Origin of the sequence: Streptomyces sp. NPDC050625 (assembly GCF_040654755.1) — a bacterium.
In the GTDB taxonomy this organism is placed as follows: Bacteria; Actinomycetota; Actinomycetes; order Streptomycetales; family Streptomycetaceae; genus Streptomyces.
In genome coordinates, this window is sequence record NZ_JBFAIQ010000005.1 from 252613 (window position 1) to 483298 (window position 230686).

Sequence of the window (230686 nt, forward strand, 5' to 3'; positions counted from 1 at the left end):
CCGGGTCTTCGCTCTCGGCCGGGTCTTCGCCTTCGGCCGGGTCTTCGCTCTCGGCCGGGTCTTCGCCTTCGGCCGGGTCTTCGCTCTCGGCCGGGTCTTCGCCTTCGGCCGGGTCTTCGCTCTCGGCCGGGTCCTCGCCTTCGGCCGGGTCCTCGCCTTCGGCCGGGTCCTCGCCTTCGGCCGGGTCCTCGCCTTCGGCCGGGCCCTCGTCCTTGCCCGGGCCCTCGCCCTCGCCCGGGTCCTTTCTTTCGGCCGGGTCCTCGCCCTCGCCCGGGTCCTCGCTCTCGGCCGGGCGCCCGGCGTCAACGGAGTTCGGGCCGACCGGCGGCAGCGGGCCGTCCGGACAGTGGTCGGCAGGCTGCCTGAGTTCTCCGACTCGTGGGACGCGGCACCAAAGGGCAGGCCCGGGTCAGCGACCCGGGCCTGCCCCTGCGAGCGGAGCTCGGCTACTTCGTGGCCGTCACCTGGAGCGGTGCGAGGTTCGGGCTCGGGGTGGAGCCGGTGGTGGGCCCGGACAGGGGCTGGGCGGTGGGGGACACCGGCGCGAGCCCCTTGTAGTACGGCGTGTAGACGTAGTGCGTGCCCACGCCGATGGCCGCGCCGAGCTTGGGGATGAGGGAGGCGTCGACCGACGACGTTCCGCCGAAGACGGCCACGTGGTGCAGGCTCGACGACATCAACATCAGGTAGTGCTTGGTGTCGTACGGCAGCGAGGTGGGGTCGGTCCACAGCAGCGGACCGTACGTGGCCATCGCCGACGACGCGGAGACACCGCCGCGCCAGCTGTTCGAGGCGGCGACCGCGGCGTCCGACGGCAGCGACCACCAGAACTCGGCGAGCCGACTGGCGTTGGACTGCGGAGTGCCGCCCGCGACCCGGTAGTAGCGGTACGAGCTGGGCCAGTGCGGCATCTTGCGGGCCTGGTACGCCCTGGCCAGCGCCGACTCGGAGTCGACCCCCACCGTGATGATCTTCGTCGTGCTCGGGCTGAACCTGTCCAGGTAGCCGTAGACCGACGAGGTCATGGTCGACCCCTCGGTCAGCAGGACGACCGCGGTCCCGGAACCGCCCAGGGAACCGGCGGCGGAGCTGGCCGCGAGGGCGTTGTGGTAGTCGGTGCCGGTCGCCAGGAAGATGTACTTCGGCGCGCTGGTGATCGCCTTGGCCACGGCCACCGAGGTGGAGTAGCGCGAGGTGCCGTACAGCCGCTTGGCGACGTACCCGAGGGAGGTCACCTTGGACGCCACCGAGCTGCTGAGCACCTTTGTGCCGCCGATCAGATAGACCGTCTTACCCTTCGGCAGCGTGCGCTTGAGCTCGGTCTGCACCGCGGAGTCCAGAGCGGTGCCGGAGGTCATCAGCACCGGCCCGCGCTTCTTGCCGCCCAGTGAGGTCGCGGTGGTGGCGTACGCCGAGTCCGACTTGCTGATGAGCACGGCCGAGTTGGCGTTCGTGAGGCCGGGCGTGCTGGTGCCGACCTTGTTCCAGGTCCACTTGGACGCGGCGATGTTGGTGTCGTAGGTGTCGGCACCCCAGACCCGGGAGATCGCGTTGTTCCGGATCGGCTGCCAGGCCACGTCGGTGCCTTCGACCGTGGGCACCCGCGTCTCCGTGCCCGTGCCGAGGTCGTGGATCCACACCTGCGGACCGCTCGGGCCGGTGTCCGCGCTGCCGGTGAAGTAGATGTCGTACGCGATCCGGTCGCCCTGCGGAGACCAGGCGGGCCGGTTGTGGTCGGTGGCGTCGGTGGTGAGCTGGGTCAGCCCGGTGCCGTCGGTCCGGATCGAGAACAGCTGCTTGTGACCGTCGACGGAGCGGGTGAACGCGACCGACTGGCCGTCGGGGGAGATGCTCGGCTCGCGCGCGTTGTCGGCGAGCTTCTTGAACGCCCCGGTGCGGCCGTTGTGGACCCACACGGCCGGGGCGCCCGCGGCCCCGCAGCTGGTCCCCGTGCGGACGAAGGCGAGCATGCCGTTGACGGCGCCGCTCGGCTTCGAGTCGCAGCCGTCGACGTCCGTGCCGAACAGCGCCTTGGGCGCGCGGGTGCCGTCGGCCGCGGTCACCCGGAGCCGGCCGGCGGCCGTGAAGACGATGTCCCCGCCGCCGAACCAGAAGGTCGGGTCGGCCGGATGCCAGCCGCTGCCCGACGGCATGGCCAGGTCGAGGCTCTGCGTCCCGTCGGACAACGCCGTGCCGATGTGGTCGTCGTACGGGTTCACGAAGACGATCTGGCTGCCGTCGGCGGACCAGGCGCCCTGGTTTCCGGTCGGGTAGAACTGGGACCACCACGACCCGTCGGGGTTGATGTAGTTCATCGAGCCGCCGCCGACCGTGTACAGCAGCTTCCCGTCGGTGGCGGGCCAGCTGCCGGAGTCGGCCGCCGCCGGCCCCGGAACCGTGGCGAGGAGCCCCGCGGCGAGCGCGGTGGCGCCGGTGAGCGCCGCGAGTCTGCGGCGCGTACGCGTGTTCAATGTGCCCCCACAAGTGAATGGACGGCTGCCGGACCTCTCCCCCGAGGTGAACGGACGGCATCGACGAGCCGTCCGCGCGGCAGCGGCGAAACATTAGTGCCAGGCCAGGGCGGGTGTGAAGGCGGGGGTGCCCGATTCGCGGGACGGGTGAACTGGCGCGACGCGGCGAGGGGTTGCCGGGTCAGGTGATTGTAAAGAACCTTGACAGTCGATTGGTCTAGTCCAACCATGGTCGCTGTTCTTCCGGTCCTTCCACCATCCACGCCTGCTCTTGGCCCCGTTCGCCCTGGGAGCGTCAATGAGACGATCTGGCCGCATTCGTAACCTGATGTCCGGTGTGACCGTAACTGCCCTGTCGACCGCGCTGGTTGCCCTCGGGGGAGGCGGCGCACAGGCGTCGTCACAGCTGTCCTCGCACCTGCCCTCGCACACCGCCAGGCCCATGCCCGCACATGTCGCCGCGCCCTACTTCGAGGCATGGACAGGTGAGAGCCCCGCCGCGCTCGCCGCCGAGTCCGGCAACAAGTACCTCACGATGGCCTTCCTCCAGACGGACGCGGCCGGTTCGTGCACCACCTACTGGAACGGCAACACGGCCCAGCCGATCGCCGAGGCGAGCTTCGGGAGCGACATCGCCGCCATCCAGGCCCGCGGCGGCAACGTCATCCCGTCCTTCGGCGGATACAGCGCCGACACCACCGGCACCGAACTGGCCGACAGCTGCACCAGCGTCGACGCCATCGCCGCGGTCTATGAAAGCCTCGTCAAGATGTACGGCATCACGCGCATCGACCTCGACATCGAGGCCGACTCCATCGAGAACACCGCCGCGATCGACCGCCGCAACAAGGCCGTCGCCAAGGCCGAGCGCTGGGCCGAACGCACCGGCCACCGGCTCCAGTTCTCCTACACCCTGCCGACCACGACCACCGGACTCGCCCCGAGCGGAGTGGCCCTGCTGCGCAACGCCGTCGACAACGGCGCCCGGGTGGACGTCGTCAACATCATGACCTTCGACTACTGGGACGGCGCCACCCACGACATGGCGGCCGACACCGTGAGCGCCGCCACCGGCCTGTACCGCCAACTGGCCGCCCTCCACCCGAAGAAGAGCCCGGCGCGGCTGTGGGGCACGGTCGGTGTCACCGAGATGCCCGGCATCGACGACTACGGCCCCGAGGAGACCTTCACCACCCAGGACGCGGCCGCGGTCGAGAAGTGGGCCGTTGCCCGGGGCATCGACACCTTCTCCTTCTGGGCGCTCCAGCGTGACAACGGCGGCTGCGTCGGCACCGCGGGCGCCAACTCCTGCTCCGGAATCGCCCAGGACACCTGGTACTTCAGCCACACCTTCGAGCCGTTCACCCGCGGCGGCGCCCGCCACTGACGGCCGAGCCCCCGGCCCCCTGCCGGACCGCCCGGTCTTCGCCGCGGCGGCGGCCGGGCTCGCGGTCACCGTCACCGTGACCATGAACGCCGAGGCGGCATGGACGTCGGCCTGGAACGTGTCGGCCAAGGGGTGGTCGCCCGCCGACTCCCCCCAGGTCTCGGTCGACCGGCAGGGCGACGCCCTGCCGGCCTGGACGGCCGGTGACCTGTCGACGACGTACTCCTACCAACGCGTCCAGACCAGAGTGAAGTTCGCGAACGGAACGACGGGCGCGATCCGCACCCTGTCGCCGGACGGCGCCGCGGTGGCCTGGCCGGAGGCCGACTCCGACGACACCGGCGACTCAGCGGTGGTCTGGCAGCAGGACAGCCAGGTCGTGGGCCGGCGGGTCGCCGCCTCCGGCAGCCTGGTCGGACCGCTCCGGCAGCTCTCCACGTCGGCGCCCGCGACCACCCCGGTCGTCGCCGTGTCGCCGGGCGGCACGGCGATGGCGGCGTGGACGGAGATCCGCGACGGAAGCTGGTACGCGGTCGCCCGCCGGCTGAAGCTCGACGGCACGGTCGGCGCGCCCATCACCCTCGGATCGGGCTCGGCCGAGAAGCCGGCCGTCGGTGTCGACCGCAGCGGCCGGTTCGTCGTCGCCTGGGCGCGCGGCGCGGACGTCGTGGCCAGGCGCATCACCTCGACCACCGTCTCCGCCACGGAGGTGCTCACGTCGCCCATCGCGTCGTAGGGCGGCTTCGGCATGGTGCGGATCGGTGTCGACCGGGACGGCGACGCGGTCATCAGCTACCACTCCGGCGGCGGTGCCGTCGCGCAGGTCTGGGTCTCGCGCTGGAGCCACACCGGCACCCTGGCGGCCCCGCTGCGCATCTCGGCCGCCGCGGACAACGTGGGCTTCCACCACGCCCTCGCGACCGACCTCGACGGCGACTCGATGATCGTGTGGACCCGCTACAAGAGCGGCAAGCTCGAACTGCTCGGCCGTCGGATCTCCGCGGGCGGCACCCGAGGGAGCGTCACCGTCCTCGGCGCGGGCGACCGGCCCGACCTGGCCCTCGACGACGACGGCGACGGCATGCTGGTCTTCCACACGACCGTCGCCACCTCGACGCCCCCGTACAGCGCCACCAGGGTCACCGCCCGGCTCATCAGCCGCGCCGGCACGTTCGGCACGTCGAAGACGGTCGCCTCGGACGGCCGGGTACCCCAGGTCGACACCCGCCCGACCGCCCGCTTCGCGGCGATCTGGCAGCAGGCCTCCAACCCGTACACGATCAAGTCGGTCACCGGTCCCTGACCCACACCCTCCCGACCCCCGGGCGCCGACAGCGAGTTCAGGTCACCACAGCGCACGCTCGCTCGATCGGCACGTCGGACCCGCCCGGCCGGTCCCGGGGTACGCGTCCTCGACGTGGCGCTGAGCATCCTCGGCACGCTGCTGCTCGGATTCGTCCTGGACGTCGGCCCGTTGGGCGACCTCCGCCATGCACGTGACCGAGCGCCCCCGGCGGTGGGCGGCGGTGCGCACCGCTCCCGGTCTGCGCCGCGGGCGCTACTTGTGCTTCCCGCTGCCCTTGCCGCTGCTCGTCTGCCCGTTGCCGGTCGCGCTGTCCGTGCCGCCGGAGTTGCCGCCGGAGTTGTTGCCGGACGTGCCGTTGCCGGAGGCGCCGGTGTTGCCCGTCGTGTCGTTGCCGGAGTTCGCGGAACCCTCGTGCGACTTGCCGGTGCCCGTCGTCCTGCCGGGCGCGGCCGTCGCCCGCGACAGCTGCTCGGCGCAGTACGAGGCGACCTTGGACTCGCCGCCGGCAGCCTCGACGAGCTGCTTCCAGGCCGCCGCGTCGAGGGCCTGGCCACGATCCTCGACCTGCTCGTAGGCCCGGCAATGCGCTTCGGTGTCCTTGGCGGTGGCGGGGTGGCCCGCCTTCCCGGGGCCACCGGAGGACCTGGACGAGGCCGCGCCTCCCGGTCGGTCCGGGGCGACCGCCGAGGGGTGCGCGGTCCCGCGGCCGTCACCGGCACCGTCCGTGGACGAGCCGACGGAGCCGATCGCCGCGACCGCGACACCGCCCAGGGTGAGGCTGGCGAACACCGCGCCGAACGTGATCCTCAGCGGGCGCCGGGCACGCCGTGCCTCGGGCAGCCGCCAGTCGTCCCGGCGCCGGGTACGGGCTCGGTGCGCGCCCGCGGCGTGGGCGGCCCGGAAGGCGGCCAGCGCTCGCTGCTCGGCCTCGGGTTTGAGGTCGTCCGCGCGTATGGCGGCGGCCAGCACCGCTTCCAGCGTGGCGGAGTCGTATGCGTCCCACGGTTCGGAGACGGCGCCGCCGGGGTGCACACGTCGGCGGCCCGGAACTCCGTCGCCGCTCAGCCGTTCACCCATGCGCGTTTCCGTTCCTGTCCGACAGGTCTCGATCGTTCGGCGTACCGGGCCTGGCGCCTGTCCGCCGGCCTGCTGTCGCTGTTGTTGTCATTTCGACTCCCCCAGCGTCCGGGTGGCCTCATCCGTCACACCTCGCCCGCCTCGCTGCCGACACCCAGCTGGTGGGCGAGGCGTTTGAGGCCGCGGTGGGCGGCGGTGCGCACCGCTCCCGGGCGCTTGCCGAGCACGCGTGCGCTGGCGGGACCGTCCAGACCGACGACGACCCGCAGGAGAACGGCCTCGGCCTGGTCCCGCGGCAGCCCCTGGACCAGTTCGAGGGCCCACTCGGTGGAGAGCGATTCCAGGGCCTGCTCGGATGTGCTGTGCGGGCCCGGCAGGTCGAGTACGTCCTGTTCGGTACCGCCCGACCGTGGCCGTACCCGCTGCCGCCGCAGATGGTCCAGCGCCCGGTGCCGGGCGATCGTCGCGGTCCAGCCGCGGAACCCGGCGCCGTCGCCCTTGAAACGGCCGATGTCACGGGATATCTCCAGCCAGGCGTCGGAGGCCACGTCCTCCGCGTCGTCACCGACGAGCCCGCGCAGATAGCCGAGCAGGCCCGGCTGCACGATCCGGTAGACGACCGTGAAAGCGGTCTCGTCACCGTCCTGGGCCCGCGCGACTGCAACGCTCAGTTCCCCGTCGCGCGACTGTACGCGGCGGGGTTGCCGTACCTGGCCCAAGGCTGTCCTCGTTCGCACCGGTCCGTAGCGATTCCGTGCCATCCGCCGCGCTCCGGTCGCACGACGGCTCCATGATGACCAGCGTCTGTCGTCACGGAAGTGTCACAACGCATCAGGCGTCCTTCGCTTTCTCACCGGTACAGCGCCGTCCTGGCCGACTGGCACTGCCTCGGCCATGTGACGCTTCGCGCAGGCCATGCGCTGGGTGAGTGCCGGGTTGGGTACCCGCGCACGCCGGGGGAGACCAGCCGCTGGATGGGCGGCACGAAACACCGCCCCTCGGCTTCTCCCGGCGCCGCTCGTCTCTCCCCCGTGAGCGGCGCCGAGAGGGACGGAGCGGCCGGAACCCCGCCCACTGCATGGGGTCCCGGCCGCTCCGCGCACGATGCACGGCCCGGTCGACCACGGTGGTGCAGTGGTGAAGTCCCCGTCGACTTGCGGCGTTTGTGTCTGAATTGCGCCTATTACACGCCTTCTCATGCCATTTGCCCTCGCTGCAAGGTCGAGGTGTAACACTTCCGGCCGAGCGCGCTCTTTCCATGCGGACGACCATGTCGGTCGGCCAGGACAGGGGGCACGACCCGTGCATTGGACGGACGAAAGCGGCGCAGCGTACGGCGAAGATCCGTACGGCGGCGCCGGATACGCGTATGCCCCCGGTCACCGGGGCAGCGGCGGCACCGTCACCGACACGGCCACGCTGTCCTGGTACCCGGTGCAGCCCGGGCAGGCGTACCCGACGGATCGCTTCCGGACGACGGGACCGGCCCCCCTTGTCACGGCAGTGTGGGACGCCCCCCACGGTGACGTCTTCACCGCGATGCCTCCGGATTTCGGCACGCCCGCCCACCCCGTTCCGGAACCGGCCGCACCGGAGAGCGAGCCGGCGCGGCCGGTCTTCGTCGATTCGTCGGGGCGCCGCCAGCGCCGCGTGCTCCGTGCCGCCCGGCTGCTGGTGATCCCCGCCGGCGGATACGTCGCCCTGCTGATCAGCGCGCTGCTGGGCGGCCCCAGCATCAGCTCTCCGTTCGTCCCGCAGCCGGACTCCGCGCACCGGACCGTCCCCCACGCCACCGCAACCGACTCCGCGTCCGGCACCGGACACTCCGAAGAGCGCGCGACTCCCGCCGCGGCGCAGCAGACTCGCCCTGCGGCACGGCAGACCCCCGGCTCCGCCGATGGGTCGATGGCCTCCACCGTGCCCGCGGCCACGTCCGGGCCCACCGGGATCACCTCCCCGTCCCCCACCTCGACCGCTCCCGCCACCACCCCCGCCTCCAAGGGGCGAGCCCTCGGCACGTCCCACAAGCCCGTGAAGTGATCCAAGGCCCCGACGTGACCGACCGCCGACGCCGCAACGCTCCTGCCCGCAGCCGCAGCCGCACCCGCCAGATCACACCTCGTGCCCACTGGCTGCTGCTGAGTGTGCTCGTGGTGACCCTGTCGACCGCCCTCCTGCTGCAGGGCTACACCCACCACATGTTCGGGATCACGTCGGACGCCGTGACCGGCCAACGGGGCCGGAACGAGGCGGTGCCCAGCAGGGTGACCCACGGCGGTCCCGTGATCGCGAACGCCGCCGGCTCTGCGCACACCGCCCGGCTGAAGGCCGGTACCGTCGCCCTCACCTTCGACGACGGCCCCGACCCCGTCTGGACTCCGCGCATCCTGGACGTGCTGCGGCACAACCATGTGCACGCGACTTTCTTCGTCGTCGGCACGGAGGTCGTGGACCACCCGGAGCTGGTCCGCCGGATCGTCGCCGAGGGCCACCAGATCGGCATCCACACGTTCACCCATCCTGACCTGGCACGGCTCGCCCCGTGGCAGCGCTCGCTGGAACTGCGCGAGACGCAGCTGGCGGTGGCCGGTGCCGCGGGCGTCACCACCGCGCTGCTGAGGCCGCCGTACTCCTCGAAGAACGGCGCGCTGGACGACGCGGACTGGTCCGTCCTCCAGCAGGCCGACGAAGCGGGCTACGTCACGGTGCTCTCCACCCAGGACGCCGAGGACTGGCAGCGTCCCGGAGCGGACCGCATCCTCGCCAACGCGACCCCGCACGGCCACGCCGGACAGGTCGTGCTGATGCACGACGGCGGCGGTGACCGAGCGCAGACCGTCACAGCCCTCAATGCCCTGATCCCACGGCTCAAGGCACGCGGCTTCCGGTTCGCGACGGTCGGCGCCGCGGTCGGCATGGCCGGACCCGTCCAGCCCGCAGGGCTCGGTGAACACCTTCAGGGAATTGCTCTCATCAAGGCGCTGCAGGCCGGCGACTGGGCCGTATGGCTGCTGGGCGTGCTGATGTACGCGGCAGGGGTGCTCAGTGTGCTGCGCGCGGCGGTCGTGCTGGTCGCGGCCCGCCGGCACCGGCGGCTGCGGGCCAAGGGCCGCGGCCGGTCCTGGGGGCCACCGGTGACCGAGCCGGTCAGTGTCATCGTCCCCGCGTACAACGAGAGCGCCGGGATCGAGGCGGCCGTACGCTCCCTGCTCGCCTCGGACCATCCGGTCGAGATCATCGTCGTCGACGACGGATCGACCGACGGCACCGCCGACCTGGTGGAGTCGCTCCGCCTGCCGGTGCGGGTGATCCGGCAGCAGAACGCGGGCAAGCCCGCCGCACTCAACACCGGGCTCGCCGCCGCCTCCTTCGACCTGGTGGTCATGGTCGACGGCGACACCGTCTTCGAATCCGACACCGTCCGCACGATCGTGCAGCCCTTCGCCGACGCCCGCGTGGGAGCCGTCTCGGGAAACGCCAAGGTCGTCAACCGCGGCGGCCTGCTGGGCCGTTGGCAGCACATCGAGTACGTGGTCGGGTTCAACCTCGACCGCCGCCTGTTCGACCTCGCCGAATGCATGCCGACCGTGCCCGGCGCCGTCGGCGCGTTCCGCCGCCGGGCACTCCTCGGCCTCGGCGGCGTCAGCGACGTCACCCTCGCCGAGGACACCGACCTCACCATGGCGCTGTGCCGCGCCGGCTGGCGCGTGGTGTACGAGGAGGACGCGCGGGCCTGGACCGAGGCACCCGCGTCCCTGAACGCCCTGTGGCGGCAGCGGTACCGCTGGTGCTACGGCACCCTGCAGGCGATGTGGAAGCACCGCGGTGCGCTCGTGCAGCGCGGCGCCGCCGGCAAACTGGGCCGCCGGGGCCTGGTCTATCTGCTGCTCTTCCAGGTGCTGCTGCCGCTGCTCGCGCCCGTCGTGGACGTCTTCGCCCTGTACGGCCTGGTCTTCCTCGACCCGGTCCGGATCATCGGGCTGTGGCTCGCCTTCCTGCTGCTGCAACTGCTGATGGGGCTGTACGCGTTCCGCCTGGACGGAGAACGCCCGGGGCCGCTGTGGAGCCTGCCGTTGCAGCAGTTCGTCTACCGCCAGTTGATGTACCTCGTGGTGATCCAGTCCGTCTTCACCGCCCTGTCGGGCTCACGGCTGCGCTGGCAGCGCATGGAGCGGTACGGCAGCTTGCAGGCCCCGGTGGGCACAGAGGCGCACCAGAGCGATCTCACCCCGGAGGAGCCCGGCTTTGCGCAGCCGGGGCCGTACGGCGGTCATGTGCAGCCGGTTCCGTACGGCGGTCATGCGCAGCCGGTGCCGTACGACGGTCATGTGCAGCCGGTTCCGTACGACGGCTATGTGCAGCCGGTTCCGTACGACGGCTATGTGCAGCCGGTTCCGTACGACGGCTATGTGCAGCCGGGGCCGTACGACGGCTATGTGCAGCCGGCGCCGTACACCTCCCAACCGCAGCCCGCACCGCACGACGCCACCCAGTGGTACTGAAGGGACAGTGATCCGAGCCCATGAGCGGACACCGGCGACGACCGCCGCAGCGCTCCCACGCCGGCCACCGTGCCGCGGGTGAGCAGGCGACGTCACGCGGCGCCCGGAGGAGGGCACCGCAGAAGAAACGTTGGCTCGACTACCCGCGCCGCGGCAAGCAGGGCCCGCGCCGCTGGCTGCCGTCGTGGCGCCAGGTGCTGGCGCTCTTCCTGTTCTTCTTCGGCAGCACCGCGGCGCTCGTCGGCTATGCCTACGCCACGGTCACCATCCCCGACCCCAACCCCACGACGCTGCTGCAGAACAACGTCTACTACTGGTCGGACGGCACGGTCCTGGCGACCGACGGCAGCGTCAACCGCCAGAACGTCACCCTCGCGCAGGTGCCCGCCGCGGTGCAGTGGGACTTCATCGCCGCGGAGAACGCCTCCTTCTACACCGACCCGGGCATCGATCCGCAGGGCATCCTGCGCGCCGTCGTCCACATGGCCGGGGGCGGCTCCGTGCAGTCCGGATCGACGATCACCCAGCAGTTCGTGAAGAACACCTACCTGGATCAGTCGCAGACGGTCTCGCGCAAGTTCAAGGAGCTGCTGATCTCCACCAAGATCGGCGCCTCCATGACCAAGGAGCAGATCCTCCAGGGGTATCTGAACAGCTGCTTCTTCGGCCGCCAGGCCAACGGCGTGCAGGCCGCGGCCCGCGCGTACTACAACCTCCCGGTGGAGAAGCTCGACGTGAGCCAGGGAGCCTTCCTCGCTGCGGCGGTCAACGAGCCGAGCCTCTTCCAGCACGTGGACTCCGACCCCGCGGCGAAACGGCAGGCGGTGGCGCGCTGGTCCTGGGTGCTCGACCGGATGGTGGACACCGGCAAGCTGACGCCGGCGCAGCGGGCCAAGTACGCCGCCGCCGGATTCCCGATGCCGAGGAAGTGGACGCCGGGCTCGGGGCTCACCGGCCAGACCGGCTATCTGGTCCAGCTGGCCAGGGCGTATGTCCAGCAGCACGACCCGACCGTCACCGACGGCAGCCTGAGCCGGGGCGGCTACCAGATCCACACCACGTTCGACCGGAAGAAGACGGCGGCGCTGGAACGCTCCGTCGCACGGACCCGCCGGGAACGCCTCGACCCCGCCCACCGATCGGTCGACCGGGACGTCCAGGTGGGAGCCGCGTCGGTGGAACCCAGGACCGGCAAGATCCTCGCCGTCTACGGCGGCCCCGGCTTCGACCACTCCCACTTCTCGGACAACGCCGACACCTCCGGCGTCCCGGTGGGCTCGACGTTCAAGCCCGTAGTCCTCGCCGCCGCACTCCAGCACGGAGCCGTACTGCACCCCGGCAGGTCGCCGGAGCCGATCACCCCGGCCAGCAAGTTCAACGGCGACGACGGCATCAAGATCAAGGACCAGCAGGGCAACTACGTCACCGACGACAAGGACCCCACCGGTCTGCTCCACCAGCGCAACGACACCCGCGACCGCTGGGGCTACATCACCTTGCGCAAGGCGATGGAGCAGTCGGTCAACACGCCGTACGTGCAACTGGGAGAGGACGTCGGCCACGAGAACGTGGCGAGCACGGCCCAGGCCCTGGGCCTGCGCCCGGGCAGCCTCGCCGCCCCCAGCGCCGGCTTCTACATCGGCACCTCGACACCGAGCGCCATTCGCATGGCGGGCGTCTACGCGACCTTCGCTGCCTCCGGTGAGCAGGCCACCCCGTACTCGGTGACCAAGGTGACCCACAACGGCTACGTCCGGCCCGGCTTCACCGCCCCCGTCCCCGCACGGGCCCTGCCCAAGGCGATCGCCGACAACGTGACCGACGTACTCCGGGGCGTCATAGCCCGGGGCACCGGCACCCGGGCCCAGGCTCTCGGCAGGACCGCGGCGGGCAAGACCGGAACCACCGACGACTACCGCTCGGCCTGGTTCATCGGCTACACCCCCCAACTCGCCACCTCCGTCGTCCTCTTCAGAGAGGACCCGAAGCACCCGCAACTGCTGTCCATGGCGGGCGTCGGCGGCCTGGAGAAGGTGTTCGGCGGGGACATCCCCACCTCGATCTGGACCCAGTACATGCGCGACGCCCTCACCGGCCTGCCCGACAGCCCCTTCCCCGCCCCGGCCTCCCTCGGCCGCGGCGCCGACGAGCCCGGCGCCGCCAAGCCGTCCCCGTCCGCACCCCACGACAAGCGGGGCGCCAAGAACGGCGGCAAGCAGGGGACCCCCACGACCGGCTCCACACCGGGCGCCCCTGCGCCAGGCCCCAAGTGCCATGGACACAAGTGCCGTTGACACCGGCAGCCGAGAGAGCGAGAAGGACGTGCCGGAGCTAGGATCCGGGTCATGGCCCTGACCATGAACGACGTGGACCGGTTCGAGGCCTCCAGGCCCCGCCTGGAGGCCATCGCCTACCGTCTCCTCGGCTCCGCGAGCGAGGCCGAGGACGCCGTGCAGGAGACGTTCCTGCGCTGGCAGGGCGCCGACGTCGACCGCATCGAGGTCCCCGAGGCCTGGCTGACGAAGGTGCTCACCAACCTGTGCCTCAACCAGCTCACCTCGGCCCGCGCGCGGCGCGAGACCTATGTGGGCCAATGGCTCCCCGAGCCGCTGCTCGCCGGGGACCCGATGCTCGGCCCGGCCGACACCGCCGAGCAGCGCGAGTCGGTCTCGTACGCGGTCCTCGCCCTGCTGGAGCGCCTCACCCCGGGCGAACGGGCGGTGTACGTGCTGCGGGAGGCCTTCGACTACCCGCACCGGGAGATCGCCGCGATCCTCGATGTCACCGAGGCCGCCAGCCAGCAGATCTTCCACCGCGCCAAGAAGCATGTCGCCGAGGGCAGGGCCCGTACCGAGATCGACGAGGCCGCCGCCCGGCGGATCATCGACGAGTTCCTCGCGGCCGCCACCAGCGGCCGGACCGAGCCGCTCGTACGGCTGCTCACCCAGGACGCCGTCTCCATCGGCGACGGCGGCGGGAAGGTCCCGGCCCGCGCCAAGGCGTTCGAGGGCGCCCTCGCGGTCGCCACGTTCCTGCGGGGCCTGTTCAAGCCCAGCAAGGCCAAGCGCGCCCTGGCCGGCGGATCGCCCGAGGTCTACGCCACGACCGCCAACGGCGACCCCGCCGTCGTGGCGGTCCTCGACGGCCGGGTCATCGGCGTCATGTGCCTGGAGATCACCCCCGAGGGCATCGCCGGGTTCCGCAACCAGGTCAACCCCGACAAGCTCGAACGCGCGACCAGGCGCTGGGCGGCCGCCGACCACGGCGAACCGCTGCTCAACGCCTTCTGACCCCGATGTGAGGTGCTTCACACCACGTACCTGTCAGGAAACGGCGGGCCGCCCGGTTCAAGGGGCGAATCCGCCCACGACAGGAGCAGGGACATGCAGCACCGCATCATCGTCCTCGGAGCCGGATACACCGGAGCCATCGCCGCCGGGCGCCTCGCCAAGCGGCTGCACCGCGAAGACGTCGCCATCACCCTCGTCAACGCCGAGCCCGACTTCGTCGAGCGTGTCCGGATGCACCAGCTCGCCACCGGCCAGGACCTCAGGCCCCGGCCCTTCAGCGAGATGTTCGCGGACACAGGGGTCGTACTGAGGCTGGCGAGGGTCACCGGCGTCGACGCCGACCGCAGGACCGTCGCCGTCAGCGACGCGAGCGGCACCGAGGAACTGGAGTACGACACCCTCGTGTACGCCCTCGGCAGCGGCTGGAACGACCAGGCCGTCCCCGGCACATCCGAGCACGCCCACGAGATCGCCGGCCGTCCCGGAGCGCTCCGGCTGCGCGAGCGCCTGGCCCGGCTGGACGCCGGACAGCCCGTGGTCGTGGTCGGCGGCGGCCTCACCGGCCTGGAAGTCGCGACCGAGATCGCCGAGGCCCGCCCGGACCTCGACGTCGCCCTCACCGCCCGCGGCGGCCTCGGCGACTGGCTCTCGCCCAAGGGCCGCCGGCATCTGCGGAAGGTCTTCGACCGGCTCGGCATCACCGTGCACGAGCACGCCGCCGTCACCGCCGTCGAGGCCGACCGCGTCACCACCGCCGACGGCACGTCCGTCCCGGCCGCGGTCACCGTGTGGACCACCGGCTTCGCCGTCCACCCGATCGCCGGGGCCACCACCCTGGAGGTCACCGGCACCGGCCGGATCGTGGTGGACCGGACGATGCGCTCGGTCTCGCACCCGGACGTGTACGCCATCGGCGACGCGGCCCTGGTGGTGGGCCCCGGCGACAAGCCGCTGCGGATGTCGTGCGCCTCGGGCGTGCCCACCGCGTGGCAGGCCGCCGACGCCATCGCGGCGCGGCTGACCGGCGGAAAGCTCCCGAACGTGCCGCTGCGCTACTTCAACCAGTGCATCTCGCTGGGACGCAGGGAAGGCCTGATCCAGTACGTCACCGCCGACGACCGCGCCGTCCGGGCGGCCCTGACCGGACGGCTCGCCGCCGTCTACAAGGAGCTGGTCTGCAAGGGCGCGGCCTGGGGCGTCGCCAACCCGACGGTCCTGCCGACCCGGCGCCGCCGCGTCGTACGACAGCCGGCCCAGGCGGTCGCGACGGCCGAGACGACGGCCGAGGCGACGGCCGAGGCGACGGCCTGAGACCCGCACGGCGGCCCCCTGCACACCGACGCCGGAACTCCGTCAGGCGTCAGGAGAACAGCAGCCGCCAGGTCAGGGGTCCGGGCAGGCCGTCGGCGTCGCCGCGCAGCTCCGTGCGCGACTTCTGGAAGTCGCGCACGTTCAGCCGGTCCGCCTCGCTCCAGTGTCTGCTCGGGCCGACTCTGTAATGGTCGCCGAAGCCACGCTTCACCAACTGCCGCCCGAGCTGCAGGACGTAGTCGTTCGAGGCCCCGGCCACGAAGTACTTGCGTCCCGGGAACACGGGGACCTTCGACTTGGGGGGCGTGCTCGGCGCCGGGTCGTCGTCGTTCAGGTCCAGGTCGGCCTTCGCGTGCTCGACCAGCAGGGGGAAGTCGATCGCTCCCGGGTCGCCATGGTCGTTCTCGGGCACGTGCATGTGCCCGCAGACGCCCTTGAAGCCCGTCCACTGCGCGCCCGTCAGCCGCTGCCCGCCGCCCTTCCCGAACGACGTGGGGTACGCGGGCCACGCCTTCGGGCCGGACAGCGGCACGCCGTGTTCCTCGTGCATCCAGGCCAGGAAGCGGGCGACCCCCTGCAGGGCCCAGTCGGGCGCGTCCGGCCAGTGGATGTGCGCCCGGCCGGCGCCCTGCCACTTCGAGTGGGTCTTCGGATCACACGTACCGACCAGCTCGACCTGACACACGTTCAGGGTGTTCGTCTCGACGCCGCCCCGCAGATTGACCAGCGCCCGGGAGGAGGTCTCGATGTCGAAGTGCTGGTACCACCTCAGCTTCTTGCCGGCGAGATCGGGGACCGCCGTCAGATTCGGCGCGGTGGAGCCGCCGTCGTAACCGGGCAGCCCGGTGCTCTCCGTCGTGTGCAGGACGACGACGTTGACCTCCATCGGGTCCCCGCCGAAGTCGTCCTGGTACCAGTTCGCCCGGCTGGCGCCGGGGTAACGCTGGGGTCCCGTCCTGGTGCTCATCACAGACTCCTGAGGTGAGTGTGTCGAGACGGGGCGGTTCGTCATCGATGAGCACGCCGCATCGCAAAGCGTGTCCATGACGTGAGTTCAATGGCGGCCACCCCCGTTGCTCCGCTGCGGTCCGAGTGCTGTCCGCGTCGGCCCACAGCGATAATCCCGCGAAATGCGCCTTTCGCGCAGCTATTTGCGGCAAGCCGGAGTTGCCCGTGGTCAGCGGCTACGACGCCGACAGCCGCGCCTTCGGCACGCGCAGCGTGGCTACGACGCCGGCATGGTCGGAGGGCCACAGCCCCGACGGCGTACGGTCGCTCTGCTCGTTCCCGGCCAGGTGGATGTTCCTCACCTCGAAGTCCCCGCGGAACAGGACCAGATCGATGCGCAGACTCAGGGCGGAGACCGGATTCCTCAGGTCGGGCGCCTGACAGCAGGTGAAGCCGGGATCGCCGGGGTGCGCCGCGCGCCAGGCATCGGTGAACCCCGAGTCGATCAGGAATTGATACGTCGGATAGGTCGGGTTCTGCGGATCGTCGGCGGCCGTGTTGAAGTCACCGGCGAACACCACCGGAAGATCGGTGTCCGCCGCACTCGCGACGAGGTCCTGAGCCTGCGCTCGCTGGACGGCGAACGGCGGCAGCGGCTCCAAGTGCGTGGTGACGAACCGGAACGTGCGGCCGTCGACCGTGGCGTCGACCGACGCCCAGCCGTTCCGGCTGGTGATCGAGCCGACCGGCGACTGGAGCACATGTTGCACGGCATACGTCTGCACTTGCAGGTTCGACACCTTGACGTGCCGGGACGGACCGACCCGGGCGAGGATCACGTTGCGCACGGAGAGGCGTACGTCGAAGCCGAGCGCGCTCGGGGCCTCGACGTCGTCCTCGGGCACGATCGCCACCGCCTCGTAATGCCGGCCGAGCCGGTCGAGCGCGGCGAGGAGCGCCTTGAGCTGGTCCGAGCGCACGTCGGTCGCGGGCGGAGCCCCGGTGCGCACGATGTCGGCCTCTTGCAGGGCGACGAGATCGGGCTCGCTCCGGGCGACTTCGCGGGCCACGGCGGCGGCGCGCTCACTCGGCCGTGACGCCAGGATGTTCTGGTAGGTCAGCGTCACCGCGGCGAAGAACTGCTGCGGCGTCCGCGCGTCGGCAAGGGCGGAGAAATCACTGCCCACGTACATGTTCTGAGTCATGAACCGGACATTCACACCGCCGCCCCCACCTCCACCCCCACCCCCACTTCCGCTCCCGCCCGCGAGGGCCACGGCATCGCTGGGCAACATGGCAACACCGAGAAGCACACTCACCAGAAGTGCGTTGACGGCACGAGATAGCCCGCGAGAAAGCCAATGCATCGGATCGAACCCTTGCTAGCGGTTGGCGCAGGTGTTGCCCGCCGCCGGGTTGAGCAGCCCGACGACGTTCACGGTGTTGCCGCAGGCGTTCACCGGGAGGTCCAGCGGAGCCTGTACGACGTTGCCGGACAGCAGACCGGGCGAACCCGTGGCGGTGCCCACGGCTCCACTCCTGCTGTTGACGGTCAGGGTCGCGGCGGCCGGAAGATCCAGACCGACCGTGGTGATCGCGTCGGGACGGTTGACGTAGGTTCCCGCCTCGCCGACGGTGACATTCACGGTGACCGTGCAGGACTTCTGGCCGACGGCCAGGTCACCACCGGCCAGAGCGACGGAGGAGCCCCCCGCGGTCGCGGAGACCGCACCGTTCCCACACGTCGTCGACGCGTTCGCGTTCGCGGCCACCGTCACTCCGGCGGGCAGGCTGTCGGTGAAGCCGAAGTCGTTCTTCGCCGCCAGTTCACTGGTGTTGGTCACCGTCATGGTGAGCGTCGAGGTGCCGCCCTGGTCGATCGTGGCGGGACCGAACGCCTTGTCGAGCTGCGGGGTGGCATCCAGGATCCGAATGTTGTCGAACGCGTGGTCATTACCGAACGCGTGGCCCTGCCCATTGAGCATCTTGATGCCCAACTCGGTACCGCCGAACAGCACGGCTCGGTCACCGGCGAACGACCCGGCCATGAGCCCGCTCATTCCCCCGGAATAGGGCTTGGCTTTGGGGTCGGTACAGGGATCGATGGGAGTGGTGAAGGTCGGAATATCAGGACCGCTGCCGGTGAGGTAGAACTTCAGCAGTGGATCCTCGTAACGGCAATTGTCCGCCGCGACGTCCACCGCGAAGGTGATGTACCGATTCGGCTTCGCGCTCGGGATCGGGATCGGCTGCTCGGTCCGGAACTCCACCCGGTCGACACCGGGATCCACAGTGTCGCTGTACGCCGACACCGCGTGGTTGGTCGGCGGATTCGTCCCGCCGACCTGCCCCAGTGCATCGGCCATGTCCTTCAGATACGACACCCACCGGCAACCGGGCTGATCAGCACCGGCACGGCTGAGGACGATGCCATTGCACTGCCCGTGGTCGAGCCAGGGCGGGTCGGCCGTGTAGGTCTCGTTCAGCGGCGGAGCCCCGACGTACTTTTCCAGCAGGACCGGGCTGTCCCCCGCCTCTTCAAAGTCCTCGACGAACACAGTGACCGGGGCCTGCGGAACCCCAGGAGTACCCGGAGCTCGGCCCTGGGCCCGTGCTTGAGCCGATTGCGGAACACCGGCAAGAGCAAGTACCACCAAGGAAACAGAAGCGGCGCGCGCACACCAGGAAGACTTCACTGCGGAAATCACTGCCACCTCTTTTTCCCATGAGCAGGTCGCGCACATTCAAGCACGCACCCCCAAAAGTAAAATGGCCGGTGAACTCGGCGATCACATCTTTCACCGCGTTGGTCGAACCGAACCGACGCCCGCGGCGACGGCGATCGTCGCCAGCCTGGTCGCCACCTGGAGCGCCCGTTCGCAGGCCCGGACCGAGGCCAGAACTCGTAGGGCGGAGGCGACGAATCAGCGCCGACGGGAGTCCTACCGCGCGATGACCAGGTGCGTCAGTGGGTTCTCCAAGGTTCTTTGGCGTATGGCTCAGGTCGATCAGGAGCCGGACGACGCTGTCCGTCGTGGCCTGGTGGACAGCATCCGAAGTGATGCGCGCACGGCCTTGGACGAGGTGGAGGAGGCCACTCGCGGCGTTGAGATCGATGGCCCTGAGGAGGTCTCCAAGGCGGCGTCGGAGCTGTGCTTCACCGCAGTTCTGGCACATCACGCGCTGTCCGCGCTGACCGATGGCCGAGATCCGCTCAGGGTCGAATACGACCAGGCATACCGTGAGTACCGGCGATGTGAGGATCGATTCCTCAGGTTGGCACGCGCGACTCTGGGGGAGAGGTGATCGTCGCCGTTGGCGTTCTCACGATGCTGGTGGGTCATTGACGGGTGGTGAGGTTGCTGGACTGCGCTGCCGTACCGAGACGGCACTGTGTGCAGCTGATCGCCGAGCGAACGCATGGCGAGGTTCCCCTGGCGCCACCACCCCAGCGTGGCGGCGATCTGCCAACGCTCGGCCACTCGCTGCGTGACCTCGCCGCGAAGCGCCCTCTGCTCCTCCAGGAGCAGTTGGATGACCTGGTCCTCGGCGCCAGGCGTGCACCCTCCGGCGCCATCTGTCTTCGCTCCGGCGCCGATCAGCAGCGTGCGGTCCGGCTCCCCTGAGCACCGGATGGCTCACGACCGTGTGGCAGTCCCGCACCCCGCATCGCCGGCCTCCCGTATGCGTGTTTCCATCGACGTGCTCCGGTCGTACGGGTCGACCTCCGGGCCGTCTCCCGGGCGCGAGGCCGCGCGCTCGGCGCTGAACTTGGGGGTGAGGTACCCGGTGAAGGTGTCGCAGCCGCCGTTGGTGGTGTGCACCTTGTAGGAGACGAGGGAGAACGTGTCCGGCTCGACGACGACCTTCGCCGGGTCGTCCCAACTCAGCACGACCTCACGGCGCACGATGGTGCGTGTGACTTCGTCGCTTCCCGCCGCGGAGCGCACGACGGGATACACGTACGTGACATCGGTGGTCACCTCGACCGCACCGCGCTTGCCTTCTCGGTACGTGATTCGCCCCCGTGTCTTGACCACGTCCCCGACAAGCCGGACCTTCGTCTTCTCGAACCGGCTGAACAGCAGCAGAGGATCGTTCTCCCGGCTGGGCGTGCGGAATGCCGTCGCCAGGTAGTCCTGGACATCCTGCTGATGAGGATTGATCAAGGCGATCGCCTTCCTCGGCCGCTCCCCGCGCAGCACACCAGGATCCAGACTGGACGCGGCGAGGAAGTCCTGGGTCCTCCCGAGCGCCTGCGCGACCTGACCCTTGCTCATCCACCCGGTCGCCCGCGCCTCAGGCAGACCGATCCCGGCCGTACCGTCCCCCCACCGCGCCGCGGGCGACCCCCTGAACGGCTGCTCCAGGCTTGGAAGTCGGGCCGCCGCTTCCGTCGGCGGCGGTTCATCCGGACGCTTCGACTCCGCGGCGAGCGGCGCACTCTCACCGCCCCCGCCCACGCCGCCGAACCATCCAGCCACCCGCCCCGGATCCAGCGCCACGACCAGCACGGCGGCCGCAACCAGCAGACCGACCGCGTACCAGCCCTTGCCCCGTTGCCTTCGGGCCGGCCGCGGACTCCGCCACGGCTCCGGTCGGCCGGTCTCCTCCCGCAGCCGCCGCGCCACCATCCGGGCCCGCGCCGACGGCTCCTCGGGCGCGCCCTGGGTCCCCGCCTCGGCTTCACGCAGGAAGCGCTCCCACTCTTCGTCCGGTATGGACTCCTCACCCTTGCCCACGATGGACCTCACCCTTCCCACGCATGCGGTCCCTCCCCAGGGCCGGTGATCTTCCTGCATCATCACACGGCTCGACGCCCTTCCTCGGCGAGACCGGCGACCGGCCGACCCCACCGCTGGGCGCAGCGGATCGCTGTGCGATGATCCCCGCCTTGTTGATCCGATTGTCGATCCGATTGTCGATCCGAGCAGAATCGGGCTCTCATGCCTTCGCACAGATGCCGTTTCCTTGCTGTTCCGGCAGCCCTTACGGCGCTCACCTTCGTCCAGGCCGTCACCCCGGTCACCGCGGCCGCCGCGCCTGCGACCGACGTGACCGCCACGCTGGCCGCCCGCCCGACGTCCGCGCCGGCCGCCGATGAGATATCCGGTTCCGGTCATGCGGTCGTCTGGCGTCAGAAGACCTCCGCGGACACCCTGGCGCACGGCTGGCTCGCTGTCTCGGGAGGAACACCCCAGGATCTCGGCCGGCTTGCCGACACCGGCGAAGCGGTGAACGTCGACGCGGTGTCCGTGCAGGACGGAGTCGTGGCCGTCGCCACCTCCGCCAATCCGAACGGCGATCTCGCCGACCATGTCACCCTGCGCCACCTCGACTCCGGCGAACAGGACACTCTTCCTGTCGCATACGACAGTTCCGGAGCCGCGGGGGACGAGCGCTACCGTGCCCAGGCCGGCAACGGCATCCTCGTCCAGCAGAGCTACTACGACGACAGTTCCGCGTATCGGGTGCGCCTGCTGCTGCGCACACCCGGCCACGAGGACCGGACGCTGTTGTCCGACGACGAGCAGTACCGGGTCCTCGCCTCGGACGCCCACGGCGCCCTGGTGCTCCGGCGGACCGCGCCCGGCTGGGACCACAAGATCGTGTACGTCGACTTCGCCACCGGCGCGACGGTCACCGTGGCGGAGCCCGCGACCGACGAGTTGCCTCAGGGCCTGGAGTTCACCCCCGGCCATGTCGGGGTCATCGACGGCACGACCCTGACCGAGTGGCAGCGGTCGGCGCCCGGGGACGGCTCGTCGACCGTCACCCTGCCCAACGGCGGGGCGCACTGGATCAGCGATGACACGCTCGCCTTCTACAAGACGAACTGGGCGGACGGAACGTACGAGCTGTTCGCGATGCCCAGGGACGGATCCGCACCGGCGCAGGACCTGGGTGGGACCTCCACCGACCTCTCGGTCGGCGACGACGGCAGGATGCGGGTGACGCTCTACCGCCCTGATGGGGACGCCGCGATCCAGACGCTCGCCGACGGCCGGGTCGCGACCTTCGCCGGTGACGCCACCACGATCCCCGCCGGTCCCGCCAGGCTGGACGCCCTGGCGCTGTCCGGCGGTGCGCTCTACACGGCCGACGACTCCTCCCGCCAGCAGGGCGTCCTGCTCCGCTCGGCCCTGTCGGCCGGCCCGGCCGGGGCCTCGGCGGGCACACCGTCCCGGGTACTGGCCTACTCCGCCGGTCTGGTGCACCGGACCCTGGCCGCCGCCGGGGGACGGGTCCTGGTCGAGCAGGGCAACGGCTACGAGCCGGGCCACTTCCAGGTGTACGAGGACGGCAAGCTGGTCGGCACACCGCTGAACTACTACGACGTCTCGACCGTGAACGTCGTGGACTTCGACGGTGAGCACGTCCTGGTGTCGGACAAGGTGACCGCGTCCGACGGCACGCTTCACCTCTACACCTTCGCGGGCGGCCACAGTGAGAGGGTGCCTGGCGGCTCCGCGCTGGACGACGGCGCCGTGTACTCCTCCGTACGGAACGGTACGACGTCCACCTGGTCGATCCGCCGGACCGACCTGACCACCGGCACCGTCACCACCGTCGCCACCGTGAACTGCCTGCCCGGCGCCCTCCAGGTGCGAGGCTCCCGGATCCTGTTGACCACCTGCGGGGCCGGGTCCACCAACGGCCTGCTGCTCAAGGCGGGGAGCTCGACCGGCACCACCGTGGACGCCTCCGTACGCACGCCGATCCTCGGCACGGACGTGCTCTACACCTTCACCAAGTCCTCGGGGGCCGTCACCCTGAACGCCCAGACGCTGAGCGGCACGGCAACCGCGCCACAGCCTCTGTTCGCCCTCCCCGAGAAGGCCGACTCCGCCGCCGCCGAGAGGTGGGCGGTCGACCGCGACGCGCCCTGGGCGGCCTGGATGGACGACGCCGGTGTCACCCACGTGACCTGGGCGGGCGTTCCCACCGCCGCCAAGGCCGCCGCCCCGGCCGGCTTCAGCCCCAACGGCGACGGATCCGCCGACACCTGGACCCCCACCTGGAGCTACAACCGGCCGGTGAGCTGGACGCTCACCCTCAAGTCCGGTACCACGCAGGTCCGTTCCCTCTCCGGTACGGCCTCCGACGGCACCGTCGAACCGGTGTGGAACGGAACGACACAAGCGGGCACGGCAGCCGCCGAGGGCGCGTACACCTGGACACTGACCGCGCGCGACACGGTGACCGGCCGGACGGCGGCCGACGTCGGCGGCAAGGTGACCCTGCGCCGGACGGTCCCCGCCGCCTCCGTCACCGCGCCGACCGTCGCGAGCAGCGCCGCCACGAGCGCCGCCGTGCCGGTCGTCTGGTCGGCCAGGACAGCGGGTGTGAAGTCGTACGACGTCGGCTGGCGCGTCGCCACCCGTGACAGCGCGGGCGTCTGGAAGCTGGGACCGCTGCAGACCTGGCGCACCGGCACCACGGCGACCTCCGCGGTCTTCGGCAAGGCGGGCAGCCCCGTGAAGCCGGTTCCCGGACTCACCTATCGCTTCTACGTCCGCGCTCACGACGACGCCGGCCAGACCGGCTCCTGGAGCGGGGCGGCGACCAGCGGCATCCCGCTCGACGACCGTGCGGCGACACTGCACTACACCGGCACCTGGAAGTCGGTGGCGGCATCCTCCGCCTGGTCCGGCACCGAGCGCACCTCCGCCGCCAAGGGCGCGTACGTGTCCTTCTCGGCGGACGGCACCCAACTGCGCATCGTGGCGACGCGGAAGTCGAACGGCGGGCGCTTCGCGGTCCTGGTGGACGGAAAGACGGTCGGTACGGTGAACACCTACGCCGCGAGGACGGCCTACCGGCAAGTGGTGTTCACCCACACGCTCGGCACCAGGATCACGACCCACAAGGTGCAGTTGCGGGTCCTCGCCGGCAGCACATCCGGACGATCAACCGTCTTCCTCGACGCTGTCATGATCACCCGCTGATCCGGCCGCCGGCTCGGCCGTGGGCTGCCACGACAGACTCGGCCGTACGACCACGGTGCGAAGGTGCCCGGTGACATCAAGTCACCGGGCACCTCGGAGGACCGAACTCACCGCCTACGAAAGGAGCTTGTAGCCGCTCCAGCCGCTCGCGATCTGCGTCCGCGGACCGAACGAGCCCTTTCCGTCCCCGCTGTTGCGCCACACCTTGCCGCTGGTGTCGCGGGAGACCAGGTCCGGCCTGCCGTCGTCCGTGATGTCGCCGACCCCGACGACCGCGTTGTACGAGCCGCCCCAGTTCGACAGCACCTTGACGCGGGCCGCGAACGTGCCGTCGCCCTTGCCGTTGTAGCGGTAGACGTTGTTGGACGTGTCCTGGGCCAGGAGGTCGGCCTTGCCGTCGCCGGTGATGTCACCGGTGCCGACGATCTTCTTGTAGCCCTTCCAGTTGTCGTAGAGCTTGACGCGGGAGGCGAGCTTGCCGTCGCTCGTCCCCTTGTAGAGGTAGACCGCTCCGGTGGACGAGTTCCTCGCGATCAGGTCCGGGCGTCCGTCGCCGCTCACGTCGCCGGGCGAGGTGAGCGCGTTGTACTGCGTCCAGCCGCTGGTCCCGAGGGTCGTGTACGACGTCGACGGCTTGACCGCCGCCCCGCAGCCCGGCTTGTACAGCCGCAGCGCGCCGCTGCTGTAGCGGACGAGGACGTCGTTGCAGCGGTCGCCGCTGAGGTCGCCGAAGGGGATCGCCATGATGGTCGTGGGCCAGCCGGTGCCCGTGTACTTGTCGCCGAGCTTGCCCGTCCCCGTGCCGCTGTGGAAGGTCAGCCCGCCCGAGGAGTTCAGGGTGAGCAGGTCGCCGCGGCCGTCCGGGCCGTCGGGGCTGACGAAGTCGCGGCGCACCGCGGCTCCGCGCTGCAGGAAGCCCTTGCCGGTGGTCACCGTGTCCGGCGTGGCGGTGCCGAGGCCGGTCGCCTTCAGGGTCCAGGCGAAGTGGCCGTTGGGGAAGTAACTCCCGCTCGCCGTCTTGCCGTTCCAGGTCGCCGTCACCCGGCCCGGGGTCGCGCCGCCGGTGAGGGTGCGGGTGGCCTTGCCGTTCGCGCCGCTCTGTACCGAGGTGAAGGTGAGCGACCAGGAGGTGACCGGACGGGACAGCACCCAGGTGCCCTGGAAGGGCGTCCCCGGGCCCACGTAGTCGCCGGCCGACGCCTCGAAGGCCGTCACGGCGGACGGGACGATGCCCGTGGTGGTGACGTGGGTGCGCTCGTAGTCGTCGAACCAGGCGACCAGGCCGGTGTACTCGTCGACCGTCCAGCGGTAACGGCGGTCCACGGTCAGACCCTTGTCGGCCAGGCCGGAGGCGATCGTGCGCGTGGTGCCGGTGGCCGCCTCGGTGAGGACCAGCGTGCCCGCGCCATGGTCGTGGCGGACGGTGAAGCCGTCGCCGAGAAGCACGTCGCCGGGGGCGACCGCCGTCGACGTACCGGCCTTGGTGTCGTACACGCCCGCCGAGTCCGTTCCGCAGGCCCAGTACACCCAGCGTCCCGCCGCCTGGAGTTCGCTCGGCACGCAGGCCAGGCCCGGGACGGTCACCGTGGTGAGCGTCTTCTCCTGCGGGATGCCGTACGAGGTCAGCTTGCCGACGGTGCCGGCGCTCCACAGGGTGGAGCCGTTCAGGGCGGCGGCACGCACGGACCGCTTGAGCTTCTGGCCCTGGCCGAACTCACCGACGTACTGAGCCGGCGTGGTGCCGCCGGAGTCGAAGACGGCGTAGTCGTCGGAGACGTCGACGATGCGGCCGCCCCGGCCGCCGAAGTCCAGATAGTGGCCGCCGATCTCCACCAGCCGGTCGTCGCCGAGGCTCCCGCCCTCGCCGGTGCCGCCGTTCGAGTCGAGGTAGACGTCCCGGGCGTCGAGGTTCCCCCACAGCGCCGAGCACGTGGCGCCCTCGTACGGGCAGAGGGCGGAGCGGATCGAGCCGCTCGCCGTGGCCTCGGACGCCGTCAGCGTGGCGGAGCCGTCGGTGGTGAGGGTGCGCACGGACGTGGTGTCCGCGGTGGCGTTCGGGTCGTCCTCGGCGACACGCAGGCTGCCGCGGCTGAGCGCGATGCCCGTCTTGGCGTTCTCCACCGCCGGAGCCTGCTGGACCTTCGTCAGGTTCAGCGTGCCGTCCGCGGCCTGGCTCACCCGCTGCACCCACCAGTCGGTGGCGTCGGTGCCGCCGGTGACCAGCGCACTGCCGTCACCCGCCGCCAGCGTGTACTCGCCGGCCCTCGCCAGCAGGGTCTGCTGCACCGAGGGGTCGGTGACGTTGACCGCGAGGAGCTTCGAGCCGAGGTCGCTGGAGGACAGCGGCAGCAGCAGCCAGTCGCCGACCAGGACCGGGTCGCCGTCGAGCGCGCCCGGGTTGACGGGCAGCGTGACGACCTGTTCGCCGGCGGTGAGGTCGGTACGGGACTTCAAGTGCAGTTCGGCGGTGCCGCTGTAGTACCAGCCGACGCGGTCCGCGCTCATCAGGAACGTCGAGTTGCTGGTGGCGCCCGCGAAGGCCTTGGTGCTCACGGCCGACTCGATGTCGATGTACTGGAGCGAGCCGTAGGTGCTGTTCGCCACGAGCACACCCGAGGAGTCCGCGGCGAGGACGTCTTCGCTCCCCACGCTCGTCGCGTCACCGGTGACCTTGCGGGTGCGCCACTCGCCGTCGACCTTGTCGATCAGGGAGTTGGTGGTGACGACGGTGTCCCCGGCGAGGGCCCGGTAGTACCCCTGGCCGTATTGGACGGAGCCGTTCCAGCTCACCTTCCTGGACGTGGCCGTCGCCGGATCCCACAGGGTGGCGTACGCGTCGTTCGCCGTGGTCGGCAGAGCGACCAGGTCGCTGTCGGTGCCGTACCAGGCGATACGGCACCCGGAGCCGATGGACGTGCAGCCGGTGCCCGGGGTGTAGACACCGTCGGCGTTCTCGACGGTGAGGGTCCTGCCGGTCGTGTAGTCGGTCCACAACAGTCCGGTCCTGCCGGTCTGCCGGTGCAGGAAGCCGGTGTCGCCCGCGACGTACGGGCGGTCGGTGCGTGGTGTGGTCGAGCCGGGGTCGACCAGCGTGATCGCGGTGGTGTAGGCCTCGGCCGCTTCCGCGGAGCCGCCGCCCTCCGAGATGACGACGGACGCGGCCACGACGGCAAGCGCGAGCGAGGAGACGACGGCGGCCAGTCCGCCCCGTCCCAGGGCGTGTCTGCCCACGTGATGTTCCCTCCCCTGCGAGGGTCCCTGCCCTCGCACAAGTGGCCGGATCTTACCTGACCCTTACCAAGGGGTGGCGGCGCCTCGGGGCCGGCGAAGCGCGAAATGGACGAAAGCCTATGTTCTATGACGTCGGTCACAGCGCTCCGCCAACCAACCGGCGCACTTAGTAGACGCGACGCGGCAGACATGTAATGATTTGTCCGTATTGACTCGGATGCGGATTCCGGCGCGCGTCCCGTAATTCCGCCCGGCAGGCCCGCGCGCTCGCTGCCCCGTGACGCAAGGCTTCTGACGTCACGTCACCTTTCCCTCCCACCGCAATATGCGGACCGGAGCCCCGCGCACTGCCCCGGCGAGGTTCAGGGACCCCTACGAGGCGACGTAGTGGCGGGACCCCTTTGCGCTCCCTGTCGAGCCGTTCTAAGAATGACGACCCACAGGACGTCGCCGCAGTTCCGGACCGGTTTTCACGCAAAGTCGACCGCGCACCGGACGCTCGGCGTCACCGAGTGAGGCGCTCGGCGTCACCGAGTGAGTAGGAGCCCCCACATGAAGCCGTCCCGAACATCCGCGAGACTCCTGGCTCTCGCTCTCGGCCTGGGTCTGGGTCTGGCCCCCGGCGTGCTGGGCGCGGCGGTGCCGGCGAGCGCCCAGACGGCCGCCACCCCGTCCGCTCCCGCCGGTGCCTCCGTGGCGCGGTACGCCGGGTCGGTCGAGGAGGCCGCGAACAACAAGGCGTTCTTCGAGGCCGTGCGCAAGTCGGTCGCCCAGAAGCGCGCCGCCCAGCCCGGCGCGCAGGCGGTGACCGTCTACTACAACGCCTCCCGGGCACCGAGCTTCCGTTCGCAGATATCGAGCGCGGCCTCGATCTGGAACAGCTCCGAGTCCAACGTCAAGCTCCAGGAGTCGTCGAGCGGTGCCGACTTCTCCTACTACGAGGGCAACGACCCGCGCGGGTCCTACGCCTCCACCAACGGCCACGGAAGCGGCTACGTCTTCCTCGACTACACCCAGAGCCGGCAGTACGACTCGATCCGCGTCGTCACCCACGAGACCGGGCACGTGCTGGGCCTGCCGGACGACTACGGCGGGCCGTGCAACGAGCTGATGTCGGGCGGCACCGCCGGCCCGTCCTGCACCAACCGCTACCCGAACGCCACCGAGCGCTCGCGCGTCGACCAGCTGTGGGCCACCGGACTCGCACAGGCCCCGGGCACGGCGAACCAGCCCTCCGGCCAGCTGAGCACTGCACCGACGGCGCCGACCCTGACACCGGGCCGCGGCCCGTGGCGTTTGCTCGTGGTGCGCTAGCGGTGCGCTAGTGGTGTGCCAGTGGTGCGGCACCCGCCCACCGGTCTGGACAACAAAGAACCCCCGGGCCCACGGCCTGGGGGTCTCTGCTGGAGCGGAGCTCTGTGGGTGCGGCTCGGACAGGCCACACCGGTGGTCGCCGGGCAGCCTGGCGGCGACAACCGGGCGGAGCGGGCCGTACCGGCCTCGTGCGGCTTGCGGCTCACCCGAAACGTCGCATGACCTGCCGTCGTCCAGGAAAGCGTCACCAACCGAGCGCATCCTCGTCGGCCCGGGCGTCCCGGTGATCACTTCCCCGACCTGCATCACGGGGTAGACACGGCGCTCGATGGTCACGGACACGCCGGTGACGGGCTCGGGCGCGGTCCTCCACAGGGGTGGGGAAGAACACCGGAGACGCCGACCGCGCCACGGCGGTCGGACGGCGGTCAGGGCGTGAGAGCGAGGACGCCCAGGGCGTAGCCGTGTTCGTCGATCACGGGGGACACGTGCAGGGTCCGGTCCCGCATTGCGGCTTCCGCCTCGCCGAGTGCGGCCATGGACGAGGTGAACGGACCGCGGTCGAGCGGGATGTCCCGCAGCCGGGTCCGGTCGCTGTACCACGAGCCGCCGCGGTGCGCGGCGAGCTGGGCCCGGGTGACCAGGCCCGCGCACCGCCCGTCCTCGTCCTGGAGGAGCAGGTGCGGGACGCGCGCGCCGATGAGCACGGACAGGGCCACGTCGACCTCCATGTGGTCGTCGACCTGCGGCCCGGGGGCGTGCATGGCGTCGCGGGCGGTCAGACCGGTGCCGTCGGCACTGTCGGTCTGCCGTGTTCGGGGCGGAAACAGCGTCAAGGGCTTGTCCTCTTCGTCGGGGCGGGCAGGACGGGCGACGGCTCGTCCCGCCCGCAGGGAGCGCATCCTCGTGCTTGGGCTATGGGTTGTTCCTCGGGGCAGGCCGACGGGCTCGGCCGGCGGCCCGGCCGCTCTCGGCTCGGCCGGCGGCCCGGCCGCTCTCGGCTCGGCCGGCGGCCCGGCCGCTCTCGGCTCGGCCGGCGGCCCGGCCGCTCTCGGCTCGGCCGGCGGCCCGGCCCCCGCGCTTCCGGTCGGCAGATCCCTTGCCCTCTCGTCGTCCGTCGACCGGTGCGGCGAAGGTGACGGGCACGCCGGAGGGGGTGCGGGCGCCGGTGATGCGATGCAGTTCCGCCTCGCCCGGGCGGATCCGGACGGTACTCGGAGCGATGCCGGCATCGGCCATCAGGCGGTCCACCGCGCGCCGCTGGTGCGGCAGAACAAGGGTGACCACGGTGCCGGACTCGCCGGCGCGTGCCGTACGGCCGCCGCGGTGGAGGTAGTCCTTGTGGTCGCCGGGAGGGTCGACGTTCACGACGAGGTCGAGGCCCGCGATGTGGATTCCGCGGGCGGCGACGTTGGTGGCCACCAGGACCATGACGTGGCCGTCCTTGAACTGGGTGAGCGTCCGGTTGCGCTCTGTCTGGGACTTGCCGCCGTGCAGGGCCGAGGCACGGACCCCGACGGACAGCAGGTGTTCGGCCAGCCGGTCCACCGCGTGCTTGGTGTCCCGGAACATCAGCACCCGTCCGTCGCGAGCGGCGATCTCGGTCGCGGCGGTGTCTTTGTCGGCGTCGCGCACGTGCAGCAGATGGTGCTCCATGGTGGTGACCGATCCCGCAGGTGGGTCGACCGAGTGCACGACGGGATCGTGGAGGTAGCGGCGGACCAGGAGGTCGATGTTGCGGTCCAGGGTGGCCGAGAACAGCAACCGCTGGCCGCGGGACGGGACTTGGTCGAGCAGCGCGGTCACCTGGGGCATGAAGCCCATGTCGGCCATCTGGTCGGCCTCGTCGAGGACGGTGACGGCGACCTGTTCCAGCCGGCAGCCTCGCCGCTCGATGAGGTCCTTGAGACGGCCGGGCGTCGCGACGACGACCTCGGCGCCGGCGCGCAGCGCACTCGCCTGACGGCCTATCGACATGCCGCCCACCACGGTGGCGAGTCGCAGCCGCAGGGCGCGGGCATAGGGGGTGAGCGCGTCGGTGACCTGCTGGGCCAGTTCCCGGGTGGGTACGAGGATGATGGCGAGCGGTTGCCGAGGCTGGGCGCGCTGCCCATCCAGGCGGGCCAGCACCGGCAGGCCGAAGGCGAGCGTCTTGCCCGAGCCGGTGCGACCCCGGCCCAGGACGTCCCGGCCGGCCAGCGCGTTCGGCAGCGTGGCCGCCTGGATCGGGAAGGGCACGGTCAAGCCCTCGGCGCCGAGCGCGGCCAGCAGCCGCGCGGGCATGTCCAGTTCGGAAAACGTCTCGACCGCCGGCAGCGGCTCGGTGTGGGTGACAGGCAGGGCGAACTCCTGTCGGCGCGGGGTGGGGCGTGCGCCCTGGCCGCTCTTTCGTCCGGTGCCCGGACGGGGAGCCTGGCGGCCCGTCCCCTGCGTACGGAAGCGGTTGCCAGGAGTACCGCCGGTGCGACGGGTGCGGTTCATGGAGGAACCTTCCTCGATGCGGCGTATCGAGGAATTCCGTCCAGTGGCGACTGACCGCACGAGGATTCGCAAGAATGAGCCGAAAAATAAGAAGTGCCGGGTCTTGTCGCGCGGAAGCGGGGCGGCCGGCGGTCCGGAAAATCCGGAAAGTGAGAAAAACAATGAGCTGGGGCCCGCACCCCAAGAGTGCGGGCCCCAGCCATATAATGCGCGAACCGCTGGCTCGCGACGATTCGCGTCAGTGTCAGGCGGGAACGATGTTCTCGGCCTGCGGGCCCTTCTGGCCCTGCGTGACGTCGAAGCTAACCTTCTGGCCTTCCTGAAGCTCGCGGAAGCCGCCGTTGCTGATGATGTTCGAGTAGTGGGCGAACACGTCAGCGCCGCCGCCGTCCTGCTCGATGAAGCCGAAGCCCTTTTCCGCGTTGAACCACTTCACGGTGCCAGATGCCATATTGAATCTCCCTTTGGGGGCAGTGCCGGACTCCGCACTTTGCGGAGTCGAGTCGCCGCGATGATCACCCCTCCGGAAGGATCCGGAAAGCTCTGCAAAGAAAAAATCTCTGGCAACCAAAACTGCAACTGCTATCACGTTAACACAGGTCAGGTGGAACCGGCGCCGTTTTTTCGGGATCGCCCGGTAATTCTCATATCGCTGTGGGCCGTATTACTGTATCGGCGAGACTAGGTATCCGTGCCGTGCTCGTCCAGCTTCCGGCGCATTTCCCGGTTCAGGTGGAGGGCGTCGTCGAGCTGGTTCTCAAGAGAGATGATGCGGCACGCGGCCTCGATGGGGGTGCCCTGGTCGACCAGCTCACGGGCGCGGGCGGCGATGCGCAACTGGCGGCGCGAGTAGCGGCGGTGGCCGCCTTCCGAACGCAGGGGAGTGATCAGCCCGGCTTCGCCTACGGCCCGTAGGAAGGCGGGGGTGGTGCCGAGAACGTCGGCGGCCCGCCCCATGGTGTAGGCGGGATAGTCGTCGTCCTCGAGGTTGCCGGCGACGGGGGCGTTCTCAGCGGGCATGGCACCTTCGTTTCGGGGACGCGGCGAGGGACCCGGGTGCGTGTGGCAGCCGTGCTCCAAAGGAGTCAGCACCATGTGCCTCGTGCGACAACCCTAACTCCGGCAGGCACGGACATATGGCCTCGCCGTGACAGATTCTCCCCCGCGCACAGCCCGACGAGTCGCCGTACGTCGCCGAACCCGCTCACTCAGCTCGCGAAGTGGCCCTGCTCCGGTGCCAGCCCGGCGGCGGACATGAGCGATTCGGCGGCCCGCTCGGTCGCCTCCGGTGGCACGACCAGCAGGTCCCGGCGGCCATGGCCGGGGGCCATCAGGACGATGGTGCTCGGTGCGTGCGCCGTGGTGGTCCTGCGCAGCCGTACGACCTGGTTGCAGACGAGCATGCGGCCCGGTGCCCCGGTCCACAGTGTGCCGTTCACCAGGACACTGACGATCTGGCCCCAGGCACACGGCAGGCCGGAGAGCAGTTGCGGGAGTTCCGCCAGGAGATCGAAGGTGCGCGGCCACCAGGCCCCGTCGATACGGCGTGGCACGGTGCTCTCGGGCGCGAGGTACAGGCGGAGGAGGGGCGGGGCTGGTTGCGGGGGCCGTAGTCCGTTGTTCATGAGGCGTCCTGTCGAGAGGTTCGGCGCGGTACGTCGTCCTCGGCCGGACGGTGTTCCTCGGCGGCCAGGAGTGCGCTCGCGGTGAGACGAAGTGCGGGGTCGGCGGCTGCGGTGATCAGCCGGCCGCCGTGGGCTCCGTTCCGGGCGGGACGACCGGCGGGTCCCAGCGGCCGAGGCCGTACGAGAAGATCCTGATCGTGTACGGGTCGAGCCCGGAGGCGAACCAGGAGGCCCTCACGGTGTGGCCGGTCACGGTCAGGTCGCACGGGGCGGTCGGCCAGGTGCTGCGGCCGACGGCGACGTGCCTGACGCGACCTCGCCTCGTGTCGAAGACCTCGGCAAGCGCGGGGAGTTCGGCTGCGAGGTCGCCGGAGCGCGGCAGGCAGGCGCCGTACCCGTGGCCGGGTGGGAAGGCCGGCGGACGCAGGGCGAGCCGTGCGGGAAGCGAAGGAGTGGGGGGCTCCGGCTGGACCGAGCGGCCTTGTCACTGGACGCGTTCATGTCGAGTCCCCTGTCTCCCGGCCGCCGAGCGCTGCTCGGGTGCTGTGGTGCGCGGGGAATGACGCCGACGCGGGAGGCGACGTACGGGAAACTCCTGATTCCTCCGCGGTACTCCGTCGGCTCGGCCCCCTGGCGCGGTCACTTGTGCCGGCCGGGTGGCTCCGGTCGGCATCGGGGCGGGTCCGGCCGAGTCCTCGGAGGTGTGCTGACCTGGTCCGGTGCGTCGGCGTCGGCCGTTCGTCCTTCCCAGGCGTCCTGCGCGCTGGCATAAGCGGGGAAGCGGTCCAGGAGACCGGTGCAGCGGAAGACCAGTTCGGTCGTGTGGTTGTCGTAGACGATGCGTATCCAGCCGTCCCGGGCGCGACAGTCGGACCACGCCTCGCACAGTGGCGGCAGGATGCCGCAGTCGGTGAAGGTCACCTCGCTCAGATCCACGATGAGGAGGAGTCGTCCGGGGCGGGCGGCGCGGGCCTCGGCCAGGGCGCGGACGAGTGGCCCCACGGTCTGCGCGTCCAGCTCGCCGCGTGCGCGGACGAGGCGGCACTCCTCGATGAGCGCGGGCGCTTCGTCCTGAGTGGCCAACGACTCGCGAGGGGAGAGCGGTTGAGGTCGGACGGCAGTCCCGGCCGTGGGCGACCAAGGGGCCGCCTGCCTCATACCGCTTCCCCTGTCATGCCCCCGAGGCGACCGGTCTCTGCGAGCGCCAGCATCCGCGCGGCGGTCAGCGGGTTCTCGGGGTCAGCCGCGGCGGCCAGCAGCCGGGCGGCTGTTCCGGCGGGTTCCTCGGGCGGGACGACCAGGAGCGCCCAGCGTCCCACGGTGCCACAGTCCAGAGTGATGACGTGTGTCTCGCTTCCGGGTGCGGCCGGCTCCACGGCGATCACCCGTCCCGGCGCCATGACCGTGTGCGGGGCGTCGGGCCATTCGGCGGGGTCCACGGTGACTCTTACCGTGGTGCCCGCCTCCGGCTCCAACGAGCCGACGAGCGAGGGCAGTTCGAGTTCCAGCGCGTCGCAGCGCGGCCACCAGGCTCCGTCCAGCGGGCCATGGCTGACGTCGGGGGTGAGGGTCAGGCGCGGCAGGGGCATACGGAACGTGTGCGGGTCGTCCGCGGACGCGCCTTCCGCCGGCGTTCTGCTGGGTTCCATCGTGCGGTCCCGTCCCCGGGAGTCGTGGGACGACTGCCGGTTTCGTCACTCGCCGGGAACGGCACCGCCGGTCGCGCTGCGCGAAAAGCCCTCGGTACGGTCAGGCTACTCCCGGTCGAGGAGAAGCGGGCGGGTCAGTCGTCCGACTGTGTCTTCTCTGCCTCCTCCTGTTCCTCCTGTTGCTCCTGTTCCTTCTGTTCCTCCTGTTCCTCCATCAGGCGGATGCCCTCGTGCGTCAGCGACACGGCCGCGGGGGTCTGGTGCGAGGTCCAGTCCACGCTGATCAGGCCCTCGTCGGCGAGGAAGGCGCAGGCGGCGAAGAGGTCCTCGTCGGGCAGACCCAGCTCGGTGCGGAGCGCCGATCCGCTGACCTCAGGGCGGTTGAGCTCCGCAGCCTCGTACAGGGACCTCAGGACCAACTCGCGGTTGTGCTTGCGTTCGTGGAGTTTCGTCATGGCTGTCGTTCTCCGAGGTGTTGACGGCCGTGTGGGGACGGATGCGACGGCGGATCCTGGTGGCCTCACAGATCCGGGTCACACCTCGTCGGCGTGTGTCTGGTCATGGCCTGTCGATTCGCTGGTCGCAAGCCAGGACCGTGCGGGTTCCGCGGCATGCGCGGTGTCGAGGGTGAGATGGAGCCGGGTCCCTCCTCCGCGGCCGGCGGGGTAGCTGCGCTGCTCGGTCGAGGCGAAGCAGCGCCGGAGCACTTCGGCGACTCGACGGGCGACCTCAGGCGTCGCGGCGACGATGCGGACCTCGGCGTGGCCCTCGGAGGGCAAGGGCTCGTGATCCATACGGACCTCCTGGCAAGCGACGGGCACGAAGCGGTCGCTGCCCGGCAGGCCGGGCGACGGCGCGGGGACTGAGACGCGTTTCCACGACGGCCCCATTCTGAAGGGTATGCCGGGTGAGGTCGGCCGTGCGTGCCACGGCCGACCGGCGCTCCTGCCGGCTGCCAGACCCCCGTGGCCGATCGGAGCCGGCCTGTGCCGGAAAGCAGCGAACACTTGCGGAAGGCCGGTGCCCTGCTCGGCGTCGGCTGCCGCAGCCGTCGGCGACCGCCGGGCCACCGTGGCGGGCCCCGCCCGGAGTACGGTGGAGACACCGAGGGCATGCCGCGTACCGGCTCCGAGACCGGTGCCGCTCTCGGCGACCGACGACGCCGGGGCGGCCTTCGTCCGTGCCCGGGGCAGGGTTCGCCCCATGACCGCGCACATGATTCTCCCGACGACCTCGAACCTGCCCGCGCCCCGACCCGCACCGGGCAGGTCGCGCACGCGGGGCCGACCGAAGCGGGAGCAGGGATCCTCGCCCCACGAGGGAGAACGTCTCCGCCCGCTGACACGTGGCCAGGTCGAGGACCGCCTGCAGGAGCTGGGCGATCTTTACGCGGAGGTCTCCGGTGGCGGCCCATCGGCGTGGAACCAGGCGCGTACCGGATTTCTGCGGCATCTCGCGGCCGACGCGCGACGGCCGGGGTTCTCGCTGCTGATCGCGGAGACCACCGCTTTGACCGGATGCGCCTACGGCTTTCCCGCGCGCAGCGCCGGTCCGTGGTGGGAGGGCTTCGACGGCCGTCTTCCGGTGAGTCTGCTCCGCCGTGCCGCCTCCGGGCGGCTCTTCGTCGTCTCCGGGATCGTCGTCCCGCCCCGCGTACGCCGGGAGTACCAGGACCGTGCCTGGAACCTCGCCCGGCGCCTGCAGCGGCGACTGCTCGCCGACCACGGCGGCGTGCTCGGCGTAACGTTGGTGGATTCCCAGGACGACGGGACCGTTGAGGCGCTGCGGTCCTGGGGGTGGCGAAGCGCCGGAGACGATGCCCGTACAGCCTTGCTGCCCGGCCCGTTCCGCGTTCTGGTGCTGGCTCCGGAGACGTGAGCATCCCCGTCGGGCGATGTCGTCGGTGCTGCCGGGGGGCATCCGGGCCGACAGCTGGTCGCACAGGGTGTCCAGCGGTTCGTGGGCGAGGGCGAGGGCGAAGAAGGCGCTCGGCCCGTGATCCCCGGTGCCCAGGTGGGTTCCGAGTAGCAGTTCCTGCCCGGCTTCGACGTACTGCCCGTTCCCGTCGGGGGTCAGCAACAGAGGCGGCGAGTGCCCCGCACTGGTCCAGCGCAGTTTTCAGGGGCCACCATGCCCCGGGAGACGCCGTCGTCCGTCAGAGGCGTGACCGAGCAGGAGATCGGGACCAGCCGTCCGTCACCCCGCAGGCACCTGCGGCCGTCTCCGGGTGCAGGACGCTGCCCGGCCCCGGCCTCCGGGATCACGGAGGCGTCGGTATCCCGATGGTCCCTCTGCGAGTACCCGGCCGCACGCCCGGCACGACGGCGCCTCCGCGACACCGCTGTACGGCCGCTGCGGCCGAGCCTGTCGCTGACGGTACGGATCGCATCGGCCGTCGCGGTTCTCTCCGAGTGCATGGACGTGTCCGCGGCAGTTCTCCTGTGGCGGAAGGCCAGTTGGCCCGCGGCGGCTGATCACCAGACACAACAACAAGGCCCAGGTCTCCGACCTGGGCCTCAATCATGGAGCGGGTGACGAGAATCGAACTCGCGCTCTCAGCTTGGGAAGCTGATGTTCTACCATTAAACTACACCCGCGTAAGACGCCGACCGAGTCGGTGTCCGAACGCTCGCTCACTGTACCTCATCGCGGACCCCCGGTGCTCTCGCCGTGGGGTCCGTGCGCGTTTCGAGGAGTGGATCCGGCTGCGGGGGAACGGAGTTGGGGCGTACCGTGGGGGTGTGGGAGAGGGTCTCGGCGAGGCCGGAGTGCCGCCTGGAGAGTCGTCTCTTTGATCCCGTAATGTGGCTTTTGTCGTCGCGGCAGTAAGCCAGACGCGGCTCTTGGGGAAGGGACTCTAGGACTTGATGGAACGCACCGTCGTCCGCTGTGCCGATGGGCACGTGTTCAGCACCGCTTCGTTCCCGATGCAGCAGGCCGAGCGGCTCGGCCCCGGCAGGCTCCTCCGGTGTCCACGGTGTGCCCGGCTGCGCAGCGTCGTGCCTGTCGCTCTGGAGAAGCGGTAGCGGTCGCAGAGAAGGCTGTGGTCGGTCGCAGTCCGTAGTCATCGGCGCGCGGGGTCGTCACGATTGTCACGGCTCCGCGCGCCTTGCGTATCCTCTGGACGTGCTTCTCTCAGACAAGGACATCCGGGCCGAGATCGACGCCGGGCGGGTACGGATCGATCCCTACGACGAATCCATGGTGCAGCCGTCGAGCATCGACGTGCGGCTGGACCGTTACTTCCGGGTGTTCGAGAACCACCGGTACCCGCACATCGACCCCTCGGTGGAGCAGGCCGACCTCACGCGGCTCGTGGAGCCGGACGGCGACGAGCCGTTCATCCTGCACCCCGGGGAGTTCGTGCTGGCCTCGACGTACGAGGTCATCACGCTTCCCGACGACCTCGCCTCGCGGCTGGAGGGCAAGTCCTCCCTCGGGCGCCTCGGACTCGTCACCCACTCGACCGCCGGGTTCATCGACCCCGGGTTCTCCGGGCACGTCACCCTCGAACTGTCCAACCTCGCCACCCTGCCGATCAAGCTGTGGCCCGGCATGAAGATCGGGCAGCTGTGCATGTTCCGGCTCACCTCGCCGGCCGAGCACCCCTACGGCAGCGAGCGGTACGGCTCCCGCTACCAGGGCCAGCGCGGGCCCACCGCCTCGCGTTCATTCCTCAACTTCCACCGGACGCAGGTGTGAGCGCGATGAGCGACGTGCGCGAGAACCTGACCTACGAGCGGTTCGGTGTGGCCGTCCGCGAGCTCGCCCAGACCATCGCCGACGACGGGTACGAGCCCGACATAGTGCTCTCCATCGCGCGCGGCGGAGTCTTCGTCGCCGGCGGGCTCGCCTACGCCCTCGACTGCAAGAACCTGCACCTGGTGAACGTCGAGTTCTACACCGGTGTGGGGACCACGCTGGAGATGCCGGTCATGCTCGCGCCCGTCCCCAACGCCATCGACTTCTCCGACAAGAAGGTCCTGATCACCGACGACGTCGCCGACACCGGCAAGACGCTGAAGCTGGTGCGCGACTTCTGCCTCGACACGGTCGCCGAGGTGCGGTCCGCCGTGATCTACGAGAAGTCCCACTCCCTCGTGAAGTGCGAGTACGTGTGGAAGCGGACCGACGAGTGGATCAACTTCCCGTGGAGTGTCGAGCCGCCCGTCGTCCAGCGGGCCGGGCAGGTGCTGGACGCCTGACCCCGGCGCCCAGCCTTCTGGAACGCGCCCAGCTTCTGGCTTGAACGCGTCCAGCCTCTAGAACGTGCCCAGCTTCACGATCGACAGCAGCGCGATCAGCTGGATCGCCGACGCGCCCAGCGCCTTCGGCCAGGGCAGGTCGTGGGAGCGGCTGACCATCAGGGTCAGGAGCGCGGCGGCCGCGACCCAGGTCGCCCAGCCCAGCAGCTGCACGAAGCCCGCGTCGCCGCCGAGGAACATCGCGACGACCAGGCGGGGGGCGTCCGTGATGGACGTGATCAGCATGGACAGGCCCACCGTGGGCTGCCACGCCCCGTCGCCGCCCAGCTGGCGGGCCAGGGTGTGGGTGACCACGCCCAGGATGAACGCGCTCAGCACCATCGCGACCGCCGTCGTCAGGACGATGGGCACCGCGTTGGAGAGCGTGGCGCTGATCGCGTCCTTGCGGGCGCCGTCGAAGCCGAACACGGCGAGGAGGCCGTAGAGGAACGTCACGACGAGGGCGGGGCCCCACATCGTGTAGTCCCGCATTTGGAGGAAGGTCTGGCGTGGGGCGAACACGATGCCCCGCAGCAGTTCCTTCCAGTGCAGGCGCGGCCCGATCGGGCCGGCCGGTGCGGCGCCCGCCCGGTAGGTCCCGCCCTGCTGGTACGGGTCGTCGACCGAGAACGCCTGGGTGTGGCCCGGGTTGTTGGCCGCGTACGGGTCCGGGGCGCCGCCCTGGCCCGGGTAGCCGCCGTAGTCGTCGCCGAAGTACTCCGGTCCGTCGCCGGGCCGGCCGCCCTGGTAGCCGCCGTTCGCCTGCGGCCACTGGGCACCGCCGCCGTACTGCGGCCGCTGCCGCGGATGGGGCTGCGGTGCCGACGGGTAGCCGTGCGGCGGTCCCTGCGGCGCCCGTCCGCCGTACGACGGTCCCTGCGGTCCCTGCTGTCCTTGCGGGGCACGGTTGTCCCGGCCGCCGCGTCCGATCCTGAATCCAGCCACGCCTTCGAACGTACCTGGTCCTGAAGAGTGACGTGCCGGGCCCGGCGGTCCGGGCCCGGCTTTGCTGCCGAGCTGTGACATCCCCTAGGGGGTGTCAAGGGCAACCCGTAGGTGTACGGCCGCTCAGTCCGCGAACAGCGCGCCGAACTGGGGTGTGCCCGACGTGGAGACGCCGACGGAGCCCGGGGCGACGGTGTGGACGCCGGTCGTGACGATCTTCGTGCCGTTGGACGGCAGATACATCACCTGGCCGTCGGCGCTGTTCTCGTACGAGCCCACCAGCAGGTCGGCCTTGCCGTCGCCGTTGACGTCGTCGAGCTTGACGTCCGCGCCGAACAGGTCGTTCTTCTCGTCGCTGCCGGGGACGCCCGCCGTGCTCTGGGCGAAGGCCTGTGCCCCGGAGGCGGTCCGCACCCCGGACGCCGAGCCGTACAGGACGGTTACCTGGCCGGTGTTGGAGACGCCGCCGATGTCCTCGTTCGGGGTGGAGACCACCAGGTCCTGGTAGCCGTCGCCGTTGACGTCGCCCAGGTCGAGGTCCCAGCCGAAGCCGTCGGCCTTCTCCGAGGTGCCGGGGACGTTGCCGGTGTCCTGGGTGATGCCGGTGGTGCTCGCCGGGCCGGAGGCGGAGCCGTAGGTGATGTTCACCTTTCCGCCCTTGGCGGAGTCTGGGATGGTGGTGCCGTCGCCGGTGGTGGCGTCCCAGGAGGCGCCGCTGACGATGTCCCCGAAGCCGTCGCCGTTGATGTCGCCGATGCCGGTGACCGTGCCGGTCTTCAGCTTCTTGGCGGACGCGACGCTCAGGCCGTTCGCGGTGCCGGGCAGCCAGTAGTTGGTGTTCCAGCCGTGCGAGGTGGCCGTCTCGTAGCCGTCGACGATCAGGTCGGTGCGGCCGTCGCCGTTGACGTCACCGGCGGTCAGGTGCATCGGGCCGTACGGGAAGTCGTTGGTGCCCGAATGGATCGGCGGCTTGACGGTGGTCCGCCCGCCGGGCGTGCCGCTGGTGCTGAAGCCGCCCTTGTAGACGTAGATCGTGCTCGCGGAGCTGCCGACGGCCAGGTCGGCCTTGCCGTCGCCGTCGAAGTCGCCGGCGGCCAGGTTCTTGCCCCAGTAGTCGTGGGAGCCGGTGGCCGGGTCGGGGACGTCGATCGCCTTGCCGGTGAGGCCGTTCGCGGAGCCCCAGAGGATGGCGAGGGCGCCGCCGTTGGTGTCGGTGCCGACCTTCTCGCTCGGGGAGCTCACGGCGAGGTCGTCGTAGCCGTCGCCGTTGAAGTCGGCGTACGCCAGCTCGCCGCCGAACATGTCGCCGGCCTCGGCGGTGCCCGGGACGCCGGCGGTGTTCTGGCTGATGGTGGTGTGCTTGGCGTAGGTCACGCCGGAGGTGGTGCCGTAGAGGGCGACGATCTGGCCGGCGTCCTTGTGGCCGCTGACGTAGGCGGTGGCCGCCGAGGTGACGACGTCGCCGATGCCGTCGCCGTTGAAGTCGGCCTGCGCGACCCTGACGGAGTCCGCGGCGGTGGCGGTGGCGGCCGAGATCGAGAGCAGACCGCCCGTCAGCGCGGCCGCGGTGGCCGTCGCGAGGGCGAGTCGCAGATGCGTGTGCATGCGGGGTCTCCTGCGGCATGCGGGGGATGCCTGGCGGGCATCCGCAGTCAATGGTGTGCGGACCGTCCGTGTTCGCCACGGGTTGTCCCGGGGTTCACGGCGCGGTCGCCGATCATGAGACCCGCGCCGACCGGCAGGGGTTGTACGGGAGTTCGATGAATCCCTGCGACGGCAGTTCGGTGAATCCACGCGACGGCTCTCCGCGTGGGCGGAGGAGCGCGTCACCGCACCAGGAACTCCGACGTCGAGAAGGTCACCGAGGGCTTCGCCGCCACGAGTCCCTTCTCCGCTCCCCGGTACACGGCCACCGTGTCCTCGGTCTCCCCCCGGTACGTCCGCACCACCAGGTCGGCCCGTTCGTCGCCGTCGAAGTCACCGGCCGTCAGGACGCGGGTGGTTCCCCGGGCGGGCGGGGCGAGAGTGACCGTGCCCGCCGGTGACAGTCCCTTCGTACGGCCCCGCAGGATGCGCAACCGCGAGCCGCTGGAGACCAGTTCGTCCAGGCCGTCGCCGTCGAAGTCGGCCGCGTCCAGCATCGAGCCGGGCGTGGCGAGGGTGGCGCGGGCGGCCGCCGGGAGGTCGTAGCGCAGGGACGTTTCCGCCATGCCGCCCACCGCCGCGTCCAGTGCCTTGCCCCGGCCGAAGCGGCCGAGGACGACATCGACGCCGCTGGGGAGTACGGCACCGGTGCGGGCCGGTCCGTCCGGGCCGCCCAGGAGCAGGGCCGACTTGGCGGTGCCCTCCGCCGTACGGACGACCAGGTCGTCGTAGCCGTCCCGGTTGACGTCGGCGGCGGGGCCGACCGGCACCTCGCCCGGTGACGGGAGCGGCGCGGCTGCCGCGTGCGGGGCGCCCTTGCGGCTGAACGGGCCGCGCAGATACGACAGTCGGCCGCCCGACGCGTGCAGCACCAGGTCGGACCTGCGGTCCCCGTCGAAGTCGCCGCACACCGGCTGGTCGGGCCAGTCGTTGCCGAAGCGGGCACGGGCGGGGACGGCCAGCTTCACGGCCCGCCCGGTCAGCCCGTCCGGGGACCCGAACAGGATCTGCAGCGGCACCGGGGGCTGCCCCTGCCCGTCGTACGGCGGATCGGTGGACACGACCAGATCGGTGAAGCCGTCGCCGTCCAGGTCGCAGCTCGCCTCCGCGTCGAAGACGGCGGGGAGTTGGCCCTTGGTCGGCGCGGCGTGCGTCTTCGGACCGATCAACTGCCGTGCGCCGGGCGTGAGTCCGTGCGCGCTGCCGTAGACGATCCCGATGCCGGCGTCGTCGGCGTGGCTCTGCTCCTTGACCAGGTCGTCGAGGACGAGGTCGCGGTGGCCGTCGCCGTTGAAGTCGCCCGGGACCTTGCTGCCCCTGCCGTGCGGTACGGGGATCTTCGCCGGGGCGTCCGCGACGGTCACCGGGGTGTGCTCGGCGGTCCCCGTGTCCTCCGTGGGTCCACAGGCGGCCAGCAGCAGCCCCAGCCCGCCGATCACAGCGGTCACCGTCCCGGCTCTTCCACCCCTGCGCACACGCACCGCCCATCTCGTCCACACCCTCGGCAACGCCTGGGCCATGATGCCCGCGTCAGGGACGACGCGACAGCCTGGCGCCCGCGCGGGACGGGCTCACCACCATGTTTCCCCGGGCGCGTCGCCCCGCCCTGCCCCCGTCCGCCGGAGGCACCGGGCAGGATGGGGGCATGAGCGTAGTCAAGATCAACGTACTGACCGTCCCCGCTGAGCAGCGGGAGACGCTGGAGAAGCGGTTCGCGCATCGAGCCCACGCCGTGGAGAACTCCGACGGCTTCGAGTGGTTCGAACTTCTCCGCCCGGTCGAAGGCACCGACAGCTACCTCGTCTACACGCGGTGGCGCGATGAGGAGTCGTTCCAGGCGTGGATGGAGGGGCCCATGAAGGCGGCACACCAGGGCGGTGGGGAGGGCAGCGAGAAGCCGAAGCCTGCCGCCTCGGGCTCGACGCTGTGGTCCTTCGAGGTCGTCCAGCAGGCCGAGCCCAAGAACGCATAGCCCATCCCTATGCGAATCGTCCCGCTTAAGAAGACATCTCATTTGGCCAGTCTGCGGTAGCAGATGAGGGCTGCGGCGATGCTCGCGAACGCGAGGAAGTGTTCGGCCTTGCGTTCGTAGCGGCAGTGGAGTCGGCGGCAGCCGGCGGGCCAGGCCATGGTGCGTTCGATGGTCCAGCGGTGTCGGCCGAGTCGCTGTGAGGTTTCGACACCCTTGCGGGCAATGCGGTGCCGGATGCCACGCTGAGACAGCCATCCCCGCAGGTGGCGATAGCCGTAGCCCTTGTCGGCGTGATCAAGGTCGAGCCATCGCGCTTGGGCCTGACAGCCTGACTCTCACAGGCGGCGCGGTCACCAATTGACTTGGGTGTGGCTCTCCTTGAGCGACGGCCACGCCCAACTGACCTACGCCTGCTCCTTGTAAACGGCTTCGATGTTGTTGCCGTCCGGGTCGTCCACGAACGCGCAATAGGCGCGGTACTCAGGCCAAAGCCGGGGTTCGTACCGGGACGTGCCACCAGCGGTCAGGGCGGCCTCATGGAAGGTGTCAACCGAGGCTCGGTCGCGTGCGGTGAACGCGATGTGTGCGCCCCGGGTCACCGTGGCGTCGCCCGCGGGGTACAGACCGAAGGAAGGAGTGTCCAGCTCCTCTTCCCAGAACTCCGCTCCGCCGTCAGCCGCTTCCCCGACGACACCGAGAGGCTTGAGCGCGGCAGTGTAGAAGCGGGTGCTTGCCTCGAGGTCCGAGGCGATGAAGGTGACGTGGTGGATGAAGGGCCATCGTTGTGTCATGACCGCGCAGACTACGAGTGCCGACGTCAAAGCCTGGCTCCGAGCTTGATGTGGCACCGAGTACGTCGACCCTGGCGGCGGCAAGGGCTCATACGCTGCATCCCGTCCGCACTACCTGGGAGAGCCACACCCAATTGAGATGATTTCTAAGGGCTTCTTCGACGGTAACTGAGTCGCAACCTTTTCCACCGGGTTCAAGGCGGCCCGCCTACGGCAGTCCGCGCGCGCTGGCGGTCACGTGCCGCCGCCGCTCCTTGTCTCCGCCACCGCTCCGGCGGCCCCCACCCGCTCAGCGCGCAGCCCTGCCAAGGCCGGACAGCCAGACCGTGAAGGAACTCGACCTCTCCTAGCACCAGGACCAGGCTGCCGCCCGCCAAGGATGGCCACGCCACCATGCGCACACCGCTTCAAGGCCGCAAGGCTCTCAGTGTCGCAGCCCAAGCCCAATGGCCAGGCCACGTCGATAATGCCCAAGCCGAGGAGGGACGAGGCCAGCGACGCTTCGAGAAGGCGTTGCTGAGGCCGGTACGGGGTTACTGGAAACACACGTGACGGGTGCTCGTTTGACGCACCCGCCGCTGTGGCTGACTTTCGGTGGCTCAGGTCAGAACCTCTCTCCAACTCGGCTACATGAAATTGGAGTTGTCAGGAACTTTTCCCCGATGTGGCGGACTTGGGTCGAGATCCCTTTTACGTCAGCCTGACGAGATTCCCCCCATGGTGCCGCGGCAACTGAACCGCCCGACAGATCCGCAGAGCGAAGCCCCACCAGCTCAAAACCTCAGTCTTTCCTCAAGGGCTTCACGGAACCCTCGCTTCCGGCATGTTCCTGTCATACGGTCAATGCGTCCGACGCCCTCAGGGCGATCCCCACCGGATAGGCACTTCCGTGAAAATCACCGCACGTCGCACCATGTTTGTTCCTGCAACCGCATTCCTGCTCTGCACGGCTCTGGCTGGGCCTGCGTGGGCCGATGATGAGACACCGCCCCTCGCGTCGACGGCATCTGCACAAGCCGACACCTCAGCCATCAACACGTCCCCGCCCGAGGAGCCCGACGAAAGCACCACCGACGTCCCCTCTGACGAAGTCGACAAGGAGCCTGCGGGGCCTGCTGAGCCCAAGCCACTTCCCGGGGATGTCCCTGCCTTCCGTGACTGTGCTCCCGCGCACGGCGTTTACATTCCCACCAAGCAGGGACGCCAGTACCACAAGGCGGTGGGACCGAGGAACTCAAACCACAACGCCACCTCCAGAACCGCCAAGTCCACATTCACCTCGGAGGTTACGGGCGAGGTTGGCGTATCCGTATCCACCGAGACGGACGTCTCAATTAACACGATGCTCCTTAAGATCAAGCAAAAGTTCGATGTCACCGTGTCCGCCAAGTTGACGGCCAAGCTGGGCAACTCAATCTCGGTCGATACCCCGCCGCACAAGACCACCAACGCCGTATACGGCGTATGGCGACTTAAGCACACGGGCAAGAGCTACTGGCTGCACCAGAACTGCACCACCACACCCGAAAAGACCGTCGTCAGCTACTCCCCCTACCGCGTGGGCTGGTACCTGTGGGAAGGCTGAACCTGATCGCCTCCGCAGCGACCCTGTCCGTTGTAGGTGTGCTCGTCGCCGGCTGCACTGAGAGCAGTGACAGCCATAAGGCCGCCCCGAATTCTTCGCCGCGCCCTTCGTCCTCTCCGACACAGACATCATCGTCCGATCGAGGCGAGCACATCCCCGGCGAGTCCACAACAAAAGCGCCGACCCTGCCGGAGGGATACGTAGTCGCTAAGGCGGCGAACGTTACTGGCAACCGGGAGATGGAGATAAAGGGCGGTCTCAAGAGCGGTCCCTTGTCCATCATGGTGAACTGTCAAGGCAAGGGAAAACTGATAGTTGCAGTCAGACCGGTCGGGCTAAGTTTTCCGCTGGAATGCATCGCAGGGGAAGTCAGTAGCACTTACAACCAGCTGACTCTGAAGCGCTCCCGCGAACAGGGGACCGTGAGCGTGACAGCGCCCTCTACCGTGCGTTGGGCAATCACCGTGGGTGATTGACCGACGGAGACAGCGGATCCCCTGTCGTGTCACGAAGTGACGCAGGCACGGACAAGCTGGACGAGGGGCCCACTGATCTCAGTTAGGCCCCTCGCTACGGCTCAGTCACCCAGTTCGATTCCGAGGCTGTCCGCCAGTTCGCGGAGATCCAACCATCGGAAGATGACCGTGGCGGGTCAGAGCCTGGCTGCCTTCCAGTGCCCAGTCATCGACATCGGCGACTTTCCTCCTCAGTCCTCGCCGGAGGCCTAGGCGGGCTTGCCCGGGGTCCCCTTCCGCGGCCAGTAGGAGAAGCCGTTGCCGGTGTACCAGTCCAGGCGGGTGTTGCCGCAAGCACCGCTGTGCACGTCGAGGAAGTCGTAGTCGACAGCCTTGATGGACTTCTTGGGGAAGGACACGGAGATCTCCGTGGTGACGGTGCCGTGCGAGGGGATCGTGCCCAGGGGCAGGGCCTGGGAGTTCCACAGGGGCAGCGTGCCGTTGGTCTTGCTGTTCCAGCGCAGCGCCATCGCGTGCCAAGAGCCCTTGCCGACGCGCCACCGAACATGGGGCGCGGGGCCCCGGTTCTTCATGAGGTTGCCGATGGCGAAGACATATGAGGCCTTGGTGAGCGCTGTGTTCTCGGTGTTGTGGAGCCGGAGCGTGGCGTAGAGCGGAACGCCGGGCTTCTGTGCGGTGGGTACAACCGATCCGGCCGCGTCCGAGACCGATACCGCTCCGTACCGGCAGGTGTATCCGATGGCGGCGTCCTTGGGCCGAGCGGCAGCCGCGGCGCCGTGGGCGGCGAGCGCGCTGAGGACGCAAGCGGTGGCGGCGAGAACGGCGCCGTGGCGAATAGTGGTGTTCAACATCTCCTCCTCATCGCCTCGATGCCACAGTGACCGCGACCTGCCGTCAATGATCTTTGCGGGATCATTGCGTACTGGAGGACTGGGCGTCGTCCTCCGTCCGGAAGAGCGGGGTCAGCCTCGTCTGGACTGGCTCGCGGCGCCCAACTGCTGCCTGATCCACCGGTTTCGGTCCCGCGTCAACCGCCGCTCTTGGGCCGTGAGCTCCTGAAGCATGGCGAGGCGGGCCCGAAGGGCGCCTAGCGGACAGCGGACAGCGGGCAGCGGCGGCGGACAGCGAGCGGCGACAGCTGAAGCGGATATACGACGGCGCCCCCTGCCCGTGCGGGTCAGGGGGCGCCGTCGGCCTTCAGGGGGGCCGGGCGGAGGCCGTCGGCCGTTCCGCGGTCGGCTACTTCACCGGCTCGGGCTCCGGCTCGTTCTCCGTTTCCTGCGTGCCCGCCGGGTCCACCGGCGTCCTGACGGAGTCGAGGAGGAGCTGGGCGACGTCCACGACCTGGATGGATTCCTTGGCCTTGCCGTCGTTCTTCTTGCCGTTGACGGAGTCGGTGAGCATGACGAGGCAGAAGGGGCAGGCGGTGGAGACGATGTCCGGGTTGAGGGAGAGGGCCTCGTCGACGCGCTCGTTGTTGATGCGCTTGCCGATCCGCTCCTCCATCCACATCCGGGCGCCGCCGGCGCCACAGCAGAAGCCGCGCTCCTTGTGGCGGTGCATCTCCTCGTTGCGCAGGCCCGGGACCTTGCCGATGATCTCGCGCGGGGGCGTGTAGATCTTGTTGTGGCGGCCCAGGTAGCACGGGTCGTGGTAGGTGATGATGCCCTCGACCGGGGTGACCGGGATCAGCTTGCCCTCGTCCACGAGGTGCTGGAGCAGCTGGGTGTGGTGGATGACCTCGTAGTCGCCGCCGAGCTGCGGGTACTCGTTGCCGAGGGTGTTCAGGCAGTGCGGGCAGGTGGCGACGATCTTCTTCGCCGACTTCGGCTTCTTCGACTCCGCGGTGACCTTGCCGTCGTCGTCCAGCTCCTCGCCGAACGCCGTGTTCAGGGCCATGACGTTCTCCATGCCGAGCTCCTGGAACAGGGGCTCGTTGCCCAGGCGGCGGGCGGAGTCACCGGTGCACTTCTCGTCGCCGCCCATGATCGCGAACTTCACGCCCGCGATGTGCAGCAGTTCGGCGAAGGCCTTCGTCGTCTTCTTGGCGCGGTCCTCCAGGGCGCCGGCGCAGCCGACCCAGTACAGGTACTCGACCTCGGAGAGGTCCTCGATGTCCTTGCCGACGACCGGGACCTCGAAGTCGACCTCCTTGGTCCACTCCAGGCGCTGCTTCTTTGCCAGGCCCCAGGGGTTGCCCTTCTTCTCCAGGTTCTTGAGCATCGTGCCCGCCTCGGACGGGAACGCGGACTCGATCATGACCTGGTAGCGGCGCATGTCGACGATGTGGTCGACGTGTTCGATGTCCACGGGGCACTGCTCGACGCAGGCGCCGCAGGTGGTGCAGGACCACAGCACGTCCGGGTCGATGACGCCGTTCTCCTCGGCGGTGCCGATCAGCGGGCGCTCGGCCTCCGCCAGCGCGGACGCCGGGACGTTCTTCAGTGCCTCGGCCGAGGCCTTCTCCTCGCCCTCCATGGTCTTGCCGCCGCCGGCCAGCAGGTACGGCGCCTTGGCGTGCGCGTTGTCGCGCAGCGACATGATCAGGAGCTTGGGGGAGAGCGGCTTGCCGGTGTTCCAGGCGGGGCACTGCGACTGGCAGCGGCCGCACTCGGTGCAGGTGGAGAAGTCCAGCAGGCCCTTCCAGGAGAACTGCTCGACCTGGGAGACGCCGAAGACGTCGTCGTCACCGGGGTCGGTGAAGTCGATCGGCTTGCCGCCGGAGGTCATGGGCAGCAGCGCGCCGAGCGAGGTCTCGCCGTCCGCGTTCCGCTTGAACCAGATGTTCGGGAAGGCGAGGAAGCGGTGCCAGGCGATACCCATGTCGGTCATCAGGGCGACCGTGATCATCCAGATGAAGGACGCCGCGATCTTCAGGCCGGCGAAGAGGTAGGTGAGGTTCTGGAGCGTGGAGACGTCCAGGCCCTCCAGCCACGACACCACCGGGTACGAGATGAAGAACGAGGCCTCGTAGCCGTCGACGTGGTGCTGGGCGCCCTCCAGCGCGTGCAGCATGAAGATGCAGACGCCGACGATGAGGATGATGGCCTCGACGAAGTACGCCTGGCCGAAGTTGGAGCCGGCGAAGCGGGACTTGCGGCCCGGCTTGTTCGGCTTGCTCAGCTGACGGATCACGATCAGGACCGCGATGCCGAGCACCGTCATGGTGCCGATGAACTCGACATAGACGTTGTACGGCGCCCACTCGCCGATGACCGGCAGGATCCAGTCGGCCTGGAACAGCTGGCCGATGGCGTTGACGATCGTCAGCAGCAGGGTGAAGAAGCCCACCGCCACGAACCAGTGCGCGATACCGACGATGCCCCACCGGTTCATCCGGGTGTGGCCGAGGAACTCCTTGACCACGGTGAGGGTGCGCCGGCCGGGCTCGTCGGTGCGCGTGCCCGCGGGCACGCTCTGGCCGAGCCGCATGAAGTTGAAGATCTGCAGGACGGCGCGGGCGAACAGGGCGACGCCGACCACGATCAGAACCAGCGACACGATGATCGCGGCGAGTTGCATTTCGGGGCTCCTCGGGCCTGCGAGGGACATTACTAAGCGGTAACTTATGCAAGTCCGTTTGACACTACCCGCATCATCCCCCGTGCTGTACCCAGGAGCGAGGTGATCTGGGTCGCTGAGGGGCGCCTGGGTCGGACCGGCAATCAGATCGTGTTATTCATACCGAATTGCCCCATTCACGCCTAATTTAGAGCCGTGCTCTACGGGATCATCGCCGCCACCTCCGCCCTTCTGCTCACCGCCGTGCTCGCGGCGCTGCTCCGTGCGCCCGGCCTGCGGGCCGGGATCGTCGAGCGGAGGCAGCCGGATCCGGCCCGACGCCGGCGGCCCGTGCCCCTGCTCGGGGGCGTGGCCGTGCTGGCCGCCACCTGTCTGGTCGCCGGGGCGGGGCACTGGACGCGGGTCGCGCCGCTGGGCGACGGGGTCGGCAGGCTGCTGTTCGCGGGCGCCGGGGTCGCCCTGCTCGGGCTGGTCGCCGACGTGTGGCGGCTGCGGCCGCGGGTGCTCGTCGCCGGTACGGCGGTGGCCGCCGTGTGTGTCGTGCCGTACGGCGGGACGGGCGTGCCCGCGGGGATCCTGGCCGTGGGCTGGATCGTCCTCGTGTCCTTCGCCTTCCGGGCTCTCGATCACACCGACGGGCTCGCCGGCACGGTCGGCGTGATCACCGCCTTCGGGGTCGGCGCCTGCGCCGCGGCCGAGCTGATGGACGGGTTGGCCGTGCTGCTCAGCGTGCTCGCCGCCGCCCTCACCGGGTTCCTCATGCACAACTGGCATCCCGCGCGGATCGGCCTCGGCGCGTGCGGATCGCTGTTCACGGGGTTCGTGCTCGCCTCCGCCGCCGTGTTCGCCCGGGCCGGGCACGGGCTCGGCGACAGCGCGGGCGTGCTGTTCTGCCTCACCGCCCTCGGCGCGGCCGACCTCGTCCTGGTGGCCGCGTCGAGGCGCATGGCCCGGCGCCCGCTCCTCAGGCGCGGGCCCGACCATCTCGGCCACCGGCTGCGCCGCCTCGGGCTCACTCCGCAGGGAACCGTCGTCCTGCTCGGCACGGGAGCCTTCTCCGGGGTGCTGGTCGGGGTGCTCGCCCACACCGGCTGGGCCGGGGACGGTGCCGTCCTCTGGGTGGCCGGCGGCGCGCTCGTGGTCGTACTTCTACTCCTTCGAATCCCTGTCTACGGCGCCCGTCGTATGGCATCATCGCAGGTCACACGGCAGTTGCGTGTAAGGAACGGATAAGAGTTGAGCCCGTACGACTCAGGTCTGTTGACCCCGTGGCGAGCCTCGTGCACACTTGAGTCCGTTCCACTCAAGTCAGCTGGAGGAAATCACCATGGCACGTGCGGTCGGCATCGACCTGGGCACGACTAACTCCGTCGTCAGCGTTCTGGAGGGCGGCGAGCCCACCGTCATCACCAACGCCGAGGGTGCCAGGACCACGCCGTCCGTCGTCGCCTTCGCCAAGAACGGCGAGGTGCTGGTCGGCGAGGTCGCCAAGCGCCAGGCGGTCACCAACGTGGACCGGACCATCCGCTCCGTGAAGCGTCACATGGGCACCGACTGGAAGATCCAGCTGGACGGGAAGGACTTCAACCCGCAGCAGATCTCCGCCTTCATTCTGCAGAAGCTGAAGCGCGACGCCGAGGCCTACCTGGGCGAGAAGGTGACCGACGCGGTCATCACCGTCCCGGCCTACTTCAACGACTCCGAGCGCCAGGCGACGAAGGAGGCCGGCGAGATCGCCGGTCTGAACGTCCTGCGCATCGTCAACGAGCCCACCGCGGCCGCGCTCGCGTACGGCCTCGACAAGGACGAGCAGATCATCCTGGTCTTCGACCTCGGTGGCGGCACGTTCGACGTCTCGCTGCTGGAGATCGGCGACGGTGTCGTCGAGGTGAAGGCCACCAACGGCGACAACCACCTCGGTGGTGACGACTGGGACCAGCGCGTCGTCGACTACCTGGTCAAGCAGTTCGCGGCCGGCCACGGCGTGGACCTCGGCAAGGACAAGATGGCGCTGCAGCGTCTGCGCGAGGCCGCCGAGAAGGCGAAGATCGAGCTGTCCTCGTCCACCGAGACCTCGATCAACCTGCCCTACATCACCGCGTCCGCCGAGGGCCCGCTGCACCTGGACGAGAAGCTGACCCGCGCTCAGTTCCAGCAGCTGACCGCGGACCTGCTGGAGCGCTGCAAGACGCCGTTCCACAACGTCATCAAGGACGCCGGCATCTCCCTCGGCGAGATCGACCACGTCGTCCTCGTCGGTGGCTCCACCCGTATGCCCGCCGTCGCCGAGCTCGTCAAGGAGCTGACCGGCGGCAAGGAGGCCAACAAGGGTGTGAACCCGGACGAGGTCGTCGCCATCGGCGCCTCGCTCCAGGCCGGTGTCCTCAAGGGTGAGGTCAAGGACGTCCTGCTCCTCGACGTGACCCCGCTGTCCCTCGGCATCGAGACCAAGGGCGGCATCATGACCAAGCTCATCGAGCGCAACACCACGATCCCGACGAAGCGTTCGGAGATCTTCACGACGGCCGAGGACAACCAGCCGTCGGTGCAGATCCAGGTCTACCAGGGCGAGCGCGAGATCGCGGCGTACAACAAGAAGCTCGGCATGTTCGAGCTGACCGGTCTGCCGCCGGCGCCGCGTGGCGTCCCGCAGATCGAGGTCTCCTTCGACATCGACGCCAACGGCATCATGCACGTCACGGCGAAGGACCTCGGCACCGGCAAGGAGCAGAAGATGACCGTCACCGGCGGTTCGTCGCTCCCGAAGGACGAGGTCGACCGGATGCGCCAGGAGGCCGAGCAGTACGCGGAGGAGGACCACCGCCGCCGCGAGGCCGCCGAGACCCGCAACCAGGGCGAGCAGCTCGTCTACCAGACCGAGAAGTTCCTCAAGGACAACGAGGACAAGGTCCCCGGCGAGATCAAGACCGAGGTCGAGGCTTCCATCGCCGAGCTGAAGGAGAAGCTCAAGGGCGAGGACACCGCCGAGATCCGCATGGCCACGGAGAAGGTCGCGGCCGTCTCGCAGAAGCTCGGCCAGGCCATGTACGCCGACGCCCAGGCCGCGCAGGCCGCGGGCGGCGCCGGTGAGGCCCCGCGCGCCGACGACGACGTCGTGGACGCCGAGATCGTCGACGACGAGCGCAAGGACGGTGCCGCGTGACGGAGGAGACCCCGGGCTTCGAGGAGAAGCCCGACGTCCCCTCCGGCGCCACCCCTGACGACGCCGAGCCGAAGGCCGCCTCCGAGGAGGGGGCGGCCCCGGCCGGGGACGCGAACCAGACAGCGGGCCTGGTGGCCCAGCTGGACCAGGTGCGTACGGCACTCAACGAGCGCACGCTGGACCTCCAGCGCCTCCAGGCCGAGTACCAGAACTACCGCCGCCGCGTCGAGCGCGACCGGGTAGCGGTCCGGGAGATCGCCATCGCGAACCTCCTGACCGAACTGCTGCCCGTGCTCGACGACATCGGCCGCGCGCGGGAACACGGCGAGCTGGTCGGCGGATTCAAGTCCGTCGCCGAGTCGCTCGAGACCGTCGCGGCGAAGATGGGACTGCAGCAGTTCGGCAAGGAGGGCGAGCCCTTCGACCCGACGATCCACGAGGCCCTGATGCACTCGTACGCGCCGGACGTCACCGAGACGACGTGCGTGGCGATTCTGCAGCCCGGGTATCGCATCGGCGAGCGCACCATCCGCCCCGCGCGGGTGGCCGTCGCCGAGCCGCAGCCCGGCGCGCAGACGGTCAAGGCCGAGGGTGCCGACGAGGGCACCGCGGCCGACGACAAGGAGAACGGTGGCCCGGAGGAGGGCTGACGTAAACACTGAACGGAAGGAGGGACGTCGGGGATGAGCACCAAGGACTTCATCGAGAAGGACTACTACAAGGTCCTCGGCGTCCCCAAGGACGCCACCGAGGCCGAGATCAAGAAGGCGTACCGGAAGCTCGCCCGCGAGTTCCACCCGGACGCCAACAAGGGCAACGCCAAGGCGGAAGAGCGCTTCAAGGAGATCTCCGAGGCGAACGACGTCCTCGGCGACCCCAAGAAGCGCAAGGAGTACGACGAGGCACGCGCCCTCTTCGGCAACGGCGGCTTCCGCCCGGGGCCGGGCGCGGGCGGCGGCTCCTTCAACTTCGACCTGGGCGACCTCTTCGGAGGCGGCGGAGGGGGCGGCGGCGCCCAGGGCCAAGGGGGCTTCGGCGGCGGCTTCGGAGACGTCCTGGGGGGCCTGTTCAACCGGGGCGGCGGCGCGGGCACGCGCACCCAGCCCCGGCGCGGCCAGGACATCGAGTCCGAGGTCACGCTGAGCTTCACCGAGGCCATCGAGGGCGCCACGGTCCCGCTGCGGATGTCCTCGCAGGCCCCGTGCAAGGCCTGTTCCGGCACCGGCGACAAGAACGGCACACCGCGCGTGTGCCCGACCTGCGTCGGCACGGGCCAGGTCGCGCGGGGTTCGGGCGGCGGCTTCTCGCTCACCGACCCCTGCCCCGACTGCAAGGGCCGGGGTCTGATCGCCGAGCACCCCTGCATGGAGTGCAAGGGCAGCGGCCGCGCCAAGTCGTCCCGGACCATGCAGGTCCGCATCCCCGCGGGGGTGACCGACGGTCAGCGCATCCGGCTGCGCGGCAAGGGAGCCCCCGGCGAGCGGGGCGGCCCGGCCGGCGATCTGTATGTCGTCGTGCACGTGGGGGAGCACCCGGTCTTCGGCCGCAAGGGCGACAACCTCACGGTGACCGTCCCGGTGACGTTCACCGAGGCGGCGCTCGGCGGCGAGGTCCGGGTCCCGACCCTCGGCGGCCCCGCCGTCACCCTGAAGCTGCCTCCGGGCACGCCCAACGGCCGCACCATGCGGGCGCGGGGCAAGGGCGCGGTCCGCAAGGACGGCACCCGCGGGGACCTGCTGGTCACCGTCGAGGTGCGTGTTCCCAAGGACCTGTCGGGGAAGGCTCGTGACGCACTGGAGGCGTATCGCGAGGCGACCGCGGGTGAGGACCCGCGTGCGGCGCTGTTCGAGGCCGCGAAGGGAGCTTGAGAGTGATGGACGGCCGTCGGCGTAACCCGTATGAACTGACCGAGGAGACCCCGGTCTACGTCATCTCGGTGGCGGCCCAGCTCTCCGGACTCCACCCGCAGACGCTGCGCCAGTACGACCGCCTGGGCCTGGTCTCCCCGGACCGCACCGCGGGCCGGGGCCGCCGCTACTCGGCCCGGGACATCGAACTGCTGCGTCAGGTGCAGGCGCTGTCCCAGGACGAGGGCATCAACCTGGCCGGTATCAAGCGCATCATCGAACTGGAGAACCAGGTCGCCGCGCTCCAGTCCCGCGTCGCGGAACTGCAGGCGGCCCTGGACGGCGCGGCGGCCGCGATGCAGCAGCGCGAGGCCGCCGTGCATGCCTCCTACCGCCGGGACCTGGTCCCGTACCAGGAGGTCCAGCAGACCAGCGCGCTGGTGGTGTGGCGGCCGAAGCGGCAGCAGGACTGACACCGACCCGAGACAGGGGCCCGGAGGAGATCCTCCGGGCCCCTGTCGCATGCGCTCCCGTCTTTGCCGTGCCATGAACTTCCGTTGGGTGCAGGGCCCGTAAAGGGTGTTTGGAGGTGATTCCGCTGGACCTTCACAAGCAAAGCGGAGCGTGGTGTTGCGCACTCGTTAAGTAGTTCGGCTTGACGCCGGGTGTTGCGGCCGCGTTGTCTTTTCAGACATCTGGGTCGCAAGCGGCCCCACATCCGGAACGCACCTGAAGTGAGCCCCCGAATGCGTCGTATCGCCATATCTGTGGCAGCCTCCACGATGACCCTCTCGCTCGCCGGCTGCGGCGTGCTGAACGCTTCGGGGAGTTCGACCGACGCAAGCCCGACCAAGGGCAACGACCTCACGGTGGGGCTTCTGCTGCCGGAGACGGCGAACACGCGGTACGGGAAGTTCGACTACCCCATCATCAAGAACAAGGTCGCCGAGCTCACCAAGAAGCAGGGCAAGGTCGAGTACGCCAACGCGGGCGCGGACGCCGGCAAGCAGTCGCGGCAGATGCAGCAGATGATCGCCGACAAGGTCGACGTCATCCTGCTCGACGCGGTCGACTCGCACGCCATCGCGGGCGATGTGAAGAAGGCGAAGGACGCGGGTATTCCGGTCATCGCGTACGACCGTCTCGCCGAGGGTCCGATCGACGCGTACATCTCCTTCGACAACGAGCTCGTCGGCGAGGTGCAGGCCCGCACCCTGCTGGAGGCCCTGGGGTCGGAGGTCGACACCTCCGACAAGGTCGTCATGGTGAACGGCTCGCTGACCGACCCGAACGCCAAGCAGTTCAAGCAGGGCGCGCTCTCCGAGCTGAATGGCAAGGTGACGATCGCGGAGACGTACGACACCAAGGACTGGAAGCCGGAGAACGCCACGGCCGAGATGACCGAGGCGATCAACAAGATCGGCAAGAACAACATCGCGGCCGTCTACTCCGCCAACGACGGCATGGCGTCCGGTGTCATCAAGGCCCTCAAGGCCGCGGGCGTCACCGAAATGCCGCCGATCACCGGCCAGGACGCCGAGCTGGACGGCGTGCAGCGCATCGTCATCGGCGAGCAGTACATGACCGTCTACAAGTCCTACCCGGCCGAGGCCGAGAGCGCCGCCGAGATGGCCGTCGCCAAGGTCCAGGGCAGGGACATCCAGTTCGACGCCCTCACCCAGGACCGCGTCGACAGCCCGACCAACAAGGACATCCCGGCGCAGCTCGTCACCGTGACCGCCCTGACGAAGGCCAACATCAAGGACACGGTCATCGCGGACGGCATCTACAAGATCTCCGAAATCTGCACCCCGAAGTACAAGGCGGCCTGCGCGTCGATCGGCCTCAAGTAGCCGTTGGTCAATGCGGCGGGGAGCGAGGGGTTCACCCGCGAGGGTGGGGCGCGCACGCCGGGGCGTGCCCTTCGCCCGCCGCTCGTGCCGGATCGATTTCGGCCACTTGCTCGCGTACCCCGCCGACTGGTGTGACCCCCGGGGAAGCGGGTTGCCCCGATGCGCCCGTGACCGTGGCCTCTCCACCGTCAGCTTGTTGCAAGAGGAGGGGAGGAGGCCGGGAGGAAAGGGGCGATACCAGCGGTTTACGGCGGCCATGGCGTGGAGAGCCGTGTTGCGGAGCCGCATCCGTCCGCGCATAGTTGCGCCACGGAAGTGGCAGCAAACCGGGGGTGGAATGGGCGATGGCCGGGCACGGAACGGAGGAGCATCCACACGGTGCCGACCGCCTGTGCGAGGCCGGGGATCGCGTGTATTCCCGGGCCGTACGGCGGGGCCGGGTGCCGCGCACCGACGCCGAGCCGGTGCCCTGCCTACTTGACCTCGCCCTGCTGCACCCCGACCCCGACGACATGGACTGGCTGGTGCCGACCTCCCCGCAGGAGGTCATGACCCGGCTGCTGCGCGGGGTGTACGACGAGGTCAGGGACAGCCAGCGGCGGGTGGGTTCGGCGGTGGCGGCCGTCGAGTGGTACGCCGGTCTCGGGCGCCAGCTCCAGGCCTCGGCTTCGCCCTCGACGGAGGGTACGGCGATCCGCGTGCTGGACGGGCTGTCCCGGATCCAGGCCGCGATGGACGAGGCGACCGAGGCGTGTACGACCGAGGTGCTGACCGTGCAGCCCGGCGGCATCCGGCGGGAGGCCGAGCTCACGGAGGGTCTGCACCGCGCGGTGGCGCTGCGCGGCCGGGGCGTGCGGATGCGGGACCTGTACACGCACGTGGCCCGGCACGGCCAGGGCCTGCTCAACTACCTGGAGCTGATGGGCGACGCGGTCGAGGCCCGTACCCTCGACGAGGTCATCGACCGGCTGATCCTGTTCGACCGCACGGTCGCCTTCATCCCCGCGAACGCCGACCGCACGATGGCCCTGGAGCTGCGCCACCCGGCGGTGGTCGAGTACCTGGTGACGGTCTTCGAGCGGCTGTGGCGCCTCGCGGTCCCGCTGACGGCCGCGCTGCCGGACACGGGTATCGAAGGCATCTCCCACCGTGAGCAGTCCATCGCCGCGCTGCTGGCGGAGGGCCACCAGGACGCGGTGATCGCGGAGCGTCTGGGCATCAGCGTCCGCACCTGCCGGGCCCATATCGCCCGCCTGTCGGAGACACTGGGCGCGGCGAGCCGCACCCAACTGGGCGTACGGATAGCCCAGGTGGGCCTGGACGGCCCCCCACGCACCGCCGACGTCCCCACGGTAACCATCCCCGACCAGGAATCCCCGAGCGTGCGCTGAGACAGCGGAGTCGGGCAATGCGCGCGCGGGTGCGGTCGGCCGCAGCAGCCGGCCGAAGGCCGCCGTGAGGAACCTGGGTAGCGCCGGGTGGCGCACTTCCGGGGCGAGTCGCCCGGTGTCGTGGGTGGGCGAGCGATCCGGTCCGGCACTTCGTCCAGGGCGCGGCGCCAAGTCCGCGCGCTGCGGCTCGTACCGGTCGATGGCCGGTCGGCGAACACCGTTCAGGGCGGGGCGCCGGACGGCCTGTGGACACACGGGCGTGGTGTGAAGAACCTGGGCAGCGCCGGGTGGCGCACTTGCAGGGCGAGCCGCCCGGTGTCGTGGGTGGGCGGGAGCGCCATCGTGCGGTCGATGCCGAGGTGCCGGTCCGGCACCTTCGTCCAGGGCGGGCCCCTACCGGTCGCAGTCGCCCCGGTCGAGCGGGGCCTGGTCGCGGGCCAGGCGACCGTCAGCGCGGCCACCGCGCTCGCTTGATTCCCAGCGGCCGCCCGCACTGCTCCACCAGCCCCTCCCCGCACCGGAGTTCGTCCGTGACGCGTGTCCGGGAGGCGCGCACCGTCCCCTTCGCGGGGCCGGGCAACTTGCCCTCGTTCAGCGTCAGTTCGTAGCGCTGCCGTCAGGGCGCGCTCACCGGTGGCCGCTCTCGTCCGGGAGTGATGTGTCCTGCTTGAGGATGCCCGACTGGGCTATGAGATAGCCGAGTTGGGCTCGGCTGCCGCTGCCCAGGGCCTGGGCCAGCTTGGCGATGTGGGCGCGGCAGGTCCGGACGTTCATGCCCAGCCGGCGGGCGATGGCCTCGTCGACATGGCCCTCCACGAGCAGCTTGGCGATGGAGTGCTGGATCTCGGTGATGCCGTGGGAGGCGACCTCGTAGGGCCCGCCCATGCTCAGCGGGACCGCGCGGCTCCACATGAACTCGAAGACCTTGATCAGATAGCGGACCAGGCCCGGCTGCCGGAGTTCCAGCGCGACCTGCTGGTCCTCGCGTATGGGGATGAAGGCGACGCTCTCGTCGCAGATGATGAGCCGCTCCACGAGTTCGTCGATGGTGCGGTACTCGGCCTTGCCGTCGGCGAGATGGGAGGCGTAGGCCAGCTTCTCCGGGCTGTAGCGTGCGGTGTGCTGGTACAGGGTGCGGATCCGCACGCCCCGTTCGATGAGGGGTCTGTCGCGCTCCAGCCCCCGCAGCACGCTGGCCTCGGAGACCCGGTCGCTCGGCTGGATCGTGAGCACCTCGCTCTGGCACTGCTCGGTGGCGAGATTGAGGGCCGCGTTGATACGGTCACCGCCCTCAAGGATGGTGAGTGCATCGCTGGTCGCCATCACCTGTGTGCTGAGTGACATGAAAGGCTCGAACACGTCGGCGAGTTCGATCGACAGACGCCGGCGCTCGGTTATCTCGCGTTCGATCGGGTTGAGCCGGTGCGCCAGGGCGATCGCCGGGGGTACCGGGCGCAGCCAGTCGGCGTCGTCCGGATCCGGATGGAGCAGGGCGAACTCCATCAGGCACGGGGCGTCCGCGACATCGGACCGGGCGACACGTCCCGTGCGCAGGGCGACGGCGTAAAGTCGGCGTCCTTCCTCGCACAGATCCGTCACCGAGTGGGGATGTATCGCTTTCGCCCGATTCGTTGCCAAATCTCCACCCCCCAGGGTCCTGAACATGCAGGAACATGATGCACCGATTGTGTGGCCACCACGTGCCCGAATGAGCCATCGTCGTACCTGACGGGGGAAAAGGGGACCTTCAAGTGAGGACGAAGCCGAACATGCGGAACAAAGTGCTTCGCTCGGTACTTGTCGCCGCTCTCTCCGTCATAGCGACTGCCGGAGTGTGGAGTGGCTACTCCGAGGCGAAGGGTGACGTTCGTGCCAACACCACGTGGCCGAGTGTCGTGGCGGATGCGGTGACCACGGGCGACACCAATGGGCAGATCTCGATGACCGATGGAGCCGGGAGCTGAAGTGACCACTCCACCCGACGACCGATCCTTCCGCCGCGAAATGGCCACCGCCTACCGCTCCGGCTGGCACTTCATCGACCTGGTCACCGCCATCCCCCACAGCGGTGACTCGTTGATGGTGACCGTCTTCGGAGAGCCGGTCGTCGTCACGCGGGACGAGGACGAGGACGTACGGGCCTACCGATGCCTGCGCAAACCCCGAGGCGCACCGCAGCCCGTGCGATGCGCCATCCGGTACGGAATGATCTTTGTGAACCTGGACCAGCGGGATCACCGGCTCACCGAGCCGGAGATCCCGGACGTAAGGACCATCTCTGCCACCCCCCGCAGTGCCTGACGCGATTCCCCCGTCGTAAAAGATCGCTCAGGTACTTCCCCCCGCAGCGGCGTCACCGTGACCTGAACACGGTGACGCCGCTGTAGTTTCTGGCGACATTTCAGGGTATGGGCGCGCTTCCACGGTGACCGAAACCCGCCGTGTGTCAGCCCCCTCAGCCGCGCCCCAGCGCCCGCCGCACCTCGATCTCGATGAGCACCCGGTCCGGGTTCGGCGAGGGCGTTCTCTCGTAGCGCTCGGCATAGCGCCGCTCCGCCTCCGCGATCAGTTCCGGGTCGGTGCGCACGAAGGCCCGCCCCTCCAGCGTCGCCCAGCGGCGGCCGTCCACCTGGCAGACGGCGACCCGTGCGCCGAGCGGATCGGCCGCGAGGACATGGGACACCTTGGTGCTCGTCCGGTTCGTCAGTACCCGAGCCAGTCCCGCCCCGGGGTCGTATGTCACTCCGACGGGGACGACGTGCGGGCTGCCGTCCGGGCGGAGCGTCGTCAGCGTGCACAGATGGCGCTCGCGCCAGAAGGCGAGGTACGACGCGCTGGGGGCGACCGGGTCCACGGAGTAGGTGCTCATGGCCCGGAAGTTAGCCCCCGAAGTCCTCCCGGACCTACCTTGAGTGGAATAGACTCAACTTTGTGTACGTTGGTTAAGTCAGCACTGGGAGACGCTGGAGACATGGCCGACGAGCCGACGCCGAGGAGGAGAACGCGAACGTGGACGCCGAGCTGACCAACAGGAGCCGGGACGCGATCAACACGGCCACCAACCGGGCCGTGACCGAGGGGCACGCGGACCTGACGCCTGCCCACCTGCTGCTGGCTCTGCTCCAGGGCCAGGACAACGAGAACATCATCGACCTGCTGGCCGCTGTCGACGCCGACCAGGCCGCCGTACGGGCCGGAGCGGAGAAGGCCCTCGCCGCGCTGCCCAGTGTGGCCGGATCCACCGTTGCGCCCCCGCAGCCCAACCGCGAGCTGCTCGCCGTCATCGCGAACGCGGCCGACACCGCGAAGGACCTCGGCGACGAGTACCTCTCCACCGAGCACCTGCTCATCGGCATCGCCGCGAAGGGCGGCGCGGCCGGCGAGGTGCTCTCCCGGCAGGGGGCCACACCGAAGAAGCTGCTGGACGCCTTCCAGAAGGCCAGGGGAGGACGCCGCGTGACCACCGCCGACCCGGAGGGGCAGTACAAGGCCCTGGAGAAGTTCGGCACCGACTTCACCGCCGCCGCGCGCGACGGCAAGCTCGACCCCGTCATCGGGCGGGACCAGGAGATCCGGCGGGTCGTGCAGGTGCTGTCCCGGCGGACCAAGAACAACCCGGTGCTGATCGGAGAGCCCGGCGTCGGCAAGACCGCCGTCGTGGAGGGGCTCGCCCAGCGGATCGTGAAGGGTGACGTCCCCGAGTCCCTCAAGGACAAGCGGCTCGTCGCGCTGGACCTCGGCGCCATGGTCGCCGGGGCCAAGTACCGCGGTGAGTTCGAGGAGCGCCTGAAGACCGTCCTCGCCGAGATCAAGGACTCCGACGGGCAGATCATCACCTTCATCGACGAGCTGCACACCGTCGTGGGCGCGGGCGCCGGCGGCGACTCCGCCATGGACGCGGGCAACATGCTCAAGCCCATGCTCGCCCGCGGTGAGCTGCGCATGGTCGGCGCCACCACCCTCGACGAGTACCGCGAGCGGATCGAGAAGGACCCGGCGCTGGAGCGGCGCTTCCAGCAGGTGCTGGTCGCCGAGCCGACCGTCGAGGACACCATCGCCATCCTGCGCGGGCTCAAGGGCCGCTACGAGGCGCACCACAAGGTGCAGATCGCGGACAGCGCGCTGGTGGCCGCGGCCACCCTGTCCGACCGGTACATCACCTCCCGCTTCCTGCCCGACAAGGCCATCGACCTCGTTGACGAGGCCGCCTCCCGGCTGCGCATGGAGATCGACTCGTCCCCGGTCGAGATCGACGAACTCCAGCGCGCCGTCGACCGGTTGAAGATGGAGGAGCTGGCCCTCGACAAGGAGACCGACCCGGCCTCCCGCGAACGCCTGGAGAAGCTGCGCCGTGACCTCGCCGACAAGGAGGAGGAGCTGCGGGGCCTGACCGCCCGCTGGGAGAAGGAGAAGCAGTCCCTCAACCGCGTCGGCGAGCTGAAGGAGAAGCTCGACGACCTGCGTGGCCAGGCCGAACGCGCCCAGCGCGACGGCGACTTCGACTCCGCCTCCAAGCTGCTGTACGGCGAGATCCCCGCCCTGGAGAAGGAGCTGGAGGCCGCCTCCGAGGCCGAGGAAGAGGCCGCCAAGGACACGATGGTCAAGGACGAGGTCGGCTCCGACGACATCGCCGACGTCGTCGCGTCCTGGACCGGCATCCCGGCCGGCCGCCTCCTGGAGGGCGAGACGCGGAAACTGCTGCGCATGGAGGAGGAGATCGGCAAGCGGCTGATCGGGCAGAGCGAAGCCGTACAAGCGGTCAGCGACGCCGTACGACGGTCCCGCGCGGGCATCGCCGACCCGGACCGCCCCACCGGCTCCTTCCTCTTCCTCGGCCCGACCGGCGTCGGCAAGACCGAACTCGCCAAGGCACTGGCCGACTTCCTGTTCGACGACGAGCGGGCGATGGTCCGCATCGACATGTCGGAGTACAGCGAGAAGCACAGCGTGGCCCGGCTGGTCGGCGCGCCCCCCGGCTATGTCGGCTACGAGGAGGGCGGCCAGCTGACGGAGGCGGTGCGCAGGCGGCCGTACTCCGTGGTCCTCCTGGACGAGGTGGAGAAGGCACACCCCGAGGTCTTCGACATCCTGCTCCAGGTGCTGGACGACGGCCGCCTGACCGACGGTCAGGGCCGCACGGTCGACTTCCGCAACACCATCCTCGTCCTCACCTCCAACCTGGGCAGCCAGTATCTGGTCGACCCGGTCCTCGGCGACGAGGAGAAGAAGGAACAGGTGCTGGAGACGGTCCGGACCGCCTTCAAGCCGGAGTTCCTCAACCGGCTCGACGACCTGGTGGTCTTCTCCGCGCTCGACAAGGAGGAGCTGGCCAGGATCGCCCGGCTGCAGATCGACCGGCTGGCCGGGCGGCTGGCCGAGCGGCGGCTCGGCCTGGAGGTCACGCCCGAGGCGCTGGCCTGGCTCGCCGACGAGGGCAACGACCCGGCGTACGGCGCCCGTCCGCTGCGCCGCCTGGTCCAGACCGCCATCGGCGACCGGCTCGCCAAGGAGATCCTCTCCGGCGAGATCAAGGACGGCGACACGGTCCGGGTGGACGCCTTCGGCGACGGCCTGATCGTCGGCCCGGCCACCGGCAAGACCCTCTGACCCGTCCTGACCCGTCCTGACCCGTTCCGGCACACGCGACGGCCCGCCCCTCGTCCCCCGGGGGCGGGCCGTCGCGCGCAGGGTCGCGCGCGGGTCAGACGGTGAACGCCGAGAAGGACACCACCGCGGTGCCGGCGTCCTCGTAGGTCACGTTGACGGTCACCGCGTCGGCACCCGCGTCCTCCGGAGGCGTCGCGAACTGCGTGTTCAGATTCAGACAGAGATCGGCGCCGGTGTCGCACAGATCGGTACCCGGCTCAGGGCCCTCGGGATAGGTGTCCGTCAGCCACGTCCGGACCGCCCCCCTCGGCATCCGGAACGCGGCGTGATAGTCCGTGTCCAGCCAGGTCTGCACCGTGCACTGACCGTCGTACGCCCCCTTCGGCAGCTTCGCCCCACCGAACGCCAGCGCCTCCGCGCACGGCACGGCCTCGGGTTCTCCGCCCAGGGGATAGTCCGAGGTCATGAACCTGATCACCATGGCGACCAGCCCGGCCAGGATCAGCGCCGGCAGCGCCATGACCGCCGCGAACACCCCCCACCGGGTGCCCCCGCGGCCCGCCCGCGCACCCGCCGTACCGCCCCGCACGCCCGCCATCGAGCCCCCTGCCCGCGCTCCGGATCGTCGTCGACCGGCCAGATCATGTCAGCCAGGAGCCGACAGGCCACGTCGGGGCTTGCCACCCCCCTCCCCGCATGGGGGAGGATGGCGGAATCCGTACGAAGGGAAATACACGGTGAGCATCGACCCGTCCTCGATTCCGAACTTCGGGGGCCAGCCCGAGCCGCAGCCCCAAGGACCGGCGGGCCCCGTCGTCCCGGATCAGGACCTCGTGAAGCAGCTCCTCGACCAGATGGAGCTCAAGTACGTCGTCGACGACGAGGGGGACCTCGCGGCGCCGTGGGAGCAGTTCCGTACGTACTTCATGTTCCGCGGGGAGGCCGAACAGGCGGTCTTCTCGGTGCGGACCTTCTACGACCGGCCCCACAAGATCGACGAGAAGCCGCAGCTGCTGGAGTCCATCGACGACTGGAACCGGCGGACCCTGTGGCCCAAGGTGTACAGCCACACCCACGACGACGGCACCGTCCGCCTCATCGGTGAGGCGCAGATGCTGGTCGGCACCGGCGTCGACCTCAACCACTTCGTCTCCTCCACGGTCAGCTGGGTGCGGGCCGCGATCGAGTTCGACAAGTGGCTGGTCGAGCAGCTCGGCCTCGAGGAGGAGGTCAACGAGGCCGAGAAGCCCGAGGACGACGAGGAGTAGCACCCTCGGCTCCGCGGAGCCCTCTAGAGCGGGGTGTGGGCGATCACTACCAGATACGCCCCGTAGACGAAGGAGAGCCCGGCCAGGGCGCAGACCACCACGGTCGCGTGCCAGGGCCGGGCTCTCGCCGTCCGCACCAGCGCCCGGGCCAGCGGCAGCAGCAGCGGGAAGGCGGGCAGCAGGAAGCGCGGCTTGGACTCGAAGAAGCCGGAGCCGCCGAGCGCGATGAGCAGCAGCACCCCGCTGTGGACGACGAGCGGCAGCGGGGCGCGGTCGGCGATCAGCAGCGCGTACATCAGCACGGCCGCCGCCACGATCACCATGGCCATGGGGAAGACGAACCGGCTGCCGTGCAGCAGCAGCTGGCGCACGAAGTGCAGCGACCCGTCCCCGAAGTCGAACCGGGACCCCCACAGCCGCTGCACCTCGAAGTAGCCGCCGAGCAGGTTCCCCTTGCGCCGGCCGACCCAGAGCACGTACGCCGTCCACCCCAGCGGGGCCAGCGCCGCGCCCGTCCACAGCCTGTGGGAAACCCGGCCGGTGCGCCGGAAGGTCCGGTACGCCTCGCAGAGGGCCGCGGCCAGGACGGCGGCGGCGACCGCGAAACCGTTGGGCCGGGACAGCCCGGCCAGCGCCGCGAGGCTCCCCGCCCACAGCCAGCTCCCGCTCAGGACCGCGTACAGCGACCAGGCGGCGAAGGCGGTGAGCACCGGCTCGGTGTACGCCATCGACAGCACCACGGAGTGCGGGAGCAGCGCCCACAGCAGCACCAGTGCCGTGCCCACGGCCCGCCCGTGCAGCCGCGCCCCGATCGCGTAGATCCCGCCGGCGGCGATCCCGGCCGCGGTCCACGACACGATCAGCCCGGCGGCGCCCCCGCTCAGCGGGGTCAGGGCGGTCATGACCCGCACCAGCGCCGGGTAGAGCGGGAAGAACGCCAGGTCGCTGTGGATGACGGTCGGGTGGAAGTACAGGGTGCGGCCGTAGCCGTGCGCGGCGATGCCGAGGTACCAGGCCGAGTCCCAGGACCGGCCGAGCAGGGCGAGCGGCTGCCTGCCGGTGGCCCAGGCGGCCACGGCGAGCACGGCCGTTCCGGCGAGCCGGGCGGCGAAGAACAGCCCGACGGCCACCGCGCTCGCCGCGGCGAGGGACAGCGCGGAGCCCGTGGACAGCCCGGGGCGCGCACGGTGCAGCGTCTCGGGTTCGGTGACGGTGGGCGTTGCGACGGTCGTGGCGTGGGTCACACCCGCACATTGCAGGAGGAAACGGGCTGTCGCTAGCGATGGGCGGCCGTGCGGGTGCGATTTCGCGGCGTCCGGCGTGGCTGCGTGACATGGGCGGCGTGTCCGACCCGCCCGCACGGCCGCGGTTCGGCGAAGATCGTCGATGACCGACACGCCGACGGATACACCGACGGATACACCGACGGACACACCGACCGACCAAGGGGGAAGAGTGTTCAGCAAGAAGGAAACGCACTTCGTCGTACTGAACGATCTGGACGAGGCGCGCGCCGCGATCCAGCGGGCACTGGACGACGCCATCGGCAGCGACACGGCAGCCGGCCTGCGGCGGGCCCTGGAGATAGTCGACGGAATCGGCGGCGGGGACCCGCGCGTGCGCTGGGCCGCCCAGGTGCTCGCCGAGGCCGAGCTGGACGCCAGGGAACAGGAGATCAAGGCCGTCAAGGCCCTGCGCGAAGCCCTGCCGGGACTGAGCCTCGCCGCGGCCGTGGACCTGCTCAAGCAGACCCAGGCCGCGACCTGAGTCACAGGCGGCGCAGACGCTCCACCGCCTCCCGCAGGACCTCTTCCCGCTTGCAGAAGGCGAAGCGGACGAAGGGGGCGCCCGCGTCCCGGTCGTCGTAGAAGACGGCGTTCGGGATGGCCACCACGCCCGCGCGCTCGGGCAGGGCCCGGCAGAAGGCGAAGCCGTCCTTCTCGCCGAGCGGGCGGATGTCGGTGGTGACGAAATAGGTTCCGGCGGGCCTGAAGACCTCGAAGCCCGCCTCCGCCAGACCCTCCGCCAGCACATCACGCCTGGCCAGCATGTCCGCGCGATAGCCGGCGAAGTACGCGTCGGGCAGCGCGAGGGCCTCGGCCACCGCGTACTGGAACGGGCCCGAGGCCACGTACGTCAGGAACTGCTTCACCGAGCGCACCGCCGTCACCAGTTCCGGTGTGGCCGTCACCCAGCCGACCTTCCAGCCGGTGAAGGAGAAGGTCTTGCCCGCCGAGCCGATCGTCACCGTCCGCTCGCGCATCCCGGGGAAGGACGCGAGGGGCAGGTGTTCGGCGTCGTCGAAGACCAGGTGTTCGTAGACCTCGTCCGTGACCACCAGCAGGTCCCGCTCCACCGCCAGCTCCGCGATCGCGGTCAGCTCGGCACGGGTGAGGACCGTGCCGGTCGGGTTGTGCGGGGTGTTGATCAGCAGCAGGCGGGTGCGGTCGGTCACCGCCGCGCGCAGCTCGTCGAGGTCGAGGCGGAAGCCCGCCCCCCGCTCGCGGTGCGGGCGCAGGGTGACCGGGACGCGGGTGCCGCCCGCCATGGCGATGCTCGCGGCGTAGGAGTCGTAGTACGGCTCGAACGCGATGACCTCGTCACCCGGTTCGAGCAGCGCGAGGAGGGCGGCTGCGATGGCCTCGGTGGCCCCCGCCGTCACCAGCACCTCGGTGTCGGGGTCGTAGGACAGGCCGTAGCGGCGCAGCTGGTGCGCGGCGATCGCGGTGCGCAGCTCGGGGATGCCGGGACCGGGCGGGTACTGGTTGCCGCGGCCCTCGCGCAGGGCGCGCACGGCCGCCTCCCGGATCTCCTCGGGTCCGTCCGTGTCGGGGAAGCCCTGGCCCAGATTGATCGCGCCGGTCCGCACCGCCAGGGCGGACATCTCGGCGAAGATCGTCGTCCCGAACTCGGCGAGCCGGCGGTTGAGGAGCGGGCGTGCGCTGGAGGTCATGCGGGCCATCCTGCGCCGAAGCTCTGGAGTTCCTCAACTCTGCTTTGGCCGGCAGAGCGGCCGGGCATCCCCGTGTCACGCGGCAGTCGTACGGCGGCCGCGGGAGAGCGAGGCGCCCACGGGGGGCCGCTTCGGGGGAACGGAAGGAGGGTGACGCCATGGTCCTCGGCATCATCCTGGCGGTGATCGCCGCGGTCCTGTTCATCGGGTCCGCGGTGAAGCGATCGCGCAGGAACCGGTACGGCAGGCGGTATCGGAGCGGGTCCCGCTCGTCGTCCTCGTCGTCCTCGTCGTACGACGGCGGCAGCAGTGCCAGCTGGTGGGCTGCCGGGGCCGCGGACAGCGGCTCGTCCGGAGGGCACCACGGGCACCACGGGGGCCACTCCTCGTGCGGCGGCGGCGGTCACTCCTCGTGCGGGGGCGGCTCGTCCTGCGGCGGGGGCGGCGGATGTGGCGGCGGGGGCGGATGCGGGGGAGGCAGCTGACACGGGGCAGCTGAGCTCCGGAGAACAGGGGGAACCGTATCCGGGCCGCACACCGGGCGCCCGCCGGGAGAAGGCATCCGGCGGGCGCTCCGGCGTACGCGCGGGGCGCCAGGGGCACTCTGTTGTTGAACAGTTGAGCTGTGGAGCCCCCTGAGGGATGGAAACCCCACGAAGTTGGGTAAAAACGCTGTGGCGGCGCCACAGTTCATGATTCCCTCTAAATCACCAACGCAGCCCCTCGGACGCCCTGCAGAAGCCTTCTCCCCGGCTGGGCAGGCGGGGCACACCGGGCAGACGCGGCCGATCTCCCGGTACCGACCGAGGTGCGCCGGGCCACACTCCCTTTTCTCTTTGCGTGCCAGCGGAGCCGATCCATGCTCACGACCCTGAACACCTCCTACACCGATACGCGCGCGGCCGACCTAGCCTGGGCCCTGGGACGCGAGCCGCTCCCCGCCCTGGCCACGCTCGACCTCGAATTGACCGGCGCGAAGCTCCAGTTGAGACTGCTCGGAGCGTCCCACCAGGTACTTCTCGATGAGGAGCGGGGAGGCTGTTCGGAGACGGTGGCGTGCATCCCGGGGTCCAGCACGCCCCTGCCGCTCGGCGTCGCCAAGCGGGTCGGCGACTGGGAGTACGAGTTCGCGGCCCGGGTGGAGGTGCTCTCGCCCGGATCGTTCGCCGGCCGCGCCCAGGAGTTGCTGGCCCTCGTCTCCGACCATCCGCACGGCCTCGCCGGCGTCTTCCCCGGCAGCCCGCACGCCTTCACCGCGATGCTCGCCCAGCGGCACGAGGGCCAAGTGCACTGGCGTACCTGGCATGCGTATCCGCAGGACGGCCAACTGGTCGCGACCCGGACGAGGGTGGGCGTACGGGTGCCGGCGGCCCAACTCGGCTAGGCCGTCAAACACCTTGCGTGTCAACGTGCTTCAGATCCAAACGTGCTTCAGATCCACACGTGTGGGTGACGAAGCGTACCGAGCGTGTGACGTAACGTCGCAGAGTGATCGAACCGCAGGCGCCCGCCCCACCCGGCACACCGCCGCCCTGGGGCCCTCCCGTGCGGCTGCCCGTGCGGCCGGCGACCGGTCGGTTCCTCGTCCTCGCGTGCGTCTTCGTCTGCGCGGCCTGCGGACTCGTGTACGAACTCGAACTCGTCGCCCTCGCCTCGTACTTGATCGGCGACTCGGTCACCCAGGCATCCGTCGTCCTGTCCGTCATGGTCTTCGCGATGGGCATCGGCTCCCTCGCCGCGAAACGGCTGCGCTGGCACGCCGCCGCCGGATTCGGCGCCGTGGAGGCGGGGCTCGCGCTCATCGGCGGCTGCAGCGCGATGGCGCTCTACGCGGCCTTCGCCTGGACCGGCGGCTGGGGCGGCATGTGGGCCAACGGCCCCCGCGGTCTCCTCGTCGCCTTCTCCCTCGCCATCGGTCTGCTCATCGGCGCCGAAGTCCCGCTGCTGATGGAGCTGATCCAGCGCATCCGGCGCCAGGACGCGGGCGGCGCCGTGGCCGACCTGTTCGCCGCGGACTACGTCGGAGCGCTCGCCGGAGGCCTGGCCTTCCCCTTCCTGCTCCTGCCGTTCCTGGGCCAGCTGACCGGCACCCTGCTCACCGGCACCGTCAACGTCGTCGCGGGCGGTGCCCTGGTGCTCGGGCTCTTCCGCCGCGACCTCACCCGGCGCGCCCGCTGGCTGCTCCTGATCGCCAACGTCACCGTCCTCGGCGTCCTCGCCTCGGCCGCCGTACTCGTCGACGACTTCGAACGCGCCGCCCGGCACGCGGTGTACGGCAAGGACGTACGCGTCGCCCTGCAGACCGACATCCAGGAAGTCGTCCTCACCGGCGGCACGCACGGCCGCCCGCTCGACCTCTTCCTGGACGGCCGGCTGCGCGTCGGCGGCCGCGACGAGCGCCGCTACCACGAGGCGCTGGTCCATCCCGCGATGTACGGCGCCCACGCGCGCGTGCTGATCCTCGGCGGCGGGGACGGGCTGGCCGCGCGGGAGGTACTGCGCCACCGGGACGTACGGCGGGTGGACGTCGTAGAGCTCGACGCGGGCCTCGTCCGGCTGGCCCGCCACGACCCGGGGCTGTCGCACCTCAACGGGCACGCGTACGACGACGGACGCGTCCACGTCACCACCGCGGACGCGTTCTGCTGGCTGCGCGGGGCACCCCGGGCGGCGTACGACGTCGTGATCGCCGATCTGCCCGATCCCGGCATCACCGCCAGCACGAAGCTGTACTCGCAGGAGTTCTACGGCCTGGCCCGGCGTGCCCTGGCACCCGGCGGCCGCCTTGTCGTGCACGCGGGCCCGGTCTCCGCCCGCCGCCGTGTCTTCTGGACGGTGGACGCCACGCTGCGCGCGGCCGGCTTCGCCACGGCCCCCTACCGGGTCCCCGGCCACGACTCCGGCTTCGCCGCGGGCCCCGACCGCTCCGTCGGCGCCTCCCGGGCCCCTCACGACTGGGGCTTCATCCTGGCCGCCCCCGGCCCCTCGACCCCTCCCCTCCGCCTGGAACCCCACGGCCCCCGCTTCCGCACGCTCACCGCGAGGACCCTCGCGACGGATGCCGAGGAGGCGGCGCGCATGCGGCTGGGGGGGCTGCCCGCGTCGACACTGGTGCATCCGCGCTATTGAGGCTGGTGCATCCGCGCCATGAGCGGGGGCGACAACCCCTGGTGATGGCGGGTGGCAACCCCTGGTGACGGCGGGTGGCAACCCCTGGTGACGGCGGCCCCAACGCCGGGTGACTCACCAGTGCAGGGGAGGGTACGTACCGCCCCCTGCTGGGTAGGCTTCGCCGACATGGAGCACGAGGTCTTCGTTCCGGTCCCGGTCGAGCGGCTGCGCGAGGCGCTCGCCGACCCCGCGCGGGTCGCCCGGGCGGTCCCCGGGTTCCAGCAGGACGCCGGTGCCGAGCCGGTCGCGGGCCGGCTGAAGGTGCGCGTCGGCAGCCACTCCGTCACCTACCGCGGATCGGCCCGGGTCACCGCCAGGGACGACGGGTCGTACGCCGTCGAGGGCGAGGCCGCCGAGGCCCGCGGTACCGGCTCCGTCAAACTCGCCCTCACCCTCCGCCTCCGGGACACGGACGGCGGCACCACCGTCACCGTCGAGGGCACGGCCTCCGCGGACGGCCGCGTCGCGGAACTGCCGACGGAATCGGTGGCTTCGGCGGCGACCCGCCTGCTGAACCGTTTCGTGGAGGGTCTGGCCGAGGCGGCGCCGGAGCCCGAGCCGGAACCCGAGCCGGTGCCGGAGCCGGAGCCTGAATCCCTGCCGGAAGCAGAGCCCGGCCCCGAACCCGACGCCCAAGCCTCCGTCTTCGACACCGAGATCCCCCCGCCCTCCCTTGACCGGGGTGCCGACGAGGACCTCCACGACGGCCCCTCCGACGACTTCGCGGAGTCGCCCGAACCGCCCGCCGAGGCGGCCCACGCACGGCGCACGATGATCGGCCGCAGCGCAGAGGAGGTCGACCACGCCCCGCCGCGCGGCCGTTACGCCCCCGTACCGGCCCCGCAGACCGTCGCCGCGAGCAGCACGCTGCGCTGGGCGGTGCCCGCCGCGGCACTCGTCGTGGCGGGGGCGATCGTTCTGGGCCGGGCCCTGCGCAGACGCCGCTGACCCTTGATCGCCCCAGTAGGGTCGTCCCGTGAGTAACAAAGAGATCACGCTGACCGCGGGCGACGCGGACGTGACCGTGCAGCCCGGCAACGGCGGCCGTATCGGAGGGCTCCGGGTCGGCGGCGTCGAACTGCTCCGGCAGGGTGACCGCTTCGGCTGCTTCCCGATGGTCCCCTGGTGCGGCCGGATCAGGGACGGCCGCTTCCTGGACGGCGCCACCGTCCACCAGATGCCGCTCAACTCCCCGCCGCACGCCATCCACGGCACCGCCCGCGACGGCGCCTGGCGCACCGCCCGCTCCTCCACCGACGAGGCGGTCATCACGTACGACCTGGTCGACCCCTGGCCCTACGCCGGCCGCGTCACCCAGGTGGTCGCCCTCAGCGAGGACAGCCTGACGCTGACCATGTCCGTGGAGACGTACGACTCCTCCTTCCCGGCGCAGATCGGCTGGCACCCGTGGTTCAACCGGAACCTGGGCGGCGAGGACGCGCGGCTCGACTTCAGCCCCGCCTGGCAGGAGGAGCGCGGCGACGACCATCTGCCCACCGGCAACCGCATCGACCCGAAGCCCGGCCCCTGGGACGACTGCTTCGGCATGCCCGGCGGCGTCGACGTCACCCTCGTCTGGCCCGGGCAGCTGGAGTTGAAGGTCACCAGCCGCGAGCAGTGGGTCGTCGTCTACGACGAGCAGGAGGCGGCCGTGTGCGTGGAGCCCCAGACGGGCCCGCCGAACGGGCTGAACACCCAGCCACGCCTGGTCACACCGCTGGAGCCGCTGGAGGCCACGACCACCTGGAGCTGGCGCAGGCCCTAGGCTGGTCGGCATGACGGACGTACGCGGCGCGCTGCTGCAGCAGATCAAGGACAAGGCCGTGGTGCACGGCAAGGTGACCCTGTCGTCGGGCAAGGAAGCCGACTACTACATCGACCTTCGCCGGATCACGCTGGACGGCGAGGCCGCGCCGCTGGTCGGTCAGGTCATGCTCGACCTGACCGCCGACCTGGACTTCGAGGCGGTCGGCGGGCTGACGCTGGGCGCCGACCCCGTCGCCACCGCGATGCTGCACGCGTCCGCCGCGCGCGGGAAGGTGCTCGACGCGTTCGTCGTGCGCAAGGCGGGCAAGGCGCACGGCCTGCAGCGCCGGATCGAGGGCGCGGAGGTCAAGGGCCGCCGCGTCCTCGCGGTCGAGGACACCTCCACCACCGGCGGCTCCGTGCTGACCGCCGTCGAGGCGCTGCGCGAGGCCGGTGCCGAGGTCGTCGCCGTCGCCACGATCGTGGACCGGGCGACCGGGGCCGCCGAGGCGATCGCCGAACAGGCCGGGGTGCCCTACGTGTTCGCCTACTCGAAGGACGACCTGGGCCTCGACTGACGCGCGAGGTTGACGCACCGGCTTGACCCGGGGGTGACCACTCCTTGACCAGGGGCATTGAGCATCGCCTCATCTCTGGAAAGATGGGGCCGACGATGACGTCACCCCCAAGGTCTAGGTCAGGGCCGTAAGCACGCAGAACGCCGACCCGCACACTCAAGGAGCGGACAGATGCCCATCGCAACCCCCGAGGTCTACAACGAGATGCTCGACCGGGCGAAGGCAGGCAAGTTCGCCTACCCGGCCATCAACGTCACCTCGACCCAGACCCTGCACGCGGCGCTGCGCGGCTTCGCGGAGGCGGAGAGCGACGGCATCGTCCAGATCTCCACGGGTGGCGCCGAGTTCCTGGGCGGCCAGTACAGCAAGGACATGGTGACCGGCGCGGTCGCCCTGGCCGAGTTCGCGCACATCGTCGCCGAGAAGTACCCGGTCAACGTGGCCCTGCACACGGACCACTGCCCGAAGGACAAGCTCGACGGGTACGTACGTCCGCTGATCGCGATCTCCGAGGAGCGCGTCAAGAACGGCCAGAACCCGCTGTTCCAGTCGCACATGTGGGACGGCTCGGCCGAGACCCTCGCCGACAACCTTGCCATCGCGCAGGAGCTCCTGGAGCGCACCCGCGCCGCCCGGATCATCCTTGAGGTGGAGATCACCCCGACCGGTGGCGAGGAGGACGGCGTCTCGCACGAGATCAACGACTCCCTCTACACCACCGTCGACGACGCCATCCGCACCGCCGAGGCGCTCGGCCTGGGCGACAAGGGCCGTTACCTGCTGGCCGCGTCCTTCGGCAACGTGCACGGTGTGTACAAGCCGGGCAACGTCGTGCTCCGCCCCGACCTGCTGAAGCAGCTGAGCGAGGGCGTCGCCGCCAAGTTCGGCAAGCCGGCCGGCTCGCAGCCGTTCGACTTCGTCTTCCACGGCGGCTCCGGCTCCACGCCGGAGGAGATCGCGACCGCGCTGGAGAACGGCGTCGTGAAGATGAACATCGACACGGACACGCAGTACGCGTTCACGCGCCCCGTGGCCGCCCACATGTTCCAGAACTACGACGGCGTCCTGAAGGTCGACGGCGAGGTCGGCAACAAGAAGACCTACGACCCGCGCACCTGGGGCAAGGCCGCCGAGGGCTCGATGGCCCAGCGCGTCGTCCAGGCCACGCAGGACCTGCGGTCGGCCGGCACGAAGATCAAGTAACTCGGTCGGGACGAAGATCGAGTGACTCGGTCTCTACGAAGACCGAGTGACCGTTCGCGGTACTCCCGGTGAGCCCGGCGTCTGTCTACGGCGCCGGGCTCGCTGTATACCTGGGGGCATGCCCGATGTCCGGCTGGCCTCGTCCCAGGGCAGATGGATCCTGCTCACCACGGTGCTCGGCTCCAGCATGGCCATGCTGGACTCGACCGTCGTCAACGTGGCCCTGCCGCGCATCGGCGAGGACCTCGACGCGAGCCTGGCCGCGCTCCAGTGGACGGTCAACGCGTACATGGTGACTCTGGCGGGCCTGATCCTCCTGGGCGGCTCGCTCGGCGACCGCTACGGCCGCCGAAAGATCTTCGTGCTGGGCGTGGTCTGGTTCGCCACGGCGTCCCTGCTGTGCGGGCTCGCCCCGAACGCCACCGTCCTCGTCGCCGCCCGCGCCCTCCAGGGCATCGGCGGCGCCCTCCTCACACCCGGCTCGCTCGCCCTGATCCAGGCCTCCTTCCACTCGGACGACCGGGCCAAGGCCGTTGGCCTCTGGTCAGGCTTCGGGGGCGTCGGCGCGGCCGTGGGCCCGTTCCTGGGAGGCTGGCTGGTGGACGGCCCCGGCTGGCGCTGGGTGTTCCTGCTGAACGTCCCGCTGGCCCTCGTATGCGCCCCCATCGCCGTACGGCACGTGCCCGAGTCGTCCGACGGAGGCGGCCACGGCCGCTTCGACGTCCTCGGCGCGACCCTGGGTGCCCTGGCGCTGGCCCTGGTGACCTACGCGCTGATCGAGGCGCCGGGCGGGTCGATCAGCGTCACGGTCACGGCAGTGGCGGGCGTGGCGGCCGCAGTGGCCTTCGTGTACGTCGAGAAGCACAGGCCCGACCCGATGATGCCGCTCGACATCTTCTCGTCGCGCCAGTTCTCGGCAGTCAACCTGGTCACCCTGTGCGTGTACGCGGCTTTCAGCGGCTTCTTCTTCCTCACCGCGCTCCAGCTCCAGGTCGTGGCCGGGTACTCGGCCCTGCAGGCCGGTACGGCACTGCTGCCGACCACGGCCCTGATGCTGCTGTTCTCGGCCCGCTCCGGCGCCCTGGCCGACCGCATCGGCCCCCGCATCCCGCTCACCCTAGGCCCGCTGCTGTGCGCCGTCGCGATGCTGCTGATGCTGCGGGTGGGCAAGGACGCGAACTATCTGACCGACGTGCTCCCCGCCCTGCTGGTCATGGGCACCGGCATGGTCACCCTGGTGGCCCCGCTGACCGCCACCGTCCTCGCCTCCGTGGACACCGCGCGGGCGGGCCTGGCCAGCGGCATCAACAACGCGGCGGCCCGCGCGGCCGGCCTGATCGCGGTGGCCGCGCTGCCCCTGCTGACCGGGATGGGCCCGGAGGCGTACCGCTCGGCGGACGCCTTCGAGACGTCGTTCCGCAGGGCGATGCCGATCTGCGCGGCGGTACTGGTCGCCGGGGCGATCCTGGCCTTCACCCTGGTACGCCGCCCACCCCCGGACTGCCGCCACCCCGAATGCCGAACCCACGGCTGCGTAACAGCACCCCCACTGGAACGGGGCCCGACTTCATCGGGCCGGCTCACCAAGTTCAGCAAGTTCAGCAAGTGAGGAGGGGCGCGCGGTGGGGTGCGCGGTGCGCTGCAGTGTGCGGTGCGCTGCGCTGTCTGAGGCCGCGTGCCCGAGGACGAGCAGAGCCATCCCGACCCCCGCTCGGCCATATCCAGCCCGGCTGGCGCTTTGAGGACGAGGTGTGCCGTCCCGATCCCCCACCCTCCCGCTGGGGGCGGCATAGCTCGGCTGCACTTGGCCTGTGCGGCGTTTGGGGACGAGGTGTGCCGTCCCGATCCCCCACCCACCCGCAGGTGACGCCATAGCCCGGCCAAATCCAGCCCGTCCGGCGTTTGAGGACGAGGCCGTTCAGGCCGATGGCGGGGTCTGGGGGCGCAGCCCCCAGGAAGTGGGCGGCATCCGCCGCTCCCACCCGCCAGCCCCCGGAGGGATCCCGCAGACTTGGGGTATGAGCATTCACGAGAACCTCCTCGGCGGCCCGCCCCCCACCCACCTCCCCGACGACCCGGAGCCCCGCGAGCTGCTCGCGCAGGGCACCGCGCCGGCGGACGTCGCCGCGAAGTACCCGACTTCCTCGCTCGCCTGGGCCCAGCTGGCCGACGACGCGTTCGAGCGGGGCTCGGTCGTCGAGTCGTACGCCTACGCCCGTACGGGCTACCACCGCGGCCTGGACGCGCTGCGCCGCAACGGCTGGAAGGGCCACGGCCCCGTCCCCTGGGAGCACGAGCCGAACCGCGGCTTCCTGCGCGCCCTGCACGGCCTCGCCCGCGCCGCGCAGTCGATCGGCGAGCAGGAGGAGTACGAGCGCTGCACGCAGTTCCTGAAGGACTCCTCGCCGACGGCGGCCCAGACACTGGGCTGATCGGCGCATACGGTGTGGCCCGTCTGGCACTGGACGGGCCTTGCCGTAACCGGGGGGATTACAGAGGATGCCGGTGGGGACCGGGGCCCCCGTGCCGGAATCGGCAGGGGCGGACCGCTACCCGGAGTAACACAGGAGACAGCGATGTCCCAACAGGCTCACCAGTCCCCCGAGACTCAGGAGCCCGAGACCCCGCATCTCGACTTCGCAGGCACGACGCCGTACGAGGACTACGTCAAGGCGGACGTGCTCACCCATCTCCAGCACACCCTCTCCGACGATCCCGGAGAGATGGTCTTCCTGGTCACCACCCAGGTGATGGAGCTGTGGTTCACGGTCATCGTCCACGAGTGGGAGACCGCGGCCGAGGCACTGCGGGGGGACCGGGTTCCCGTCGCGATCGACGCGCTGAAGCGTTCCGTACGGGAGCTGGAGGCGCTGAACGCCTCCTGGAAGCCGCTCGGCCAGCTCACCCCGGCCCAGTTCAACTCGTACCGCTCCGCCCTCGGCGAGGGCTCCGGCTTCCAGTCGGCGATGTACCGCCGTATGGAGTTCCTGCTCGGCGAGAAGTCCGCGTCGATGCTCGTCCCGCACCGGGGCGCGCCTCGCGTCCACGCCGAGCTGGAGAAGGCGCTGCACGAGCCGAGCCTGTACGACGAGGTGGTACGGCTCCTCGCGCGCCGCGGCCACGCGATCCCCGCCTCCGTCCTGCACCGTGACGCGTCGCTGCGCCACGAGCCCTCGGACGACGTCGAGGCCGCCTGGACCGCCGTGTACTCCGGCGACCCGGACGACGAACTCGCCCGCCTGGGAGAGGCGTTGACCGATGTCGGCGAGCTCGTCTGGCGCTGGCGCAACGACCACCTGGTCGCCACCCGCCGCGCGATGGGCGCGAAGCCCGGCACCGGCGGCTCGGCCGGTGTGGCCTGGCTGGAGAAGCGCGCGCAGAAGAACGTGTTCCCGGAGCTGTGGACGGCGAGGTCCCATGTCTGACCTCGTCGCACGCGCGGAGAAGATCGCACGCGCGGAGAAGCTGGACGCCGCGGACGAACTCGCGCACCAGCGGGAGCGGTTCGTCCTGGACGACGTTGTCTACCTGGACGGCAACTCGCTCGGCGCGCTCCCCGCGAACGTCCCCGGCCGGGTCGAGGACGTCGTCCGCCGCCAGTGGGGCGAACTCCGCATCCGCTCCTGGGACGAGAGCGGCTGGTGGACCGCGCCCGAGCGGATCGGCGACCGCATCGCCCCGCTGGTCGGTGCGGCGCCGGGGCAGATCGTCGTCGGCGACTCCACAAGCGTCAACGTTTTCAAGGCACTTGTGGCCGCCGTACGGATGGCGGGCGAGGACCGGGACGAGATCCTGGTCGACGCGACGACTTTCCCCACGGACGGGTACATCGCCGAGTCGGCCGCCCGGCTGACCGGCCGTACGCTGCGACCGGTGACCCCGGCGGAGGTGCCGGGCGCGCTGTCCGGCCGTACGGCCGCGGTGCTGCTCAACCACGTCGACTACCGCACCGGCCGGCTGCACGACCTGCCCTCGCTCACGTCGGCGATCCACGCGGTGGGCGCGATCGCGGTCTGGGACCTGTGCCACAGCGCGGGCGCGCTGCCGGTGGGCCTGGACGAGCACGGCGTGGACCTGGCGGTCGGCTGCACCTACAAGTACCTGAACGGCGGCCCGGGTTCACCGGCGTACCTGTATGTGCGCAGCACACTGCAGGACCGCTTCGACTCGCCCCTGCCCGGCTGGAACTCCCACGCCGACCCCTTCGGCATGCGCACGGACTACGCGCCCGCGCCGGGTGCCCTGCGCGGCCGCGTCGGCACGCCGGACATCCTCTCCATGCTCGCCCTGGAGGCAGCGCTGGAGGTCTGGGACGAGGTCTCGGTGCAGGCGGTGCGCGCCAAGTCCCTCGCCCTGACGGACTTCTTCCTGGAGTGCGTGGCGTCGTACGTCCCGCAGGGCGTCGTCGAGTCGCTGACCCCGTCGGCCCACGAGGAGCGCGGCAGCCAGGTGGCGCTGCGCTGCGGGAACGCCGGGGACGTGATGAAGCGGCTGATCGAGCGGGGTGTGGTCGGGGACTTCCGCCATCCCGACGTCCTCCGCTTCGGCTTCACACCGCTGTACGTCGGGTTCGGGGACGTGGAGCGGGCGGCCCGGGTGCTGGGTGAGGTGCTCGGGCCGCTGTCCCGGTAGGTACTCAGCCAACTGCTTCGGCAACTGCTTCGGCAGGTGCTTTGGCAGGTGCTTCGGCAGGTGTTCCGGCGGCTGCCCCGATGGCCGCCGGAATCCACTGCCCGGCCCGTGCGCACACGGGCCGGGCAGCGGTGCGCCAGGCGAGGAGAACCGTTTAACCTCACCCAGCGTGACATCCCCGTGTCCCCGCACGTCATCGGCCTGATACCGTCCCCGCCAACAGCCGATTTCCCATCTGGCCGCCAAACCCCGTTACGTCGCTGAGAGGTTGGAGCATGCCGGACGACGCCGCCGCAGCCCGCGCCGCCGCCGAAGAGGAGTCGGCCTTCTCGCACCCGCCGGTCGACCCCGACGTCACAGCGACGTACGGCGAGCATCCCGACCAGGTGATCGACTTCTACGTCCCGCGCGGCTCCGAGCCCCCGGAACCGGGCTCCCTCGCCCCTCTGGTCGTGGTCCTGCACGGCGGAGCCTGGCGCGCACCGTACGACCGCCGCCACATCACCCCCTTCGCCGACTACCTGGCCCGCCGCGGCTTCGCCGTGGCCAACGTCGAGTACCGCCGCGGCAGCGCGATCCCGGCCCAGGGCGGCGACGGCCCGGTCGCCGGGCGCTGGCCGGACACCTTCGACGACGTCGCCGCCGCGCTGGACGCCCTGCCCGCGCTCGTCCACGAGCTGCTTCCGCAGGCCGACCCGCGCCGTACGGTGCTCGCCGGCCACTCGGCGGGCGGTCAGCTGGCACTGTGGGCGGCGGCCCGGCACGTCCTGCCCGCCGACGCTCCCTGGCGCACGGACCGGCCCACCCCCCTGCGCGGTGTGGTCGCCCTGGCCCCCATCGCGGACTTCGCGGTCGCGGAGAAGCTCGACGTGTGCGGCAACGCGGCCCTCCAACTCCTGGGCGGGCAGGAGAAGTTCGCGGAACGCCAGCCGTACGCGGACCCGGCCCTCCTGCTGCCCACCGGGATCGCGACCACGCTCGTCCAGGGCCGTACGGATGTGGTCGTACCGCAGGCGGTGGCCGAGTCGTACGCGGAGGCGGCGGCCAAGGCGGGGGAGGTCGTGGGGCTGACGCTCCTGGAGGACGTCGGGCACTTCCCGCTGATCGATCCCGCGGCGGACGCGTGTGCGGTGGTGGCGGAGGAGATCGCGCAGCTGGCCTGGTGACAGGGCCTGGGCTGGCGTCCGTGACAGCGCCCGTGCCGGCGCCCGTGCCGGCGCCCCGAGGAGGCGACCCGGTCATACCCGTAGTACCTGAGAGCTACGCAGGAGAAGAGTTCCCTGGCGGGACGCGAACGACGAGTCCCGATCCGTAATTTCCCATCCAGACGAGCCCGACCACCGGGCGGGGGACTGGAGGGGACGGAGCCATGGGGCGTGTGGCGGGGGCTGCGGGGGAGCGAACCCAGCGGGAACGGACCGCAGCCGAACGAACCGCGGACGAACGGACCGCGGACGAACAGACCGCAGCCGAACGAACCGGCAAGGGCCGCCGGAGCCGCCGAAGCCGCCGAATCTCCGACACGCGCCGCCCCGCCGCCCACCGATGGCGCCGAGCCCTCCTCGCCGCGCTCATCACCGCCGCCGTCGTGGTCCCCCTCTCAGCCGCCGCCCGACCGGAGGTCCCCGCCCCGGCCCCAGCCGTCCTCGCTCCGCCGACGGCGGCCACGCTGGGGGAGGCGTACGCGGCCAACCGTGCCAACGCCACCGAAGCCGCCGCCATGGCGGACGCGCACGGCGACCGTCACCGTGCCGCCGCGGACCGCGCGCTGGCCGCCCCGTCCCGTCAGCTGCTCGTCTTCGACGGCCGCGGCTCCGGCCGGGCCACGGAGGTGCTCGGGGACCTGGCCCGGGCCGACCGCATCGCGATACTGGTCCCCGGCTCCGACACCTCCATAGACACCTACGGCCGCTTCCACAGAGCCGCGGCCGCCCTGTACACCGAGCTCACCCGCCGCGCGCCCGCCGACAGCCGGGTGGCGGTCGTCGCCTGGCTCGGCTACGACACCCCGGGCACGATCAGCACCACGGTCACCACCACGAGCCGCGCCGAGCAAGCCGCACCCCAACTGCGTGCGTTCATACGGCAGCTGCGCGGAGTCGTGGGCGAGGAGGCGCGCGTGTCCGCCGTGTGCCACTCCTACGGCTCGGTCGTGTGCGGCCGCGCCGCCGCCGGCCTGGACATCGACGACCTCGTCCTCGTCGGCAGCCCCGGCACCGGCGCCGACTCCGCCGCCGCGCTGCACACGCCGGCCCGGGTCTGGGCGGCCCGCGGTTCCGACGACTGGGTGGCGGATGTGCCGCACGTCAGCGCCGAACTGTTCGACACCACCATCGGCTTCGGCACCGACCCGGTCTCCCCGGCCTTCGGCGCCCGCGTCTTCGACGCCGCCGACGCCGGTCACAGCGGCTACTTCACTCCGGGCTCGACCGTCCTCGCCAACCTGGCCCGGATCACCCTCGGCGAGACCTCGGAGGTGACCCGTGCGTGAGCCGACCCTGCGCCGCACGCTGACCGTGATGCCGAACCGGATACGGCAGGGCGCCCGCCGTGTGGACACCGCCACGCCCGCCTCCCGGGACCGGGCCGTCGACGCCCTGCGTGCCTTCGCGATCCTCGGTGTCGTACTCGGCCACTGGCTGGTCACGGCGCTGGTCGCGGACGACGGCTCGCTGCACGCGGCGAGTCCGTTGCGGTCCATGCCCTGGCTGGCGCCCGTCTCCTGGGCCTTCCAGACCCTCGCCGTCTTCTTCCTGGTGGGCGGCCATGTGGCGACCCGCGGCTATGCCTCCGCGCGGGCCCGCGGGACGACCTACGGCGAGTGGCTGCGCGGCCGCCTGTCCCGGCTGTTCCGGCCGGTGGCCGCGCTGCTGACCCTGTGGGCGGTGGCGGCCGCGGGTCTGCTCGTCTCGGGCGCCCGGTTCGAAACGATCCACACGCTCGTCAAACTGGCCCTGTCCCCGCTGTGGTTCCTGCTGGTCTTCGCGGCCCTGACGGCGGCGACCCCGCTGGTGACCCGGCTCAACCCGCTGTGGCCCCTGGCCGTTGTCATCCACGTGGACCTCCTCCGATTCGGGCTGGGCGGCGCCCCGTCCTGGCTCGGCTGGGTGAACGTGGCCGCGGGCTGGCTGGTGCCCTACACCCTGGGCGCGGCCTGGACCCGCGGCGAACTGGAGGGCCGCAGGGCGGGCTGGGTCCTGTTCGCGGGCGGTACGGCGGCCACCGCGGTGCTGGTCGCGTGCGCGGGTTATCCGGCGTCGATGGTCGGCGTCCCTGGTACGGCGATCTCGAATCTCAACCCCCCGACGCTGGCGGCCGTCACCTTCGGGCTGGCGCAGTGCGGGCTGGCCCTGCTGCTCCGCGACCGGCTGCGCCGCGCGATGGCCCGCCCGGTGGTCTGGGCCGTGGTGGCGCTGGTCAACCTCTCCGCGATGACGATCTTCCTCTGGCATCAGACGGCGCTCATGGCCACGACGGCCGTTACCCTCCCGGCCGGCCCGCTGCCCGGTCTGCACACCATGCCCGACCAGCTGACCTGGGTGGCGGCCCGGCTGGCCTGCCTCCCCCTGTTCGCCCTGGCCCTGACCCTGTGCTGGACGGCCTTCCGTTCCTACGAACAGGGCCCGCGCCGCCTGCGGAACCGCCCTTCCCGGGTGATCCGCCGCCACCCCCAGTCCCAGTCCCACTCCCACGCGCACCGAACGGAACCGAAGAAGTCCCGCCATGCCTAGGGTTGAGGAGATGACCCCCACGGACCCGGCGGCCGGAGACGGCGAGACGCCACCCCACACGGCCGAAGGCCCGGTGCCCACCACCGAATCCGCACCTGAATCCGCACCCGCCCTCAAACCCGCACCCGAACCTGCACCCCAACCCACCCCCGAACCCGCCCCCGAGCCCGAACCCGCGCGCGAAACGCTCCTCAACCGCCTGCGCACCCGAACACGCCGCTGGTTCCGCATCCTGAAGTACCTGATCGCCACATGGATCGCCCTGGGCATCACGCTGGCCGGCGGCGACGAACTCTCCACGTCCTACGGGTTCGACACGGCAGACGGCCTCCTGGCCGGCTTCGCCCAGGGACTGGCCGTCGTGCTGGCCCTGTCGCGCCCGGTCCCCGCCTGGGGCATCTCCCTCGGCGCGATGGTCGTCACGGCCACGGCGGCCCGCCCCGTCCTCGCCGACGCTCCGCAGCCCGGCCCCGACTGGCCCTGGGCGACCCCCCAAGTCCTGGCCCACACCTTCGTGTTCTTCCTTCTCGCCCTACGGCTCCCGATCCGCAGGGTGATCGCCGCACTGGCGGCGTCCGGTCTGGCGACCTTCCTCATCGAGGGTGTCATCGGCGGGGCGGGATACACCGCGACCGGCCTGGTCGCGGTCGCCGTCTTCTCCGTGGCCGTCCTGGTGGGCGCCGCCCTGCGCGCCCGAAGCGAGGCCCGCACCCGGCTGGTCGAGCAGGAGACGATCACCGCGGAGGAACGGGCCCGCCGCACGCTGTTGGAGGAGCGCAGCCGTATCGCGCGTGAGCTGCACGACGTGGTCGCGCACCATATGTCGGTGATCTCCATCCAGGCCCAGGTGGCCCCGCACCTGGTGGACAACCCCTCCGAGGAGTTGAAGGAGAACCTGGCCGGCATCCGCCAGAACGCCCTGGAAGCACTCACCGAACTGCGCCGGGTACTGGGCGTCCTGCGCTCCGAGAACCCGGACGAACCGGCCCCGGACTCCCCGCAGCCCACCCTCGACCGGCTCGACGCGCTCATCGAGAACACCCGGGCCGCCGGCCTGGACGTGGTCACCGACATCCGCGGCGAACCCCGCCCCTACCCGCCCGGCGTGGAACTGTCCGCGTACCGGATCGTCCAGGAGGCCCTCAGCAACGCCCTGCGCCACGCGCCTGGTTCCAAGGTCCGGGTGGAGGTCAGCCACTTCTCCGAGGGCGTCCATCTGGGAGTCATCAACTCCCGCCCCGGCCGGCCCGTTCCCCCTTCCCCGGGCACGGGCCACGGCCTGCTGGGCATGAGAGAACGCGCGACGATGCTGGGCGGCCATGTCACGGCGACCCCCACTCTGCACGGTGGATTCATGGTGACGGCTTTCCTCCCCAAGGACGCACGCGCACGCGTGGACCGACCCCCCACGGCCCCGGCCCCGGCCCCGGCCCCGGACCCGAACCCGGACCCGAACCCGGACCCGAACCCGGACCCGAACCCGGACCCGAACCCGGACCCGAACCCGGACCCGGACCCAGCGGCCGCCGGCCGCGAGATCTCCCTCCAGGGGCCACCCCCAATCCCCCCACAGGGGCCACCCGCACCCGCAATCGAGAGCCATGCACCAGTCCCCGACGAAGGAGCCCAGACCCCATGACACCCGTCGGCCCAGGCCCCATCCGCGTACTGATCGCCGACGACCAGCAAATGGTCCGCCAGGGCTTCACGGTCCTGCTCAACACCCAACCCGACATCGATGTGATCGGGCAGGCGGTGGACGGCAGGGACGCACTCACCAAGGTCGCCGAACTGACCCCGGACGTGGTCCTGATGGACATCCGGATGCCCGAAATGAGCGGTATCGAGGCGACCCGTCGCATCACCACCGACGACCCGGCCGTCAAGGTCCTGGTCCTCACCACCTTCGACCTGGACGAGTACGTCTACGAGGCGCTGCGTGCCGGCGCCTCCGGCTTCCTCCTCAAGGACGCCTCCGCGGACCAACTCGCCGAGGCGGTCAGAGTGGTGGCCGCCGGGGACGCCCTGCTCGCGCCCGGGATCACCCGTCGTCTCATCGCCGAGTTCTCCCGCCTGGACGGTCCCCGTCGCGCCCCGCTGAAGCAACGCGTCGGCGACCTGACCGAGCGCGAGACGGAAGTGCTGGCCCTGATCGCCCAGGGACTGTCGAACGCGGAGATCGCCGAGCGGCTGGTGGTGGCCGAGCAGACCGTGAAGACACACGTCGGCCGCATCCTGGTGAAGCTGGGCCTGCGCGACCGCACTCAGGCGGCGGTGTTCGCCTACGAGTCGGGTCTGGTCCGCCCCGGAACCCGCTGAAACCAGCCCTGGCCTGCCCCGCGTAGTACCTGAGACGGATTCCCAAGGACCCTCTCAGAGGTGACGACCGCGACCCCGGCCGCCGCATACCGTTTTCATCGTGACCGAGACGACGCACATGCAGACGACACCGCCGGGCGCAGCCGCCAGGCCGCGCAGCCCGGAGTTCCGGCTTGTCGCGGACGCCCTGCGGGGGCTGCGGCAGGACCTGTTCCACAACGCGTTCGCGTATGTCCCGCTGCCCCGGATGCGTGTCGACGGCCGGCTGACCCGCCGTCTCACCGGTCGCGCCCGGGACTACGCGGCCTGGAGAGCGCACATGCTGGTGGCCGCCGCGGGCGCGCTGGCGATGTTCATCGGGTTCGCGGGCAGTGGTACGGGCGGCGGGGCGGCCGTGCTGTGCGGTCTCCTCGCACTGGTTCCGGTGCTGCTGACCCTGGCCCGTCCGGTGGGTGCCTTCTGGGTGTCCCTCGCGGCGACGGCGGCCGCCTCGATCGTGGGCTCGTCCTGGATGGACTGGCCGTGGCTGCCGGGTAGCTTCATGGCCCATCTCGTGGTGCTCACGGTGGTGGCGATACGGACCCGCCCGCGCACGGCGGCCTGGATGTGGGTGCTGACCGCGGGCTACGGCTTCGTGGTCGAGTCCACCCTGGGCGGGGGCCAGCTCAACACCAACGCCGGTCCGATGCTGGTGCTCTCGGCGATAATCCTGCTGGCCGTCACGGTCTGGCACATACGCCAGGACGCCGCGCAGGAGGTGACCGCCCAGCAGACGGTGACCGCGCACGAGCGCTCGCGCCGCACGCTGCTGGAGGAGCGCACCACCATCGCCCGCGAACTGCACGACGTGGTCGCCCACCACATGTCGGTGGTCGCCATCCAGGCGGAGGCGGCGCCGTACCGGGTGGAGAACCCGCCGCCGGAGCTGGAGAAGGCCTTCGCCACGATCCGGGAGAACGCGGTCGCGGCGCTGACCGAGCTCCGCCGCGTCCTGGGCGTGGTCCGCGCCGAGGACTACGAGGCACCGGACGCCCCCCAGCCCACCCTCGCCGACCTGGACTCCCTGCTCGACAATGTGCGGGAGGCCGGGCTCGGGGTGGAGAAGACGGTGACCGGCGCGGTGCGCGAACTCCCGCAGGGCGTGGAGCTGTCGGCGTACCGGATCGTGCAGGAGGCACTGAGCAACTCGCTGCGGCACGCGCCGGGGACGAGCGCGCGGGTCGAGATCGGGTATGTGCTCGGCGGGCTGGGTCTGCGCATAGTCAACGGCCCGCCGCCCGCGCCCGACCTGGTGAAGCCGTCACCGGGCGCCGGACACGGGATCACCGGGATGCGGGAGCGTGTCTCCATGCTGAACGGCGAGATGACGGCAGGGCCGGCCGAGGACGGGGGCTATGAGGTGACGGTGTTCCTGCCGGTCGCCCTGGAACTCGACCGGGAGGGCCGCGGAGACGACCGACGCGACGGGCACGACCACAGGAACGGTGCATGACGACTCGTACGATCCGCGTACTGATCGCGGACGACCAGATGATGGTGCGTGAGGGCTTCTCGGTCCTGTTGAACGCTATGCCGGACATCGAGGTCGTCGGCGAGGCTGTCAACGGCCGCGAGGCCGTCGAGCGGGTGCGGGAACTCGCCCCGGACGTCGTGCTGATGGACATCCGGATGCCCGAGCTGAACGGCATCGAGGCGACGCGGGAGATCGTCGCCGCGGACGGCACGGCGAAGGTGCTGGTGCTGACCACGTTCGACCTCGACGAGTATGTGTACCAGGCGCTGCGGGCGGGGGCCTCCGGGTTCCTGCTGAAGGACGCCTCGGCCCGCCAGCTCGCCGACGGGGTGCGGGTGGTGGCCTCCGGTGAGGCGCTGCTGGCCCCCACGGTCACCAAGCGGCTGATCACGGAGTTCTCCCGGCTGTTCGAGGCACCGCGGCCGGTCCCCACCGGACAGTCGGCGTACGGGGAGCTGACCGAGCGGGAGACGGAGGTGCTGGTCCTGATAGCCCAGGGCCTGTCCAACGCGGAGATAGCCGAGCGGCTGGTGGTCGCCGAGTCCACGATCAAGACCCATGTCAGCCGGATCCTGGTGAAGCTGGGTCTGCGCGACCGCACCCAGGCGGCGGTGTTCGCCTATGAGGCGAGACTGGTCACGCCGGGGTGAGAGACCCCTGGTCACGGAGGGAGGAACCGGGCTAGCGTCCGTCCATGGCAGCTGTTTCCGATCTCGCCTTCGACCCCTGGGACCCGGCGTTCCTCGCCGATCCGTACCCGGCCTATGCCGAGCTGCGGGCGAGGGGCCGTGTGCTCCACTACGAACCGACCGACCAGTGGCTGGTGCCGCACCACGCGGACGTCTCGGCGCTGTTGCGGGACCGCCGCCTCGGCCGTACGTATCAGCACCGGTTCTCGCACGAGGACTTCGGCCGCACGGCGCCCCCGCCGGAGCACGAGCCGTTCCACGTCCTGAACGACCACGGGATGCTCGACCTCGAACCGCCGGACCACACCCGTATCCGGCGCCTGGTGTCGAAGGCGTTCACCCCGCGCACGGTGGAGCGGCTCAAGCCCTACGTCGGCGAGCTGGCCGGGGAACTGGTGTCGGCCCTCGTGGCGGCCGGCGGCGGCGACCTGCTGACGGACGTCGCGGAGCCGCTGCCGGTCGCGGTGATCGCGGAGATGCTGGGCATCCCCGAGTCGGACCGCGCCCAGCTGCGACCCTGGTCGGCGGACATCTGCGGGATGTACGAGCTGAATCCCTCCGAGGACACGGCGGCGAAGGCGGTCCGGGCCTCGGTGGAGTTCTCCGACTACCTCCGGGAGCTGATCGCGGCGCGCCGCAAGGAGCCCGGCGAGGACCTCGTCTCGGGTCTGATCGCGGCGCACGACGAGGGTGACCGGCTGACCGAGCAGGAGATGATCTCCACGGCGGTCCTGCTCCTCAACGCGGGCCACGAGGCCACGGTGAACGCGACGGTGAACGGCTGGTGGGCCCTGTTCCGCAACCCGGCCCAGCTGGCCGCCCTGCGCGCGGACCACTCCCTGGTCCCCTCGGCCATCGAGGAGCTGATGCGCTACGACACCCCGCTCCAGCTCTTCGAGCGCTGGGTGCTGGACGAGATCGAGATCGACGGCACGACGATCCCGAGGGGCGCTGAGATCGCCATGCTCTTCGGCTCCGCCAACCACGACCCGGCGGTCTTCACCGCCCCCGAGACCCTCGACCTCACCCGCGCGGACAACCCCCACATCTCCTTCAGCGCGGGTATCCACTACTGCATCGGCGCTCCACTGGCCCGCATAGAACTGGCGGCATCGATGACAGCGCTGCTGAAGCAGGCCCCACGCCTGAGCCTGACGGCAGAGCCGCGGAGGAAGCCGAACTTTGTGATCCGGGGACTGGAGGGGTTGAGCGTGGAGGTGGGGTGACCCCACCCTCACGTCGTCAAGTCCCGTCTCCGCAGGGCCGTCAGCCCCGCGGCCACCAGGGCCACCGCCAGCGCCGCAAGGGTCAGTACCGGGGTCCACTGCATCTCGGCCCCCGGTAGCTTCGGGAGGTGGCCGAAGGGGGAGAGGTCCAGGATGACCTGGGGTGCGTTCAGGGCCGGGCCCACCCAGCCGATCAGCAGGACGGCGACCGCCACTCCCCAGGCTGCTGCTGCCGCCCGGGGGGCGAGGCCGTAGAGCAGGACCGCCACCCCGCCGATCACCCATATCGCCGGGAGCTGGAGGAGGCAGGCGCCCAGGATCGGGGCGATCTCCTTGCCGTAGCCGACGGCGAAGCCCAGGCCCGCCAGGAGCATGATCAGGGCCGAGCCGCCGAAGGCGATGGTCAGATGGCTCGCGGCCCAGCGCAGGCGCCCCACTGCGCAGGCCAGTACCGGTTCCGCGCGGCCCGAGGTCTCCTCGCCGTGCAGGCGCAGTACGGAGGCCACGACATACAGGGACGCGATCAGGCCGAGCATGCCGACCATCGCCGCGAGGAACGCGTTCGTGAACGCGCTCTGGCCGCCCATCCGCTCGAAGATCTCCCGTGCCTGATCGTTGCCGCGGACCAGGTCGGCCGCGCCGTCGGTCAGCCCGCCGTAGACGACCCCGGCCAGGAAGAAGCCGATCGACCAGCCAAGGACGCTGCCCCGTTGCAGCCGCCAGGCCAGCGCGCCCGCCGTGCCCATGCGGCCGTCGGCCGGTCCGGGCCGCGTGGGCAGGAAGCTCATGCCGACGTCCCGGCGTCCGGCGAGTCCGTAGGCCAGCGCGCCCTGGGCGGCGATCGCGGCGGCGAACAGCAGCAGCACCCACCAGCGTTCGTCCGCGAAGGACCGCTGGTTCTCCAGCCAGCCGAGCGGCGACAGCCACGTCAGCACCGAGGAACCGTCGTCGGACGCCGAGTCGCCCGCCGCGCGCAGGACGAAGGCCGCCCCGAGGACCGCCGAGGTCAGCCCCCGGGCGAGCCGTGCGCTCTCCGTCAGCTGGGCGACGATCGCCGCCATCGTGGCGAAGAGCATGCCGACCCCGGCGAGGGCGAGGCCGAAGGACACGGCGCCCGAGGTTCCCTGCCCGGCCAGACCGGCGGTGACCAGCAGCGCGAGTACGGCGTTCGCGACGGCCGCGGCCAGCAGCGCCGCCGTGAGGGAGGCTCGGCGGCCGACCATCCCCGACGCCACCAGCTCCTGCCGGCCGCTCTCCTCCTCGTCCCGGGTGTGCCGTACGACGATCAGCAGGCTCATCACGGCGGCGAGGGCGGCGGCGTACACGCCCACGCGCCAGGCCGTGAGCGCCCCGATGGAGGTGTCGAAGACCGGGCCGATCAGGGCGCGGAACGAGGCGTTGGTCTCCATCTGCCGTACCAGGTCGGCGCGTTCGGCGGTGGTGCCGTACAGGGACTTCAAGGTGCCCGGCATGGAGAGGATCATGAGGGCGTTCACCGCGACGAAGACCGGGATCATCACCCGGTCGCGGCGCAGGGCGAAGCGCAACAGGGTTCCGGTGCCGGCCAGTTGGCGGGTGCCGCCCGGCGTCCGTACCGCGAGGGTGGTCATCGCGACACCTCGTCCTGGTAGTGGCGCAGGAACAGTTCCTCCAGAGTGGGCGGGGTCGAGGTCAGGGACCGTACGCCCGACTCGCTCAGCTGCCGCAGCACGGCGTCCAGCTTGTCGGTGTCCACCTGGAGGCGCACCCGGCGGCCCTGTACGTCGAGGTCGTGGACGCCGGGGAGGTGGGACAGGCCGTTGGGCGGGCCCGCGAGTTCGGCGCTGACGCTGGTGCGGGTGAGGTGGCGCAGGTCGGCCAGTGAGCCGCTCTCGACGGTGCGGCCGTTGCGGATGATGCTCACCCGGTCGCAGAGCTCCTCGACCTCGCTGAGGATGTGCGAGGACAGCAGGATCGTGCGGCCGCGGTCGCGCTCCTCCTCCACGCAGCGCTGGAAGACCTCCTCCATCAGGGGGTCCAGGCCCGAGGTCGGCTCGTCCAGGATCAGCAGGTCGACGTCCGAGGCGAAGGCGGCGACGAGGGCGACCTTCTGCCGGTTGCCCTTCGAGTAGGTGCGGCCCTTCTTGGTGGGGTCCAGCTCGAACCGCTCGATCAGCTCCGCCCGCCGCGCCTTGTCGAGGCCGCCGCGGAGCCGGCCGTACAGGTCGATGACCTCGCCGCCGGAGAGGTTGCGCCACAGGGTGACGTCGCCGGGGACGTAGGCGATCCGGCGGTGCACCTCCACGGCGTCCCTCCACGGGTCGCGGCCCAGTATCTGCGCGGCGCCCGAGTCGGCGCGCAGCAGGCCGAGCAGCACCCGGATGGTGGTGGACTTCCCGGAGCCGTTGGGGCCGAGGAAGCCGTGGACCTCTCCGGTGGCGACCTCCAGGTCGAGGCCGTCCAGGGCGTGTGTCCGCCCGAAGGACTTGTGCAGTCCGGAGACGGTGATTGCCTTCGTCATGGCTCAGAACGTACGCTTCTTTCAGAAATTTGTGAAGTTAAGGAAGGCTATGAAGCTCGGATAGGATGCAGTCATGACGCAAGCAGCCGGTACGGAGCGTGACCCCGAGGCGGTGTCGAAGTTCGTCGAGTCCTTCGCGGCACAGCTCGTCGAGGCCGGGATGCAGCGCATGCCGGCCAGGATCTTCGCCGCGCTCCTGTCCTCCGACGACGGCGCGATGAGCTCCGCCGAACTGGGTGACCAGCTCCAGGTGAGCCCCGCCGCGGTCTCCGGCGCGGTGCGCTACCTGGCACAGCAGCACATGGTGTCCCGCGAGCGCGAGCCCGGTTCGCGGCGCGAGCGCTACCGGGTGCACAGCAATCAGTGGTACGAGGCCCTGACCAACCGCGAGGCGGTCATCAAGCGCTGGGAGAGCGCTTTGCGCGAGGGGGTCGCCAGCCTCGGCGCGGACACCCCGGCGGGCCGCCGTATGGCCGAGACGCTGGCCTTCTTCGAGTTCGTCGACGGCGAGATCGCGGCCATGATGGAGCGCTGGCGGGTGCACCGCGAGCGGGTCTTCGGGCAGGACTGAGCCCGCGGGCCTTCAGGCGCCGGCCCGCTGGGGCACCGTGAGCCCCCAGGCCCCCTCCACGACCCGCCACGTGCGCTTGCGCACCGGCCCCGCCACGCCCGCGTCCGCCCGGTACCGGAAGTCCGGTCCGGCCACGGTCACGCTCCGCCCGGAGGCCCGCAGCAGGCACGCCTCCGCGCCCACCGAAGCCGGCCGCACCTCGACCTCGGCCAGCCCGGCGGAACCGGTCGCCACCGAGACCCCCTCCACCGGCTGGTCCAGATCGACGAGCGTCACCCCGTCGACCTCCACCCGCAGCCGCGCGGGCCCGGGGGCGGGCACGGAGGTGGCCAGCCGGGCGGGGCGCGCGCCCAGCGTCCGTACGAGGGACCGGTACGTCGTCCGCAGCCAAGGGCGGGCCGGAGCCACGGGCACCGGCTCCAGCTGCGCGGCCCGCCGCACCGGCACCGGCGGGATCCGCAGCGCGCCGAGCACCACCCCGTCACTGTCGTCGACCAGCAGGTCCATGCGCCGCTCCACCCCGTCGAGCACGGCCCGCGCCGCGGCCACCGCCCCCGTCGGCACCCCCAGGGTCTCCGCCAGCGCCAGCGCGCCCCCCACCGGCACCACCGACAGCACGCATCCGGCCAGCTCCCGCTGCCGGTGCAGCAGGGACACCGCACGCACCAGCGCCCGGTCGTCGCCGATCACCACGGGTCGGCGCGAGCCGCGCCGCGCCAGCGCGCGGGCGAATTCCTCCGGCCCCTCCGGCAGGCACACCTTGGTGGTCGCACCCGCGCTGAGCACGTCTTTCGCGATCCGTACGGACTCCCCGTCCGTCCGCCGGGCGACCGGGTCGATGACCACCAGCAGCTGATCGGACGTCGCGAAAGTCGCCACCTCGGTCCTGCCTCGCTTCCTCGGGTAGCATCTTTGTGCAAGAGCCCCTTGCGCTATTGCGCCAGGGGCTTCGTCTATTCCGGGGCATCCGGTCCGACGGTTGTGCGACCAAAGGCGGTCGCGGTGGTGCGCGGCGGTGAACCTTACGCCCACGCCCCTGACCTTGGACATGCCCCGCCCGGAAGGGGTGTACGCGCGTGCCCGCACTTGTGCTGCTCGGTGCTCAGTGGGGTGACGAAGGCAAGGGGAAGGCCACCGACCTGCTCGGTGGCTCGGTGGACTATGTCGTTCGCTACCAGGGCGGCAACAACGCCGGCCACACGGTGGTCGTCGGCGACCAGAAGTATGCACTCCACCTGCTCCCTTCCGGAATCCTCTCTCCCGGCTGTACGCCGGTCATCGGAAACGGTGTCGTCGTCGACCCGTCGGTCCTGCTCTCCGAGCTGAGCGGTCTGAACGAGCGCGGCGTCGACACGTCGAAGCTCATGATCAGCGGTAACGCGCACATCATCACCCCGTACAACGTCACCGTGGACAAGGTGACGGAACGCTTCCTCGGAAAGCGGAAGATCGGGACGACGGGGCGCGGTATCGGTCCGACCTACGCGGACAAGATCAACCGTGTCGGGATCCGGGTCCAGGACCTGTACGACGAGTCGATCCTGGAGCAGAAGGTCGAGGCTGCCCTCGACGTCAAGAACCAGATCCTCACCAAGCTGTACAACCGGCGCGCCATCGCCGTGGAGCAGGTGGTCGAGGAGCTGCTGGGCTACGCCGACAAGCTCGCCCCGTACGTCGCCGACACGGTCCTGGTCCTCAACCAGGCCCTGGAGGAGAACAAGGTCGTCCTGTTCGAGGGCGGCCAGGGCACGCTCCTTGACATCGACCACGGCACGTACCCCTTCGTCACCTCCTCGAACCCGACCGCGGGCGGTGCCTGCACCGGTGCCGGCGTGGGCCCGACGAAGATCAGCCGGGTCATCGGCATCCTCAAGGCGTACACCACCCGCGTCGGCGCCGGTCCGTTCCCGACCGAGCTGTTCGACGCGGACGGCGAGGCGCTGCGCCGCATCGGTGGTGAGCGCGGTGTGACGACGGGCCGCGACCGCCGCTGCGGCTGGTTCGACGCGGTCATCGCCCGCTACGCGACCCGCGTGAACGGCCTGACCGACTTCTTCCTCACCAAGCTGGACGTGCTGACCGGCTGGGAACAGATCCCGGTCTGCGTGGCGTACGAGATCGACGGCAAGCGCGTCGAGGAGCTCCCGTACTCGCAGACCGACTTCCACCACGCGAAGCCGGTCTACGAGAACCTCCCGGGCTGGTCCGAGGACATCACCAAGGCGAAGTCCTTCTCCGACCTGCCGAAGAACGCCCAGAACTACGTCAAGGCGCTGGAGGAGATGTCCGGCGCCCCGATCTCCGCGATCGGCGTGGGTCCGGGCCGCGACGAGACGATCGAGATCAACTCGTTCCTCTAGTCATCCGGGACCCTTCATCCCAGACCCTCCAAGGGCTGGTCATGGACATGAACATCCTTGACCGGCCCTTGGGCTGTTCCTGGTTCCGCGCGGAACCGGCGCAGGACAAGCATCTACGCGGGTAGTGCCGTTCCTTCCGCCTCTTCCGTTCCAGGAGCCCCGAATGCCCGTCCAGCCCATGAACCGCCGGCAGTTCATGCAGAAGTCGGCCGTCACCGGTGCCGCCGCCGTCGCCGCCGGAGCGGTCGGCACCGGTACCGCCGAAGCATCCGACCACGAGCCCGAACACACGCCCCGCACCTGGTCGTTCTCCATCCTCGGCACCACCGACCTGCACAGCCACGTCTTCGACTGGGACTACTACAAGGACGCCGCCTACACCGACAAGGCCGGCAACTCCTGCGGTGTCGCCCGCGTCGCGACCCTCGTCAAGCAGCAGCGCGAGGCCAAGGGCGAGGACCGCGTCCTGCTGGTCGACGCCGGCGACATCATCCAGGGCACCTCCCTGGCCTACTACTTCGCCCGCGTCGACCCGATCACCGGCACCGACGGCAAGCGCGGCCCCAAGCACCCGATGGCCGTCGCCATGAACCACATGCGCTACGACGCCGCCGCCCTCGGCAACCACGAGTTCAACTACGGCATCGAGGTCCTGCGCAAGTTTGAGAGCCAGTGCCGGTTCCCGCTGCTCGGCGCCAACGCCCTGGACGCCAAGACCCTCCGGCCCGCGTTCCTGCCGTACACCGTGAAGCGCATCTGCGTCCCCGGCGCCCCCGACATCAAGGTCGGCATCCTCGGCCTCACCAACCCCGGCATCGCGCTGTGGGACAAGGACAACGTCAGCGGGAAGATGGTGTTCCCCGGCCTGGTCGAGCAGGCCAAGAAGTACGTCCCGCGGCTGCGCGCCCTCGGCTGTGACGTCGTCTTCCTCACCGACCACTCCGGCCTCGACGGCTCCTCCTCCTACGGCGACTCGCTCCCGTACGTCGAGAACGCCTCCAACCTCGTCGCCGAGCAGGTCCCCGGCATCGACGCCATCCTGGTGGGCCACACCCACGTCGAGGTGCCGTCCTACACCGTCAAGAACGAGGAGACCGGCGAGGAGGTCCTGCTCTCCGAGCCGTACTGCTGGGGCTACCGGCTCAGCGTCTTCGACTTCGAGGTCGAGCTGCACCACGGCCGCTGGAAGGTCACGAGCAAGACGGCCCAGACCCTCAACCCGAACACGGTCGACGAGGACCCGGAGATCACCAAGCTCCTGGAGGCCGACCACGAGCTGGTCGTGAAGTACGTCAACACGCCCGTCGGCACCTGCACGGCGGACCTCTCGGCAGCCGAGTCCTGCTGGAAGGACGTCCCCATCATGGACTTCATCCACGAGGTACAGATGAAGACGGTCGGCGCGGGCCTGTCCACCGCCGACGCCGCGCTCCCGCTCATCTCCGTCGCCGCGCCCTTCAGCCGCACGGCCGACATCCCCCAGGGCAGCGTGACCATCAAGGACATCGCCGGGCTCTACATCTACGACAACACCCTCTACGGCAAGAAGCTCACCGGCGCCCAGCTCAAGGACTACCTGGAGTACGCGGCGAAGTACTACCACCAGGTCCCGGCGGGCACCGCGGTGGACACCTCCACCCTCACCAACGCCAACAGCTTCTGGGACTACATGTACGACACCGCGGCGGGCGTGTCCTACGAGATCGACATCGCCCAGCCGGAGGGCTCCCGCATCAAGAACCTCACCTACAAGGGCGCTGCGGTCGCCGACGACCAGGTCTTCGTCGTCGCCGTCAACAACTACCGCGCCAACGGCGGTTCGGGATACCCGCACATCGCGTCCGCCGGCATCGCGTACAGCTCCACCAACGAGATCCGCCAACTGATGATCGACTACGTGGTGTCCAAGGGCACGCTGAACCCGGCGGACTTCGCGGACGCCAACTGGAAGCTGACGCAGGCCGGAACGCTGGTGTTCTGAACGCCGACTGCGGAGCGGCCGTAGGGTCCGCCCGCTTCTCGGCGACTGTCGGGCTTCCGCGAGGCGAGTCAAGGGCGCTCCGCGTCGCCTTCGGCGATGGCCCTCCGGGCCACCCTTGACACGCCTCGCTCCACCCGGGCAAGAAGCGAGCGAGCGGCTCGGAAAGACGGTGGCCCAGCCCGGCGTCGGCGACCTCGGTCGGCTGCCAGTCCCCGTCGGCCGACGGACGCGGCCCGGCCTCGCCGGCACGCCGGGTGGGTTCGGCGGCGAACGGTCGGTGGGTGGGGCGGAGCTCCGACGTTGGTGGTGATCGGTGGACGTTGGGGCTGATTGGTAGATCTGGGCCGCATTTGAGCGCTCTGAGCCCTCTGGAGCGTCCCAAACCCTCCAATGACGTCGGCCGTACGGCCACCCCACCCATCCACCGGTTGTAAGCCGCTGAAGCAGCCCGCGGTGTGCCGGTGAGGCGATACCGCGCCCTTCACCGACGGTGTCCGCTCGGCGCCGCCAAGGGGCATTGCCGGGCGGGGCCACCGTCTTTCCGGGCCGCTGAGAGGAAGCGAGCGGCCCGACGCCGAGGTGGCCGTCTGACGGTCAGCTGAAGACGATCATCGACCCCTGGGCCAGGCTCCGGGTCGCCGCCGCGTGCAGCCCCAACCAGACGTGCCGTTCGCGGGCGAAGGGGCTGGGATCGTAGGGCGGCGGGACCGCCGGCTCCTCCAACTCCGTGGGGCCACGCGGAGGTTCCGGTGCCGCCGGGGGGTTGGCCGGATCGATGCCGATCGACGGGGCGACGAACTCCAGTTCCCGCAGCAGCGTCTGGGAGGAGCCCAGTGGGCCGCCGCTCGCCAGCAGCTCGTCGTTGGACAGCGGGTCGGGGAAGTCGACCGGGACGTAGGCGCCCGCGTGGTCGTAGTGCCAGACCAGGTGCGACTGCTGGGCGGTGGACTCGAACATCTCCAGGAGCTGCTCGTAGTCGCCGCCCAGTTCGTCCACCGGGGTCACCGGCAGCCCGCACATCTGCAGGAGGTAGACCCGGCGCAGGAAGTGCAGCGCGTCGTAGTCGAAGCCGGCCACCGGGGCGACCTCACCGGACAGTCCCGGCATGTACTGGTACACCGGCACCGGTGGCAGACCGGCCTCGGCGAGCACCTTGTTGTATTGCGCGAGTTCCTCGGCGAACGGGTTGTCCGGGGTGTGGCACAGGACGTCCACGAGCGGCACCAGCCACAGGTCACAGGCCAAAGAGAGCTCCTCGCATCAGCACGCGTACACGCATTGCAGGGTGGTGAGGGAAGGGTAGTCACAGTAGTCGGGGCAGTCGGGGCAGTCGGGGCAGTCGGGGCAGTCGGGGCAGTCGGGGCAGTCGGGGCAGTCGGGGCAGTCGGGGTTGTCGGTGCGTGCAGGCTCAGCCTCCCTCGTGCAGGTCCCATACCCACACACCGTGCGTCCACTTTCCGGCACGACCGGTGAGCTTGTGCAGGGCCGTGCGCAGCTTGTCGTCGTTTGGCTGGGGTACGACCACCAGGACGCCCGCCTTCCAGTAGGCGAAGTCCCGCTTGGCCTGCGCCTGCCAGTTCTTGCCGATGACCGGGACCACGCCGGTCCAGCGCACGTCGCGGAGCATGTTGGAGGTGTAGCGCGGGGAGGCGCCGTAGATGCCGATGCGGTCCTCGCCGTAGGGGCCGTTGAAGTAGCCGCCGGGGAGTCGGAAGCCCAGATGGGCGGCCGTCTGCCAGTGCAGGGCCTCCGCGACGCCGGAGTCGGGCAGCGGCACGGGCACGAGCGACTCGCCCTCGCGGACGTACGACTTCCAGGTCCCGTCCGTGAAGAACGCGGGCACCTCGGCCCGCTTTGCGGACTTCAGCGGCGCCGGGACCAGCGGGACCAGGGCGAGCAGGACGCCGAGGAAGCCGAAGTACATCGTGCCCACGGCACGGGTCGCCGCCAGCCGGTCCACCGCGATCGCCACCATCATGCCCAGCGCCGGGGCGCAGACCATCGCCACCCGGCCCTCGATCACCGACTCGAACAGCGGCTTGTCGGCCAGCAGGGCCCAGGGGCCGGGGTAGACGGTGTCGGTGAGCGGGATGCGGATCTTCGGGCCGAGGGAGAGCACCGCGGCGGCCACCGCGGTGAACGCCAGCGCCTTGACCAGGGCCTGCTCCCACAGCCGTACGAGGATCGCGAAGGCCAGGGCGACCAGCGGCCAGCCGTAGAACGCGTTCTGCTCGGTGGGGTTGGGGGAGAGTGAGTTCGCCGTCTGCGCGTCGCCCGCGAACAGCGAGCGCTCGGCGAAGGCGAGCAGGGACAGGGGGCTGTTGCCCACGTCGTCGCCGTGCAGGACGCTGCGATAGCTCTGCGGGCCGGTGAACTGCCAGTACAGGGGATAGGCGACGAGGGGGAGACAGACCGCCGCGCCGATCAGCAGGCCCTTCAGCAGCGGCCGCCAGGCCGCCCGTGCCACGTCCCGCCGTACGGCGGCGTAGGCGGCGGCGAACAGGGTCATGCCAAGCGCGGCAAGCAAAAAAGGTTCCTCGCCCAGGAAGACCTGGTAGGCGGCCATCAGGCCGAGCACGACCCCGTCCCGCACCACCCGCGTGCCCGTGCACAGCCGCAGGGCGCGGTCGATGATCAGCGGGATCATGAAGAGGATCACGAAGTTGGGGTGCGCGTTGGCGTGGCTGACCATCGGGGGCGCGAAGGCGGCCAGCGAGGCGCCCAGGAAGGCGGCCGCCCGCTGCCGTACGACCCGTTTCACGATCAGCCAGTACCAGGCGGCCGCGGTCGCGGCCAGGCCCAGCGTCATGCAGACGCTCAGCGCGACCGCGGGGCCCGCGGCGAGGGTGAGCGGCGCGAAGGGGACGGACAGGCCCAGCATGACCGTGTTGGCCATCAGGTTCACGCCGTCGGGGAAGCCCTGGAGGTCGGTGAAGAGGGGGTTGCGCAGATGGGCGACGTTGTCGGCGGTCACCGCGAAGAACCACTCCCACTGGTTCTGGTCCTGGAGGGAGTCGGGGAGATAGCGGTGGTCCGGGTCGAAGACACGGCCCGAGTAGAGGGCCACCGCCATCAGCAGGAAGAGGACGGTGACCAGGAGGTCGGCGGGGCGTACGGCGCGGGCTCTGAGCCGGGCCAGGTCGGTGAGGACGCGGGCGTAGTCGAGGGGGCCGACCTTCGAGCCGGGCTGATGGCTCCAGCGGACCGGGACCTCGGTCACGGGCCAGTCGTTGCGGTGGAAGTGCTGGAGCACCTCCACGTCTATGCCCCAGCCGTCGAGCCGGGAGGCGGCGAAGGCCTCACGGGCCCGGTCGCCCTCGAACAGCTTGAAGCCGCACTGGGTGTCCCGTATGCCCGGCACGGCCGTCGTGCGTATCAGGAAGTTCCCGGCACGGCCGAGCAGTTCGCGCACCCGGTGCTGGCGGTTGTCGATCGCCGCACCCGGCACCGAACGCGAGCCGATCGCCGCCGTGTGCCCCTCGCTGAGCGCCTTGTCGAGCCGCTCCAGCTCCGTGATGGGGGCCGCCAGGTCGGCGTCGGTGACCAACACCCGGTGGCCGCGCGAGGCCGCGACCCCGAGGCGCAGGGCGCTGCCCTTGCCGCGGTTGCGGTCACTGGTGACGAGCCGGACTCGTGGGTGCTCCAAGGCCGCTGTCTCCCGGGTGCCGTCGGTCGACCCGTCGTCGGCGACGATCACCTCCCACTCGCCCCAGCGGCCCTCGTTGTCGCTCAGATAGGCCGTGACGGCTTCGAGGGTGGGGCCAAGACGCTCTTCCTCGTTGTAGGCGGGGACGACGACGGAGAGGTCGACCACCTCGGCGCGGCGGCCGCTCATCCGGCCGCCAGCCGCTCGATGAGGGCGAGGGCGTGCGCGTTGTATCCGGCGACGATCGCGCGGGCGCGCGCGGGGTCCCGGCGGACCAGGGTGTCCACCAGTTCGGTGTGCCCGGACCACAGGCGGCCGCGCAGATCGGGCAGATGGCGCAGGTGCTGCACCGCGCACACCCAGGACTGGACGCGCAGCCGGTTCAGGAAGTCGGCGAGATAGGGGTTGCCGAACTGGGCGCCCAGCTCGCGCCAGAAGCGCAGGTCGTAGCCGATGAGCACGGTCAGGTCACCGGCGGCGGACGCGCGCTGGGCCTCCTCGCCGCGCCGGCGGACCGCGGCGAGGGCGGTCGCCGTACGGGGCTCCTCGGGGTTGGCGAACGGCTTGCGGCCGTCGATGAGCGCCTGGAACATGCTGTCGGTGACCAGGCTGCGCGCCTCGATCATGCCGCGGTAGTCGTCGAGCGAGTACTCGGGGACGCGGAAGCCGCGGTGCTGGTCGGCCTCCAGGATGCCCTGCGCGGACAGGTCGACCAGCGCCTCGCGGACCGGCGTCGCCGAGACCCCGTACTGATCGGCGATCTCCTTGACCGTGAACGCCCGGCCCGGCTGGAGCCGGCCCGCCAGCACCTCGTCACGAAGCGCGTCCGCGATCTGCTGCCGCAAGGTACTGCGGGTCACGGCGCCGTTGCCGGGCATGGTCGGGGGCTCTCCTCACGCGTATGGGTGCGGTGCTCGTCCATATCTACGAGCACGCCACCTTACGCGTTCGAGTTCCCCTGGTGAGCTTCGGTGTTACGGCCCTCACTCACACCGTGTATTCGTCGGCCACGCTCAGCGCGGCGTCCAGTGCCGCAAGACCCTCCTTCAGCTCGGCCTCGCTCACATTGCAGGGCGGGACGATGTGCGTGCGGTTCATATTGACGAAGGGCCACAGGCCGTTCTTCTTCGCTGCGGCACCGAAGGCGGCCATCGGCGCGTTCGCCTCGCCCGCCGCGTTGTACGGCACCAGCGGCTCCCGGGTCTCCCGGTTCTTCACCAGGTCGAGGGCCCAGAACATGCCCACACCGCGCACCTCGCCGACGCTCGGGTGCCGCTCGGCCAGCGCGCGCAGACCCGGCTCGACGACGCTCGCGCCCAGGTTCTTCGCGTTGGTGACGACGCCCTCCTCCGCCATCACGTCGATGGTGGCGACGGCGGCGGCACAGGCCAGCGGATGGCCGGAGTACGTCAGGCCGCCCGGGTAGGCCCGCTTGCCGAAGGTCTCCGCGATCTTCCCGGAGATGGCGACACCGCCGAGCGGCACATAGCCGGAGTTCACGCCCTTGGCGAAGGTCATCAGGTCGGGCACGACGTCGAACAGGTCGGCCGCGAACCACTCACCGGTGCGTCCGAACCCGGCCATGACCTCGTCCAGGACGAACACGATCCCGTACTTGTCGCACAGCTCCCGCACGCCCGCGAGATAGCCGGGCGGCGGAACCATGATCCCCGCGGTGCCCGGGATCGTCTCCAGGACGATCGCGGCGACGGTGCCGGGACCCTCGAAGGCGATCGTCGTCTCCAGGTGCTCCAGGGCCCGCGCGCACTCCTGCTCCTCGGTCTCCGCGTAGAAGCGGGAGCGGTAGAGGTAGGGCGCCCAGAAGTGGACGACACCGGCGGTGGCGCTGTCGGAGGGCCAGCGGCGCGGGTCGCCGGTGATGTTCACGGCCTGCTGCGTACCGCCGTGGTACGAGCGGTAGGCCGACAGCACCTTCGCGCGGCCCGTGTGCAGCCGGGCCATGCGCACCGCGTGCTCGATGGCGTCGGCGCCGCCGTTGGTGAAGAAGATCTTGTCCAGGTCGCCCGGAGTGCGCTCGGCGATCAGCCGGGCCGCCTCCGAGCGCGCCTCGACGGCGAAGGCGGGCGCGAAGGTGGTCAGGCGTGCGGCCTGCTCCTGGATCGCGGCGACGACCTTCGGGTGCTGGTAGCCGATGTTGGTGTAGACGAGCCCGCTGGTGAAGTCGAGGTAGCGCTTGCCGTCGTAGTCCCAGAAGTACGACCCCTCGGCGCCGGCCACGGCGAGCGGGTCTATGAGCTCCTGGGCGGACCAGGAGTGGAAGACGTGTGCACGGTCCGCGGCCTTCACGGCGGCGCCGGCTTCGGGATTCGGCTGAGGGGTCATGCGAGCGAGCGTAAGTGTCCGCGATGCGAACGCGGTATCGGCGACCTGTTCCCTGGTCGGGGGGTTTCCACGACAGATTGTCTGTTACGGAACCGTAGACACCGCCCCGCGCGACCACCCTCACGACCGCACTATTCTCGGTTCGTTGCACACCTACGGGGGGAAGGCGGCGCAGCCATGGAGAAGCTCGGACCCGGTGACCCGCAGCGCATCGGGGCGTACCGGCTGCTGGCGCGGCTCGGCGCGGGCGGCATGGGGCATGTGTATCTGGCCCGCTCGGACCGGGGCCGTACCGTCGCCGTGAAGCTGGTGCGCGAGGAGCTCGCCGAGCAGGAGGAGTTCCGGGCCCGGTTCCGGCAGGAGGTGCAGGCCGCGCGCCGGGTCGGCGGCCACTGGACCGCACCCGTGCTGGACGCGGACACCGAGGCCGCCGTGCCGTGGGTGGCCACCGGGTATGTCGCAGGACCCAGCCTCCAGCAGGTCGTCGGGCACGACCACGGAGCGCTGCCCGAGCGTTCGGTACGGATCCTGGCGGCCGGGCTCGCGCACGCGCTCAAGGACATCCACGCCGCAGGGATCGTGCACCGCGACCTCAAGCCGTCCAATGTGCTGGTGACCATCGACGGGCCGCGTGTCATCGACTTCGGCATCGCGCGGGCCCTGGAGACCCTGGCCGGGGACGGGCTCACCCGCACCGGCTCCCTGGTCGGCTCACCCGGCTTCATGGCGCCCGAGCAGGTGCGCGGCGACCGGATCACGCCCGCCTGCGACGTCTTCTGCCTCGGCTCCGTGCTCGCCTACGCGGCGACCGGACAGCTCCCCTTCGGCGCCGCCAACAGCGGGGTGCACGCCCTGATGTTCCGGATCGCCCAGGACGAGCCCGACCTGGAGGGCGTGCCCGAGGGCATCGCCGACCTGGTGCGCGACTGTCTGAAGAAGGACCCGGCCGCCCGGCCGACGCTGGACCGGATCCTGGAGCGCACCGGCGCCGAGGACACGGTGTCCGGAGGCCGCTCGCGGGACCCGTGGCTGCCGGGGGCGCTGGTGGCCCAGCTGGGGCGGCACGCGGTGCAGCTGCTGGAGGTCGAGGATCCGGAGGCGGCGGAGGGTCCGGCGGGGACCCCGGCGGGAGGCCCGGCGGGGGGACCAGTGGGGGGACCGGCGGGGGCGGACTCCCGGCCTGCTCTGCCCGCGCCTGCGCCCGGCCGGCCCGCGGCCGGCTCTCCCGCCGCCGCGCCCGGCTCCGGTGGGGACGGCACGGCCGACCCCGCCCCCGCGTGGATCCACAAGCAGACCCCCGCGCCCGGCTCGCCCCCCGGGCAGGTTCCCGCGCCCGGTTCGTCCCCCGAGCACGCCCCCGCCTCCGACGACGCCTCCGTGCCGCCCCCGCCCGGGGAGCCGCGGCCGAACGGCGGCGGACCGGGGGTGAACCACCTGCCCACGATGGTCGCGGGCCAGACGCCCCCGCCGGGGATGCCCCCGGCCCACCCGGCCTACGGCTACCCGCAGCAGCACCCGCAGCCCCCCGCCTACGGCCATCCGCAGCAGCCCGGCGCCGGTGCCTGGCCCGGTTCCGGGCAGCCGTACAACCCGTACGCGGGCGGCGTCGGTTCGACCCCGCCGTACGGTCCGCCTCCGATGGGCTCGACCCCGCCGTACGGACCCGGCGGCATTCCGCCGCGCGAGCCGCGCCAGAGCGGCCGGTCCACGGCGCTCCTCGTGGTGATCGCGCTGGTCGTCGCGCTCGCCGCGGGCGGCTCGGTGTACGCGCTGATGAAGGGCGGCGGCAGCGACGACAAGGGCGGGAACACCGTCTCCCCCGGCCCGACCACCGGCGCGCCCACGACCGGCGGCCCGACCACCTCCGGGCCCGACCCGACGACCTCGCAGCCCACCACCCCGGCACCGTCGGACGGCACGATCCCGGCCGGTTACCTGGGAACCTGGGAGACGTCGATCGACAACGCCACCGGGCACAACACCCGCGAACTGACCATCCAGCAGGGCGATGTGGGGGACACGGTCCTCACGCTCGTCGCCGACGGGCCCATCGTGGGCGGCGGCAGCTACCACTGTGTCTTCACCGCGGCGCTGGCCGAACAGCCCAGCGGCAACGGTCCGTTGGAGATCGGTCCGTCCACCGTCACCTCCGGCGAGCCGCTCTCGTCCTGCTCGCCCGGCGAGGCCACCGAGGTCACGCTGCTGTCGGACGGACGGCTGCGGCGGGCGAAGCAGGGCAACGGAGAGAGCCTGACCTACACGAAGCAGTGATGCGGTGATTCGGTGATGCGGTGAGGGCCAACTCCCGTTTTCTGTGAGGTCGTTGAACGCGCGGCGAATTTCAGCCCACGAGACCGGTTTGTCCCCCCGGGCGCCCGTACTGTGACCCCACCATTCGACTCCGGGGAGTAGCGGGGGCACCCACATGGAGTGGCTGAGTGCGGAGAACGTCGTGGCCGTGGGGACGGCGGTGCTCGGTATCGTCGCGTCGGCCGGCATGGTCTGGTACGAGCGCCGGGTGCCGCGCCGCTGGGGGTACCTCCCACGCCCTTGAGGCAGTGGGGGAGGGTGGGCTACCGGGTGCAGATGGACAACCCGATCGGCGACGACGTCCGTTCGGGCCGCGCCAACCGACGCCTGGGCCTCTTCGACGAGGCGCCGGTCATGGCGGACGCCACGCTCGTCCTGCTCCGCGTGGAGAACGACGGCTCGCAGGGCATCGACCGCGACGACTACACCAGTCCCGAACGCCACGGACTGACCGCGGTGTTCACCGACCGGACCGTCCGGGGCGTGTCGGTCACCCAGCCGAACGACACCGACCATCTGATGGACCACTTCACCCCCGAGCGGGGGTTCGGCTACGAGGGCACCCCTACCGGGAGATCGAGTACGCCTACACCTACGGCCAGCCCCCGGCCGACTCCCTGGTCTCCAGCTTCCTGACCTACCTCTCCCGGGGAAACGGCCAGGACGTAATCCGCACCCACGGCCACATCCCCTGCTGGACCCCAGAGGGCCTGAAACTCTGCGCCTGACGCAGCAGCCTCCCCGACTGGGGGCAGTCGTGCCTCCCCCAAGCTCTTCGAGCAGGGGGACCCCAGGCGGCACGGGTGGGCGCAGCGGCACCCCGCAAGCGCCGGCGAGCGCACCCACCCCTGCCCAGCCCCAGCACAGGGCACCCTGTCAGCACCGGACGGGAAACTTATCGCGGCTCCGGCGGCCGCTGCCGAGGCATGTTGGGCCGGGCGGCAGCCCCCGGCGGCAACGGAAACCGCCCAGCCAACCCCCCCGACTCCCCCCGCCCCCCGGACCCCGCCACAGCCGCCTGAATCCCCAACGGCGCGGACCCGGTCCGAAACTCCACCATCCAGTCGGCAGTCTCCACCCGCACCAACTCCGTCACGTCCTCGGAGAACCTCCGCAGCACCCCCAGACACCGCTCGGTGGCCTCACTCGCCGTCCCCTCGGCCGGCCCCAGAACCTCCCGCACACATTCCGACGCCCAGTCGAACTGCAACACCTGCAACCGCCGCTGCACGGCCTGCGCGGTGGCCACGTCCCTTATCCACCCCGACGTGACCCCGAAGAACCGGTCGACCCCGACACACGCCACCGCCACCATCAGCGCCAGATACCCCCACGGCGCACCCCCACCGAGCACCCCGGTCAGATCCAGCAGCGGCAGCACGCTCCCGCACACGGCCCCCGTCGCCGCCCCCGCCCGCAGCGCCCGCGCCCCGCGCCGCTTCCACACCCGGTCCGCGAGATACCAGGCCGCCGTCTCCAGAGCCCCCCGCTCCACCCACCGGTACAGCTCGTCCAGCCGCTCGGCCGGCTCCCCCCAGTCCCCGGGCGGAAACATCCGCCCGGTCAGATCGCCCGGCCGCAGCCCGGCCGCCCCCTCACCCCGCCCGTCCTGAGGCGGACCCTCGGGCTGCATCTCCGGCTGACCCACCCGGCACTCCCTACTGATCGCGACCGGTCACGTTGAGTGACATCTGAATGCTGACGCGCGCGGCACCTTTCCTACCGCCCAATGGGTGGCGAAGGCGAAGCTTTCGCCTCTTTTCCGCTCGGAAGGGGGCCTTGATCAGGTATAGGACTCACGGCAATCTCACTCGAAAGAGTGGCGGGGCGGTGCCTGCGTGGACCACGTAGGCTCGTGCACAACGGAGAACAACGAGAACCGAACCAGGAGCTGATCGTGATCCCCGGTGGTGGCCAGCCCAATATGCAGCAGCTGCTCCAGCAGGCCCAGAAGATGCAGCAGGACCTGGCGAAGGCCCAGGAGGAACTGGCGAACACGGAGGTCGACGGTCAGTCGGGCGGGGGCCTCGTGAAGGCCACGGTCACCGGTGCCGGCGAGCTGCGCGGCCTCGTGATCGACCCCAAGGCGGTGGACCCGGAGGACACCGAGACCCTCGCCGACCTGATCGTCGCGGCCGTCCAGGCGGCCAACGAGAACGCGCAGAACCTCCAGCAGCAGAAGCTCGGCCCGCTGGCCCAGGGTCTGGGCGGCGGCAGCGGCATTCCCGGCCTGCCTTTCTAAGACAGGCCGCGGCCAACTACGGTACGTACAGGAAGACTCCAGGAAGGGCAGTCCGTTGTACGAAGGCGTGGTCCAGGACCTGATCGACGAGCTGGGGCGGCTGCCCGGCGTCGGTCCCAAGAGCGCGCAGCGGATCGCCTTCCACATCCTGCAGGCCGAGCCGACGGACGTACGGCGCCTGGCCCAGGCCCTCCTGGAGGTGAAGGCGAAGGTCCGCTTCTGCGCGACCTGCGGCAACGTCGCGCAGGAGGAGCTGTGCGCGGTCTGCCGCGACCCCCGCCGCGACCAGTCGGTCATCTGCGTGGTCGAGGAGCCCAAGGACGTCGTCGCGATCGAGCGCACCCGTGAGTTCCGGGGCCGCTACCACGTCCTCGGCGGCGCGATCAGCCCGATCGAGGGCGTCGGCCCCGACGATCTCCGGATACGGGAACTCCTGGCCCGCCTGGCCGACGGAACGGTCACCGAACTGATCCTGGCCACGGACCCCAATCTCGAAGGCGAGGCGACGGCCACGTACCTCGCCCGCATGATCAAACCCATGGGCCTCAAGGTCACCCGCCTGGCCAGCGGCCTCCCGGTGGGCGGCGACCTGGAATACGCGGACGAGGTCACGCTCGGCCGCGCCTTCGAGGGGAGACGACTCCTAGATGTCTGACGCCACGCTGCACGCCACGACGCAGAACCCGGACGACTTCGCGGTCCAGATCGCGGATCAGGTCGAGAGTTTCCTGGTGGCCGTCACAGAGGTTGCGAGGGGCGACGAGCCGGACTCGGCGGTCCCCTTCCTTCTGCTGGAGGTCTCCCAGCTGCTCCTGGCCGGGGGCCGGCTCGGCGCGCACGAGGACATCGTCCCCGACGAGCGCTACGAGCCCGATCCCGGTTTCGAGCCGGACGTGGACGAACTCCGGGAGAACCTGGCCCGCCTCCTGGAGCCGGTCGACGTCTACTCGGAGGTCTTCGACCCCTACGAGCCCCGCAAGGCGTCCGTCCCGGCCCGTATCTCCGACGACCTCGCGGACGTCATCACCGATCTGCGCCACGGCATGGCCCACTACCGCGCCGGCCGCACCACCGAGGCCCTGTGGTGGTGGCAGTTCTCCTACTTCTCCAACTGGGGCTCCACGGCCTCCGCCACCCTCCGCGCCCTGCACTCCGTCCTCGCCCACGTCCGACTCAACCAGCCCCTGGAGGAGCTGGACGGCCTGGACACCGACCAGAGCATGGGCGACGACACCCTGGAGTTCGAGGCGGGCAGGGTGATGGAGGAGGAGATCGCGGGCCCCCTGGGCATGCGCCAGGGCCAGTGAAGCCGGTGAGACTCGTGAGACCAGTGGGATCCGTGTGAAGCGCAGATCACAGCCATCACCTGCGTGACATTGGGCAGAGGAGTCACGAAGCGGGTGGCCTGACATCTCACGATGCGGTTCCCCGAGGGCAAAATTCGGACGCTCGTTAGACTGAGCGGGCAATCGACGGACTGAGCGAGGAGCGCACGTGGGCCTTGTCGTGCAGAAGTACGGAGGCTCCTCCGTAGCCGATGCCGAGGGCATCAAGCGCGTCGCCAAGCGGATCGTGGAAGCGAAGAAGAACGGCAACCAGGTGGTTGTCGTCGTTTCCGCGATGGGCGACACGACGGACGAGCTGATCGATCTCGCCGAGCAGGTATCCCCGATGCCTGTCGGGCGTGAGTTCGACATGCTGCTGACCGCCGGAGAGAGGATCTCCATGGCCCTGCTGGCCATGGCGATCAAAAACCTGGGCCACGAGGCCCAGTCCTTCACCGGCAGCCAGGCAGGCGTCATCACCGACTCGGTCCACAACAAAGCCCGGATCATCGACGTCACGCCGGGCCGGATCCGGGACTCCCTGGACAAGGGCAACATCGCGATCGTCGCCGGGTTCCAGGGCGTCAGCCAGGACAAGAAGGACATCACCACGCTCGGGCGCGGCGGGTCCGACACCACGGCGGTGGCCCTCGCGGCCGCCCTGGACGCCGAGGTCTGCGAGATCTACACCGACGTCGACGGCGTGTTCACCGCCGACCCGCGTGTGGTGAAGAAGGCGAAGAAGATCGACTGGATCGCCTTCGAGGACATGCTGGAGCTCGCCGCCTCCGGTTCCAAGGTGCTGCTCCACCGCTGCGTGGAGTACGCGCGCCGTTACAACATCCCGATCCACGTCCGCTCCTCGTTCAGCGGGCTGCAGGGCACGTGGGTCAGCAGCGAGCCGATCGAGCAAGGGGACAAGAAGGTGGAGCAGGCCATCATCTCCGGTGTCGCGCACGACACCTCCGAGGCCAAGATCACGGTTGTCGGTGTGCCCGACAAGCCCGGCGAGGCCGCCTCCATCTTCCGCGCGATCGCCGACGCCGAGATCAACATCGACATGGTCGTGCAGAACGTGTCCGCCGCCGCCACGGGCCTGACGGACATCTCCTTCACGCTGCCGAAGACCGAGGGCCGCAAGGCCATCGACGCCCTGGAGAAGAGCAAGGCCGGCATCGGCTTCGACTCGCTGCGCTACGACGACCAGATCGGCAAGATCTCCCTGGTCGGCGCGGGCATGAAGACCAACCCGGGCGTCACCGCCTCCTTCTTCGAGGCGCTGTCCGACGCGGGGGTGAACATCGAGCTGATCTCCACCTCGGAGATCCGTATCTCGGTCGTCACCCGCGCCGACGACGTGCCGGAGGCCGTCCGGGCCGTGCACACCGCCTTCGGGCTCGACTCCGACACCGACGAGGCCGTCGTCTACGGAGGCACCGGCCGCTGATGGCCGCGACCGGACCGGCCGTACGTCCGACGCTCGCGGTCGTGGGAGCGACCGGGGCCGTCGGTACGGTCATGCTCCAGATCCTGTCCCAGCGCAAGGACGTCTGGGGCGAGATCCGCCTGCTCGCCTCCCCGCGCTCGGCCGGCCGCAAGCTGGCCGTGCGCGGTGCGGAGGTCGAGGTGGTGGCCCTGTCGGAGGAGGCCTTCGACGGGGTCGACGTCGCCATGTTCGACGTGCCCGACGAGGTCGCCGCGCAGTGGGCGCCGATCGCCGCGGCCAAGGGCGTGGTGGTGGTCGACAACTCCGGCGCCTTCCGGATGGACCCGGAGGTGCCGCTCGTGGTGCCCGAGGTCAATCCGCACTGCGCCCGGCGCCGGCCGCGCGGGATCATCGCCAACCCCAACTGCACGACGCTGTCGATGATCGTCGCCCTGGGCGCGCTGCACGCCGAGTTCGGGCTGCGCGAGCTGGTGGTGTCGTCGTACCAGGCGGTGAGCGGGGCGGGGCGCGCCGGTGTCGAGACCCTGCGGGCCCAGCTGTCCCTGGTGGCCGGTACGGAGCTGGGGACCAGCCCCGGTGACGTACGCCGGGCCATCGGGGAGAACACCGGGCCGTTCCCGGAGCCGGTCGCGCTGAACGTCGTACCGTGGGCCGGATCGCTCAGGGAGGACGGCTGGTCGTCGGAGGAGATGAAGGTGCGGGACGAGTCCCGCAAGATCCTCGGACTGCCGAAGCTGCCGGTGGCCGTGACCTGTGTGCGCGTGCCGGTGATCACCACGCACTCCCTCACCGTCCACGCCCGCTTCCAGGAGGAGGTCACCGTCGACCGCGCCCGTGAGATCCTCGCGACGGCGCCCGGTGTCGTCCTCTTCGACGATCCGGCCGCCGGTGAGTTCCCCACCCCCGCCGATGTGGTGGGGACCGACCCGACCTGGGTCGGGCGGCTGCGGCGGGCGCTCGACGACCCCACCGCCCTCGAACTCTTCGTATGCGGGGACAACCTGCGCAAAGGTGCCGCGCTGAACACCGCGCAGATCGCGGAGCTGGTGGCGGCGGAGTTCTCGTGACGCCCTTGCGGGGTGTCGTGAGGCCCGCACGGGGTGTCGTGAGGTCCGCACCACACCGGAAAACCTCTGGATGGGAGCGGATCCATTTGTAGGATCTGTGTACGACGCAAGTGGGTCCGGATGAAAGCTCCGGGATAATGGTCCGGACCACTTGATCCGGGTCCCTCGGCATCCGAAGATTTTTCTTCCCCGCTCTCCGCAACCGCGCGAAGGGCGGGGAGCGTCTTTGCGGACGCCCTTGCGGGGCGTGGGACGCGACGATCCAGGCGTGGGGACGCCGTGATCTGGGCGTGGGGACGCTCGTTCATATGGGACATAGGGGAAGAGCGGGACGCATGACGGCACTTGAGGTTCCGTCGGGTGTACTGCCGGCCGCGGAGACGCCGTCGGCCGTGCCATCCGACGTGTCTGACACAAAAGTGATGCTCTGCGCGTACAACCCCGGTGGGGGTGAGCGTGTCCAACTTGCGTGGCAGAGGTACTCGAACTCAGTGCGGCGACCCGCGGTACGGCCCTTCGGCCGCCCCGCGCGGTGCTGCGGCCCCGCATGCCCGGCGCGCCCGGCGGCATGCCGGTGATCGCGCCCATGCCTGCAGCGCGGCCCGCCCGCATACCCAACCAGCGTGACGGCGCCGACGAGTCCGCGGTGGCCGGCACGACCGTCGACCACCTCACCGAGACCTACCGGGCGCACTACCGCTCGCTGCTCGGACTCGCCGCGCTCCTCCTCGACGACACCGCCTCCTGCGAGGACGTCGTCCAGGAGGCCTTCATCCGCGTCCACTCGGCCCGCAAACGCGTCCGGGACCCGGAGAAGACCCTCGCCTATCTGCGCCAGACGGTCGTCAACCTCTCCCGCTCGGCCCTGCGCCGCCGCATCCTCGGCCTGAAGCTCCTCTCCAAGCCGATGCCGGACATGGCGAGCGCCGAGGAGGGCGCCTACGACCAGCTGGAGCGCGACTCCCTCATCAAGGCCATGAAGGGCCTGCAGCGCCGCCAGCGCGAGGTCCTGGTCCTGCGCTACTTCGCGGACATGACCGAGGCGCAGGTCGCCGAGACCCTCGGGATATCCCTGGGCTCGGTCAAGGCGTACGGCTCGCGCGGCATCGCGGCGCTGCGCGTGGCGATGGAGGCACCGGCATGAGAGAAGAAGCCGAAGGGCGGGACTCCCATGATCGCCACGAGCCCTACGCCTGGCACGAGCCGATGGAACGGCCTGAGCAAGAGCACACGCAATCGCACGCTGGGAACGGAACTGTGAACGACAGCCTCGACGACAAGGGCCCCGAGGGGCTCGGCTCGGACGAGCTGGCACTGCGCCGGATGCTGCACTCGGCCGTCCAGGACATCGAGCCGAGCGACGGCACGCTGGACCACCTGCGGCGCGCGGTACCCGCCCGGCGGGCCCGCAAGCGCCAGGCCGCCGTCGGCATGGCGGCCGCCGCCCTGTTCATCGGCACCGCCATCCCGGCCCTCGTGCACGTCTCCAACTCCGGCGGCTTCGACCCCAACACCTCCAACGCCGGCCAGGCCTCGCAGGCCCAGGGCGGCGCGGGCCAGGGCAAGTACCCGGACGGCGGCGCCAGCACCTCGGGCGGCTCCAGCGGCAAGACCTCGGGCACCGGGCAGGACGGCAAGAAGGACTCCGGCAAGGGCAAGACCGGCGGCACCGGCACCGGCTCGACCGCAGGCACCGACCCCTCGGCGTCCACGGGCAAGAGCGCCCCGGTGTGCACGGAGACCCAGCTGGGCTCGGCCACGGGGACCGTGAGCGCCCCCGACTCCGCGGGCGTCGTCTACGGCACCTTCCGCGTCACCAACATCTCCACCACCAGCTGCACCGTCGACGGCGCGGGCAGCATGAGCACCCTCGCGCAGGGCGCCGCGGACGCCTCCAAGATCGGTACGGCGCGGCACGCGTCCGGCGACGCGGCGGCGGGCCTGCCCGACCCGTCCCTGGAGGCCACCGCGCTGGTCCTGCAGCCCGGCGCGGCCTACGAGGAGAAGTTCGCCTTCGTGCCCTCGGAGACCTGTCCCACCACCGGCGGCAACAACGGCGGCACGGACCCCACCGGTCATCCCTCTCCCTCGCCGTCGCCCTCCCAGGACGCCAGCGCGAGCGGCGGCACGGACGGCGGCGCCACGTCCTCGGGCGTCACCACCCAGATGCTCACCGAGGACGGCCCGGCCGACGGCAGCATCGTGGTGACCCACACCCCGCAGGCGGGCTCGCCCGCGGTCTCGGCGACGGTGTCCAACGCGTGTGCCGGGACGGTGTACTGGACCGGGGTGCTGTCGGCGTCGTAGTCGCTCGTCCTTGGTCGCTCGTCCTTGGTCGATCGTCCGGTCGGTCGTAGCCGATCCGTCTGGGGCGGCCGCGCTCGGCGCGCCCGTCTCAGACGCCGGACGGGGCGGAGACGCCCTCCTCGTCCGGCACCAGGCCCAGCGCCGCGTCCCGGGCGAACTCCAGCTCGCGGCGCAGCAGCCGGAACCACATGAAGACCACGAAGCCCGCGAAGACGAACCACTCACCGGTGTAGCCGAGGTTCTGGAACGCCTTCAGGTCCAGCCCGGTGTTGTCCGGAGCGGACGCGGGCACGGCCTTCATCCCGGAGTCGCCCTTGTCGAGCGTGACCCACGCGTCGTACACCCGGTACGGCACGAGGTTCACCAGCGATGCCGAGCTGATCGCCGCCGTCTGCCCGGACGGCAGCCCGCCCTGGGCGCTGACGCCGTTGTCCCCCGGCGTCTCGGACGCCTGCAGCGCACCGGTGACGGTGACCTCGCCGGCGGGCGGGGCGGGCGCCTTCGCCGGGTCTGCGTTGCCCGGCAGCCAGCCCCGCACCACCGGCAGTGCCTTGCCGGAGTCGGTGCGCAGCAGCGTCATCACATAGAAGCCGCTCCTGTTGTCCAGTTCCCGGCCGGGCACCAGGAACTGCTTGTCGTACCGGCCGGTGGCGGTGGCCCGCTTGCCCGACGTGCTCTTGTCGACGGGCAGCAGCTCGGCCAGCGGCCGGGCCGCCTCCGATCTGGCCGAGGAGGCCTGCTCGGTGGCGGCCCGGTGGTCCTGCACCCGCGCCTCGAACCGGCCCAGCTGCCACGACCCCATGAAGATGCAGAACGGGATGGAGAGCAGCACGAAGACGTTGATGCCCCACCAGCGGGGTGTCAGCAGAAACCGGTACACGCCGTCAACGGTACGGGGCGACGGAGCGGACACGGGGCCGGGGGTCCCGGCGGCGGGTGGATCAGCCGACGGTCAGGGTGAACGGGCCGGCCAGGACCGAGTAGCCGTCGTTCGCGAGGTAGTACGCGTCGTATGTGCCGTTGCCCTTGAGTTTGCCGGTGGAGAAGGTGAGGGCGCCGCTGGCGTCGGGGGCGTAGGCCCAGGTCAGGGAGGACTGCTGGCCCGGTCTGACGCCTGCCGGGTAGATGCCGATCCAGTTCTTCGTACTCACCTGGGACGTGGATGGCACGGAGTAGCGAAGGGTGACGTTGCCGCCGTCCGTGATCGCGTTCAGGTCGCCGGTGAGGGTCGGGGCCGTGGCGGTGGACGGTGCGAACGCGGCGTTCAGCGGGGTCGCGTAGGCGTCGTTGCCGGTGAGGGCGGGCAGGCCGAGGGCCGACTCGATGGTGCGGGCGATGCCGTAGTGGTCGTAGTGCGCCGGGCTGCTGGTGCCGGCCGGGACGGTTCCCTGCGATCCGACGACCGTGGTGACGATGTGGTTGTAGGCCTCGCTGTTGCTCTCGTCCCAGGTCAGGACGAGCAGCGAGCGCTGCTGGGTCCAGGCGGGGGAGGCCAGCACCGGGGCCAGCGTCTGCTTCAGCCAGCCGTCCTGCGTCTTCAGGCTGGTGGGGCTGCCGTTGCCGGAGGCCTCGCCGTCGTAGTAGTCGTCGGCGGCGATCCAGGAGAAGTCCGGGGTGGTCGTGGCCGACCGGAGGTCGGTGGTCAGCTGTGAGGTGTCGAACAGGTGGGCGGCGCAGCGGGAGGCGTTGCCGCTGATGTCGGTGTAGTTGATGAACGGAGCGTCGTCGGGCTCGTAGTAGCGGTCGAAGTTGTTGCTGGTGTTGCAGGGCGTGCCCATGCCCTGCTCGTAGGCCTTCCAGCTCTTGCCGGCCGCCTCGACGGTGTCGCCCAGGTTGCGCTGGGGGGAGTTGATGTTGGGCCAGTAGACGGCGCCCTTGGCGTATGTGTCACCGCCGGCGACGGCGAGGTAGTTCTCGTCGCTCGGGTGGTAGACGCCGTGGAAGTCGGTCAGCGTGGCGCCCTGGTTCATCAGGCTGTGCATGTACGGCGTGTCCGCCGGGTCGTTCATGATTGCGGAGTAGTCGGTGTTCTCCATCATGACCATGAACACATGGTCATAGCCGGGCACGCGCGACACGGGCGGGGTGACCGGGGCCGGCGGGGTGACCGGGGTGTTCAGGGTGAGCGAGAGGTTGTCCAGGTAGCCGGTCTCGTTGGACGTCGACAGGAACTGCACCTCGACCTGGATGGAACGGGTCCCGGCCGGGACCGGGCCGGTGGTGCTGCGGGAGAGGAACTTGGTGGCCAGCCCCCGGTCGCTCGCGGAGACCGTCGGCAGCTTGGCGGTGGCACCGATCGGGTGGCCGCCCGCGTCCTGGAAGTGCAGGCCGACCGCGACATGGCCGCTGTAGACGGTCCAGCCGCCGAGCCAGCCCGAGAGGTCGTAGCTCACCCCACCGCCGTCGATGGCCCCGGCCGCCGAGGAGACGTCCACGGTCTGTGTCATCGCGCCGTCGCCGAAGTTGCCGGGCCCGAAGAAGGCCTTGCCGGGCGCCTTGCCGTCGCCGGGCAGCTCGAACGACCCGGCGGTGTGGCACATGACGTCCAGCCCGCCCGCCTCGGTGGTCCAGCCGGGCACGGTGGACGCCGAGCCCCAGTCATCGGTGCAGTACCCGCCGGTCTCCGCGTCGCCGTTCACGATCAGATTGCCGCTGCCACCCGCCGCCTGGGCGGTAGCGGGAGCGGAGACGATCAGTGCACCGAGGAGGGCGACCAGCCCGCTGAAGGATCTCCAGCGCAGTCTCATTCGTGTACCTCGTCCCGTCGATGAGCGTGCCTGAGGGATGACATGAACGGGACATAGGTACCGGCGGCCGCTGTCGGGCGGAAGAACCGCGACCAAACTTGTTCATACAAGTTACGACGCGGCTTGTTCATACAAGTTCAGTGGGCGGGGGTGCGCCGTCCGCGCCCGCTCCGGACTTCCCCCGTACGACTTGGTGCTGATCGGGTTACATATAGGCATGACCGACGCAGCAGCCATGCCCGAGTGGGAGAAGCGGTTCCGTGCCCCACGTGTCTCCCTGCCCGACTGGGCGGACGACGCCCCCGACCGCTCCCTGTTCGTGTCCAACGCGACAGGGACGTACGAGCTGTACGCCTGGGACCGTGCGACGGGGGAGCAGCGGCAGGTGACGGAGCGGCCGAACGGCACCACGGACGGTCTGGTGTCGCCGGACGGCGCGTGGATCTGGTGGTTCGACGACAAGGACGGCGACGAGTTCGGCGTATGGCGCCGGCAGCCGTTCGCGGGCGGCGAGCACGAGCTCGCCACGCCGGGCCTGAAGCCCTCCTACCCCGCGGGACTCGCCCTCGCCCGGGACGGCCGCACCGCGGTCGTCGGCCGTTCGACGGACGAGGAGGGCACCACGATCCACGTCTCGCGGGACGGCGAGGCGCCCGTCGAGCTCTACCGCCACCGCGAGTCCGCCTACGTCGGCGACCTCTCCCACGACGGCACGCTGCTCGCGATCGAGCACACGGAGCACGGCGACGCGATGCACTCCGCGCTGCGCGTCCTGCGCCAGGACGGCACACAGGTCGCCGAGCTGGACGACACCAAGGGCGGCGCGCAGGAGCTGGGCCTGGAGGTGCTGGGCTTCGCGCCGGTCGACGGCGACACCCGGCTGCTCATCGGACACCAGCGCCGCGGCCGCTGGGAGCCGCTGGTGTGGGACGTGGCGACGGGCGAGGAGACCGACCTGGCGCTGGACCTGCCGGGCGACGTGAGCGCGGAGTGGTATCCGGACGGCTCCGCCCTGCTGATCGCCCACGGCTTCGAGGCCCGCAGCGAACTGTTCCGCTACGACCTGGCCACCGGCGAGCTGACGAGCATCCCGACCCCGCCCGGCTCGGTCTCCGGCGCGACGGCCCGCCCCGACGGCAGCGTGGAGTTCCTGTGGTCCTCGGCCGCCGAGCCGCCGGCGGTCCGCTCGACGACCGGCAAGGTGGTCCTGGACCCGCCCGGTATGAAGTGCCCCGGCTCGGTGCCGGTGGAGGACGTGTGGATCGAGGGCCCCGGCGGCCGTATCCACGCGCTGGTCCAGAAGCCCGCGGGGGCCACCGGCCCGCTGCCGACGGTCTTCGACCTGCACGGCGGCCCGACCTGGCACGACAGCGACTCCTTCGCCGCGGGCCCGGCCGCCTGGGTGGACCACGGCTACGCGGTGGTGCGCGTCAACTACCGCGGCTCCACGGGCTACGGCAGGGCCTGGACGGACGCGCTCCGCCACCGGGTCGGCCTGATCGAGCTGGAGGACGTGGCGGCGGTCCGCGACTGGGCGGTGTCCTCGGGCCTGGCCGACCCCGGCCGGCTGATCCTCACGGGCGCCTCCTGGGGCGGCTACCTCACCCTCCTCGGCCTCGGCACCCAGCCGGAGGGCTGGACCCTGGGCATCGCGGTCGTCCCGGTCGGGGACTACGTCACGGCGTACCACGACGAGATGGAGACCCTGAAGGCGATGGACCGCACCCTGCTCGGCGGCACCCCCGAGGAGGTCCCGGAGCGCTACGAGGCGTCCTCCCCCCTCACCTACGTCGACCAGGTCAAGGTCCCCGTCTACATCTCGGCCGGGGTCAACGACCCGCGCTGTCCCATCCGCCAGGTGGAGAACTACGTCGACCGCCTTGCGGCGCGGGGCGCGACGCACGAGGTGTACCGCTATGACGCGGGGCACGGGTCGCTGGTGGTGGAGGAGCGGATCAAGCAGGTGGGACTGGAGATCGACTTCGCGGAGCGGCATCTGCCGAAGTAACGACCTACCGAGACGGATGGGCGGGTGGGAAAACGGGGTCCAGGGGCGGAGTCCCTGGCGGGGTCTGGGGCGGAGCCCCGGGACGGCCGAGCAACTCCGCCAGCCCCCTCCGCGTGGCGGCAAGAACCACCCGCTCCCCGGCACGCAGCACATGGTCGGCCGACAGGGACTGCCGCCCCTCCAGCGCCAGCACCCGCCAGGCACCGGCCCGGAACGCCCCGGCCACCGTCCGCCCCTCCAACTGGGGGTGCCCCTCGACGTCCACCGCGGCGAAGAGCAGCACCCGGCGCTCGACGGGGATCGCCCCCAGGATCTGCCGGCCGAGCATCGCCCCGGCGAAGGCGGGCGCGGCCAGATGCGTCACGCTCCGGCTCCGGGTCAGCGCACGCGGATGCGCTGCCCGGAGGGTGCGGTACACGGCGGTCGCGAAGTCGTCGTCGTACAGGCGCAGGACCACCCGTAGATCCGGTCGCACGGACCGCCCGTACAGCACGGCCTCCAGATTCGTCGTGTCCGCGCTGGTCACCGCGAGCAGCGCATGCGCCCGATGGATCTTGGCGGCCTCCAGGACCCCCTCCTGGGTCACGTCCCCGAGCACCACCGGCACCCGCAGCCGCCGCGCCGTGGCGAGCCCGCGGGCCTCGGGGTCGGCCTCGACGCACACCACGGGGATGTGCAGTTCCCGCAGCCGCGTCAGCACTCGTGTGCCGATCTTGCCCAGCCCGAGCAGCACCACATGTCCGCCGAGGCCGCGCGGGGGCTTGCGCAGGGCGGACGCGGTCCGGAAGGTGCCAAGCGCCTCCAGCACCGCGGCCAGCAGCACCGGCAGCAGCAGCAACCCGACCAGACCGGACAGGAGTTGCAGGATCTGCCGCCCGAGGGACGCCCCGATGGCCGGGTCGTCGATGGCGAAGAGGTCCAGCAGCGTCAGATAGAAGGCCCGCAGCGGATGGATGCCCGTCACCAGCCACAGGGCCACGGCCAGCGCCACCACACACCCCACGAGCCCGGCCAGCGACCACCGCAGCCGCCGGGAGAACAGCGAGGCGAACGGCGGTACGACCCCGGCGCGCCCCGCGGGTAACGGCGGCCCGGCGGCGTACGACACCTGCTCCAGTACGACCGTCCCGCGCCCGTCGGCCTCCCGTGCCTCCGCCTCGTCGGGCAGCAGCCGCGGTCCGCGCTCCCCGCTGCCCTCGGAGCCGTCCGCACCGGCTGGATCGCTGCTGGTCGCCGACAGCAGCGCCAGTGTGCACAGCCCGGGGTCGACGATCTGCCCGGGGCGGGCCGGCGGCCGTTCCACCGCGCGCAGCAGCAGCCCGTCCGTCTGTACGACCTTGGTGGTGCCGGCCACCGCGGCCGCCGCCAGCGCGGGCGCGGCGGTGTCGGCGTCGGACAGCACCGTCGTTGACGCGTCGCTCCCGGACTCCCCGCTCTCGCCGTCCCCGGCCGCCAACGCGGCGGACTGGTCGAGGAGTTCCTCGATGTGCTGGCCCAACCGCCGGTTGTAGAGCCTGAGGACGAGCCGCAGCCGTGGGTTGAGACGGCGGGCGGTGAGGGCGGCGCGGATGTTGGTCTCGTCGTCGTCGTACACGAGCGCCAGCGCGGTGGCCCGTTCCACGCCGGCCTCGGCGAGCACCGCCTCGGTCGGCTCGACTGCCTCCAACAGCCGTTCGCCACGGGCGGGTTCGCCGCTGCCGGTGCTGCCCCCGCCTCCGCCTGCGCCGCCGTTGCCGTTGGTCGCGGTCCGTCCCACGGCCGCGTTCACCACCCGGTCCAGCAGCGCCGCCGAGGCCGCCCGGGCCCGCCCGACGACCGGCGGCCGTGCCGTGCGCACGTTCGGCGGTACGACGAGCGTCACCTGCTCGCCGTACACTCCGCGCAGTTCGGCGGCCAGCCGGTGCGCGAGCCCGTCGTCGCCGCACACCACCATCCGGGCCGGCGCACCACCATGGCCACCCTGATACGGAACGCTCCCCACAAGGGCAAAGAGTGCCCCAACGGGACGGATGGTTCCAGCAACGGGCTGAACGCGCGCGCCGGGACCGCCGTACCGAGGGGGAGGGAGAACAGCGAAGCAGCGCCCGTACGCCGGAGGTACCCGACCCGTGGCCATCACCGAAGAAGCCCCGCCCGGGGACGTCGCTCGCGATGCGGCGCCGCCCGGCAAGGAGGGCTGGCACCTCAACTCCCCGCTCGCCCTGACCATGTTGATGCTGCTGGTGGTGGTGGCGCAGGGGCCGATCCGCGGTGCGCTGTCCACACCGGTGATGCAGAGCTGGATGACGGTGTTCGTCGCGGTGGTCGTCCAGGCACTGCCGTTCCTGGCGCTCGGGGTGCTGCTGTCCGCGGCTATCGCCGTCTTCGTACCGCCGTCGTTCTTCGCCCGCGCCCTGCCCGGCCGGCCCGCCCTGGCCGTACCGGTGGCCGGGGTGGCGGGCGCCGTGCTGCCGGGCTGCGAGTGCGCGTCGGTGCCGGTGGCCGGGGCGCTGGTCCGCCGGGGTGTGACCCCGGCCGCGGCGATCGCGTTCCTGCTCTCCGCCCCGGCGATCAACCCGATCGTGCTGACGGCGACGGCCGTCGCCTTCCCCCGCAACCCGGAGATGGTGCTGGGCCGTTTCGTCGCCAGTCTGCTGGTCGCGTGTGTGATGGGCTGGCTGTGGCAGCGCCTCGGGCGCACCGACTGGCTGCGCCTGCCGGCGCACGCCTCGCACGAGGGGCAGAGCAGGGGTGAGGCGTTCTGGGGGTCCGTCCGGCACGACATGATGCACGCCGGCGGCTTCCTGGTGCTCGGCGCGATGGCCGCGGCGACGCTGAAGGCGGTGGCCCCGGCGGACTGGCTGCGCACGGCCGCCGACAACCCGGTGGTCTCCGTCCTCGCCCTGGCCGTCCTGGCCGTGGTGCTGTCGATCTGCTCGGAGGCGGACGCGTTCGTGGCCGCGTCGCTGACCCAGTTCTCGCTGACGGCCAAGCTGGCGTTCCTGGTCGTCGGCCCGATGATCGACCTGAAGCTGTTCGCGATGCAGGCAGGCACCTTCGGCCGCGGCTTCGCCCTGCGCTTCGCCCCCGCCACCTTCGTCCTCGCCATCGTGGGCGCGGTCGCGACCGGGGCGGTGCTGCTGTGAACCGGCAGGCGCAATCGGCGGTCCTGTTCCTGATCGGCGCGGCCCTGCTGCACGCGGGCTTCACCGACCTCTATCTGCGCTACGTCAAGGCGGGCCTGCGCCCGCTGCTGCTGGCGGCGGGCGTCGTACTGATCGTGACGGCGCTGGCGACGGCCTGGTACGAGTGGAAGAACGCGCGGCGGAGGAAGCAGGCGGGTGCCGGGGCCGGTGCTGACGCCCATGCCGGTGCCGATGCCGGTGCCGCCGTCGGCGATGAGGGCCACGGCCATGTCCACCACGAGCCCCGTATCTCCTGGCTCCTCGTCCTCCCGCTCTTCGCCCTCATCCTGGTCGCGCCGCCGGCCCTCGGCTCGTACAGTGCGATGCGCACCGGCACGGCCCTGCAACAGCCCTACGGCTACATGAAGTTGCCGGTGGGCGACCCCGTGCCGGTCAACCTGGTCGACTACGCGGGCCGCGCGGTCTACGACCGCGGCCGTTCCCTGGGCGGCCGCAGCGTCCGGATCACCGGGTTCGTCGCCGTGGACCGCGCGGGCACGCCCTACCTCGTCCGCATGGCCCTCAACTGCTGTGCCGCGGACGCCCAGCCGGTGAAGATCGGCCTGACCGGGAAGATCCCTCCGGTCCTCCAGCCGGACGCCTGGCTGGAGGTGACGGGCACGTACACCACGAAGCAGACCCGGGACCCGGTCAACAACGGCCCGATCCCGTTCCTACGGGTCACCGGGTCCCGGCCGGTGCCGACGCCGCACGACCCGTACGACGAGACGTGGAACAACTGAGTGGGTTCCTGCGAAGGCTGGCGGAGGCCGGCGGAGGCCGGCGGAGGTCTAGTTGACGGCCAGTGACACGGCGAGGGCGCCGAGCACCGTACCCATCAGGTAGCGCTGCACCCGGAGCCAGGAGGGGCGGCGGGCGAGGAAGGCCGCGATCGTGCCCGCCGCCAGCACGATGGTGAGGTTGACCGCGATGCTGACCAGGATCTGGGCCGAGCCGAGAACGAGGCCCTGGAGCAGCACATGCCCCCGGTCCAGATCGATGAACTGGGGGATCAGCGACAGGTACATGATGGCGACCTTGGGATTGAGCAGGTTCGTCATCAGGCCCATCATGAACAGCCGCCGCGGCGGATCGTGCGGCACGTCCTGCGGGGCGAACACGGAGATGCCGCCCGGCTTCAGGGCGCTCCAGGCCAGAAAGCCGAGGTAGGCGGCGCCCGCCAGCTTCACCGTGAGATACAGCTCGGGTACGGCGACGAAGACGACCGCCAGGCCCAGGTTCGCGGCGAGCAGATACACCAGGAAGCCGAGGGCAACGCCGCCGAGGGAGATGATCCCGGCGCGTCTGCCCTGGGTGATGCTGCGGGAGACGAGATAGATCATGTTCGGGCCGGGGGTGAGCACCATGCCGAGCCCCACCGCGGTCACGCCGAGGATTCCCCTCGGATCAACGATGACCGGATCAACGATGACCGGATCAGCGATGACCAGATCAACCATGAAAACGCCCCCCCGCCTCGTACGAACACCGGTCCCCGCCGGAATGTCTCGGAGCATATTGCAGTGCAATAACTCAGTGCAATGAGAATATTGCTCTCAGTGCAATTTTGTGATGGGGTGGGACGAAGGGCGCTGTCGGCCGCGAGGGGGAGAACACGGTGCGGGACTACCAGAGCGTCGCTGACGCGGTGGCGGAGGAGATCAGGAAGGGCGGCCTCCGCCCCGGTGACCGCCTCCCGCCGCAGCGCGAGTTCGCACGGCGGCACGGCATCGCCAACTCCACGGCCACGCGCGTCTACCAGGAACTGGCCCGCAGGGGACTGACGGTGGGCGAGGTGGGACGGGGCACGTTCGTCCGCGAGGCTTCCCCGACCACCGCCCCCGCACTCACCGAACCGGCCACCACCCGCATCGACCTGGAGCTCAACTACCCGGTGGTACCGGAGCAGAGCGCGCTCCTGGCCCAGGGCCTGGCCGGACTCCTCCGCCCCGACGCCCTGGCCGAGGCCCTGCGCCCCGTGGGCACCGCCGCCCTCCCGGCGGTACAGGACTCCGCCGCCTGCATCCTCGCCGCAGGCGGCTGGCGCCCCGACCCGTCGAGGATCCTCTTCTCGGGCAACGGACGGCAGGCCATCGCGGCCGCCATCGCCACGGTCGTACCCCCAGGAGCACGACTCGGAGTCGAGGAGCTGACGTACCCCGTCGTCAAGGCGATCGCCACCAGGCTCGGCATCACACTCACCACCCTGCCCATGGACGGCGAGGGACTGATCCCGGAGGCGATCGAGGAAGCCCACGCCACGGCCCCCCTGCACGCGATCTACGTACAGCCAAGACTGCACAACCCGCTCTCGCTGACCATGCCCGAGGCCCGAGCCGAGCGCATGGCGGCCGTCCTGCGGAATCTGGGCATCCCCGCGGTGGAGGACGCCATCTGGTCCTTCCTCCACAACGAACGGCCACCCCTGGCCGCCCACGCGCCCGAGCGCACGATCCTGATCGACAGCCTGAGCAAGCGCATCGCGCCGGGCCTGACCCTGGGTTTCGTGTTGGCGCCCGCGGCCCTGTCGGCCGACATCAACACCACCCTGCGCGCGTCCGGCTCGGCACCGACACGCTTCGCCCTGGAGGCAGCCCACCGCTGGCAGCAGGACGGCACGGTGGCCGCGCTGGTCGAGGCCAAGCAACGGGAGGCGGCGGTACGGCAGCGGATCGCGGCGCGGCACCTGAACGGTTTCGCGGTGCAGAGCGACCCGCGCTCCTACCACTGCTGGTGGCGACTGCCCCACCCCTGGCGCGCGGACACCTTCGTCGCGGCAGCCGCCCGCCACGGCATCGGCGTGGTCCCGGCGGCCGCGTTCACCGTCGGCGACAACCACGCGCCGAACGCCGTCCGGCTGGGCCTGGCCACACCCCAGCCGGACGCCCTTGCCCAGGCCCTGGCCACCCTCGCCGAACTGGCCCGGTCCGCACCGGAGGACCTCGTCACGGACTGAGACGCAAGGCGGGGGCGACGACAGGTCCTGCCTTCTCAACTGCCTTCTCAACTGCCGTTTCAACTTCCTTTTCAGGAAGAGCTACGGCTCTGTCCCTCGGCCTGGGCGATCGTCTCGGCCTCGGCCTCCGCCATGGCGATGGCGAACCCGAACGCCTCGGCGATGTGACCCGCGGCCGACATGACCCGCGCCGTGCCCACGACGGGGGCGATCGCAACCAGCACGTCCTGCACCTGCTCGGAGGTCAGGTTGGCCTCCATGGCGGCACCCGCGTGAGCGAGGTAGCTGACCGCCGGCGCATCCATGGCCACGAGCGCGGCGATACGCGTGAGGATCAGCGAGCCTTCGTCCATCCCACAACGCTCGATGGAGTCGACCGTCATGGCGGCGATCGTGTCCAGAACCGGAGTGTCCGACGTCGTGGCCATCTCCGCACCACCTTCCCATTCCCGCACGGAGCCGACCGGTGCCCCCGCACGTCGGCGACTTGCCCTTCAACGTTAGGAGGGGGGTGGGGTGTGCGCACTTTGGGCTGTAAGACTCGGCTTCAGCCGCCGTAGACCTCACCGGTACCGGCGTCGACCACCGCCTGCGGCGGCTCACAGCCATCGCGCCAGGGGCCCTGCCGGCCCTTGGCCCGGTCGACTTTCAGCACGTCCGCACGGATCCGGAGCGCACCGCCCCGCTCCTTGAACCGCCACGACGTGAGCCACCCGACCCCGGGCGCCGTCGGCCACGAGCCGGCGTCGACGCAGGAGCCAGTACTGTTGTTGATATCTAGATGCTATGGTGCGAAAGCATAATTAGATCAAGGGTGCCGTCTAAGAGAAGCCTCTGGCGAAGAGCCGCGGACGCGACGGGCTACGCCTGGGGGCGTCGCCGAGAAAGGACAACCATGAACACGCCGCAGGATGTCCCCGTCACGGACTTCGACCATCACTCCCGGACGTACGCCGAGCGACCGTTCGAGACTCTCGCCACGCTGCGGAGGGACATGCCCGTCGCCTGGTCGACGGCCCACGATGGGTTCTGGGTTGTCACCGACCACGAGCACGTCATGGCCGGATTCGCCGACTACCAGACCTTCTCCTCGGCGCGCGGACCGGCGATCCCGGCGCACCCGTTCGGCACCCGGCACATCCCGGTTGCCATTGATCCTCCCGACCACGCGATGTACCGCAAGGTGCTCAACGCGTGGTTCAGCAAGGCGGCGATCGAGGCGCGGCAGCCGAAGATGAAGGCGATGGTGGAGGACATCGTGCGAGCCCTTGCGGCACGCGGCAGTTGGAACTTCGCCGACGACCTGGCGAACGTCTCACCGGGCGCGGTGACCCTCGACATCCTCGGGTGGGACCCGGACCAGCGGATCCCGCTGCTCGACGTCATGACGTTCGGGCTGGTCAACCTGGCCAGCACGGACCCGACTGTCGTCGACAGGAACGCAGAGGGCAACCGCTGGATCCGTGAGCAGATCATGCGCGAAGCCGATGACCGTCGGGCCGATCCGCGTGACGACCTGATGACCGTGCTGGCGACCGAGCCCATCGCCGGGGGTGAGATGCTGTCGGACGCGGAGCTCACGGACATGGTTGTCCTCCTGCTCTTGGCGGGCTTTCACACCACGTCGGGCGCCCTCACCTCGCTGCTCGTCCACCTTGAGGAGCATCCGGATCTGCGCCGACGCCTGGAGCGCGACCGGGACCTGATCCCCGCGGCGATCGAGGAGATCATCAGGGTCTACACCCCTGCGCCGCCCATCGCCCGGAGCGTGACCGCCGACACCGAGTTCGGGGGCGTTCCCATGCGAGCGGGCGACTGGGTCCTCTTCGTCAACCAGGCAGCCAACCGTGACCCGTCGAGCTTCCCCGAGCCGGATGTCGTCGACCTCGACCGCAACCGGTCCAAGAGCGTGGCGTTCGGCTGGGGCGTGCACCGTTGCCTCGGCCTGCACATGGCTCGAACCATTCTCCGGCTGGAGGTCGAGGCGATCTTCGACCTGCTCCCGGGCTACGAGCTCGACCTGGACGCCGCGGTGCGAAGCGACGCCATGGGACAGGGGTACTTCTTCACCTCCCTGCCGGCGCATCTCCCGGCTGCGGCCGCCCGGTGAGAGGCGTGGACCCTCTCGCGAACGTGCTGCGTCGCGTTCATGACCAGCCGGTCTGGGCGACGTCGCACGCGTGAGCACGTCGTCTGCTCGGGCACTCGTGGCCGGAGGTACCGGCCCGGCCGGCCCGCACCTCGTCCCCCGCACCTCGTCCGCGGCCTGGCCGCGCGCGGGTACGAGACCACCCCCTTGCACCGCGGCACGCACGAGCTCCCCGAGCCCGCCGGCTACGAGCACCTCCATGCCGACCCGCACTTCCGAGAGTCGCTCGACGAGGCCATCGCCGGGCGCGAGTTCGAGGTCGTCGTGGCGACGTACTGCCGGATCCGGCTGGTCGCCGCCGCTGGTGGCCGGCCGGTGTGCGGAGCTCGTCGCGGTGAGCGGCCTGCCGGTCTACCCCGGCTACCACGAGCGGGCCGGCGGCACCCGCACGGCAAGCCGGTGCTGGTGCGCGAGGAGCACGGCGACGCCGGGCTGCGGCTTCCGAGGAGGAGACCACGGGCGAGGGATTCGCCCGCAAGGTCCGCGCGACCGAGGACCACGTGCTCGACCTCCACGCCATCGGCGCGTTCCGCGCCTCGGTGTTCCGCTACCCAAGCATCTACGGCCCTCGCCAGGTCTACCCGCGGGAGTGGTCGGTGGTCCGCGGCGTGCTCGACGGACGGGACCGGATCATCCTCCCGGACGCGGGGCTCACGATCACGACCCGCTGCTCAGCGGTCAACGCCGCCGCGCACCTCCTCGCAGCGGTCGACCGCCCGGACGCCGCCGCGGCTGAGGTCTTCAACGTCGGTGACCGCGACCAGCTCACGGTCCGGCAGTGGGTCGAGGTCTGCGCGGCGGCGGGCGGTGCGCTCCGCAGTGTCTCGCTGCCGTTCGAGCCGGCCGGCTCTGGTCGTGGGCTGTTCCAGGCCTTGCTCGATTACATCGAGAACAGCGGCGACCCGATCTTCTGGGGCTGAGCGCTGGGCTCAGTCGGTCGTCGGTCCGCAAATAGTCACAGGTCAAGCCGCACTTTCCGGGGGCGGCCAAGTTTGGCCGTCAACAGTCAGCCAATGCGGGGGAGGTTCCGCTTCAATGCCTGACACGCTATGTAGGCGCAGCCAAAGGCCCTGTACATCCGGGCTCTTGGCCTTTGACGTGCCGAAAGTCAAGGGGCATGGCCCTGCGAGAGGCACCGGGGGCCAGCACGAGCGTTGTCCGGGAGCGTGATTCCAAGATCTTCTCCCAGATTTCTCCCAACAGGCCCCGGAAACCAGTCAGGGACCCGACCCGCTGAGCGGATCAGGTCCCTGACCTGGTGTTTCTCTGTCGGGGTGGCGGGATTTGAACCCACGACCTCTTCGTCCCGAACGAAGCGCGCTGCCAAGCTGCGCTACACCCCGATGTCGCTGCTTGTCGCGGCGACGTCGTTTACTTTAGCCCACCGGTGGCCGGAGACGAAATCCGGTTTTGGCGCGGCGGCGGACGGGGTTCGGGCGGGCGTGGTCGAGGGCGGTCAGGAGGACGGCGAGGGCGTACGAGGCGAGGCCGAGGAGCAGGGCGTTGGCGAGCGCGCCGCGGTAGCCGTGCCGGTCGACGCTCAGGAAGGGATAGAGGTAGCGGTCGGGGGTGCCGGGGAGGAGGAGTTCGCCCCGGGCGAGGGAGAAGGCCAGGTAGGCCAGGGGGTAGAGGAGCCACGTCGCGGCCTGGCGCAGGTGCAGGCGGCCGGGGGCCGTGAGCAGGAGCCAGTCCAGGACCGCCGCCGCCGGGGCCGCCTTGTGGAGGAGCTGGGCGGCGAGCCACTCGCCGTGCCACGGTGCCGGCGGCGTCGTCGCGCCCGTCATGGAGAACGGGGGCGTCGTGTGGGCCAGCAGCAGGTGGTAGGCGAGGGCCGAGATCACGGCGTAGAGCAGTACGGCGCCCGTCACGGCCGACGGTACGGGGCGGCGGGCCGTCCATGCCCGGTGGGCGGAGATCAGGAACACCAGTGCCAGTAGGGCGTTGACCTGGACGCTGAAGTAGCTCAGCGCGCGGGTCGGGCTGCCGAGGAGGAGTTCCAGGGTTACGCCGGTGGCCGCCGCCAGGGCCGTAAAGAGGCGGAATGCCGCGGTCAGGGGGCGGGGGAAGGGAGGCACCACCGCCGTGGCCGGTACGTACGAGGGGAGCGGTCTGGGCTTGCGCGGGACCGCGGGGAGGTCCGGGATGTCCCTGGGTATCGGGGGTATCGGGGCGGTCATGCCCTCACGATAAGCAAAGCGCATAAAAGGGGCGATATGGGTGGGCCGGGTGGGTGGATTATGCGCGGGCTGGGTGGATGACGGGCGGGCCGCGGCGCGGCAGCGGCTCCGGCCCGTCGTCGCCAGTGCCCCGGCCGTCCCTGGCGACGACGTGCCCCGGCCGTCCCTGGCGCCCCCCGTGCTACTCCCTGCCCACCAACGTCAGCAGCGTCGCCTCCGGTGGGCACGCGAACCGTGCCGGCGTGTAGCGGTTCGTGCCGCAGCCCGCCGACACGTGGAGGTACGACGTGCGGCCCTCCGCCGTGTGCGTGGACAGGCCCTTCACGCGGTCCGTGTCCAGGTCGCAGTTGGTGACCAGGGCGCCGTAGAAGGGGATGCAGAGCTGGCCGCCGTGGGTGTGGCCGGCCAGGACCAGGGGGTAGTCGTCCGCCGTGAACGAGTCCAGCACCCGCAGGTACGGGGCGTGCACCACGCCCATCGAGAAGTCGGACATACCCGAGGGGCCGCCGGCCACCTGCAGATAGCGGTCGCGCTTGATGTGCGGGTCGTCCAGGCCCGTCAGCTCGACCGAGACGCCCTCGACCTTCAGCACGCCCCGGGTGTTGGTCAGGTTCAGCCAGCCCGCCGCGTCGAAGCCGTCGCGGAGGTCTTCCCAGGGGTTGTGGAGCGCACCCACGACCGGCGGGTTGCCGTTCAGGCCGTGGTGGCCCCTGGCCTTCTCCAGCAAGTAGCGCGCCGGGTTGCGGAATCTGGGGCCGTAGTAGTCGTTGGAGCCGAAGACGTACGCGCCCGGGAACTCCATCAGCGGGCCGAGGGCGTCCAGGACCTCGGGGACGCCCTCCGGGTCCGAGAGGTTGTCGCCCGTGTTGATCACGAAGTCCGGGCGCAGGCCCGCCAGCGAGCGCAGCCAGCGCTGCTTCTTGCGCTGACCGCTCACCATGTGGATGTCGGAGACCTGGAGGATGCGCATCGGGCGCATGCCCGCGGGGAGGACCGGGACGGTCACCCGTCGGAGCCGGAAGGAGCGGGCCTCGAACCCCGCCGCGTACAACACACCGGCGGCGCCGGCCGCCGCGATTCCCAGGGGTACTCCGTATCGAGCGCGCATACAACCATCGTGTCAGACCGCACGGCGGTCCCGGGACCGTCCGCCCTTCCAAACCCCCGTCCGATTCGGCGAGCGGGGCAGTTCGCGTGGCGCCGACCGGGTCCCGGCGAAAGCCGACCGGGTCCCGGTTAAATCGGCAGGCGTACGGCCTTCCGCACCTGAGACAATCGACGCCATGACCACCACGCTCAAGTCGAAGCTGCACGACGACCTCAACGCCGCGATCAAGGAGCGCGACGAGCTCCGCTCCTCGACGCTGCGGCTGACGCTCGCCGCGATCACCAAGGAGGAGGTCGCGGGCAAGGAGAAGCGCGAGCTCTCCGACGACGAGGTCCTCAAGGTGATCACCAAGGAGGCCAAGAAGCGCCGGGAGGCGGCCGACGCCTTCGCCCAGGGTGGTCGTCCCGAGCAGTCCGAGCGGGAGAAGGCGGAGGGCGAGGTCCTTGCCGCGTACCTGCCCAAGCAGCTGTCCGACGAGGAGCTGGAGCGGATCGTCGCCCAGGCCGTCGAGGAGGCGAAGGCGGCGGGCGCCGAGGGGCCGCGCGCCATGGGTGCCGTCATGAAGATCGTGAACCCGAAGGTGGCCGGCCAGGCCGAGGGCGGCCGTGTCGCCGCCGCGGTCAAGAAGCTGCTGCAGGGCTGAAAGGTCTGAGAAGGTCAGGCTGTCGCCGGGCCGGCCCGCTCGGATAAGGCTCGGATAAGGCAACGGGACCGCACCGTGGGCCTCTGCCCAGGTGCGGTCCCGCTGTGCTCGTCCCGCTGTGCTCGTCCCGCTGTGCTCGTCCCGCTGCGTCCACCAATCCGACGGCGCGGCCTCAGCCCCGCGTCCCTCCGTTCCTGTTCCCCCCGTTGCTCTGCCCCTGGATGAGGTTGCCCGGGAAGGAGAGGGTGGGTGCCGGGAGCGGGCCGCCGTTCGTGCCGCCGTTGGCCGTGCCCGCCGTCGTACCGCCGTCCGTCAGGCCGCCGATGATCCCGCCGATGAAGCCGCCGTTGTCGCCGCCGTGGCCGCGCCCGTGGCCGTCACCGTTGTCGTCGCCATTGTCCTTGCTGTCCGGGATGTCGACGAGGTTGAAGGACTCGGACGGCTTGCCCTGGAGAGCGCCCGTCATGGCGTCCTTCCAGATCGGGCCCGGGACCTCACCGCCGTAGACGAGGGGGCGGTAGACGCCGCCGATGGTGATGTTGACCATCTTCACGTTCTGCCGGGCGCTGCCGACCCAGACCGCGCCGGCCATGTTGGGCGTGTAGCCGACGAACCAGGCGTTCTTGCGCTCGTCCGTCGTACCCGTCTTACCGGCGCTCTCGCGGTCGGTGAGGCCGGCCTGCTGACCCGTACCGGAGTCGACCACGCCGCGCAGCAGCGTGTTGACCGTGTCGGCGGTGTTCTCGGTCATCGCGCGCGAGCAGGTCGACTTCGGCACCTGGAGGGACTTCTGCTCGTTGCCGATCTTCTGGGTGATCGACTCGATGGCGATCGGCGTGCAGTACATGCCGCGGGCGGCGAAGGTGGCGTACGCGTTGGCCATCGTCAGCGGGGAGATGCCCTTGGAGCCGAGCGCGATGGCCGGCGCCTCGGGGAGCTTCTTGCCGTCGCCCTGCACCACGTGCAGCGCGTCGGTCATCTTCACCACCGGGCACAGGCCGATGTCGGAGATGAGCTGCACGAAGTAGGTGTTGACCGACTTCGCCATCGCCTCCTTCATGGCGTACGGGCCCTTCTCCGACTCGCTCTCGTTCTCCACCGTGTAGGCGCGGTCGTTGACCCACTGCTTGCCGTTGCACGCCTGCACCGGGCTCGGATAGGGCATCTTGTACGGCGACGAGTACTCCTGGGTCGCCGGCTTGCCACCCTCTATGGCGGCCGCGGCCACGAAGGGCTTGAAGGTCGAACCGGTCGGGAAGCCGAAGTTGGAGCCGCCCATGTCACGGTCGACCGAGTAGTTGTACTCGGTCTCGTTCTTGCCGTAGCCGTACGGCTTCGACTGGCCCATGGCAAGGATCTTGCCGGTGCCGGGCTCGACCAGGGTGGCGGCCGCGGCGACCTTGTCCGACTTCTCGACGTGCTGCTTGAGCGAGGCCTGGACCGATGCCTGGGACTGCGGGTCGAGGGTCGTACGGATCGTCAGACCGCCACGGTTCCAGATCTTGGCCCGGGCCTCCTTGGTCTTGCCGAAGACCGGGTCGTTGAGGAAGGCGTTCTCCACGTACTTGCAGAAGAAGCCGGCACCCTTGCCGGCGGTGATACAGCCGTTCTTGGGCTGGCTGACGTGCAGTCCGAGCGGCTTCTCCATGGCCGCGTCGGCCTCCTGCTGGGAGATGTCGCCGACCTCGGCCATGCGCTGGAGGACGGTGTTGCGGCGCTTGGTGGCCTCCGCCTCGTCGTTCACCGGGTCGTAGCGGCTGGGCGACTGGACGATGCCGGCCAGGAGCGCGGCCTGCTGCAGGCTGAGGTCCTTGGCGTGCTTGGAGAAGTAGCGCTGGGAGGCCGCCTCGACGCCGTAGGCCTGCTCGCCGAAGAAGGTGATGTTGAGGTAGTTCTCCAGGATCTTCTTCTTGCCGAGCTTCTCCTCGATCTGGATCGCGTACTTCAGCTCGCGGATCTTGCGGCCCAGGGTCTGCTGGGTGGCCTGCGCGACCTTCGTCGGGTCGTCGCCGGCCTCCTCGATGAAGTAGTTCTTCACCAGCTGCTGGGTGAGCGTGGAGGCGCCCTGGGCGACCCCGCCGCTCTGCGCGTTCTTGTTCAGCGCGCGCAGGACGCCCTTCAGGTCGATCGCGCCGTGCTGATAGAAGCGGGAGTCCTCGATCGCGACGATCGCCTTCTGCAGGTACGGCGAGATGTCCTTGAGGTCCACCACCGTGCGGTCACGGGAGTAGACGGTCGCGATCTGCTGGCCCGCGGAGTCCAGGATGGTGGTCCGCTGGCTGAGCTGTGGGCTCTTCAGATTGGCCGGGATCTCGTCGAAGCCCTGGACCGACCCCTTGGCCGCGAGCCCGAGCGCTCCGGCCGCGGGCAGCGCGATGCCGGCCATCACGGCTCCCGCGAGGACACTGACACCGAGGAACTTGGCGGCCTGCTGCGTTGCCGAGAGGCCACCACCCGAGCGCTTCTTTGGCATGAGGGCAGCCTAATCCGTAGAGATGAGCGATCCGGTGGAACGGGTGTCTCTCGGGATGTTCGAGTGCCGGATCGTGACATGGGCGACATCAGCGACATCCCGGGCCGACGGCCCGCGCCGGGCCGTGGACAGCGTGCGGCGTCTACGTTCTCATTCGCCGGACACGCGTATATGCCTTGGCCTAAGCTGCTCCCAACTGTCACAGCAGTGCGGCCACGTATCAATACGTCCGGCGACCCCGAATCGTTCCGGAGGTAGCCCAAATTTTTTGTGGGCGGCGTGTCCGAATCCGCCTTGTGTGTCATCCGGCGTCCGTTGTGACGTACCACAGCTGTCCCGGTTTGCCGGGATGATCACGCATGTCGCCAGCTCACTCCCGCGGGTGATCTGCCGTTAACCCATAGTCCGTTCGGGCCATTCAAGATTGGGCCCGAAGGGGGTGTTGCGCTGTGCCCACCTTCCGTAACGTCCTCAACTGGCGGCGGTGAATATGCCGCTGCCGCCGTGGGGGAGCCTCGATTCGGGAGAGGACGGCGCCGGTATGGGCTGGGTAACCGACTGGAGTGCGCAGGCTGCCTGCCGCACTACCGATCCGGATGAACTGTTCGTTCAGGGAGCAGCGCAGAACAGGGCCAAGGCGGTGTGCACCGGATGCCCGGTACGCACCGAATGTCTGGCCGATGCGCTGGACAACCGCGTCGAGTTCGGCGTGTGGGGAGGCATGACGGAGCGGGAGCGCCGCGCGTTGCTGCGCAGGCGGCCCACCGTGACATCGTGGCGCAGGCTCCTGGAGACCGCGCGCTCGGAGTACGAACGCGGGGCCGGGATCGTGCCTCTCGACAGCGACGAGGTGTACGAGAACTACGCAGCGGTGAGCTGAGGGCCCTCCCCTCGGGTCTACGCCCAGGGCACCTCAGGCCGGGCACGCGTCTTGGGAAGCGGCGCGTGTCGTGTGTCACGAGAAGCGGCAACGGCATGCCTCATGCGGCACGCGCCCAGGTCAGGGGTCGTCGCGTGCACGCTCGGGACAGGGCCGTCGCCCGTCGTGCATGGGCTCGGGGTCGGGTCCGCCATCTGCTCGGTCGGGTCCGCCATCTGCGCGACCGGTGTGGCTCGGGCGTGCCCATAGGGCTCCAGTGTTCCAAGGCCCCGGGCTCTAGGGCAGCTCCGTCCGTCCGGCCGCAAGCAAGTCCCCGATGTTCCGCAGTCCCGTGAGGTCGTGCACATCGCCGGGCAGCGCGGCCACCTCCACCACCGCCACCTCGGGGTGGCGCGCGGTGAAGCGGTCGCGCGTGCGCTGCTCGCGGGAGAGCAGCTGCATGCGCTCGGCGTGCAGCTTCAGCAGGCCTGCGGTGAGCTGGTCGACTGTGCGCTCCGGGTCCGTGACGGCGGGGGAGCCTTCGGCAGGAGCCGGTGCTTCGACAGCGGGAGAGTCTGAACTGCCGTACGTGTCGGGAGAGTTACGAAGTCCAGCTTTCCCGCCCCCCTGATCCACAATGCGGGGCTCTTCAAGATTTTCCGCGGCGGCGAGCGCACCTTCGGCCGACAGGCGGTCGGCGCCACTGCCATGGACGCGGTTGAGTACCAGTCCGACCAGCGGCATGTCCTCCGCGGCCAGCCGCTCCACGAAGTACGCGGCCTCGCGCAGCGCGTCTCGCTCCGGTGCCGCCACCACGAGGAACGCCGTGCCGGGCGCCTGCAGCAGCTTGTACGTCGCGTCCGCGCGGGTACGGAACCCGCCGAAGGTCGTGTCCATCGCGGCCACGAACGTCTGGACGTCCTTCAGCAGCTGACCGCCCAGCAGTTTGCCCAGCGTGCCGGTCATCATCGACATGCCGACGTTGAGGAAGGCCATCCCCGCGCGTCCGCCCAGCTTCGCCGGGGCCGTCAGCAGCCGGATCAGCCGCCCGTCCAGGAAGGACCCGAGCCGCTTGGGCGCGTCGAGGAAGTCCAGCGCCGACCGGGACGGCGGCGTGTCGACCACGATCAGGTCCCATTCGTCCCTGGCCCGCAGCTGCCCCAGCTTCTCCATCGCCATGTACTCCTGCGTGCCCGCGAAGCCCGCCGAGAGCGACTGGTAGAAGGGGTTGGCCAGGATCGCGGCCGCCCGCTCGGGATCCGCGTGCGCCTCGACGACCTCGTCGAACGTGCGCTTCATGTCGAGCATCATGGCGTGCAGCTCGCCGTCGCCGTCGGTGCCCTTCACCCGGCGGGGGACGTTGTCCAGCGAGTCGATGCCCATGGACTGGGCGAGCCGCCGGGCCGGGTCGATGGTGAGGACGACCACCTTCCGGCCGCGCTCGGCGGCCCGTAGCCCGAGGGCCGCCGCGGTCGTCGTCTTGCCGACACCGCCCGAGCCGCAGCACACCACGATCCGGGTCGTCGGGTCGTCGAGCAGCGGGTCGACGTCGAGCACACGCGCGGGGGAGAGGTGATGACGGCCGGGGTCCTGCGTCTGGGCCGGGTCCGGACTCATGACATCCCCTGCTTCCGCAGCTCGGTGGCGAGTTCGTACAGGCCCGCCAGGTCCATGCCCTCGGCGAGCAGCGGCAGTTCGTGCAGCGGCAGGTCCAGCTCGCCGAGGACGGCGCGCTGCTCGTGCTCCAGCGCGTACCGCTCGGCGTACTCGGCGGCCAGGTCCAGCAGCGGGTCCACCAGCTTCTCGGCCTTGCCGCCGCGGCGCGCCCCGCCCAGCCCGGCGGCCGACAGCGACTGCGCCACGGCGGTGCGCGGCACGGTCCGTACGAGTTCCAGGTCGTCCTCGTCCAGCACCTCGGGCCGCACCATGTTCACGATGACCCGGCCCACCGGCAGCCGCGCCGCCCGCAGTTCGGCGATCCCGTCCGCGGTCTCCTGGACCGGCATCTCCTCCAGGAGCGTGACCAGGTGCACCGCGGTCTCGGGCGACTTCAGCACCCGCATCACGGCCTGTGCCTGATTGTGTATCGGGCCGATCTTCGCCAGCCCGGCGACCTCGTCGTTGACGTTGAGGAAACGGGTGACCCGCCCGGTCGGCGGGGCGTCCATGACGACGTAGTCGTATACGAACCGCCCGCTCTTGTCCTTGCGCCGCACCGCCTCGCACGCCTTGCCCGTCAGGAGTACGTCCCTCAGGCCGGGCGCGACGGTGGTCGCGAAGTCGATGGCGCCGAGCTTCTTCAGGGCCCGGCCCGCCCCGCCCAGTTTGTAGAACATCTGGAGGTAGTCCAGAAGGGCCAGTTCGGGGTCGATGGCGAGCGCATACACCTCCCCGCCCCCGGGAGCCACGGCGATTTTCCGTTCCTCGTACGGCAACGCCTCTGTTTCGAAGAGCTGTGCGATGCCCTGCCGACCCTCGACCTCCACGAGAAGCGCCCGCTTCCCCTCGGTCGCGAGGGCCAGCGCGAGGGCCGCGGCGACCGTCGTCTTTCCGGTCCCGCCCTTGCCGCTGACGACCTGGAGCCTGCTCACGTCTTCGAGCCTAACCAGTCCGCGGACGGGCTACGCGGGAGGCTGTGGATAACAGGGGCTACAGTCGGCCACATGACCAAGTGGGAATACGCAACCGTGCCGCTGCTCGTCCATGCCACGAAGCAGATTCTGGACACCTGGGGCGAGGACGGCTGGGAGCTCGTCCAGGTCGTGCCCGGCCCGAACAACCCCGAGCAGCTGGTGGCCTACCTGAAGCGGGAGAAGCAGTCGTGAGCGCCGTCGAGGCCAAGCTGGCCGAACTGGGTCTTGCCCTGCCGGAGGTCGTGCCGCCGCTGGCCGCCTACCAGCCGGCCGTGCGGTCGGGCGTGTACGTCTACACCTCCGGCCAGCTGCCGATGGTCGACGGCAAGCTTCCGGTCACCGGCAAGGTGGGCGCGGAGGTCACCGCGGAGGAGGCCAAGGACCTGGCCCGCACCTGCGCGCTGAACGCCCTGGCCGCCGTGAAGTCCGTCGCCGGTGACCTGGACCGCGTCGCGCGCGTGGTGAAGGTCGTCGGCTTCGTCGCCTCGGCCTCCGACTTCACCGGGCAGCCCGGCGTCATCAACGGCGCGAGCGAGCTGCTGGGTGCCGTACTCGGCGACAAGGGCGTCCACGCGCGCAGCGCGGTCGGCGTCGCCGTGCTGCCGCTGGACGCGCCGGTCGAGGTGGAGGTTCAGGTCGAGCTGATGCCGTAAGGCGCTGCTCACTGGCCCCTCTCGAACATTCGCGCACATCGGGATAGCCTCCGCCCATGGCTAATGGGCAGTGGTATCCCCCGGAGTGGCCGGATCGTATCCGTGCGCTGACGGAAGGCACCCTCACCCCGGTGTCCCCGAAGCGCGCGGCGACGGTGATGCTCCTGAAGGACACCGCCGCCGGTCCGGCCGTCCACATGCTGCGCAGACGCGCCTCCATGGCCTTCGCCGGAGGCGCGTACGCGTACCCCGGCGGCGGCGTCGACCCGCGGGACGACGACCACCAGATCCGCTGGGCGGGCCCCACGCGCGCGTGGTGGGCCGGGCGGCTCGGCGTCGACGAGCGCGGCGCCCAGGCCGTCGTCTGCGCGGCCGTCCGGGAGACCTACGAGGAGGCGGGCGTCCTGCTCGCCGGACCCGACCCCGACTCGGTGGTCGGCGACACCACGGGCGAGGACTGGGAGGCGGACCGCGCCGCCCTGGTCGCCCGCGACCTGTCCTTCGCCGAGTTCCTGGACCGCCGCGGACTGGTCCTGCGCTCCGACCTGCTGGGCGCCTGGACCCGCTGGATCACCCCCGAATTCGAGTCCCGCCGCTACGACACCTGGTTCTTCGTGGCCGTCCTCCCGGAGGGCCAGCGCACCCGGAACGCGTCCACGGAGGCCGACCGCACGGTGTGGATCCGTCCCCAGGAGGCGTCGGACTCCTACGACAAGGGCGAGCTGACGATGATGCCGCCCACCATCGCGACCCTGCGCCAACTGGCCGCGCACACCACCGCCGCCGAGACGCTCGCCGCCGCTCCCGCCCGCGACATGACTCCCGTCCTGGCCCGCGCCCGCCTGGTGGACGGCCACATCGTCCTGTCCTGGCCGGGCCACGACGAGTTCACCAAGCGCATCCCGAACCCTGCGGCCGGAGGGGGCCCCGCATGAGCGACGTCGCGGCTCCGCCCGGCCGGGCCAGGGGTGGAGAATCGATTCCCCGCGCACTTCTCGCGGCGGCGCCGGAAGGAGCTTCCGCATGACGGACGCCGTAGCCCTCCCCGGTCAGCCCCGTGGTGGAGTCCTCTCCGGTCCCGCCACCGAGCGGGCCGTCAACGTCCTGGCGCCCAACGCCTCCGCGATGACCCTGGACGGCACCAACACCTGGATCGTCGCGGAGCCCGACTCCGACCTGGCCGTCGTCATCGACCCCGGCCCGCTGGACGAGGACCACCTCCGCGCCGTCGTGGACACGGCCGAGCGGGCCGGCAGGCGCGTCGCCCTCACCCTGCTCACCCACGGCCACCCCGACCACGCGGAGGGCGCCGCCCGTTTCGCCGAGCTGACCCGCACGAAGGTCCGCGCGCTGGACCCGGCGCTGCGGCTGGGCGACGAGGGCCTGGCCGCCGGGGACGCGGTCAGGGTCGGCGGCCTGGAGCTGCGGGTCGTACCGACTCCCGGCCACACCGCGGACTCCCTGTGCTTCCACCTGCCGGCCGACCGTGCGGTGCTGACCGGTGACACGATCCTCGGCCGCGGCACGACGGTCGTGGCGCACCCCGACGGCCGTCTGGGCGACTATCTGGACTCCCTGAGGCGTCTGAGGTCGCTCACGGTGGACGACGGCGTCCACACGGTCCTGCCCGGCCACGGCCCCGTCCTGGAGGACGCCCAGGGAGCGGTCGAGTTCTACCTCGCCCACCGCGCCCACCGCCTCGCCCAGGTGGAGACGGCCGTCGAGAACGGCTACCGCACCGCCTCCGAAGTCGTCGCCCACGTCTACGCCGACGTGGACCGCTCGCTGTGGCCGGCGGCGGAGCTGTCGGTGCTGGCGCAGATGGACTACCTCCGGGAACACGGGCTGATCTAGCTGATCCAGCTGATCTGGCCGATCTGGCTGATCCAGGGGGCGGGGGCCGGTCGAGTCACGGCCGGGCCGGCGCGAGCCGATTCCCGGCGCTCAGTCGGGTCTGGGCGCCTTCACCCCGTGCACGCGCGCGTACTCCTCGGCGAGCCACGGCCCGAGGTCGTCGACGTACGACCGCAGGACGACGGGATTGCCGACCGGTTCGTACCCGTACTCGGCCGCTGCGCGCATCTGCGCCGCCCGCTGCGGGTAGTACGCGCCGAAGACCTCGGCCATCTCCCTCAGGTCGCTCGTCCAGCCGTTCCAGCGGGGCATGACGAGGGTGAAGCCGGTGCGCACGAGGTGCCGGGACATGAAGCGTACGAGGGGCCGCCGGGCCTCCTCCGAGTCGTCGGCGCCCGCGATCCGCTCGCGCCAGCGTGGGAGGAGGAGAGCGAGGTCCCCGTTGGTCTCGCGGGCGAGCAGCGAGTCGGGCCGGTAGCGCGGAAGGTACTCGGCGAGATCCTCCCCGAGGAGGGGAGTGCACAGGCAGGCCACGAACCACCCCAGGTCGTACCGCTCCGGCTCGCTCAGCAGCCGTCCCCGGCCGAACAGCAGCGTCCCCACCCCGTCGATCTGCCCGAACTCCTTGTCGAGCGCGTCGCCGAGCGCACGGGCGGCCTCGCGGTCCGCCTCCGTGGGCTCCTCCCGCAGCGCGACCAGCAGATCGAGATCGCTGCGTCCCACGCGCGCGGTGCCGCGTGGGATCGACCCGTAGAGACACGCACTGTGCAGCCGTGCGCCGAAGACTTCGAGCAGCCGGTCCCGGGCAGCGGCGACGACGGGGCGGAAGTCGTGCGGGACGAGGGCGAGGGAACCCTCGCGTTCGAGGTAGCCCAGGGGGTCGAGGCCTTTGGAAGGGGCGGTTTCGGCCATGGGCTCACTGTGCCCCCGGGGGGAGCGGCAGGGCAGCTCATTTACCGTCCCTGCCTTACGGCTATGGGGTGCCGCCCTCAAGAGGCGGCACCCCATAGCCGTAAGGCCGTAAGGCAGGGACTCGGCGTCAGCGCGAGCGCTTGGCGAGGCGTTCGACGTCCAGCAGGATCACGGCCCGCGCCTCCAGGCGGAGCCACCCGCGCTGGGCGAAGTCCGCCAGGGCCTTGTTCACGGTCTCGCGGGACGCGCCGACCAGCTGGGCCAGCTCTTCCTGCGTCAGGTCGTGGACGACGTGGATGCCCTCCTCGGACTGCACGCCGAAGCGGCGCGAGAGGTCCAGCAGGGCGCGGGCCACACGGCCGGGGACGTCGGAGAAGACCAGGTCGGACATGGCGTCGTTGGTCTTGCGCAGACGGCGCGCGACGGCGCGCAGCAAGGCGGTGGCCACCTCGGGGCGGGCGTTCAGCCAGGGCTGGAGGTCGCCGTGGCCGAGACCGAGCAGCTTGACCTCGGTGAGGGCGGTGGCGGTCGCCGTGCGCGGACCGGGGTCGAACAGCGACAGCTCACCGATCAGCTCGCCGGGGCCGACGACGGCGAGCATGTTCTCGCGGCCGTCGGGCGAGGTGCGGTGGAGCTTGACCTTGCCCTCGGTGACGACGTAGAGCCGGTCGCCCGGGTCGCCCTCGTGGAACAGGGAGTCTCCACGGGCGAGGGTCACCTCACTCATGGAGGCGCGCAGCTCCGCGGACTGCTCGTCATCGAGCGCCGCGAAGAGCGGGTTGCGCCGCAGAACGTCGTCCACGAGTTCTCTCCTTGTCGACCTGCTCAGGGGATCTTGCTCCCCCTTGGTACCAGGGGACCGTGCTCCCCATTTTGCCGGACGGTCCAAACAGTGTGATCTGTCACAAGGATGCCGCACAGGTGTCCCGAGGTAAGCGGCAGGGGTCCAATTGGGCGCTGATCTTCTGGGTCCGGGGCGGATGTCGGTGCCGGGCTTTAGGCTGGCCGGGTGTCCAAATCGCCGGTAGAGCACAGGCCAAGGGGGCTGCGCGCGTGGTTGTACGTCGCGATTCCGCTGTGGGCGAACAGAACCCTGGCGGCGGTGGGAAAACCGTAAAAACTGCCAAAACGACGGCGGCTAAGAAGGCGCCGGCGAAGAAGGCGCCGGCGAAGAAAGCGTCGGCGAAGGCGACGCCGGTGGAGTCGGCGCCCGCGAAGAAGGTTCCGGCCGACGAGTCGCGCACCGCCCTGGTCCGCCGCGCCCGCCGCATCAACCGCGAACTCGCGGAGGTGTACCCCTACGCCCACCCCGAGCTCGACTTCGAGAACCCCTTCGAGCTCCTGGTCGCCACGGTGCTCTCCGCCCAGACCACGGACCTCAGGGTCAACCAGACGACCCCGGCGCTCTTCGCCAAGTACCCCACCCCCGAGGACCTGGCCGCCGCCAACCCGGAGGAGGTCGAGGAGATCCTCCGCCCCACCGGCTTCTTCCGGGCCAAGACCAAGTCGGTCATAGGGCTGTCGAAGGCCCTGGTCGACGAGTTCGGCGGTGAGGTCCCGGGCAGGCTGGAGGACCTCGTCAAGCTCCCCGGCGTCGGCCGCAAGACCGCGTTCGTCGTGCTCGGCAACGCCTTCGGACGGCCCGGCATCACCGTGGACACGCACTTCCAGCGGCTCGTACGGCGCTGGAAGTGGACCGACGAGACCGACCCGGACAAGATCGAGGCCGTCGTCGGCTCGCTCTTCCCGAAGAGCGAGTGGACGGATCTCTCGCACCATGTGATCTGGCACGGCCGGCGCATCTGCCACGCCCGCAAGCCCGCCTGCGGCGCCTGCCCCATCGCCCCGCTCTGCCCGGCGTACGGCGAGGGCGAGACCGACCCGGACAAGGCCCGAAAGCTGCTGAAGTACGAGAAGGGCGGCTTCCCGGGCCAGCGACTCAAGCCCCCGCAGTCCTATCTCGACGCGGGCGGCAGGCCGGCGCCGCCGCTGGGGGCCGCGTGACGGAACGATCGAGGTGCCGTCGGGCGTTGGACACGGAAGGACGGGGGTGGCGATGACACACACGAGCGACACGCGCGGCGGCTCGGCGACGCTCAGCAGGGACGGGCTGCCCGAGTGGCTGGACCCGGTGGTGAGCGCCGTGGAGACGGTCGAGCCGCTCCAGCTGAGCCGCTTTTTGCCGCCGGAGAACGGGGCGGGGCGGGAGTCCGCCGTGCTGGTCCTCTTCGGCGAGGGCGAGCACGGTCCGGAGCTGCTGCTGATGGAGCGCGCCGGATCGCTGCGCTCGCACGCCGGCCAGCCGTCGTTCCCCGGCGGCAGCCTGGACCCGGAGGACGGCGACCCGTCGGGCGACGGACCGCTGCGGGCCGCGCTGCGTGAGGCCGAGGAGGAGACCGGTCTCGATCCGTCCGGCGTCCAGCTGTTCGGTGTGCTGCCCAAGCTCTACATCCCGGTCAGCGGCTTCGTCGTCACCCCGGTGCTGGGCTGGTGGCGGGTTCCGACCCCGGTCGGCGTCGTCGACCCGAACGAGACCGCGCGCGTCTTCACCGTCCCCGTGGCGGATCTCACGGACCCGGCCAACAGGGCCACCGCCGTCCATCCGCGCGGCCACGCAGGTCCGGCATTTCTGGTGGAATCGGCCCTGGTCTGGGGTTTTACGGCCGGGATCATCGACCGGCTGCTGCACTACGCGGGCTGGGAGCGGCCCTGGGACAGAGAGAAGCAGGTCCCACTCGACTGGCGGTCATGACAGGGTGAACCCCGTGCTGTGTTTTCCCGGGGGACAACCCCCGGACCCCCGGCCGAGCTGGTGGGACCGGAGAGTGATGAGGCGAGGCCAGAATCAGTGAACGTGCTGGACATCCTGCTGCTGGTCGCCGCCGTGTGGTTCGCGATCGTCGGCTACCGCCAGGGGTTCGTCGTCGGCATCCTCTCGGTGATCGGTTTTCTGGGCGGCGGTCTTGTCGCCGTCTATGTGCTTCCCGTCATCTGGGACGGCCTGACCGACCAGAAGGAGGTCAGCACGACCGTCGCCGTCGTCGCGGTGGTGATCGTCATCGTCTGTGCCTCCATCGGCCAGGCGCTGACCACCCACCTCGGCAACAAGCTGCGCCGGTACATCACCTGGTCCCCGGCCCGCGCCCTGGACGCGACCGGCGGCGCCCTGGTCAACGTCGTGGCGATGCTGCTGGTCGCCTGGCTGATCGGCTCGGCCCTGGCCGGCACGACGCTGCCCACGCTCGGCAAGGAGGTCCGCAGCTCCAAGGTGCTGCTCGGGGTCTCCCGCGCCCTGCCCGCGCAGGCCGACACCTGGTTCGCGGACTTCTCCACGGTCCTCGCGCAGAACGGCTTCCCACAGGTCTTCAGCCCGTTCGCCAACGAGCCGATCAACGATGTCCAGCCGCCCGACCCGGCCCTGGCGGGCAGCCCCGTCGCCACCCGCGCCCAGAGCTCCATCGTCAAGGTGATGGGCACCGCCCAGAGCTGCGGCAAGGTCCTGGAGGGCTCCGGCTTCGTCTTCGGCGACCGTCGCGTGATGACCAACGCGCACGTCGTCGGCGGCGTCGACGAGCCCACGGTCCAGATAGGCGGCGAGGGCCGCAAGTACGACGCCAAGGTCGTCCTCTACGACTGGGAGCGCGACATCGCCGTACTCGACGTGCCGGACCTGAAGGCGCGTGCCCTGCAGTTCGCGCCCCGGGACGCGGACAGCGGCGACGGCGCGATCGTCGCGGGCTTCCCGCAGAACGGGTCGTACGACGTCCGTGCCGCGCGCGTGCGCGGCCGCATCACGGCCAATGGCCCGGACATCTACCACCGCGGCACCGTCCGCCGCGACGTCTACTCCCTGTACGCGACCGTCCGCCAGGGCAACTCCGGCGGCCCGCTGCTCACGCCCGACGGCAAGGTGTACGGCGTGGTCTTCGCGAAGTCCCTCGACGACGCCGACACCGGCTACGCACTCACGGCGGACGAGATCCGGCAGGACATCGCCAAGGGCCGTACGGCGAACGAGCAGGTGGGTACCGACAGCTGCGCCCTCTGAGGCCGAGGTCTACAGGACCTGCGACGCCGCGGGGCCGTCAGCCGCGGGGGTGACGCAGTCGTACCGAGACCCAGCGGGCCCGGCGGCGCAGGATGCGCGGGATCCCCACCCTGAGGTCGGTGCCCGGCGACTGCGGGGCGCTTCCCTGGTGGGAGCTCAGACCGCCCGTGGAACGGCGGTTTCGGGGTGCGTCACTGTAGTCGTGCGTCCAGCCCATACCCCGACGTCTGCCCCCGCCCCATGGTCGATAACCGCCTCCCGTCCCCTCAATTGGCCTATGCGCCAGGCATGTGGCCGTTCGTAGGACAGACGTTCAATGCGACATACCGGACGTATCGGTACGGTCACCGATCAGGTTCGGGGTCCTTGAGCCAGTTGATCAGTTCGGTGGAGAAGGCGACCGGATCCTCCTCGTGCGGGAAGTGGCCCAGCCCGTCGAACAGCCGCCAGCGGTACGGGGCCTCGACGTACTCGCCCGAGCCCGCCGCGCTCCGCGTCCGCGTCACGGGGTCCAGGGAGCCGTGCAGATGCAGTGTCGGCACGCGCACCGGCCGCTTCATACGGCGGTTGAACTGGATGCCGTCCGGGCGGACCAGCGACCGCACCAGCCAGCGGAACGGCTCGATCGAGCAGTGCGCCGTCGACGGGATGCACATCGCCCGCCGGTAGGTGTCCACCGTCTCGTCGTCCGGCAGCCGGGGCCCGGACCAGTCCCGGATGAGCCGGCCCACGAGGGCGGCGTCGTCGGCGACCAGCTGCCGTTCCGGGATCCAGGGCCGCTGAAAACCCCAGATGTACGAGCTGGCGGCCGTCTGCCGGGCGTCCCGCAGCATCGCGGAGCGCCAGCGCCGCGGGTGCGGCATGGAGACGACGGCGAGCCGCCGTACGAGCTTGGGCCGCATCGCGGCCGCCGTCCACGCCAGATAGCCGCCCAGGTCATGGCCGACCAGGGCGGCGTCCGGCTCGCCGAGCGACCGGATCACACCGGTGACGTCGAGGGCGAGGTTGGCCGGGTCGTACCCGCGCGGTGTGCGGTCGCTGCCGCCCACGCCACGCAGGTCCATCGCCACCGCACGGAATCCCGCGTCCGCCAGCGCGGTCAGCTGGTGCCGCCACGCCCACCAGAACTGGGGGAAGCCGTGCAGCAGCAGCACCAGGGGGCCGTCGCCCAGCTCCGCGATGTGAAAGCGGGCGCCGTTGGCGGCGACGTCCCGGTGGGTCACCCCTTCGGGGACCTCGACGCGTACGACCGAAGTCGCGGAGGGATCCGTCATGACGACGAGCGTCCCACAGCTTCGATGGCCTCGGGCACACGGTCTTCCAGCGCCGGGTGCTCGGCACGGGGGTGGGGCTTGGCGTTCTGCAGGACGCCCGCCGTCTCCTTCATCGAGGCCGCCACCTTCTGCGGGCCCTGGCTCCGCTTGGCCTTCTTCGCGAAGACCACGCCGATCAGCACCAGCACGACGGCCACCAGGACATTCGCCGCGAACGACAGCAGGAAGCAGATCGCGAGGTTCCAGCCGCTCCAGGTCCGGATGCCGTACGCCAGCGCGAAGTTGAGCATCGGCAGGGAGAACAGCAGCAGCACGAGCGCGGCCGAGAACGCGCCGCCGCTCGTCGCGCCGCGCTTGACGTCCTGCTTCAGCTGGGCCTTGGCCAGCGCGATCTCGTCGTGCACCAGCGCCGACAATTCGGTCGTCGCCGAGGCGAACAGCTGGCCGATGCTGCGTTCGGCGCCGACCGGGCTGCCGTCGGGTGCGCTCATCGCGGTCTCCCTCTTCGTCTTTTGTACCGTCTCGTCAGATCATGCCGGACGGTCGTCGTCCTCGCCTGCCCCGCCCGGCACTTCGGTAAGCCCGTGGCGCGCCGCGGCCTGTTCCCGGGCGATGCGCCGGTGCTCGGCCGCCTTCTCTTCGTGGATCTTCGCCATGCGCAGGTGGTACGACGGATCGTCCTGCTCGTAGACGTCCGGGATGCCGTCGAGATCCTCGTCCCGCTCCTCGTCCTCGCACAGCCTGCGGTACTTGGCGTTGCGTATCTTCAGCAGGACGGTCGCGCAGACGGCCGCCATCAGCGAGCCGGTCAGTACGGCCGCCTTGACCTCGTCGGTGAGCACCGCGTTGCCCTCGAAGGCGAGTTCGCCGATCAGCAGCGAGACGGTGAAGCCGATGCCGGACAGGGCGGCCACGGCGAAGATGTCGGCCCATTCGAGGTCGTCGCTGAGGGACGCCCGGGTGAAGCGGACGGTCAGCCAGGTGCCGCCGAAGATGCCGATCGTTTTGCCGACGACGAGCCCGAGGACCACGCCGAAGGTCTCCGGCTTGGTGAACACGTCGACGAGCGCGCCGCCGGAGACCAGTACACCGGCGTTGAACAGTGCGAACAGCGGCACCGCGAGGCCCGCCGACAGGGGCCGCACCAGGTGCTCGATGTGCTCGCCGGGCGAGTGCGCCTCGTCCTCGTGGGTGGTGCAGCGCAGCATCAGGCCCATGGCCACGCCGGCGATCGTCGCGTGGATGCCGCTGTTGTACATCAGCCCCCAGATGACCAGGGCGAGCGGGACGTACACGTACCAGCCCCGTACGCCCTTGCGCAGCAGCACCCAGAAGACGGCCAGACCGACGACGGCCCCGCCGAGCGCGGCGAAGTCGATGCGGTCGGTGAAGAAGACCGCGATGATCAGGATCGCGAACAGGTCGTCGACGACGGCGAGCGTCAGCAGGAAGGCGCGCAGGGCGCTGGGCAGCGAGGTGCCGATGACCGCGAGCACGGCGAGCGCGAAGGCGATGTCGGTGGCGGTGGGCACGGCCCAGCCCCGGGTGGATCCGCCGTCGGCGATGTTGGTGAGGGTGTAGACGAGCGCGGGTACGGCCATCCCGCACAGCGCGGCCACGACGGGCAGGACGGCCGCCTTCGGGTCCCGCAGGTCACCGGCGACCAGTTCGCGCTTGAGCTCGATGCCGGCGACGAAGAAGAAGACGGCGAGCAGTCCGTCGGCGGCCCAGTGGGTGACGGAGAGGTCCAGCCCGAGGACCTCGGGGCCGAAGCGGAAGTGGCTGACGGTCTCGTAGCTGTCGCGCAGCGCAGGGACGTTCACCCAGATCAGCGCGGTGACCGCGGCGATCAGCAGCAGCACACCGCCGACGGTCTCGGTCCGCAGCGCGTCCACGACGAAGGTCCGCTCGGGAAGGGACAGACGTCCGAGGACCTTGCGGCGGGCGGTGGTGCGGGGCGCGGCCACGGGGAGACCTCCGGGTGGTGGGCAGAGCTGAGCACATGCCGACCAGACTTCCCGGCGCACCTTGAGGATCTTGCCGCGCCAGTGGCGCTCTACTTATTTTACTTAAATTTGCCGGATGAGGCATCCGGTGGTTCCACGTGATGCGTCCGAGGGGCGCCCCGCTTTCGTGCGGGGCGCCCCTCGGACGGATGTTCAGACGGGTGTTCCTCTGTCTGTTCAGTCCCCGTCTGCCCTCGTCTGCTCAGTCCTCGCTGGGCGCGGCGGGCAGCTTGGCCTGGATGAGGTCCATGACCGTGGAGTCGGTCAGCGTGGTGACGTCTCCGAGCTGGCGGTTCTCGGCGACGTCGCGCAGCAGCCGGCGCATGATCTTGCCGGAGCGGGTCTTGGGCAGCTCCGCGACGGGCAGGATGCGCTTGGGCTTGGCGATCGGGCCGAGCGTCGCGCCGACGTGGTCGCGCAGCGTGCCCATCAGCGTGTCGTCCTCGGAGGTGCTGCCGCGCAGGATCACGAAGGCGACGATGGCCTGTCCGGTCGTCTCGTCGGCGGCACCGACGACGGCGGCCTCGGCGACCGCGGGGTGGGAGACGAGCGCGGACTCGACCTCGGTGGTGGAGATGTTGTGGCCGGAGACGAGCATGACGTCGTCGACCCGGCCGAGCAGCCAGATGTCGCCGTCGTCGTCCTTCTTCGCCCCGTCACCGGCGAAGTACTTGCCCTCGAAGCGGGACCAGTAGGTGTCGAGGAAGCGCTGGTCGTCGCCCCAGATGGTGCGCAGCATGGACGGCCACGGCTCGGTCAGGACCAGGTAGCCGCCGCCTCCGTTGGGCACCTCGTTCGCCTCGTCGTCGACCACGGTCGCGGAGATGCCGGGCAGCGGCCGCTGCGCGGAGCCGGGCTTGGTCTCGGTGACGCCGGGCAGCGGGGAGATCATCATCGCGCCGGTCTCGGTCTGCCACCAGGTGTCGACGATGGGGGTCCGGTCCGCGCCGATGTGCTTGCGGTACCAGATCCACGCCTCGGGGTTGATCGGCTCGCCCACCGAGCCCAGCACCCGCAGGCTGCTGAGGTCGAACTTGGCGGGGATGTCGTCGCCCCACTTCATGAACGTGCGGATCGCGGTCGGCGCCGTGTACAGGATCGTCACCCCGTACTTCTGCACGATCTCCCAGAAGCGGCCCTGGTGCGGGGTGTCGGGGGTGCCCTCGTACATCACCTGGGTGGCGCCGTTGGCCAGCGGCCCGTAGACGATGTACGAGTGCCCGGTCACCCAGCCGACGTCGGCCGTGCACCAGTAGACGTCCGTCTCCGGCTTGAGGTCGAAGACCGCGTCGTGGGTGTAGGCGACCTGGGTGAGGTAGCCGGCGGAGGTGTGCAGGATGCCCTTCGGCTTCCCTGTGGTGCCGGAGGTGTAGAGGATGAACAGCGGGTGCTCCGCCTCGAACGCCTGCGGGGTGTGCTCGGCGGACTGCCCCTCGACCAGCTCGTGCCACCACACGTCGCGGCCGTCGGTCCAGGCGACGTCCTGGCCGGTACGGCGCACGACGAGGACGTGCTCGACGTTGTCGACGCGGTTGATGGCGTCGTCGACGGCGGGCTTGAGCGCGGACGGCTTGCCGCGCCGGTAGCCGCCGTCCGAGGTGATGACGAGCTTGGCGTCGGCGTCCTGGATGCGGGTGGCGAGCGCGTCCGCGGAGAAGCCGCCGAAGACGACGGAGTGGGTGGCGCCGATCCGGGCGCAGGCGAGCATCGCGATCGCCGTCTCCGGGATCATCGGCATGTAGATCGCGACCCGGTCGCCGGCATGGACGCCGAGCTCCAGCAGGGCGTTCGCGGCGCGGGAGACCTCGTCCTTCAGCTCCGTGTAGGTGATCGCGCGGCTGTCGCCGGGCTCGCCCTCGAAGTGGATCGCGACCCGGTCGCCCAGGCCGGCCTCCACGTGCCGGTCCACGCAGTTGTAGGCGACGTTGAGGCGGCCGTCCTTGAACCACTTCGCGAACGGCGGGTTCGACCAGTCCAGCGTCTCGGTCGGCTCGGTGGCCCAGGTCAGCCGGCGGGCCTGCTCGGCCCAGAAGCCGAGCCTGTCAGCCTTGGCCTGTTCATACGCCTCCGCCGTGACATTGGCGTGCGCGGCCAGCTCGGCGGGCGGCGCGAACCTGCGCTCCTCCTTGAGCAGGTTGGCCAGGCTTTCGTTGCTCACGACATCTCCCTTTCCAAGGGTGTCCGTTGTGTCCCAGGCCACAGCTCATCAGACCCGGGGGTCCGATGACAAGGGTCGACCTGGAATTGGTTTAGACCTGTCTGGATGGTCCACTACCCCTGTACACGGATGCCGACCAAGGCCGGGTTCAGCCTCCTGACCTTTGTTGCGACGGCTACGGCGGGCTGCCGGGCACCCCTGTGTCACCCATATCTCACCCACATGGCGCCCTGCACGGTGCCGGAGCCCCCGGTGTGCGGCCGCGGGCGGAGCCCCCGGATGCGCGGCCGCCGGTCATGCCCCCGGATGCGCGTCCGCCGGTCATGGCCCCGGGTGTGTGGCCGCCGGTCATGCCCCCGCTCACCGTGGCCGCACCCGGGTCCGGTCCGCCGGTCCGGTCACGCCGGTCCGGTCACGCCGGTCCCGTCACGCCGGTCCGGTCACGCCGGTCCGGTCACGCCGGGCTGGGCAGCTCCTCCGCTCCCGCCACGTGCTCGAACACGGCCTCGTCGCCGACCGCGCCACCGAGCAGATACGCCTGCGCCTCACCCACGTGGAAGTACATCCCGTGCAGCTCCAGCGCACCGTCCGCCAGCGCCCGCGCCACCGCGTCGTGTGCGCGCAGATGCTCCAGCTGCTGGACCACATTGGTCAGACAGAGCTGTTCCACCGCGTCGGCCGCCGCCCGCCCGGCCAGCCGTGCCCAGGGCCGGCTGTCGTCCGCCATCCGCTCCAGGCTCGGCAGGCCGTGCCGCAGCCACCGCTTGAGGGGGGTCGGCTCGCCCCCGGGTGCGGAGCCCAGCAGCGCCTGCATGGCCCCGCAGCCGGAGTGCCCGCACACCGTGATGGAGCGCACGTTCAGCACGTCCACCGCGTACTCGATCGCGGCCCCCACGGAGTCGTCGCCGCTCTCCTCGCCCGGCAGCGGCACCAGGTTGCCGACATTGCGGACGACGAAGAGGTCGCCGGGACCACTGGAGGTGATCATCGACGTCACGAGCCGGGAGTCGGCGCAGGCGAGGAAGAGCTGGGAGGGCCGCTGCCCCTCCCGCGCCAACCGCGCCAGCTCGTGCCGCACCAGCGGGGCGGTGTTGCGGTGGAACGCGCTGATGCCGCGGGCCAGTTCATGCGCGCTGGACGTGGCATCGGGGCCGGAAGCCGACATGGAGCCGGAGCCGGAGCGGGAGCCGGAGTCGGAGCCGTCGTCGGGGGTGGCCTCGGCGTCGGAGGCGGCCTCGGCAGCGGTGCCGTCGCCCGGTTGGGTCGCCCCCTCCGGGCCGTCGGTCCCGTCGGGTTCCGGCCGTCTGCCCGCACCACCGCTCGGTCCACCGCTCGGTCCGCCGCCGGACGGCATGTCGCACTGGTGGTTGCGCCAGGGCGTCCAGGGCCGGCAGCGGCATCCGGTGGACGCCGTCGGCTCGGCGGTCCTGAGCCCGGTGCGGCGGCCGGTCAGTTCGGCCGTACCGCCCTGCGCGGTGTGTGCGTTCTGCCAGTCCTGCAGTGACTCGTACGCCGCGTGGTCCATGAACGAACCGTCCAACTCCACGACGGCGTGGGCGCCTTGGGGTACGAGATGCAGGGCCCGGCTGAGCCGAGGCACCGCGAGGAACGTCAGCTGTCCTCGTACATGTACGTGATGGACTCCTTCCTTCTCTTCGTGCGTGATACGGGTGCGGGCGAGGCGGCGCAGGGCGAGGGAGACGGCCACGGCGACACCGAGCCCCACGCCCTCCAGGACGCCCAGGAAGACCACGCCGAGTGTGGTGGCGGCGTACACCAGCACTTCGCGGTGGCGGGTCACCGCGCGGATGTGGTGCAGGGACACCATCTGGATGCCGACGGCCATCACCAGGGCGGCGAGCGAGGCGAGCGGGATGAGGTCGAGGACCGGGACCATCAGCAGCGCGGCGACTACTACGAGAACGCCGTGCTGCATCGTGGAGTTCCGGCTCACGGCACCGGATTTCACATTCGCCGAACTCCGCACGGCCACGCCCGCGACCGGCAGTCCGCCCAGTGCTCCGGAGACGCAGTTGGCGGCGCCCTGCCCGAGCAGCTCCCGGTCCAGGTCGGAGCGTCCGACCTGGGTCCGCGGTCCGGGGCGGCGGGCGACCAGCTTGTCCACGGCGACCGCGCCGAGCAGTGACTGCACGCTGCACACCAACGTGGTGGTGAACACGGCGGCGGCGATGCCGAGCACCGGCCCCTCGGGCAGTCCCGCCAGGGCGTGGCTGCGCCAGGACGGCAGGTCGACCTTGGGCAGGGTGAGCGCGGTGAGCGAGGCGGTCGCGGTGGCAGCGGCGACGGCGACGAGGGCGGCCGGGATCTTGCGCAGCAGGCGGCCGGGCCGGCCGGGCAGCCGCGGCCAGACCAGCAGCAGGGTCAGGGTCAGCGCGCTCATCGACACGGCGGCGGGCTGCAGGGCCGCCAACTGGGCGGGCAGCGCGAGGACGTTGTCGAGGACGGAGCTCTGCGGAGTGCCGCCGAGGACGATGTGCAGCTGGGCGACGGCGATGGTGACGCCGATGCCGGCGAGCATGCCGTGCACGACGGCCGGGCTGACGGCGAGGGCCGTGCGGGCCACGCGCAGGCAGCCGAGGCCGAGTTGGGCGAGACCGGCGAGGACGGTGATGCCGCACGTCGTCCGCCATCCGTAGCGGTGGATCAGATCGGCGGTGACGACGGTGAGTCCGGCGGCGGGGCCGCTCACCTGGAGCGGGCAGCCGCCGAGCCGCCCGGCGACGAGTCCGCCGACGGCGGCGGCGACGAGTCCCGCCTGGAGCGGGGCACCGGTGGCGAGGGCAATGCCCAGTGACAGGGGCAGGGCGATCAGGAAGACCGCGATCGATGCCGACAGGTCGGCGCCCGCGAGATGGAAGCGGCGGGGCGGGGACGGCGGTGGGCTGTGCGGTTGGTGGGGGTGCTTGGTCCGGGTCGGGTCGGCGGTGCGGCCTCCGGCCGATCGGGCAAGGCCGAGGGCCTGGGTGGATGCGCAGACTGACATGTTTTCCCGTCTCCTCCGGGGCGGCGCGGTCGCGATGGGGGTGGCCCCGTCGAGGTGGCGGGGTGGGTCGCGGCCATGGGTCACGGCGTGCAGCGGCGGGATGAAATCAACGCTCGGTAAACAGATCGTAATGCAGAGTAAAGGTCATGCATGAACTTTCGGTGCAAATGGTTCAGAGATTCACCCACTGGGATGAACCAAGCATTTCATCGGCTTGTCGTACTAATTCCCTCTCGGTCCCGTGGGACCTTGGCGGCGCTGCCGGCACATCCCGGCAGATCACCAGACAACGCCCGTATCGGCGTTGGCCTGAGAGAAGGAAGAAGGTGGGCGGAACATGGCCGCCAACCAGAGGATCGCCGCGGGCGCCTTGGCCGCCGCGGCCTGTGCGGCGTCGCTCGCCGGTTGCGCGAGCGACGCCGACGGCTCCAAGGAAGGAGCATCCGGACCTCGGCAGGGCGCTGCCGCGCCCCAGAGCATGGTCCGCCTGATCGGTGACGGCTCCACCGCGTACACCGGCGCGCAGCCGCACCTGCCCAGACCCGAGCGGCTCAAGCCCGGTGAGAAGCCCCCGCAGTTCGTGGTGTTCTCCTGGGACGGAGCAGGCGAGGACAGCCAGAAGCTGTTCTCCCACTTCCGCAAGGTCGCCAAGGCCAACAACGCGACCATGACGTACTTCCTCAGCGGCGTGTATCTGCTGCCGGAGGAGAAGCGCGACCTGTACCGGCCCCCGCAGCACTCGCCGGGCCGCTCCGACATCGGCTTCAACGACGAGAAGGGCATCGCCGACACCGTCCGGCAGTTGCGCCTCGCCTGGCTGGAGGGCAACGAGATCGGCACCCACTTCAACGGCCACTTCTGCGGCAATGACGGCGGCGTCGGCCAGTGGTCGGTGGACGAGTGGAAGGACGAGATCACCCAGGCCAAGCAGTTCGTGAAGAACTGGAAGACCAACTCGGGCCAGACGAAGGCGCCGCCGCTGCCCTTCGACTACGACAAGGAGCTCATCGGCGCCCGCACTCCGTGTCTGGAGGGCCAGAAGAACTTCATCAAGGCGGCGAGCCAGTTGGGCTTCCGCTACGACACCAGCGGTGTCAACAACCAGCTCTGGCCGAAGAAGAGAGACGGGCTGTGGGACCTGTCCATGCAGCTCGTGCCCTTCCCGGGGCACACCTACGAGCAGTTGACCATGGACTACAACTTCATGATCAACCAGTCCGGCACCCAGACCCAGGGCGACCCTGACAAATACGGCTACTGGGGCGACCAGATGCGTGACGGTCTGCTGAAGGGCTTCTACCGGGCCTACGACGGCAACCGCGCGCCCCTGGTCATCGGCAACCACTTCGAGCACTGGAACGGCGGCACCTATATGCGTGCCGTCGACGAGGTCGTCGAGCAGGTCTGCAACAAGCCCGAGGTGCGCTGCGTCTCCTTCCGGCAGCTCGCCGACTGGCTGGACGCCCAGGATCCGCAGACCCTGTCGAAGCTGCGCACCCTGGAGGCCGGCAAGGCCCCCAGGCAGGGCTGGGCGTCCTTCCTGTCGAACCGCTCCGCCCCGGCTCCGAAGGGGGCGCCTGGGGCACCGGCGATCGGGCGGTAGCCGTCGTACGGGCGGCAGCCGTCAGGCAGGGGTGGCGACACCCTCGCTGAGCACGAACCCGGGGTCGATCTGTGCCGCCAGGTCGGCCCCGGTGCGCTCATTGCCCCACGCGTGGGCGTTCTTCAGGTGGAAGTGCACCATCTGGCGCGTGTAGCGCTCCCAGTCCCGCAGGTCGTACGTCGCGTCGGCGGCGACCCGAAGGGTGCGCAGGGCACGGCTGTTGGCGTCCTCCAGGAGCTCGAACCGCGGCGGCCGGCCCTTCTCCATGGCGCGCACCCAGTCGGAGTGCCCCACCGTCACGAGCAGGTCGTCCCCGACCTCCGCGCGCAGGAAGTCGATGTCGTCCTGCCCCTGCACCTTGTTGCCGACGACCTTCAGGACCACACCGAAGTCCTGGGCGTACTCCTTGTACTGGCGATAGACGGAGACCCCCTTCCGGGTCGGCTCGGCCACGAGGAACGTGATGTCGAAGCGGGTGAACATGCCGGAGGCGAAGGAGTCCGAGCCCGCCGTCATGTCGACCACGACGTACTCGTCGGGGCCGTCGACCAGGTGGTTCAGGAACAGCTCCACCGCTCCCGTCTTGGAGTGGTAGCAGGCGACTCCCAGGTCGGCGTCGGTGAAGGAGCCGGTGACCATCAAACGGACGGCGCCGCCGTCGAGTTCCACCGGCCGAGCGCAGGCGTCGTACACCGGATTGGGCTCCCGCACCCGGACCAGTCGCGAGCCCTCGCCGGGCGGGGTCGTCTTGATCATCGTCGCGGAGGAGGCGATGCGCGCGTTGGAACCGCGCAGGTACTCCTTGATCAGCGTCAGTCGCTGGCCCATCGCGGGCAGTGCGGCCGTCTGTGCGTCGTCGAGGCCGAGCGCGGGGCCCAGGTGCTGGTTGATGTCGGCGTCGATGGCGACGACCGGCGCGCCGGCGGCCGTCAGGTGGCGGATGAAGAGGGAGGAGAGCGTGGTCTTGCCGCTGCCGCCCTTCCCGACGAAAGCAATTTTCATGTTCACAAAGAGTAGTGGTGTGATTGCTCTGCGTGTCAGGTCGAGTGAAGAAGACCACTCCTTCGTGGGGTGGCACCGCGGGGTGCGTAATGTCGTACTCATGAGTACGACAGGCGCGACTTCCGATCCGCTCGCAGCCTTGGGCTCGCTACCCGGTGTGGCCGAGTCCGTGGAGTCCGTGCGCAAGGCCGTGGACCGGGTCTACGGGCACCGGATCATGCGACGCCGCAGCAACGAGATCACCTCCGAGGCGGCCCTGCGCGGCGCCCGGGGCTCCGCGGCGCTCTCCGGTGCCGACTGGGCGCTGGAGGAGGTGCGGCGGCGCACCGACTTCAGTGGCGACGACGAGGCACGCGTCGTGGGCGCGGCCCTGCGGCTGACCGCCGAGGCGGGCCAGCTGCTGTCCATCTGGCGGCAGTCGCCCCTGCGGGTGCTGGCCCGGCTGCACATGGTGGCAGCCGCGGGCACCGGCGACGAGGTCGGCCGACCCCGCGGGAACGGCGAGCCGGTCGACGAGCCCCTGGTCGAGCTGGCGCTGCCGGACGCTGACGAGGTGTCCGGACGGCTGGAGGGCCTGTCTCGGCTGATCATCGCGGGGAGTTCCGCGCCCGCGCTGGTGACGGCGGCCGTCGTGCACGGCGAGCTGCTCGCGCTGCGTCCCTTCGCCTCCCACAACGGCCTGGTGGCGCGCGCCGCCGAGCGGATCGTCCTGATCGGCAGCGGTCTGGACCCGAAGTCGGTCTGCCCGGCCGAGGTCGGGCACGCGGAGCTGGGCCGCGCGGCGTATCTGGCGGCGCTCGACGGCTATGTCGCCGGCACTCCGGAGGGCATGGCAGCCTGGATCGCACATTGCGGCCGGGCAGTCGAACTGGGTGCGCGCGAGTCCACGGCGGTGTGCGAGGCACTGCAGCGCGGCGCCGCCTGAGAAGGCCGGGAAAAGGGTTGCGGCGGTACGAGGTTTCGTACCGCCGCTGGCATGCCCACCGAGTTACCAAGCGTCCTCGATATGTCGCCCATCAGGTCGGGTACTTTGCCCGTCACCTGGTGTGGCTGGCCCGTAATCGACGGGTCGACGTCGCGTGGGTGCCCGGTGTTCATGCGTCGGTCCGTGGGCCAAATGCGTTTTAAAGGTGATCCTTTCGGATGTCCTTTGGTCTCGCGGGCCGTTAAATCCTTTGTACTGCAAGCCCGGAGCAAGCGGAACCCCTGGCTGCAGTTCTTTACTTTTGAGATCAAATATGCGTTAAACGGGCACCGATATGCCGAACCAATCCGGAGTGGCGGTGAAATCCGAGGTCAGGCGACCGAGCTCCGGCGTCGGCTGGCGTACCAGACGAGGCCCGCGGTGGCGGCCGCGGCACCTATGGCGGCCGCCGCGACCAGCGCCGGCCGCGGCGGTACGGAGAGCACGGGGAGCCGCTGCTTGAGCCGGACCGGGCGGTGGAAGTCCAGAATCGGCCACCCGCGCGAGAGTGCTTCACGGCGCAGGGCCCGGTCCGGGTTCACCGCATGGGGATGCCCGACCGTCCTGAGCATCGGCAGGTCGGTCGCCGAGTCGCTGTAGGCGTAACAGCGCTCCAGGTCGTACCCCTCGGACTCGGCGAGCTCCTTGACCGCCTCGGCCTTCGTCGGGCCGTACGCGTAGTACTCCACTTCTCCGGTGAAGCAGCCGTCGTCGCCCACGACCATGCGGGTGGCCACCACCCGGTCGGCGCCGAGCATCTCGCCGATCGGCTCGACCACCTCGGCTCCCGACGTGGACACGATCACGACGTCGCGGCCGGCCCGGTGGTGCTCCTCGATGAGGGAGGCGGCCTCGTCGTAGATGATCGGGTCGATCAGGTCGTGCAGGGTCTCGGCGACGATCTCCTTCACCTGCTGGACGTTCCAGCCGCGGCACATCGCGGACAGGTACTCGCGGGTGCGCTCCATCTGGTCGTGGTCCATGCCGCCGACCAGGAAGACGAACTGGGCATAGGCGGTACGCAAGGCGGCTCTGCGGTTGATCAGTCCGCCTTGGTAGAACGACTTGCTGAACGTGAGCGTGCTCGACTTCGCAATGACCGTCTTGTCCAGGTCAAAGAAGGCCGCTGTGCGGGGCAAGGAGTGGTTTTCCACGACCCAGAGCATAGGCGCCCACCATTCGGCGTAAGGTGGGGCGCGTGGGTTTGCCTGAGAGGGCTCTCGGGTACACCATGGAAGTCACGGATCGTTCGCGACCGTGCTAACCCGGCCCGACTCCTCCCCCCCCGAGTCGGCCGTGGGGACGACCCCCGCTCTCCCCCCCGGCGGGGGTCGTCGCATGTCCGGGTGGGTTTTCCGTTTCTCCAGGCGGTCGTGAGACCACGGCAGGGCGGCTTCGGCCGCCTCTCAAGCCTGTGCATGATCCGTCACCGAGTGTAGTCGTGACGCTGCTCTGCGGAAGTCGCACAGGGAACCGTGCAGGGGTCACCGGTATGGGTGACTGCGATATTCACAGCCGCTGAGTTGTCCACAGTTTTCGACCAAGATCCACACGATTTCCGGGATCGCTGCACTGTGATTCCAACGCGCAACGCTCGCGGCGAGTTCATGGCCGGTTCCGTTTGTCGGGGCGCGTCTGGCCGGTTTCGTATCGGCCGTTCATATGGAGGCCGGGGTGCCGGTTCTTCACACGTCCGGGAATCGCGTGGCCGCAGAGGGCTGCGCGGGACATGCAGCGAAGGGGGAACACACGTGGCCGGAACCGTCACCCACGATCCGCCGCCCGACACCGCAGGGCGCCCGGGACGGCCGCTGATCATCACCGAGGACGCCGGGCTTCTCGACGACCTGCTGCGCCTGTGCGCGGCGGCCGGCGCGACACCCGAGGTCCACCACGGGGTACCGGAACCCAGAGGCACCTGGGAGGCGGCACCGCTCGTCCTGGTCGGTGATGATGCGACGCGGCGCGTGCGCGGGGCCGCGCGCCGACGAGGAGTGGTCCTGGTGGGCCGCGACCAGGACGACTCGGGGGTGTGGAAACGGGCCGTCGAGATCGGCGCGGACCACGTCCTGATGCTCCCCGACGGCGAACAGTGGCTGGTCGACCGCATCGCCGACGTCGCCGAGGGCGTCGGCCGCCCGGCGCTCACCGTGGGCGTCATCGGGGGCCGCGGCGGGGCCGGCGCCTCCACGCTCGCCTGCGCGCTCGCCGTCACCTCGGCGCGCGAGGGACTGCGCACCCTGCTCGTGGACGCGGATCCGCTGGGCGGCGGACTCGATGTACTCCTCGGCGGTGAGACGGCCGAGGGCCTGCGCTGGCCCGCCTTCGCCGCCTCGCGCGGCCGGGTCGGCGGCGGCGCGCTGGAGGAGTCGCTGCCCCGGCTGCACTCCCTGAGGGTGCTCAGCTGGGACCGCGGTGACTGTGTCGCCATCCCGCCCCCGGCGGTGCGGGCGGTCCTCGCGGCCGCCCGGCGGCGTGGCGGCACGGTGGTCGTCGATCTGCCGAGGCGCCTGGACGACGGGGTCGCCGAGGCCCTCGCCCAGCTCGACCTCGCGCTGCTCGTCGTCCCCGCCGAACTGCGCGCCGTCGCGGCGGCGGGACGGGTGGCGTCCGCCGTCGGCATGGTCCTGCGCGACCTGCGGGTGGCGGTACGGGGACCGTACGCACCGGGTCTGGACGACCGCGAGGTGGCCAGACTGCTCGGGCTGCCGCTGGCCGGAGAGGTGCCCGTCGAATCGGGACTGCTGCGTCCCTACGAGACCGGGAAACCGCCCGGAGCCGCCGGCCGCGGGCCGCTGGCGCGGTTCTGCAAGGGCTTCTGGGAGCGGACGCTGGTGGAGGCGGGTGGCGTCGCATGAGGACGCTGCCCGGACCCGGCCTCGATCCGGCGGACGGCCCGGAACTGCTCGACGGCGTACGGCGGTGGCTGGCCGAGAGCGGCGCCGAACCGACACCCGCGCGCGTGGCCCAGGCGCTGCGCGAACAGGGGCGGGTGCTCGGCGACGCCGAAGTCCTCGGCGCGGCCGCCCGATTACGGTCCGAACTGGTCGGCAGCGGGCCACTGGAGCCGCTGCTCGCCGACCCGTCGGTCACCGACGTCCTGGTGTCGGCCCCGGACCGGGTGTGGGTGGACCGCGGCGGTGGCCTTGAGCTGACCCCGGTGACCTTCCCCGACGCGGCGGCGGTGCGACGCCTCGCACAGCGCCTGGCCGCGGTGGCCGGACGCCGGCTGGACGACGCGCGGCCCTGGGCGGACGCCCGGCTGCCCGACGGGACCCGGCTGCACGCGGTGCTGCCCCCGGTGGCCGTCGGCTGTACCTGTCTGTCCCTGCGGGTCGTACGGCCGCGGGCGTTCACGCTCGACGAACTGGTGACGGCGGGCACGGTACCGCCCGGCGGGGACCGCGTCCTCGGCGCGCTGCTGCGGGCGCGGCTGTCCTTCCTGATCAGCGGCGGCACCGGCAGCGGCAAGACGACCCTGCTGAGCGCGCTGCTCGGGCTGGTCGGACCGGGCGAACGCATCGTGCTCGCCGAGGACTCGGCGGAGCTGCGGCCGGATCACCCGCACGTCGTACGGCTGGAGACCAGACCCGCCAACCAGGAGGGCACGGGCCTGGTCACCCTTGAGGACCTGGTACGGCAGGCACTGCGGATGCGACCCGACCGGCTGGTCGTGGGCGAGGTGCGCGGAGCCGAGGTGGTCCACCTCCTGGCCGCGCTCAACACCGGCCACGAAGGAGGCTGCGGCACGGTCCACGCCAACGCCGCCGCGGATGTACCGGCCCGCCTGGAGGCCCTCGGCACCGCCGCCGGGCTCGACCGGGCCGCCCTGCACAGCCAGTTGGCGGCCGCGCTGTCGGTGGTGCTGCACCTCGTGCGGGACCGGACCGGCCGACGGCGGATCGCCGAGGTGCATGTGCTGGAGCGGGATCCCACGGGCCTGGTGCGGACGGTACCGGCGCTGCGCTGGGGCACGCGGGCGTTCGAGCGGGAGCGGGGCTGGGAGCGCCTGCGGGGGCTGCTGGGCGACGACGGCGGCGACCGGGCCGACGACCAGGTCGACAGCTTCGACAGATGGGGCGGCGGCGAAGGAAGCGACGGAAGTGGTGGCTGCGATGGGTGAGATGGGTGAGATGTCGATGAGTGCTGCCGTGGCGTGCGCCGGTGCGGCCGTCTGGCTGATGGGTGGACGGCACCGGGAAGCCCGGCGGGCGAGGCTGCTCCTTGCCGGTGGCGGGGCGGTGGGGACCGGACCGCCCCCGTGGGAGCAGGCCATGGGTGAACTGCGGCGGCTTCGCGGCCGGTTGCGGGGCGAGTGGTGGTCACTGGCCGCGGGACTGGTGCTGGCGCTGCTGGGCGCCTCGGTGATTCCGGTCGTCGCGGGGTCGGCCGGGGTGCCGGTGCTGCGGCGGCTGCGGCTGGCCAGGGAGGCGGGGCGGGCCCGGGAGCGGCGCGGGGACGCGGTGATCGCGCTGTGTGGCGCGCTCGCCGGGGAGGTGCGTGCCGGGCGGCAGCCGGGGGAGGCGCTGCTGCGGGCCGAGCGGGACTCCGGCGGGCTCGCGGACGCACAGGCGGCGGTACTCGCGGCGGCCCGGTTCGGCGGAGACGTACCCGGCGCCTTCGCCGCGGCGGCCCGGCAGCCGGGCGCCGAGGGGCTGTTGGGGCTCGCGGCGTGCTGGCGGGTGGCCGTGGACCAGGGCGCCGGGCTCGCGGCCGGCCTCGACCGGCTCGACGGGGCCCTGCGCGCCGAACGGGACCAGCGCGCCGACCTGCGCGCCCAGTTGGCGGGCGCCCGGGCGACGGCGGTGATGCTCGCGGCACTGCCCGCACTTGGCCTGCTCCTCGGTACGGCCATGGGCGCCGATCCGCTGCACGTGCTGCTGCACACCGGAGCCGGCCTGGGGTGTCTGGTGGTCGGCGGGGTGCTGGAGGCCGTCGGCCTGTGGTGGGCGGCGCGGATCGTGCGGGGAGCGGAGGCGGTATGAGCGCGCAGCTTGTCCACAGCCTGGGGACGGTCGTGGTCGCGGTGCTGCTCCTCGGCTGGCCGGCGCGGCGGTTCGAGGCGGCACGACGCGGACGGCGGGTGCGGCGACGGCTGGCCGGGCTGGTGGCTTCGAAGGCGCCGGTCACCGGGACGCCCATCGAGGTGTTGGGCGTCGTACGGCGGTGGCTGCCCGTGGCCGGGGTGGTGGGCGCCGGGTGGGCCCTGGTCGGCGGGCCGGCCGGGATGGCGGTGGGGCTGGGAGCCGCCGCGGGGCTGTGGCGTTGGCGCCACCGGCAGCAGGAAGCGGGCCGTGCGGAGGAGTTCGATGCCGCTCACGCCGCGCGCCAACTCCCGCTCGCCGCGGACCTTCTGGCGGCCTGCATCGCGGCCGGTGCCGGTCCGGTGATCGCCGCCCAGGCCGTCGGGGACGCCCTCGCGGGGCCCGTCGGACAAGGGCTGGCAAGGGGTGCCGCGGAGGTGCGGCTCGGCGGTGAACCGGCTGACGCCTGGCGGCGGTTGGCGTCGCTGCCCGGCGCCGCTGCCCTGGCCCGGCTCCTGGAGCGCGCCGACGAATCGGGGCTCCCGGCGGCCGGTCCCGTCGCACGGCTCGCCGCGGACGCCCGCGCGGACTGGGCACGCACCGCGACGGCACGGGCCCGCCGTGCGGCCGTCATGGTCACCGCGCCGGTCGGGCTGTGCTTCCTGCCCGCCTTCATCGCGGTCGGTGTGCTGCCCGTGGTGATCGGGCTGGCGGGCGGAGTGGTGGGAGGGGGTGGTCGATGACCGGGCCGATAGACGCATCCACATGGTCAACCGAGCTGCAGTGCAAAGGAGTTCAGATGAATGAGAAAGCCAGGAAGGTACGGGTGTGGTGGCAGGCGCGGCGGTGCCGGGACGCGGGCATGGTCACGTCCGAGTACGCGATGGGGATCGTCGCGGCGGTCGGATTCGCCCTGCTGCTCTACGAGGTCGTGACGAGCGGGCAGGTCAGGGCGGAGCTGCAGTCCATCGTGAAACGAGCCCTCAGTGCCCGGATGTGAGCGAGCAGAGCGCCGGGACGCGGGGTTCGTGACCGCGGAGGCGGCCGTGGTGCTGCCCGTGCTGGTGGCGTTCACGATGGCGCTGGTCTGCGGGCTGCTCGTGGTGGCGGCGCAGATCCAGTGCGTGGACGCGGCGCGCACGGGCGCCCGTGCGGCCGCCCGCCAGGATCCGGCCGACGCGGTCGTGGCGGTCACCCGTGAGGCGGCCCCGCACGGCGCGAAGGTCACGGTGGCCCGGGAGGGGGACCGGGTCCGGGTGACGGTGGTGGCCGATCCGCCGCTGCTGCCCGGCCTGCCCTTCGAAGTACGGGAGGAGGCCGTGGCGTCGGCGGAGGACGCGGTGACCGCGGAGCCGACGGGCGGCGGCGGGGCGGAGGCCGGGCGATGAGTCGCCGCCTGGGGAGAAGGGCCTCGTGCCGCTTCTCGGACCGAGGGTCGGCCACCGTATGGAGCATCGGTGCGATCGCCGTCCTGTGCGTCGTGTTCGGCGTGCTGCTCGCCCTGGGGCACGCCATGGTGGCACGGCACCGTGCGGCGGGCGGTGCGGATCTCGCGGCGCTCGCGGCGGCGGACCACTGGGCCGAGGGCACCGCGGCGGCCTGCGCTCGCGCCGAGGGGGTGGCGGCGGCGCAGGGCACCCGGCTGGTGCGCTGTGCCGTCGTGGGCGACACGTCCGACGTGACGGCGTCCTCCGGGCAGGGGCCGTTCACGGCGGAGGTCAGATCGCGGGCGGGACCTGCGGGACCGGCCCCTGCTCCGCCCCCTCCTCCGGCTCCTGCTCGGCCTTCTCCTCCAGCTCCTGCTCGGCCATCTCCTTCGGCTCCTGCTCAGGCCCTTCTTCCGGCTCCTTCCCGGCCTTCTCCTCCGGCGCCCCTCGCAACAGCACCGTGAGCAGCCGTACGGCCCCCCTCTTGTGCAACGGATCGTTGCCGTTGCCGCACTTGGGGGACTGGATGCAGGACGGGCAGCCGGCGTCGCACTCGCAGGAGGCGATGGCCTGGCGGGTGGCGGTGAGCCACTCGCGGGCGGTGTGGAAGGCGCGCTCCGCGAAGCCCGCACCGCCCGGGTGGCCGTCGTACACGAAGACCGTCGGGAGGAGGGTGTCGGGATGGAGCGGCACCGACACGCCGCCGATGTCCCAGCGGTCGCAGGTGGCGAAGAGGGGCAGCATGCCGATGGAGGCGTGCTCGGCGGCGTGCAGGGAGCCGCCGAGGATCTCCGGGTTGATCCGGGCCTCGTCCAGCTGGTCCTCGGTGACCGTCCACCACACAGCGCGGGTGCGAAGGGTGCGTGGCGGGAGGTCGAGCTTGGTCTCGCCCAGCACCTCGCCCGTGATGACACGCCGGCGCAGGAAGGAGACGACCTGGTTGGTGACCTCGACCGAGCCGTAGCACAGGCGTCCCGCGCCCCAGGGGACCTCGACGTCCGTCTCCAGGACGGAGATCGAGGTCGTGTCGCGGGCGACCGTCGAATACGGCGGGTCCGCCTGCTCGACCAGGGCGACCGAGTCCTCCAGGTCGAGGGAGCGCACCAGGTACGTCCGGCCCTGGTGCAGGTGCACCGCGCCCTCGTGGACCGCGGAGTGCGCGGCGCCCGCGTCCACCGTGCCGAGGAGGCGTCCTGTGCCCTCCTCGACGACCTCCACCGGCCGGCCGCCCCCGCCGCGGATGTCGGTCAGGTCGGCGGCCCGCTCCCGGCGCGTCCAGTGCCAGGCCTTCGTGCGGCGGCGCAGCAGCTTCGCGGCCTCCAGCTGCGGCAGCAGCTCCGCGCAGGCCGGGCCGAACAGCTCCAGGTCGTCCTCGGTCAGCGGAAGCTCCGCGGCGGCCGCGCACAGGTGCGGGGCCAGGACGTACGGGTTGTCGGGGTCGAGGACCGTGGATTCCACCGGTTGGTCGAACAGGGCCTCGGGATGGTGGACGAGGAAGGTGTCCAGCGGGTCGTCGCGGGCGACCAGTACCGCCAGGGCGCCCTGTCCGGAGCGGCCCGCCCGGCCCGCCTGCTGCCACAGGGACGCGCGCGTGCCGGGGTACCCGGCGATCAGCACGGCGTCGAGCCCCGAGACGTCCACGCCGAGCTCCAGGGCCGTTGTCGCGGCCAGGCCGAGGAGCTCGCCGGAGTGCAGGGCGCGTTCCAGGGCGCGGCGCTCCTCGGGGAGGTAGCCGCCGCGGTAGGCCGCGACACGCCGGGCCAGGGAGCGGTCGACCTCGGCCAGCCGTTCCTGGGCGATGACGGAGATCAGCTCGGCGCCGCGCCGGGAGCGTACGAAGGCGACCGAGCGCACGCCCTGCACGGTGAGGTCGGTCAGCAGGTCGGCCGTCTCGGCGGTGGCCGTGCGGCGGACCGGCGCGCCCTTCTCGCCGTGCAGTTCGGTGAGCGGGGGCTCCCACAGGGCGAACACCAGTTCCCCGCGTGGGGAGGCGTCGTCGGCGACCTCGGTCACCGGTAGGCCGATGAGGCGGCGGGCGGCAACGGAGGGCTCCGCGGCGGTCGCGGAGGCCAGCAGGAAGACGGGCGACGCGCCGTAGCGCTGACACAGACGGCGTAGTCGGCGCAGAACTTGTGCCACGTGCGAGCCGAAGACGCCCCGATAGGTGTGGCACTCGTCGATCACGACGTACTTGAGCGCCTTCAGGAAGGAGGACCAGCGCGGGTGCGAGGGCAATATGCCGCGGTGGAGCATGTCGGGGTTGGTGAGGACGTAGTTGGCGTACTGGCGGACCCATTCGCGTTCTTCCACCGGCGTGTCGCCGTCGTACACGGCGGCCCGGACCGCGGTGCCCAGCGGGTGTGAAAGTTCCTTCACCGAACGGCACTGGTCGGCCGCGAGGGCCTTGGTGGGAGCCAGGTACAGGGCGGTGGCGCCGCGGCCGTTCGGGGCCTTCGAGCCGTCCAGGAGCGTCGACAGGACGGGCACGAGATACGCCAGGGACTTGCCCGACGCCGTGCCCGTGGCGACCACCACCGAGTGGCCGTCCAGGGCGTGCTCGGCGGCGAGTGCCTGGTGCGCCCAGGGGTGCTCGATACCGGCCGACTGCACCGCCGCGATCACTTCCGGGCGAATCCGGTGCGGCCAGACGGCATGGCGACCCGCGCGCGGGGGCAAGTGCTCCGTATGAGTGATGCGCGAGGCCCGGCTCGGTCCGGAGGCGAGCCGGTCCAGGACCGTGCCCGGAGCGAGGCGGGTTGCGGTGTCCGTCGGGGATCGATCGGATCGGTGATTCTTGGCCATTGGCACCGAGTGTGTCACTGGCGTGACGGACAATGGGGCCAAGGCGTCGTGCACGCCTGCCGGTAAGTGATTGAATGCCATCGCGGCTGGCGTACGTCCCGGGGGCCGCAAGCCGAGGTGTCCCGAGGGGCGACCGCTCGATAGCAAGGTGCTGGAGGATCCGTGGACCTGTCCCTGTCGACCCGTACCGTCGGCGATCGTACGGTCGTCGAGGTCGGTGGCGAAATCGACGTATATACCGCGCCCAAGCTGCGCGAGCAGCTGGTCGAGCTGGTGAACGACGGGAATTTCCACCTCGTCGTCGACATGGAGGGCGTGGACTTCCTCGACTCCACCGGTCTCGGCGTGCTGGTCGGCGGGCTGAAGCGCGTGCGTGCCCATGAGGGCTCCCTGCGCCTGGTCTGCAACCAGGAGCGCATTCTCAAGATCTTCCGCATCACCGGCCTCACCAAGGTGTTCCCGATCCACACCTCGGTCGAGGAAGCGGTGGCGGCCACCGACTGACCTGGGCTGCCGCCGACCGATCCCGGGCCGCCGATCGGCCCGAATCGTCGGCGCGCCCAGTCCTGGGCCCGAGTGCCCGGGGCGGAAGAAGTCTCATCAGGGGGTCCGGGCTTTCGGCGGCCCGGCCCCCGACCGCACGCCCGAAGTTGCGAGGGGGATGGATGGCCACCGTTGAACTCCGCTTCAGCGCGCTGCCCGAGCACGTCAGGACCGCCCGACTGGTGGCGGCAGCGGTGGCGCGCAGGGCCGGAGTGGACGAGGCCGTACTGGACGAAGTGCGGCTCGCCGTCGGCGAGGCCTGCTCCCGCGCTGTCGGGCTGCACCAGAGCGCCGGTATCGCGTCGCCGGTGAAGGTGGCGCTGATCGAGGACGAGAAACAGTTCTCCATCGAGGTCGGCGACGAGGCACCGCATTCGGCCCCGGGGGACCGGGCGCCCGGCGGTGCCGCCGACGAAGGGGACGCGGAGGCCGAGGAGGACGAGATGGGCCTCGCGGTCATCAGCGGCCTCGTCGACGACGTGGAGGTCAGCGCCGGGGAGCACGGCGGGTTGATCCGTATGACCTGGCCGACCACCCCGCCGGCGGTCGCGCTCGCCTGAGCCGCTCCCGCCGCACTCGTTCGGCGCAATCCCGCTCACTCACAAGGGCCCTGCTCAGCAGGGCCCTTCGTGCTGTTTTCCTGGGGACACCTGCGGCCACCTGCGACCATCGGAATTCGTGAAGAAATTCACGATCAATCACCCGATTATTTGATCAAGCGCCAATGCGGTCGTCAATGCCTTTGGGGCGTTACCACTTTCGGGTTCTCTGGCGCGATGTCGATCATTTGCTGAAGAGCAGGTGAAGGCTAATTCCGTTTACCGCGCTCTGTTTTGATCAGGTTCCGGTACCTAGAATCCGTCCACATCTTGAGCTCAGCCCAAGCGTCAAGGAGGACGAATGGCGGGGCTTTCTACCCCTCATCAGTTGGGCCAACCCACAACCTTCGCAGCCGCAGTCCTGACCGACGACAACCGTGTCCTCGTGGCGATCATCGCGGTCGTCGCGGTCGCGGCCCTGATCGTCGCGGGAATCCTGGTGCGCCAGGTGCTCGCGGCCGGCGAGGGCACCGACAGCATGAAGGAGATCGCAGGTGCGGTCCAGGAAGGCGCCAACGCCTATCTGGCCCGGCAGCTGCGCACGCTCGGCGTATTCGCCGTCGTGGTGTTCTTCCTGCTCATGCTGCTGCCCGCGGACGACTGGAATCAGCGCGCCGGACGATCGGTGTTCTTCCTGATCGGCGCGGCGTTCTCGGCGGTCACCGGCTATATCGGCATGTGGCTCGCCGTCCGCAGCAATGTGCGTGTCGCCGCGGCGGCCCGGGAGGCCACCCCGGCGGAAGGTGAGCCGGAAAAGGATCTCACCGCCGTCTCGCACAAAGCCATGAAGATCGCTTTCCGCACGGGCGGCGTCGTCGGCATGTTCACGGTGGGGCTCGGCCTGCTGGGCGCCTCCTGCGTGGTGCTGGTGTACGCGGCCGACGCGCCGAAGGTGCTCGAAGGCTTCGGCCTCGGGGCCGCCCTGATCGCCATGTTCATGCGTGTGGGCGGCGGCATCTTCACCAAGGCCGCCGACGTCGGCGCCGACCTGGTCGGCAAGGTCGAGCAGGGCATTCCGGAGGACGACCCGCGCAATGCCGCGACCATCGCCGACAACGTGGGCGACAACGTCGGCGACTGTGCCGGTATGGCGGCGGACCTGTTCGAGTCGTACGCCGTGACCCTGGTCGCGGCGCTCATCCTCGGCAAGGTGGCCTTTGGCGACTCCGGGCTCGCCTTCCCGCTGCTGGTGCCCGCGATCGGCGTGATCACCGCGATGATCGGCATCTTCGCGGTCGCGCCGCGCCGCAGCGACCGCAGCGGCATGACCGCGATCAACCGGGGCTTCTTCATCTCCGCGGTGATCTCGCTCGTGCTCGTGGCGGTGGCGGTCTTCATCTATCTGCCCGGGAAGTACGCGGACCTCGACGGCGTCACCGACACCGCGATCAGCGGCAAGGACGGCGACCCGCGGATCCTCGCGCTGGTCGCGGTGGCCATCGGCATCCTGCTCGCCGCCGTGATCCAGCAACTGACCGGCTACTTCACCGAGACCAACCGCCGTCCGGTGATGGACATCGGCAAGACCTCGCTCACCGGCCCGGCCACCGTCGTCCTCGCCGGTATCTCGGTCGGTCTCGAATCGGCCGTCTACACCGCCCTGTTGATCGGCCTCAGCGTCTACGGGGCGTTCCTGCTCGGCGGTACGTCCATCATGCTGGCCCTGTTCGCGGTCGCGTTGGCCGGCACCGGTCTGCTCACCACGGTGGGCGTGATCGTCGCCATGGACACCTTCGGTCCGGTCTCCGACAACGCCCAGGGCATCGCCGAGATGTCCGGGGACGTCGAGGGCGCCGGCGCGCAGGTGCTCACCAACCTGGACGCGGTCGGCAACACGACCAAGGCCATCACCAAGGGCATCGCCATCGCCACCGCCGTCCTCGCGGCATCGGCGCTCTTCGGGTCGTACCGTGACGCGATCACGACCAGCGTGCAGGACGTGGGCGCGAAACTGACCGGCCCGGGCGCGCCGATGAGCCTGTCGCTGGACATCTCGCAGCCGAACAACCTGGTCGGCCTGATCGCGGGTGCGGCGGTCGTCTTCCTCTTCTCCGGACTCGCCATCAGCGCCGTGTCGCGGTCGGCGGGTTCCGTGGTGTACGAGGTGCGACGGCAGTTCCGCGAGAAGCCCGGGATCATGGACTTCACGGAGAAGCCCGAGTACGGCAAGGTCGTTGACATCTGCACCAAGGACGCCCTCCGGGAGCTGGCCACGCCGGGCCTCCTCGCGGTCATGGCACCGATCTTCATCGGGTTCACGCTCGGTGTCGGTGCCCTCGGCTCCTATCTCGCGGGCGCGATCGGCGCGGGCACGCTGATGGCGGTGTTCCTGGCCAACTCCGGTGGTGCCTGGGACAACGCCAAGAAGCTGGTCGAGGACGGCCGCCACGGCGGCAAGGGCAGCGAGGCCCATGCGGCCACGGTGATCGGTGACACGGTCGGCGACCCCTTCAAGGACACCGCCGGTCCGGCGATCAACCCGCTGCTGAAGGTGATGAACCTGGTGTCGCTGCTCATCGCGCCCGCGGTCATCAAGTTCTCGTACGGCAATGACAAGAACCTCGGCGTACGGATCGCGATCGCGGTCCTCGCGCTGGTCGTGATCGTCGGCGCCGTGTACGTCTCCAAGCGGCGCGGCATCGCCGTGGGCGACGAGGACAGTGCCGAACGGGTGAGCAAGTCGGCCGATCCCGCGGTGGTTTCGTAGGCCGTCTTACGGCGGACCGTTCAACGGACGGGCGGGTGGCGCGCATTCATGTGCCGCCCGCCCGTTCGTGTGCGCGCACGCCCTCGGGGTGAGCCTTCTCTCGCTTGGTGCAAAGAGGGGCAAAATGGTACTTATAGGCCGTTCGGTGTGCGACTGTCACCCATCCGGCGTGTAGGGTCCGGGGGCCGAGAGCCAGGGAAGGGACCGATCCGGTGAACAAGAAGCTCGCGGCCGCACTGTCCGGCGGTGCGGTACTCATGGCGGCGCTGACGGGATGCAGCAGCGGCGGCGGAAGCGACAACAGCGACAAGCTGGATGCCTGGGCCAAGCAGGTCTGCGACGCGGTCCAGCCGCAGGCCAAGAAGATCGCGGACGCCAACGCGGCGATCCAGAAGCAGACCTCGGACAACAGCGCGCCCGCGGACGTGCAGAAGACCGACGCGAAGGCCTTCCAGGACATGTCCGACGCCTACAAGGCGATCGGCGCCGCCGTGAACTCGGCCGGGGCGCCGGATGTGGACAACGGCAAGAAGAAGCAGCAGGACGCGGTCAGGGAGCTCAACCAGATCGGCGCGTCCTACGCCTCCCTGAAGAAGCAGGTCGACGAGCTCGACACCAAGGACCAGGCGAAGTTCGCCGACGGCCTCAAGGACATCGCCACCCAGCTCGACAAGCTGAGCACGACCGGGAACGACGCGCTGAAGAACCTTGAGGAGGGCGACGTCGGCAAGGCGATGGCCAAGCAGGAGAGCTGCAAGTCGGCCTCCTCCTCGGCCTCGGCGACGGCGGGCTGAGCACCGGGGGGCGGGCGGCTGACGCGGGCCGGTTCGGGTACGTGCGATGTCGGTCCGAGCGGACACAATGGGGGACGTGAGTAACGCCACCCTGTCCCCCCTGCCGTCCTCCGACCGTCCCGATGTCGCCGCCCGGCTCCGTGCCGGCCTGCTCGGCGCCGCCTTCACCGCCGACGGGCTGCTCGAACTGCTCGGCGCCCCCGCGTATGCGGCCCTGGCTCGCAGCGAGACCGTGCCCGCCCTCCGGGCCACCCGCGGGGACACGCCGCTGGAGACACTCGTACGGCTGTTCCTGCTCCAGCAGCCCGTGCCGCACGCGCGCGTGGCGGACGTGTTGCCCGTCGAGGAGTGCCTGGGCAGCCGGTGGCTGACGCGCGTCGGCGACGACGAGGTCGCCGCCACCGTGGACATCCGGCCCTACGGCGGCCCGGACGGCGAGGACTGGTTCATCGTGTCGGACCTCGGATGCGCGGTCGGCGGCGCGGGCGGCATCGGCGGCCAGAGCCGTCAGACCGACTCGGCCGTGGTCCTCGGCGTCGGCGGGGCCTCCACGACCCTGGCCGGCATCACCGTCCGCACGCCCGTCGCCGCCGCGCTCGACCTCGGCACCGGCTCCGGCATCCAGGCGCTGCACGCCGCCCAGCACGCCACACGCGTGACGGCGACCGACCTCAACCCGCGCGCGCTGCACATCACCGCCCTGACACTCGCCCTGTCCGGCGCCCCGGCGGCCGATCTGCGCGAGGGCTCGCTCTTCGAGCCGCTCAAGGACGACGAGACGTACGACCTGATCGTGTCGAACCCGCCGTTCGTGATCTCGCCCGGCGCCCGTCTGACCTATCGCGACGGCGGGATGGGCGGGGACGATCTGTGCCGCTCGCTCGTTCAGGGAGCGGGTGAGCGTCTGAACGAGGGCGGGTTCGCGCAGTTCCTCGCCAACTGGCAGCACGTGGAAGGGGAGGACTGGCAGGACAGGATCAGGTCGTGGGTGCCGCGCGGGTGCGACGCCTGGGTCGTGCAGCGCGAGGTGCAGGACGTCACGCAGTACGCCGAGTTGTGGCTGAGGGACGCCGGTGACCACCGCGGTGACCCGGCGGAGTACCAGGCGCGGTACGACGCCTGGCTCGACGAGTTCGAGGCGCGCAAGGTCAAGGCGGTCGGCTTCGGCTGGATCACGCTGCGCAGGACCTCGGCCGCCGAGCCCTCGGTCGTCGTGGAGGAATGGCCGCACCCGATCGAACAGCCGCTCGGTGAAACGGTGCGGGCGCACTTCGCCCGGCTCGACTACCTCCGTGGGCACGACGACGCCGCTCTGCTGGAGGGGCACTTCAGGCTCGTCGCCGAGGTCGTCCAGGAGCAAGTCGGGCTACCCGGCGCCGAGGACCCGGAGCATGTGGTGCTGCGCCAGCACCGCGGTATGCGCCGCGCCACCCGGGTGGACACGGTCGGGGCCGGCTTCGCGGGCGTGTGTGACGGCACGCTGAGCGCGGGCCGCATCATCGACGCCATCGCCCAGCTGATGGGCGAGGACCCGGTGGTGCTGCGCGACAGCACGCCCGCGCAGATCCGGCTGCTGGTGGAACAGGGCTTCCTCGAACCGGCCGGCTGAGTCCGCGGTCCGCGGCCGGGTGGCGCGACACGCGCACACCATCCGTGCCGTGCGGCACACCGGTCGGGTGACCGGCGTCGCACCGGTCCCGGAGGGGGCGTGGACGGAGCGCGGCGCGACCCGGGACGCGCCGACGGCAAGAAATCGGCCGGAAAAATATCTGTGACCGGTCTCGCATCGAGATCATTCGAATGTGAGTACGAAAAGCTGTCGGCCCGTCGTTCACCTCGGGTTCGCCCGCACGCCGCCCGTGCGTGCCAGTCTCCGGCCCCTGGGCACTCATGGACGACGGAAAAGGGGCAGGGGAGCCATGGAGAGCGGACCGGCGATCTTCGCGGGAGTGGTGTTCGCCCTGTTCGGAGGCGCATTGCTGGTGTGGACCGGCGCCCGGGTCCGGCACCGTGAACCGGTCGCCCATGGCGTGAATCAGGTCGCGTCGGCCACCCTCGCGGGCCTCGCCGGAGTGGTCGCCCTGGGCCTCGCCGCGTACTGCCTCACCCACCTGTGACCGCGGGTCGCGTACTGCCGTACGCGTAAGGGGAGCGTCACGCTCCGGACAGGGTCGTGACGGCGGCCTGGCACTCCGGGCGGCAGGAATGCCGGTAGTCGGGTTACCGTTCGAGTGGCCGTTGTGGGCTTTTCCCGTTTGACACGGGGGCGGGATGTACCGTCACACTCCGCAGCGTCACCACGACACGACCCCGGGACACAGGCCCGGGCAGGCCCCAGCGTCGACCGGAGAGAAGAGCGAAGTTGTCCCCGACCAGCGAGACCGCACAGGGCGGCCGCCGACTCGTCATCGTCGAGTCGCCTGCCAAGGCGAAGACGATCAAGGGCTACCTGGGCCCCGGCTACGTAGTCGAAGCGAGCGTGGGGCACATCCGCGACCTTCCCAACGGCGCCGCGGAGGTGCCGGAGAAGTACACCGGCGAGGTCCGCCGCCTCGGCGTGGACGTCGAGCACGACTTCGAGCCGATCTATGTCGTCAACGCCGACAAGAAGGCCCAGGTCAAGAAGCTCAAGGACCTGCTGAAGGACTCCGACGAGCTCTTCCTCGCCACTGATGAGGACCGCGAGGGCGAGGCCATCGCGTGGCACCTCCTGGAGGTCCTCAAGCCCAAGGTCCCGGTCAAGCGGATGGTCTTCCACGAGATCACCAAGGAGGCGATCCGCGAGGCCGTCGCCAACCCGCGCGACCTGAACCAGCGCATGGTCGACGCCCAGGAGACCCGCCGCATCCTCGACCGCCTCTACGGATACGAGGTCTCGCCGGTCCTGTGGAAGAAGGTCATGCCGCGCCTGTCGGCCGGCCGTGTCCAGTCGGTCGCGACCCGGCTCGTGGTGGAGCGGGAACGCGAGCGCATCGCCTTCCGTTCCGCCGAGTACTGGGACCTGACGGGCACCTTCGGGACCGGCCGCGCCGGCGACCCGAGCGACCCGTCGACCCTGGTCGCCCGTCTCCAGTCCGTCGACGGCAGGCGCGTCGCCCAGGGCCGTGACTTCGACTCGCTCGGGCAGCTCAAGACCGCGAACACCCTCCACCTCGACGAGGCGAACGCCCGCGCCCTCGCCGCCGCCCTGGAGAACACCCGGTTCTCCGTGCGGTCCGTCGAGTCCAAGCCGTACCGCCGCTCGCCGTACGCCCCGTTCCGTACGACGACGCTGCAACAGGAGGCCAGCCGCAAGCTCGGCTTCGGTGCGAAGGCGACCATGCAGGTCGCGCAGAAGCTGTACGAGAACGGCTACATCACGTACATGCGTACGGACTCCACGACGCTGAGCGACACCGCCGTCGCGGCCGCTCGCGCCCAGGTCACGCAGCTGTACGGCGCCGACTACCTGCCGGCGCAGCCGCGCACCTACGCCGGGAAGGTCAAGAACGCCCAGGAGGCGCACGAGGCGATCCGTCCTTCGGGTGATCGTTTCCGCACCCCCGCGGAGACCGGGCTGACCGGCGACCAGTTCAAGCTCTACGAGCTGATCTGGAAGCGGACCGTCGCCTCCCAGATGAAGGACGCGACCGGCAACAGTGTCACCGTCAAGATCGGTGGCACCGCCGCCGACGGCCGGGACGTCGAGTTCAGCGCGTCCGGCAAGACGATCACCTTCCACGGCTTCCTGAAGGCCTACGTCGAGGGCGCCGACGACCCGAACGCCGAGCTCGACGACCGCGAGCGCCGGCTGCCCCAGGTCAACGAGGGCGACGCGCTGACGGCCGAGGAGATCACGGTCGACGGGCACGCCACCAAGCCCCCGGCCCGCTACACCGAGGCCAGCCTGGTCAAGGAGCTCGAAGAGCGCGAGATCGGCCGCCCGTCGACGTACGCGTCGATCATCGGCACGATCCTCGACCGCGGCTATGTGTTCAAGAAGGGCACGGCCCTGGTGCCGTCCTTCCTGTCCTTCGCCGTGGTCAACCTGCTGGAGAAGCACTTCGGGCGGCTCGTCGACTACGACTTCACCGCCAAGATGGAGGACGACCTCGACCGCATCGCGCGCGGCGAGGCGCAGGCCGTGCCGTGGCTCAAGCGGTTCTACTTCGGCGAGGGCACGAACAACGGCAACGCGGCCGAGGCGGGCAACGGCGACGGGGACCACCTCGGCGGCCTCAAGGAACTGGTGACCGACCTGGGCGCGATCGACGCGCGCGAGGTGTCGTCGTTCCCCGTGGGCAACGACATCGTGCTGCGGGTAGGCCGCTACGGCCCCTACATCGAGCGCGGCGAGAAGGACACCGAGCAGCACCAGCGCGCGGACATCCCCGACGACCTCGCCCCGGACGAGCTGTCCGTCGAGCTCGCGGAGGAACTGCTCGCCAAGCCGAGCGGCGACTTCGAGCTGGGCACGGACCCGCAGAGCGGCCACCAGATCATCGCCAGGGACGGCCGCTACGGCCCGTACGTCACCGAGGTGCTCCCCGAGGGCACCCCGAAGACCGGCAAGAACGCCGTCAAGCCGCGTACGGCCTCGCTGTTCAAGTCGATGTCGCCGGACACGGTGACCCTGGAGGACGCCCTGCGGCTGATGTCGCTGCCGCGTTCCGTCGGCACGGACGCGGACGGCGTGGAGATCACCGCGCAGAACGGCCGCTACGGCCCGTACCTGAAGAAGGGCACGGACTCGCGGTCCCTGCAGGCCGAGGAGCAGATCTTCACGATCACGCTGGAGGAGGCCCAGGCGATCTACGCCCAGCCGAAGCAGCGTGGCCGTGCGGCCGCCAAGCCGCCGCTGAAGGAGCTGGGCGAGGACCCGGTCAGCGGAAAGCCGGTCGTCGTGAAGGACGGTCGCTTCGGGCCGTACGTCACCGACGGCGAGACCAACGCGACCCTGCGCTCGGGCGACAGCGTCGAGGAGATCACCCCGGAGCGCGGCTTCGAGCTGCTCGCCGAGAAGCGCGCCAAGGGCCCCGCCAAGAAGACGGCGAAGAAGGCGCCCGCGAAGAAGGCCACGGCCAAGAAGGCTCCGGCCAAGAAGGCGACCGCCACCAAGACGGCCGCCAAGAAGACGACCACGGCGAAGAAGACGACGACGGCCAAGAAGACCGCCGCCAAGAAGGCGACGACGGCCTCGAAGGCCGCTGCTTCCAAGGCGTCGGCGGAGGACTGAGACCGGTCGGCGGTCGACTGGGACCGCCGGTCTTCGCATCCTGCTTCACATCTTGTTCGCAAAGCGAACGTCCCGGCATCACTTTGGTGTCGGGGCGTGCGCACGTTCGGACGGGCGCGGCGGGCTGTCGGTCCCTGCCGATAGGCTGAAAGCATGACGCGAGCCGAGCAGCCAACGGCCCTCACCACAGCGCCCGACAACGCCCTCGTAGCGGACTCCCGCGAGCGGGCGGTCCGCGCTCTGCTGCGCCAGCCGCAGCTGAAGCGGTTGTGGAGCGCACAGCTCGTGAGCGGCGTGGGCGACGCCCTCGCGCTCCTGGTGCTGGTCCTGCTCGCCCTCCAGGCGGCGATCGCCGAGGGCTCGTTCGGCGGCGAGTACCGGGGCGTGGCGTTCGCAGTGGCGACCGTCTTCGGGGCGCGCATCCTGGCCACCCTGCTCTTCGGCGCCGTACTCCTCGGCCCGCTCACCTCTCTGACCTCGCAGGACGGCCCGCTCGACCGCCGCTGGACGATGGTCGGCGCCGACGGTCTGCGCGCCGTACTGCTGATCATCGCGCCCCTGTGGATCGACTGGACACCGGCCGACGCGCTGCCGGTCCTGCTGGTCACCGCCTTCGTGACCGGGGTCGCCGAGCGCTTCTGGTCGGTGTGCCGGGAGAGCGCCGCCCCGGCCCTGCTGCCCGCCCCGCCCCCCGAGGGCGCGACGGTACGACCGCTGCCGGACCACATGGACGCCCTGCGCCGCCTGTCGCTGCGCACGGGCTTCGTGGCGGTCCCCCTGGCGGCCGCCGCCCTCGTCGCCGCGGCGCTGCTCAACAACCTCCTCGGCACCGTGAGCGCCTGGTTCGCCCAGCACCAGGCGGCCCTCGGCTCGTACGTGGCGGCCGGTCTGTTCGCCGCGTCGCTGTCCGTGCTGACGTACCTGGAGCTGCCCGACGCGCGCACCCCACGCCCGCGGTCCCCGCTGGAGGGACTGCGCCGCCCCAGGACGGGCACGGGCGTGGACAACGGCCGCACGGGGGCCGTTCCGCTGCTCGTCCTCGCCTGCGCCGCCGTCGCCGGGGCGATCGCCGCCGCCGTCGCCGTGTCCGTGCTGCAGGCCAAGGACCTGGGCGGCGGCCCGGTGCTGTACGGCCTGCTGGTGCTCGCCCTGACCGGCGGAGTCGTCATCGGCATCCGTACGGCCCCCGCCGTGCTGCCGTCGCTGTCCCGCCGCCGGCTGCTGTCGCTGGCGATCGCCTTCACGGGCGTCGCGCTGCTCGCCGCCGGGCTCGTCCCGGACGTCACCAGCGTGCTGCTGATCGTCGCGCTCGCCGGGGTCGGCGCGGGCGTGGCCGCCAACACCGGGCACACGCTGCTCGACCAGGAGACCGAGGACTACCGCCGACCGCGCACCACCGAACACCTGCACGCGGTCGTACGGGTCTTCGTGGCGCTCGGCGCGCTGATCGCGCCCGTGGTGGCGGCCCTCATCGGCCCGCACCGGCTGGAGAACGGCAAGTTCGTGTTCGCGCACGGCGGCGCCGCCTTCACCCTGATGCTGGTCGGCGCGCTGCTGCTGCCGGTGGCCGCGCTGGTGCTGGCCAAGGTCGACGACCGCTCCGGCGTGCCGCTGCGGCACGACCTGCGGGACGCGCTGCTCGGCGGTGACGACCCGGCACAGAAGCCGGCCACGAACGGCTTCTTCATCGCCCTGGAGGGCGGCGACGGCGCCGGGAAGTCCACCCAGGCCGAGGCCCTCGCGGAGTGGATCCGGGCCAAGGGCCACGAGGTCGTGCTCACCCGCGAGCCGGGGGCGACACCCGTGGGCAAGCGGCTGCGCTCGATCCTGCTGGACGTGTCGTCGGCGGGGCTCTCGCACCGGGCGGAGGCGCTGCTGTACGCCGCGGACCGCGCCGAGCACGTCGACACGGTCGTACGGCCCGCGCTGGAGCGGGGGGCCGTCGTCATCTCCGACCGGTACATCGACTCGTCGGTGGCCTACCAGGGGGCGGGCCGGGACCTGTCCCCGACCGAGATCGCCCGGATCAACCGCTGGGCGACCAACGGACTGGTCCCCCATCTGACCGTCCTGCTGGACGTCGCGCCGGAGGCCGCCCGCGAGCGGTTCACCGAGGCTCCGGACCGGCTGGAGTCGGAGCCTGCCGAGTTCCACGCGCGCGTGCGGGCCGGTTTCCTGACGCTGGCCGCCGCCGACCCCGGGCGCTATCTGGTCGTGGACGCGGGCCAGGAGCCCGAGGCCGTCACCACCGTGATCCGGCACCGGCTCGACACCGTGCTGCCGCTGTCCGAGGCCGAGGTGAAGGCCGCCGAGGAGGCCCGCAAGGCCGCCGAGGAGGAGGCCCGCCGCAAGGCCGAGGAGGAGGCCGCGCGCAAGGCCGAGGAGGAGCGCCTGGAGCGCGAGCGCCAGGAACAGCTCGCCAAGCTGCGCGCCGAGGAGGAGGAGCGCAAGCGGCGCGAGCTGGAGGAGGCGCAGCGGCGCGAGGCCGAGCGGCAGGCGGAGGAGGCCCGGCAGCGGGCCGAGGAAGCACGCAGGCGTGCCGAGGAGGAGCGGGCGCGGCTCCTCGCCGAGGAAGAGGCCAGGGCCGCCGAGGAGGCCCGGCGCAGAGCCGAGGAGGAGCGGCGGCGCAAGCAGGCCGAGGAGGAGGCCAGGCTGCACGCCGAGGCCGAGGCCCGGCGCCTGGAGAAGCAGCGCAAGGCCGAGGCGGCGCTGCTGCGCGCCGAGGAGGCCCGGCGCCAGGCGGCAGCGGCGTCGGCCGCCGCAGACGTGGCCGCACAGCAGCCCGCGGCACCCCAGCCGACGGTCACCTCGACACCCCGGCCTGAGGCTCCCGCCACCGCGCGGGAGGCGGCGACCGTGCCGACGCCCGTGGTGAAGCCGGGCGCGGCGGACGAGACGCGGGTGCTGCGTCCGGTCCGGGCGGACGAGGAGGAGCCGAAGGGCGGTGCCGAGGGCGAGCAGGGCGGCGCTCGGCCGTCCGCCCGGTCCCGCAAGCCGTCCGGGGAGTCCGAGTCCGAGGTGACGGCGAAGCTTCCACAGCCGCCGGTACCTCCGGGTGCTGCCGACGAGACGGCCGTACTGCCTCCGGTCGCTCCCGGTGCGGCGGACGAGACCGCCGTACTGCCTCCCGTGCGGGGCGGGGACCCGGCGGAGCGGATGCCGCAGGGGTTCTTCCGGGACGAGCGGTCGGCCGCCGGTCCCGCCGCCCCCGACGACCGTACGCGGGAGCTTCCGCAGGTCGACGAGGACGGTGTCGCGCGACGGCGGCCGCGGTCCGACTGGGCCGAGGAGACACCGCTGGACGATCTGCCGACGCTCGCGGACGAGCTGCTGGGGTCGTACGAGGACGACGGGTACGACGAGGGCCAGGGCGGCCGGGGCCGCGGGCGGGGACGCAGAGGCTGACCGGGAACGTCACCACGGTCCCTGGCTGTCAGTGGTCGCCCGCACAATGGACACCGGAACGCGAAATGTGACGGAAGGGCGGCGTGACCCATGACGGTGTGGGACGACCTCGTCGGGCAGGAGAAGGTGAGCGAGCTGCTCGACGCGGCCGCTCGGGACGCCGACGCGCTCGTCACCGCGGCCGCCACGGACGCCCCGCCGCCGGAGGCGTCGAAGATGACGCACGCCTGGCTGTTCACGGGCCCGCCCGGCGCGGGCCGCAACCAGACGGCGCGGGCCTTCGCCGCGGCCCTGCAGTGCGTGAGCCCCGACCGTGCCCTCGGCGGAGCCCCCGGCTGCGGCTTCTGCGACGGCTGCCACACGGCGCTGATCGGCACCCACGCGGACGTCACCACGGTCGCCGCGGTCGGCTCCGAGATCCTGGTCAAGGACATGCGGGACACGGTCCGCAAGTCGTTCACGTCCCCGGCGAACGGCCGCTGGCAGATCATCCTCGTCGAGGACGCGGAACGGCTGAACGAGAAGTCCGCCAACGCCGTCCTCAAGGCCGTGGAGGAGCCCGCCCCCCGCACGGTCTGGCTGCTGTGCGCCCCGTCGCTGGAGGACGTGCTCCCCACCATCCGCTCCCGCTGCCGCCACCTCAACCTGCGCACGCCCTCGGTCGACGCCGTCGCCGACATGCTCGTACGGCGCGAGGGCATCGAGCCCGACGTGGCCGCCGCCGCGGCCCGCGCCACGCAGGGCCATGTCGACCGGGCCCGCCGCCTGGCCACCGACCCTGCCGCCCGCGAGCGCCGCGCCGCCGTGCTGAAGCTGCCGCTGCGCCTCGACGAGGTCGGCTCCTGTCTCAGGGCTGCCCAGGAGCTGGTCGACGCGGCCGCGGAGGACGCCAAGCAGCTCGCCGAGGAGATGGACGGCAAGGAGACCGAGGAGCTGAAGGCGGCGCTGGGCGCGGCCCAGGGCGGGCGGCTGCCGCGCGGCACGGCGGGCGTGATGAAGGACCTGGAGGACATGCAGAAGCGCCGCAGAACCCGCACGCAGCGTGACAGCCTGGACCTCGCCCTGACCGACCTCACGGCGTTCTACCGCGATGTCCTCGCCCTCCAGCTCGGCTCCCGTGTGGCCATCGCCAACGCGGACGCCGAGGACGCCCTGGAGCGGCTGGCCCGCGGCGGCTCTCCGGAGTCGACCCTGCGCCGCATCGAGGCGATCTCGGCCTGCCGTGAGGCCCTCGACCGCAATGTGGCGCCCCTGCTGGCGGTGGAGGCGATGACCATGGCTCTGAGAGCGGGCTGACAATGGCATTGAGAACAGGCTGAATTCATCACCCGCGGTTGACGACGTCATCCGTAAGGGCCGCATTCCGGACGCACAGCACTTATACCGTCGCTCAGGGTTACGCTCAGATGATGCACACCAGGCGAACCTCCCGCCGACCTCGACCCCGACTTCGACCCCGACTTCGCCTTCGAACTCGACCCCGGCCTCATGGTGGGGCCGCGGCCGCTTTCCTCGTGGCAGCCGCCCTGCTCGTCGCCGCATGCTCCTCAGGGAACCCGCCCGCGTCGACCGGCGAGGCACCGGCGGAGGCGGAGGCGGCGCTGGCCGCGCTGCCCCGCTCGACGCCGGCCGCGCTGAACCCGTACTACGGACAGAAGCTCGCCTGGCGCGACTGCGGCGTCCCCGACTTCGAGTGCGCGACGCTGAAGGCCCCGCTGGACTACGCCAAGCCCGGCGCGGGAGACATCAAACTCGCCGTCGCCCGCAAGAAGGCCACCGACAAGGGCAAACCGCTCGGCTCGCTGCTGGTCAACCCGGGCGGGCCGGGGGGCTCGGCGGTCGCGTACCTGCAGCAGTACGCCGGCCTGGGCTACCCGGAGGCGGTCCGCGCCCGCTACGACATGGTGGCGATGGACCCGCGAGGCGTCGCCCGCAGTGAGCCCGTCGAGTGTCTCGACGGGCGCCAGATGGACACGTACACGCAGACGGACGTCACCCCCGACGACCAGAAGGAGACGAACGCGCTGGTCGGGGAGTACAAGAAGTTCGCGGAGGGGTGCGGGGCCCACTCGGCCGGCCTGCTCCGCCATGTCTCCACCATCGAGGCGGCACGGGACATGGACGTCCTGCGGTCGGCGCTCGGGGACCCGAAGCTGAACTACGTGGGCGCGTCGTACGGGACGTTCCTCGGCGCGACCTACGCCGGGCTGTTCCCGGAGCGGGTGGGCCGCCTGGTCCTGGACGGCGCGATGGACCCGTCCCTGACCGCACGCAGGCTGAACCTCGACCAGACGGCGGGCTTCGAGACCGCGTTCCAGGCGTTCGCGAAGGACTGCGTACGGCAGTCCGACTGCCCGCTCGGCGGCAAGGGCACGACACCCGCCCAGGTCGGCGACCACCTCAAGGCCTTCTTCCGCAAGGTCGACGCCCACCCCGTCCCCACGGGGGACTCCGACGGACGCAAGCTCGGTGAAGCGCTCGCCACCACGGGGGTGATCGCGGCGATGTACGACGAGGGGGCCTGGCCGCAGCTGCGCGACTCGCTCAACTCGGCGATGAACGAGAACGACGGCGCCGGACTGCTCTCCCTCTCCGACAGCTACTACGAACGCAGCGGCAGCGGCCACTACACGAACCTGATGTCCGCCAACGCCGCGGTGAACTGCCTGGACCTCCCGGCGGCCTTCACCGGCCCCGACCAGGTGAAGAAGTCCCTCCCCGCCTTCGAGAAGGCGTCCCCGGTCTTCGGCGAGGGCCTGGCCTGGGCCTCCCTGAACTGCACCTACTGGCCGGTGCGGCCCAGCGGCGCACCCCACCGCATCGAGGCCAGGGGCGCGGCGCCGATCGTCGTCGTGGGCACCACCCGCGACCCCGCGACCCCGTACGGCTGGGCCAAGTCCCTCGCCCGCCAGCTCTCCTCCGGCCGCCTCCTGACCTACGTCGGCGACGGCCACACCGCCTACGGCCGCGGCAGCAGTTGCATCGACTCCACGATCAACGCCTACCTCCTCCAAGGAACGCCCCCCACACAGGGAAAACGCTGCTCGTAGCCACCCCGCCGGGCCCCGGGAGCCCCGCTCCCGGGGCGTGGTCGGAGCACCCCCGGAAACTGTGTAGACTTACCGACGTTGCTGATCGCACCATAGTGCGGACAGCGCGCCGCCTTAGCTCAGATGGCCAGAGCAACGCACTCGTAATGCGTAGGTCTCGGGTTCGAATCCCGAAGGCGGCTCCACGAAAAAGCGCCAGGTCATAGCTGCTGACCTGGCGCTTTGTGGTCTTGATCACTCCATGGCTGATCCACTTGCCTTATCGATCCTGGCCTTCTGTTTTCCCTTCTTCCCCTTCTTTGTCGCGGTCTTCCCGGCCTTTTGCTCTGCCTTCCGGTAGGCGGTGATGAGGTCCAGGGACGCGGAGGCGGTCGCGGCGTGCATCTCCGGCAGCACCGTCTGGTAGGTGTCGGTCGTCTTCCGCATTGACGCGTGCCCCAGCATCGCCTGCACGGCCTTCGGGGCGACGCCGGCGGCCAGCGTCAGGCTCGCCGCCTCGCGGCGGCGTCGTGGAGCCGGATCGGCGGCAGTCCGGACAGTTCCACCAGGCGGTCCCGGCGGTCCTGCCGCGGCACCAACCTCATGAGTCGGCACACGCACAGTAACGGTCCAGGAAGAGTGGCCGCGCAGACGGCCGGAGGCCCTACCCCCAGCGAGGTACGGCCTCTTGGTGCCGTAAGGGGCCGCTAGTAGCTAGGAGGTCAGGGTTGCGGCAAGCCGCAGCCTGTCGCGCAGTTGCTGCCGCGCGAGATTCAAGGTCTCGGCATGCTCCTCGACAAGCCGTCGCTGGTAGGCGGACTGGACCGCGTAGTACGTTCCAACCAGGTTGGTCTTCTTCTTGCAGGCCACGTCCACGGTGGCCGCTGTGATCGACTTGGGTCCTCCGAGCTCCGCGTCGGTGAAGCCGAGCTCTTCGGCCGCCTTCATCGGTTCCTTGGCGTTATAGCCGGACTTGGCCATACACGCGGACCATCGCGCGTTCACCCGCTCGATGCGTGAGTCGGTACGGGCCCTCGTCTCTGCTTCGGACTTCAGCTGGAAGACGTAGAGGACGTCCACACTTTCCGGGTCCGGGGCGTAGAGCTTGAGGAAGGATTCCCTGATGCACCCGCCTACGGGTACGCCCCCGTCGCTGCTGTCGCTCTCTGCTTCCTGCTGGTTCTTCGGCAACTCGTCGGGCCGTAGGTCGGGGGCCCCGAACAGAGCGGTCTCCTCCGCCTTGCTGAGGGGCACGCCCTTCGCCCTGGTGGCGACGGAGTTTGTTCCCTCCGGACTGCGGTAGCCGTATCGGGCAGCTGTCTCCGGGTCCGTGACCCCGTAGATTCGGCTGTTCGGCGACTCCTTCGCCGCCCCGGACTGCTGCGGCGGCCGGTAGTCGAAGCCGAGCCGGTCCATGCATCGGGCGGTCAGGACCTGCTGGGCTTTCACCAGCAACTCCCGCTCCTCGGGAGTCCCTTCGTACGCGTCGAGCGGGAGCGCCAGATCGGCGGAGTCCGTCAGGACCGGGATGGCGGAGACCTCGGGCTCCGATGCCCCGTGCGTGGGGCCGCCGCCGGCGGAGCACCCGGTAACCGCCACGGCGGCGGCTGTCAGGGCGACGAGGAGCCGCGGAACGCGGCGGACAGGCAAGGACATCAGAGACCTCAGGGGTGACCGAGCGGGATCCAGCGCAGACCGGATCCCGCCCGTGGAAGATCAGTGGAAGATCAGTGGAAGATCACCAGTCGATGTAGTTCGAGGAGATCTCGTTCTTGAAGTTGGACGACGCGTCACCCGAGTAGCCGGCCGGAATCCAGCCCTTGATGCCGCTCCGGTAGGCGTCGGTGTCCACCTCCCACTGGTAGGCGTCCCGGTTCCAGTAGGAAGCAGTGTTGTCGTTGGTGGTCTGTCCCTCACCGGCGCAGTTGACGCCGGACGGGTCCTTGAAGTTGTCGCCGACGAAGGTGTTGTCGTCGTAGTAGCTGTCCCGGACGCAGCCGAGCCCGCCGGAGTTGTAATAGAGGCCGAATTCACCGGACTCAAGACGGCCATCGAGGTTCGTGGCGGCGTAGGCACTGCCCGCGCCGGCCAGAACGGTCCCGGCGAACACGGTCGCTGCCAGCGTGGCCCCGGCGGCAAAACGCACTGCGTTGGTCCTGCTCATGTCACTCCTGGGAGAGAAGTCAACCTGTGATGCGCAGTGGGGGGTGCGCAGATGTGATCATCGTCGTGAGCGGCATGTCAGGGAGTTGCAAACAGTTGATCGCATACCAGTGATGTCGTAGGTTGCGGTCCCCGCTGTTGCGCAGTCTGCGCAAAATCCCTGGTCGAGCAACTGGAGTTGCGATGCCGTCTGCCCGTCGAAGAACTCAGCTCCTGCTTGCCGCAGTGGCCGCAGGCGTCCTCTCGGCAGGCTGCTCGGCCTCGGGCGATGCCCAGGGTGCGGCGCCGAGCGCATCCGCCGCCGATGCGCAGGAAGTGACCTACTACCGGTGTCTGGAGAAGCAGGGCATGGCCCTGGAAGTGACCGACAGCGGTCATCTCCGGGTCGACAAGGAGAAGGCCGCTGCGGCAGGTGCCGCAAAGCAGCAGGCCGCCGAGGACACGTGCCGGAGCAAGTTGCCCGACAGCACTCAGCCGAAGGCCTCCGCCGACGCGGTCGAGGCGGCCCGAAAGATCACGGCCTGCTTCCGGGAGAACGGCGTTCCGGAATACCCGGACCCCGACCCCAGGACGGCGGAGATCAAGCTCAGCGATGAGCTGGCCGCAAAGGTGAAGCGAGACTTCGCAGATGTGGCGGCCAAGTGCTCGCCTGCTGACGGGCGGTCGGGGATCGTCGGCGGCTGACCTCACATGGAGCGGATAGAGGTACTGGAGGAATCGGACCGCGAAGTACCGGAGGCCGTGCCCGGCTCCGGAGTCTCGCGGCGCGGCCGGTGGGCCGCCATCGTCGCGGGCGCGGCCGCCCTGCTCGCCATCGGCGGCATGCTCGCCGCCACGGTGATCAAATCACCGGCCCAGGCCGCCGCCGAGGCTCGGCCGCCGGGGCGCACCGTGCTCACCTCGCCTGTGGAGTACCGGGTCTTGACCTCTTCGGTCATCGTCCGAGGGCAGGTGGTGGCCGGCCAGAGCGTGGATGTGGCACCTCAGATGGCCGGCGGGGCGGACGCCGCCACTCCGGTCGTCACGAAGCTGCCGGTGAAACAAGGGGCGAACGTCAAAGCAGGGCAGGTGGTCCTGGAGGTGTCGGGTCGGCCGGTGTTCGTACTGCCGGGCAAGGTTCCGATGTACCGGGACCTGAAGCCCGGTGCCAAGGGCAACGACGTCAGACAACTGCAGCGGGCGCTGCGCGCCCTCGGCCACGGTACGGGCAGCGACCCCGACGGGACGTTCGGCGCGGGCACCAAGACCGCCCTCAACTCCTTCTATGCCGCCATCGGCTACGACCCGCTGCCCGCCCTCGACGACGGCGGGGAAGGGGTGAAAGCCGCCCAGCAGGCGGTGACCCAGGCAAAGCGGGCGGTGGCGGAAGCCGAGGCGGCCGAGGGCGCGGACGCGGAACGCAACCTCGGCTACGCCCGGGAGGATCTGCACCGCGCGCGAGCGGATCTGGCTGAGGTGAAGGCCGCGGTGGGGCCGCGGCTGCCCGCGGGTGAGGTCGTCTTCCTTCAGGGGTTCCCCGCGCGGGTGGACGCCGTGGCAGGGCGCGTCGGGGGGCCGGTCGACGGCACGGTGATGACGGTGTCGGCCGGCCGCCTGCAGGTGCGGGCATATCTGCAGGAGCATCAGAAGGGTCTGGTCCACAAAGGGCAGCGGGTGCGGATCTACTCCGAAGTGACCGGAGTCGAGGCCCGTGCGACGGTGGGTTACCTGGCCGAGTCGTTCACCGCGCCGGGCGGCGGCGAAGGCGACGGTCAGAGCAGTGTGTCGGGGGAGCAGGGCGCGGCCTCCGGTCAGCAGGGGCAGAGCGGGTATCTGCTCCGGGCCGACCCGGACCGGCCGCTGGACCCGAAGCTGGCCGGACAGGACGTCCGGCTGACCATCGAGGCGGCCCGCACCGACGGCAAGGCGCTGGTCGTGCCGATCACCGCGCTCACCGCCGGAGCCGACGGCCGTACCACCGTCACCGTCGTCGAGGCGGACGGCAGGCAACGGCGGGTCGAGGTGCGTACCGGAACGGCGGGCGACGGCTTCGTGGCCGTCGAGCCCGTGGGCTCGGCCCGGCTGGCGGAGGGCGAGCAGGTGGTCACGGGCGTCAAGCGGGAGGGGAGTGGGCCGTGACGGATTCCCTCTCGTCGCACCCGGTCATCGAGTTTCGCCAGGTCGGGCTGACCTATCCCGGACCGCCACCGGTGGCGGCGCTCAAGCCCTGCGATCTGACGGTGCGGCGTGGGGACTTCGTCACCGTCGTCGGCCCCTCCGGCTCCGGCAAGTCCACGTTCCTTAACATCGCCGGACTGCTGGACGCCCCCACGCACGGGACGTATCTGCTGGACGGGCACGACACCGGAGCACTGCGCGACGCCGACCGCACGGCGCTGCGGGGCAGGAGGATCGGTTTCGTCTTCCAGGCCTTCCACCTGCTGCCGCACCGCTCGGCGCTGGAGAACGTCGCCATGTCCATGATGTACAACGGCGTCGCCCGGGCTGAGCGGATGACGCGGGCCAGGCAGGCGTTGATCCGGGTCGGGCTCGAACACCGTGTCGACTCGGTTCCCACGCGGCTGTCCGGAGGCGAGCGTCAGCGGGTCGCCATCGCTCGCGCCCTGGCGGGCGGACCGTCGCTGCTGCTGTGCGACGAGCCGACCGGGAACCTGGACTCGGCCAACGCCCGCACCGTGCTCGAACTGCTGGAGGAACTGCATGCGGAAGGGCTGACCGTCGTGCTGATCACGCATGACCCGGAGGTGGCCGCGCGCGGCGGACGGACCGTGTCCATCCGCGACGGCATGCTCGCGGAGCGCCGGGAGGCCGCAGCCGTATGACATCACCTGCTCACAAGGGCATCGCGGAGGGCATCGACCGCTCCTCGTTCAAGATGCGCGACCTGTTCTCCGAGGCGGGCGCCGGGATGCTGCAGCGCCCCGCCCGGTCGGTGCTGACCGCCCTCGGCACCGTGCTCGGTGTCGGCACCTTCGTCGCGATACTCGGGCTGACCTCCACCACGTCCTCCCAGATCGACTCCCGGTTCAACGCGCTCACCGCCACCGAGGTGACCGTGGAGGACGCCGTCCATGACCCCGACGGGCTGATCGGACCCGCCTTCCCCGAAGACGCCGATGCCCGCATGAGCCGCGTCAACGGAGTGCGTGCGGCAGGGGTCTTCTGGACGGTGCGCGACGATCGGGCGTCGACCGTGAGGTCGGCTCCCGTTGCCGGAGGTGAAGGAGAGGCGATCGATGTGGTCGCCGCCTCACCCGGGGTGCTGCGGGCAGCCGTGCCGACCCTGACAGAGGGGCGGCTGTACGACGACGCGATGGCCAGCCGGGGCCGGGTCGCGGTCATCGGCGAGGGGACGGCCGCGAGGCTCGGGATCACCACGCTTCAGACGCATCCAGCGGTGTTCATCGGGGATGCTCCCTTCACCGTCGTCGGCATCGTCCAGAACGTGGAGCGCAAGGCCGATCTGCTGCTCAGCGTGGTGGTTCCGCGCACCTCGGCGGAGGAGCTGTGGGGTCGGCCGGGGCCCGGCGAGGCGAGCATGCTGGTCGCCACGGAGCTGGGTGCCGCCCGGCAGGTCGCGGAAGAGGCCCCGACGGCGCTGCGGCCCGACCACCCCGAGTACCTGAAGGCCGTACCGCCGCCCGACCCCCGCGGTTTGCGCTCCGGGGTCGGCTCCGACCTCAGTCAGCTGTTTCTGCTGCTGGCCGGGATCTGCCTGGTCATCGGCGCGGTCGGCATCGCCAACACCACCCTCGTCGCGGTGCTGGAGCGGACGGGCGAGATCGGCCTGAGGCGCGCCCTGGGCGCTCGCGCCCGGCACATCACCGCCCAGTTCCTGGCCGAGTCGGGAACACTGGGGGCGCTCGGCGGACTGGTCGGCACCAGCCTCGGGGTACTCACCGTGGTCGGTGTGGCCCTGGCTCGCCACTGGACTCCCGTCCTGCATCCGGGCACGGTCGCGGCCGCCCCTCTGGTGGGGCTCGCCACCGGCGTCCTGGCCGGTCTCTATCCGGCATGGAGGGCGTCCCGTATCGAACCGGTGGAGGCGCTGCGGCGCTGATGGATCCATACAGCGTGCGGTGCGGCCCCGAGGGGTGGGGCCGCTGCTCGAGGCGCTGTCGGGGCCCGACAGGACACATCTGCTGCTGCGATCGGCCTCGGGCTCGTGGGTCAGTAAGCGTCGTCCTCGCTTACCCACGCGTGGATCACGGCGGCCCAGCCTGTGGCGACGGGGGCGCGGTCAACTCACTCCTCGGCGCGTTCGATTCTTGAAGTCCATCGCATCCCCTGAACTGGGGTGTTGCGACGAGCACTAGTCAACGCGAGACCGTGTTCGGGCCGCCGGGTCGCGAGACGGACAGGGCAACCCCGCGGGCGGGTTGTGAGTCTTGTGATCGATCACGTTGTGATCGGAGCCACGAGGAGACCATCATCAACGCCATACGCAAGACCCTGACCGCCACCGCCGTCGTCGGTGCCGTCCTCGCGGGCTCCGCCGCCTGCGGAACGGTGGAGCAGCTGTCCGCCGGCAAGAAGCTCGACCGGGCCTTCGAGAAACTCGGCAAGAAGAACACGCTCTCCTTCGAGCTCGACCTGGACACCGACGTCGCGTCCCTGAAGGCGATGGACGCCGCGTCCGACCCCGCACCCGGTGAGGAGATCCCGGACGAGGCCGCCGAACTGCTCAGCGGAGCGAAGATCACTGTGGCCGTGCAGTCGAAGAAGCCGCTCGAGGAGTCCGGCGAGAAGGACCTCGTCGGCACGGCCATGAAGGTCAGCACCCCGGACGGCGACCTTGCCGAGTACCGGGTGATCGGCGACTACACCTACATCCGTGCCGACATGGACGCCATGGGCAAGACGATGGGCAGCCCCCTGCCGGACGCTGACGATCTGCCCCCGGAGGCCGGGGCGATGAAGGACGTCATCGAGGGCAAGTGGGTGAAGTTCAACACCAAGGAGATGGACAAGGCCGCCGCCGAGGGCCAGAAGGCCGACGGCGGTCCCACGCCGTCCCTCGACGCCAAGACGCAGAAGAAGCTCGTAAAGGCCCTCCGTGAGGTCATCGCCCGTGAGGTGGAGTTCAAGACAGCCGACGGCGGGGACGGCACCGAGCACGTCACCGCAACGGCCCCCTTCCGCACCCTGATCACCGAGCTGTTCGGCGAGATCCGGCCACTGGTGAAGGACCTGCCGCCGGGCATGCAGCTGCCGACGGACAAGGACCTGAAGGACGCCCCCGATGCCAAGGTGACGGCGGACTTCACGCTCAAGAACGGCGAGCTGTCCCAGGTGGACATGGACCTTGCCAAGCTGGCCGAGAACGCCAAGGTGAAGAGGCTCGGCCTGACACTGCGGATGCGCGAGGGCACCAGGCCCACCGCTCCGGCTGGTGCCACGACGATCGACCTGGACGACCTCATGAACGGCTTTCTCGGCGGGCCGACGATGGGCGATGCCGAGTTCGACATGAGCGGTCTCGCTGATGAGGACGTCCCACAGGACTAGTTCCGATCGCAGCGATCTGCGACCGCCGGCGGTGCACATCGATACCCACGTAAGCCTGCATCGCGGGCCTCCTGACCCGGACTCGGCTCCCCCACGGAAAGGGTGCTCCCAACGCACCGGAAGGGTGAGCCCCAGCCCTCATAGGGTCAGGTCAGGGGCTGTTTGGGCAGGGCTGTGCCCGGTGGCTGTGGGCCGACGGGCGTCTGGTCTTGCGGTCAGGCTGCGTCTTCCCTCGGATTGAGGGTGACGGTGTGGCCGAGTTGGTTGAGTTGGGTGATGGTCCGGCGGGTGGCGCGTTCGGGGTCGCGCCGGGTCAAGTAGGTGCCGCCGAAGTCCTGGTAGGGGACGTTGTCGGTGAGCATGTGCCAGATCGCGGTGATGATCGAGTGCTCGATGGCGACCAGGGCTTCGAGTGGTCCGCGGCGTGCGGCCAGCCGTTTGTAGCGGGCCCGCAGATAGGTGTCCTTGGTCCGTGGCCGCGCCGAATGCCGCGAGGCCGAGGGCGCCCTTGAGATGCGGGTTTCCGGGGCGGACCCTGGTGTTCTTGGTGCGGCCGGCGGATTCGTGGTGGCCGGGACAGACTCCGGCCCATGAGGCGAGGTGCTTGGCGGAGTCGAAACGGTTCATGTCACCGCCGGTCTCCGCGATGATCACCTCGGCGACGGCCCGGATGCGCAGGTCGTCCACAGCCATGACGCCATTGCCGATTGTCCGGCATCCACGACCACCCTGTGGCTGCCGGTCTACGGAGTCGGGGCGGCCCTGCTGACACGGAGTCGGGGCGGCCCTGCTGACAGGGCTGGGCGCGTGGGCCTTCGGCCGCCGCGCTCGGCTGGGGCGGTGTACGGCTGCGGCAGCCGGAGCGCGTGGGTCGTTGTCACGGGACACGCGAGCACCGGAGGCGGCACATGGGCGGATCCTCCGCGGTCGGCGGCGGCTACTCGGGGCCCCCTCGTTCGGAAGATGGGTATCAAACCGGCACAGCAGGTGCGGCTGTGGCGTGCCCCGGCGCAGTGGGACATCCCGGGGCGCCCGGCGACATCACCGAGAACGATCTCCGCGACATGCCCCTGCCCCTCGGCGTCGTGGATGTGAAGGTCGCCGCGTTGGGGGGCGGCTGGTCGGGGCCGACGTTCGTGCGGCGCAAGGAAAACCGCCGTAAAAAGGGCGCAAACTAAACCGGCCCCGGGACAACTACCGCCCTTGAGGCAACATCTTGGTGAACGGCGAGCGCCACGCGGTCAGGACGCGGGCGCCGCCCAGGGCCGGATGGGGTGAGAGACGTGGTGGAGCCGAGGATCGCCGTTGCCGTGGTGACCATGGGGAACCGGCCCGCCGAAGTCGATGCCCTGCTGGAGTCCGTGGCCAAGCAGGACGTACCCCCGGCCCGGATCGTGATCGTCGGCAACGGGTGCCGGCTGCCCGAGTTCGCCCTGCGGCTGTCGCTTCCCGGCGAGGTCACCACCATCGACGTGGAGGAGAACCTCGGCTGCCCCGGCGGGCGCAATGTCGCCCTGGCCCGGCTCCGGGAGTTCGGTGACGTCGATGTCGTCGTCGAGCTGGACGACGACGGACTGCTGGTCGACGCCGATGTGCTGCGCCGCGTGCGGGATCTGTACGCCGCCGATCCGCGCCTGGGCATCGTCGGCTTCCGTATCGCCGACGAGCACGGCGAGACGCAGCAGCGGCACGTGCCCCGCGTCGGCAACTCGGACCCCATGCGGGGCGGTTATGTCACCGGCTTCCTCGGCGGCGGGCACGCCCTGCGCATGGCGATGCTGGCGGAGACCGGGGACTGGCCCGCCGAGTTCTTCTTCGCGCACGAGGAGACGGACCTGGCCTGGCGGGCCGCCGACGCCGGTTGGAAGATCCTCTACGCGCCCGAACTGCTTCTCCAGCACCCGAAGACCTCGCCCGCCCGGCACGCCATCTACTACCGGGTGACCGCCCGCAACCGCGTCTGGCTGGTCCGGCGCAGGCTGCCCCTGCCGCTGATCCCGGTCCACCTCGGGGTCTGGGCGCTGCTCACCCTGCTGCGCACCCGCTCGGCGGGCGGGCTGCGGGCCTGGTTCGGCGGGTTCGTGGAAGGGCTGCGGGAGCCGGCCGGTGAGCGACGGCCCATGCGCTGGCGGACGGTGTGGCGGCTGACCCGGCTGGGGCGCCCGCCCGTCGTCTGACGCGTTGTCCGGCGCAGGGAAGAAGAGAAGAGTAAGTGGGGACGAGGGCCCCGGTCGTTCACCTCCGCCGACCGGGGCCCTCTTGTGTCCCCGGATCTGGCCTACGGCGAACTCCCCCGAGTTACGCGTCGCACGCGCGCGCCGGCCGGCCAGATCCGATGCAGTGATCACATCAGGGCGCACCAACGGATCGCTAACATGTGGCCAACGGTTCTTCCGCTGGTCGCGAGGCAGTTGGCGTGAAGTCGACGCAGAGCGACGGGAGTAAGCCGGAACCGTAGCGGATTCCGGCCCGGACCGACAGGGAGAGGGTGGCGGGAAACCGCCTCGGACAGGGCGGGAATCCGCCATGGACGGCGGGCGTGCCCGCCGAGGGGCACGGTCGGACGCGACCGGGCGGGAAGGCAGTGGAGCGGGCGTGATGCGGCGGTGCGGGCTGCGGTTCGGGCTGCTGGGACCACCCGTTCTGTATGAGCGAGCGCTGTACGGGATTTCGTACAGCGGTGAGTACGACGCCGACGACCCCGGCGACGGCGCCGAGAACGACCGGGTCGTGTACGACACCGCTCTCACCCACGACACCGGCGACCGCAACGGCTCCGGTCCCGCGGTCCGGGCGATCGGCAGTCCCAAGGTGCGCGCCCTGCTCGCCGCACTGCTGCTGGAGGCCGGCCGCGTCGTCTCGGTCGAGTCGCTCAAGGACGCGCTGTGGGGCGGCGCGCCCCCGGCGTCGGCGCAGGCCTCGCTGCACAACCACGTCGCCCGCCTGCGCCGGCTCCTCGACGAACCCGAGCGGCTGCGGGCCGTGGCGCCGGGCTATCTGCTGCGGGTCGACGAGGGCGAGCTGGACGTCCATGTCTTCGACGCACGGGTGGCCGAGGCACGGGCCGCGCACGCCCGCCGGGACTGGGCAGGGGTGCTGCGGGCCTGCGCGGCGGCGCTGGCGCTGTGGCGCGGCACGCCGCTGAGCGGGGTCTCGGCCGAACTCGGCGGATACGCCTTCGTGCAGCGACTGGAGGAGGCGCGGCTGCTCCTGATCGAGTGGCGGTACGACGCCGAGCTCGCCGTCGGCGGTACGCGACTGTCCGGCCTGGTACCGGAGTTGGCGGCCCTGGTCGTCGAGCAACCGCTGCGCGAGGCCTACCACCGCCAGCTGATGCTCGCCCTGCACCGCACCGGCCGCCAGGCCGAGGCCCTCGCCGTCCACCGCGACCTGCGCACCCGTCTGGTCGAGGAACTCGGCATCGAGCCCGGCCCCGCGATCCGTGCCGCCCATGTCGAAGTGCTCCGGGGGTTCTCTGCACCGGTCGTCGGGGGAGCGGGCAGCGCGGAGCCGTCGTACGACGGCCGTCCGGGAGCCGTGGCCGTCGAGACCCGAGCCGCCCAGGTGCCGCCCGCGCCCGAGGAGACCCCGCAGAGACAGCCGTCCGGATCCGACGACCAGAGCCGGACCGGTGACGTGGGCCGGCCCAGCGACGAGAGCCGGCCCGGTGGCGAGAGCCGAACCGGTGGCGAGAGCCGGACCGGCGGCGATGGCGGGGGCCCGGATACTGGAGAAGGTCGGGTGCCCGCTGACAGACAGCCCGCGCCGGCTCAACTGCCTCCGCCGCCCGCGCACTTCACCGGTCGCACCCCTGAACTGCACGAACTGCGCAGCCTGCTCGTCGACCCGAAGGCCCCTGCCGTCGCCGTCATCACCGGCATGGCCGGCGTGGGCAAGAGCGCCCTGGCGCTGCACGCGGCCCATCGGCTGCGGGAACGTTTTCCCGATGGCCAGCTGTACGTCAATCTGCACGGTGCCACCCCCGGAGTGCCCCCGCTCGCCCCCTCCCAGGCGCTCGCCGCGCTGCTCCGCGACCTCGGTGCGGACTCCCGGAGCATCCCCGAACACCCGGACGCGGCAGCCGCGTTGCTCCGCTCCATCCTCGCGCCGACCAGCACCCTGATGGTCCTGGACGACGCCGCGAACGCCGCTCAGGTACGCCCCCTGCTCCCGGCCGGCCCCGGTTGCGCCGTGATCGTCACCAGCCGCTCGCCCCTGACCGCCCTCGACGGCGCCCGCCGCTTTCCGCTCGGGCCGCTGACGGGCGAGGACAGTGCCGCGCTGCTGCGTGCGGTGAGCGGCCGCGACGGGCTCCACGCCGGGCACCCGCTCGTCGGCCTCACCGGGCGCCTGCCACTGGCCCTGCGGGTGGTCGCCGCCCGGCTCGCCGCCCGCAGCGCGCTCACCCCTGACGTCCTGGCCGTTCAACTGGCCGCCACCGAAGGGCGGTTGCACCACCTTGAGTACGACGATCTGAGCGTCCGCCGCTCCCTGGCCGTCGCCCACGACGCGCTCGCCGCCTCCGAGCGCGAGGCCGACCGGGACGCGGCCCTCGCCCTGCGCCGCCTCGGCACGCTCGACCTCCCGGCGTACGGCGCACCCCTGCTCGCCCGCCTCACCGGCACCGACGAGCGCCGGGCCGAGGCCGCCCTGGACCGCCTGCTCGACGTGGCTCTCCTGGAGGAGACGGCGTACGGCCGCTACGCACCGCACGACCTGGTCCGCGACTTCGCCCGCGAACTGGCGGGGGCCGACGCCGCCTCCGGTGACGGCACCGACGCCGCCGTCGCGGCCCTGCGCTGGTACGCCGCCGTCGCCGAGCGCGCCCTGACCGCGATCGTCGAACCCGGCCTCGACCAGGACGACCGCCGCCGCCCGACCGCCGCGCAGCCGCCCGGGCACGCCGCGGACGTGGCGGCCGTACCGCCCTTCGAATCCGCCGAACAGGCCTTCGCCTGGGGCGATGTGGAGCTGGAGAACATCGTCGCGCTGGTGGAGCGGCACGCGGACGCATCGCCAGACGTATCCCCGTACGCGCACCCCGCCGACCCCACGACAGTCGGCGCGCCCGACGGCCGCACGGCCGCCCACCTGTCCACCCTCATCCGCCTCTTCTTCCCGTACGTCCAGCGCCGCGGCCGTGTCGCCGAGATGGAGGTGCTCGGCCGGGCCGGCCTCGATACCGCCCGCAGGCTCGGGGACGAGGCCGCCGAGGCGTATGCGCTGGGCGATCTCGCGGGGCTGCACTTTCTGACCGGTCGGCAGAACGACGCACTCCGTCTCAACGACCAGGCGCTGGTGATCTGGCGGCACCTCGGTACGAGGTCCTGGATCCGCCGCTGCCTCAACAACCGGGGTCTGCTGCTGGAGGGGCTCGGACGGTACGCCGAGTCCGAGGACGCGCTGCGGCAGAGCCTGGAGTACTCACGGCAGCTGAAGGACCCCTACGGCGAGGCCGTCACCCTCAGCCATCTGGGCAACCTGTACGAGCACACCGACCCCCGGGCCGCCATCGAGCAGCACCGGCGCTCGCTGGCCATCGGGGACGAGATCGGCGCCGTCATCGTGCAGCATTCGGCGCACTGCAACATGGGCTACGCCCATCTCACCCTCGGCGAACCGGCCGCGGCCGCCGCGCACTTCGAGGAGAGCCTGCGCATCCTCGGCGGCCACGGCGACTGGCACGGCGAGTCCCAGACCCGGCTCGGCCTGGTCCGCGCACTGCGGCGGCTGGGCCATGCCGAGCGCGCCTGGCACGAGTGCGCGGAACTGCTGCGCCGGGCGGAGGACCGCGCCGATCGCTATATGGGCGGTCTCGCCCGCCACCAGTACGGGCTCCTGCTGCGCGGCCGGGGGTGCGTCGAAGAGGCGAACGACGAGTGGCGTGCCGCGCTTTCCGCACTGGACGGGACGGACGCGAAGGCGGTTGTGGCGGAGCTGCGGGAGTTGCTCGGCGGAACCTGCTGACCGCCGGTCAACTCCTCGGCCCTCCCATCGGCCCTCCCATCGGCCCTCCCGTCGGCCCTCCCGTCGGCTCTCCCGCCGACCGCTGATTCGCTTGCGCCGGCCGCGGATTCACTTGGCGTCCGCATAGCACTCCACCACCGCCGTGGTGAACGGAAAGCGCACCGGCGTCTCCCCGAAGGTCAGCCGGCCCGCCAGGTCGGACGCCTCGCGGATCGCCGCCACCACCGTGTCCGCCTCTTCCTTCGGGCAGTGCACGATGACCTCGTCGTGCTGGAAGAAGACCAGCTCGGCTGCCAGGTCGGCGCAGGTCCGGCGCAGCGCGGCGAGCAGCAGCAGCGCCCAGTCGGCGGCACTGCCCTGAACGACGAAGTTGCGGGCGAAGCGACCACGGGCGCGGGCATTGGTGGAGGCGTAGCCGGGCACCCACTGCTGCCCGTCGGGCTCGGCCTCCCCGGCCGGGATGCCCGCCTCCTCCGCCGCCGCGTCCTCGTCCGCCCCCGCCGCGGGTGGGCAGGTCCGGCCCAGCCAGGTCCGCACGAGCCGCCCCTCCTCGCCGGCCCGCGCCGCCTCGTCGACGTAGGCCACCGCCTTGGGGAAGCGGCGTCTCAGCGCGGCGAGGTTCTTCAGGCCGTCGCCGGAGGTCTGGCCGTAGACCGCGCCGAGCACGGCGAGCTTGGCCTGGGCGCGGTCGCCGGAGAAGGCCCGGTCGGAGACGGACTGGTACAGGTCGCTCTCCCGCCCCGCCACCTCCATCAGACCGGGGTCGCGGGAGATCGCCGCCAGCACGCGCGGCTCCATCTGGTCGGCGTCCGCCACGACCAGCCGCCAGCCCGGGTCGGCGACCACGGCCCGCCGGATCACCTTGGGGATCTGCAGCGCGCCCCCGCCGTTGGTCACCCAGCGCCCGGTGACCGTCCCGCCCGCGAGGAACTCCGGCCTGAACCGCCCGTCCCGCACCCAGTCCTGCAGCCAGGACCAGCCGTGGGCCACCCAGATGCGGTACAGCTTCTTGTACTCCAGCAGCGGCTTCACGGCCGGGTGGTCGATGGACTCGATCTCCCAGCGGCGCGTGGACTTCACCTTGATCCCGGCCTGCGCGAATGCCTTGATCACATCGGCGGGCAGATCGGGCCGCACCCGGCGGCCGAACGCGGCCGACACCTCCTCCGCGAGCTCGGCCAGCCGACGGGGCTCACCGCCGCCCGCGTACCGCTCGCCGAGCAGTTCGCGCAGCAGCTCGCGGTGGACGTCCGCGCTCCAGGGCAGGCCCGCGCGGTTCATCTCGGCGGCCACCAGCATGCCCGCCGACTCGGCGGCCGTCAGCAGTCGCATCCGGCCGGGGTGCTCGGCCCGGTCGTGCCGCCGCTGCTGGTCGGCGTAGACCGTGAGGAGGGCGTCGAGCGGCAGGCGGGCGCCCTGCGGCTCGAACAGCGGGGACTGCGCGCCCGGTTCGGCGGCGCGCAGCGGTGGATCGGGCGGTACGGGGCCGCCGCGCAGCCGGGCCAGGGCGGCGGCGGCCGAGCGCGGCTCGCCTGACCGCCCCTCGTGGCCCAGCAGGAGTGTCTCGGCGTCCTCGATGTCGTAGCACCGCTCCACTCGCACCCCCGTGGCGAGCAGACGCGGATAGACCTCGGGGGTCGACCGCCACACCCAGCGCGTCACCTCCGGTCGGCCCCGCACCGCCTCGGCGAGATCGTCCTCCCGCCGCACCGGACCGACGGGCAGCCCGTCCGGACCGAGGGGGGCGAGCTCCACGCCACCGTCCTCGGCCGGAGCGAGCGCCCAGCGGTCGGTCATGGTCGCGAGTGTGGCAGGCGCCACTGACAATCCGTCGTGACCTGCGGTTTCAGTCCTCCGACTGGTCCGCCGTCCGCGTCTGTACCAGCTGCGAGAGCACCTTGGCGACGTACTGCTCGGTCTTCTGCTTGCTGACGCCGAGGCCGCTGAGGACGCCTTCGCCGTTCTCGTACTCCAGCAGCGCCAGCAGGAGGTGCTCGGTGCCGATGTAGTTGTGGCCGAGGCGCAGCGCCTCGCGGAAGGTGAGCTCCAGCGGCTTCTTGGCCGCGGCGCTGTAGGGGACCAGTTCGGGCACCTCCTCGGCCGCCGGCGGCAGCGCGGCGGACGCCGCCTCGCGGATCGCGTCGAGGGAGACGCCCTGCTCGGCTAGTGCCTTGTCGGCCAGACTCTCGGGCTCGGCGAGCAGGCCCAGGACCAGGTGCTCGGGCAGGACCTCGGCGTTCCGCGCGGCCTTGGCCTCGTTGTGGGCGGCCATGACCACGTTCTGCGCGCGCGGGGTGTAGCGGCTGAAGCCCTGGCTCGGGTCGAGGTCGGCCGACTCCTTGGGCACGAAGCGCTTCTGCGCCGCCTGCCTTGTGACGCCCATGCTCTTGCCGATGTCCGTCCAGGACGCGCCCGAGCGCCGTGCCTGGTCGACGAAGTGGCCGATCAGGTGGTCGGCCACGTCGCCCAGGTGGTCGGCGGCGATCACCGCGTCCTGGAGCTGGTCTAGCGGTTCGGGGTGGACCTTCTTGATGGCCTCGATGAGGTCGTCGAGCCGTACGGATGCCGTTCCGGGAGAGTTCGTCGTCATGTGTCAACCGTAAGTTGACACCCTTGGCCTGTCAACCCGGCGTTGACACTCGGTGGGTCGCTATCGGTGGGTCGCTCTACTTCGGGGCCGCCGCCAGCCGCACGGCCAGCATCGCGAACACCGTCCCGCTGAACGATTGGTGACGGCGCCCCGCCAGAAGGCCCGGCGCCGCCCCGCGTCCGCCGCCCCGTCCGCCGCGACGGGTGCCGCGCCGCTGCGGAACGCCTTGACCGCGAGGTACAGCAGATAGGCGGCGCCCGCCCAGCGCGGCACGTGGTAGAGCGCCGGCAGGGTCAGGAACAGGGCCGACAGCCCGAGGGCCGCGGCGACCGAGTGCACGAACATCGCGCAGGCCACCCCGCAGGCGGCGGTCACCCCGGTCAGGGGTCCGCCCCGGCCGCCCATCGCCACGATGAACATCATGTCGGGGCCGGGTGTGATGCGGTGGCCATGCTCGGCGCCACCCCCCGGAGGGGCGACCCGATTTCGGGGAGCGGGACGCGCTCCGTCCCGGCCCGGGGCTACGGCGACTTCGTGTGCTCGTACATCACCACCAGCACCGAGTGCACCGTCTCCTCGTCCCCGTCCTCCTCGGCCGTGTCGACCAGTTCGGCCAAGGTGTCCCGCAGCCGCTGCGCCTGCTCGGGGGTGAGGCGCAGATGCCTAAGCGAGAGCAGCGGGTCCCCGGGGGCGCGGTCCAGTTCCTGGGCGACCGCGCCGAGCAGCGCCGCCGTGCCCGCCGCCTGCGGCTCGGCGACCCGCAGACGCCGGCCGACCCGCCGGTAGTAGTGCTCGGTCCCGCCCCGCACCCGCCGCGTCTCCACGATCCGTACGAGCCCTGCCTCGCGCAGCACCTTGAGGTGGTGCCCGACGCTGCCCTTGGCCACCCCCAGCCGCACCGCCAACTGGCTGATCGTGGCGGACCGGTGGGTCAGCGCGAAGAGCAGCCGCTGCCGCAGGGGGTGGGCGAGTGCGGCGAACTGGTCGGGTGCGGAGATCTCCAGTACGTCCTCGATGCCGGCGCCGTTCTCCGGCTCGTGCTCGGTCATACGTCAAGCGTCCAATTCCCTTGACGCTTTTGCAAGCGCGGTGCTGTACTCCCGGCCATGACCACCCTGCCCCCCAGCGCCTTCAGCACGCCCGATACACCAGATACACCCGACACACCGGGCACGTCCGACACCACGGTCCCCGCTCCCACTCCCGCTCCTGGCCCCGCCCCCGTCGCCGACGTCGCCGCCGTCGTCGAGGAGACCGCCCGGCTCGTCACCGAGCACTACGTCTTCCCGGAGGTCGCCGACCGGCTGGCCGCCCTGCTGCGACGCCGGCTGGGGGAAGGGGCGTACGACGTCGACCGTGCCGAGGAACTCGGCGCCCGGGTCACCGCGGACCTCCAGTCCGACAACGGCGATCTGCATCTACGCCTCAAGTACCACCCCGAGCGGGTCCCGCAGGGCCAGGGCGAGGCCGCGCTGGCCGCGATGCGCCGCCAGTTCGACACCTCGCTGGGCGGTGTCCCGCGCGTGGAGCTGCTGACCGGTGGGACCGCGCTCCTCGAACTCGCGCCCGTGCTCTTCCCGCTCGCCTGGTCCGCCGAACCGCTGTCGGCCGCGCTCACCCTGGTCGCCCGCGCCGACGCGCTCATCCTCGACCTCAGGGGGAACCGCGGCGGCGACCCGGAGACGGTGGCCTTCGTCTGCAGCTATCTGCTCGACGAGCGCACCCATCTGAACACCCAGTACGCGCGCGTGGGGGAGCGCTACGACCAGTCCTGGAGCCTGCCGTACGTCCCGGGCGCCCGGTTCGGCGGGACCAAGCCGGTGCATGTGCTCACCAGCGGTCACACCTTCTCCGCTGCCGAGGAACTGGCCTACAACCTGCAGCAGTTGGGTCGTGCGGTGATCGTGGGGGAGACGACGAGGGGCGGGGCGCACCCGCGCGAGGGCTGGACGGTCCACCCGCACCTGGAGGCCACCATCCCGGTCGGCCGGTCGATCAACCCGGTGTCGGGCGCCAACTGGGAGGGTACGGGTGTCCGCCCGGACATCCCGTGCGTGGCCGCGGACGCTCTCGGCCGGGCCCTGCGGGAGCCGGCGCCCCTGCGGGAGCCGGCGCGCTCCTGACCGGACTCGGATGTTGTCCACAGGCTGTGGATGACCGGCGCCCGCTGTCCGTGGCACATGGCACGATCGACGGGTGAGCAGCAGCACGACCAGCACCGTCGAGCGGGCCTTCCGGGCCGCCCTCTACGACGACAACGACTCCGGCCTCGACACCGGTGCGTCCCTTCTCGCCGCCGACCCCGCCGCGGACGGCGAACTCGCCCGGCGGGGCGAGGAGTTCGTGGCGACCGCGTGGCGGCGCGGCTGGCAGCCCGCCGACGTCGTACGGCTCGTACGGCGCGAGCTGGACGACGCGCACGTACACCTGGCGGCGGCGCTGATCAGAGCGCAGATGCCGCACGACCGACCGCGCGGCCCCCGCTGGACCGCCCAGCTCGACGCCCTGCCGCACGCCCCGGCGCGCGGGGCCGACCGCTTCTCGCACGCGACCACCGTCCTGGAGCTGTACCGCCTGCTGCTGCGCCTGCCCGCCCTGGAACCCCTGGAGGAGCCGCGCCGTGAGCACCGGCCGGCCTCCCGCATGCTCACCCGCATCCGTGCGCTGCTCGCCAAGGCCGAGGCGACCGGCTTCCCGGAGGAGGCGGAGGCGCTGAGCGGCAAGGCGCAGGAGCTGATGGCCCGGCACAGCATCGACGAGGCGCTGCTGGCGGCGGACGCTCCCGCCAAGGATGCGCCCGGCGCCTGCCGGATCGGTGTCGAGCCGCCGTACGAGCAGGCCAAGGCGGTGCTGCTGCACGCCGTCGCCGACGCCAACCACTGCCGTGCCGTGTGGAACGAGCCGCTCGGCTTCTCCACGGTCGTCGGCTTCGAACCCGATCTGGAGGTGGTCGAACTCCTCTACACCTCGCTCCTCGTGCAGGCCACGCACGCGATGACGAAGGCGGAGGCGGCCCAGAGAGCGGGCGGGCGCAAGCGGACCAAGACCTTCAGACAGTCCTTCCTCGCGGCCTACGCCCATCGCGTCGGCGACCGCCTCGCGGCCGCCGCCGACACCCAGGTCACCCAGGTCGCCCAGGATCTCCTTCCGGTCCTGGCCACCCGGGAGACAGCCGTCACCGACCGCTTGGAGCGCATGTTCCCGCAGACCACCACCACCCGGCTGCGCGGGGTGAGCGACGAGGCAGGCTGGACGGAAGGGGCGCAGGCGGCGGACCGGGCCCAGGTCAGGGCCCGTCCGCGGCTGGACTGACCCTGGTCCGTCCAGCCGCTCGGCCGTACTTCGGTGCTTCAGTCGCCGGCCTGCTGGAAGGCGCTCACCGAGGCGTTCGGGGTGCTCGCGCCGCCCTTCCCGGCGACGGGACCGTACGACCAGGGGAAGCTCATGGCGGTGCCGGAGCCGGGCAGGGTGATCTTCACGCTCTTGGCCTCCAGGCTCGTCGCGTCACCCGCCTTGCCGCGCACATAGCTGATCGTGAAGGAGGCGAAGTCGCCCTTGGCGAGCTTCAGCTTCTGCGCCTTCGCGCCCTGAAGCGCGGGGACCTTGGCAGAGGTGCCGCCCGCTTTCAGTTCCACGCCGGCGAAGCCGTCCAGGGTGCACGGGGCGCTCTGGTTGGTGATGCTGACCGGCACCTCGCCCGTGTCACCGGCCGCCGGGGCCACGCTCGCCGTGCCGATCTGCACCGAGACCTTGCCGAGCTCGCAGGCCGAGCCGCTCTTGCCCTTGCCGCCGCTTGTGCCGTTGTTGCAGGCGGTCAGGAGGAGGGCGGCGGTGAGGGCGGTGACGGTGAGCGGAATGGCGCGCATGAGGGGGTTCCTGTCGAGGTCGTGACGGTGCCGTCGGTCAAGAGCCGAGGTTGCCGGTCGGCAGCCCGGACGGCAGCTTTCCGCCCTCGGCCTTGGTGTAGGTCTCCTTGCCGACCTTGCCCGACCAGGTCACCTGCATGGAGTTCTTCGACACCGAGTCGACCATCCCCGTGCCGCGGTCCTTGCTGCCGTCGGTGCAGGTCAGGTGGATCATCTGCATGCCCGCCTCCTCGCCCGCGGTGCCGGTGCACACGGTCCCGCCGGTCGCGAAGAGCCCGGCCTGCTTGTCGGTGACGACCAGGGCCACGGCCTTGCCGTCGGTCGTGGCGAGCCAGCTGCCCTGCAGCTTGCCGGACGAGGAGGTCTTGCCGCCCGTGCCGCCGGTGTCCGCCGTGGACGTCGGGGCCGCGGTCGCGCTCGGGGTGGGGGAGGAACTGTCGTCGGAGCCGCCGCCACCGCTGCACGCGGTCAGCGCGAGCGCACCCGCCATGCCCGCGGCCGTGGCCGCGATCCGCACCCTCGTCGTAGCCGAAGTCACTGGAAGCTCCCAAGCTGTAGCCGGTCGGCCGCCCGGTTGGCCGGAACGCCCGCAGCAAGCTACCAGGCCTTGCCAAGGGGGCTTGTGGGCGCCAGCTGAGTATTCGCTCAGCACACCTCGGATAGGTAGGAGATTCCCTACGGTTGACTCGTAGGGAATCTCCTACCTATCTTCCTCCCATGAACATCACTCATGCCTCCTTCGTCACCCTCCCCGTCACCGATCAGGACCGTGCCCTGCGCTTCTACCGGGACGTCCTCGGGTTTGAGGTCACCGCCGACCTGGACATGCCGCAGGGGCGGTGGCTTCAGGTCGCCCCGCGCGGGGCGCAGACCGTGTTCACGCTCTCGGGGCCGGGGATGGGGGATTTCGAGCCGGGTTCCAGCCGGGGGATCATGTTGGTGACGACCGACGTGGACGCCGACTGCGCCCGGCTCGCCGCGGAGGGCGTCGACGTACAGGGGCCGGACGAGTTCCCCTGGGGCCGTATGGCCTCCTTCCAGGACCCGGACGGCAACGGTCTGATGCTGCTCACGGAGGCTCGGCGCTAGGACTCGGCGCCAGGAAAGGACGGGGCATGACGACGACTGGGGCCGTCGAGGACCGGATCTTCGCGGCGCTGGCCAACGCCACCCGCCGTGAAGTGCTGCGTCTGCTGCGCGAGCGGGGGCCCCAGGCCGTCCAGGCCCTGGCCGACCACTTCGACATGCGCCGCCCCAGCCTCTCGGAACACCTCAAGGTGCTCCGGGAGGCCGGCCTCGTCTCCGAGCAGCGTTCCGGCCGGCAGCGCATCTACCGTCTGGAGGCCGCCCCGCTCGCCGACGTGCAGGACTGGCTCCACCCGTACGAGCGGTTCTGGCGCGGGCAACTGAAGGGGCTCGGCGAACTGCTCGACCGTATGCCCGACGATGACCGGTCATGACCGACACCCCGCCCGCGGACGACCTCACCACGATCCGCGTCGACCAGTACCTCCCGCACCCGCCGGCGAAGGTCTGGCGCGCCCTCACCGAGCCGGAACTGCTCGTTCAGTGGCAGATGCCAGGGTCGGAGGACTTCCGCCTCCAGGTCGGGCACCGGTACCGGCTCACCTCGGTCCCGCGTCCCAACACCCGCTTCTCCGGCGTCGTCGACGTGCAGGTTCTCGCCTACGACAGCGAGCGGATGCTGTCCGTCCGGTGGGCCGATGCCGATCCGGCCAATCCCGCGGACTGGACCATCACGTGGACGCTGGAACAGGAAGGGCGCGGTACGCGTCTCTTCCTAGTACATGAGGGATTCGATCCGGACGACCCGGCACAGTTGATGGCGCGGAAGATCATGGACGGGGGCTGGCGTTCGCATGTACTGCGGGCTCTGGGGCAGACGCTGGAAGAGCTTCGGTAAAGCGGACGTCAAAGCTGTAACCGTGGGAACACCCCCCGTGCACGTGCATCTGCCCGCGCATCTGCACGTGAAGGGGGTTATGATCCGGGTCAGTTGACTACAGCATCCATGGCCACATCAGCCAGTGCACCACCGGGGAGCGACCTGTGGACCGCGACGTTGACAGCGTGTACGGGGGGTACGACGTGTACAACGGCATGGCTGCCACGCAGCTGGACGGAGTGGCCTGGCAGAAGAGCAGGCACAGCAACTCGCAGGGTTCCTGCGTGGAGTTCGCCCGCCTGCCGGGCGGGGACGTGGCCGTGCGCAACTCGCGATTTCCGGACGGCCCCGCCCTTGTCTACACGCGCGCGGAGATCGAGGCGATGCTCCTCGGCGTCAAGGACGGCGAGTTCGACCATCTGATAGTGAGCTGACACCGGCCGTTCGGTTCAGGGACATGTCGGGGCAATTTCGGCATCTCGTCCAGGAACGCGCGTAGAAGCGCGACGTCAGGTGACGCCGCGCTTCGTCATTCGGCCGACTGGAGCCGGAACAGCGCCCAGACGACCTTGCCGTTGAGCGTGCCGGCGAGCGGGTGCCAGCCCCAGCTGTCGCTGAAGGAGTCGACCAGGAACAGCCCGCGCCCCGACTCGGCCGAGAAGTCGTCCGAGGGACGGGCCACCGGGGTGTCGTGGCTGGGGTCGCGCACCGCGCACACCAGCCGGTCGGTCCAGCGCATCAGGTGCAGCCGCACGGCCGGGGGCTGCTCGGCGCAAAACGCCGCGTCGCCCGGCAGCGCATGCCGCAGGGCGTTGGTGACCAGCTCCGAGACGACCAGGCATATGTCGTCGAAGCGGTCGCCCACGTCCCATTGGTCGAGGGTTCTGCGCGTGAACAGCCGGGCTTCGCGCACCGCTTCGTAGCGGGCGGGAAGGGCACAGGAGGCAGCGTTGGACACGGCCGCGGGATCCAGCGGCGGAAGGCCCTGCCGTAACGGCTCGAGCATGGTCGATCCATTCGTCCCCATGCGAGGCACTCCCGGGAATTCGCGGTCGTTGCGATGCAGCGGTGGCGCGGGACCATGGTTTCGGATGCGCACAGCAGATGCAAGGGCAGATGCACGTGCACGAGACCGAATTGAGCAGTCCCGTACCGCTTGTTGGCCATTTTTTCCGCCAACCTCATGCACTTGGCTCACCTGTTGCTTGCTTCAACCTGTGCGGAAACTTTGGCCTCTTTCCGTTTCCGTAACCGGACGAGTACTGCTCGAAGTGTTTTAGTGGCAGACTTCGGCCCCTGAAGACGTTGGGGAGGCTGGCGAACGTGAGCGCGGGAGAGCCGGGATCGGTGGTGCGGCGCATGCTGCTCGGATCACAACTCAGGCGACTGCGTGAGGCGCGGGGGATCACGCGCGAGGCGGCGGGTTACTCGATCCGTGCCTCCGAATCGAAGATCAGCCGGATGGAGTTGGGCCGGGTGAGCTTCAAAACACGGGACGTCGAAGACCTGCTGACGCTGTACGGCATTTCCGACGAGGCGGAGCGCGAGTCACTGCTCTCCCTCGCCCGGGAGGCCAACGTCGCGGGCTGGTGGCACAGTTATTCCGACGTACTGCCGAGCTGGTTCCCCACCTATGTGGGCCTGGAGGGCGCCGCCTCCTTGATCCGGGCGTACGAGGTGCAGTTCGTGCACGGCCTGCTGCAGACCGAGGACTACGCGCGCGCGGTCGTCCGGCGCGGTATGAAGGGCGCGAGCGTCGCCGACGTGGAGCGGCGCGTGGCGCTGCGCCTGGAGCGCCAGAAGTACCTCGTCTCCGAGAACGCCCCGGACTTCCACATCGTCCTCGACGAGGCGGCCCTGCGCCGGCCGTACGGCGACCGCGAGGTGATGCGCGGCCAGCTCCAGCATCTGATCGAGTTCTCGGAACGGCCCAACGTACGGCTTCAGATCATGCCGTTCGGCTTCGGCGGGCACTCCGGTGAGAGCGGGGCGTTCACCATCCTCAGTTTCCCGGAGTCCGATCTGTCCGATGTGGTGTATCTGGAACAGCTCACCAGTGCGCTGTATTTGGACAAACGCGAGGACGTGACCCAGTACGAGCAGGCGCTCAAGGAACTTCAGCAGGACAGCCCGGGGCCGGACGAGAGCCGGGACCTGTTGCGCGGGCTCCTTCAGTTGTCCTGACGGTTGTCCTGATTCACGCCCTCTTGACTTCACGCGTTCGTTTGCTCAGGTGTCATCTCAACTCACGGCAAACACAAGTACGATGACATGTGATCAGTCTCATCAGACCGATCGGATCGTGAAGTCGATCGGGTGTCCGTCTCGACTGCTTCGGCAGTAAGGGGATCGAGGGATCACATGTCGTCCTGCTTCACCGACCTGGCCGTGCAGTACATCGACGGTGAGTGGCGTCCGGGCACCGGTTCCTGGGACATCATCGACTTCAACCCGTACGACGGCGAGAAGCTGGCCTCGATCACGATAGCCACCATCGACGAGGTCGACGAGGCATACCGGGCGGCCGCGCGCGCCCAGCAGGAATGGGCCGAGACCAATCCCTACCGCCGCCGTGTCTTCTTCGAGAAGGTCCTGCGCCTCGTCGAGGAGCGGGAGCGCGAGATCACCGAGATGATCATCGCCGAGCTCGGCGGCACCCATATGAAGGCCGGGTTCGAGCTGCACCTCGCCAAGGAGTTCCTGCGCGAGGCGGCCCAGCTGGCGCTGCGCTGCGAGGGGAGATTCCTGCCCTCGCCGATCGACGGCAAGGAGAACCGCCTCTACCGCGTCCCGGTCGGCGTGGTGGGCGTGATCAGCCCCTTCAACTTCCCCTTTCTGCTGTCGATCAAGCCGGTCGCCTCGGCCCTCGCGCTCGGCAACGCCGTCGTCCTCAAGCCCCACCAGGACACCCCGATCTGCGGCGGCACGCTGATCGCCAAGCTCTTCGAGGACGCGGGGCTGCCGCCGGGCCTGCTGAACGTGGTGCTCACCGACATAGCGGAGATAGGCGACGCCTTCATAGAGCACCCGGTCCCCAAGCTGATCTCCTTCACCGGCTCCGACAAGGTCGGCCGGCACATCGCCACCGTCTGCGCCTCGCAGCTCAAGCGCTCGGTCCTGGAACTGGGCGGCAACAGCGCGCTGGTGGTCCTCGACGACGCGGACATCGACTACGCCGTCGACGCGGCCGTCTTCAGCCGGTACGTCGACCAGGGCCAGGTCTGCATGGCGGCGAACCGCGTCCTGGTGGACCGCTCGGTCGCGGACGAGTTCACCGAGAAGTTCGTCGCCAAGGTCAAGACGCTGAAGACGGGCGATCCGAGCGACCCGCAGACGGTCATCGGACCGGTCATCAACTCCCTCCAGGCGAACGCCATCTCGGCCGCGATCGAGCAGGCTGTCGCCGAGGGTGCCACGGTCCTGGTGCGCGGCACGACGACGGACAACCTGGTGGAGCCCTCCGTCCTGACAGACGTGCCGACCGACTCCTCCCTGCTGCACAAGGAGATTTTCGGCCCCGTCGCCCTGCTGGTCCCGTTCGACGGTGAGGAGGAAGCGGTCCGCATCGTCAACGACACCCCGTACGGCCTGAGCGGCGCCGTCCACACCGCCGACATCGAGCGGGGCGTGGCGTTCGCCAAGCGGGTCGACACCGGAATGTTCCATGTGAACGACGGCACCATCCACGACGAGCCGCTGGTCCCCTTCGGCGGCGAGAAGCACTCCGGCATCGGCCGGCTCAACGGCGAGACGACCCTGGACGCCTTCACCACCCTGAAGTGGATCTCGGTCCAGCACGGGCGCAGCGAGTTCCCGTTCTAGCGCCGGCTGGCCCCACCCTTGAGGACAGAAGCTGACCGCAAGGGTCCGTAACGTCATCGGTGTCAGGCAAGGGAAAGCCGTTGGACCCGATGAAAGGGGCCGGTCATGGTCACTCATGTGCGAGCGGAGGCGCAGGGCGACGAGCGGGGGGCGCTGCTCGCCTTTCTCGAGGAACAGCGTGGCGGCATCCGCCGGTCGGTCCTCGGGCTGACGGAAGAGCAGGCGGCGAGCAGGCCCAGCGCCAGTGAGCTGTCCCTGGCCGGGCTGGTCAAGCATGTCGCCGAGGTCGAGCAGGGCTGGATCGCCCGTGCCAAGGGCGAGCCGCCGGCGGTCAAGCGGGACGAGTCGAACTGGCACGAGTGTTTCGCGCTCGCCGAGGGCGAGACGACGGCCCAGCAGCTGGCGTACTGGGAGGAGGTCGCCGCGGAGACGGAGAGGTTCGTTCGCTCGCTCCCCAGCCTGGACGACACCTTCCCGCTGCCGAACGACCCCTGGTTCCCGCCGGACGAGGCCGTCTCCATGCGCTGGCTGGTGCTCCATCTGATCCGCGAGACGGCACGGCACGCCGGCCACGCCGACATCATCCGCGAGTCGCTGGACGGGAAGACGGCGTTCGAGCTGGTGGCCCAGGAGCAGGGCACGTCCTGGGGCTGACCCCGTGGGTCATACGCTGGACCGCATGTCAGCGATCCGTCTCCTCGTGCTGGGCGCGGTGCGCCAGCACGGGCGGGCCCATGGCTACCAGGTGCGCAACGACCTGGAGTACTGGGGCGCACACGAGTGGTCCAACGCCAAGCCCGGCTCGATCTACCACGCCCTGAAGCAGATGGCCAAGCAGGGACTGCTGCACGCGCACGAGATCGCGCCGTCCACGGCCGGTGGCCCGCCGCGCACCGAGTACGAGATCACGGACCGGGGGAGCGAGGAGTTCTTCCGGCTGCTGCGGGAGTCCCTGGTCGCCTACGACCAGAAGATGGACATCCAGTCGGCGGCCATCGGCTTCCTCGTCGAGCTGCCGCGGGACGAGGCGGTGGCCCTGCTGAAGGAGCGGATCCGGCGGATCGAGCAGTGGCGGTCCGCCGTCACCGAGCACTACATCCCCGAGGACGGCCCCGAACAGCTGGGCCACATCGGCGAGATCATGAACCTGTGGGTCCACACGGCCGACTCCGACGCCGCGTGGACCCATGGGCTGATCGCACGCCTTGAGCGCGGCGCCTACACCTTCGCCGGCGAGGGCGAGCCGTTCGTGGGCGTCCTCGCCGAGGGGCAGGAGAACCCGTACGCGACGGGGGAACGGCATCCCGGGGACGATCGCTAATCAAGTTTGACCAATCGGGGTGGCCGCGTTACCTTCGGGCGAGTAGTCAAGTTTGACTAATAGAAGGAGTGGCCAGTGGCCGACACGGCGATCACCGTCGTAGGAGCACGCAAGACATACCGTGGACATGGCGGAAAACAGGCGCTGGACGGACTCGACCTCCAGGTCGCCCGGGGCACGGTGCACGGGGTGCTCGGGCCCAACGGGGCGGGTAAGACGACCCTGGTGCGGATCCTGTCCACCCTGCTGCGGCCGGACGGCGGCCGGATCGAGGTGGCCGGACACGACGTGGTGACCGAGGCCCGGGCGGTCCGCCGGCGCATCGGCCTGCTCGGTCAGCACGCGGCCCTCGACGAGGAGCTGGGCGGCCGCCAGAACCTGGAGATGTTCGCCCGCCTCCACCACCTCGGCGCCCGCCACGCGCGCGTGCGCGCCGACGAACTCCTGGAGCGCTTCGACCTCGCCGATGCCGGCCGCAGACCGGTCCGCGCCTACAGCGGCGGCATGCGCCGCCGGCTCGACCTCGCCGCCTCCCTGATCACCGACCCGGAGGTGCTCTTCCTCGACGAGCCGACCACCGGCCTCGACCCGCGCGGCCGCGCCGAGGTGTGGGCGTCGGTCCGCTCCCTGGTCGGCGGCGGTACGACGGTCCTGCTCACCACCCAGTACCTGGAAGAGGCCGACCAGCTCGCCGACCGTATCTCCGTCGTCGACCGGGGCCGGGTCGTCGCCGACGGCACACCGGACGAACTGAAGGCACTCACCGGCGGCGACCGGATCGACGTCGTCCTGCGCGACGCCGGCCAACTGGGCGCCGCCGTCGCCCTGTTGCCGCTGCCCGCCGCGGACGTCTCCGCCGACCCCGACCGCCGTCTGCTCAGCGCCCCGGTCACCGACCGCATGGCGGCGCTCTCCGGGGTCGTACGGGCCCTGGAGGCGTCCGGCATCGAGGCGGCGGACATCGCCCTGCGCCGCCCGACCCTGGACGAGGTGTTCCTGCACCTCACCGGACGCGACGACCGTACAGACCGTACGAAGGAGGCCGTGTGAGCGACTACGCCCACGCCGTGACCGACTCCTGGACCATGACCCGCCGCGAACTCGCCCACTGGGCACGGCAGCCGGGGCAGGTGCTCGTCGCCGTGGCCTTCCCGGTGATGCTGCTGCTGATGTTCGGCTATCTGGTCGGCGGCGGCCGGGGCGTGCCGGGTCACTACGTCGACTACCTGGTCCCCGGCATGCTCGCGCTCACCATGGCCTTCGGCCTGGAGGGCACGATGCTCGCGGTCACCCGGGACCTCGACAAGGGCGTCATCGACCGCTTCCGCTCCATGCCCATGGCCAACGGGGCGGTGCTGGTGGGCCGTTCGGCCGCCGACATGCTCCAGTCGGCGCTCGCGCTCGCGCTGATGACCGGCACGGCGTACGCGCTGGGCTGGCGCGCGCACGGCGGTGCGGGGGCCTTCCTCGGCGCCTTCGGTCTGCTCCTCCTGTTCCGCTTCGCGATGCTGTGGATCGGCATCCACCTGGCCCTGATCGCCGGGAAGCCGGAACTGGTCCAGGCCGTGCAGATCCTGGTCTGGCCGGTCGGCTTCCTCTCCAACGCCTTCGCCACCCCCGACTCCATGCCCGACTGGCTGGGCACGGCCGTCCAGTGGAACCCGCTGTCCCGGACGGCCACGGCCGTACGGCACCTGCTCGGCAGCCCCGGCGCGGAACCGGGGCACACCTGGGCGGCGGTCGCCTGGCCACTGGCACTGCTCGCGGTGTTCTTCCCGCTGGCGGTACGCCGGTTCGCGCGCCTGAGCCACTAGCCGGCGTCGGCGTCCACCACCGAGTCGCCGGGCCGGACTCAGTGGTGGAAGCCGGTGGCTGCCGCCTTGTCCCGGGTCAGGGGATGCGGCTGGCGGCGCAGTTCCGGCAGGAGCCGGTCCAGGTCGTCCAGGAACAGGTCGGCCAGGTCGAGGGAGAAGCCGTTGCGGCACACCACCCGCAGGACGGACAGGTCCTCCCGGTTGGGCGGGAAGGTGTACGCGGGCACCAGCCAGCCGCTCTCGCGCAGCCGCCGGGAGACGTCGAAGACGTCGTACGACGTCACGTCGGGGGCGGTGGTGAAGGCGAACACCGGCAGCTGGTCGCCCCGGGTCAGCAGCCGGAAGTCGCCGAGCGCCTCGATCCGCTCGGCGAGCCCGCCCGCCACGTCCCGGGTGGTCTGCTGCACGGCCCGGTAGCCGTCCCGGCCCAGCCGCAGGAACGTGTAGTACTGCGCGACCACCTGGGCGCCGGGACGCGAGAAGTTCAGCGCGAAGGTCGGCATGTCGCCGCCCAGGTAGTTGACTCGGAAGACGAGTTCCTCGGGCAGCGCCGTCTGGTCCCGCCACAGCGCCCAGCCGACGCCCGGGTAGACCAGCCCGTACTTGTGCCCCGAGGTGTTGATCGAGGTCACGCGCGGGAGACGGAAGTCCCACACCAGGTCCTCGTCGAGGAAGGGCGCGATCATGCCGCCGGACGCGCCGTCCACATGCACCGGGACGTCGAGGCCGGTGCGCTCCTGGAGGGCGTCCAGGGCGGAGCACAGGTCCGCGATCGGCTCGTACGAACCGTCGAACGTCGAGCCGAGGACGCCGACGACCCCGATGGTGTTCTCGTCGCACAGCTCGGCCGCGGCCTGCGGGTCGAGGTGGTAGCGGTCGCCGTCCATGGGGACCAGGCGGGCCTCCACCTCCCAGAAGTTGCAGAACTTGTCCCAGCAGACCTGAACGTTGACCCCCATGACGAGGTTCGGCCGTACGTCGTGCGCCGGGTAGCGGTCGGCGTTGCGCTGTGCCCAGCGCCGCTTGAGCGCCATCCCGGCGAGCATGCACGCCTCGCTGGAACCGGTCGTCGAACAGCCCACCGCGGCCGCCGGATCGGGCGCGTTCCACAGGTCGGCGAGCATCGCCACACAGCGCCGCTCCAGCTCGGCCGTGCGCGGGTACTCGTCCTTGTCGATCATGTTCTTGTCCCGGCACTCCGCCATCAGGACCCCGGCCTGCGGCTCCATCCAGGTGGTGACGAACGTGGCCAGGTTGAGCCGGGAGTTGCCGTCCAGCATCAGCTCGTCGTGCACCAGCTGATACGCCGTGTTCGGCGCCAGCGGGGTGTCCGGGAGCCGGTGCGTCGGCGGGGCCTCGGTCATGCCGACGACCGGATTGGCCTCGCCGAAGAACGGGTTGATGGACACGGTCCGCTGTTCGTGCTTCTCCGGACCCTTGTGCAGTGCCATGGTCGTGTCTCCTAGGAGGGGGAGTGACAGGAGGGGAAGTAGAGGAGAGAAGGCGGGTGGAGCGTCCGGCCGGTCACCGCACCGGCGTCCCGTCCGGCCGCAGTTGCATCTGCGGCCGCCCCGTCACCAGCAGCCAGGCCGGCAGCGAGGCGACGCACAGCAGCGCGGTGATCGTCGGCGAGGCGACCAGAACCGCGGCGGTGAACAGGCTCACCCAGCCCTGCCGGGTGATGGCCAGGAGCATGCCCAGCACACCCGCCGCCACGCCCACGGCGGGCGAGACCGCGGGCACCAGGGCGTGGGCGCAGAGCCCCAGGGCGGTGCCCACGAACACGGAGGGGAAGATCCGGCCGCCGCGGAAGCCACAGGTCGCGGCGACCGTCAGGGCGGCCAGCTTCACCACCGTCATCGTGGCGAACTGCCCGGCCGACCAGCCCTCGGGGTCGTGCGCCAGCTCCGCCATCTGGTCCAGGCCCTTGAAGAGCGTCAAAGGGCCGCCCAGCACCCCCAGCGCCCCCAGCACGAGCCCGCCCACCGGAAGCATCAGCATCGGGTGGCGCAGCCGCTGGAAGGCCGCGTGGAGGTACGGGAAGGCATGGACGGCGCACATGCCGAGCAGCGCCCCGACCGACGCGACGACGATCGCCGACAGCACGTCGACCGCGCCCGGCCGGCCGATCGGGGGCAGATGAAGGTCGAAGGACGCGTGGTGGAGCAGGTCGGTCGTGATGGAACCGGCCGCGCCGGCCGCCAGGGGAGCGAAGAGGTTGTCCCACAGCAGCCCCCTGGTCTGCTGTCCGGCCAGCGCCTCCGAGATGACCAGGGCCGCCGCCACCGGCGTGCCGAACAGCGCGCCGATCGTCGCCGCCTCCGCCAGCGCCCCCCACAGCCCGCCCGGCAGCCGGGGGAGGAACCGGCGGCCCAGCCACACCGCGAGGCCGACGTTCACCGCGATGATCGGGTTCTCCGGGCCGAGGCTCGGACCGCCCGCGAGCATCAGGGCGGCCGCCAACAGCAGGCCCGGCAGCACGTAGAGCGGCAGCGTGGGCGCGTTCAGCCCCACGGTGGCCGGGTCGGGGCCCGCGTGCCCGGGCACCTTCCACACCACCAGCCCGACCGCGACCCCGGTCGCGGTGAGCATGACGAAGATCCACAGCGTGGAGTAGCCGCCGATCCCCAGGGCACGGGGCAGGTTCTGCCACAGCACGCCCTGGAGCTTCTCCGCCGCCACGCTCACTCCGACGAGGAGCAGGCTGGAGATCACGCCCACGGCGAGAGCGGGCAGGATCAACGGCAGCAGGGCGCGCGCGGGCGTCGACGGGACGGTGCTGGGCGCCTGTTGCGCGGAGTCCTGGACCACGGGGTCACCCTAAGCGGACTAAGCAGACGAAACGGGCGTAACACCCGGAGGGGTGCGGCCGCGGCACGCCCGCGCAACGGGCTTGCACCTCACGTCACGTGAGGGCCCATCGTGGAGCGCGTACCGAGAGAAGGAGCGGATGTGAGCTACTCCGTGGGACAGGTCGCCGGATTCGCCGGGGTCACGGTGCGCACCCTGCACCACTACGACGAGATCGGCCTGCTCGCCCCGAGCGAGCGCAGCCACGCGGGCCACCGGCGCTACAGCGACGCCGACCTCGACCGGCTGCAGCAGATCCTGTTCTACCGGGAGCTCGGCTTCCCGCTCGACGAGGTCGCGGTCCTGCTCGACGACCCCGAGGCGGACCCGCGCGCGCACCTGCGCCGCCAGCACGAACTGCTGACCGCCCGGATCGAGAAGCTGCAGAAGATGGCCGCGGCCGTGGAGCACGCCATGGAGGCACGCAAGATGGGCATCAACCTCACGCCCGAGGAGAAGTTCGAGGTCTTCGGCGACAAGGATCCCGAGCAGTACGCCGAGGAGGCGGAACAGCGCTGGGGCGGCACCGCGGAGTACGCCGAGTCACAGCGCCGTGCCGCCCGCTACACCAAGGACGACTGGAAGCGCATGCAGGCCGAGGTGGCCTCCTGGGGCGAGCGCTACGACGCCCTGATGGCCACCGGCGAGCCGCCGACCGGCGAGGCCGCCATGGACATGGCCGAGGAACACCGCCGGCACATCTGCCGGTGGTTCTACGAGTGCTCGTACGAGCTCCACCAGTCCCTCGGCGGGATGTACGTGTCCGACGAGCGCTTCAAGGCGTACTACGACTCCATGCGGCCGGGTCTCGCCGAACACCTCAAGGAGGCGATCACGGCGAACGCGGCGCGGCACGCGGCGTGACCTCGCCCTGTGTCCTCCGCCCCCTGGCCCGGGTGGCCTACTCCCGGGCCAGGACCACCGCGGTCCCGTAGGCGCACACCTCCGTGCCCACGTCGGCCGCGTCGGTCACGTCGAAGCGGAACGCCAGCACCGCGTTGGCCCCACGCGCGCGTGCCTGCTCCACCAGCCGCTCCATGGCCTGGTTGCGGGTCTGCACCAGGGTCTTCGTCAGCCCCTTCAGCTCACCGCCGATCATCGACTTCAGGCCCGCGCCGATCTGGCTGCCGAGGTGCCGGGACCGCACGGTCAGCCCGAAGACCTCGCCGATGACCTCCTGCACCCGGTGACCGGGCACGTCGTTGGTGGTCACCACCAGCACATCGGGCTGGGGCCCCTGGCCGCCGCCGTACTCGTCGATTCCCATGGCTCACAGCTTTGTCCCATCGCCCGCACAGTGCATCCCGGAGACACCGGTGGAACCTGGGGCGGACACATTGCGTTGATAGCTTTGTACGGCGGCACGAAGCCGTACCGCCTTCACCCTCAGGAGCCCGGAACCGTGACGACTCTCGCCCTCGGGCCGAGCTGGCTGGACCCCAACTACCTGCTCGACACATACAGCATCTGGGGCCTGCTGCTCATCGTGTTCGCCGAGTCGGGCCTGCTCATCGGCTTCTTCCTGCCGGGTGACTCGCTGCTGTTCACCTGCGGTCTGTTGATCACCTCCCACAAGCTGAACTTCCCGCTGTGGGCCGCGATCGCCCTCATCTGCGTCGCCGCGATCCTCGGCGACCAGGCGGGCTACATGTTCGGCAAGAAGGTCGGCCCGTCGCTCTTCAACCGCCCGGACTCCCGCCTCTTCAAGCAGGAGAACGTCACCAAGGCGCACGAGTTCTTCGAGAAGTACGGTCCGAAGTCCCTGGTCCTGGCCCGCTTCGTGCCCATCGTGCGGACGTTCACGCCGATCATCGCGGGCGTCAGCGGCATGAAGTACCGCTCGTTCCTCGTCTTCAACATGATCGGTGGCGTCCTGTGGGGTGCGGGCGTCACCCTGCTCGGCTCGTGGCTCGGCAACATCGACTTCGTCAACAAGAACATCGAAGCGATCCTCATCCTGATCGTCCTGATCTCGGTGGTCCCGATCGCCATCGAGTTCCTGCGGGCCCGCTCCAAGAACCGGAAGAACCCGCCCGCCGAGACCTCGGCCGGGCAGCAGCCCTTCCAGCAGCAGTCCCAGGCCCCGGTCATGGACGACGCCACGACCCGGCTGCGCCGCATCGAGCCGACGTACGACCAGCAGCAGCCGCAGCGGCAGCCGTACGGCTCGAACCAGGCGTACGGGAACCAGGCCTACGGCAACCAGGGCTATGGCGACCAGGGCTATGGCAACCAGGCGTACGGCGACCAGGGCTACGGCAATCAGGACTACGGCCAGCAGCAGTACCAGGGCTACGACAGCCAGTACTACGACCAGCAGCAGTACCCGTACGACTACAACCAGGGGCAGGGCAACCACAGCGCCCAGTGAGCGGCGCCGGCAGGCGCCCGGCTCAGAAACCCCTGGTCCGCTTGGCGGCCCGGCGCTTCCCTGCGGAGCCGACCCGCAGGAACAGCCGCGAGATCTCCGCCCCCAGGTTCACCCCGATGGCGATGGCCATGGCCAGTGACGCGGCCTTGGCCAACGACACAAGCCCCTTGTCGACCTCGTTCTGCGCCATCGACAGCAGCCCGAAGTAGGTCGCCGAACCCGGCAGCAGCGGCCCGATCGCCGCGGTCGTGTACGGCAGTGCGGATGCGAACCGGTACCTTGACAGCAGCTGCCCGAACAGGCCGACCAGGCCCGCGGCCACGGCCGTGGAGGCCACCGGCGAGATACCGCCGGCGTAGTGCATCGCGCCGTACACCGACCAGGCCACGCCCCCGTTGAGGGTCACCGGCAGCACGGTGGACCGTTCCTGCTGGAGCAGCACCGCGAAGGTCAGCGACAGCAGCATGGACGCGGCGATCTGCAGCAGCGGCCGCTCGGCGATGTTCAGCGCCGCGTCCGGGTTGAGCGTGCCGCCCACCTTCACGCCGAAGTACAGGATGACCAGCACCCCGATGACGATGCCGACGAAGAAGTACATGACCTCCAGCAGCCGGGCCGCCGCGGTGATGTAGAAGCCGGTCAGACCGTCCTGCACGCCCGCCACCAGCGCCCGCCCGGGCAGCAGCGCGAACAGCCCACCGGTGACGACGGCGGACGCCTTCACATCGACGTGCGCCAGCGCGAAGGCCACACCGATCATCGCGGGCGGCATCGCGGCCACCGTGAACTGGTAGAACTCCGGCAGCCCGCGCCCCGCGCACAGCCACGCCAGCCGGTCGCCGAGCATCGCGCCCAGCATGGCCGCGACGAACACGATCAGATCACCGCCGACCAGCACCGAGGCCGCACCGGCCAGCAGCCCGCTCGCCACGGTCAGCGCCCAGCCGGGGTACGGGTGGCGGTTGCGGCGGATCTCGGCGAGCCGCCGGTAGGCCTCTTCGAGGGAGACATGGGTCTCCGCGTCGGTGAGGTCGTCCACGAGCCGGAAGACGGCCGCCAGACGCGTGTAGTCGGTGCCCCGGCGGCGCACCGTCCGGGACGCCGTCACCGGGTCGTCCACCAGGGACGGCTGGTACGAGATCGACAGCAGCGTGAAGGTGACGGTCGGCTCGCAGCGGTCCAGCGCGTACGCCCGGCAGACGGCGAACATCGCCGCCTCCACGTCCTCGGCGTTCTCGCCGCCCGCCAGCAGCAGCTCGCCGATACGCAGGGTCAGGTCGAGCACGCGCGGGACGGCCGGACCGCCCTCCTCCACCTTCTGCACCGGCTCCGGCGCCGGGCGCTCCGCCACCGGCATGCGCAGCATCGCGCGCATCCGGTCCTGCCAGGGCGCGTCCTTGGTCAGGCTGACGGCGGGTATGCCCGTCGCCGGGGTGAAGACGGCCGGGGCCTGCCGGGCGTCGTAGGTGCTCGGCGGACTGAACGCCGAGCCCTCCGGCTCGGCGCCCGCCGGCTGCGGGGCATCCAGGCCCTCGGGCAGGACGAACTCCGAGGTCGTCTCGGACTCACCGGCGGCCTTGGGGACGTCCAGCCCCTCCGGAACGGCGAACTCGGACGTGATCTCGGGGTCGTACGCGCTCCTCGCCTCGTCCGACTGCGGCTTGCGGTCCTCCGCGTCCGTCACTGAAGAGCACTCCCTGTACGACACTCCGACAGGCTCAGTATGCGCACACAGATGCCGACGGGCCGCACGCGTGCGCGTGCGGCCCGTTCACAGGAGCGGGGTCTCAGTGACCGCCCTGCTCCTCGAAGCGCTTGTACGACCGCTCGATCTCCGTCTCGGCGTCGGTGCGGCCCACCCAGTTGGCGCCCTCGACCGACTTGCCGGGCTCCAGGTCCTTGTAGACCTCGAAGAAGTGCTGGATCTCCAGACGGTCGAACTCCGACACGTGGTGGATGTCGCGCAGGTGCTCGACACGCGGGTCGGTGGCCGGAACGCACAGCAGCTTGTCGTCGCCGCCCGCCTCGTCCGTCATACGGAACATGCCGATCGCGCGGCACTTGATCAGACAGCCCGGGAAGGTCGGCTCGTCCAGGATGACCAGCGCGTCCAGCGGGTCGCCGTCCTCGCCGAGGGTGTTCTCGACGAAGCCGTAGTCGGTCGGGTAGGCGGTCGAGGTGAAGAGACGACGGTCCAGGCGGATCCGACCGGTCTCGTGGTCCACCTCGTACTTGTTCCGCGAACCCTTCGGGATCTCGATCGTGACGTCGAACTCCACCGGTGGCTCCTCCATGATCAGCACATAGTTCTGGTGGTTAAGTGTCCCTCACGCAGGTGTGTGATCGCGAAAGGGGCTGGTCCTTGTGCCAGAACTGAGGCCTTGGCGCACCGCGAGACCGCATGTGGTGCGGATCGCGGGTGCCGTACGACCGCGTCTGGCACGGGTCGCGCGAGCCACCCGGGCCATGGGACCACGCCTTGCGGCGCTCGTCCGGCCTGCGCATCCGCGGACCCTCAGGACCTGGCAGTACACCGCGGGCGCCGCCACCGCCGGGCTGGCACTGGCCGCCGGCGTCGTGACCACCGCCGGCCCCTGGGACGCCAACGGTCAGCGTACGGCCGAGCGGGAGCGGGCGGCCGCCCAGGAGCGGGCAGGTGGCACAGATCACGGTCGTAACTCCGATACGACGGCCGCCGCACCCCGGCCCGCCCCCAGTGCCGCATCCGTCCTGACCGGCCTGGGCGGCGCCACGGGCACCGTGAACACGAAGAAGGCCCCGGCGTCCGGAAAGCCCCTCGCGGACGTCCTGGCGCCACTTCTGGACGTCCCGGAACTCGGCAGCGCCCACACCGCGGCGGTGGTCGACGTGGCCAGCGGCAAGCGGCTGTACGGCTCCGGGGCCGACACGGCCCTCACCCCTGCCTCCACCACGAAGATCGCCACGGCCGTCGCCGCCCTGTCCGCGCTGGGCGCCGACCATCGCCTCACCACCCGGGCCGCCCTGGAGCCGGACACCAAGGAGCTCGTCCTGGTCGGCGGCGGCGACCCGACGCTCACCGCGCACGAGAAGGCGGACGGCTGGGCGAGCCTGCGCACGCTGGCCGTCGACACCGCTGCCGCCCTGAAGAAGCGCGGGGTCCGGGAGATCACCCTCTCCTACGACACCACCCTCTACGCGGGACCCTCGATCCACCCCATCGGCGTCAACGACAACCTCGCTCCCGTCAGCGCCCTGATGGCCGACGAGGGCCGCACCGACGACTCGGCCAGTGGCCCGGCGACCCGGGTCGCCGACCCGGCGGCGGACGCGGCCCGCAAGTTCGCCGGCTTCCTCAAGGACGCCGGTGTCCGGACGACGGCCCCGGGCCCCTCCAAGGCCACCGGCCGCTCCACCACCCTCGCCACCGTCTCCTCGCCCCCGCTCTCCGCCCTGGTCGAACGCATGCTGACCAACAGCGACAACGACATCGCCGAGGCCCTGGCCCGTCAGACGGCCCTCGCGAGCGGGGGGCGGGCGAGCTTCGAGGGCGGGGCGGCCGCGATCGCCTCCCGGCTGAACAAGCTGGGGCTGCCCATGTCCGGTGCCTCGTTCCACGACGGGAGCGGCCTGAACCGCAACGACAGACTGACGGCGGACCTGCTGACGGCCCTCCTCGTCCAGGCGGGCTCACCGGCCCACCCCGACCTGCGCCCGGTCCTCACGGGCCTCCCGGTGGCGGGCTTCACCGGTACCCTCAGCGCCCGCTACACGGATGGTGCGGCGGGCGTCGTCCGAGCCAAGACGGGCACCCTGACCGGCGTCAACACCCTGGCAGGCACGGTGGTCGACCAGGACGGCCGCCTCCTGGCGTTCGCCTTCCTGGCCACCAACACGACGAGCCCCCTGGACGCCCAGGCAGCACTGGACAGAACGGCTACGGCACTGGCGGGGTGCGGCTGCAGCTAGGGGGGAGGCGGGGCGGACTGCCTACGGCGAGTCCGGCCACGGCACCACCGGCTGCCGTCCGCCGCTCTCGGCGGCGCCGTGGCAGCGCCGGCTCCCGCTCGCTGCGGTGCCACCGCCTGCCGCCGTTGCGTTCCTGCACCGGGTTGGAGCCCACCCGCAGCCGCCACGGCACGATCACCCCACCTGCCGCCCGCCGCACACAGCGGCGGCCTGATCGCGCCCGCTACCGCTCGCCGCTTGCCGGGGTGGCGCAGATCCATCGCCTACAGCCCACCGCTTGCCGCCGTGGAGCGACCTCATCATCTGCCGCCTGCACTAGGTGGTGGTGGCGGCGACTGCAGTCAACGGCCTGCCGCGGCGGCACGGCCGCACCGCCTGCAATCCAACGCCCGCCGCCACCGCCTGTTGCCGCAGCGCCGTGCCATTGCCCACCGTCAGCCGCCTGCCGCGGTGGCGCTGCAGCACTGTCTGCCCGCTGTTTGCCGCCGTAGCGCGGTGCGCGCTCCACGTGCCTCCGGCCGCTGCTCGGCGCCGTGACGCGACCGCATCGCCTGCTGTCAACCGCCTGCTGCGGCGGGGCAGCCGTACCATCAGCCCATTTCCGCGGTGACCCCGCAGCACTGTCTGCCCCGCTGTCTGTCGTCGTAACGCGGTGTATGTGCTGCCGCTTCCGGCCGCTGGCCGTCGCGTGGCGCGACCGGAGTGTCTGGCGTCCAGTGGCGGCGCGCAGCCGTAGCTCCTGTCGCTCACCGTCGTAGGCGCCCGCGGCTGGCCGTTCCGGGGTGGGGACGGGAGTGGTTCGCCTGTGCCCGGGTCAGTGCCTCGCGATCAACCCGTGCATCGCCGACCCCGTCACAGCCTGCCCCAAGTGGGAACGCTCACGTACGGTTGACGCATGACGAGCATCGGTGGCACGGAGATGGTCGACTGGAATCTCGCGGTGGCGACCGCGACCCGGCTCGTGCGGCCGGGGCCCGACGTGAGCCGTGACGAGGCCCGGGCCGTCGTCGCGGAGCTGCGTCGGCATGCCAAGGCCTCGGAGGAGCACGTGCGGGGCTTCACCCGCATGGGCACCGAAGTCACCCACGACACCCCGGTACTCGTCGTCGACCGCCCCGGCTGGGTGCGGGCGAACGTCGCCGGGTTCCGGGAGATCCTCAAGCCGCTGCTCGACAAGATGCAGGAGCGGCGCGGCGGCACACCCGGCGGCGCGGTCCTCGGCGCCGTCGGCGGCAAGGTGACCGGCGTCGAACTCGGCATGCTGCTCTCCTTCCTGTCCTCGCGCGTCCTCGGCCAGTACGAGACCTTCGCCCCGGCCAGCCGTGAGCTCCCGGCGGGCGAGAACGGCGGCGGCCGGCTGCTGCTGGTCGCGCCGAACATCGTCCACGTGGAGCGCGAACTCGACGTACAGCCGCACGACTTCCGCCTGTGGGTGTGCCTGCACGAGGAGACGCACCGCACGCAGTTCACCGCGGTGCCGTGGCTGCGCGATCACCTGGAGGGTGAAATCCAGTCGTTCTTGGCGGAGACCGACGTCGACCCGATGACGGTCCTCGAACGCATCCGAGAGGCCGCCCAGTCGCTCGCCGGCGGCCGCCCCGAGGGCGAGGAGGACGACGGCGGCCGGTCGTTCGTGGAGCTCGTGCAGACCCCGGCCCAGCGCGAGATCCTCGGCCGCCTCACCGCCGTGATGTCCCTCCTGGAGGGTCACGCCGACTTCGTGATGGACGGGGTCGGCCCGCACGTCGTACCGAGCGTCGCGGAGATCCGCGAGAAGTTCCAGCAGCGCCGCGCCAAGGGTGCCTCCCGCCTGGACATGACCCTGCGCAAGCTGCTGGGTCTGGATGCCAAACTCAGGCAGTACCGGGACGGCGAACGCTTCGTACGGGCCGTCGTCGAACAGGTCGGCATGGACGGCTTCAACCGTGTGTGGACCTCCCCGAACACCCTGCCGACCAAGGCGGAGATCGCCAAACCGGCGGACTGGGTCGCACGGGTGCACCGCAAGACGGAGTCGTGAGGCGTCTGGAGCACGTCGTGAACGGAATCCGGCCGACGGCAGGCGAACGCCCCTTCAATCACCCGTCCGAGGGACCGTGAGGGATGGGTAGGCGTGCAATGCTCGGGGAACCGCCCGTTTCTGTCACCATCTACACACTCTGAGTGACCTGCCTCGGGCTCACCCCCCGAAAACTTCATGAAGGGAACCGGACATGGGTCCCCATCCTGCGGTCGCGGCGATACGCCTGGCGGTCCGCCGCGTCCTTCACGACATCCTCACCGACCACAGCCCGCATACCCCCGCCGCCGACTCCCCGGGCGGTACGTACGAGCGTTCCCCGTCCCCGCTCGTGCTCGTGGCGTGCTCCGGCGGCGCCGACTCCATGGCACTCGCCTCCGCCCTCGCGTTCGAAGCGCCCAAGCTCGGCATCCGTGCCGGCGGAATCACCGTCGACCACGGCCTCCAGCCCGGCTCCGACCTGCGCGCCGACGAGGTCGCCCTGAGGCTGCGCGAACTCGCCCTCGACCCGGTCGAGTCCATCGCCGTGACCGTGGGCCGCGAAGGCGGCCCCGAAGCCGCCGCCCGAGACGCCCGCTACGCCGCCCTCGACGCCGCGGCCGAACGCCACGGCGCCACCGCGATCCTGCTCGGCCACACCCGCGACGACCAGGCCGAAACCGTCCTCCTCGGCCTCGCCCGCGGCTCCGGCATCCGCTCCCTGTCCGGAATGGCCGCGGTCTCGGGGGCCGACGGCCGTTACCGCCGCCCCTTCCTCCAGCTCGACCGGCAGACCGCCCGCAAGGCCTGCATGGTCCAGTCGCTCCCGGTGTGGGACGACCCGCACAACGCCGACCCGGCCTACACGCGCTCCCGGCTCCGCCACGAGGGCCTGCCCGCCCTGGAGAAGGCCCTCGGCAAGGGCGTCGTCGAGGCCCTCGCCCGCACGGCCCAGCTCTCCCGCGACGACGCCGACGCCCTGGACGCCTGGGCCAGCCAGGCCGAGTCCGCCGTCCTCGACGCCACCGGCCTCCTCGAGTGCGCCAAGCTCTACGCCCTGCCGCCCGCCGTGCGCCGCCGCATCCTGCGCCGCGCCGCCATCCGCGCGGGCGCCCCGGCCGGTTCGCTGTTCGCCCGGCACATCGAGGAAGTCGACCGGCTGATCACCGGCTGGCGCGGCCAGGGAGCCATCAATCTCCCGGGCAAAGTCGTCGCCCAGCGCCAGGGTGGCAGACTGGTCATTCGGCAAGGCTGAATCTCCCGGATGGGGAGACGCCCGGTCTCCCCTTCGGGAGGGGCCGGCCGGCCGTGAACCGGGACGACCGAAAGTGATGCGGGTGGACGCGAACGACATGGGTGCCGACCTTCAGCAGGTGCTCATCACCAAGGAAGAGATCGACGCGAAGCTGGCCGAGCTGGCCGCGAAGATCGACGCGGAGTACGCGGGCAAGGACCTGCTGATCGTCGGTGTGCTCAAGGGTGCGGTGATGGTCATGGCGGACCTCGCCCGGGCGCTGTCCACCCCCGTCACCATGGACTGGATGGCCGTGTCCTCGTACGGCGCGGGCACCCAGTCCTCCGGTGTCGTCAGGATCCTCAAGGACCTCGACACCGACATCAAGGGCAAGCACGTCCTGATCGTCGAGGACATCATCGACTCCGGCCTGACCCTGTCCTGGCTGCTGTCCAACCTCGGCTCGCGCGAGCCGGAGTCGCTCAAGGTGTGCACGCTGCTACGCAAGCCGGACGCCGCCAAGGTGGCCATCGACGTCGAGTGGGTCGGCTTCGACATCCCCAACGAGTTCGTCGTGGGCTACGGCCTCGACTACGCCGAGAAGTACCGGAACCTCCCGTTCGTCGGTACGCTCGCGCCTCACGTCTACGGCGGCTGAGCCTCACACGGCCCAGTCTCGTAAGACGATCGGGAACCCCAGCGGGTTTCGCGCCGTTGGAGCATGCAGAGACGGGATTGGCAGCAGTCCTGTGCGGCTTCGCGCAACAATGCTGGGGTACCGTCAGAAGAACTGTCTTATCAAACTCACTATGGCAGGAGGGACGGGGCGACACCGCTCCGTATGGATGGACGTGAAGCGATACTTCCGTGGGCCGGTCATGTGGATCGTGCTGGCCGTCCTTGCCGTGGTCGTGTTGATGCAGGTCGTCGGCTCGTCCGGCGGCTACAAGACGGTGGACACCGGCCAGGTCGTGGCGGCGATCAACGACAACAAGGTCCAGTCGGCCAAGCTCACCACCGGTGACGAGCAGAGCATCAAGGTCACGCTCAAGGACGGCGTGAAGGTCGACGGCAGCTCGAAGATCCAGGCGAGCTACATCGGCGACCAGGGCGTGACCCTCGCCGGCACGCTGCAGACCAAGTACCAGGACAAGCAGATCCCCGACGGGTACACCGTCTCCCCGACGAAGCAGAACGCCTTCGTCGGCGTGCTGCTCTCCCTGCTCCCCTTCGTCCTGATCGTGGTCGTCTTCCTGTTCCTGATGAATCAGATGCAGGGTGGCGGCTCCCGGGTCATGAACTTCGGCAAGTCCAAGGCGAAGCTCATCACCAAGGACACCCCGAAGACGACCTTCTCGGACGTCGCGGGCTGTGACGAGGCCGTCGAGGAGCTCCAGGAGATCAAGGAGTTCCTGCAGGAGCCGGCGAAGTTCCAGGCCGTCGGCGCCAAGATCCCCAAGGGCGTGCTCCTCTACGGCCGTCCCGGTACCGGCAAGACGCTGCTCGCGCGTGCCGTCGCCGGCGAGGCAGGGGTCCCCTTCTACTCGATCTCCGGTTCCGACTTCGTCGAGATGTTCGTCGGTGTCGGTGCCTCCCGGGTCCGTGACCTCTTCGAGCAGGCCAAGGCGAACGCCCCGGCGATCGTCTTCGTCGACGAGATCGACGCGGTCGGCCGCCACCGCGGCGCCGGCCTCGGCGGTGGTCACGACGAGCGCGAGCAGACCCTGAACCAGCTGCTCGTCGAGATGGACGGCTTCGACGTCAAGGGCGGTGTGATCCTCATCGCCGCGACGAACCGCCCCGACATCCTCGACCCGGCCCTCCTGCGCCCCGGCCGCTTCGACCGCCAGATCGCGGTCGACCCGCCGGACCTGCAGGGCCGTCTGGAGATCCTCAAGGTCCACCAGAAGGGCAAGCCGGTCGCGCCCGACGTCGATCTCTCGGCGGTCGCCCGTCGCACCCCGGGCTTCACCGGTGCGGACCTGAGCAACGTCCTCAACGAGGCCGCGCTGCTCACCGCCCGCAGCGACAGGAAGCTGATCGACAACTCCATGCTGGACGAGGCCATCGACCGCGTGGTGGCGGGACCGCAGAAGCGGACCCGGATCATGTCGGACAAGGAGAAGAAGATCACCGCGTACCACGAGGGCGGACACGCCCTGGTCGCGGCGGCCTCCCCGAACTCCGACCCGGTCCACAAGATCACGATCCTGTCCCGCGGCCGTGCCCTCGGCTACACGATGGTGCTGCCGGACGAGGACAAGTACTCCACGACGCGCAACGAGATGCTGGACCAGCTGGCGTACATGCTGGGCGGCCGCGCGGCCGAGGAGCTCGTCTTCCACGACCCGACCACGGGTGCCGCGAACGACATCGAGAAGGCCACCACCACCGCCCGCGCGATGGTCACCCAGTACGGCATGACCGAGCGCCTGGGTGCGATCAAGTTCGGCGGCGACAACACCGAGCCGTTCCTCGGACGTGAGATGGCTCACCAGCGCGACTACTCGGAAGAGGTCGCCGCGCTGGTGGACGAGGAAGTCAAGAAGCTCATCGAGAACGCTCACAACGAGGCCTGGGAGATCCTGGTCGAGAACCGTGACGTCCTCGACAACCTCGTCCTGGCCCTCCTGGAGAAGGAGACGCTCGGCAAGGAGGAGATCGCCGAGATCTTCGCCCCGATCCACAAGCGCCCGCCGCGGCCCGCGTGGACCGGCTCCTCCCGCCGTACGCCGTCCACCCGCCCGCCGGTGCTCTCCCCGAAGGAGCTGGCACTGACCAACGGCGCGAACGGCGCTACGCCCGCGATCAGCACCGCCAAGTCCACAGCGTCGGAGCCCGCCCCGGTGACGGAGCAGGCCCCGGAGGACCGCTCGGAGAGCTGACCGCCATACCAGGCCCGGAATGGATGCCGCGCCCCCCAAGGTTCTAGCCTTGGGGGGCGCGGCATTTCTGCATGCCCGCGCACGAGAAACAGGAACGAGGCACCATATGACCGACCCCGTGACGCTGGACGGCGAAGGCACCATCGGCGAGTTCGACGAGAAGCGCGCCGAGAACGCCGTACGCGAACTGCTGATCGCGGTCGGCGAGGACCCGGACCGCGAGGGCCTGAGGGAGACACCGGCGCGGGTGGCGCGGGCTTATCGGGAGCTCTTGGCGGGGCACACGCAGGAGCCCGAGGATGTCCTGACGACCACGTTCGATCTCGGACACGACGAGATGGTCCTGGTCAAGGACATCGAAATCGTATCTTTGTGCGAGCATCACATGCTGCCGTTCCATGGTGTGGCCCATGTCGGGTACATCCCGGCGGAGACGGGCAAGATCACAGGTCTGTCGAAGCTTGCGCGGCTGGTTGAGGTGTTCGCCCGTCGCCTGCAGGTGCAGGAACGACTCACCACGCAGATCGCCGACTCCCTCATGAGGATCCTTGAGGCACGAGGCGTGATCGTCGTCATCGAGGCCGAGCACATGTGCATGTCGGTACGTGGGATCCGCAAGCCAGGTGCCAAGACCACGACGTCGGCGGTGCGCGGTCAGCTCCGGGATGCTACGACCCGTGCCGAGGCAATGAGCCTGATACTGGCGCGCTGACCTGAAAGTGGCGACCGTCAAGGTCCGTGAGGTCTTCGAAGGCTTTCTGGACGGCTACACGGACGGTGACGGATTCCGGCCCGCGACGTGGCGTGGCTGCCAGGTCTGGTAGGGGTTCACACCGGTTCGGCCCCGGTGTGGTTGTGGTCCTCGTCCTCCGGGAGTTTGCAGACTCGTTCCAGGAACAGGGCTGCCGCTATGACGGCGATGCCGGCCAGGACCGAGAGGGCGGCGTAGATGGCCTGGTCGCGGCGGGCTGGCATGTCGAGGAGTTCCAGGAGGAAGGCGCCCGTGCCGCCGTACATTCCGGCGACGAGCGCGGCGACCAGGGCGCTGGCCTGGCCGAAGACGACCGCGCGGGCGGCCATCAGGGGGTCGACTCCCTTGGCGCCGGGGCGGCGCTCGCGCTGGGCCTTGAGGCGGGCGCGCAGGGAGAGCGCCGTGGAGAGCAGAACCGCGGCGATCAGGGCCAGGACGATGGGGGCGGCCAGCGGGACGCTCGGGAGCGTCCCCACCGTGTTCCACAGGCGGGCGCCCGCCCAGGACAGCACTCCGGCAACGACGAACACGCCGACCAGCAGCCTGATGCGCAGCTCTCTCACGGTGTTCCTTCAGCTCCCCCGGAGTAGGTGTGGCCGGACCGTGCGGACGTCTCGGCCCTTGACCTTAACGACTACTCGGGCAGATGGAGTTCCAGGTCCGTGCGGGCCTGGACACCGGCACGGGTGACGGCGCCGAGGAGGCCCGCGACCGGGCCGCGGCCGGGCAGCAGGGCGTCGGGGTCCACGTCGTACCAGGGGGCCAGCACGAAGGCGCGCTCATGGGCGCGCGGGTGGGGAAGGGTGAGGTGCGGGTCGTCGGAGACGACTTCGGCGTACGCGACGATGTCGACGTCGAGGGTGCGCGGGCCCCAGCGCTGGTCCCGTACGCGGTTGAAGGCCTCCTCGACGGCGTGCGCCCGCTCCAGGAGGGAGGACGGGGGGAGCGTGGTCTTCAGGACCACGACCGCGTTGTAGTACGAGGGCTGGCTGCCGGGCTCCACACCCCACGGCTCCGTCTCGTACACGGGGGAGACGGCCTTGATGCGGACGCCCGGGGTGTCCTCCAGGGCGTCGATGGCGCCCTGGAGGGTCTCCAGGCGGTTGCCCAGGTTGGAGCCGAGGGAGATCACGGCCCGTTTGGGGTTGCTCAGAGTGGTGTCGGCGGCGTCGACCTGTTCGACGACGGAGGCGGGTACCGGCTGTACGGTCGGGTCGCTGGGACCCTGCGTGAAGGATGCGGTCATACTCGGCTCCGGGTGATGGTGACGGTCACGTCGTCGAAGGGGACCGTGATCGGGGCGTCCGGCTTGTGGACGCAGACCTCGACCTCCATGACTCCTTCGTGCTTCAGGCAGGTCTGGGCGATGCGCTCGGCGAGCGTCTCGATGAGGTTCACCGGTTCGCCCTCGACCACGGCCACGACCTCTTCGGCCACGATGCCGTAGTGCACGGTCCTCGCGAGGTCGTCGCCGGCCGCCGCCGGCCGGGTGTCCAGACCAAGGACGATGTCCACGATGAAGGGCTGGCCCTCCTCGCGCTCCTTGGGGAACACACCGTGGTGCCCGCGGGCCTTCAGGCCGCGCAGCGCGACACGATCCACGCGAATCACTCCTGCAATCGTCGGTAACGGCCGGTCCGTGCCGTGTGCGGACGGCACACCGGCCACAGTCGAATCTACCTGCGGGCACTGACAGAACCGGGCTTCAGGGGTGTGGGCCCCGGCCGGAGCCGAGAGGGTTCATCGCACGTTTCCCCTGGGGAACCCGGTGCCTCATGGGTTGGTAGCCCCACTTACCCGCGAGTTCGTGATTCCAACCACTTCTTGGTCCCTGTGGGCCGCCTACCCACTCAGGCAGGTGTGTCGTCGTCCTCTTCCTCGTCGTTCTCGGCCAGTACCGGGGAGGCGTGGTGGGACCAGAGCTTCCAGCCGAGGGATGTGCGGCGGAACACATTCGTGGCGACGACCAACTGGCCCACGAGCGGGCCGAGCTCCGCGCCGGGCTCGGGGGCGGGGCCGCCGCTGAGGATGTTCTCGGTGCACGTCACCAGGGCGGTGTCTCCGGTGACGGAGACATGGACGTCGGTGAGGAAGAACTGGATGTAGTCGGTGTTCGCCATGATCAGCGCGTACGACCTGAGGACCTCGCCGCGGCCCGTGAGCACGGGCCAGCCCGGGTGCACGCAGGAGATCACGCCCGCGTCCGCCGGATCGTGGTACTCCTCGTCGACGCCGAGGTCGGACGGGGTGAGCCAGAGCGAGGACAGTTCGTCGAAGTCGCCCCGCTCCATGGCCTCGTAGAAGGCGGTGTTGGCGAGCTCGACCTGTTCGACGTCGGTGTGGGGGGCGCTCACCGGGCTCCTTCCGCGCCCTGTGCACCGCCCACGGCGCGCGTGCCCACTGGGCGCGCGCCTTCCACGGCCCGTGCGACCCGTACCGCGTCCGCCGTGGCGCGCACCTCGTGGACACGCACCGCCCATGCCCCGGCCTGTGCCGCGAGCGCGGAGACGGCGGCCGTGGCGGCGTCCCGCTCCCGGGCCGGCGGGGGCGCTCCCTCGGGCCCGGCCAGGACGCGGCCGAGGAACCGTTTGCGGGAGGCGGCGACCAGGACGGGGTAACCCAGCGCGCCCAGGCGGTCGAGGCGGGCGAGCAGGGCGAGGTCGTGCTCGGCCTCCTTGGAGAAGCCGAGTCCGGGGTCGACGACGATGCGGTCGGGGGCGACGCCGCCGGCCAGGACGGCCTCCACGCGCGCGTGGAGTTCGTCGACGACCTCGGTGACGACGTCGTCGTACACGCCCTGGACGTTGCCGCCCTCCAGGAAGCCGCGCCAGTGCATGACCACGAAGGGGGCGCCGGAGGCTGCGACGACCGGGATCATCGCGGGGTCGGCGAGGCCGCCGCTGACGTCGTTGACCAGGGCGGCGCCGGCGGCGAGGGCCTGTTCGGCGACGGAGGCGCGCATGGTGTCGACGGAGACGACGGCGCCTTCGGAGGCGAGGCCGCGGACGACGGGGATGACACGCCGGAGCTCCTCGGCCTCGTCGACGCGGGTGGCGCCGGGGCGGGTGGACTCGCCGCCGACGTCGACCAGGTCGGCGCCCTCGGCGACCAGTTCGAGCCCGTGTTTGACGGCGGCGGTCGTGTCGAAGAAGCGGCCGCCGTCGGAGAAGGAGTCGGGGGTGACGTTCACGACCCCCATGACCGCGCAGCGGTCCCATGCCGGAAGGCCCGTCACTCGGCCGCGCCCGCTCTGGTTGCTCATATGTTCAGCGTAGGCCCCGGGCCGGGGCGGCAGGCCCCGTGGCCCGAGCGGAAGCCCCGGGGCTGGAGGTCGGGGGTTCCGCTCGGGCCGGCTCGGGTCAGGCCGCTTTGACGTCCCGTTCCGCCAGCCCGTGCGAGCACGGGCGCCGGGCGGGGGTGCGGCGGCGCAGGAAGCGCGGCAGCGGCAGGGCGAGGTCGACGAAGCCCTCCGCCTGCATGGCCGCGAAGCCTATGCGGGGCAGGTCGCCGGAGGCCCGGTAGACGACGAAGCGCGGCTCCCAGCGCGGCTGGAACTTGGCGTTGAACTTGTACAGCGACTCGATCTGGAACCAGCGGGACAGGAACACCAGCAGCCCGCGCCAGGCGCGCAGCACCGGGCCCGCGCCGATCTTCTCGCCGCGCGCCAGCGCCGAGCGGAACATCGCGAAGTTCAGCGAGACGCGGGTGATGCCGAATTTCGGGGCCGCCTGGAGCGCGGCCACGATGAGCAGCTCGTTCATGCCGGGGTCGGCGGAGCGGTCGCGGCGCATGAGGTCCAGGGAGGCGCCGTCCGTGCCCCAGGGCACGAAGTGCAGGATCGCCTTCAGGTCGCCGTACTCGCCGGGCTCGTCGTCCGTCTTGTGGGCGGTGGCGATCAGGCAGTCCCCGTCGCGCGGGTCGCCTATCCGGCCGAGCGCCATGGAGAAGCCGCGCTCGGTGTCCGTGCCGCGCCAGTCCTCCGCGGCGCGCCGGATGCGCTCAAGTTCGGCTTCGCCCAGGTCACGGATGCGCCGTACCCGGGTTTCGTAGCCGGCTCGCTCGATGCGCTTGACCATCTGTCGCACGTTGCGCATCGCGCGTCCGGCGAGGGAGAAATCCGCGACGTCCACCACCGCCTCGTCGCCCAGCTCCAGGGCGTCCAGGCCGGTCTCCCGGGTCCACACCTCGCCGCCGGTCTCGGAGCAGCCCATGACGGCGGGCGTCCAGGAGTGGGCCTTGGCCTCGTCCATGAAGCGCTCGATGGCACCCGGCCAGGCCTCGACGTCGCCGATGGGGTCACCGCTGGCGAGCATCACGCCGGAGACGACGCGGTACGTCACCGCCGCCTTGCCGCTGGGCGAGAACACGACGGCCTTGTCGCGGCGCAGGGCGAAGTGGCCGAGGGAGTCGCGGCTGCCGTGCTTGTCCAGCAGGGCGCGCAGCCGGGACTCGTCCTCCTCGGTCAGCTGTGCGGCCGGGTGTTCGGGCCGGAAGGCCAGGTAGATGGTGGTGATCGCGGTGATCCAGCCGAGGGCGCCCAGTGAGAAGGCGACCGTCCAGGAGGTGTTGCCCTGGTAGTCGACCGGTCCCTCGAAGCCGAACAGGCCGTACATGACATGCGTCAGGCGATCGGCCACGCTCGGGTCGCCGATGGTGCGATCGGGGTGGACGCTGACGATGACCAGTCCGAGGACGAGGGAACCGGCGCCCATGAGCACGAAGTTGGCGAGCGCGCGCCACCTGCTGCGCGGGTCCGGCAGGGCCGCGAACTCGTCCCGGTGGCGCAGGAGGGGCAGCAGCAGCGCCACCGAGATCAGCGCCCCGACGATGGAGTGCCGGTACACGAACTGCGCGACCGCGCCGGCCGGCAGGAGCGCGACCGCGGCCCGCCACGCCCGGCGTTTGCGCCGCTTGAGCCCGTGCGCGAGCAGCAGCAACAGCACGCCGGTGCTGAGCGAGAGCGCCGCGGCGAACGGGCCGAGCGCGCCGGGCAGTACCTCGGCTATGGCGTGCATACGGCTGTGACGGAAGCGCGGGAACAC

At 70.7% G+C, this 230686-nt stretch carries 194 protein-coding genes, 3 tRNA genes and 8 pseudogenes (1 of these 205 cut by a window edge); 120 read left to right on the top strand and 85 right to left on the bottom strand.

The window, feature by feature from the left end; translation table 11 throughout:
* Window positions 1–446: 446 nt before the first annotated feature.
* Window positions 447–2471, bottom strand: coding sequence for a cell wall-binding repeat-containing protein (locus tag AB0I54_RS14375; RefSeq protein WP_363296286.1), 2025 nt, complete (start codon window positions 2469–2471; stop codon window positions 447–449).
* A gap of 328 nt (window positions 2472–2799) precedes the next feature.
* On the opposite strand from AB0I54_RS14375, the gene AB0I54_RS14380 reads away from it, so the two are divergent.
* The 3 genes from AB0I54_RS14380 to AB0I54_RS14390 all read left to right on the top strand — a co-directional run bounded on the left by AB0I54_RS14380 (window position 2800) and on the right by AB0I54_RS14390 (window position 5161).
* Complete coding sequence (locus AB0I54_RS14380) at window positions 2800–3858, top strand: chitinase (protein ID WP_363296287.1); 1059 nt, start codon at window positions 2800–2802, stop codon at window positions 3856–3858.
* A gap of 82 nt (window positions 3859–3940) precedes the next feature.
* Window positions 3941–4594, top strand: a complete 654-nt coding sequence (locus AB0I54_RS14385; RefSeq protein WP_363296288.1) for a hypothetical protein — start codon at window positions 3941–3943, stop codon at window positions 4592–4594.
* A gap of 12 nt (window positions 4595–4606) precedes the next feature.
* On the top strand, window positions 4607–5161 hold the full coding sequence (locus AB0I54_RS14390; protein WP_363296289.1) for a hypothetical protein: 555 nt from the start codon (window positions 4607–4609) through the stop codon (window positions 5159–5161).
* A 255-nt stretch (window positions 5162–5416) separates the two neighbouring features.
* Here the strand turns inward: AB0I54_RS14390 and AB0I54_RS14395 are convergent, their stop codons facing one another.
* Both AB0I54_RS14395 and AB0I54_RS14400 read right to left on the bottom strand, forming a co-directional pair.
* Window positions 5417–6241, bottom strand: coding sequence for a hypothetical protein (locus tag AB0I54_RS14395; protein WP_363296290.1), 825 nt, complete (start codon window positions 6239–6241; stop codon window positions 5417–5419).
* 87 nt (window positions 6242–6328) lie between these two features.
* Window positions 6329–6960: pseudogene (locus AB0I54_RS14400) on the bottom strand (RNA polymerase sigma factor).
* A 583-nt stretch (window positions 6961–7543) separates the two neighbouring features.
* On the opposite strand from AB0I54_RS14400, the gene AB0I54_RS14405 reads away from it, so the two are divergent.
* The 5 genes from AB0I54_RS14405 (at window position 7544) to AB0I54_RS14425 (ending at window position 15344) form a co-directional block, all read left to right on the top strand.
* A complete protein-coding gene (locus tag AB0I54_RS14405) occupies window positions 7544–8281 on the top strand; it encodes a hypothetical protein (protein ID WP_363296291.1) in 738 nt (245 codons plus the stop codon).
* A gap of 14 nt (window positions 8282–8295) precedes the next feature.
* Window positions 8296–10743, top strand: coding sequence for a glycosyltransferase (locus AB0I54_RS14410; protein WP_363296293.1), 2448 nt, complete (start codon window positions 8296–8298; stop codon window positions 10741–10743).
* Between the two features lie 20 nt (window positions 10744–10763).
* A complete protein-coding gene (locus AB0I54_RS14415) occupies window positions 10764–13037 on the top strand; it encodes a transglycosylase domain-containing protein (protein WP_363296294.1) in 2274 nt (757 codons plus the stop codon).
* Between the two features lie 51 nt (window positions 13038–13088).
* Window positions 13089–14033, top strand: coding sequence for an RNA polymerase sigma factor SigJ (gene sigJ / locus AB0I54_RS14420; RefSeq protein ID WP_363296295.1), 945 nt, complete (start codon window positions 13089–13091; stop codon window positions 14031–14033).
* Window positions 14034–14126: 93 nt separating this feature from the next.
* A complete protein-coding gene (locus AB0I54_RS14425; RefSeq protein ID WP_363296296.1) occupies window positions 14127–15344 on the top strand; it encodes an FAD-dependent oxidoreductase in 1218 nt (405 codons plus the stop codon).
* Between the two features lie 49 nt (window positions 15345–15393).
* Here the strand turns inward: AB0I54_RS14425 and AB0I54_RS14430 are convergent, their stop codons facing one another.
* The 4 genes and pseudogenes from AB0I54_RS14430 to AB0I54_RS14445 form a co-directional block, all read right to left on the bottom strand.
* Window positions 15394–16311, bottom strand: a complete 918-nt coding sequence (locus AB0I54_RS14430; protein WP_363296297.1) for a peptidoglycan-binding protein — start codon at window positions 16309–16311, stop codon at window positions 15394–15396.
* A 217-nt stretch (window positions 16312–16528) separates the two neighbouring features.
* Window positions 16529–17497 carry an endonuclease/exonuclease/phosphatase family protein gene (locus tag AB0I54_RS14435; RefSeq protein ID WP_363296298.1) on the bottom strand — a complete coding sequence of 323 codons (969 nt, stop codon included), beginning with the start codon at window positions 17495–17497 and terminating at the stop codon, window positions 16529–16531.
* A gap of 183 nt (window positions 17498–17680) precedes the next feature.
* Window positions 17681–17872 (bottom strand): annotated as a pseudogene (locus AB0I54_RS14440) (chaplin); the annotation flags it as partial.
* Between the two features lie 36 nt (window positions 17873–17908).
* Window positions 17909–19036: pseudogene (locus AB0I54_RS14445) on the bottom strand (DUF11 domain-containing protein); the annotation flags it as partial.
* A 25-nt stretch (window positions 19037–19061) separates the two neighbouring features.
* Between AB0I54_RS14445 and AB0I54_RS14450 the strand changes: the two are divergent.
* Entirely contained in the window at window positions 19062–19598 is a 537-nt protein-coding gene (locus tag AB0I54_RS14450) for a hypothetical protein (RefSeq protein ID WP_363296299.1), read from the top strand.
* Between the two features lie 332 nt (window positions 19599–19930).
* Here AB0I54_RS14450 and AB0I54_RS14455 read toward each other — a convergent pair whose 3' ends face one another.
* Complete coding sequence (locus tag AB0I54_RS14455) at window positions 19931–21034, bottom strand: hypothetical protein (protein WP_363296522.1); 1104 nt, start codon at window positions 21032–21034, stop codon at window positions 19931–19933.
* A 204-nt stretch (window positions 21035–21238) separates the two neighbouring features.
* Here AB0I54_RS14455 and AB0I54_RS14460 point away from each other — a divergent pair, with 204 nt between their 5' ends.
* Window positions 21239–24241: a hypothetical protein gene (locus tag AB0I54_RS14460; RefSeq protein ID WP_363296300.1), complete on the top strand. Its 3003-nt coding sequence runs from the start codon at window positions 21239–21241 to the stop codon at window positions 24239–24241.
* A 114-nt stretch (window positions 24242–24355) separates the two neighbouring features.
* Here AB0I54_RS14460 and AB0I54_RS14465 read toward each other — a convergent pair whose 3' ends face one another.
* A complete protein-coding gene (locus AB0I54_RS14465) occupies window positions 24356–27472 on the bottom strand; it encodes a VCBS repeat-containing protein (protein WP_363296301.1) in 3117 nt (1038 codons plus the stop codon).
* 552 nt (window positions 27473–28024) lie between these two features.
* Here AB0I54_RS14465 and snpA point away from each other — a divergent pair.
* Window positions 28025–28672, top strand: a pseudogene (gene snpA, locus AB0I54_RS14470) (snapalysin); the annotation flags it as partial.
* 542 nt (window positions 28673–29214) lie between these two features.
* On the opposite strand, the gene AB0I54_RS14475 reads toward snpA, so the two are convergent.
* From AB0I54_RS14475 to AB0I54_RS14520, 10 genes are all read right to left on the bottom strand, one after another.
* A complete protein-coding gene (locus AB0I54_RS14475) occupies window positions 29215–29622 on the bottom strand; it encodes a CBS domain-containing protein (protein ID WP_363296302.1) in 408 nt (135 codons plus the stop codon).
* 79 nt (window positions 29623–29701) lie between these two features.
* Window positions 29702–31267 carry a DEAD/DEAH box helicase gene (locus tag AB0I54_RS14480; RefSeq protein ID WP_363296303.1) on the bottom strand — a complete coding sequence of 522 codons (1566 nt, stop codon included), beginning with the start codon at window positions 31265–31267 and terminating at the stop codon, window positions 29702–29704.
* A gap of 244 nt (window positions 31268–31511) precedes the next feature.
* Window positions 31512–31718, bottom strand: coding sequence for a cold-shock protein (locus AB0I54_RS14485; RefSeq protein ID WP_067116135.1), 207 nt, complete (start codon window positions 31716–31718; stop codon window positions 31512–31514).
* A gap of 230 nt (window positions 31719–31948) precedes the next feature.
* Window positions 31949–32287: a MerR family transcriptional regulator gene (locus tag AB0I54_RS14490; RefSeq protein WP_363296304.1), complete on the bottom strand. Its 339-nt coding sequence runs from the start codon at window positions 32285–32287 to the stop codon at window positions 31949–31951.
* 188 nt (window positions 32288–32475) lie between these two features.
* Entirely contained in the window at window positions 32476–32892 is a 417-nt protein-coding gene (locus AB0I54_RS14495) for a DUF5994 family protein (protein ID WP_363296305.1), read from the bottom strand.
* Window positions 32893–33007: 115 nt separating this feature from the next.
* A complete protein-coding gene (locus AB0I54_RS14500; protein WP_363296523.1) occupies window positions 33008–33319 on the bottom strand; it encodes a DUF5994 family protein in 312 nt (103 codons plus the stop codon).
* 212 nt (window positions 33320–33531) lie between these two features.
* On the bottom strand, window positions 33532–33975 hold the full coding sequence (locus AB0I54_RS14505; RefSeq protein ID WP_363296306.1) for an STAS domain-containing protein: 444 nt from the start codon (window positions 33973–33975) through the stop codon (window positions 33532–33534).
* Between the two features lie 71 nt (window positions 33976–34046).
* Window positions 34047–34541, bottom strand: coding sequence for a DUF5994 family protein (locus AB0I54_RS14510; protein ID WP_363296307.1), 495 nt, complete (start codon window positions 34539–34541; stop codon window positions 34047–34049).
* A 134-nt stretch (window positions 34542–34675) separates the two neighbouring features.
* On the bottom strand, window positions 34676–34996 hold the full coding sequence (locus AB0I54_RS14515) for a hypothetical protein (protein WP_363296308.1): 321 nt from the start codon (window positions 34994–34996) through the stop codon (window positions 34676–34678).
* A gap of 78 nt (window positions 34997–35074) precedes the next feature.
* The gene (locus tag AB0I54_RS14520) at window positions 35075–35335 is read right to left on the bottom strand and encodes a hypothetical protein (protein ID WP_363296309.1); all 261 of its coding nucleotides are present in this window, start codon (window positions 35333–35335) and stop codon (window positions 35075–35077) included.
* A 409-nt stretch (window positions 35336–35744) separates the two neighbouring features.
* Between AB0I54_RS14520 and AB0I54_RS14525 the strand changes: the two genes are divergently transcribed.
* The gene (locus AB0I54_RS14525; protein WP_363296310.1) at window positions 35745–36419 is read left to right on the top strand and encodes a hypothetical protein; all 675 of its coding nucleotides are present in this window, start codon (window positions 35745–35747) and stop codon (window positions 36417–36419) included.
* A 645-nt stretch (window positions 36420–37064) separates the two neighbouring features.
* On the opposite strand, the gene AB0I54_RS14530 is transcribed toward AB0I54_RS14525, so the two are convergent.
* Window positions 37065–37138 (bottom strand) — tRNA-Gly (locus tag AB0I54_RS14530).
* A gap of 529 nt (window positions 37139–37667) precedes the next feature.
* Here AB0I54_RS14530 and dcd point away from each other — a divergent pair.
* Window positions 37668–38243, top strand: coding sequence for a dCTP deaminase (gene dcd / locus AB0I54_RS14535; RefSeq protein ID WP_363296311.1), 576 nt, complete (start codon window positions 37668–37670; stop codon window positions 38241–38243).
* A 5-nt stretch (window positions 38244–38248) separates the two neighbouring features.
* Complete coding sequence (locus AB0I54_RS14540) at window positions 38249–38746, top strand: phosphoribosyltransferase (protein WP_363296312.1); 498 nt, start codon at window positions 38249–38251, stop codon at window positions 38744–38746.
* A 57-nt stretch (window positions 38747–38803) separates the two neighbouring features.
* Here AB0I54_RS14540 and AB0I54_RS14545 read toward each other — a convergent pair whose 3' ends face one another.
* From AB0I54_RS14545 to AB0I54_RS14555, 3 genes are all read right to left on the bottom strand, one after another.
* Window positions 38804–39811 (bottom strand): YIP1 family protein, encoded by a 1008-nt coding sequence (locus AB0I54_RS14545; protein ID WP_363296313.1) that lies wholly within the window; start codon window positions 39809–39811, stop codon window positions 38804–38806.
* A gap of 42 nt (window positions 39812–39853) precedes the next feature.
* Window positions 39854–41335: an FG-GAP and VCBS repeat-containing protein gene (locus tag AB0I54_RS14550; RefSeq protein WP_363296314.1), complete on the bottom strand. Its 1482-nt coding sequence runs from the start codon at window positions 41333–41335 to the stop codon at window positions 39854–39856.
* A 221-nt stretch (window positions 41336–41556) separates the two neighbouring features.
* Window positions 41557–42822 (bottom strand): VCBS repeat-containing protein, encoded by a 1266-nt coding sequence (locus tag AB0I54_RS14555; RefSeq protein ID WP_363296315.1) that lies wholly within the window; start codon window positions 42820–42822, stop codon window positions 41557–41559.
* 197 nt (window positions 42823–43019) lie between these two features.
* Here AB0I54_RS14555 and AB0I54_RS14560 point away from each other — a divergent pair, with 197 nt between their 5' ends.
* Window positions 43020–43346 carry an antibiotic biosynthesis monooxygenase gene (locus AB0I54_RS14560; RefSeq protein ID WP_363296316.1) on the top strand — a complete coding sequence of 109 codons (327 nt, stop codon included), beginning with the start codon at window positions 43020–43022 and terminating at the stop codon, window positions 43344–43346.
* A gap of 38 nt (window positions 43347–43384) precedes the next feature.
* On the opposite strand, the pseudogene AB0I54_RS14565 reads toward AB0I54_RS14560, so the two are convergent.
* Together AB0I54_RS14565 and AB0I54_RS14570 are read right to left on the bottom strand one after the other, a co-directional pair.
* Window positions 43385–43588: pseudogene (locus AB0I54_RS14565) on the bottom strand (transposase); the annotation flags it as partial.
* 162 nt (window positions 43589–43750) lie between these two features.
* The gene (locus tag AB0I54_RS14570) at window positions 43751–44137 is read right to left on the bottom strand and encodes a VOC family protein (RefSeq protein WP_363296317.1); all 387 of its coding nucleotides are present in this window, start codon (window positions 44135–44137) and stop codon (window positions 43751–43753) included.
* An 889-nt stretch (window positions 44138–45026) separates the two neighbouring features.
* On the opposite strand from AB0I54_RS14570, the gene AB0I54_RS14575 reads away from it, so the two are divergent.
* On the top strand, window positions 45027–45722 hold the full coding sequence (locus AB0I54_RS14575) for a hypothetical protein (RefSeq protein ID WP_363296318.1): 696 nt from the start codon (window positions 45027–45029) through the stop codon (window positions 45720–45722).
* A gap of 724 nt (window positions 45723–46446) precedes the next feature.
* On the opposite strand, the gene AB0I54_RS14580 is transcribed toward AB0I54_RS14575, so the two are convergent.
* A complete protein-coding gene (locus tag AB0I54_RS14580; protein ID WP_363296319.1) occupies window positions 46447–47049 on the bottom strand; it encodes a hypothetical protein in 603 nt (200 codons plus the stop codon).
* Between the two features lie 388 nt (window positions 47050–47437).
* The gene (locus AB0I54_RS14585; protein WP_363296320.1) at window positions 47438–49720 is read right to left on the bottom strand and encodes a (Fe-S)-binding protein; all 2283 of its coding nucleotides are present in this window, start codon (window positions 49718–49720) and stop codon (window positions 47438–47440) included.
* A 195-nt stretch (window positions 49721–49915) separates the two neighbouring features.
* On the opposite strand from AB0I54_RS14585, the gene AB0I54_RS14590 reads away from it, so the two are divergent.
* The 8 genes from AB0I54_RS14590 (at window position 49916) to AB0I54_RS14625 (ending at window position 58448) form a co-directional block, all read left to right on the top strand.
* Window positions 49916–50953: an MraY family glycosyltransferase gene (locus AB0I54_RS14590; RefSeq protein ID WP_363296321.1), complete on the top strand. Its 1038-nt coding sequence runs from the start codon at window positions 49916–49918 to the stop codon at window positions 50951–50953.
* Window positions 50954–51047: 94 nt separating this feature from the next.
* Complete coding sequence (gene dnaK, locus AB0I54_RS14595; RefSeq protein ID WP_363296322.1) at window positions 51048–52883, top strand: molecular chaperone DnaK; 1836 nt, start codon at window positions 51048–51050, stop codon at window positions 52881–52883.
* The gene (gene grpE, locus AB0I54_RS14600) at window positions 52880–53533 is read left to right on the top strand and encodes a nucleotide exchange factor GrpE (RefSeq protein ID WP_363296323.1); all 654 of its coding nucleotides are present in this window, start codon (window positions 52880–52882) and stop codon (window positions 53531–53533) included. Before dnaK ends, grpE begins: the two co-directional genes overlap by 4 nt.
* 33 nt (window positions 53534–53566) lie before the next feature.
* A complete protein-coding gene (gene dnaJ, locus AB0I54_RS14605; RefSeq protein ID WP_363296324.1) occupies window positions 53567–54751 on the top strand; it encodes a molecular chaperone DnaJ in 1185 nt (394 codons plus the stop codon).
* Between the two features lie 5 nt (window positions 54752–54756).
* The gene (locus AB0I54_RS14610; protein ID WP_363296325.1) at window positions 54757–55203 is read left to right on the top strand and encodes a helix-turn-helix domain-containing protein; all 447 of its coding nucleotides are present in this window, start codon (window positions 54757–54759) and stop codon (window positions 55201–55203) included.
* A gap of 273 nt (window positions 55204–55476) precedes the next feature.
* Window positions 55477–56583, top strand: a complete 1107-nt coding sequence (locus tag AB0I54_RS14615; protein ID WP_363296326.1) for a substrate-binding domain-containing protein — start codon at window positions 55477–55479, stop codon at window positions 56581–56583.
* Between the two features lie 344 nt (window positions 56584–56927).
* On the top strand, window positions 56928–57974 hold the full coding sequence (locus AB0I54_RS14620; RefSeq protein WP_363296327.1) for a helix-turn-helix transcriptional regulator: 1047 nt from the start codon (window positions 56928–56930) through the stop codon (window positions 57972–57974).
* A 351-nt stretch (window positions 57975–58325) separates the two neighbouring features.
* On the top strand, window positions 58326–58448 hold the full coding sequence (locus AB0I54_RS14625) for a hypothetical protein (protein ID WP_363296328.1): 123 nt from the start codon (window positions 58326–58328) through the stop codon (window positions 58446–58448).
* Between the two features lie 153 nt (window positions 58449–58601).
* On the opposite strand, the gene AB0I54_RS14630 is transcribed toward AB0I54_RS14625, so the two are convergent.
* A complete protein-coding gene (locus AB0I54_RS14630; RefSeq protein ID WP_363296329.1) occupies window positions 58602–59639 on the bottom strand; it encodes a helix-turn-helix transcriptional regulator in 1038 nt (345 codons plus the stop codon).
* Window positions 59640–59939: 300 nt separating this feature from the next.
* Here AB0I54_RS14630 and AB0I54_RS14635 point away from each other — a divergent pair, with 300 nt between their 5' ends.
* A complete protein-coding gene (locus AB0I54_RS14635; protein ID WP_263210856.1) occupies window positions 59940–60275 on the top strand; it encodes a hypothetical protein in 336 nt (111 codons plus the stop codon).
* A gap of 154 nt (window positions 60276–60429) precedes the next feature.
* Here the strand turns inward: AB0I54_RS14635 and AB0I54_RS14640 are convergent, their stop codons facing one another.
* Window positions 60430–60843: a TIGR03618 family F420-dependent PPOX class oxidoreductase gene (locus tag AB0I54_RS14640; RefSeq protein WP_363296330.1), complete on the bottom strand. Its 414-nt coding sequence runs from the start codon at window positions 60841–60843 to the stop codon at window positions 60430–60432.
* Window positions 60844–60983: 140 nt separating this feature from the next.
* Between AB0I54_RS14640 and clpB the strand changes: the two genes are divergently transcribed.
* The gene (clpB, locus tag AB0I54_RS14645) at window positions 60984–63581 is read left to right on the top strand and encodes an ATP-dependent chaperone ClpB (protein WP_363296331.1); all 2598 of its coding nucleotides are present in this window, start codon (window positions 60984–60986) and stop codon (window positions 63579–63581) included.
* Window positions 63582–63675: 94 nt separating this feature from the next.
* On the opposite strand, the gene AB0I54_RS14650 is transcribed toward clpB, so the two are convergent.
* Window positions 63676–64179 carry a hypothetical protein gene (locus tag AB0I54_RS14650; RefSeq protein WP_363296332.1) on the bottom strand — a complete coding sequence of 168 codons (504 nt, stop codon included), beginning with the start codon at window positions 64177–64179 and terminating at the stop codon, window positions 63676–63678.
* 139 nt (window positions 64180–64318) lie between these two features.
* On the opposite strand from AB0I54_RS14650, the gene AB0I54_RS14655 reads away from it, so the two are divergent.
* Window positions 64319–64849: a YbjN domain-containing protein gene (locus AB0I54_RS14655; RefSeq protein ID WP_363296333.1), complete on the top strand. Its 531-nt coding sequence runs from the start codon at window positions 64319–64321 to the stop codon at window positions 64847–64849.
* A gap of 23 nt (window positions 64850–64872) precedes the next feature.
* On the opposite strand, the gene AB0I54_RS14660 is transcribed toward AB0I54_RS14655, so the two are convergent.
* Window positions 64873–66093, bottom strand: a complete 1221-nt coding sequence (locus AB0I54_RS14660; RefSeq protein WP_363296335.1) for a hypothetical protein — start codon at window positions 66091–66093, stop codon at window positions 64873–64875.
* A 211-nt stretch (window positions 66094–66304) separates the two neighbouring features.
* Here AB0I54_RS14660 and AB0I54_RS14665 point away from each other — a divergent pair, with 211 nt between their 5' ends.
* Window positions 66305–66616, top strand: a complete 312-nt coding sequence (locus AB0I54_RS14665) for a hypothetical protein (protein ID WP_363296336.1) — start codon at window positions 66305–66307, stop codon at window positions 66614–66616.
* Window position 66617: 1 nt separating this feature from the next.
* Here the strand turns inward: AB0I54_RS14665 and AB0I54_RS14670 are convergent, their stop codons facing one another.
* A complete protein-coding gene (locus AB0I54_RS14670) occupies window positions 66618–67811 on the bottom strand; it encodes a pyridoxal phosphate-dependent aminotransferase (RefSeq protein ID WP_363296337.1) in 1194 nt (397 codons plus the stop codon).
* Window positions 67812–68661: 850 nt separating this feature from the next.
* Here AB0I54_RS14670 and AB0I54_RS14675 point away from each other — a divergent pair.
* The 18 genes from AB0I54_RS14675 (at window position 68662) to AB0I54_RS14760 (ending at window position 88610) form a co-directional block, all read left to right on the top strand.
* A complete protein-coding gene (locus tag AB0I54_RS14675) occupies window positions 68662–69186 on the top strand; it encodes a DUF2617 family protein (RefSeq protein WP_363296338.1) in 525 nt (174 codons plus the stop codon).
* 104 nt (window positions 69187–69290) lie between these two features.
* Entirely contained in the window at window positions 69291–70931 is a 1641-nt protein-coding gene (locus AB0I54_RS14680) for a polyamine aminopropyltransferase (protein ID WP_363296339.1), read from the top strand.
* Between the two features lie 168 nt (window positions 70932–71099).
* A complete protein-coding gene (locus tag AB0I54_RS14685) occupies window positions 71100–71921 on the top strand; it encodes an SRPBCC domain-containing protein (protein ID WP_363296340.1) in 822 nt (273 codons plus the stop codon).
* A 28-nt stretch (window positions 71922–71949) separates the two neighbouring features.
* A complete protein-coding gene (locus AB0I54_RS14690) occupies window positions 71950–72738 on the top strand; it encodes an aldose 1-epimerase (protein WP_363296341.1) in 789 nt (262 codons plus the stop codon).
* Between the two features lie 10 nt (window positions 72739–72748).
* On the top strand, window positions 72749–73297 hold the full coding sequence (pyrE, locus tag AB0I54_RS14695; RefSeq protein WP_263210876.1) for an orotate phosphoribosyltransferase: 549 nt from the start codon (window positions 72749–72751) through the stop codon (window positions 73295–73297).
* Window positions 73298–73468: 171 nt separating this feature from the next.
* Complete coding sequence (gene fbaA / locus AB0I54_RS14700) at window positions 73469–74500, top strand: class II fructose-bisphosphate aldolase (protein ID WP_363296342.1); 1032 nt, start codon at window positions 73469–73471, stop codon at window positions 74498–74500.
* Between the two features lie 118 nt (window positions 74501–74618).
* Entirely contained in the window at window positions 74619–76109 is a 1491-nt protein-coding gene (locus AB0I54_RS14705) for an MFS transporter (RefSeq protein WP_363296343.1), read from the top strand.
* A gap of 409 nt (window positions 76110–76518) precedes the next feature.
* Complete coding sequence (locus AB0I54_RS14710; RefSeq protein WP_363296344.1) at window positions 76519–76932, top strand: DUF3151 domain-containing protein; 414 nt, start codon at window positions 76519–76521, stop codon at window positions 76930–76932.
* Window positions 76933–77076: 144 nt separating this feature from the next.
* A complete protein-coding gene (locus tag AB0I54_RS14715; protein ID WP_363296345.1) occupies window positions 77077–77925 on the top strand; it encodes a tryptophan 2,3-dioxygenase family protein in 849 nt (282 codons plus the stop codon).
* On the top strand, window positions 77918–79132 hold the full coding sequence (kynU, locus tag AB0I54_RS14720) for a kynureninase (protein WP_363296346.1): 1215 nt from the start codon (window positions 77918–77920) through the stop codon (window positions 79130–79132). The genes AB0I54_RS14715 and kynU overlap by 8 nt, the downstream gene beginning before the upstream one ends.
* A gap of 275 nt (window positions 79133–79407) precedes the next feature.
* The gene (locus AB0I54_RS14725) at window positions 79408–80298 is read left to right on the top strand and encodes an alpha/beta hydrolase (RefSeq protein WP_363296347.1); all 891 of its coding nucleotides are present in this window, start codon (window positions 79408–79410) and stop codon (window positions 80296–80298) included.
* 203 nt (window positions 80299–80501) lie between these two features.
* Window positions 80502–81623 carry an alpha/beta hydrolase gene (locus AB0I54_RS14730; protein WP_363296348.1) on the top strand — a complete coding sequence of 374 codons (1122 nt, stop codon included), beginning with the start codon at window positions 80502–80504 and terminating at the stop codon, window positions 81621–81623.
* Between the two features lie 28 nt (window positions 81624–81651).
* Complete coding sequence (locus AB0I54_RS14735) at window positions 81652–82863, top strand: acyltransferase (protein ID WP_363296524.1); 1212 nt, start codon at window positions 81652–81654, stop codon at window positions 82861–82863.
* A gap of 10 nt (window positions 82864–82873) precedes the next feature.
* Entirely contained in the window at window positions 82874–84502 is a 1629-nt protein-coding gene (locus tag AB0I54_RS14740; protein WP_363296350.1) for a sensor histidine kinase, read from the top strand.
* On the top strand, window positions 84499–85182 hold the full coding sequence (locus AB0I54_RS14745; RefSeq protein WP_363296351.1) for a response regulator transcription factor: 684 nt from the start codon (window positions 84499–84501) through the stop codon (window positions 85180–85182). Before AB0I54_RS14740 ends, AB0I54_RS14745 begins: the two co-directional genes overlap by 4 nt.
* A 100-nt stretch (window positions 85183–85282) precedes the next feature.
* The gene (locus AB0I54_RS14750; RefSeq protein ID WP_363296352.1) at window positions 85283–86674 is read left to right on the top strand and encodes a histidine kinase; all 1392 of its coding nucleotides are present in this window, start codon (window positions 85283–85285) and stop codon (window positions 86672–86674) included.
* On the top strand, window positions 86671–87345 hold the full coding sequence (locus AB0I54_RS14755) for a response regulator transcription factor (RefSeq protein ID WP_363296353.1): 675 nt from the start codon (window positions 86671–86673) through the stop codon (window positions 87343–87345). The genes AB0I54_RS14750 and AB0I54_RS14755 overlap by 4 nt, the downstream gene beginning before the upstream one ends.
* 44 nt (window positions 87346–87389) lie before the next feature.
* Entirely contained in the window at window positions 87390–88610 is a 1221-nt protein-coding gene (locus AB0I54_RS14760) for a cytochrome P450 (protein WP_363296354.1), read from the top strand.
* Between the two features lie 8 nt (window positions 88611–88618).
* On the opposite strand, the gene AB0I54_RS14765 is transcribed toward AB0I54_RS14760, so the two are convergent.
* Entirely contained in the window at window positions 88619–90220 is a 1602-nt protein-coding gene (locus AB0I54_RS14765; RefSeq protein ID WP_363296355.1) for an ABC transporter permease, read from the bottom strand.
* Entirely contained in the window at window positions 90217–91110 is an 894-nt protein-coding gene (locus AB0I54_RS14770; protein WP_363296356.1) for an ABC transporter ATP-binding protein, read from the bottom strand. Before AB0I54_RS14770 ends, AB0I54_RS14765 begins: the two co-directional genes overlap by 4 nt.
* Before the next feature lie 73 nt (window positions 91111–91183).
* Here AB0I54_RS14770 and AB0I54_RS14775 point away from each other — a divergent pair, with 73 nt between their 5' ends.
* On the top strand, window positions 91184–91681 hold the full coding sequence (locus AB0I54_RS14775) for a MarR family transcriptional regulator (protein ID WP_363296357.1): 498 nt from the start codon (window positions 91184–91186) through the stop codon (window positions 91679–91681).
* Window positions 91682–91693: 12 nt separating this feature from the next.
* Here the strand turns inward: AB0I54_RS14775 and AB0I54_RS14780 are convergent, their stop codons facing one another.
* Window positions 91694–92560 (bottom strand): diacylglycerol kinase, encoded by an 867-nt coding sequence (locus AB0I54_RS14780; protein WP_363296358.1) that lies wholly within the window; start codon window positions 92558–92560, stop codon window positions 91694–91696.
* Window positions 92561–92757: 197 nt separating this feature from the next.
* Here AB0I54_RS14780 and AB0I54_RS14785 point away from each other — a divergent pair, with 197 nt between their 5' ends.
* Together AB0I54_RS14785 and AB0I54_RS14790 are read left to right on the top strand one after the other, a co-directional pair.
* Window positions 92758–94041, top strand: coding sequence for an adenylosuccinate synthase (locus AB0I54_RS14785; protein ID WP_363296359.1), 1284 nt, complete (start codon window positions 92758–92760; stop codon window positions 94039–94041).
* 163 nt (window positions 94042–94204) lie between these two features.
* A complete protein-coding gene (locus AB0I54_RS14790) occupies window positions 94205–96022 on the top strand; it encodes a 5'-nucleotidase C-terminal domain-containing protein (protein WP_363296360.1) in 1818 nt (605 codons plus the stop codon).
* 594 nt (window positions 96023–96616) lie between these two features.
* On the opposite strand, the gene AB0I54_RS14795 is transcribed toward AB0I54_RS14790, so the two are convergent.
* The 4 genes from AB0I54_RS14795 to AB0I54_RS14810 all read right to left on the bottom strand — a co-directional run bounded on the left by AB0I54_RS14795 (window position 96617) and on the right by AB0I54_RS14810 (window position 102011).
* A complete protein-coding gene (locus AB0I54_RS14795; protein WP_363296361.1) occupies window positions 96617–97267 on the bottom strand; it encodes a hypothetical protein in 651 nt (216 codons plus the stop codon).
* Window positions 97268–97430: 163 nt separating this feature from the next.
* A complete protein-coding gene (locus AB0I54_RS14800) occupies window positions 97431–99857 on the bottom strand; it encodes a dolichyl-phosphate beta-glucosyltransferase (protein WP_363296362.1) in 2427 nt (808 codons plus the stop codon).
* Window positions 99854–100546 (bottom strand): GntR family transcriptional regulator, encoded by a 693-nt coding sequence (locus AB0I54_RS14805; RefSeq protein ID WP_363296363.1) that lies wholly within the window; start codon window positions 100544–100546, stop codon window positions 99854–99856. Before AB0I54_RS14805 ends, AB0I54_RS14800 begins: the two co-directional genes overlap by 4 nt.
* 109 nt (window positions 100547–100655) lie before the next feature.
* Window positions 100656–102011, bottom strand: a complete 1356-nt coding sequence (locus AB0I54_RS14810; RefSeq protein WP_363296364.1) for an aspartate aminotransferase family protein — start codon at window positions 102009–102011, stop codon at window positions 100656–100658.
* A 177-nt stretch (window positions 102012–102188) separates the two neighbouring features.
* Here AB0I54_RS14810 and AB0I54_RS14815 point away from each other — a divergent pair, with 177 nt between their 5' ends.
* Entirely contained in the window at window positions 102189–104282 is a 2094-nt protein-coding gene (locus AB0I54_RS14815) for a protein kinase (protein ID WP_363296365.1), read from the top strand.
* A 154-nt stretch (window positions 104283–104436) separates the two neighbouring features.
* A pseudogene (locus AB0I54_RS14820) lies at window positions 104437–104882 on the top strand (phosphate ABC transporter substrate-binding protein); the annotation flags it as partial.
* A gap of 334 nt (window positions 104883–105216) precedes the next feature.
* On the opposite strand, the gene AB0I54_RS14825 reads toward AB0I54_RS14820, so the two are convergent.
* Window positions 105217–105969: an SLATT domain-containing protein gene (locus AB0I54_RS14825; protein WP_363296366.1), complete on the bottom strand. Its 753-nt coding sequence runs from the start codon at window positions 105967–105969 to the stop codon at window positions 105217–105219.
* Between the two features lie 249 nt (window positions 105970–106218).
* Here AB0I54_RS14825 and AB0I54_RS14830 point away from each other — a divergent pair, with 249 nt between their 5' ends.
* From AB0I54_RS14830 to AB0I54_RS14860, 7 genes are all read left to right on the top strand, one after another.
* Complete coding sequence (locus AB0I54_RS14830; RefSeq protein ID WP_363296525.1) at window positions 106219–106563, top strand: YbaB/EbfC family nucleoid-associated protein; 345 nt, start codon at window positions 106219–106221, stop codon at window positions 106561–106563.
* Window positions 106564–106618: 55 nt separating this feature from the next.
* Complete coding sequence (gene recR / locus AB0I54_RS14835) at window positions 106619–107218, top strand: recombination mediator RecR (protein ID WP_235460829.1); 600 nt, start codon at window positions 106619–106621, stop codon at window positions 107216–107218.
* Window positions 107211–107870 (top strand): DUF5063 domain-containing protein, encoded by a 660-nt coding sequence (locus AB0I54_RS14840; protein ID WP_363296367.1) that lies wholly within the window; start codon window positions 107211–107213, stop codon window positions 107868–107870. Before recR ends, AB0I54_RS14840 begins: the two co-directional genes overlap by 8 nt.
* 187 nt (window positions 107871–108057) lie before the next feature.
* Window positions 108058–109335: an aspartate kinase gene (locus tag AB0I54_RS14845; RefSeq protein WP_363296368.1), complete on the top strand. Its 1278-nt coding sequence runs from the start codon at window positions 108058–108060 to the stop codon at window positions 109333–109335.
* Window positions 109335–110402 (top strand): aspartate-semialdehyde dehydrogenase, encoded by a 1068-nt coding sequence (locus AB0I54_RS14850; RefSeq protein ID WP_363296369.1) that lies wholly within the window; start codon window positions 109335–109337, stop codon window positions 110400–110402. The genes AB0I54_RS14845 and AB0I54_RS14850 overlap by 1 nt, the downstream gene beginning before the upstream one ends.
* 547 nt (window positions 110403–110949) lie before the next feature.
* Entirely contained in the window at window positions 110950–111546 is a 597-nt protein-coding gene (locus tag AB0I54_RS14855) for a SigE family RNA polymerase sigma factor (RefSeq protein WP_363296526.1), read from the top strand.
* Between the two features lie 113 nt (window positions 111547–111659).
* Window positions 111660–112709 carry a hypothetical protein gene (locus tag AB0I54_RS14860; protein ID WP_363296371.1) on the top strand — a complete coding sequence of 350 codons (1050 nt, stop codon included), beginning with the start codon at window positions 111660–111662 and terminating at the stop codon, window positions 112707–112709.
* A gap of 88 nt (window positions 112710–112797) precedes the next feature.
* On the opposite strand, the gene AB0I54_RS14865 is transcribed toward AB0I54_RS14860, so the two are convergent.
* Both AB0I54_RS14865 and AB0I54_RS14870 read right to left on the bottom strand, forming a co-directional pair.
* Entirely contained in the window at window positions 112798–113589 is a 792-nt protein-coding gene (locus AB0I54_RS14865) for an SURF1 family protein (protein WP_363296372.1), read from the bottom strand.
* Window positions 113590–113650: 61 nt separating this feature from the next.
* Window positions 113651–115456, bottom strand: a complete 1806-nt coding sequence (locus AB0I54_RS14870) for an alkaline phosphatase family protein (protein ID WP_363296373.1) — start codon at window positions 115454–115456, stop codon at window positions 113651–113653.
* Between the two features lie 217 nt (window positions 115457–115673).
* On the opposite strand from AB0I54_RS14870, the gene AB0I54_RS14875 reads away from it, so the two are divergent.
* Window positions 115674–117464, top strand: a complete 1791-nt coding sequence (locus tag AB0I54_RS14875; protein ID WP_363296374.1) for a prolyl oligopeptidase family serine peptidase — start codon at window positions 115674–115676, stop codon at window positions 117462–117464.
* Window positions 117465–117468: 4 nt separating this feature from the next.
* Here the strand turns inward: AB0I54_RS14875 and AB0I54_RS14880 are convergent, their stop codons facing one another.
* Window positions 117469–119397, bottom strand: a complete 1929-nt coding sequence (locus tag AB0I54_RS14880) for an NAD-binding protein (RefSeq protein ID WP_363296375.1) — start codon at window positions 119395–119397, stop codon at window positions 117469–117471.
* Between the two features lie 175 nt (window positions 119398–119572).
* On the opposite strand from AB0I54_RS14880, the gene AB0I54_RS14885 reads away from it, so the two are divergent.
* Both AB0I54_RS14885 and AB0I54_RS14890 read left to right on the top strand, forming a co-directional pair.
* Window positions 119573–120589 (top strand): permease, encoded by a 1017-nt coding sequence (locus AB0I54_RS14885; protein ID WP_363296376.1) that lies wholly within the window; start codon window positions 119573–119575, stop codon window positions 120587–120589.
* Window positions 120586–121371, top strand: a complete 786-nt coding sequence (locus AB0I54_RS14890; protein WP_363296377.1) for a TIGR03943 family protein — start codon at window positions 120586–120588, stop codon at window positions 121369–121371. The genes AB0I54_RS14885 and AB0I54_RS14890 overlap by 4 nt, the downstream gene beginning before the upstream one ends.
* Window positions 121372–121419: 48 nt before the next feature.
* Here AB0I54_RS14890 and AB0I54_RS14895 read toward each other — a convergent pair whose 3' ends face one another.
* A complete protein-coding gene (locus AB0I54_RS14895) occupies window positions 121420–122043 on the bottom strand; it encodes a LysE family translocator (protein ID WP_363296527.1) in 624 nt (207 codons plus the stop codon).
* Window positions 122044–122246: 203 nt separating this feature from the next.
* Here AB0I54_RS14895 and AB0I54_RS14900 point away from each other — a divergent pair, with 203 nt between their 5' ends.
* Window positions 122247–123584, top strand: coding sequence for a PLP-dependent aminotransferase family protein (locus AB0I54_RS14900; RefSeq protein WP_363296378.1), 1338 nt, complete (start codon window positions 122247–122249; stop codon window positions 123582–123584).
* 71 nt (window positions 123585–123655) lie between these two features.
* Here AB0I54_RS14900 and AB0I54_RS14905 read toward each other — a convergent pair whose 3' ends face one another.
* Window positions 123656–124012 carry a carboxymuconolactone decarboxylase gene (locus AB0I54_RS14905; protein WP_363296379.1) on the bottom strand — a complete coding sequence of 119 codons (357 nt, stop codon included), beginning with the start codon at window positions 124010–124012 and terminating at the stop codon, window positions 123656–123658.
* A gap of 467 nt (window positions 124013–124479) precedes the next feature.
* On the opposite strand from AB0I54_RS14905, the gene AB0I54_RS14910 reads away from it, so the two are divergent.
* Complete coding sequence (locus AB0I54_RS14910; protein WP_363296380.1) at window positions 124480–125694, top strand: cytochrome P450; 1215 nt, start codon at window positions 124480–124482, stop codon at window positions 125692–125694.
* 539 nt (window positions 125695–126233) lie between these two features.
* Window positions 126234–126653, top strand: coding sequence for a hypothetical protein (locus AB0I54_RS14915; RefSeq protein ID WP_363296381.1), 420 nt, complete (start codon window positions 126234–126236; stop codon window positions 126651–126653).
* Between the two features lie 349 nt (window positions 126654–127002).
* On the opposite strand, the gene AB0I54_RS14920 is transcribed toward AB0I54_RS14915, so the two are convergent.
* From AB0I54_RS14920 to AB0I54_RS14930, 3 genes are all read right to left on the bottom strand, one after another.
* A tRNA-Pro gene (locus AB0I54_RS14920) sits at window positions 127003–127076 on the bottom strand.
* Window positions 127077–127109: 33 nt separating this feature from the next.
* Window positions 127110–127910, bottom strand: a complete 801-nt coding sequence (locus AB0I54_RS14925) for a Pr6Pr family membrane protein (RefSeq protein ID WP_363296382.1) — start codon at window positions 127908–127910, stop codon at window positions 127110–127112.
* Window positions 127911–128091: 181 nt separating this feature from the next.
* The gene (locus AB0I54_RS14930; RefSeq protein ID WP_363296383.1) at window positions 128092–129018 is read right to left on the bottom strand and encodes a metallophosphoesterase; all 927 of its coding nucleotides are present in this window, start codon (window positions 129016–129018) and stop codon (window positions 128092–128094) included.
* Between the two features lie 175 nt (window positions 129019–129193).
* Here AB0I54_RS14930 and AB0I54_RS14935 point away from each other — a divergent pair, with 175 nt between their 5' ends.
* Window positions 129194–129661, top strand: coding sequence for a GatB/YqeY domain-containing protein (locus AB0I54_RS14935; protein WP_363296384.1), 468 nt, complete (start codon window positions 129194–129196; stop codon window positions 129659–129661).
* Between the two features lie 172 nt (window positions 129662–129833).
* On the opposite strand, the gene AB0I54_RS14940 is transcribed toward AB0I54_RS14935, so the two are convergent.
* Window positions 129834–132134: a transglycosylase domain-containing protein gene (locus tag AB0I54_RS14940; protein ID WP_363296385.1), complete on the bottom strand. Its 2301-nt coding sequence runs from the start codon at window positions 132132–132134 to the stop codon at window positions 129834–129836.
* 541 nt (window positions 132135–132675) lie between these two features.
* Here AB0I54_RS14940 and wblA point away from each other — a divergent pair.
* The gene (wblA, locus tag AB0I54_RS14945) at window positions 132676–133014 is read left to right on the top strand and encodes a transcriptional regulator WblA (protein WP_067116510.1); all 339 of its coding nucleotides are present in this window, start codon (window positions 132676–132678) and stop codon (window positions 133012–133014) included.
* 276 nt (window positions 133015–133290) lie between these two features.
* Here the strand turns inward: wblA and AB0I54_RS14950 are convergent, their stop codons facing one another.
* Both AB0I54_RS14950 and AB0I54_RS14955 read right to left on the bottom strand, forming a co-directional pair.
* Window positions 133291–134610: an ArsA family ATPase gene (locus AB0I54_RS14950; protein ID WP_363296386.1), complete on the bottom strand. Its 1320-nt coding sequence runs from the start codon at window positions 134608–134610 to the stop codon at window positions 133291–133293.
* Window positions 134607–135584 (bottom strand): ArsA-related P-loop ATPase, encoded by a 978-nt coding sequence (locus AB0I54_RS14955; RefSeq protein WP_363296387.1) that lies wholly within the window; start codon window positions 135582–135584, stop codon window positions 134607–134609. Before AB0I54_RS14955 ends, AB0I54_RS14950 begins: the two co-directional genes overlap by 4 nt.
* A 72-nt stretch (window positions 135585–135656) precedes the next feature.
* On the opposite strand from AB0I54_RS14955, the gene AB0I54_RS14960 reads away from it, so the two are divergent.
* The 4 genes from AB0I54_RS14960 to AB0I54_RS14975 all read left to right on the top strand — a co-directional run bounded on the left by AB0I54_RS14960 (window position 135657) and on the right by AB0I54_RS14975 (window position 138133).
* Window positions 135657–135818, top strand: a complete 162-nt coding sequence (locus AB0I54_RS14960; RefSeq protein WP_121891618.1) for a DUF4177 domain-containing protein — start codon at window positions 135657–135659, stop codon at window positions 135816–135818.
* Window positions 135815–136279: a RidA family protein gene (locus tag AB0I54_RS14965; RefSeq protein WP_363296388.1), complete on the top strand. Its 465-nt coding sequence runs from the start codon at window positions 135815–135817 to the stop codon at window positions 136277–136279. Before AB0I54_RS14960 ends, AB0I54_RS14965 begins: the two co-directional genes overlap by 4 nt.
* 56 nt (window positions 136280–136335) lie before the next feature.
* On the top strand, window positions 136336–137214 hold the full coding sequence (locus tag AB0I54_RS14970) for an NUDIX hydrolase (RefSeq protein WP_363296389.1): 879 nt from the start codon (window positions 136336–136338) through the stop codon (window positions 137212–137214).
* Window positions 137215–137302: 88 nt separating this feature from the next.
* A complete protein-coding gene (locus tag AB0I54_RS14975; RefSeq protein ID WP_363296390.1) occupies window positions 137303–138133 on the top strand; it encodes an MBL fold metallo-hydrolase in 831 nt (276 codons plus the stop codon).
* 90 nt (window positions 138134–138223) lie between these two features.
* Here the strand turns inward: AB0I54_RS14975 and AB0I54_RS14980 are convergent, their stop codons facing one another.
* Window positions 138224–139045, bottom strand: a complete 822-nt coding sequence (locus AB0I54_RS14980) for a nucleotidyltransferase domain-containing protein (protein ID WP_363296391.1) — start codon at window positions 139043–139045, stop codon at window positions 138224–138226.
* Window positions 139046–139172: 127 nt separating this feature from the next.
* Window positions 139173–139847 (bottom strand): Crp/Fnr family transcriptional regulator, encoded by a 675-nt coding sequence (locus tag AB0I54_RS14985; RefSeq protein WP_018547939.1) that lies wholly within the window; start codon window positions 139845–139847, stop codon window positions 139173–139175.
* A gap of 275 nt (window positions 139848–140122) precedes the next feature.
* Here AB0I54_RS14985 and nth point away from each other — a divergent pair, with 275 nt between their 5' ends.
* From nth to AB0I54_RS15000, 3 genes are all read left to right on the top strand, one after another.
* The gene (gene nth / locus AB0I54_RS14990) at window positions 140123–141049 is read left to right on the top strand and encodes an endonuclease III (RefSeq protein ID WP_363296392.1); all 927 of its coding nucleotides are present in this window, start codon (window positions 140123–140125) and stop codon (window positions 141047–141049) included.
* Window positions 141050–141101: 52 nt separating this feature from the next.
* Window positions 141102–141797: a CoA pyrophosphatase gene (locus tag AB0I54_RS14995; RefSeq protein WP_363296393.1), complete on the top strand. Its 696-nt coding sequence runs from the start codon at window positions 141102–141104 to the stop codon at window positions 141795–141797.
* A 96-nt stretch (window positions 141798–141893) separates the two neighbouring features.
* Entirely contained in the window at window positions 141894–143093 is a 1200-nt protein-coding gene (locus AB0I54_RS15000; RefSeq protein WP_363296394.1) for a MarP family serine protease, read from the top strand.
* A 37-nt stretch (window positions 143094–143130) separates the two neighbouring features.
* On the opposite strand, the gene AB0I54_RS15005 is transcribed toward AB0I54_RS15000, so the two are convergent.
* From AB0I54_RS15005 to AB0I54_RS15030, 6 genes are all read right to left on the bottom strand, one after another.
* Window positions 143131–143310: a hypothetical protein gene (locus tag AB0I54_RS15005; RefSeq protein WP_263210950.1), complete on the bottom strand. Its 180-nt coding sequence runs from the start codon at window positions 143308–143310 to the stop codon at window positions 143131–143133.
* A 127-nt stretch (window positions 143311–143437) separates the two neighbouring features.
* On the bottom strand, window positions 143438–144367 hold the full coding sequence (locus tag AB0I54_RS15010) for an alpha/beta hydrolase (RefSeq protein WP_363296395.1): 930 nt from the start codon (window positions 144365–144367) through the stop codon (window positions 143438–143440).
* Entirely contained in the window at window positions 144364–144858 is a 495-nt protein-coding gene (locus AB0I54_RS15015; protein ID WP_363296396.1) for a phage holin family protein, read from the bottom strand. Before AB0I54_RS15015 ends, AB0I54_RS15010 begins: the two co-directional genes overlap by 4 nt.
* A 39-nt stretch (window positions 144859–144897) precedes the next feature.
* Window positions 144898–146334, bottom strand: coding sequence for a Na+/H+ antiporter NhaA (nhaA, locus tag AB0I54_RS15020; RefSeq protein WP_363296397.1), 1437 nt, complete (start codon window positions 146332–146334; stop codon window positions 144898–144900).
* Window positions 146335–146575: 241 nt separating this feature from the next.
* On the bottom strand, window positions 146576–148573 hold the full coding sequence (acs, locus tag AB0I54_RS15025; RefSeq protein ID WP_363296398.1) for an acetate--CoA ligase: 1998 nt from the start codon (window positions 148571–148573) through the stop codon (window positions 146576–146578).
* Between the two features lie 412 nt (window positions 148574–148985).
* Entirely contained in the window at window positions 148986–151535 is a 2550-nt protein-coding gene (locus AB0I54_RS15030) for a SulP family inorganic anion transporter (protein WP_363296399.1), read from the bottom strand.
* A gap of 337 nt (window positions 151536–151872) precedes the next feature.
* On the opposite strand from AB0I54_RS15030, the gene AB0I54_RS15035 reads away from it, so the two are divergent.
* Entirely contained in the window at window positions 151873–153138 is a 1266-nt protein-coding gene (locus AB0I54_RS15035) for a hypothetical protein (protein ID WP_363296400.1), read from the top strand.
* Window positions 153139–153159: 21 nt separating this feature from the next.
* Here the strand turns inward: AB0I54_RS15035 and AB0I54_RS15040 are convergent, their stop codons facing one another.
* Window positions 153160–154140 (bottom strand): ATP-binding protein, encoded by a 981-nt coding sequence (locus AB0I54_RS15040; RefSeq protein WP_363296401.1) that lies wholly within the window; start codon window positions 154138–154140, stop codon window positions 153160–153162.
* Window positions 154141–154240: 100 nt separating this feature from the next.
* On the opposite strand from AB0I54_RS15040, the gene AB0I54_RS15045 reads away from it, so the two are divergent.
* A complete protein-coding gene (locus AB0I54_RS15045; protein ID WP_363296402.1) occupies window positions 154241–155065 on the top strand; it encodes an oxidoreductase in 825 nt (274 codons plus the stop codon).
* 371 nt (window positions 155066–155436) lie between these two features.
* Here the strand turns inward: AB0I54_RS15045 and AB0I54_RS15050 are convergent, their stop codons facing one another.
* Window positions 155437–156270, bottom strand: a complete 834-nt coding sequence (locus AB0I54_RS15050; RefSeq protein WP_363296403.1) for an HAD family hydrolase — start codon at window positions 156268–156270, stop codon at window positions 155437–155439.
* Between the two features lie 585 nt (window positions 156271–156855).
* Here AB0I54_RS15050 and ssd point away from each other — a divergent pair.
* The 7 genes and pseudogenes from ssd to AB0I54_RS15085 all read left to right on the top strand — a co-directional run.
* Complete coding sequence (gene ssd / locus AB0I54_RS15055; RefSeq protein WP_363296404.1) at window positions 156856–157962, top strand: septum site-determining protein Ssd; 1107 nt, start codon at window positions 156856–156858, stop codon at window positions 157960–157962.
* Complete coding sequence (locus AB0I54_RS15060) at window positions 157959–159227, top strand: TadA family conjugal transfer-associated ATPase (RefSeq protein ID WP_363296405.1); 1269 nt, start codon at window positions 157959–157961, stop codon at window positions 159225–159227. Before ssd ends, AB0I54_RS15060 begins: the two co-directional genes overlap by 4 nt.
* On the top strand, window positions 159220–160089 hold the full coding sequence (locus tag AB0I54_RS15065) for a type II secretion system F family protein (protein WP_363296406.1): 870 nt from the start codon (window positions 159220–159222) through the stop codon (window positions 160087–160089). Before AB0I54_RS15060 ends, AB0I54_RS15065 begins: the two co-directional genes overlap by 8 nt.
* Window positions 160086–160871, top strand: a complete 786-nt coding sequence (locus tag AB0I54_RS15070; protein WP_363296407.1) for a type II secretion system F family protein — start codon at window positions 160086–160088, stop codon at window positions 160869–160871. The genes AB0I54_RS15065 and AB0I54_RS15070 overlap by 4 nt, the downstream gene beginning before the upstream one ends.
* A 56-nt stretch (window positions 160872–160927) precedes the next feature.
* Window positions 160928–161128, top strand: a complete 201-nt coding sequence (locus AB0I54_RS15075) for a DUF4244 domain-containing protein (RefSeq protein ID WP_363296408.1) — start codon at window positions 160928–160930, stop codon at window positions 161126–161128.
* A gap of 28 nt (window positions 161129–161156) precedes the next feature.
* Window positions 161157–161516: a TadE family type IV pilus minor pilin gene (locus tag AB0I54_RS15080; RefSeq protein ID WP_363296409.1), complete on the top strand. Its 360-nt coding sequence runs from the start codon at window positions 161157–161159 to the stop codon at window positions 161514–161516.
* Window positions 161513–161896: pseudogene (locus tag AB0I54_RS15085) on the top strand (Rv3654c family TadE-like protein); the annotation flags it as partial. The gene AB0I54_RS15080 and the pseudogene AB0I54_RS15085, both read left to right, overlap by 4 nt.
* Here AB0I54_RS15085 and AB0I54_RS15090 read toward each other — a convergent pair.
* Window positions 161847–164438: a DEAD/DEAH box helicase gene (locus AB0I54_RS15090; protein WP_363296410.1), complete on the bottom strand. Its 2592-nt coding sequence runs from the start codon at window positions 164436–164438 to the stop codon at window positions 161847–161849. The pseudogene AB0I54_RS15085 and the gene AB0I54_RS15090 overlap by 50 nt on opposite strands.
* Before the next feature lie 81 nt (window positions 164439–164519).
* Here AB0I54_RS15090 and bldG point away from each other — a divergent pair, with 81 nt between their 5' ends.
* The 11 genes from bldG to AB0I54_RS15145 all read left to right on the top strand — a co-directional run bounded on the left by bldG (window position 164520) and on the right by AB0I54_RS15145 (window position 180855).
* Window positions 164520–164861, top strand: coding sequence for an anti-sigma factor antagonist BldG (gene bldG / locus AB0I54_RS15095; protein WP_010986038.1), 342 nt, complete (start codon window positions 164520–164522; stop codon window positions 164859–164861).
* A gap of 161 nt (window positions 164862–165022) precedes the next feature.
* Window positions 165023–165460, top strand: coding sequence for an ATP-binding protein (locus tag AB0I54_RS15100; protein ID WP_363296411.1), 438 nt, complete (start codon window positions 165023–165025; stop codon window positions 165458–165460).
* 340 nt (window positions 165461–165800) lie between these two features.
* On the top strand, window positions 165801–168206 hold the full coding sequence (locus tag AB0I54_RS15105; RefSeq protein ID WP_363296412.1) for a sodium-translocating pyrophosphatase: 2406 nt from the start codon (window positions 165801–165803) through the stop codon (window positions 168204–168206).
* Between the two features lie 212 nt (window positions 168207–168418).
* Complete coding sequence (locus AB0I54_RS15110) at window positions 168419–169000, top strand: small secreted protein (RefSeq protein WP_363296413.1); 582 nt, start codon at window positions 168419–168421, stop codon at window positions 168998–169000.
* 76 nt (window positions 169001–169076) lie between these two features.
* Entirely contained in the window at window positions 169077–170609 is a 1533-nt protein-coding gene (locus AB0I54_RS15115; RefSeq protein ID WP_363296414.1) for a class I SAM-dependent methyltransferase, read from the top strand.
* A gap of 310 nt (window positions 170610–170919) precedes the next feature.
* A complete protein-coding gene (locus AB0I54_RS15120; RefSeq protein WP_363296415.1) occupies window positions 170920–171117 on the top strand; it encodes a hypothetical protein in 198 nt (65 codons plus the stop codon).
* 245 nt (window positions 171118–171362) lie between these two features.
* Entirely contained in the window at window positions 171363–174215 is a 2853-nt protein-coding gene (topA, locus tag AB0I54_RS15125; protein ID WP_363296416.1) for a type I DNA topoisomerase, read from the top strand.
* Window positions 174216–174368: 153 nt separating this feature from the next.
* The gene (tmk, locus tag AB0I54_RS15130) at window positions 174369–177620 is read left to right on the top strand and encodes a dTMP kinase (protein WP_363296417.1); all 3252 of its coding nucleotides are present in this window, start codon (window positions 174369–174371) and stop codon (window positions 177618–177620) included.
* Window positions 177621–177710: 90 nt separating this feature from the next.
* Window positions 177711–178916: a DNA polymerase III subunit delta' gene (locus tag AB0I54_RS15135; protein WP_363296418.1), complete on the top strand. Its 1206-nt coding sequence runs from the start codon at window positions 177711–177713 to the stop codon at window positions 178914–178916.
* Between the two features lie 113 nt (window positions 178917–179029).
* Window positions 179030–180670, top strand: coding sequence for an alpha/beta hydrolase (locus tag AB0I54_RS15140; RefSeq protein ID WP_363296419.1), 1641 nt, complete (start codon window positions 179030–179032; stop codon window positions 180668–180670).
* Window positions 180671–180778: 108 nt separating this feature from the next.
* Window positions 180779–180855: transfer RNA gene (locus AB0I54_RS15145), tRNA-Thr, on the top strand.
* Window positions 180856–180904: 49 nt separating this feature from the next.
* On the opposite strand, the gene AB0I54_RS15150 is transcribed toward AB0I54_RS15145, so the two are convergent.
* From AB0I54_RS15150 to AB0I54_RS15160, 3 genes are all read right to left on the bottom strand, one after another.
* Window positions 180905–181096 carry a hypothetical protein gene (locus AB0I54_RS15150; protein WP_363296420.1) on the bottom strand — a complete coding sequence of 64 codons (192 nt, stop codon included), beginning with the start codon at window positions 181094–181096 and terminating at the stop codon, window positions 180905–180907.
* A 267-nt stretch (window positions 181097–181363) separates the two neighbouring features.
* Window positions 181364–182305, bottom strand: coding sequence for a hypothetical protein (locus tag AB0I54_RS15155; RefSeq protein ID WP_363296421.1), 942 nt, complete (start codon window positions 182303–182305; stop codon window positions 181364–181366).
* A gap of 82 nt (window positions 182306–182387) precedes the next feature.
* A complete protein-coding gene (locus tag AB0I54_RS15160; protein ID WP_363296422.1) occupies window positions 182388–182813 on the bottom strand; it encodes a hypothetical protein in 426 nt (141 codons plus the stop codon).
* A gap of 224 nt (window positions 182814–183037) precedes the next feature.
* Here AB0I54_RS15160 and AB0I54_RS15165 point away from each other — a divergent pair, with 224 nt between their 5' ends.
* The 5 genes from AB0I54_RS15165 to AB0I54_RS15185 all read left to right on the top strand — a co-directional run bounded on the left by AB0I54_RS15165 (window position 183038) and on the right by AB0I54_RS15185 (window position 188320).
* Window positions 183038–183496, top strand: coding sequence for a hypothetical protein (locus AB0I54_RS15165; protein ID WP_363296423.1), 459 nt, complete (start codon window positions 183038–183040; stop codon window positions 183494–183496).
* A 6-nt stretch (window positions 183497–183502) separates the two neighbouring features.
* The gene (locus AB0I54_RS15170) at window positions 183503–184930 is read left to right on the top strand and encodes a peptidoglycan-binding protein (protein WP_363296424.1); all 1428 of its coding nucleotides are present in this window, start codon (window positions 183503–183505) and stop codon (window positions 184928–184930) included.
* Complete coding sequence (locus AB0I54_RS15175; protein ID WP_363296425.1) at window positions 184927–185634, top strand: ABC transporter ATP-binding protein; 708 nt, start codon at window positions 184927–184929, stop codon at window positions 185632–185634. The genes AB0I54_RS15170 and AB0I54_RS15175 overlap by 4 nt, the downstream gene beginning before the upstream one ends.
* Window positions 185631–186872, top strand: coding sequence for an ABC transporter permease (locus tag AB0I54_RS15180; protein WP_363296426.1), 1242 nt, complete (start codon window positions 185631–185633; stop codon window positions 186870–186872). The genes AB0I54_RS15175 and AB0I54_RS15180 overlap by 4 nt, the downstream gene beginning before the upstream one ends.
* Before the next feature lie 449 nt (window positions 186873–187321).
* Complete coding sequence (locus AB0I54_RS15185; protein WP_363296427.1) at window positions 187322–188320, top strand: hypothetical protein; 999 nt, start codon at window positions 187322–187324, stop codon at window positions 188318–188320.
* Between the two features lie 215 nt (window positions 188321–188535).
* On the opposite strand, the gene AB0I54_RS15190 is transcribed toward AB0I54_RS15185, so the two are convergent.
* The gene (locus AB0I54_RS15190) at window positions 188536–188682 is read right to left on the bottom strand and encodes a hypothetical protein (protein WP_363296535.1); all 147 of its coding nucleotides are present in this window, start codon (window positions 188680–188682) and stop codon (window positions 188536–188538) included.
* Window positions 188683–188857: 175 nt separating this feature from the next.
* Window positions 188858–189013 (bottom strand): annotated as a pseudogene (locus AB0I54_RS15195) (transposase); the annotation flags it as partial.
* Window positions 189014–189603: 590 nt separating this feature from the next.
* Here AB0I54_RS15195 and AB0I54_RS15200 point away from each other — a divergent pair.
* Window positions 189604–190497, top strand: a complete 894-nt coding sequence (locus AB0I54_RS15200) for a glycosyltransferase (RefSeq protein ID WP_363296428.1) — start codon at window positions 189604–189606, stop codon at window positions 190495–190497.
* A gap of 421 nt (window positions 190498–190918) precedes the next feature.
* Window positions 190919–194287, top strand: coding sequence for a BTAD domain-containing putative transcriptional regulator (locus tag AB0I54_RS15205; RefSeq protein WP_363296528.1), 3369 nt, complete (start codon window positions 190919–190921; stop codon window positions 194285–194287).
* 108 nt (window positions 194288–194395) lie between these two features.
* Here AB0I54_RS15205 and AB0I54_RS15210 read toward each other — a convergent pair whose 3' ends face one another.
* From AB0I54_RS15210 to AB0I54_RS15225, 4 genes are all read right to left on the bottom strand, one after another.
* Window positions 194396–196084 carry a bifunctional 3'-5' exonuclease/DNA polymerase gene (locus tag AB0I54_RS15210; RefSeq protein WP_363296429.1) on the bottom strand — a complete coding sequence of 563 codons (1689 nt, stop codon included), beginning with the start codon at window positions 196082–196084 and terminating at the stop codon, window positions 194396–194398.
* 49 nt (window positions 196085–196133) lie between these two features.
* Window positions 196134–196877 (bottom strand): Clp protease N-terminal domain-containing protein, encoded by a 744-nt coding sequence (locus AB0I54_RS15215; RefSeq protein ID WP_363296430.1) that lies wholly within the window; start codon window positions 196875–196877, stop codon window positions 196134–196136.
* Window positions 196878–196937: 60 nt separating this feature from the next.
* On the bottom strand, window positions 196938–197300 hold the full coding sequence (locus AB0I54_RS15220; protein ID WP_363296431.1) for a LysE family transporter: 363 nt from the start codon (window positions 197298–197300) through the stop codon (window positions 196938–196940).
* 98 nt (window positions 197301–197398) lie between these two features.
* Complete coding sequence (locus AB0I54_RS15225; protein ID WP_363296432.1) at window positions 197399–197926, bottom strand: ArsR family transcriptional regulator; 528 nt, start codon at window positions 197924–197926, stop codon at window positions 197399–197401.
* A gap of 57 nt (window positions 197927–197983) precedes the next feature.
* On the opposite strand from AB0I54_RS15225, the gene AB0I54_RS15230 reads away from it, so the two are divergent.
* Both AB0I54_RS15230 and AB0I54_RS15235 read left to right on the top strand, forming a co-directional pair.
* Window positions 197984–199000: a S41 family peptidase gene (locus tag AB0I54_RS15230; protein ID WP_363296433.1), complete on the top strand. Its 1017-nt coding sequence runs from the start codon at window positions 197984–197986 to the stop codon at window positions 198998–199000.
* A 73-nt stretch (window positions 199001–199073) separates the two neighbouring features.
* On the top strand, window positions 199074–200189 hold the full coding sequence (locus tag AB0I54_RS15235; protein WP_363296434.1) for a DUF2786 domain-containing protein: 1116 nt from the start codon (window positions 199074–199076) through the stop codon (window positions 200187–200189).
* Window positions 200190–200227: 38 nt separating this feature from the next.
* Here the strand turns inward: AB0I54_RS15235 and AB0I54_RS15240 are convergent, their stop codons facing one another.
* Both AB0I54_RS15240 and AB0I54_RS15245 read right to left on the bottom strand, forming a co-directional pair.
* The gene (locus tag AB0I54_RS15240) at window positions 200228–200743 is read right to left on the bottom strand and encodes a DUF4232 domain-containing protein (RefSeq protein ID WP_363296435.1); all 516 of its coding nucleotides are present in this window, start codon (window positions 200741–200743) and stop codon (window positions 200228–200230) included.
* 37 nt (window positions 200744–200780) lie between these two features.
* Window positions 200781–201233, bottom strand: a complete 453-nt coding sequence (locus AB0I54_RS15245; protein ID WP_363296529.1) for a hypothetical protein — start codon at window positions 201231–201233, stop codon at window positions 200781–200783.
* Window positions 201234–201460: 227 nt separating this feature from the next.
* On the opposite strand from AB0I54_RS15245, the gene AB0I54_RS15250 reads away from it, so the two are divergent.
* From AB0I54_RS15250 to AB0I54_RS15265, 4 genes are all read left to right on the top strand, one after another.
* On the top strand, window positions 201461–201832 hold the full coding sequence (locus tag AB0I54_RS15250) for a VOC family protein (RefSeq protein WP_363296436.1): 372 nt from the start codon (window positions 201461–201463) through the stop codon (window positions 201830–201832).
* Between the two features lie 26 nt (window positions 201833–201858).
* Window positions 201859–202203 carry a metalloregulator ArsR/SmtB family transcription factor gene (locus AB0I54_RS15255; protein ID WP_363296437.1) on the top strand — a complete coding sequence of 115 codons (345 nt, stop codon included), beginning with the start codon at window positions 201859–201861 and terminating at the stop codon, window positions 202201–202203.
* The gene (locus tag AB0I54_RS15260; RefSeq protein WP_363296438.1) at window positions 202200–202667 is read left to right on the top strand and encodes an SRPBCC domain-containing protein; all 468 of its coding nucleotides are present in this window, start codon (window positions 202200–202202) and stop codon (window positions 202665–202667) included. The genes AB0I54_RS15255 and AB0I54_RS15260 overlap by 4 nt, the downstream gene beginning before the upstream one ends.
* A 146-nt stretch (window positions 202668–202813) precedes the next feature.
* Window positions 202814–203083, top strand: coding sequence for a DUF397 domain-containing protein (locus AB0I54_RS15265; protein WP_201820614.1), 270 nt, complete (start codon window positions 202814–202816; stop codon window positions 203081–203083).
* Between the two features lie 95 nt (window positions 203084–203178).
* Here the strand turns inward: AB0I54_RS15265 and AB0I54_RS15270 are convergent, their stop codons facing one another.
* On the bottom strand, window positions 203179–203655 hold the full coding sequence (locus tag AB0I54_RS15270; RefSeq protein WP_363296439.1) for an ATP-binding protein: 477 nt from the start codon (window positions 203653–203655) through the stop codon (window positions 203179–203181).
* A 353-nt stretch (window positions 203656–204008) separates the two neighbouring features.
* Here AB0I54_RS15270 and AB0I54_RS15275 point away from each other — a divergent pair, with 353 nt between their 5' ends.
* From AB0I54_RS15275 to AB0I54_RS15300, 6 genes are all read left to right on the top strand, one after another.
* On the top strand, window positions 204009–204833 hold the full coding sequence (locus AB0I54_RS15275; RefSeq protein ID WP_363296530.1) for a helix-turn-helix transcriptional regulator: 825 nt from the start codon (window positions 204009–204011) through the stop codon (window positions 204831–204833).
* Window positions 204834–205010: 177 nt separating this feature from the next.
* On the top strand, window positions 205011–206471 hold the full coding sequence (locus AB0I54_RS15280) for an aldehyde dehydrogenase family protein (RefSeq protein WP_363296440.1): 1461 nt from the start codon (window positions 205011–205013) through the stop codon (window positions 206469–206471).
* Between the two features lie 105 nt (window positions 206472–206576).
* Window positions 206577–207125, top strand: a complete 549-nt coding sequence (locus tag AB0I54_RS15285; RefSeq protein WP_363296441.1) for a DinB family protein — start codon at window positions 206577–206579, stop codon at window positions 207123–207125.
* A 25-nt stretch (window positions 207126–207150) separates the two neighbouring features.
* On the top strand, window positions 207151–207792 hold the full coding sequence (locus tag AB0I54_RS15290; RefSeq protein ID WP_363296442.1) for a PadR family transcriptional regulator: 642 nt from the start codon (window positions 207151–207153) through the stop codon (window positions 207790–207792).
* 75 nt (window positions 207793–207867) lie between these two features.
* Window positions 207868–208842 carry an ATP-binding cassette domain-containing protein gene (locus tag AB0I54_RS15295; protein WP_363296443.1) on the top strand — a complete coding sequence of 325 codons (975 nt, stop codon included), beginning with the start codon at window positions 207868–207870 and terminating at the stop codon, window positions 208840–208842.
* 35 nt (window positions 208843–208877) lie between these two features.
* A complete protein-coding gene (locus AB0I54_RS15300; protein ID WP_363296531.1) occupies window positions 208878–209606 on the top strand; it encodes an ABC transporter permease in 729 nt (242 codons plus the stop codon).
* Between the two features lie 38 nt (window positions 209607–209644).
* Here the strand turns inward: AB0I54_RS15300 and AB0I54_RS15305 are convergent, their stop codons facing one another.
* Both AB0I54_RS15305 and AB0I54_RS15310 read right to left on the bottom strand, forming a co-directional pair.
* On the bottom strand, window positions 209645–211057 hold the full coding sequence (locus AB0I54_RS15305) for a glutamate decarboxylase (RefSeq protein WP_363296444.1): 1413 nt from the start codon (window positions 211055–211057) through the stop codon (window positions 209645–209647).
* A 73-nt stretch (window positions 211058–211130) separates the two neighbouring features.
* Window positions 211131–212417 (bottom strand): ion channel protein, encoded by a 1287-nt coding sequence (locus tag AB0I54_RS15310; RefSeq protein ID WP_363296445.1) that lies wholly within the window; start codon window positions 212415–212417, stop codon window positions 211131–211133.
* A gap of 141 nt (window positions 212418–212558) precedes the next feature.
* Here AB0I54_RS15310 and AB0I54_RS15315 point away from each other — a divergent pair, with 141 nt between their 5' ends.
* Window positions 212559–213320, top strand: a complete 762-nt coding sequence (locus tag AB0I54_RS15315) for a MerR family transcriptional regulator (RefSeq protein WP_363296446.1) — start codon at window positions 212559–212561, stop codon at window positions 213318–213320.
* A 37-nt stretch (window positions 213321–213357) separates the two neighbouring features.
* Here the strand turns inward: AB0I54_RS15315 and AB0I54_RS15320 are convergent, their stop codons facing one another.
* Window positions 213358–213723: a YbjQ family protein gene (locus AB0I54_RS15320; protein ID WP_363296447.1), complete on the bottom strand. Its 366-nt coding sequence runs from the start codon at window positions 213721–213723 to the stop codon at window positions 213358–213360.
* A 135-nt stretch (window positions 213724–213858) separates the two neighbouring features.
* On the opposite strand from AB0I54_RS15320, the gene AB0I54_RS15325 reads away from it, so the two are divergent.
* Window positions 213859–214827 (top strand): VTT domain-containing protein, encoded by a 969-nt coding sequence (locus AB0I54_RS15325; protein WP_363296448.1) that lies wholly within the window; start codon window positions 213859–213861, stop codon window positions 214825–214827.
* Between the two features lie 22 nt (window positions 214828–214849).
* Here AB0I54_RS15325 and AB0I54_RS15330 read toward each other — a convergent pair whose 3' ends face one another.
* Window positions 214850–216511: a threonine/serine exporter family protein gene (locus AB0I54_RS15330; protein ID WP_363296449.1), complete on the bottom strand. Its 1662-nt coding sequence runs from the start codon at window positions 216509–216511 to the stop codon at window positions 214850–214852.
* Between the two features lie 103 nt (window positions 216512–216614).
* Window positions 216615–217106, bottom strand: a complete 492-nt coding sequence (locus tag AB0I54_RS15335; protein ID WP_363296450.1) for an inorganic diphosphatase — start codon at window positions 217104–217106, stop codon at window positions 216615–216617.
* A 124-nt stretch (window positions 217107–217230) separates the two neighbouring features.
* Between AB0I54_RS15335 and dacB the strand changes: the two genes are divergently transcribed.
* The 6 genes from dacB (at window position 217231) to folE (ending at window position 225605) form a co-directional block, all read left to right on the top strand.
* Window positions 217231–218775: a D-alanyl-D-alanine carboxypeptidase/D-alanyl-D-alanine-endopeptidase gene (gene dacB, locus AB0I54_RS15340; protein ID WP_363296532.1), complete on the top strand. Its 1545-nt coding sequence runs from the start codon at window positions 217231–217233 to the stop codon at window positions 218773–218775.
* 895 nt (window positions 218776–219670) lie between these two features.
* The gene (locus AB0I54_RS15345; protein WP_363296451.1) at window positions 219671–220795 is read left to right on the top strand and encodes a zinc-dependent metalloprotease; all 1125 of its coding nucleotides are present in this window, start codon (window positions 219671–219673) and stop codon (window positions 220793–220795) included.
* A 193-nt stretch (window positions 220796–220988) separates the two neighbouring features.
* A complete protein-coding gene (gene tilS / locus AB0I54_RS15350) occupies window positions 220989–222029 on the top strand; it encodes a tRNA lysidine(34) synthetase TilS (RefSeq protein WP_363296452.1) in 1041 nt (346 codons plus the stop codon).
* A gap of 76 nt (window positions 222030–222105) precedes the next feature.
* Window positions 222106–222666, top strand: coding sequence for a hypoxanthine phosphoribosyltransferase (gene hpt, locus AB0I54_RS15355; RefSeq protein WP_328876609.1), 561 nt, complete (start codon window positions 222106–222108; stop codon window positions 222664–222666).
* A gap of 187 nt (window positions 222667–222853) precedes the next feature.
* Window positions 222854–224893 (top strand): ATP-dependent zinc metalloprotease FtsH, encoded by a 2040-nt coding sequence (ftsH, locus tag AB0I54_RS15360; RefSeq protein WP_363296453.1) that lies wholly within the window; start codon window positions 222854–222856, stop codon window positions 224891–224893.
* A 106-nt stretch (window positions 224894–224999) separates the two neighbouring features.
* Window positions 225000–225605, top strand: a complete 606-nt coding sequence (folE, locus tag AB0I54_RS15365) for a GTP cyclohydrolase I FolE (protein WP_263211068.1) — start codon at window positions 225000–225002, stop codon at window positions 225603–225605.
* A gap of 116 nt (window positions 225606–225721) precedes the next feature.
* Here the strand turns inward: folE and AB0I54_RS15370 are convergent, their stop codons facing one another.
* The 6 genes from AB0I54_RS15370 to AB0I54_RS15395 all read right to left on the bottom strand — a co-directional run.
* Window positions 225722–226207: a DUF3180 domain-containing protein gene (locus AB0I54_RS15370; RefSeq protein WP_363296454.1), complete on the bottom strand. Its 486-nt coding sequence runs from the start codon at window positions 226205–226207 to the stop codon at window positions 225722–225724.
* Between the two features lie 71 nt (window positions 226208–226278).
* Complete coding sequence (gene folK, locus AB0I54_RS15375; protein WP_363296455.1) at window positions 226279–226890, bottom strand: 2-amino-4-hydroxy-6-hydroxymethyldihydropteridine diphosphokinase; 612 nt, start codon at window positions 226888–226890, stop codon at window positions 226279–226281.
* Window positions 226887–227246 carry a dihydroneopterin aldolase gene (gene folB / locus AB0I54_RS15380; RefSeq protein WP_363296456.1) on the bottom strand — a complete coding sequence of 120 codons (360 nt, stop codon included), beginning with the start codon at window positions 227244–227246 and terminating at the stop codon, window positions 226887–226889. The genes folK and folB overlap by 4 nt, the downstream gene beginning before the upstream one ends.
* A 248-nt stretch (window positions 227247–227494) precedes the next feature.
* Window positions 227495–227998, bottom strand: a complete 504-nt coding sequence (locus AB0I54_RS15385; RefSeq protein WP_363296457.1) for a nuclear transport factor 2 family protein — start codon at window positions 227996–227998, stop codon at window positions 227495–227497.
* Window positions 227995–228906, bottom strand: a complete 912-nt coding sequence (folP, locus tag AB0I54_RS15390) for a dihydropteroate synthase (RefSeq protein ID WP_363296458.1) — start codon at window positions 228904–228906, stop codon at window positions 227995–227997. Before folP ends, AB0I54_RS15385 begins: the two co-directional genes overlap by 4 nt.
* 97 nt (window positions 228907–229003) lie before the next feature.
* A protein-coding gene (locus AB0I54_RS15395) for a phosphatidylglycerol lysyltransferase domain-containing protein (protein WP_363296459.1) crosses the window boundary here: on the bottom strand, window positions 229004–230686 show its 3' portion. It continues 129 nt past the right edge of the window; the window shows 1683 of its 1812 coding nt (coding positions 130–1812); the start codon falls outside the window, past its right edge — the gene reads right to left on this strand; the stop codon is at window positions 229004–229006.

Bases quoted from the DNA above. Each gene is read 5' to 3' on its own strand.
- AB0I54_RS14560 (WP_363296316.1), top strand. From the start codon at position 43,020: ATGAGCGTAGTCAAGATCAACGTACTGACCGTCCCCGCTGAGCAGCGG.
- AB0I54_RS14800 (WP_363296362.1), bottom strand. From the start codon at position 99,857: ATGAGCGGCCGCCGCGCCGAGGTGGTCGACCTCTCCGTCGTCGTCCCC.
- AB0I54_RS14615 (WP_363296326.1), top strand. From the start codon at position 55,477: ATGCGTCGTATCGCCATATCTGTGGCAGCCTCCACGATGACCCTCTCG.
- AB0I54_RS15135 (WP_363296418.1), top strand. From the start codon at position 177,711: ATGACGGTGTGGGACGACCTCGTCGGGCAGGAGAAGGTGAGCGAGCTG.
- AB0I54_RS14730 (WP_363296348.1), top strand. From the start codon at position 80,502: ATGGGGCGTGTGGCGGGGGCTGCGGGGGAGCGAACCCAGCGGGAACGG.
- AB0I54_RS14735 (WP_363296524.1), top strand. From the start codon at position 81,652: ATGCCGAACCGGATACGGCAGGGCGCCCGCCGTGTGGACACCGCCACG.
- AB0I54_RS15260 (WP_363296438.1), top strand. From the start codon at position 202,200: ATGACCGACACCCCGCCCGCGGACGACCTCACCACGATCCGCGTCGAC.
- AB0I54_RS15160 (WP_363296422.1), bottom strand. From the start codon at position 182,813: ATGAGCAGGACCAACGCAGTGCGTTTTGCCGCCGGGGCCACGCTGGCA.
- AB0I54_RS14715 (WP_363296345.1), top strand. From the start codon at position 77,077: ATGTCCCAACAGGCTCACCAGTCCCCCGAGACTCAGGAGCCCGAGACC.
- AB0I54_RS15230 (WP_363296433.1), top strand. From the start codon at position 197,984: ATGACCACCCTGCCCCCCAGCGCCTTCAGCACGCCCGATACACCAGAT.
- AB0I54_RS15015 (WP_363296396.1), bottom strand. From the start codon at position 144,858: ATGAGCGCACCCGACGGCAGCCCGGTCGGCGCCGAACGCAGCATCGGC.
- AB0I54_RS15040 (WP_363296401.1), bottom strand. From the start codon at position 154,140: ATGAAAATTGCTTTCGTCGGGAAGGGCGGCAGCGGCAAGACCACGCTC.
- AB0I54_RS15190 (WP_363296535.1), bottom strand. From the start codon at position 188,682: ATGCTCACCGACAACGTCCCCTACCAGGACTTCGGCGGCACCTACTTG.
- pyrE (WP_263210876.1), top strand. From the start codon at position 72,749: ATGACGGACGTACGCGGCGCGCTGCTGCAGCAGATCAAGGACAAGGCC.
- AB0I54_RS14430 (WP_363296297.1), bottom strand. From the start codon at position 16,311: ATGAGCACCAGGACGGGACCCCAGCGTTACCCCGGCGCCAGCCGGGCG.
- AB0I54_RS15090 (WP_363296410.1), bottom strand. From the start codon at position 164,438: ATGGCATTCAATCACTTACCGGCAGGCGTGCACGACGCCTTGGCCCCA.
- AB0I54_RS14630 (WP_363296329.1), bottom strand. From the start codon at position 59,639: ATGTTCAGGACCCTGGGGGGTGGAGATTTGGCAACGAATCGGGCGAAA.
- AB0I54_RS14520 (WP_363296309.1), bottom strand. From the start codon at position 35,335: ATGGATCACGAGCCCTTGCCCTCCGAGGGCCACGCCGAGGTCCGCATC.
- AB0I54_RS14550 (WP_363296314.1), bottom strand. From the start codon at position 41,335: ATGCACACGCATCTGCGACTCGCCCTCGCGACGGCCACCGCGGCCGCG.
- AB0I54_RS14640 (WP_363296330.1), bottom strand. From the start codon at position 60,843: ATGAGCACCTACTCCGTGGACCCGGTCGCCCCCAGCGCGTCGTACCTC.
- AB0I54_RS15280 (WP_363296440.1), top strand. From the start codon at position 205,011: ATGTCGTCCTGCTTCACCGACCTGGCCGTGCAGTACATCGACGGTGAG.
- AB0I54_RS15240 (WP_363296435.1), bottom strand. From the start codon at position 200,743: ATGCGCGCCATTCCGCTCACCGTCACCGCCCTCACCGCCGCCCTCCTC.
- AB0I54_RS14620 (WP_363296327.1), top strand. From the start codon at position 56,928: ATGGCCGGGCACGGAACGGAGGAGCATCCACACGGTGCCGACCGCCTG.
- AB0I54_RS14650 (WP_363296332.1), bottom strand. From the start codon at position 64,179: ATGGCGGGCGTGCGGGGCGGTACGGCGGGTGCGCGGGCGGGCCGCGGG.
- AB0I54_RS14790 (WP_363296360.1), top strand. From the start codon at position 94,205: ATGCCCGTCCAGCCCATGAACCGCCGGCAGTTCATGCAGAAGTCGGCC.
- AB0I54_RS15105 (WP_363296412.1), top strand. From the start codon at position 165,801: ATGGCGGGGCTTTCTACCCCTCATCAGTTGGGCCAACCCACAACCTTC.
- AB0I54_RS14755 (WP_363296353.1), top strand. From the start codon at position 86,671: ATGACGACTCGTACGATCCGCGTACTGATCGCGGACGACCAGATGATG.
- AB0I54_RS14610 (WP_363296325.1), top strand. From the start codon at position 54,757: ATGGACGGCCGTCGGCGTAACCCGTATGAACTGACCGAGGAGACCCCG.
- AB0I54_RS15250 (WP_363296436.1), top strand. From the start codon at position 201,461: ATGAACATCACTCATGCCTCCTTCGTCACCCTCCCCGTCACCGATCAG.
- AB0I54_RS14490 (WP_363296304.1), bottom strand. From the start codon at position 32,287: ATGCCCGCTGAGAACGCCCCCGTCGCCGGCAACCTCGAGGACGACGAC.
- AB0I54_RS15070 (WP_363296407.1), top strand. From the start codon at position 160,086: ATGAGCGCGCAGCTTGTCCACAGCCTGGGGACGGTCGTGGTCGCGGTG.
- AB0I54_RS15220 (WP_363296431.1), bottom strand. From the start codon at position 197,300: ATGATGTTCATCGTGGCGATGGGCGGCCGGGGCGGACCCCTGACCGGG.
- AB0I54_RS15245 (WP_363296529.1), bottom strand. From the start codon at position 201,233: ATGGCGGGTGCGCTCGCGCTGACCGCGTGCAGCGGTGGCGGCGGCTCC.
- AB0I54_RS14960 (WP_121891618.1), top strand. From the start codon at position 135,657: ATGACCAAGTGGGAATACGCAACCGTGCCGCTGCTCGTCCATGCCACG.
- AB0I54_RS15005 (WP_263210950.1), bottom strand. From the start codon at position 143,310: ATGGGCTGGACGCACGACTACAGTGACGCACCCCGAAACCGCCGTTCC.
- AB0I54_RS15255 (WP_363296437.1), top strand. From the start codon at position 201,859: ATGACGACGACTGGGGCCGTCGAGGACCGGATCTTCGCGGCGCTGGCC.
- AB0I54_RS14515 (WP_363296308.1), bottom strand. From the start codon at position 34,996: ATGACGAAACTCCACGAACGCAAGCACAACCGCGAGTTGGTCCTGAGG.
- AB0I54_RS14980 (WP_363296391.1), bottom strand. From the start codon at position 139,045: ATGGCCGAAACCGCCCCTTCCAAAGGCCTCGACCCCCTGGGCTACCTC.
- AB0I54_RS14525 (WP_363296310.1), top strand. From the start codon at position 35,745: ATGACCGCGCACATGATTCTCCCGACGACCTCGAACCTGCCCGCGCCC.
- AB0I54_RS15030 (WP_363296399.1), bottom strand. From the start codon at position 151,535: ATGTCAGTCTGCGCATCCACCCAGGCCCTCGGCCTTGCCCGATCGGCC.
- AB0I54_RS15120 (WP_363296415.1), top strand. From the start codon at position 170,920: ATGGAGAGCGGACCGGCGATCTTCGCGGGAGTGGTGTTCGCCCTGTTC.
- AB0I54_RS14940 (WP_363296385.1), bottom strand. From the start codon at position 132,134: ATGCCAAAGAAGCGCTCGGGTGGTGGCCTCTCGGCAACGCAGCAGGCC.
- AB0I54_RS14810 (WP_363296364.1), bottom strand. From the start codon at position 102,011: ATGACCCCTCAGCCGAATCCCGAAGCCGGCGCCGCCGTGAAGGCCGCG.
- AB0I54_RS14870 (WP_363296373.1), bottom strand. From the start codon at position 115,456: ATGAGACTGCGCTGGAGATCCTTCAGCGGGCTGGTCGCCCTCCTCGGT.
- AB0I54_RS14770 (WP_363296356.1), bottom strand. From the start codon at position 91,110: ATGACGAAGGCAATCACCGTCTCCGGACTGCACAAGTCCTTCGGGCGG.
- kynU (WP_363296346.1), top strand. From the start codon at position 77,918: ATGTCTGACCTCGTCGCACGCGCGGAGAAGATCGCACGCGCGGAGAAG.
- AB0I54_RS15170 (WP_363296424.1), top strand. From the start codon at position 183,503: ATGGAGCGGATAGAGGTACTGGAGGAATCGGACCGCGAAGTACCGGAG.
- AB0I54_RS15215 (WP_363296430.1), bottom strand. From the start codon at position 196,877: ATGACGACGAACTCTCCCGGAACGGCATCCGTACGGCTCGACGACCTC.
- AB0I54_RS15065 (WP_363296406.1), top strand. From the start codon at position 159,220: ATGGGTGAGATGGGTGAGATGTCGATGAGTGCTGCCGTGGCGTGCGCC.
- AB0I54_RS15010 (WP_363296395.1), bottom strand. From the start codon at position 144,367: ATGACGGATCCCTCCGCGACTTCGGTCGTACGCGTCGAGGTCCCCGAA.
- AB0I54_RS14850 (WP_363296369.1), top strand. From the start codon at position 109,335: ATGGCCGCGACCGGACCGGCCGTACGTCCGACGCTCGCGGTCGTGGGA.
- AB0I54_RS15320 (WP_363296447.1), bottom strand. From the start codon at position 213,723: ATGGGAATCGACGAGTACGGCGGCGGCCAGGGGCCCCAGCCCGATGTG.
- AB0I54_RS14930 (WP_363296383.1), bottom strand. From the start codon at position 129,018: ATGCGCGCTCGATACGGAGTACCCCTGGGAATCGCGGCGGCCGGCGCC.
- AB0I54_RS14905 (WP_363296379.1), bottom strand. From the start codon at position 124,012: ATGGCCACGACGTCGGACACTCCGGTTCTGGACACGATCGCCGCCATG.
- AB0I54_RS14815 (WP_363296365.1), top strand. From the start codon at position 102,189: ATGGAGAAGCTCGGACCCGGTGACCCGCAGCGCATCGGGGCGTACCGG.
- folE (WP_263211068.1), top strand. From the start codon at position 225,000: ATGACCGACCCCGTGACGCTGGACGGCGAAGGCACCATCGGCGAGTTC.
- AB0I54_RS14765 (WP_363296355.1), bottom strand. From the start codon at position 90,220: ATGACCACCCTCGCGGTACGGACGCCGGGCGGCACCCGCCAACTGGCC.
- AB0I54_RS15050 (WP_363296403.1), bottom strand. From the start codon at position 156,270: ATGCTCTGGGTCGTGGAAAACCACTCCTTGCCCCGCACAGCGGCCTTC.
- AB0I54_RS14740 (WP_363296350.1), top strand. From the start codon at position 82,874: ATGACCCCCACGGACCCGGCGGCCGGAGACGGCGAGACGCCACCCCAC.
- AB0I54_RS14910 (WP_363296380.1), top strand. From the start codon at position 124,480: ATGAACACGCCGCAGGATGTCCCCGTCACGGACTTCGACCATCACTCC.
- AB0I54_RS14925 (WP_363296382.1), bottom strand. From the start codon at position 127,910: ATGACCGCCCCGATACCCCCGATACCCAGGGACATCCCGGACCTCCCC.
- dnaJ (WP_363296324.1), top strand. From the start codon at position 53,567: ATGAGCACCAAGGACTTCATCGAGAAGGACTACTACAAGGTCCTCGGC.
- AB0I54_RS14625 (WP_363296328.1), top strand. From the start codon at position 58,326: ATGCCGAGGTGCCGGTCCGGCACCTTCGTCCAGGGCGGGCCCCTACCG.
- AB0I54_RS14380 (WP_363296287.1), top strand. From the start codon at position 2,800: ATGTCCGGTGTGACCGTAACTGCCCTGTCGACCGCGCTGGTTGCCCTC.
- AB0I54_RS14580 (WP_363296319.1), bottom strand. From the start codon at position 47,049: ATGTTGAACACCACTATTCGCCACGGCGCCGTTCTCGCCGCCACCGCT.
- AB0I54_RS15210 (WP_363296429.1), bottom strand. From the start codon at position 196,084: ATGACCGACCGCTGGGCGCTCGCTCCGGCCGAGGACGGTGGCGTGGAG.
- AB0I54_RS15275 (WP_363296530.1), top strand. From the start codon at position 204,009: ATGCTGCTCGGATCACAACTCAGGCGACTGCGTGAGGCGCGGGGGATC.
- ftsH (WP_363296453.1), top strand. From the start codon at position 222,854: ATGGACGTGAAGCGATACTTCCGTGGGCCGGTCATGTGGATCGTGCTG.
- AB0I54_RS14935 (WP_363296384.1), top strand. From the start codon at position 129,194: ATGACCACCACGCTCAAGTCGAAGCTGCACGACGACCTCAACGCCGCG.
- AB0I54_RS15300 (WP_363296531.1), top strand. From the start codon at position 208,878: ATGACCCGCCGCGAACTCGCCCACTGGGCACGGCAGCCGGGGCAGGTG.
- AB0I54_RS14390 (WP_363296289.1), top strand. From the start codon at position 4,607: ATGGTGCGGATCGGTGTCGACCGGGACGGCGACGCGGTCATCAGCTAC.
- AB0I54_RS14760 (WP_363296354.1), top strand. From the start codon at position 87,390: ATGGCAGCTGTTTCCGATCTCGCCTTCGACCCCTGGGACCCGGCGTTC.
- AB0I54_RS15345 (WP_363296451.1), top strand. From the start codon at position 219,671: ATGACGAGCATCGGTGGCACGGAGATGGTCGACTGGAATCTCGCGGTG.
- AB0I54_RS14725 (WP_363296347.1), top strand. From the start codon at position 79,408: ATGCCGGACGACGCCGCCGCAGCCCGCGCCGCCGCCGAAGAGGAGTCG.
- fbaA (WP_363296342.1), top strand. From the start codon at position 73,469: ATGCCCATCGCAACCCCCGAGGTCTACAACGAGATGCTCGACCGGGCG.
- AB0I54_RS14415 (WP_363296294.1), top strand. From the start codon at position 10,764: ATGAGCGGACACCGGCGACGACCGCCGCAGCGCTCCCACGCCGGCCAC.
- AB0I54_RS14670 (WP_363296337.1), bottom strand. From the start codon at position 67,811: ATGGCCCGCATGACCTCCAGCGCACGCCCGCTCCTCAACCGCCGGCTC.
- dnaK (WP_363296322.1), top strand. From the start codon at position 51,048: ATGGCACGTGCGGTCGGCATCGACCTGGGCACGACTAACTCCGTCGTC.
- AB0I54_RS14685 (WP_363296340.1), top strand. From the start codon at position 71,100: ATGGAGCACGAGGTCTTCGTTCCGGTCCCGGTCGAGCGGCTGCGCGAG.
- AB0I54_RS15285 (WP_363296441.1), top strand. From the start codon at position 206,577: ATGGTCACTCATGTGCGAGCGGAGGCGCAGGGCGACGAGCGGGGGGCG.
- AB0I54_RS14705 (WP_363296343.1), top strand. From the start codon at position 74,619: ATGCCCGATGTCCGGCTGGCCTCGTCCCAGGGCAGATGGATCCTGCTC.
- sigJ (WP_363296295.1), top strand. From the start codon at position 13,089: ATGGCCCTGACCATGAACGACGTGGACCGGTTCGAGGCCTCCAGGCCC.
- AB0I54_RS14745 (WP_363296351.1), top strand. From the start codon at position 84,499: ATGACACCCGTCGGCCCAGGCCCCATCCGCGTACTGATCGCCGACGAC.
- AB0I54_RS15290 (WP_363296442.1), top strand. From the start codon at position 207,151: ATGTCAGCGATCCGTCTCCTCGTGCTGGGCGCGGTGCGCCAGCACGGG.
- AB0I54_RS15270 (WP_363296439.1), bottom strand. From the start codon at position 203,655: ATGCTCGAGCCGTTACGGCAGGGCCTTCCGCCGCTGGATCCCGCGGCC.
- wblA (WP_067116510.1), top strand. From the start codon at position 132,676: ATGGGCTGGGTAACCGACTGGAGTGCGCAGGCTGCCTGCCGCACTACC.
- AB0I54_RS14805 (WP_363296363.1), bottom strand. From the start codon at position 100,546: ATGCCCGGCAACGGCGCCGTGACCCGCAGTACCTTGCGGCAGCAGATC.
- AB0I54_RS15075 (WP_363296408.1), top strand. From the start codon at position 160,928: ATGAATGAGAAAGCCAGGAAGGTACGGGTGTGGTGGCAGGCGCGGCGG.
- AB0I54_RS14775 (WP_363296357.1), top strand. From the start codon at position 91,184: ATGACGCAAGCAGCCGGTACGGAGCGTGACCCCGAGGCGGTGTCGAAG.
- AB0I54_RS14710 (WP_363296344.1), top strand. From the start codon at position 76,519: ATGAGCATTCACGAGAACCTCCTCGGCGGCCCGCCCCCCACCCACCTC.
- tilS (WP_363296452.1), top strand. From the start codon at position 220,989: ATGGGTCCCCATCCTGCGGTCGCGGCGATACGCCTGGCGGTCCGCCGC.
- AB0I54_RS14585 (WP_363296320.1), bottom strand. From the start codon at position 49,720: ATGCAACTCGCCGCGATCATCGTGTCGCTGGTTCTGATCGTGGTCGGC.
- folK (WP_363296455.1), bottom strand. From the start codon at position 226,890: ATGACCGCATCCTTCACGCAGGGTCCCAGCGACCCGACCGTACAGCCG.
- AB0I54_RS14495 (WP_363296305.1), bottom strand. From the start codon at position 32,892: ATGAACAACGGACTACGGCCCCCGCAACCAGCCCCGCCCCTCCTCCGC.
- AB0I54_RS14970 (WP_363296389.1), top strand. From the start codon at position 136,336: ATGGCTAATGGGCAGTGGTATCCCCCGGAGTGGCCGGATCGTATCCGT.
- AB0I54_RS14385 (WP_363296288.1), top strand. From the start codon at position 3,941: ATGAACGCCGAGGCGGCATGGACGTCGGCCTGGAACGTGTCGGCCAAG.
- AB0I54_RS14425 (WP_363296296.1), top strand. From the start codon at position 14,127: ATGCAGCACCGCATCATCGTCCTCGGAGCCGGATACACCGGAGCCATC.
- AB0I54_RS14840 (WP_363296367.1), top strand. From the start codon at position 107,211: ATGTCTGACGCCACGCTGCACGCCACGACGCAGAACCCGGACGACTTC.
- AB0I54_RS14880 (WP_363296375.1), bottom strand. From the start codon at position 119,397: ATGGTGGTGTGCGGCGACGACGGGCTCGCGCACCGGCTGGCCGCCGAA.
- folP (WP_363296458.1), bottom strand. From the start codon at position 228,906: ATGAGCAACCAGAGCGGGCGCGGCCGAGTGACGGGCCTTCCGGCATGG.
- AB0I54_RS14675 (WP_363296338.1), top strand. From the start codon at position 68,662: ATGCTCACGACCCTGAACACCTCCTACACCGATACGCGCGCGGCCGAC.
- AB0I54_RS14485 (WP_067116135.1), bottom strand. From the start codon at position 31,718: ATGGCATCTGGCACCGTGAAGTGGTTCAACGCGGAAAAGGGCTTCGGC.
- AB0I54_RS14540 (WP_363296312.1), top strand. From the start codon at position 38,249: ATGAGCGACGTGCGCGAGAACCTGACCTACGAGCGGTTCGGTGTGGCC.
- AB0I54_RS15140 (WP_363296419.1), top strand. From the start codon at position 179,030: ATGCACACCAGGCGAACCTCCCGCCGACCTCGACCCCGACTTCGACCC.
- AB0I54_RS15150 (WP_363296420.1), bottom strand. From the start codon at position 181,096: ATGCGGAAGACGACCGACACCTACCAGACGGTGCTGCCGGAGATGCAC.
- AB0I54_RS14435 (WP_363296298.1), bottom strand. From the start codon at position 17,497: ATGACTCAGAACATGTACGTGGGCAGTGATTTCTCCGCCCTTGCCGAC.
- AB0I54_RS15305 (WP_363296444.1), bottom strand. From the start codon at position 211,057: ATGGCACTGCACAAGGGTCCGGAGAAGCACGAACAGCGGACCGTGTCC.
- AB0I54_RS14855 (WP_363296526.1), top strand. From the start codon at position 110,950: ATGCCCGGCGCGCCCGGCGGCATGCCGGTGATCGCGCCCATGCCTGCA.
- hpt (WP_328876609.1), top strand. From the start codon at position 222,106: ATGCGGGTGGACGCGAACGACATGGGTGCCGACCTTCAGCAGGTGCTC.
- AB0I54_RS14995 (WP_363296393.1), top strand. From the start codon at position 141,102: ATGACACACACGAGCGACACGCGCGGCGGCTCGGCGACGCTCAGCAGG.
- AB0I54_RS14545 (WP_363296313.1), bottom strand. From the start codon at position 39,811: ATGTCACAGCTCGGCAGCAAAGCCGGGCCCGGACCGCCGGGCCCGGCA.
- AB0I54_RS15180 (WP_363296426.1), top strand. From the start codon at position 185,631: ATGACATCACCTGCTCACAAGGGCATCGCGGAGGGCATCGACCGCTCC.
- AB0I54_RS15155 (WP_363296421.1), bottom strand. From the start codon at position 182,305: ATGTCCTTGCCTGTCCGCCGCGTTCCGCGGCTCCTCGTCGCCCTGACA.
- AB0I54_RS14480 (WP_363296303.1), bottom strand. From the start codon at position 31,267: ATGAACCGCACCCGTCGCACCGGCGGTACTCCTGGCAACCGCTTCCGT.
- AB0I54_RS14570 (WP_363296317.1), bottom strand. From the start codon at position 44,137: ATGACACAACGATGGCCCTTCATCCACCACGTCACCTTCATCGCCTCG.
- AB0I54_RS15100 (WP_363296411.1), top strand. From the start codon at position 165,023: ATGGCCACCGTTGAACTCCGCTTCAGCGCGCTGCCCGAGCACGTCAGG.
- AB0I54_RS14510 (WP_363296307.1), bottom strand. From the start codon at position 34,541: ATGGAACCCAGCAGAACGCCGGCGGAAGGCGCGTCCGCGGACGACCCG.
- AB0I54_RS14950 (WP_363296386.1), bottom strand. From the start codon at position 134,610: ATGAGTCCGGACCCGGCCCAGACGCAGGACCCCGGCCGTCATCACCTC.
- AB0I54_RS15205 (WP_363296528.1), top strand. From the start codon at position 190,919: ATGCGGCGGTGCGGGCTGCGGTTCGGGCTGCTGGGACCACCCGTTCTG.
- AB0I54_RS14395 (WP_363296290.1), bottom strand. From the start codon at position 6,241: ATGGGTGAACGGCTGAGCGGCGACGGAGTTCCGGGCCGCCGACGTGTG.
- AB0I54_RS15035 (WP_363296400.1), top strand. From the start codon at position 151,873: ATGGCCGCCAACCAGAGGATCGCCGCGGGCGCCTTGGCCGCCGCGGCC.
- AB0I54_RS15045 (WP_363296402.1), top strand. From the start codon at position 154,241: ATGAGTACGACAGGCGCGACTTCCGATCCGCTCGCAGCCTTGGGCTCG.
- tmk (WP_363296417.1), top strand. From the start codon at position 174,369: ATGACGCGAGCCGAGCAGCCAACGGCCCTCACCACAGCGCCCGACAAC.
- AB0I54_RS14460 (WP_363296300.1), top strand. From the start codon at position 21,239: ATGCCTTCGCACAGATGCCGTTTCCTTGCTGTTCCGGCAGCCCTTACG.
- AB0I54_RS14975 (WP_363296390.1), top strand. From the start codon at position 137,303: ATGACGGACGCCGTAGCCCTCCCCGGTCAGCCCCGTGGTGGAGTCCTC.
- AB0I54_RS14450 (WP_363296299.1), top strand. From the start codon at position 19,062: ATGGCCGGTGAACTCGGCGATCACATCTTTCACCGCGTTGGTCGAACC.
- AB0I54_RS14875 (WP_363296374.1), top strand. From the start codon at position 115,674: ATGACCGACGCAGCAGCCATGCCCGAGTGGGAGAAGCGGTTCCGTGCC.
- AB0I54_RS15225 (WP_363296432.1), bottom strand. From the start codon at position 197,926: ATGACCGAGCACGAGCCGGAGAACGGCGCCGGCATCGAGGACGTACTG.
- AB0I54_RS15060 (WP_363296405.1), top strand. From the start codon at position 157,959: ATGAGGACGCTGCCCGGACCCGGCCTCGATCCGGCGGACGGCCCGGAA.